The sequence below is a fragment of the Mesorhizobium sp. B2-3-5 genome (assembly GCF_006442395.1).
GTDB lineage: Bacteria > Pseudomonadota > Alphaproteobacteria > Rhizobiales > Rhizobiaceae > Mesorhizobium.
Map to the genome: position 1 here is coordinate 222,336 of NZ_VFVX01000001.1, position 226,744 is coordinate 449,079.

At 62.1% G+C, this 226,744-nt stretch carries 215 protein-coding genes, 4 tRNA genes and 1 pseudogene (2 of these 220 only partly in view); 139 read left to right on the forward strand and 81 right to left on the reverse strand.

The features are described from left to right. From FJ958_RS01170 to FJ958_RS01195, 6 genes are all read left to right on the forward strand, one after another. A protein-coding gene (locus tag FJ958_RS01170) for a trimethylamine methyltransferase family protein (RefSeq protein WP_140738322.1) crosses the window boundary here: on the forward strand, positions 1 to 1,167 show its 3' portion. It extends 384 nt beyond the left edge of the window; the window shows 1,167 of its 1,551 coding nt (coding positions 385-1,551); its start codon lies off the left edge, out of view; the stop codon is at positions 1,165 to 1,167. Between the two features lie 42 nt (positions 1,168 to 1,209). Then, complete coding sequence (locus FJ958_RS01175) at positions 1,210 to 2,859, forward strand: ABC transporter substrate-binding protein (protein ID WP_140738325.1); 1,650 nt, start codon at positions 1,210 to 1,212, stop codon at positions 2,857 to 2,859. Between the two features lie 116 nt (positions 2,860 to 2,975). Then, positions 2,976 to 4,958: an FAD-dependent oxidoreductase gene (locus FJ958_RS01180; protein ID WP_140739126.1), complete on the forward strand. Its 1,983-nt coding sequence runs from the start codon at positions 2,976 to 2,978 to the stop codon at positions 4,956 to 4,958. A gap of 51 nt (positions 4,959 to 5,009) precedes the next feature. Then, positions 5,010 to 6,119 (forward strand): mandelate racemase/muconate lactonizing enzyme family protein, encoded by a 1,110-nt coding sequence (locus tag FJ958_RS01185; protein ID WP_140738328.1) that lies wholly within the window; start codon positions 5,010 to 5,012, stop codon positions 6,117 to 6,119. 125 nt (positions 6,120 to 6,244) lie between these two features. Further along, on the forward strand, positions 6,245 to 6,721 hold the full coding sequence (locus FJ958_RS01190; RefSeq protein WP_140738331.1) for a DUF3828 domain-containing protein: 477 nt from the start codon (positions 6,245 to 6,247) through the stop codon (positions 6,719 to 6,721). Positions 6,722 to 6,725: 4 nt separating this feature from the next. Continuing rightward, a complete protein-coding gene (locus FJ958_RS01195) occupies positions 6,726 to 7,322 on the forward strand; it encodes a hypothetical protein (RefSeq protein ID WP_140738334.1) in 597 nt (198 codons plus the stop codon). Positions 7,323 to 7,330: 8 nt separating this feature from the next. Here the strand turns inward: FJ958_RS01195 and queF are convergent, their stop codons facing one another. Further along, the gene (queF, locus tag FJ958_RS01200) at positions 7,331 to 7,792 is read right to left on the reverse strand and encodes a preQ(1) synthase (RefSeq protein WP_140738337.1); all 462 of its coding nucleotides are present in this window, start codon (positions 7,790 to 7,792) and stop codon (positions 7,331 to 7,333) included. 134 nt (positions 7,793 to 7,926) lie between these two features. On the opposite strand from queF, the gene FJ958_RS01205 reads away from it, so the two are divergent. Continuing rightward, complete coding sequence (locus tag FJ958_RS01205) at positions 7,927 to 9,972, forward strand: NADH:flavin oxidoreductase (protein ID WP_140738340.1); 2,046 nt, start codon at positions 7,927 to 7,929, stop codon at positions 9,970 to 9,972. A gap of 113 nt (positions 9,973 to 10,085) precedes the next feature. Here FJ958_RS01205 and FJ958_RS01210 read toward each other — a convergent pair whose 3' ends face one another. Then, positions 10,086 to 11,105 carry a LacI family DNA-binding transcriptional regulator gene (locus tag FJ958_RS01210; RefSeq protein WP_140738343.1) on the reverse strand — a complete coding sequence of 340 codons (1,020 nt, stop codon included), beginning with the start codon at positions 11,103 to 11,105 and terminating at the stop codon, positions 10,086 to 10,088. A gap of 112 nt (positions 11,106 to 11,217) precedes the next feature. On the opposite strand from FJ958_RS01210, the gene FJ958_RS01215 reads away from it, so the two are divergent. After that, the gene (locus FJ958_RS01215) at positions 11,218 to 12,411 is read left to right on the forward strand and encodes a phytanoyl-CoA dioxygenase family protein (RefSeq protein ID WP_140738346.1); all 1,194 of its coding nucleotides are present in this window, start codon (positions 11,218 to 11,220) and stop codon (positions 12,409 to 12,411) included. Positions 12,412 to 12,546: 135 nt separating this feature from the next. Here the strand turns inward: FJ958_RS01215 and FJ958_RS01220 are convergent, their stop codons facing one another. Further along, positions 12,547 to 12,954 (reverse strand): hypothetical protein, encoded by a 408-nt coding sequence (locus tag FJ958_RS01220; protein ID WP_140738349.1) that lies wholly within the window; start codon positions 12,952 to 12,954, stop codon positions 12,547 to 12,549. Between the two features lie 222 nt (positions 12,955 to 13,176). Here FJ958_RS01220 and FJ958_RS01230 point away from each other — a divergent pair, with 222 nt between their 5' ends. The 3 genes from FJ958_RS01230 to FJ958_RS01240 all read left to right on the forward strand — a co-directional run bounded on the left by FJ958_RS01230 (position 13,177) and on the right by FJ958_RS01240 (position 14,383). Further along, positions 13,177 to 13,608 carry a MarR family transcriptional regulator gene (locus FJ958_RS01230; protein WP_140738355.1) on the forward strand — a complete coding sequence of 144 codons (432 nt, stop codon included), beginning with the start codon at positions 13,177 to 13,179 and terminating at the stop codon, positions 13,606 to 13,608. A 64-nt stretch (positions 13,609 to 13,672) separates the two neighbouring features. Next, the gene (locus tag FJ958_RS01235) at positions 13,673 to 13,915 is read left to right on the forward strand and encodes a type II toxin-antitoxin system Phd/YefM family antitoxin (protein ID WP_140738358.1); all 243 of its coding nucleotides are present in this window, start codon (positions 13,673 to 13,675) and stop codon (positions 13,913 to 13,915) included. Positions 13,916 to 13,927: 12 nt separating this feature from the next. After that, positions 13,928 to 14,383, forward strand: a complete 456-nt coding sequence (locus FJ958_RS01240; RefSeq protein WP_140739129.1) for a type II toxin-antitoxin system VapC family toxin — start codon at positions 13,928 to 13,930, stop codon at positions 14,381 to 14,383. 130 nt (positions 14,384 to 14,513) lie between these two features. Here the strand turns inward: FJ958_RS01240 and FJ958_RS01245 are convergent, their stop codons facing one another. Then, positions 14,514 to 16,586, reverse strand: a complete 2,073-nt coding sequence (locus FJ958_RS01245) for an EAL domain-containing protein (protein WP_140738361.1) — start codon at positions 16,584 to 16,586, stop codon at positions 14,514 to 14,516. Between the two features lie 308 nt (positions 16,587 to 16,894). Here FJ958_RS01245 and FJ958_RS01250 point away from each other — a divergent pair, with 308 nt between their 5' ends. Both FJ958_RS01250 and tdh read left to right on the forward strand, forming a co-directional pair. Continuing rightward, positions 16,895 to 18,082, forward strand: a complete 1,188-nt coding sequence (locus FJ958_RS01250) for a glycine C-acetyltransferase (RefSeq protein ID WP_140738364.1) — start codon at positions 16,895 to 16,897, stop codon at positions 18,080 to 18,082. Positions 18,083 to 18,135: 53 nt separating this feature from the next. After that, positions 18,136 to 19,170 (forward strand): L-threonine 3-dehydrogenase, encoded by a 1,035-nt coding sequence (tdh, locus tag FJ958_RS01255; protein WP_140738367.1) that lies wholly within the window; start codon positions 18,136 to 18,138, stop codon positions 19,168 to 19,170. Positions 19,171 to 19,394: 224 nt separating this feature from the next. Here tdh and FJ958_RS01265 read toward each other — a convergent pair whose 3' ends face one another. After that, complete coding sequence (locus FJ958_RS01265) at positions 19,395 to 19,838, reverse strand: MarR family transcriptional regulator (protein WP_140738370.1); 444 nt, start codon at positions 19,836 to 19,838, stop codon at positions 19,395 to 19,397. 131 nt (positions 19,839 to 19,969) lie between these two features. Between FJ958_RS01265 and hmgA the strand changes: the two genes are divergently transcribed. The 4 genes from hmgA to FJ958_RS01285 all read left to right on the forward strand — a co-directional run bounded on the left by hmgA (position 19,970) and on the right by FJ958_RS01285 (position 23,806). Further along, complete coding sequence (gene hmgA / locus FJ958_RS01270; protein WP_140738373.1) at positions 19,970 to 21,283, forward strand: homogentisate 1,2-dioxygenase; 1,314 nt, start codon at positions 19,970 to 19,972, stop codon at positions 21,281 to 21,283. Between the two features lie 10 nt (positions 21,284 to 21,293). Further along, positions 21,294 to 22,148 carry an MBL fold metallo-hydrolase gene (locus FJ958_RS01275; protein ID WP_140738375.1) on the forward strand — a complete coding sequence of 285 codons (855 nt, stop codon included), beginning with the start codon at positions 21,294 to 21,296 and terminating at the stop codon, positions 22,146 to 22,148. Positions 22,149 to 22,239: 91 nt separating this feature from the next. Beyond that, positions 22,240 to 23,253 carry a fumarylacetoacetate hydrolase family protein gene (locus tag FJ958_RS01280; RefSeq protein ID WP_140738378.1) on the forward strand — a complete coding sequence of 338 codons (1,014 nt, stop codon included), beginning with the start codon at positions 22,240 to 22,242 and terminating at the stop codon, positions 23,251 to 23,253. A 16-nt stretch (positions 23,254 to 23,269) separates the two neighbouring features. After that, a complete protein-coding gene (locus tag FJ958_RS01285; protein ID WP_140738381.1) occupies positions 23,270 to 23,806 on the forward strand; it encodes a DinB family protein in 537 nt (178 codons plus the stop codon). A gap of 5 nt (positions 23,807 to 23,811) precedes the next feature. On the opposite strand, the gene FJ958_RS01290 is transcribed toward FJ958_RS01285, so the two are convergent. From FJ958_RS01290 to hppD, 3 genes are all read right to left on the reverse strand, one after another. Next, on the reverse strand, positions 23,812 to 24,186 hold the full coding sequence (locus FJ958_RS01290) for a type II toxin-antitoxin system VapC family toxin (RefSeq protein WP_140738384.1): 375 nt from the start codon (positions 24,184 to 24,186) through the stop codon (positions 23,812 to 23,814). After that, positions 24,183 to 24,410, reverse strand: a complete 228-nt coding sequence (locus FJ958_RS01295) for a type II toxin-antitoxin system prevent-host-death family antitoxin (protein ID WP_140738387.1) — start codon at positions 24,408 to 24,410, stop codon at positions 24,183 to 24,185. Before FJ958_RS01295 ends, FJ958_RS01290 begins: the two co-directional genes overlap by 4 nt. Positions 24,411 to 24,477: 67 nt before the next feature. Beyond that, positions 24,478 to 25,590 carry a 4-hydroxyphenylpyruvate dioxygenase gene (hppD, locus tag FJ958_RS01300; RefSeq protein ID WP_140738390.1) on the reverse strand — a complete coding sequence of 371 codons (1,113 nt, stop codon included), beginning with the start codon at positions 25,588 to 25,590 and terminating at the stop codon, positions 24,478 to 24,480. A 152-nt stretch (positions 25,591 to 25,742) separates the two neighbouring features. On the opposite strand from hppD, the gene FJ958_RS01305 reads away from it, so the two are divergent. Next, the gene (locus FJ958_RS01305; protein WP_140609928.1) at positions 25,743 to 26,210 is read left to right on the forward strand and encodes an Lrp/AsnC family transcriptional regulator; all 468 of its coding nucleotides are present in this window, start codon (positions 25,743 to 25,745) and stop codon (positions 26,208 to 26,210) included. Here FJ958_RS01305 and FJ958_RS01310 read toward each other — a convergent pair. From FJ958_RS01310 to aztA, 5 genes are all read right to left on the reverse strand, one after another. After that, entirely contained in the window at positions 26,207 to 26,545 is a 339-nt protein-coding gene (locus FJ958_RS01310; protein WP_140738392.1) for a TIGR01244 family sulfur transferase, read from the reverse strand. The two genes, FJ958_RS01305 and FJ958_RS01310, sit on opposite strands and share 4 nt — an antisense overlap. A 117-nt stretch (positions 26,546 to 26,662) precedes the next feature. Further along, positions 26,663 to 27,871 carry a zinc metallochaperone GTPase ZigA gene (zigA, locus tag FJ958_RS01315; RefSeq protein ID WP_140738396.1) on the reverse strand — a complete coding sequence of 403 codons (1,209 nt, stop codon included), beginning with the start codon at positions 27,869 to 27,871 and terminating at the stop codon, positions 26,663 to 26,665. A gap of 102 nt (positions 27,872 to 27,973) precedes the next feature. Continuing rightward, complete coding sequence (aztC, locus tag FJ958_RS01320) at positions 27,974 to 28,915, reverse strand: zinc ABC transporter substrate-binding protein AztC (RefSeq protein ID WP_140738399.1); 942 nt, start codon at positions 28,913 to 28,915, stop codon at positions 27,974 to 27,976. Positions 28,916 to 28,944: 29 nt separating this feature from the next. After that, entirely contained in the window at positions 28,945 to 29,820 is an 876-nt protein-coding gene (gene aztB, locus FJ958_RS01325) for a zinc ABC transporter permease AztB (protein WP_140738402.1), read from the reverse strand. After that, a complete protein-coding gene (aztA, locus tag FJ958_RS01330) occupies positions 29,820 to 30,650 on the reverse strand; it encodes a zinc ABC transporter ATP-binding protein AztA (protein WP_140738405.1) in 831 nt (276 codons plus the stop codon). The genes aztB and aztA overlap by 1 nt, the downstream gene beginning before the upstream one ends. A 217-nt stretch (positions 30,651 to 30,867) precedes the next feature. On the opposite strand from aztA, the gene FJ958_RS01335 reads away from it, so the two are divergent. After that, positions 30,868 to 31,212, forward strand: coding sequence for a RidA family protein (locus FJ958_RS01335; protein WP_140738407.1), 345 nt, complete (start codon positions 30,868 to 30,870; stop codon positions 31,210 to 31,212). Between the two features lie 170 nt (positions 31,213 to 31,382). Here the strand turns inward: FJ958_RS01335 and hutC are convergent, their stop codons facing one another. Both hutC and FJ958_RS01345 read right to left on the reverse strand, forming a co-directional pair. Next, positions 31,383 to 32,129, reverse strand: a complete 747-nt coding sequence (gene hutC / locus FJ958_RS01340; protein WP_181176248.1) for a histidine utilization repressor — start codon at positions 32,127 to 32,129, stop codon at positions 31,383 to 31,385. A 6-nt stretch (positions 32,130 to 32,135) separates the two neighbouring features. Further along, complete coding sequence (locus tag FJ958_RS01345; RefSeq protein ID WP_140738410.1) at positions 32,136 to 33,491, reverse strand: formimidoylglutamate deiminase; 1,356 nt, start codon at positions 33,489 to 33,491, stop codon at positions 32,136 to 32,138. A 96-nt stretch (positions 33,492 to 33,587) separates the two neighbouring features. Here FJ958_RS01345 and hutI point away from each other — a divergent pair, with 96 nt between their 5' ends. From hutI to FJ958_RS01385, 8 genes are all read left to right on the forward strand, one after another. Then, entirely contained in the window at positions 33,588 to 34,814 is a 1,227-nt protein-coding gene (gene hutI, locus FJ958_RS01350; protein WP_140738413.1) for an imidazolonepropionase, read from the forward strand. Then, positions 34,811 to 36,352, forward strand: coding sequence for a histidine ammonia-lyase (gene hutH, locus FJ958_RS01355; RefSeq protein WP_140738416.1), 1,542 nt, complete (start codon positions 34,811 to 34,813; stop codon positions 36,350 to 36,352). The genes hutI and hutH overlap by 4 nt, the downstream gene beginning before the upstream one ends. Next, complete coding sequence (hutG, locus tag FJ958_RS01360) at positions 36,352 to 37,170, forward strand: N-formylglutamate deformylase (protein WP_140738419.1); 819 nt, start codon at positions 36,352 to 36,354, stop codon at positions 37,168 to 37,170. The genes hutH and hutG overlap by 1 nt, the downstream gene beginning before the upstream one ends. A gap of 23 nt (positions 37,171 to 37,193) precedes the next feature. Further along, on the forward strand, positions 37,194 to 38,867 hold the full coding sequence (gene hutU, locus FJ958_RS01365) for a urocanate hydratase (protein WP_181176249.1): 1,674 nt from the start codon (positions 37,194 to 37,196) through the stop codon (positions 38,865 to 38,867). A gap of 12 nt (positions 38,868 to 38,879) precedes the next feature. Beyond that, the gene (locus tag FJ958_RS01370; protein WP_140738422.1) at positions 38,880 to 39,458 is read left to right on the forward strand and encodes a HutD family protein; all 579 of its coding nucleotides are present in this window, start codon (positions 38,880 to 38,882) and stop codon (positions 39,456 to 39,458) included. Between the two features lie 288 nt (positions 39,459 to 39,746). Further along, on the forward strand, positions 39,747 to 48,350 hold the full coding sequence (locus tag FJ958_RS01375; RefSeq protein ID WP_140738425.1) for a glucoamylase family protein: 8,604 nt from the start codon (positions 39,747 to 39,749) through the stop codon (positions 48,348 to 48,350). A 373-nt stretch (positions 48,351 to 48,723) separates the two neighbouring features. Continuing rightward, positions 48,724 to 50,496 carry a glucan ABC transporter ATP-binding protein/ permease gene (locus FJ958_RS01380; protein ID WP_140738428.1) on the forward strand — a complete coding sequence of 591 codons (1,773 nt, stop codon included), beginning with the start codon at positions 48,724 to 48,726 and terminating at the stop codon, positions 50,494 to 50,496. 140 nt (positions 50,497 to 50,636) lie between these two features. Then, complete coding sequence (locus FJ958_RS01385; protein ID WP_140738431.1) at positions 50,637 to 51,389, forward strand: heme ABC transporter permease; 753 nt, start codon at positions 50,637 to 50,639, stop codon at positions 51,387 to 51,389. A gap of 68 nt (positions 51,390 to 51,457) precedes the next feature. On the opposite strand, the gene FJ958_RS01390 is transcribed toward FJ958_RS01385, so the two are convergent. Next, on the reverse strand, positions 51,458 to 52,516 hold the full coding sequence (locus tag FJ958_RS01390; RefSeq protein ID WP_140738434.1) for a D-TA family PLP-dependent enzyme: 1,059 nt from the start codon (positions 52,514 to 52,516) through the stop codon (positions 51,458 to 51,460). A gap of 186 nt (positions 52,517 to 52,702) precedes the next feature. Between FJ958_RS01390 and FJ958_RS01395 the strand changes: the two genes are divergently transcribed. Beyond that, complete coding sequence (locus tag FJ958_RS01395; protein ID WP_140609940.1) at positions 52,703 to 53,389, forward strand: D-lyxose/D-mannose family sugar isomerase; 687 nt, start codon at positions 52,703 to 52,705, stop codon at positions 53,387 to 53,389. Positions 53,390 to 53,855: 466 nt separating this feature from the next. Here FJ958_RS01395 and FJ958_RS01405 read toward each other — a convergent pair whose 3' ends face one another. Continuing rightward, positions 53,856 to 55,541: a tetratricopeptide repeat protein gene (locus FJ958_RS01405; protein ID WP_140738437.1), complete on the reverse strand. Its 1,686-nt coding sequence runs from the start codon at positions 55,539 to 55,541 to the stop codon at positions 53,856 to 53,858. Positions 55,542 to 55,594: 53 nt separating this feature from the next. Continuing rightward, a complete protein-coding gene (locus FJ958_RS01410; RefSeq protein WP_246679457.1) occupies positions 55,595 to 57,127 on the reverse strand; it encodes an anti-phage dCTP deaminase in 1,533 nt (510 codons plus the stop codon). A 54-nt stretch (positions 57,128 to 57,181) separates the two neighbouring features. Between FJ958_RS01410 and FJ958_RS31460 the strand changes: the two genes are divergently transcribed. The 3 genes from FJ958_RS31460 to FJ958_RS01420 all read left to right on the forward strand — a co-directional run bounded on the left by FJ958_RS31460 (position 57,182) and on the right by FJ958_RS01420 (position 59,254). Further along, a complete protein-coding gene (locus tag FJ958_RS31460) occupies positions 57,182 to 57,358 on the forward strand; it encodes a hypothetical protein (RefSeq protein ID WP_181176250.1) in 177 nt (58 codons plus the stop codon). Between the two features lie 436 nt (positions 57,359 to 57,794). After that, positions 57,795 to 58,421, forward strand: a complete 627-nt coding sequence (locus FJ958_RS01415; protein ID WP_140739141.1) for a DUF1326 domain-containing protein — start codon at positions 57,795 to 57,797, stop codon at positions 58,419 to 58,421. Positions 58,422 to 58,453: 32 nt separating this feature from the next. Further along, positions 58,454 to 59,254 carry a DUF2182 domain-containing protein gene (locus FJ958_RS01420; RefSeq protein ID WP_140738440.1) on the forward strand — a complete coding sequence of 267 codons (801 nt, stop codon included), beginning with the start codon at positions 58,454 to 58,456 and terminating at the stop codon, positions 59,252 to 59,254. A gap of 462 nt (positions 59,255 to 59,716) precedes the next feature. Here FJ958_RS01420 and FJ958_RS01430 read toward each other — a convergent pair whose 3' ends face one another. Continuing rightward, entirely contained in the window at positions 59,717 to 60,310 is a 594-nt protein-coding gene (locus FJ958_RS01430; RefSeq protein ID WP_140738446.1) for a hypothetical protein, read from the reverse strand. Between the two features lie 44 nt (positions 60,311 to 60,354). Beyond that, positions 60,355 to 60,990 (reverse strand): hypothetical protein, encoded by a 636-nt coding sequence (locus FJ958_RS01435; RefSeq protein WP_140738449.1) that lies wholly within the window; start codon positions 60,988 to 60,990, stop codon positions 60,355 to 60,357. Positions 60,991 to 61,607: 617 nt separating this feature from the next. On the opposite strand from FJ958_RS01435, the gene FJ958_RS31465 reads away from it, so the two are divergent. Then, on the forward strand, positions 61,608 to 61,748 hold the full coding sequence (locus FJ958_RS31465) for a hypothetical protein (protein WP_181176251.1): 141 nt from the start codon (positions 61,608 to 61,610) through the stop codon (positions 61,746 to 61,748). Positions 61,749 to 61,910: 162 nt separating this feature from the next. On the opposite strand, the gene FJ958_RS01440 is transcribed toward FJ958_RS31465, so the two are convergent. Together FJ958_RS01440 and FJ958_RS01445 are read right to left on the reverse strand one after the other, a co-directional pair. After that, entirely contained in the window at positions 61,911 to 63,038 is a 1,128-nt protein-coding gene (locus FJ958_RS01440; protein ID WP_140738452.1) for an acyltransferase, read from the reverse strand. A 353-nt stretch (positions 63,039 to 63,391) separates the two neighbouring features. Further along, positions 63,392 to 63,754, reverse strand: a pseudogene (locus FJ958_RS01445) (SOS response-associated peptidase family protein); the annotation flags it as partial. 93 nt (positions 63,755 to 63,847) lie between these two features. Between FJ958_RS01445 and FJ958_RS01450 the strand changes: the two are divergent. Continuing rightward, positions 63,848 to 64,054 (forward strand): hypothetical protein, encoded by a 207-nt coding sequence (locus FJ958_RS01450; RefSeq protein WP_140738455.1) that lies wholly within the window; start codon positions 63,848 to 63,850, stop codon positions 64,052 to 64,054. Positions 64,055 to 64,769: 715 nt separating this feature from the next. On the opposite strand, the gene FJ958_RS01455 is transcribed toward FJ958_RS01450, so the two are convergent. Beyond that, a tRNA-Gln gene (locus tag FJ958_RS01455) sits at positions 64,770 to 64,843 on the reverse strand. Positions 64,844 to 65,031: 188 nt separating this feature from the next. After that, positions 65,032 to 65,964, reverse strand: a complete 933-nt coding sequence (locus FJ958_RS01460) for a lysylphosphatidylglycerol synthase domain-containing protein (RefSeq protein ID WP_140738458.1) — start codon at positions 65,962 to 65,964, stop codon at positions 65,032 to 65,034. A gap of 355 nt (positions 65,965 to 66,319) precedes the next feature. On the opposite strand from FJ958_RS01460, the gene FJ958_RS01465 reads away from it, so the two are divergent. Next, positions 66,320 to 67,738 carry a Ppx/GppA phosphatase family protein gene (locus tag FJ958_RS01465; RefSeq protein WP_246679459.1) on the forward strand — a complete coding sequence of 473 codons (1,419 nt, stop codon included), beginning with the start codon at positions 66,320 to 66,322 and terminating at the stop codon, positions 67,736 to 67,738. A 25-nt stretch (positions 67,739 to 67,763) separates the two neighbouring features. After that, positions 67,764 to 68,510: an RlmE family RNA methyltransferase gene (locus FJ958_RS01470; RefSeq protein ID WP_140738461.1), complete on the forward strand. Its 747-nt coding sequence runs from the start codon at positions 67,764 to 67,766 to the stop codon at positions 68,508 to 68,510. Positions 68,511 to 68,622: 112 nt separating this feature from the next. Here the strand turns inward: FJ958_RS01470 and FJ958_RS01475 are convergent, their stop codons facing one another. After that, positions 68,623 to 70,044: an MFS transporter gene (locus tag FJ958_RS01475; protein WP_140738464.1), complete on the reverse strand. Its 1,422-nt coding sequence runs from the start codon at positions 70,042 to 70,044 to the stop codon at positions 68,623 to 68,625. 355 nt (positions 70,045 to 70,399) lie between these two features. Here FJ958_RS01475 and guaB point away from each other — a divergent pair, with 355 nt between their 5' ends. Genes guaB through FJ958_RS01490 form a run of 3 tightly spaced genes read left to right on the forward strand, consistent with a single transcriptional unit; the run spans position 70,400 to position 72,936 of the window. Further along, positions 70,400 to 71,902 (forward strand): IMP dehydrogenase, encoded by a 1,503-nt coding sequence (gene guaB / locus FJ958_RS01480; protein WP_140738467.1) that lies wholly within the window; start codon positions 70,400 to 70,402, stop codon positions 71,900 to 71,902. Next, the gene (locus FJ958_RS01485; RefSeq protein WP_140738470.1) at positions 71,853 to 72,476 is read left to right on the forward strand and encodes a hypothetical protein; all 624 of its coding nucleotides are present in this window, start codon (positions 71,853 to 71,855) and stop codon (positions 72,474 to 72,476) included. The genes guaB and FJ958_RS01485 overlap by 50 nt, the downstream gene beginning before the upstream one ends. 40 nt (positions 72,477 to 72,516) lie before the next feature. Further along, positions 72,517 to 72,936, forward strand: coding sequence for an MAPEG family protein (locus tag FJ958_RS01490; RefSeq protein WP_140738473.1), 420 nt, complete (start codon positions 72,517 to 72,519; stop codon positions 72,934 to 72,936). A 17-nt stretch (positions 72,937 to 72,953) separates the two neighbouring features. On the opposite strand, the gene rnd is transcribed toward FJ958_RS01490, so the two are convergent. Together rnd and FJ958_RS01500 are read right to left on the reverse strand one after the other, a co-directional pair. After that, a complete protein-coding gene (gene rnd, locus FJ958_RS01495) occupies positions 72,954 to 74,105 on the reverse strand; it encodes a ribonuclease D (RefSeq protein WP_140738476.1) in 1,152 nt (383 codons plus the stop codon). A gap of 74 nt (positions 74,106 to 74,179) precedes the next feature. Further along, on the reverse strand, positions 74,180 to 75,424 hold the full coding sequence (locus FJ958_RS01500; protein WP_140739147.1) for an MFS transporter: 1,245 nt from the start codon (positions 75,422 to 75,424) through the stop codon (positions 74,180 to 74,182). 179 nt (positions 75,425 to 75,603) lie between these two features. Between FJ958_RS01500 and aspS the strand changes: the two genes are divergently transcribed. Next, positions 75,604 to 77,391, forward strand: coding sequence for an aspartate--tRNA ligase (gene aspS, locus FJ958_RS01505; RefSeq protein ID WP_181176261.1), 1,788 nt, complete (start codon positions 75,604 to 75,606; stop codon positions 77,389 to 77,391). Between the two features lie 232 nt (positions 77,392 to 77,623). On the opposite strand, the gene FJ958_RS01510 is transcribed toward aspS, so the two are convergent. Continuing rightward, on the reverse strand, positions 77,624 to 78,814 hold the full coding sequence (locus FJ958_RS01510) for a hypothetical protein (RefSeq protein ID WP_140738482.1): 1,191 nt from the start codon (positions 78,812 to 78,814) through the stop codon (positions 77,624 to 77,626). Positions 78,815 to 79,136: 322 nt separating this feature from the next. Between FJ958_RS01510 and parC the strand changes: the two genes are divergently transcribed. Together parC and FJ958_RS01520 are read left to right on the forward strand one after the other, a co-directional pair. Then, positions 79,137 to 81,389, forward strand: coding sequence for a DNA topoisomerase IV subunit A (gene parC, locus FJ958_RS01515; protein ID WP_140738485.1), 2,253 nt, complete (start codon positions 79,137 to 79,139; stop codon positions 81,387 to 81,389). Between the two features lie 234 nt (positions 81,390 to 81,623). Then, on the forward strand, positions 81,624 to 82,838 hold the full coding sequence (locus FJ958_RS01520; RefSeq protein ID WP_140738488.1) for an AI-2E family transporter: 1,215 nt from the start codon (positions 81,624 to 81,626) through the stop codon (positions 82,836 to 82,838). Between the two features lie 36 nt (positions 82,839 to 82,874). On the opposite strand, the gene FJ958_RS01525 is transcribed toward FJ958_RS01520, so the two are convergent. The 3 genes from FJ958_RS01525 to FJ958_RS01535 form a co-directional block, all read right to left on the reverse strand. Continuing rightward, on the reverse strand, positions 82,875 to 83,771 hold the full coding sequence (locus tag FJ958_RS01525) for a DMT family transporter (protein ID WP_140738491.1): 897 nt from the start codon (positions 83,769 to 83,771) through the stop codon (positions 82,875 to 82,877). A gap of 128 nt (positions 83,772 to 83,899) precedes the next feature. Continuing rightward, positions 83,900 to 84,664, reverse strand: coding sequence for an arginyltransferase (locus FJ958_RS01530; protein ID WP_140738494.1), 765 nt, complete (start codon positions 84,662 to 84,664; stop codon positions 83,900 to 83,902). A gap of 139 nt (positions 84,665 to 84,803) precedes the next feature. Then, the gene (locus tag FJ958_RS01535) at positions 84,804 to 85,274 is read right to left on the reverse strand and encodes an RDD family protein (RefSeq protein ID WP_140738497.1); all 471 of its coding nucleotides are present in this window, start codon (positions 85,272 to 85,274) and stop codon (positions 84,804 to 84,806) included. A 217-nt stretch (positions 85,275 to 85,491) separates the two neighbouring features. Between FJ958_RS01535 and sthA the strand changes: the two genes are divergently transcribed. Continuing rightward, positions 85,492 to 86,877, forward strand: coding sequence for a Si-specific NAD(P)(+) transhydrogenase (sthA, locus tag FJ958_RS01540; protein WP_140738500.1), 1,386 nt, complete (start codon positions 85,492 to 85,494; stop codon positions 86,875 to 86,877). A 3-nt stretch (positions 86,878 to 86,880) separates the two neighbouring features. Here the strand turns inward: sthA and FJ958_RS01545 are convergent, their stop codons facing one another. The 5 genes from FJ958_RS01545 to FJ958_RS01565 all read right to left on the reverse strand — a co-directional run bounded on the left by FJ958_RS01545 (position 86,881) and on the right by FJ958_RS01565 (position 92,068). Then, a complete protein-coding gene (locus FJ958_RS01545; RefSeq protein WP_140738503.1) occupies positions 86,881 to 87,987 on the reverse strand; it encodes a substrate-binding domain-containing protein in 1,107 nt (368 codons plus the stop codon). Beyond that, positions 87,987 to 88,604, reverse strand: a complete 618-nt coding sequence (locus FJ958_RS01550) for a 5-bromo-4-chloroindolyl phosphate hydrolysis family protein (protein WP_140738506.1) — start codon at positions 88,602 to 88,604, stop codon at positions 87,987 to 87,989. The genes FJ958_RS01545 and FJ958_RS01550 overlap by 1 nt, the downstream gene beginning before the upstream one ends. An 8-nt stretch (positions 88,605 to 88,612) precedes the next feature. Further along, the gene (locus tag FJ958_RS01555) at positions 88,613 to 90,184 is read right to left on the reverse strand and encodes a substrate-binding domain-containing protein (RefSeq protein WP_140738508.1); all 1,572 of its coding nucleotides are present in this window, start codon (positions 90,182 to 90,184) and stop codon (positions 88,613 to 88,615) included. Positions 90,185 to 90,195: 11 nt separating this feature from the next. Next, positions 90,196 to 91,275, reverse strand: coding sequence for a toxic anion resistance protein (locus tag FJ958_RS01560; RefSeq protein ID WP_140738511.1), 1,080 nt, complete (start codon positions 91,273 to 91,275; stop codon positions 90,196 to 90,198). 124 nt (positions 91,276 to 91,399) lie between these two features. Continuing rightward, a complete protein-coding gene (locus FJ958_RS01565) occupies positions 91,400 to 92,068 on the reverse strand; it encodes an alpha/beta hydrolase (RefSeq protein WP_140738514.1) in 669 nt (222 codons plus the stop codon). A gap of 201 nt (positions 92,069 to 92,269) precedes the next feature. Here FJ958_RS01565 and FJ958_RS01570 point away from each other — a divergent pair, with 201 nt between their 5' ends. Continuing rightward, the gene (locus FJ958_RS01570; protein WP_140738517.1) at positions 92,270 to 93,448 is read left to right on the forward strand and encodes an OpgC family protein; all 1,179 of its coding nucleotides are present in this window, start codon (positions 92,270 to 92,272) and stop codon (positions 93,446 to 93,448) included. A gap of 11 nt (positions 93,449 to 93,459) precedes the next feature. Here the strand turns inward: FJ958_RS01570 and FJ958_RS01575 are convergent, their stop codons facing one another. Beyond that, positions 93,460 to 94,536 (reverse strand): substrate-binding domain-containing protein, encoded by a 1,077-nt coding sequence (locus FJ958_RS01575; protein WP_140738520.1) that lies wholly within the window; start codon positions 94,534 to 94,536, stop codon positions 93,460 to 93,462. Between the two features lie 365 nt (positions 94,537 to 94,901). On the opposite strand from FJ958_RS01575, the gene FJ958_RS31470 reads away from it, so the two are divergent. Then, a complete protein-coding gene (locus tag FJ958_RS31470; RefSeq protein WP_181176252.1) occupies positions 94,902 to 95,051 on the forward strand; it encodes a hypothetical protein in 150 nt (49 codons plus the stop codon). Between the two features lie 14 nt (positions 95,052 to 95,065). On the opposite strand, the gene FJ958_RS01580 is transcribed toward FJ958_RS31470, so the two are convergent. Together FJ958_RS01580 and FJ958_RS01585 are read right to left on the reverse strand one after the other, a co-directional pair. Continuing rightward, positions 95,066 to 95,431: a DUF423 domain-containing protein gene (locus FJ958_RS01580; RefSeq protein ID WP_140738523.1), complete on the reverse strand. Its 366-nt coding sequence runs from the start codon at positions 95,429 to 95,431 to the stop codon at positions 95,066 to 95,068. A 35-nt stretch (positions 95,432 to 95,466) separates the two neighbouring features. Then, positions 95,467 to 96,720 carry a multidrug efflux MFS transporter gene (locus FJ958_RS01585; protein ID WP_140738526.1) on the reverse strand — a complete coding sequence of 418 codons (1,254 nt, stop codon included), beginning with the start codon at positions 96,718 to 96,720 and terminating at the stop codon, positions 95,467 to 95,469. 119 nt (positions 96,721 to 96,839) lie between these two features. Here FJ958_RS01585 and FJ958_RS01590 point away from each other — a divergent pair, with 119 nt between their 5' ends. Both FJ958_RS01590 and FJ958_RS01595 read left to right on the forward strand, forming a co-directional pair. Continuing rightward, positions 96,840 to 97,505, forward strand: a complete 666-nt coding sequence (locus FJ958_RS01590) for a GntR family transcriptional regulator (RefSeq protein ID WP_140738529.1) — start codon at positions 96,840 to 96,842, stop codon at positions 97,503 to 97,505. Between the two features lie 102 nt (positions 97,506 to 97,607). Then, positions 97,608 to 97,868: a DUF982 domain-containing protein gene (locus tag FJ958_RS01595; RefSeq protein WP_140610007.1), complete on the forward strand. Its 261-nt coding sequence runs from the start codon at positions 97,608 to 97,610 to the stop codon at positions 97,866 to 97,868. A gap of 51 nt (positions 97,869 to 97,919) precedes the next feature. Here FJ958_RS01595 and FJ958_RS01600 read toward each other — a convergent pair whose 3' ends face one another. Continuing rightward, the gene (locus FJ958_RS01600) at positions 97,920 to 98,066 is read right to left on the reverse strand and encodes a hypothetical protein (RefSeq protein WP_140692699.1); all 147 of its coding nucleotides are present in this window, start codon (positions 98,064 to 98,066) and stop codon (positions 97,920 to 97,922) included. Between the two features lie 195 nt (positions 98,067 to 98,261). Between FJ958_RS01600 and FJ958_RS01605 the strand changes: the two genes are divergently transcribed. The 3 genes from FJ958_RS01605 to ppk2 all read left to right on the forward strand — a co-directional run bounded on the left by FJ958_RS01605 (position 98,262) and on the right by ppk2 (position 101,451). After that, entirely contained in the window at positions 98,262 to 99,233 is a 972-nt protein-coding gene (locus FJ958_RS01605) for a glycosyl transferase family 90 (protein WP_140738532.1), read from the forward strand. A 153-nt stretch (positions 99,234 to 99,386) separates the two neighbouring features. Beyond that, complete coding sequence (locus tag FJ958_RS01610) at positions 99,387 to 100,358, forward strand: glycosyl transferase family 90 (protein WP_140738535.1); 972 nt, start codon at positions 99,387 to 99,389, stop codon at positions 100,356 to 100,358. A 172-nt stretch (positions 100,359 to 100,530) separates the two neighbouring features. After that, positions 100,531 to 101,451, forward strand: coding sequence for a polyphosphate kinase 2 (ppk2, locus tag FJ958_RS01615; RefSeq protein ID WP_140738537.1), 921 nt, complete (start codon positions 100,531 to 100,533; stop codon positions 101,449 to 101,451). 236 nt (positions 101,452 to 101,687) lie between these two features. On the opposite strand, the gene FJ958_RS01620 is transcribed toward ppk2, so the two are convergent. The 4 genes from FJ958_RS01620 to FJ958_RS01635 form a co-directional block, all read right to left on the reverse strand. Continuing rightward, positions 101,688 to 102,332, reverse strand: a complete 645-nt coding sequence (locus tag FJ958_RS01620; protein ID WP_140738540.1) for a dihydrofolate reductase family protein — start codon at positions 102,330 to 102,332, stop codon at positions 101,688 to 101,690. A gap of 172 nt (positions 102,333 to 102,504) precedes the next feature. Beyond that, entirely contained in the window at positions 102,505 to 103,044 is a 540-nt protein-coding gene (locus tag FJ958_RS01625) for a glyoxalase superfamily protein (RefSeq protein ID WP_140738543.1), read from the reverse strand. Between the two features lie 269 nt (positions 103,045 to 103,313). Further along, entirely contained in the window at positions 103,314 to 104,345 is a 1,032-nt protein-coding gene (gene hemB / locus FJ958_RS01630; protein WP_140738546.1) for a porphobilinogen synthase, read from the reverse strand. 130 nt (positions 104,346 to 104,475) lie between these two features. Beyond that, positions 104,476 to 105,297, reverse strand: a complete 822-nt coding sequence (locus FJ958_RS01635; RefSeq protein WP_140738549.1) for a DUF2066 domain-containing protein — start codon at positions 105,295 to 105,297, stop codon at positions 104,476 to 104,478. 186 nt (positions 105,298 to 105,483) lie between these two features. Between FJ958_RS01635 and FJ958_RS01640 the strand changes: the two genes are divergently transcribed. From FJ958_RS01640 to FJ958_RS01735, 18 genes are all read left to right on the forward strand, one after another. Next, on the forward strand, positions 105,484 to 106,527 hold the full coding sequence (locus FJ958_RS01640) for an enoyl-CoA hydratase/isomerase family protein (protein ID WP_140738552.1): 1,044 nt from the start codon (positions 105,484 to 105,486) through the stop codon (positions 106,525 to 106,527). Continuing rightward, on the forward strand, positions 106,524 to 106,946 hold the full coding sequence (locus FJ958_RS01645; protein WP_140738555.1) for a DUF6163 family protein: 423 nt from the start codon (positions 106,524 to 106,526) through the stop codon (positions 106,944 to 106,946). Before FJ958_RS01640 ends, FJ958_RS01645 begins: the two co-directional genes overlap by 4 nt. A gap of 238 nt (positions 106,947 to 107,184) precedes the next feature. Further along, the gene (locus FJ958_RS01650; protein WP_140738558.1) at positions 107,185 to 107,700 is read left to right on the forward strand and encodes a winged helix DNA-binding protein; all 516 of its coding nucleotides are present in this window, start codon (positions 107,185 to 107,187) and stop codon (positions 107,698 to 107,700) included. A gap of 351 nt (positions 107,701 to 108,051) precedes the next feature. Beyond that, the gene (locus FJ958_RS01655) at positions 108,052 to 109,305 is read left to right on the forward strand and encodes a murein L,D-transpeptidase (protein WP_140738561.1); all 1,254 of its coding nucleotides are present in this window, start codon (positions 108,052 to 108,054) and stop codon (positions 109,303 to 109,305) included. 193 nt (positions 109,306 to 109,498) lie between these two features. Next, entirely contained in the window at positions 109,499 to 111,142 is a 1,644-nt protein-coding gene (locus tag FJ958_RS01660; RefSeq protein WP_140738564.1) for a Na+/H+ antiporter, read from the forward strand. A gap of 204 nt (positions 111,143 to 111,346) precedes the next feature. Beyond that, positions 111,347 to 112,660: a serine hydroxymethyltransferase gene (gene glyA, locus FJ958_RS01665; RefSeq protein ID WP_015318249.1), complete on the forward strand. Its 1,314-nt coding sequence runs from the start codon at positions 111,347 to 111,349 to the stop codon at positions 112,658 to 112,660. A gap of 79 nt (positions 112,661 to 112,739) precedes the next feature. Further along, positions 112,740 to 113,318 carry a hypothetical protein gene (locus FJ958_RS01670; protein WP_181176262.1) on the forward strand — a complete coding sequence of 193 codons (579 nt, stop codon included), beginning with the start codon at positions 112,740 to 112,742 and terminating at the stop codon, positions 113,316 to 113,318. A 202-nt stretch (positions 113,319 to 113,520) separates the two neighbouring features. Further along, complete coding sequence (gene nrdR, locus FJ958_RS01675; RefSeq protein ID WP_010915593.1) at positions 113,521 to 114,000, forward strand: transcriptional regulator NrdR; 480 nt, start codon at positions 113,521 to 113,523, stop codon at positions 113,998 to 114,000. A gap of 2 nt (positions 114,001 to 114,002) precedes the next feature. After that, complete coding sequence (gene ribD / locus FJ958_RS01680; protein WP_140738569.1) at positions 114,003 to 115,133, forward strand: bifunctional diaminohydroxyphosphoribosylaminopyrimidine deaminase/5-amino-6-(5-phosphoribosylamino)uracil reductase RibD; 1,131 nt, start codon at positions 114,003 to 114,005, stop codon at positions 115,131 to 115,133. Between the two features lie 12 nt (positions 115,134 to 115,145). Next, positions 115,146 to 115,763: a riboflavin synthase gene (locus FJ958_RS01685; RefSeq protein ID WP_140738572.1), complete on the forward strand. Its 618-nt coding sequence runs from the start codon at positions 115,146 to 115,148 to the stop codon at positions 115,761 to 115,763. A gap of 394 nt (positions 115,764 to 116,157) precedes the next feature. Then, positions 116,158 to 116,652 (forward strand): 6,7-dimethyl-8-ribityllumazine synthase, encoded by a 495-nt coding sequence (gene ribH / locus FJ958_RS01695; protein ID WP_140738575.1) that lies wholly within the window; start codon positions 116,158 to 116,160, stop codon positions 116,650 to 116,652. Continuing rightward, positions 116,649 to 117,149: a transcription antitermination factor NusB gene (gene nusB, locus FJ958_RS01700; protein WP_140738578.1), complete on the forward strand. Its 501-nt coding sequence runs from the start codon at positions 116,649 to 116,651 to the stop codon at positions 117,147 to 117,149. Before ribH ends, nusB begins: the two co-directional genes overlap by 4 nt. Beyond that, positions 117,146 to 118,363 (forward strand): MFS transporter, encoded by a 1,218-nt coding sequence (locus tag FJ958_RS01705; protein WP_140738581.1) that lies wholly within the window; start codon positions 117,146 to 117,148, stop codon positions 118,361 to 118,363. The genes nusB and FJ958_RS01705 overlap by 4 nt, the downstream gene beginning before the upstream one ends. 177 nt (positions 118,364 to 118,540) lie before the next feature. Beyond that, entirely contained in the window at positions 118,541 to 119,452 is a 912-nt protein-coding gene (locus tag FJ958_RS01710; RefSeq protein WP_140738584.1) for an ABC transporter substrate-binding protein, read from the forward strand. Between the two features lie 312 nt (positions 119,453 to 119,764). Further along, positions 119,765 to 120,928, forward strand: coding sequence for an ABC transporter permease (locus FJ958_RS01720; protein WP_140738590.1), 1,164 nt, complete (start codon positions 119,765 to 119,767; stop codon positions 120,926 to 120,928). Then, positions 120,925 to 121,863 (forward strand): ABC transporter ATP-binding protein, encoded by a 939-nt coding sequence (locus FJ958_RS01725; RefSeq protein WP_140738593.1) that lies wholly within the window; start codon positions 120,925 to 120,927, stop codon positions 121,861 to 121,863. Before FJ958_RS01720 ends, FJ958_RS01725 begins: the two co-directional genes overlap by 4 nt. Continuing rightward, positions 121,860 to 122,609: an ABC transporter permease gene (locus tag FJ958_RS01730; protein WP_140738596.1), complete on the forward strand. Its 750-nt coding sequence runs from the start codon at positions 121,860 to 121,862 to the stop codon at positions 122,607 to 122,609. The genes FJ958_RS01725 and FJ958_RS01730 overlap by 4 nt, the downstream gene beginning before the upstream one ends. 239 nt (positions 122,610 to 122,848) lie before the next feature. Continuing rightward, positions 122,849 to 124,990 (forward strand): sodium-translocating pyrophosphatase, encoded by a 2,142-nt coding sequence (locus FJ958_RS01735; protein WP_140738599.1) that lies wholly within the window; start codon positions 122,849 to 122,851, stop codon positions 124,988 to 124,990. Between the two features lie 79 nt (positions 124,991 to 125,069). Here the strand turns inward: FJ958_RS01735 and FJ958_RS01740 are convergent, their stop codons facing one another. Together FJ958_RS01740 and FJ958_RS01745 are read right to left on the reverse strand one after the other, a co-directional pair. Next, positions 125,070 to 125,315: a hypothetical protein gene (locus tag FJ958_RS01740; protein ID WP_140738602.1), complete on the reverse strand. Its 246-nt coding sequence runs from the start codon at positions 125,313 to 125,315 to the stop codon at positions 125,070 to 125,072. Between the two features lie 138 nt (positions 125,316 to 125,453). Beyond that, complete coding sequence (locus FJ958_RS01745; protein ID WP_140609557.1) at positions 125,454 to 125,969, reverse strand: outer membrane protein assembly factor BamE; 516 nt, start codon at positions 125,967 to 125,969, stop codon at positions 125,454 to 125,456. A gap of 114 nt (positions 125,970 to 126,083) precedes the next feature. Between FJ958_RS01745 and FJ958_RS01750 the strand changes: the two genes are divergently transcribed. The 7 genes from FJ958_RS01750 to FJ958_RS01780 all read left to right on the forward strand — a co-directional run bounded on the left by FJ958_RS01750 (position 126,084) and on the right by FJ958_RS01780 (position 130,916). Beyond that, positions 126,084 to 126,632, forward strand: coding sequence for a ubiquinol-cytochrome C chaperone family protein (locus FJ958_RS01750; protein WP_140738605.1), 549 nt, complete (start codon positions 126,084 to 126,086; stop codon positions 126,630 to 126,632). Beyond that, positions 126,629 to 127,177 (forward strand): DUF177 domain-containing protein, encoded by a 549-nt coding sequence (locus FJ958_RS01755; RefSeq protein ID WP_140738608.1) that lies wholly within the window; start codon positions 126,629 to 126,631, stop codon positions 127,175 to 127,177. Before FJ958_RS01750 ends, FJ958_RS01755 begins: the two co-directional genes overlap by 4 nt. A gap of 113 nt (positions 127,178 to 127,290) precedes the next feature. After that, positions 127,291 to 128,361, forward strand: a complete 1,071-nt coding sequence (gene plsX / locus FJ958_RS01760; protein ID WP_140738611.1) for a phosphate acyltransferase PlsX — start codon at positions 127,291 to 127,293, stop codon at positions 128,359 to 128,361. A gap of 9 nt (positions 128,362 to 128,370) precedes the next feature. After that, positions 128,371 to 129,342: a beta-ketoacyl-ACP synthase III gene (locus FJ958_RS01765; RefSeq protein WP_140738614.1), complete on the forward strand. Its 972-nt coding sequence runs from the start codon at positions 128,371 to 128,373 to the stop codon at positions 129,340 to 129,342. A 101-nt stretch (positions 129,343 to 129,443) separates the two neighbouring features. Continuing rightward, positions 129,444 to 129,767 (forward strand): integration host factor subunit alpha, encoded by a 324-nt coding sequence (locus FJ958_RS01770; protein ID WP_010915609.1) that lies wholly within the window; start codon positions 129,444 to 129,446, stop codon positions 129,765 to 129,767. Positions 129,768 to 129,982: 215 nt separating this feature from the next. Further along, the gene (locus FJ958_RS01775) at positions 129,983 to 130,522 is read left to right on the forward strand and encodes a MerR family transcriptional regulator (RefSeq protein WP_013895974.1); all 540 of its coding nucleotides are present in this window, start codon (positions 129,983 to 129,985) and stop codon (positions 130,520 to 130,522) included. A gap of 91 nt (positions 130,523 to 130,613) precedes the next feature. Next, the gene (locus tag FJ958_RS01780) at positions 130,614 to 130,916 is read left to right on the forward strand and encodes a hypothetical protein (RefSeq protein WP_140738617.1); all 303 of its coding nucleotides are present in this window, start codon (positions 130,614 to 130,616) and stop codon (positions 130,914 to 130,916) included. Between the two features lie 120 nt (positions 130,917 to 131,036). On the opposite strand, the gene FJ958_RS01785 is transcribed toward FJ958_RS01780, so the two are convergent. Together FJ958_RS01785 and FJ958_RS01790 are read right to left on the reverse strand one after the other, a co-directional pair. Then, complete coding sequence (locus FJ958_RS01785; protein ID WP_140738620.1) at positions 131,037 to 132,011, reverse strand: ATP-grasp fold amidoligase family protein; 975 nt, start codon at positions 132,009 to 132,011, stop codon at positions 131,037 to 131,039. A 261-nt stretch (positions 132,012 to 132,272) separates the two neighbouring features. Further along, a complete protein-coding gene (locus FJ958_RS01790) occupies positions 132,273 to 132,464 on the reverse strand; it encodes a hypothetical protein (protein WP_140738623.1) in 192 nt (63 codons plus the stop codon). Positions 132,465 to 132,810: 346 nt separating this feature from the next. On the opposite strand from FJ958_RS01790, the gene FJ958_RS01795 reads away from it, so the two are divergent. Next, on the forward strand, positions 132,811 to 133,095 hold the full coding sequence (locus tag FJ958_RS01795; RefSeq protein WP_140738626.1) for a helix-turn-helix transcriptional regulator: 285 nt from the start codon (positions 132,811 to 132,813) through the stop codon (positions 133,093 to 133,095). A gap of 185 nt (positions 133,096 to 133,280) precedes the next feature. Beyond that, positions 133,281 to 133,742: a YbaK/EbsC family protein gene (locus tag FJ958_RS01800; RefSeq protein WP_140738629.1), complete on the forward strand. Its 462-nt coding sequence runs from the start codon at positions 133,281 to 133,283 to the stop codon at positions 133,740 to 133,742. 107 nt (positions 133,743 to 133,849) lie between these two features. Here FJ958_RS01800 and FJ958_RS01805 read toward each other — a convergent pair. The 5 genes from FJ958_RS01805 to FJ958_RS01825 form a co-directional block, all read right to left on the reverse strand. Beyond that, a tRNA-Pro gene (locus FJ958_RS01805) sits at positions 133,850 to 133,926 on the reverse strand. A gap of 54 nt (positions 133,927 to 133,980) precedes the next feature. After that, positions 133,981 to 135,252: an O-antigen ligase family protein gene (locus tag FJ958_RS01810; protein ID WP_140738632.1), complete on the reverse strand. Its 1,272-nt coding sequence runs from the start codon at positions 135,250 to 135,252 to the stop codon at positions 133,981 to 133,983. Further along, positions 135,249 to 136,784 (reverse strand): undecaprenyl-phosphate glucose phosphotransferase, encoded by a 1,536-nt coding sequence (locus FJ958_RS01815; protein ID WP_140738635.1) that lies wholly within the window; start codon positions 136,782 to 136,784, stop codon positions 135,249 to 135,251. Before FJ958_RS01815 ends, FJ958_RS01810 begins: the two co-directional genes overlap by 4 nt. An 86-nt stretch (positions 136,785 to 136,870) precedes the next feature. Beyond that, the gene (locus FJ958_RS01820; RefSeq protein ID WP_140738638.1) at positions 136,871 to 138,001 is read right to left on the reverse strand and encodes a glycosyltransferase; all 1,131 of its coding nucleotides are present in this window, start codon (positions 137,999 to 138,001) and stop codon (positions 136,871 to 136,873) included. A 10-nt stretch (positions 138,002 to 138,011) separates the two neighbouring features. Beyond that, entirely contained in the window at positions 138,012 to 138,575 is a 564-nt protein-coding gene (locus FJ958_RS01825) for a polysaccharide biosynthesis/export family protein (RefSeq protein WP_140738641.1), read from the reverse strand. 265 nt (positions 138,576 to 138,840) lie between these two features. On the opposite strand from FJ958_RS01825, the gene FJ958_RS01830 reads away from it, so the two are divergent. Beyond that, positions 138,841 to 141,150, forward strand: coding sequence for an exopolysaccharide transport family protein (locus tag FJ958_RS01830; protein ID WP_140738644.1), 2,310 nt, complete (start codon positions 138,841 to 138,843; stop codon positions 141,148 to 141,150). A gap of 40 nt (positions 141,151 to 141,190) precedes the next feature. On the opposite strand, the gene FJ958_RS01835 is transcribed toward FJ958_RS01830, so the two are convergent. Continuing rightward, positions 141,191 to 142,420 (reverse strand): GNAT family N-acetyltransferase, encoded by a 1,230-nt coding sequence (locus tag FJ958_RS01835; RefSeq protein WP_140738647.1) that lies wholly within the window; start codon positions 142,418 to 142,420, stop codon positions 141,191 to 141,193. 91 nt (positions 142,421 to 142,511) lie between these two features. Here FJ958_RS01835 and FJ958_RS01840 point away from each other — a divergent pair, with 91 nt between their 5' ends. Continuing rightward, the gene (locus FJ958_RS01840; RefSeq protein ID WP_140738650.1) at positions 142,512 to 143,570 is read left to right on the forward strand and encodes a polysaccharide deacetylase family protein; all 1,059 of its coding nucleotides are present in this window, start codon (positions 142,512 to 142,514) and stop codon (positions 143,568 to 143,570) included. Between the two features lie 19 nt (positions 143,571 to 143,589). Here the strand turns inward: FJ958_RS01840 and FJ958_RS01845 are convergent, their stop codons facing one another. After that, on the reverse strand, positions 143,590 to 143,805 hold the full coding sequence (locus tag FJ958_RS01845; protein ID WP_140738653.1) for a DUF2842 domain-containing protein: 216 nt from the start codon (positions 143,803 to 143,805) through the stop codon (positions 143,590 to 143,592). A 152-nt stretch (positions 143,806 to 143,957) separates the two neighbouring features. Between FJ958_RS01845 and FJ958_RS01850 the strand changes: the two genes are divergently transcribed. Beyond that, on the forward strand, positions 143,958 to 145,049 hold the full coding sequence (locus FJ958_RS01850; RefSeq protein WP_140738656.1) for a COX15/CtaA family protein: 1,092 nt from the start codon (positions 143,958 to 143,960) through the stop codon (positions 145,047 to 145,049). Positions 145,050 to 145,114: 65 nt separating this feature from the next. Here the strand turns inward: FJ958_RS01850 and FJ958_RS01855 are convergent, their stop codons facing one another. The 3 genes from FJ958_RS01855 to speB are packed head-to-tail and all read right to left on the reverse strand — an operon-like array spanning position 145,115 to position 147,918. Continuing rightward, positions 145,115 to 145,957, reverse strand: coding sequence for an aminoglycoside phosphotransferase family protein (locus tag FJ958_RS01855; protein ID WP_210243438.1), 843 nt, complete (start codon positions 145,955 to 145,957; stop codon positions 145,115 to 145,117). Further along, a complete protein-coding gene (gene argC, locus FJ958_RS01860; protein ID WP_140738662.1) occupies positions 145,954 to 146,880 on the reverse strand; it encodes an N-acetyl-gamma-glutamyl-phosphate reductase in 927 nt (308 codons plus the stop codon). Before argC ends, FJ958_RS01855 begins: the two co-directional genes overlap by 4 nt. Before the next feature lie 30 nt (positions 146,881 to 146,910). Next, positions 146,911 to 147,918: an agmatinase gene (gene speB / locus FJ958_RS01865; RefSeq protein ID WP_140738666.1), complete on the reverse strand. Its 1,008-nt coding sequence runs from the start codon at positions 147,916 to 147,918 to the stop codon at positions 146,911 to 146,913. 122 nt (positions 147,919 to 148,040) lie between these two features. Between speB and FJ958_RS01870 the strand changes: the two genes are divergently transcribed. From FJ958_RS01870 to FJ958_RS31875, 3 genes are all read left to right on the forward strand, one after another. After that, positions 148,041 to 149,246, forward strand: coding sequence for an acyltransferase (locus tag FJ958_RS01870; protein WP_140738669.1), 1,206 nt, complete (start codon positions 148,041 to 148,043; stop codon positions 149,244 to 149,246). A gap of 94 nt (positions 149,247 to 149,340) precedes the next feature. After that, positions 149,341 to 150,399 (forward strand): glycerophosphodiester phosphodiesterase family protein, encoded by a 1,059-nt coding sequence (locus tag FJ958_RS01875; RefSeq protein WP_140738672.1) that lies wholly within the window; start codon positions 149,341 to 149,343, stop codon positions 150,397 to 150,399. Positions 150,400 to 150,457: 58 nt separating this feature from the next. Then, entirely contained in the window at positions 150,458 to 150,640 is a 183-nt protein-coding gene (locus tag FJ958_RS31875) for a hypothetical protein (protein ID WP_246676833.1), read from the forward strand. A gap of 13 nt (positions 150,641 to 150,653) precedes the next feature. Here the strand turns inward: FJ958_RS31875 and FJ958_RS01885 are convergent, their stop codons facing one another. The 4 genes from FJ958_RS01885 to FJ958_RS01900 all read right to left on the reverse strand — a co-directional run bounded on the left by FJ958_RS01885 (position 150,654) and on the right by FJ958_RS01900 (position 153,348). Then, positions 150,654 to 151,442 carry a class I SAM-dependent methyltransferase gene (locus FJ958_RS01885; protein WP_027042359.1) on the reverse strand — a complete coding sequence of 263 codons (789 nt, stop codon included), beginning with the start codon at positions 151,440 to 151,442 and terminating at the stop codon, positions 150,654 to 150,656. Between the two features lie 278 nt (positions 151,443 to 151,720). After that, a complete protein-coding gene (rpsI, locus tag FJ958_RS01890; protein ID WP_140609507.1) occupies positions 151,721 to 152,203 on the reverse strand; it encodes a 30S ribosomal protein S9 in 483 nt (160 codons plus the stop codon). A gap of 1 nt (position 152,204) precedes the next feature. Continuing rightward, entirely contained in the window at positions 152,205 to 152,669 is a 465-nt protein-coding gene (gene rplM / locus FJ958_RS01895; protein ID WP_010915638.1) for a 50S ribosomal protein L13, read from the reverse strand. A 214-nt stretch (positions 152,670 to 152,883) separates the two neighbouring features. Beyond that, positions 152,884 to 153,348: a PaaI family thioesterase gene (locus FJ958_RS01900; RefSeq protein ID WP_140738675.1), complete on the reverse strand. Its 465-nt coding sequence runs from the start codon at positions 153,346 to 153,348 to the stop codon at positions 152,884 to 152,886. Positions 153,349 to 153,502: 154 nt separating this feature from the next. Between FJ958_RS01900 and FJ958_RS01905 the strand changes: the two genes are divergently transcribed. The 7 genes from FJ958_RS01905 (at position 153,503) to FJ958_RS01935 (ending at position 158,212) form a co-directional block, all read left to right on the forward strand. Beyond that, positions 153,503 to 154,324 (forward strand): enoyl-CoA hydratase, encoded by an 822-nt coding sequence (locus tag FJ958_RS01905; protein WP_140738677.1) that lies wholly within the window; start codon positions 153,503 to 153,505, stop codon positions 154,322 to 154,324. A 1-nt stretch (position 154,325) separates the two neighbouring features. After that, entirely contained in the window at positions 154,326 to 154,559 is a 234-nt protein-coding gene (locus FJ958_RS01910) for a methionyl-tRNA formyltransferase (RefSeq protein ID WP_140738680.1), read from the forward strand. 2 nt (positions 154,560 to 154,561) lie between these two features. Then, the gene (locus tag FJ958_RS01915) at positions 154,562 to 154,984 is read left to right on the forward strand and encodes a VOC family protein (protein WP_140738683.1); all 423 of its coding nucleotides are present in this window, start codon (positions 154,562 to 154,564) and stop codon (positions 154,982 to 154,984) included. Positions 154,985 to 155,103: 119 nt separating this feature from the next. Beyond that, positions 155,104 to 155,862, forward strand: coding sequence for a GNAT family N-acetyltransferase (locus FJ958_RS01920; protein ID WP_246679460.1), 759 nt, complete (start codon positions 155,104 to 155,106; stop codon positions 155,860 to 155,862). Further along, entirely contained in the window at positions 155,859 to 156,380 is a 522-nt protein-coding gene (locus FJ958_RS01925) for a CoA-binding protein (protein ID WP_140738686.1), read from the forward strand. The genes FJ958_RS01920 and FJ958_RS01925 overlap by 4 nt, the downstream gene beginning before the upstream one ends. Before the next feature lie 200 nt (positions 156,381 to 156,580). Next, positions 156,581 to 157,861 (forward strand): O-acetylhomoserine aminocarboxypropyltransferase, encoded by a 1,281-nt coding sequence (locus FJ958_RS01930; protein ID WP_140738689.1) that lies wholly within the window; start codon positions 156,581 to 156,583, stop codon positions 157,859 to 157,861. A gap of 6 nt (positions 157,862 to 157,867) precedes the next feature. Next, complete coding sequence (locus FJ958_RS01935) at positions 157,868 to 158,212, forward strand: cupin domain-containing protein (RefSeq protein WP_140738692.1); 345 nt, start codon at positions 157,868 to 157,870, stop codon at positions 158,210 to 158,212. A 41-nt stretch (positions 158,213 to 158,253) separates the two neighbouring features. Here the strand turns inward: FJ958_RS01935 and FJ958_RS01940 are convergent, their stop codons facing one another. Then, positions 158,254 to 159,504 (reverse strand): cytochrome P450, encoded by a 1,251-nt coding sequence (locus FJ958_RS01940; protein ID WP_140738695.1) that lies wholly within the window; start codon positions 159,502 to 159,504, stop codon positions 158,254 to 158,256. 119 nt (positions 159,505 to 159,623) lie between these two features. On the opposite strand from FJ958_RS01940, the gene FJ958_RS01945 reads away from it, so the two are divergent. After that, positions 159,624 to 160,727: an FAD-dependent oxidoreductase gene (locus FJ958_RS01945; protein WP_140738698.1), complete on the forward strand. Its 1,104-nt coding sequence runs from the start codon at positions 159,624 to 159,626 to the stop codon at positions 160,725 to 160,727. A gap of 19 nt (positions 160,728 to 160,746) precedes the next feature. Here the strand turns inward: FJ958_RS01945 and FJ958_RS01950 are convergent, their stop codons facing one another. After that, entirely contained in the window at positions 160,747 to 161,337 is a 591-nt protein-coding gene (locus FJ958_RS01950) for a hypothetical protein (RefSeq protein ID WP_140738701.1), read from the reverse strand. Between the two features lie 340 nt (positions 161,338 to 161,677). Between FJ958_RS01950 and clpP the strand changes: the two genes are divergently transcribed. The 4 genes from clpP (at position 161,678) to FJ958_RS01970 (ending at position 167,030) form a co-directional block, all read left to right on the forward strand. Beyond that, positions 161,678 to 162,307, forward strand: a complete 630-nt coding sequence (clpP, locus tag FJ958_RS01955; RefSeq protein ID WP_027028064.1) for an ATP-dependent Clp endopeptidase proteolytic subunit ClpP — start codon at positions 161,678 to 161,680, stop codon at positions 162,305 to 162,307. Positions 162,308 to 162,602: 295 nt separating this feature from the next. Continuing rightward, positions 162,603 to 163,877 carry an ATP-dependent Clp protease ATP-binding subunit ClpX gene (gene clpX / locus FJ958_RS01960; protein WP_023759839.1) on the forward strand — a complete coding sequence of 425 codons (1,275 nt, stop codon included), beginning with the start codon at positions 162,603 to 162,605 and terminating at the stop codon, positions 163,875 to 163,877. Positions 163,878 to 164,149: 272 nt separating this feature from the next. Further along, positions 164,150 to 166,561, forward strand: coding sequence for an endopeptidase La (gene lon, locus FJ958_RS01965; protein ID WP_140738704.1), 2,412 nt, complete (start codon positions 164,150 to 164,152; stop codon positions 166,559 to 166,561). Between the two features lie 196 nt (positions 166,562 to 166,757). Then, entirely contained in the window at positions 166,758 to 167,030 is a 273-nt protein-coding gene (locus FJ958_RS01970) for an HU family DNA-binding protein (protein WP_023798342.1), read from the forward strand. Positions 167,031 to 167,114: 84 nt separating this feature from the next. On the opposite strand, the gene FJ958_RS01975 is transcribed toward FJ958_RS01970, so the two are convergent. Continuing rightward, the gene (locus FJ958_RS01975) at positions 167,115 to 168,137 is read right to left on the reverse strand and encodes an aldo/keto reductase (RefSeq protein WP_140739153.1); all 1,023 of its coding nucleotides are present in this window, start codon (positions 168,135 to 168,137) and stop codon (positions 167,115 to 167,117) included. Positions 168,138 to 168,299: 162 nt separating this feature from the next. Between FJ958_RS01975 and FJ958_RS01980 the strand changes: the two genes are divergently transcribed. Then, a complete protein-coding gene (locus FJ958_RS01980; protein ID WP_140738706.1) occupies positions 168,300 to 168,866 on the forward strand; it encodes an SIS domain-containing protein in 567 nt (188 codons plus the stop codon). Between the two features lie 3 nt (positions 168,867 to 168,869). Further along, positions 168,870 to 169,613: a creatininase family protein gene (locus FJ958_RS01985; protein WP_140738708.1), complete on the forward strand. Its 744-nt coding sequence runs from the start codon at positions 168,870 to 168,872 to the stop codon at positions 169,611 to 169,613. A 65-nt stretch (positions 169,614 to 169,678) separates the two neighbouring features. Here FJ958_RS01985 and FJ958_RS01990 read toward each other — a convergent pair whose 3' ends face one another. The 3 genes from FJ958_RS01990 to FJ958_RS02000 all read right to left on the reverse strand — a co-directional run bounded on the left by FJ958_RS01990 (position 169,679) and on the right by FJ958_RS02000 (position 173,504). After that, the gene (locus FJ958_RS01990; RefSeq protein ID WP_140738711.1) at positions 169,679 to 170,596 is read right to left on the reverse strand and encodes a carbohydrate ABC transporter permease; all 918 of its coding nucleotides are present in this window, start codon (positions 170,594 to 170,596) and stop codon (positions 169,679 to 169,681) included. An 11-nt stretch (positions 170,597 to 170,607) separates the two neighbouring features. Next, complete coding sequence (locus FJ958_RS01995) at positions 170,608 to 171,729, reverse strand: sugar ABC transporter permease (protein WP_140738714.1); 1,122 nt, start codon at positions 171,727 to 171,729, stop codon at positions 170,608 to 170,610. A gap of 98 nt (positions 171,730 to 171,827) precedes the next feature. After that, positions 171,828 to 173,504: a sugar ABC transporter substrate-binding protein gene (locus FJ958_RS02000; RefSeq protein WP_140738717.1), complete on the reverse strand. Its 1,677-nt coding sequence runs from the start codon at positions 173,502 to 173,504 to the stop codon at positions 171,828 to 171,830. A gap of 292 nt (positions 173,505 to 173,796) precedes the next feature. Between FJ958_RS02000 and ugpC the strand changes: the two genes are divergently transcribed. From ugpC to rbsK, 3 genes are read left to right on the forward strand one after another with little or no spacing between them, the layout of a single operon-like run. Continuing rightward, positions 173,797 to 174,846: a sn-glycerol-3-phosphate ABC transporter ATP-binding protein UgpC gene (ugpC, locus tag FJ958_RS02005; RefSeq protein WP_140738720.1), complete on the forward strand. Its 1,050-nt coding sequence runs from the start codon at positions 173,797 to 173,799 to the stop codon at positions 174,844 to 174,846. A gap of 27 nt (positions 174,847 to 174,873) precedes the next feature. Beyond that, complete coding sequence (locus tag FJ958_RS02010) at positions 174,874 to 175,326, forward strand: RbsD/FucU family protein (RefSeq protein ID WP_140609467.1); 453 nt, start codon at positions 174,874 to 174,876, stop codon at positions 175,324 to 175,326. Between the two features lie 4 nt (positions 175,327 to 175,330). After that, positions 175,331 to 176,269, forward strand: coding sequence for a ribokinase (gene rbsK, locus FJ958_RS02015; protein ID WP_140738723.1), 939 nt, complete (start codon positions 175,331 to 175,333; stop codon positions 176,267 to 176,269). Positions 176,270 to 176,439: 170 nt separating this feature from the next. On the opposite strand, the gene FJ958_RS02020 is transcribed toward rbsK, so the two are convergent. Then, a tRNA-Asp gene (locus FJ958_RS02020) sits at positions 176,440 to 176,516 on the reverse strand. Positions 176,517 to 176,733: 217 nt separating this feature from the next. On the opposite strand from FJ958_RS02020, the gene FJ958_RS02025 reads away from it, so the two are divergent. The 24 genes from FJ958_RS02025 to FJ958_RS02145 all read left to right on the forward strand — a co-directional run bounded on the left by FJ958_RS02025 (position 176,734) and on the right by FJ958_RS02145 (position 196,068). Then, positions 176,734 to 176,809: transfer RNA gene (locus FJ958_RS02025), tRNA-Val, on the forward strand. Between the two features lie 177 nt (positions 176,810 to 176,986). Beyond that, positions 176,987 to 178,225 carry a phage portal protein gene (locus FJ958_RS02030; RefSeq protein WP_140738726.1) on the forward strand — a complete coding sequence of 413 codons (1,239 nt, stop codon included), beginning with the start codon at positions 176,987 to 176,989 and terminating at the stop codon, positions 178,223 to 178,225. Continuing rightward, positions 178,194 to 178,571, forward strand: coding sequence for a hypothetical protein (locus FJ958_RS02035; protein ID WP_140738729.1), 378 nt, complete (start codon positions 178,194 to 178,196; stop codon positions 178,569 to 178,571). Before FJ958_RS02030 ends, FJ958_RS02035 begins: the two co-directional genes overlap by 32 nt. Next, positions 178,564 to 179,088, forward strand: a complete 525-nt coding sequence (locus tag FJ958_RS02040; protein ID WP_140738732.1) for an HK97 family phage prohead protease — start codon at positions 178,564 to 178,566, stop codon at positions 179,086 to 179,088. Before FJ958_RS02035 ends, FJ958_RS02040 begins: the two co-directional genes overlap by 8 nt. Beyond that, entirely contained in the window at positions 179,085 to 180,227 is a 1,143-nt protein-coding gene (locus FJ958_RS02045; protein WP_140738735.1) for a phage major capsid protein, read from the forward strand. The genes FJ958_RS02040 and FJ958_RS02045 overlap by 4 nt, the downstream gene beginning before the upstream one ends. Before the next feature lie 32 nt (positions 180,228 to 180,259). Next, on the forward strand, positions 180,260 to 180,703 hold the full coding sequence (locus FJ958_RS02050; protein ID WP_140738738.1) for a hypothetical protein: 444 nt from the start codon (positions 180,260 to 180,262) through the stop codon (positions 180,701 to 180,703). 160 nt (positions 180,704 to 180,863) lie between these two features. Continuing rightward, the gene (locus FJ958_RS02055; protein WP_140738741.1) at positions 180,864 to 181,136 is read left to right on the forward strand and encodes a hypothetical protein; all 273 of its coding nucleotides are present in this window, start codon (positions 180,864 to 180,866) and stop codon (positions 181,134 to 181,136) included. After that, positions 181,136 to 181,597 (forward strand): HNH endonuclease, encoded by a 462-nt coding sequence (locus FJ958_RS02060; protein ID WP_140738744.1) that lies wholly within the window; start codon positions 181,136 to 181,138, stop codon positions 181,595 to 181,597. Before FJ958_RS02055 ends, FJ958_RS02060 begins: the two co-directional genes overlap by 1 nt. Then, entirely contained in the window at positions 181,588 to 182,199 is a 612-nt protein-coding gene (locus tag FJ958_RS02065) for a phage head-tail connector protein (RefSeq protein WP_140738747.1), read from the forward strand. Before FJ958_RS02060 ends, FJ958_RS02065 begins: the two co-directional genes overlap by 10 nt. Further along, positions 182,199 to 182,585: an HK97 gp10 family phage protein gene (locus tag FJ958_RS02070; protein ID WP_140738750.1), complete on the forward strand. Its 387-nt coding sequence runs from the start codon at positions 182,199 to 182,201 to the stop codon at positions 182,583 to 182,585. The genes FJ958_RS02065 and FJ958_RS02070 overlap by 1 nt, the downstream gene beginning before the upstream one ends. Next, a complete protein-coding gene (locus tag FJ958_RS02075; RefSeq protein WP_140738753.1) occupies positions 182,582 to 182,905 on the forward strand; it encodes a phage head closure protein in 324 nt (107 codons plus the stop codon). Before FJ958_RS02070 ends, FJ958_RS02075 begins: the two co-directional genes overlap by 4 nt. Beyond that, on the forward strand, positions 182,887 to 183,312 hold the full coding sequence (locus tag FJ958_RS02080) for a phage terminase small subunit P27 family (protein WP_140738756.1): 426 nt from the start codon (positions 182,887 to 182,889) through the stop codon (positions 183,310 to 183,312). Before FJ958_RS02075 ends, FJ958_RS02080 begins: the two co-directional genes overlap by 19 nt. After that, positions 183,309 to 184,892, forward strand: a complete 1,584-nt coding sequence (locus FJ958_RS02085; RefSeq protein ID WP_140738758.1) for a terminase TerL endonuclease subunit — start codon at positions 183,309 to 183,311, stop codon at positions 184,890 to 184,892. Before FJ958_RS02080 ends, FJ958_RS02085 begins: the two co-directional genes overlap by 4 nt. Positions 184,893 to 184,897: 5 nt before the next feature. Then, entirely contained in the window at positions 184,898 to 186,925 is a 2,028-nt protein-coding gene (locus FJ958_RS02090) for a hypothetical protein (RefSeq protein WP_140738761.1), read from the forward strand. Position 186,926: 1 nt separating this feature from the next. Next, positions 186,927 to 187,313, forward strand: coding sequence for a DUF3168 domain-containing protein (locus tag FJ958_RS02095; RefSeq protein ID WP_140738764.1), 387 nt, complete (start codon positions 186,927 to 186,929; stop codon positions 187,311 to 187,313). 4 nt (positions 187,314 to 187,317) lie between these two features. Continuing rightward, positions 187,318 to 190,659: a phage tail protein gene (locus FJ958_RS02100; RefSeq protein WP_140738767.1), complete on the forward strand. Its 3,342-nt coding sequence runs from the start codon at positions 187,318 to 187,320 to the stop codon at positions 190,657 to 190,659. A 5-nt stretch (positions 190,660 to 190,664) separates the two neighbouring features. Beyond that, positions 190,665 to 191,093, forward strand: a complete 429-nt coding sequence (locus FJ958_RS02105; RefSeq protein WP_140738770.1) for a hypothetical protein — start codon at positions 190,665 to 190,667, stop codon at positions 191,091 to 191,093. Then, entirely contained in the window at positions 191,090 to 191,770 is a 681-nt protein-coding gene (locus tag FJ958_RS02110) for a hypothetical protein (RefSeq protein WP_140738773.1), read from the forward strand. The genes FJ958_RS02105 and FJ958_RS02110 overlap by 4 nt, the downstream gene beginning before the upstream one ends. A 146-nt stretch (positions 191,771 to 191,916) precedes the next feature. Continuing rightward, positions 191,917 to 192,099: a hypothetical protein gene (locus FJ958_RS02115; RefSeq protein WP_140738776.1), complete on the forward strand. Its 183-nt coding sequence runs from the start codon at positions 191,917 to 191,919 to the stop codon at positions 192,097 to 192,099. Positions 192,100 to 192,126: 27 nt separating this feature from the next. Further along, complete coding sequence (locus tag FJ958_RS02120) at positions 192,127 to 192,318, forward strand: hypothetical protein (RefSeq protein ID WP_140738779.1); 192 nt, start codon at positions 192,127 to 192,129, stop codon at positions 192,316 to 192,318. A 206-nt stretch (positions 192,319 to 192,524) separates the two neighbouring features. After that, a complete protein-coding gene (locus FJ958_RS02125; protein WP_140738782.1) occupies positions 192,525 to 192,734 on the forward strand; it encodes a helix-turn-helix domain-containing protein in 210 nt (69 codons plus the stop codon). A 202-nt stretch (positions 192,735 to 192,936) separates the two neighbouring features. Next, entirely contained in the window at positions 192,937 to 193,506 is a 570-nt protein-coding gene (locus tag FJ958_RS02130) for a DUF1376 domain-containing protein (RefSeq protein ID WP_140738785.1), read from the forward strand. A 641-nt stretch (positions 193,507 to 194,147) separates the two neighbouring features. Next, a complete protein-coding gene (locus tag FJ958_RS02140; RefSeq protein WP_140738791.1) occupies positions 194,148 to 195,182 on the forward strand; it encodes a site-specific integrase in 1,035 nt (344 codons plus the stop codon). 289 nt (positions 195,183 to 195,471) lie between these two features. After that, complete coding sequence (locus tag FJ958_RS02145; RefSeq protein ID WP_140738794.1) at positions 195,472 to 196,068, forward strand: hypothetical protein; 597 nt, start codon at positions 195,472 to 195,474, stop codon at positions 196,066 to 196,068. A 36-nt stretch (positions 196,069 to 196,104) separates the two neighbouring features. Here FJ958_RS02145 and FJ958_RS02150 read toward each other — a convergent pair whose 3' ends face one another. The 6 genes from FJ958_RS02150 to FJ958_RS02175 all read right to left on the reverse strand — a co-directional run bounded on the left by FJ958_RS02150 (position 196,105) and on the right by FJ958_RS02175 (position 202,469). Then, entirely contained in the window at positions 196,105 to 196,875 is a 771-nt protein-coding gene (locus tag FJ958_RS02150) for an SDR family oxidoreductase (protein ID WP_140738797.1), read from the reverse strand. Further along, positions 196,872 to 197,867 carry an ABC transporter permease gene (locus FJ958_RS02155; RefSeq protein WP_140738800.1) on the reverse strand — a complete coding sequence of 332 codons (996 nt, stop codon included), beginning with the start codon at positions 197,865 to 197,867 and terminating at the stop codon, positions 196,872 to 196,874. Before FJ958_RS02155 ends, FJ958_RS02150 begins: the two co-directional genes overlap by 4 nt. A gap of 109 nt (positions 197,868 to 197,976) precedes the next feature. Continuing rightward, complete coding sequence (locus tag FJ958_RS02160; RefSeq protein ID WP_140738803.1) at positions 197,977 to 199,017, reverse strand: sugar ABC transporter substrate-binding protein; 1,041 nt, start codon at positions 199,015 to 199,017, stop codon at positions 197,977 to 197,979. A 39-nt stretch (positions 199,018 to 199,056) separates the two neighbouring features. Then, complete coding sequence (locus tag FJ958_RS02165; protein WP_140738806.1) at positions 199,057 to 199,821, reverse strand: ATP-binding cassette domain-containing protein; 765 nt, start codon at positions 199,819 to 199,821, stop codon at positions 199,057 to 199,059. Beyond that, the gene (locus FJ958_RS02170; protein WP_140738809.1) at positions 199,818 to 200,984 is read right to left on the reverse strand and encodes an ROK family transcriptional regulator; all 1,167 of its coding nucleotides are present in this window, start codon (positions 200,982 to 200,984) and stop codon (positions 199,818 to 199,820) included. The genes FJ958_RS02165 and FJ958_RS02170 overlap by 4 nt, the downstream gene beginning before the upstream one ends. 180 nt (positions 200,985 to 201,164) lie before the next feature. Next, a complete protein-coding gene (locus FJ958_RS02175; protein ID WP_140738812.1) occupies positions 201,165 to 202,469 on the reverse strand; it encodes a M23 family metallopeptidase in 1,305 nt (434 codons plus the stop codon). 304 nt (positions 202,470 to 202,773) lie between these two features. On the opposite strand from FJ958_RS02175, the gene FJ958_RS02180 reads away from it, so the two are divergent. Further along, complete coding sequence (locus FJ958_RS02180) at positions 202,774 to 203,769, forward strand: sterol desaturase family protein (RefSeq protein ID WP_181176253.1); 996 nt, start codon at positions 202,774 to 202,776, stop codon at positions 203,767 to 203,769. Next, positions 203,766 to 204,911 (forward strand): GNAT family N-acetyltransferase, encoded by a 1,146-nt coding sequence (locus tag FJ958_RS02185; protein WP_140738815.1) that lies wholly within the window; start codon positions 203,766 to 203,768, stop codon positions 204,909 to 204,911. The genes FJ958_RS02180 and FJ958_RS02185 overlap by 4 nt, the downstream gene beginning before the upstream one ends. 32 nt (positions 204,912 to 204,943) lie before the next feature. Here the strand turns inward: FJ958_RS02185 and FJ958_RS02190 are convergent, their stop codons facing one another. Continuing rightward, the gene (locus tag FJ958_RS02190) at positions 204,944 to 205,411 is read right to left on the reverse strand and encodes a peroxiredoxin (RefSeq protein ID WP_140738818.1); all 468 of its coding nucleotides are present in this window, start codon (positions 205,409 to 205,411) and stop codon (positions 204,944 to 204,946) included. 95 nt (positions 205,412 to 205,506) lie between these two features. Between FJ958_RS02190 and FJ958_RS02195 the strand changes: the two genes are divergently transcribed. Next, positions 205,507 to 208,893, forward strand: coding sequence for a DUF3971 domain-containing protein (locus FJ958_RS02195; RefSeq protein WP_140738821.1), 3,387 nt, complete (start codon positions 205,507 to 205,509; stop codon positions 208,891 to 208,893). A gap of 6 nt (positions 208,894 to 208,899) precedes the next feature. Here FJ958_RS02195 and tyrS read toward each other — a convergent pair whose 3' ends face one another. Then, entirely contained in the window at positions 208,900 to 210,153 is a 1,254-nt protein-coding gene (gene tyrS / locus FJ958_RS02200; RefSeq protein WP_140738824.1) for a tyrosine--tRNA ligase, read from the reverse strand. A gap of 412 nt (positions 210,154 to 210,565) precedes the next feature. Between tyrS and FJ958_RS02205 the strand changes: the two genes are divergently transcribed. The 4 genes from FJ958_RS02205 (at position 210,566) to FJ958_RS02220 (ending at position 214,163) form a co-directional block, all read left to right on the forward strand. Then, positions 210,566 to 211,300, forward strand: coding sequence for a glycosyltransferase family 2 protein (locus FJ958_RS02205; protein WP_140738827.1), 735 nt, complete (start codon positions 210,566 to 210,568; stop codon positions 211,298 to 211,300). Continuing rightward, positions 211,293 to 211,625 (forward strand): lipid-A-disaccharide synthase N-terminal domain-containing protein, encoded by a 333-nt coding sequence (locus FJ958_RS02210; RefSeq protein WP_140609439.1) that lies wholly within the window; start codon positions 211,293 to 211,295, stop codon positions 211,623 to 211,625. The genes FJ958_RS02205 and FJ958_RS02210 overlap by 8 nt, the downstream gene beginning before the upstream one ends. 41 nt (positions 211,626 to 211,666) lie before the next feature. Beyond that, complete coding sequence (locus tag FJ958_RS02215; protein ID WP_181176254.1) at positions 211,667 to 213,316, forward strand: glycosyltransferase family 39 protein; 1,650 nt, start codon at positions 211,667 to 211,669, stop codon at positions 213,314 to 213,316. Positions 213,317 to 213,506: 190 nt separating this feature from the next. Next, complete coding sequence (locus tag FJ958_RS02220) at positions 213,507 to 214,163, forward strand: phosphatase PAP2 family protein (protein ID WP_246679461.1); 657 nt, start codon at positions 213,507 to 213,509, stop codon at positions 214,161 to 214,163. Between the two features lie 124 nt (positions 214,164 to 214,287). Here FJ958_RS02220 and FJ958_RS02225 read toward each other — a convergent pair whose 3' ends face one another. Next, entirely contained in the window at positions 214,288 to 214,962 is a 675-nt protein-coding gene (locus tag FJ958_RS02225; RefSeq protein WP_027042409.1) for an alpha/beta hydrolase, read from the reverse strand. Positions 214,963 to 215,200: 238 nt separating this feature from the next. Here FJ958_RS02225 and FJ958_RS02230 point away from each other — a divergent pair, with 238 nt between their 5' ends. The 7 genes from FJ958_RS02230 (at position 215,201) to sufA (ending at position 222,530) form a co-directional block, all read left to right on the forward strand. Then, on the forward strand, positions 215,201 to 216,370 hold the full coding sequence (locus tag FJ958_RS02230) for a cysteine desulfurase family protein (protein ID WP_140739162.1): 1,170 nt from the start codon (positions 215,201 to 215,203) through the stop codon (positions 216,368 to 216,370). 251 nt (positions 216,371 to 216,621) lie between these two features. After that, the gene (gene sufB / locus FJ958_RS02235; protein ID WP_140738833.1) at positions 216,622 to 218,139 is read left to right on the forward strand and encodes a Fe-S cluster assembly protein SufB; all 1,518 of its coding nucleotides are present in this window, start codon (positions 216,622 to 216,624) and stop codon (positions 218,137 to 218,139) included. Between the two features lie 123 nt (positions 218,140 to 218,262). Next, positions 218,263 to 219,018: a Fe-S cluster assembly ATPase SufC gene (gene sufC / locus FJ958_RS02240; protein ID WP_140609427.1), complete on the forward strand. Its 756-nt coding sequence runs from the start codon at positions 218,263 to 218,265 to the stop codon at positions 219,016 to 219,018. A 19-nt stretch (positions 219,019 to 219,037) separates the two neighbouring features. Continuing rightward, positions 219,038 to 220,306 (forward strand): Fe-S cluster assembly protein SufD, encoded by a 1,269-nt coding sequence (sufD, locus tag FJ958_RS02245; protein WP_140738836.1) that lies wholly within the window; start codon positions 219,038 to 219,040, stop codon positions 220,304 to 220,306. 102 nt (positions 220,307 to 220,408) lie between these two features. Beyond that, positions 220,409 to 221,650 carry a cysteine desulfurase gene (locus tag FJ958_RS02250; RefSeq protein WP_140738839.1) on the forward strand — a complete coding sequence of 414 codons (1,242 nt, stop codon included), beginning with the start codon at positions 220,409 to 220,411 and terminating at the stop codon, positions 221,648 to 221,650. 5 nt (positions 221,651 to 221,655) lie between these two features. Further along, the gene (locus tag FJ958_RS02255) at positions 221,656 to 222,048 is read left to right on the forward strand and encodes an SUF system Fe-S cluster assembly protein (RefSeq protein WP_140738842.1); all 393 of its coding nucleotides are present in this window, start codon (positions 221,656 to 221,658) and stop codon (positions 222,046 to 222,048) included. 101 nt (positions 222,049 to 222,149) lie between these two features. Next, positions 222,150 to 222,530 (forward strand): Fe-S cluster assembly scaffold SufA, encoded by a 381-nt coding sequence (gene sufA / locus FJ958_RS02260; RefSeq protein ID WP_140738844.1) that lies wholly within the window; start codon positions 222,150 to 222,152, stop codon positions 222,528 to 222,530. 184 nt (positions 222,531 to 222,714) lie between these two features. Here sufA and FJ958_RS02265 read toward each other — a convergent pair whose 3' ends face one another. Then, a complete protein-coding gene (locus FJ958_RS02265) occupies positions 222,715 to 223,212 on the reverse strand; it encodes a GFA family protein (RefSeq protein ID WP_140738846.1) in 498 nt (165 codons plus the stop codon). Positions 223,213 to 223,300: 88 nt separating this feature from the next. Between FJ958_RS02265 and FJ958_RS02270 the strand changes: the two genes are divergently transcribed. Continuing rightward, on the forward strand, positions 223,301 to 223,624 hold the full coding sequence (locus tag FJ958_RS02270) for a TfoX/Sxy family protein (RefSeq protein WP_140738849.1): 324 nt from the start codon (positions 223,301 to 223,303) through the stop codon (positions 223,622 to 223,624). 12 nt (positions 223,625 to 223,636) lie between these two features. On the opposite strand, the gene FJ958_RS02275 is transcribed toward FJ958_RS02270, so the two are convergent. Further along, complete coding sequence (locus FJ958_RS02275; protein ID WP_140738852.1) at positions 223,637 to 224,554, reverse strand: pseudouridine-5'-phosphate glycosidase; 918 nt, start codon at positions 224,552 to 224,554, stop codon at positions 223,637 to 223,639. A 71-nt stretch (positions 224,555 to 224,625) separates the two neighbouring features. Further along, positions 224,626 to 225,570 carry a carbohydrate kinase family protein gene (locus FJ958_RS02280; protein ID WP_140738855.1) on the reverse strand — a complete coding sequence of 315 codons (945 nt, stop codon included), beginning with the start codon at positions 225,568 to 225,570 and terminating at the stop codon, positions 224,626 to 224,628. A 281-nt stretch (positions 225,571 to 225,851) separates the two neighbouring features. Between FJ958_RS02280 and recA the strand changes: the two genes are divergently transcribed. Further along, on the forward strand, positions 225,852 to 226,744 hold the 5' portion of the coding sequence (gene recA, locus FJ958_RS02285; protein ID WP_027028105.1) for a recombinase RecA. 205 nt of this gene lie beyond the right edge of the window; only the first 893 of its 1,098 coding nucleotides appear in the window; its start codon is at positions 225,852 to 225,854; its stop codon lies off the right edge, out of view.

Consider the following 226,744-nt stretch of genomic DNA (forward strand, 5'->3'; position numbering starts at 1 on the left):
GTGCCGATGTATGGCGCACCCTATGTGCGCGACCTCGACAACGTAAGGCGCTACGGCACGCTGGCCGACCTCAACAACTTCCACAAGCTCGCCTACATGGCGCCGGCGCTGCACTCTTCGAGCTCGATCATCTGCGAGCCGATGGAAATTCCGGTGCCGAAGCGCCACCTCCATATCATCCATTCGGCGCTGAAGCACTCCGACAAGCCGTTCATGGGCATCGTGACGTCAAAGGATCGCGCCGAAGACACGATGGCGATGGCCGGCATCGTGTTCGGCGAGGACTTTGTCCGCGACAACCCGGTGCTGGTATCGATCACAAACTGCAACTCGCCGCTGGTGTGGGACGCCACCATGCTGGACGCCATGAAGGTCTATGCACGTCACAACCAGCCGCTGATTCTCGCGCCTTTCGCCCTTTGCGGCGCCTCGACCTCGGCTTCCGCCGTCGGCGCGGTGGCGCAGGTCAATGCGGAAGCGCTTGCTGGCGTTGCGTTCACCCAGCTGCTGCGTCCGGGTTCGCCGCAAATATACGGGCAGTTCATGGTGACGGTGGACATGAAGACCGGCGCTCCGATGGGCGGCACGCCGGAGGCGGCGCAGATGATGTATCTGATGGGAGCCCTGGCACGGAAGTACCGGCTGCCGTGGCGCACGTCCGGCTTCCATGTCGGATCGAAGCTGAACGATGCCCAGGCGGGCTACGAGGCGAACATGCTCATGCATGCCGCCATCCTTGCCGGCGCCAACTACATCTGGCACTCGGCTGGATGGCTCGAGGCTGGTCTCGCCTGCGGCTATTCGAAATTCGCCACAGACTGCGAGCAACTCGTCGGCTGGTACAAATATGCCGGCGGGCTCTCCTTCGACGACTTCAAGGACGCGATGGCGGCGATCCGCGAGGTGGGGCCGCAGGGGCATTTCCTCGGCACCCAGCACACGCTTGACCATTTCGAGCGGGCTTTCTTCATGCCCAGCATCATGGACTTCAATTCGTACGAACAATGGAATGCCGAAGGGGCAAAAGACCACGACGCACGTGGCCGTGAGAAAGCGCGCAACATGCTGGCCGACTACGAGGAGCCGAAGCTCGATGAGGGTATCGCCGAGGGTCTCGCGGATTTGATCGCGCAGCGCGAGGAGAAACTGCCGGACAGCGTTAGTTGATGGAACGGGCGAAGACCCGACGGAACCAATGGGAGAAGAAAAATGACACTCTACAGAAGCAATGGTGATCGCGTTCCAGCCGCTATCGAGGCGATGGCTGAAGAGACGCGCGCGGGTCGTATGGACCGGCGCGAGTTCCTGGCGCTGGCGAGCGCCTTCGGCGCATCGACGGCCGTGGCCTACTGCATGATCGGCCTTGCGGTGCCCCGGCAGGCTTTGGCCGAGGAACCGAAGAAGGGCGGAACGCTGCATGTCTCGATGTCGGTGAAGGCGCAGAAGGATCCGCGCACTTACGACTGGGTGGAAATGGCAAACATCACCCGCAGTTGGCTGGAACCGCTTGTCCGCTATACCAGGCAGTTCACCTTCGAACCTGTCCTGCTCGAAAGCTGGGACATCAATGACGACGCCACCGAATACACGCTGCATCTGCGCAAGGGCGTGACCTGGAACAATGGCGATACCTTCAACGCCGATGACGTGGTCTTCAACCTGACGCGCTGGTGCGAGAAGGGTGCTGCCGGTAATTCCATGGCCGCACGCGTCGGCGCGCTGATCGATGCCAAAACCGGCAAGGCCAGGGATGGCGCCATCACCAAGGTCGACGACAACACCGTCAAGCTGAAGCTCAGCGAACCCGACATCGCGATCATTCCAAACTTCACCGACTATCCGGCGCTTGTGGTCCACCGCAATTTCGATGCCGACGGTGCCGATCCGATCAAGAAGCCGATCGGCACTGGACCTTTTGAGCTGGTGTCCTACGCGGTCGGCACGAAGGCGGTCGTCAAGCGCCGCGAGAATGGCAAGTGGTGGGGCGGCGAGGCGCCGCTCGACGGTATCGAATTCATCGACTACGGCACCGACTTCAACGCTTCGGTGAACGCCTTCGACTCCGGCGAGATCGACCTCAATTTCGAGACGCCCTCCGATTTCATCGACATCCTCGACAAGATGGGATTGGTAAAATCGGAGGTCGCGACGGCGACCACGCTGGTTGCCAGAACCAACATCACGCACAAGCCGTATGACGACCAAAAGGTGCGCAACGCGCTGCAGATGGCCGTCGACAACAATGCCGTGCTCGAGCTCGGCTATAACGGGCGAGGCACGGTCGGTGAGAACCACCATGTCAGCCCGATCCACCCGGAATACTATCCGCTGCCCAAGAAGACCCGCGACGCCGCCGGCGCCAAAAAGCTGATGGCCGAAGCCGGGCAGGCTGACTTCGAGCATGAACTGATCACCGTTGAGGACGACTGGCAAAAGGCCACGGGCGACGCGATCGCCGGCCAATTGCGTGATGCCGGCATCAAGGTGAAGCGCACGGTGCTGCCCGGCTCGACCTTCTGGAACGACTGGACGAAATACCCGTACTCCATGACGATCTGGTACATGCGTCCGCTCGGCGTCCAGGTGCTGGCGCTCGGCTATCGCACCGGTGAGGCCTGGAATGAGACGGCGTACTCCAACCCTGAGTTCGATGCCAAGCTCAAGCAGGCGCTCTCGGTGATCGACGTCGCCAAGCGCAAAGAGGTGATGAAGGATGTCGAGCAGATCCTGCAGGATTCCGGCGTCATCATTCAGCCCTTCTGGCAGAAGCTCTACAGCCACATGAACAAGAAGGTGAAGAACTACGGCGTTCACCAGACCTTCGAGATGGATCTCCAGAACGTCTGGCTGGACACGTAATTCCCGAGGCTTGGCCACAAGCTGTGCCGGCACCCTCCAAGGTGCCGGCGTTTCCCGTCTGGAGCATCGTGCGCGAGCCGTCGGCACCAGGCCGCGCGTCGCAGGAGAGTGAGCGCATGTCTGAGCGGGTCTTCAAGCGTCTTTTCGAGCCGGTAAAATTGCGTGGCAAAACGCTGCGCAACCGGATCGTGTTTGGAGCGCATACCGCCAATATGGCCGAAGAGGGGCTGCCGACCGAACGCCATGTCGGCTACTACGCCGAACGCGCGATCGGCGGAGCCGGTATGATCGTGGTCGAGCCGATGCCTGTACATCAGGCCGCGGTGCTGACGCGCGGCAATTTTCGCCCCTCCGACGACAGCGTCGTTCCGCATTTTCGGAAGGTGACAGAGGCGATCCGCGGCAATGGCGCCATCGCCATCCAGCAGCTTTACCACGTCGGTCAACACGCGGACGCGGATAACTCGTTCCATGCGGGCTGGTCACCTTCAGGCTTACCGAGTTATCACGACTCCGACGGTTCGCATCGGATGTCCGAGCGCCAGATCGAAGAAACGATCGACGGTTTCGTACAGGCTGCGCGCCGCTGCCGCGACGCCGGCTTCGACGGCGTCGAGGTCTGGGCCGCGTACCATTCGATGCTGGACCAGTTCTGGACCCCCTGGTCGAACCGCAGGGATGACCGATGGGGCGGCAGCCTTCAAAACCGGACCCGGATGAGCCGCGAGGTGATGACGCGCATTCGCAAGGAATGCGGCGATGACTTCATCATCGGTCTCGCAATCAACGACGAACCGGAAGTCGAAGTCGCGCTGAAACGTGAGGCGCTGGCCGAGATCATCGACCTGCACGACCGCGACGCGTTGATGGATTACGTCACCTGCGGGACCGGTTCCTACTTCGATTTCTACAAGATCATGCCGACCTTCCTCTATCCGGAAAAGCTCGGCGCTGACCTTGCGGCGGTGCTCAAATCGACGGTGAGCCACGCGCTGATCACCGCCGAGAGCCACATCCGTACTCCTGAAAACGCCGAGAGCGTGCTGAGTGAAGGCCGCGCTGACCTTGTCTCCATTGTGCGCGGGCAGATCGCCGATCCGCATCTTGCCGCAAAGGCGGCCGCCGGACGGCACGAGGACATCCGCGGGTGCCTGTCCTGCAACCAGATGTGCTGGGGTCGACGCAGCCGCGACTATTGGATCAGCTGCGTGATCAATCCGTCGGCGGGGCGAGAGTGGGAGTGGGGCGGCGACCGCTTCACCGCAGCCGTTCGGCCGAAACACGTGTTTGTCGTTGGCGGCGGCCCGGCCGGCCTCGAAGCGGCGCGTGTGGCAGCCGAGCGCGGCCACCGTGTCACGCTGGCCGAGGCATCGGATCGCCTCGGGGGCCAATTCCGACTTGCCGGCCTGCAGCCGCGCCGGGCGCAGATCCTGGACCTCATCGACTGGTACCAGCGCCAGCTCAGCCAGCTTCAGGTGGACGTTCGGTACAGTCAGTATGTCGAAGCCGACGATGTCGAGCTCGAAGGCGCGGATCACGTCATTGTCGCGACCGGCTCCATGCCTCCAGACAGCGCTTTCCAGCGGGCACTGCCGCAGTGGGACGGGATTCCGGGTGGCGGCCCGGTTCTCTCTGCCGAAGCTGTGATGGCCAGAGAGGCAAGGCCGGGAAAAAATGTGATCGTCCTGGACGATGGCGGCAACTGGAAAGGGTGCGGCACCGCCTGGAAACTCGCCGAGGACGGGCACAATGTGACGATCGTGACACCCGACGCGCTGGTTGGCAAGGAGCTCCAGCGGATGGCCGCGGATGCGCCGCTGCGTCGGGCACTCGCCGGGCTGAAGGTCAAGTTTGTGACCGAGAGCGCCATCGTGCACTGGGATGGCGGGGTGGCGAGGGTCGCTTCGCTGCTCGACGGGAACGAGCAAGAGGTCGAGGCCGACGCATTGGTCTTCGCCGCCACCAGCATGGCGCAGGACGGCCTGTCCATCGAGCTCGAAAAGCGCGGAATTGCGCACACCTCTATCGGCGATTGCACCGCTTCCAGACAGGCCGCATTTGCCATTCATGACGGGCGCAAGGTGGCGCTTGGTCTTTGACGATCGCGAAAGGCGCCAGACCAGGCAAGCATGAACGGGGCTAATGTCTGAATGCGTATCCAGTCAATCAAAGTCTATCAGGTGCTTCTGCCCGTCACAGGCGGTGCCTACCGGATGGCCAGCGATACCGTGCGGAATTTGGACAGCACGCTGGTTGAAGTGACCACGGAGGATGGACTGTCGGGCTGGGGTGAGACTTGCCCGATCGGCCCTGTTTATCAGCCTCAGCATGCGCTTGGCGCGAGGGCGGCAATTGCCGAAATCGCGCCTGGCCTCGTCGGCGAGGACACTTCGTCCATGCGCCGCCTCGCCAAAAGAATGGACGAGCGGCTGAACGGTCACAACTATGCCAAGGCGGCCCTGGATATAGCTCTCCTCGACCTCGCCGGCCAACGGTTGGGCGTTCCGGTTTCAACACTTCTTGGCGGTGCGCTCACCGATCGCGTGCCGTCTTACTATTCGACGATCGTCGGTGCTCCCGACGAGACCGCGCGTATTGCCCTCGACAAGGTCAAGGCCGGCTACCCACGGCTTCAGGTCAAGATCGGCGGTCGGGATCTCGAACAGGACGTCGCCACGGTGCACAAAGTATGGGAGGCGGTCGGCTTCAAGGCCCGGATCGCCGTCGACGCCAATCGTGGCCTGACCGCTGCCGCGGCGCTGCACATCGATCGGCTTTGCCAGGCAATTCCATTCGTGTTCGAACAGCCCTGCAACACCATGGAGGAAGTCGCTGGTCTCAAAGGACGCGTTACCCATCCGATCTATCTCGATGAGAACACCGAGGATTTGAATGCCGTGCTGCGGGCGGTTAGTTCAGGCATCGCGGATGGTTTCGGACTGAAAGTCACGCGCCTTGGCGGTCTCACCAGGATGGTCACGGTTCGCGATCTCTGTGCGATACGATCGCTTCCGCACAGCTGCGACGACGCCTGGGGCGGGGATATCATCGCTGCGGCATGCGTGCACCTTGCCGCTACCGTCGAGCCGAGACGTTTCGAGGGAGCCTGGATCGCGCAGGAGTACATCGAAGGACATACCGATCCCGCAAACCCGATCGTGATCGAGAACGGGCATATACGCGTCCCGCAGATGCCAGGGCTCGGCGTCAAGCCTGAGCGCTCCCAACTCAACGAGCCGATCGCGACTTTCGGAGACTGAGGATCGAATGATGTGGTCCGCGCAAGCAGACGAGCCGCCCGAAGGCTTCATGAGCCGCAAAAAAGCCGGTATGCACGATGCGTGGTATTTGATTGCCGTCCGCAGCCAAACATTCGGGGAAATCCATGAAACTGCTGCTCGCTGCCATCCTGTTGATTGCCGCACCCGCCGCCGCTTGGGCTGGTCCGGCGTCCGACGCTGTGAAGTTCTTCTATGTTCCGCAGGTCAAGTTCGAGGCCGACGCACAATACCGGGATCATTTCACCGAGCCGGTGACGAAACTGTTCGATCTCAACGACCAGGCGACCAAGAAGAATCCGGACCAGGTCGCCTGCATCGACTTCGACCCAGGTCTGGATGCGCAGGATTTCGACCAGAAGACCATCTCAAAGACCCTGAAACTGTCCGAGACGGTGGATGGCGACACGGCGCAGGTGGTGGCGAACTTCAGCCTCTTTTCGGAAGGAGACGATTCACAGCGCGAAATGCATTGGTCGCTGAGGAAGGTCGATGGCAAGTGGAAAGTATCGGACATCGCTTCCAGGACCAGCGACTGGACGCTGAGCCAACTCGAATGCATGACGGGCCAAGATCAGGAGTGATGCGATGGCCCGTCGTCCGATCCTGGCGCTGTCGGCCATGTGCCTGTTGGCGGGTTTGAACGGCGCCGCTGCCCAGGGGCTGCTCGGCGCGCCGCCGGCAAACGCGCCGGCCGGGACCGTGCCGGGCGACAGCGGTTCGCCGCCGGCGAATGCGCCCGGCGGAGCCGTGGAGCCTGCAACGCCACCAACTGCCGGCGGGCCTGCGGCTCCCATCCAGCCAGGGTCGCCGACGGCGGTGGTGAGGCCGTTCTACGACCAGGTCGGCCTGGAGATCGATCCGTCGCAGCGCAGCCACTTCGTGGATCCGGCGAAAACGGTGCTCGACAAGAGCGATGGGTTGCGCAAATCCGGGCAGGGCGAGTGCCTCGACCCCAACATGGCGCTCGACAATGCCGATTACGACAAGGACGAAATCGACAAGAGCCTGAAGACGCTCGAGGCGATCAATGGCGATCAGGCCAAGGTCATCGTCGCCTTCGTCGTGGCCGGCAACCCGCACCGCCTCGAATGGAAGTTCAAGAAGGTCGGCGGCGAATGGAAGATATCGGACCTTTTGTCGGTGACCGGCGAATGGGCGCTCAGCCAATATCAATGCGAATGACGGTCGAACTAGCCGCGCCCGCGATAGGGGGCCACGCCGGTCTCCGGCAGCCAGGCGCCTTCCGGCGGAGCGCCGGTTTGCCAGAAGACGTCGATCGGGATGCCGCCGCGCGGGAACCAGTAGCCGCCGATGCGCAGCCACAGCGGCTTGGTCGCCGCCACGATGCGCCGGCCGATCATGACGGTGCAGTCTTCATGGAAGGCGCCATGGTTGCGAAACGAGGTCATGAACAGCTTCAGCGACTTCGATTCCACCAGCGCCGCGTCGGGCGCGTAGTCGATGACGATATGGGCGAAATCCGGCTGCCCGGTGACCGGGCACAGCGAGGTGAATTCCGGGCAGGTAAAGCGCACGATGGCGGGCGGTCCGTCACCGCGCGTAAACGGCACGGTCTCCAGGACCGCTTGTTCGGGGCTCTGTGGCGTCTCGACATGCGCCCCGAGCTGGGTGAGGGTTTTGGTATCGATCATGAGTGGCTCCTTGGTGTTGGCCGCTGGAAATTCCACGGCGACGAACACGAAACAAAGGTCGAAAAAGCCCCGCATCCATTTGGCTGCGGCGCATTTGGGCGCTCATTAGCACAATTTGAAACGGCAGGAAGACGATGACCAGCAACGATCCGCTTCTCCAACCCTATCAGCTCAAACATCTGACGCTGAAGAACCGGGTGATGTCGACCAGCCACGAGCCGGCCTATTCCGAGGACGGCATGCCGAAAGAACGCTACCGGCTCTATCATGCCGAAAAGGCCAAGGGCGGCATGGCGCTGACCATGACCGCCGGCTCGGCCATCGTCTCGCGCGACAGCCCTGCCGCCTTCGGCAATTTGCATGTCTATGACGACCGGATCGTGCCGTGGCTCAGCGAACTCGCGGATGCCTGCCACGAACATGACTGCAAGGTGATGATCCAGATCACCCATCTCGGCCGCCGCACCGGCTGGAACAAGGCCGACTGGCTGCCGGTGCTCTCGGCCTCGCCGGTGCGCGAGCCCGCACACCGTGCCTTCCCCAAGACCATCGAGGACTGGGACATCGAGCGCATCGTCGCCGACTATGCGTCCGCCGCCCAGCGCTGCCAGGCCGCGGGCCTCGACGGCATAGAGTTCGAGTCCTATGGCCATCTTATGGATGGTTTCTGGTCGCCGGCCACCAACCATCGCGACGATGAGTTCGGCGGCTCGCTCGACAACCGGCTGCGCTTCACCGAAATGGTGCTGGACGCGGTACGGGCGGCGGTGGGCGACAAATTCGTCGTCGGCATCCGCATGGTCGCCGACGAGGATTTCGAGAAAGGCCTATCCAAGGAGGAGGGCATCGAGATCGCCAGGCGGCTAGCCGGTTCGGGCAAGGTCGATTTCCTCAACATCATCCGCGGCTCGATCGAGACCGATGCCGCCTTGACGAAGGTCATCCCGGTGACCGGCATGCGGTCTTCGCCGCATCTCGATTTCGCCGGTGAGGTGAGGGCGGCGACAAAGTTCCCCACCTTCCACGCGGCGCGCATTTCCGATGTCGCCACGGCGCGCCACGCGATTGCCACCGGCAAGCTCGACATGGTCGGCATGACCCGAGCACATATCGCCGATCCGCACATCATCAGGAAGGTGATGGAAGGCCGCGAACATGAGATCCGCCCATGTGTGGGCGCCACCTATTGTCTCGATCGCATCTATGAGGGCGGCGAGGCGCTGTGCGTCCACAATGCGGCGACCGGCCGCGAGGCCGATATCCCCCACATCATCGTCAAGACGGGCGGGCCGAGCAAGAGAGTCGTTGTCGTCGGCGCCGGTGCCGGCGGGCTGGAGGCGGCGCGCGTCGCGGCCGAGCGCGGCCATCAAGTCACGGTCCTGGAGGCGTCGTCACAAGCGGGCGGCCAGGTGCGGCTGGCGACGCAGAATCCGCGCCGCAAGGAGCTGATCGGCATCATCGACTGGCGGCTGGCTGAACTCGACCGGCTCGGCGTCGAAATCCGCTACGATACCTGGGCGGAGAAGGGCGACGTTCTGGCGCTGGCGCCAGATGTAATCATTATCGCCACCGGCGGCCTGCCCCAGAACCCACCGCTGACGGCGGGCGACAGTCTCGTGACGTCGAGCTGGGACATCATGGCCGGCAGCGTCAAGCCGGCCGAAAATGTGCTGCTCTATGACGACAATGGCGGCCATCAGGGCATGGGCGCGGCCGAACTGATCGCCAACAGCGGCTCGAGGCTGGAACTTGTTTCGCCGGAACGCTTCTTCGCGCCGGAAATGGGCGGCATGAACCATGTGCCGTATATGCGCGCCTTCCAGGAAAGGGGTGTCACAGTCACCATCAACACGCGCCTGCGTTCAGTGCGGCGCGAGGGCAATCAACTGGTCGCGGAACTCGCTTCGGATTTTGCCGATGGATGGCGCGGGGAACGCAGGGTCGACCAGGTGGTGGTCGAGCACGGAACGGCGCCGCTCGATGACCTTTATCTCTCGCTGAAACCGCTAGCGAAGAACGGCGGCGCGGTCGACTATGAGCGCCTGGTCAAGGGCGGCGACATCTTTCCTGAGCGCAATCCGCAAGGTTCTTTTGTGCTGTTCCGTATCGGCGACGCCGTCGCCTCGCGCAACATCCATGCCGCAATTTATGACGGGATCCGGTTCGGCCTGCGGATCTGATCCGCGGCCCGCCTAACGCATGCCGCCCAAAGTGACCTCGGTTTTGGAGAACGACATGCATAAAAACAAGGAATCTAAAGCGCGTCGCATGAATCCATTTCGACGCGACGCGCTTAGATCGGCATGTTGAACGGCGTGATGATCAGGATATTGGACGCGTCCGGCGCGACCGATTTCGGCAGCGCGCCCTGTGCCCGCATAATGTGGACGCAGGCCGTGCGCATATCTTGCCGGAGATCGTGATACAACACGGCCGAGATGCGTCGGCTTCGCAGCAATTCGAGATTGTCGGCGTCGAGATCATGACCGATGAACACCCGGCAGGGCCGTTTCAGTTCGGCGAATGCCTGCACGATCGAGGCGTTTCCGCCGCCGATGGAATATACGGCCGCGATGTTGGGATTGTTTGTTAGTGCGGCGCGGACCAGTTCGCCCGTCGCCCGATCAATGCCGTGTCCTTCGCTGACGTCGACGATCCCGAGGTCGGGAAAGTGTTCGCGCAAGGCGCGGCGAAAGCCGATTTCGCGCTCCTCCTCGCCCCGGAAGCGGTTGCTGCTCAAGGTGACGAGGACATCGGCTCGTCGTCCGCCAAGCCATGCACCGATTAGATAGGCAGCCGTTTCGCCGGCGGCGCGGTTGTCGACGCCGACATAGGCCAGCCGTCGGCTGTTCGGCAGATCGGTGACCAGCGTCACGACGGGTATTCCTGACCGGACTACCCGGTCCACCACGGCGGTTACGTCAGGGACATCAGGCGCTTTGAGGAAAATACCATTGCTGCCGCGACGGGCAATCGCGTCGAGCAAGGAGACGGTGTTCGCCACCGCACGCACTTCTACAAGGTGGTGGCGTGCCCGGAAGACGGCCGGGCGGAGCCCCGGCATCTCGGCTTCCAGCGCCGCGCGCACAGCCTCGGTGAAGCGCACCGGAGCTTCCATAACAAGATCGAGAATGAATTTGCGGCCCGACAAGCCGAGTTGCGAGCGTTGCGTTTCTAGCTCGCGGATCGCCTGCTCGATGCGCCGGACGGTGTGCTGACGCACGCCGCCGCGTCCATGCAGGACACGGTCGACCGTGGCGATGCTGACGCCCGCCTGCTGGGCGATGTCCTTCACCAGGAATGGATGCGACATCAGCCGTCTCAGTCAGTCTTGAGGTGTTTTTGAGGTGTTTCAGCCGTATGCCACCTCTCAGTCAAAGCTATACTTGCGCCATCTATCGAAACAAGACCATAGGGAGGATGCCGTGAAGGCCGACAACTTTGCCAAGCTCAGATCCGATCGCGTCTGGCTTACCGCCGATATGTGCAGCATCGATGACTTTGCCGCGTCGACGCAAAGGACGACGAACCTCGCGGACTATCCGTTTGCCTCCGAGGCTCAGAAAAATGTCCTGATCTATGACGGTGCGGCGGTTCGCGCAGCCGCCGGCGATCCGGCCCGACGCAAGGCGCTGCTGGCCGAGTGGGTCGAGGCGATGACCGAGGGCCCGGGTGTGGTCGTGTTCCGCGGAGCCTTCGAGGATGTGGCGCCGATCGATGCCGCCACGGACGCCTTCAACGCCATCATTGCGGAGGAGCGCGCGGCCGGAGCGGGCGGTGGCGATCATTTTGCCAAGCCCGGCGCGAACGACCGGGTGTGGAATGCGCTTGAAAAGCTTTGCCTGCGCGATCCCGCGACTTTTGCCGCCTACTATGGCAACGACATCATCGCGCTGATATCGGAAGCGTGGCTTGGGCCAGCCTATCAGCTTACATCCCAGGTGAACAATGTCAGGCCGGGCGGCGCATCGCAGTCGGCGCACCGGGACTATCATCTCGGCTTCCAGACCGCATCGGTCATTGAGCGCTATCCGGTGCATGTCCATCGGATTTCGCCCGTGCTGACGCTGCAGGGCGCGATCGCGCATTGCGACATGCCGGTGGAAAGCGGCCCCACGCTTTACCTGCCCTATTCTCAGACCTACCTGCCCGGATATCTGGCGATGAGCCGGCCCGAGTTTCAGGCCTATTTCAACGAGCATCATGTTCAGTTGCCACTGAAGAAGGGGGATGCGGCCTTCTTCAATCCGGCCCTGTTCCATGCCGCCGGCACCAACCGGTCCGTTGATATCCAGCGCATGGCGAACCTGTTGCAGGTGTCGTCGGCCTATGGCCGCGCCATGGAGAGCGTGGACCGGACCCGCATGAGCGCGGCCCTTTATCCCGTTCTGCAACGCATGCTGGGCGATGGCTGCCTCTCCAGGCAAGCGGCTGACAATGCCATAGCCGCTTCGGCGGAAGGCTATTCCTTCCCGACCAATCTCGATCGCGACCCGCCGCTCGGCGGCCTTGCGCCGGAAACACAGCAGGCGCTTTTCCACCGCGCGCTGGATGCAGGATGGGAGGCTGCCGTCTTCGTGGAGGCGCTCGAGAAACAGGCGAAGAAGAAGCTGACCTGAGAAAGCGGTGCCGTAACGATTGGTGGCGCGCGGTCGGACCTGCATACGAGAGCCCATGTAGGCCGGCCTGGCCGCGCGCCCGCACGTCATTGGCTCATCGCCGGGCAACGTGCGATCTTTGTGAGCTGCTTATGTTCAGACCATCCTGGCGATCGCCATGCACAGCACGGTGACCACCAGCAGCCATGCGGCAATGCGTTCGCCCATCGCCATTTTGGCGCGCAATCGCGTTTCGATTTCCGCATTGGCGCCTGCAAGCTGCCTGCTGGGCGCTCTGACCATGGCGCCGAGCACGCCGGCGGCGGCGAAAGCGGCCAGGATGCCGAGCGCCAGCACCATTTCCATCGAGCCGAAATAGGCGCCGTGGAAAAAATACCACAGCAGCGCCCCGGTCAGGAAAACCATGCCGGCCGCGCCCATCTGCGGCTGGATGAAGCGCTCCGCCTTGATCTCGGGATCGCGGGCAAGCGTGATGGTGGTGCCGGCCCAGAACACTCCGGCCATGACGTGAAGACCGATGACGACGATATAGACATATTGCATGCCGGCTCTCCTCTCTCGCTGTGCCCTGATAATTAGATATCTAACTGTTAGATGTCAATGTATAATCGCGAACCTGTTCCATCCATGGAAACACCGTCCAGAGCCGGATGATTTCAGGTCGATAGGCCTGAAATCTGAATCCGCCTCTAGATCAAAGAGATAGGGCATGACGTCGTCCGAAAACGCTTCACACTTTTCGGCATCATGCTCTAGTGTCCGCCAATGACACCCTTTGAACGCCCGCCTGTCGGCATGAATCTCGGCCGCACCGCTAAGCTTGTCGCACAAGCCTTCGATGCCGCTTTGGTTGAAGCGGGCGGGACCTTGCCGGTCTGGCTGACGCTGCTGTCTGTCAAGTCGAGCAAGCAGGCCAACCAGCGCGAACTCGCCGGCATGATCGGCATTCAGGGGGCGACACTGACCCATCATCTCAACGCGATGGAGACACAGGGCCTGCTGACCCGCCGCCGCGATCCGGTCAACCGTCGGGTTCATCTGGTCGAACTGACAGAGGCGGGTGAAGCGCTGTTCGAGACGTTGAGGCAAGCAGCGCTCGTCTTCGACAAGCGGCTTCGCGCAGGATTGTCCGATGAACGGCTGAAGGAGTTCGCGGACATGCTGGCGTTGTTGCGTGCCAATGTCGGCGGGATGTGACGACCGCATTGTTTCGGTGAGTTGATCGTGTTATATGACTACACTAGTCATATAGGACATTGCGATGCGCGAAATTCAATTGAAGGATGCAAAGGCCACTCTTTCGGCAGTGGTTGATCAGGCCATCGCAGGAAAACCCGCAGTCATCACGCGGCACGGCCGCAAGCAGGCCGTGATCTTGTCGTTTGAGGATTACCAAAGGCTGTCACGGGTACCAAGCTTCGGGCAGTTGTTGGCGGCCTTCCCCGGCCATACAGACGATATTCCACCTCGTTCCCGCAAGCCGCTTCGCAAAGCAGTGTTGTAAAAACGGCTTATGATGTTTCTGCTGGACACCAACATCATCTCGGCGGTCGCTCCGACCAAGAAGGCCGATCGAATGGGGTTGGCGAAGTGGCTGGAAGAAGCCAGCGAACATCTATTCCTGTCCGTTGTCACGGCATCCGAAATCTCAGCCGGAATAGCCAGGGCCGAGCGCGAAGGAGCGACCACGAAAGCCGCTTTGCTCCGCGATTGGTGGCAGGCGATCGAGTATCTTTATGGAGAGCGGATTCTTCCCTTTGATTTGCGCGCGGCAAATGCCGCCGGAGCCATTGTCGATCGTGCAAGGGCACATCGGCCAGGATACGAGGATATAGCGATCGCCGCGACGGCTGAGGTTCGTGGGCTGACGATATTGACGGACAACGAGCGCCATTTTGCACCTCTGGGAGTGCCAATGCTGAATCCGCTGAAGATGCTTCCGCCGCTCCCCGCCGCCAATCCATCACTTTAGTCGTCGTAGCCAGCGATTGCACCAAAGACATAGCGGCGCGCATGCACCGCGGGCTTCAGGCCCAGCACGGCATTCGCCATGAGCATGTCGGCAACCACCCCTTCCGTAGTCAAGGCGGGCCGGGTTCTGCCTACGCTAGGCTGCCTTGCAGCACCGTCAGCCTGGCCTTCCTCGGCATGCGGGCAGTCAGCCATTCGAGCGCCTTGTCGCTCGGCATGGGGAAGGCGATCGAATAGCCCTGCACCTGGTCGCAGCCGATCGCCATCAGCGAGTCGAGCTCGGCCTCGGTTTCGGCGCCCTCGGCGACGATCGAAATGCCGAGGCCGCGGGCAAGTTCTGTGATCGCGCGCACGATCTTGGAGTTGTCCCCGTTCTCATGGATGTTCTGGACAAAGCGGCGATCGATCTTGAGCCGATCGATCTCGTTGGGATTGACGTGGCTCAGCGAGGCATAGCCGGTGCCGAAATCATCGAGCTCCAGATGGACGCCGGCTGCCCTGATGTGACGAAGCTTGGCCGCGATGCCTGTCTTCTCATCGTCCAGGATGACGGACTCGACGATTTCCAGCGACAGTTTCTGTGGCGGCAATCCGGCCTTCTCCAGTGTCTCGAACAGGAACGTATCGAAATCGTGCTCGCGCAACTCGGTACCAGAGACATTGACGGCAAGCCGGCCGAAGGCAATCCCGGCTCGGTTCCATTCGGCTGCCTCGCTGATCGCCTTGCTGATCACGATGCGACCGATCTCCGGCATGAAGCCGCATTTCTCGGCGACCGGAATGAATTCGCCCGGCGAGATCATGCCGCGCTTGGGATGGTTCCAGCGCACAAGGGCTTCGATGCCGCTGATGGTGCCGTTCGTCAGGGAAACCTGCGGCTGGAAATAAACCTGGAACGCCTTTTCCGAAATGGCGACCTTGATGTCATGCTCGAGTTGCTTGCGGTAGTCGAGCTCGCGACGCAGTTCCTCCGAGAAGAACGAGAAGTTGCCGCCGCCCATCTTCTTGGCGGAGTAGAGCGCCAGATCGGCATGGACGAGCAGGTCCTGGGCATTGTCGGCATCGATCGGATAGACGGCGATGCCGCCGCTAGCGCCAGGAAGAATGGTGGTGCCCTGGAAAATGATGGGTTCGTTGATGTGCGCAAGGATGCGCCGTGCCAGCATGTTGATGTCTTCGGTGCTGCCGGCCCCATTGAGGATCATCACGAATTCGTCGCCGCCGAGCCGCGCGCACAGATCCGACGCCCGGCAGGAATCGCGCATGCGCTGCGCCGTCACCACCAGGACGTAGTCGCCGGCGGCGTGGCCCAGCGTATCGTTGATCTGCTTGAAGCGGTCGAGGTCGAGCTGGACTACGGCCAGGCGTTCGCGCCGGCGATGCGCGCCCTTGATCAGCGTGTCGAAATGGTCGGTCAGGAAGGTGCGGTTGTGCAGGCCGGTCAGACCGTCGTGAACCGCGATGAAGGCCATCGAGTTGCGCGCATCGACCAGTTCACGCGTCTTGCGCAGGATCGCGTTGGACATCGGCCTGAAGATGAACAGCGCCACCAGCAGGATGACGCCGAGGGTGGCGAAGAAGAGCGTGCGATGGAGGGCGAGCAGCTTTTCGGAGCGCTCGTCGGCATCGGCGCTGATACGCTGTCCGAGCGCGGCATAGCCCGACAGCGTGGCATTGGCGACCGAGGCGTCGAGGTTGACGCGTTCGGCGCCGCCTTTGTAGCCGCCATTGTCGGGATGGTTGAGTTGCGATTCGAAGGCGGAGACCAGACGGTCGCCATTGGCGATCAAGCCAACCGAGAAATAGTCGAGATGGAAGGGTTTGGCGAACAGCACGCTCTCGATCGACTTCGCATTGAGCTTGGCCGGTGATTCCGGCCTCGCGCCCGTCTGCTTGAGCAGCAGATCGTAGTTCGTCTCGAATTCCGCGGTGGCTTGCTTGAGCGCGCTGACCAGCGCTGGCTGCTTGTCGCGAGAAGCGGCGCCCGTTGCGCTGGCAAGAAAGACGATACGCTGCGACAATGTTTTCTGCGTGCCGACGATGTCGAGCAAGGTGTGGTTGTGCTGCTGTGTGGCCATCGTCTGCTGCAGCAGGACGAAGGAGGCTGCCACCATGGCGGCAATTATCAGCAGCGCCAGCCAATAGCCAGCCTTGATCAGCAGTATGAGCTTGCCTGAAACGGTTTGCACCGGCTGCTGCGACATTTTCGGGGGCGGCCTCTCGCCAACGGATTCCTGTGTGAGCACCATTGAACCGTAAATGTTAACAGGACTGGAAATCGACGGTCGGCCGGCAAGGGGCAAAGGGGTAAAGATCGCGAAATGGTTATCGGGTTCTTGCGCGGCCGGCCCGCATTTGAACATTCGTCGTCCCGTACGTTCCCGCATGATCGTTTGAGCGCTGCCCGTGACGTCTTTGCCGATGCTGCCCGGCCACCCGATCCGGTCGCTTTTACGATGGATTTTTTGCGCTGAGGGGACGACAGTCTGCCCACGTCAAACGAGGCCTGATCATGACCGCAGCATTTCTCTCCCATATCGACAGCGAGCTTGCAGGGCTGAAATCCGCCGGCCTCTACAAGTCCGAGCGGGTGATTTCCTCGATGCAGTCGGCGCAGATCGAGGTCGGCGGCGAGAAAGTGCTGAATTTCTGCGCCAACAACTATCTCGGCCTCGCCGACAGCGCCGATTTGCGAACGGCGGCCAAGCAGGCGCTCGACCGTTATGGCTACGGTATGGCGTCGGTGCGCTTCATTTGCGGCACGCAGGAGGAGCACAAGCAGCTCGAGGCGACGATTTCATCTTTCCTGGGCCTGGAAGACACCATTCTCTATGGCTCCTGCTTCGACGCCAATGGCGGCCTGTTCGAGACGCTGCTTGGTGAGGAAGACGCTGTTATTTCGGATGCGCTGAACCACGCCTCGATCATCGACGGTGTCAGGTTGTCGAAGGCCAAGCGCTTTCGCTACGCCAACAACGACATGGCCGATCTCGAAGCGCGATTGAAAGAGGCGAAGGACTGCCGTTTCCGGCTGATTGCCACCGACGGCGTGTTTTCGATGGATGGCATCATCGCCAACCTCGAGGGTGTCTGCGATCTTGCCGAGAAATATGACGCCATGGTCATGGTGGACGACAGCCATGCGGTCGGCTTCGTCGGCAGGAACGGCCGTGGCTCGGCCGAGCATTGCGGCGTCGAGGGCAGGGTCGACATCATCACCGGCACGCTCGGCAAGGCGCTCGGCGGCGCGTCCGGCGGCTACACGTCGGGCAAAAGCCAGGTGGTTGACTGGCTGCGCCAGCGCTCGCGGCCCTATCTCTTCTCCAACACGCTGATGCCGGCGATCGCAGGCGCCTCGATCAAGGTCTTCGACTTGATCCGCCATGGTGATGCCTTGCGCGAGCGCCTATATGCCAATGCGGCGCGATTCAGGTCCGAAATGGGCAAGCTCGGCTTCACCTTGGCGGGAGCGGATCATCCGATCATACCGGTGATGCTGGGCGATGCGACGTTGGCGCAGGAGATGGCGGCGCGCATGCTGAAACGCGGCATCTATGTCATCGGCTTTTCCTTTCCGGTGGTGCCGAAGGGACAGGCGCGCATCCGCACCCAGATGTCGGCGGCGCATTCCACCGCGGATATTGACCGCGCGGTGGCGGCGTTTGGCGCGGTCGGCAAGGAACTGGGCGTGATTTCCTGAGCGGCCCGGTACCGAAAAACGATTCCGGATCAAGAGATTCAAGGGACAAAAGCATGTCGAACATGATGAAGGCGCTGGTGAAGGCCAAGGCCGAGCCGGGCATCTGGATGGAAGAGGTGCCGGTGCCGGAGATCGGCCCCAACGATGTGCTGATCAAGGTGAAGAAGACCGCGATCTGCGGCACCGACGTCCACATCTACAATTGGGACCAGTGGGCGGAGAAGACGGTGCCGGTACCGATGGTGACCGGCCATGAATTCGTTGGCACCGTCGCTGATTTTGGCGCGGCGGTCACCGAATACAAGGTCGGCCAGCGCGTTTCGGGCGAGGGGCACATCGTCTGCGGCCATTGCCGCAACTGTCGCGCCGGACGAGGGCATCTCTGCCGCAACACGCTCGGCGTTGGCGTCAACCGGCCGGGCGCTTTCGGCGAGTATCTGGCGATCCCGCAGCACAATGTGGTGCCGATCCCCGATGACGTGCCGGACGAGGTCGCGGCGATCTTCGATCCTCTCGGCAATGCCGTCCACACCGCATTGTCGTTCGATCTGGTCGGCGAGGATGTGCTGGTCACCGGCGCCGGGCCGATCGGCATCATGGGCGCGCTGGTGGCGCAATGCGTCGGCGCCAGGAAAGTCGTCATCACCGACATCAACCCGGTGCGGTTGGCCTTGGCGAAAAAGCTCGGCGTCCAGCACGTCGTCGATGCCTCGAAGGAAAAGCTGCGCGACGTCATGCCGGCGCTCGGCATGACCGAGGGTTTTGACGTCGGTCTCGAAATGTCCGGCGCCGCACCCGCCTTCCGCGACATGATCGACACCATGAACAATGGCGGCAAGATCGCCATTCTGGGCATCGCGCCGACCGGCTTCGAGATCGACTGGAACAAGGTCATCTTCAAGATGCTGCACCTGAAGGGCATCTACGGCCGCGAAATGTTCGAGACCTGGTACAAGATGATCGCCCTGGTGCAAGGTCCGCTGGATGTCTCGGGTCTGATTACCCACCGCATCGGGATCGACGATTTCCAGGTCGGGTTCGATGCGATGCGGAGCGGCAGTTCGGGCAAGGTGGTGATGGATTGGTAGTCCGCGGGGCCCAAACGAAAAGCCGTTCCGCAGCGATCCTTCGCGCCCCCCTCTGTCCTGCCGGACATCTCCCCCACAAGGAGGGAGATTGACAGTTCCAGCGCATAGTTCTTTCCTGCAACATTGGTGATTGGCAAAAGCCAGCGTGACGGCTGATCTCCCCCCAAAGTGGGGGAGATGTACGGCAGGACAGAGGGGGGCGCTGTCCCGCCAGCCTTTCAGCTTTACTTTCCTCCCAACGCCTCCTCCAGCGCTGCCACGCCCCTCACGATCGCTGCCCGCTCGTCCGCACTCAGCCTCTGCAGCAACTCCCCTTCAAACGCCTTCGCCAGCGGCACCATCTCCCGATAGGCCACGAGACCCGCTTTGGTCAGCGCCAGGTGCTCGACACGGCGATCGTTCTCGTCCGGCACACGCGTCAACCACCGCCGTCGCTCGAGCTCGGCGACCGCGCGCGACACCTTGGTCTTGTGCATGGCCGACTGCTCGCCGAGCTCCGTGGCCGTCATCGTGCCGTGCTGGCCAAGCCCGGAAAGGGTGCGCCATTCCGGCCGGGTCAGGCCGTGGCGCTCCTTGTAGATGCGGGAGAATTCCCGGCTGACCGTATCGGCAAGCCGGTAGAGCCGATAGGGCAGGAAGCTTTCGAGGTCGAGGGTTTCCGGTTCCATGATGCGCACCGCGGATACGGCGTTTGCCGTTGATAGTTACATTTTCAATGGTTACAAATGAAACCAGTTTGGTCAACATTGCCGGTGAGCCGCGGTTGGCGGGGCTGAAGACCGGGATCTGGGAGGATCGGATGGCCTTTTCCTACATGCCGGGTTTCGGCAACGACTTCGAAACCGAGACACTGCCCGGCTCGCTGCCGCAGGGGCGGAACTCGCCACAGCGGCCGGCTTACGGCCTCTATGCCGAGCAGCTTTCCGGATCGCCCTTCACCGCGCCGCGTGGCACCAATGAGCGTTCCTGGCTTTATCGCATCAGGCCAAGCGTAAAACACACTGGCCGGTTCAAGCCGGCTAACTATCTGTTGTGGAAGAGTGCGCCTAATGTCGGTGATCATGAACTGGCACTTGGCCAATATCGCTGGAACCCGGTGCCGATGCCGAAGGAGCCGACTGATTTCATCGCCGGCATGCGTACCATCACCACGGCCGGCGATGTGCTCGGGCAGACCGGCATGGCAGCCCATGTCTATGTCGCCAATCGTTCGATGGTCGATGATCATTTCTTCAATGCCGACGGCGAGTTGCTGATCGTGCCGCAGGTCGGCGCTCTGCGCTTCGTCACCGAAATGGGCGTCATCGAACTGAGATCCGGCGAGATCGCAGTGCTGCCGCGCGGCCTGGTTTTCAAGGTCGAACTGGTGGACGCCGAAGTGCGCGGCTATGTCTGCGAGAACTATGGCGCCAAGCTGACCTTGCCTGACCGCGGCCCGATCGGCGCCAATTGCCTGGCCAATCCGCGCGACTTCAAGACGCCTTGCGCCTGGTTCGAGGAGAAGGAAACGCCATGCCGGCTGATCGTGAAATGGTGCGGTAACTTCCACGTCACCGAACTTGGCCATTCGCCGCTCGACGTTGTCGCCTGGCACGGCAACTACGCACCCTACAAATATGATCTGGCGACGTTTTCGCCCGTCGGCGCGATCCTGTTCGACCACCCCGATCCGTCGATCTTCACCGTGCTGACGGCGCCGAGCGGCGAGGAGGGCACCGCCAACATCGACTTCGTCATCTTCCCGCCCCGCTGGCTGGTGGCGGAAGATACGTTCCGTCCGCCCTGGTATCACCGCAACATCATGAGCGAGTTCATGGGCCTGATCCACGGCCAGTACGATGCGAAGGAGGAAGGGTTCGTTCCCGGCGGCATCAGCCTGCACAATCTGATGCTGGCCCATGGGCCGGATGCGCCTGGCTTCGAAAAGGCCTCGCGCGCGGACCTGAAACCGGTCAAGCTCGACAACACCATGGCCTTCATGTTCGAGACGCGTTTTCCGCAGATGCTGACCCGCTACGGCGCCGAACTGGAAACCCGGCAGGACAATTACATCGACTGCTGGGCAGACCTGAAGAAGCGTTTCAATGGCACGCCGGAGGGCGATTGGTCTTGAGGCGCGTCCGATGAGCGACCGGCTGGTGTTGCTGGGCTCCAAGGGCGGTCCGGCGCTGCGGCCGGGCGGACCGTGGCCAAGTTCGTCGCTGCTTGAGATCGCTGGGCGCGCCATCGTCGTCGATTGCGGGCTTGGCGTGACGCGCGGTCTGGTCGATGCCGGCATCGACCTTAAGGCGCTCGACCTGATCTTCATTACCCATCTGCATTCCGACCATGTGCTGGAACTCGGGCCGCTGATGCACACCGCCTGGACGGCGGGACTGGCAACGCCGGTCGCCGTGTTCGGTCCGCCCGGCACCGGTCACTACTGGCGGCGCTTCTGCCAGGCGATGGAATTCGACATCGAGATCCGTATTGCAGACGAGGGGCGGCCGGACATTCGCGAGCTGGTTTCGGTCGAGGAATTCGGCGAAGGCCAGGTGGTTCAGCAAAATGGCCTGAAGGTGACGGCGCTGCGCGTCGATCATCCGCCGGTGACGGACTGCTTTGCCCTGCGCTTCGAGCATGGCTCCAAAAGCGTGGTGTTCTCCGCCGATACGGTCTTCTTTCCGCCGCTCGTCGATGTTGCCGCAGGTGCCGACATCCTCGTCCATGAAGCCATGCTGGAAAGGGGCATCGATCGGCTGGTTGCCAGAACCGGCAATGGCGCGCGATTGAAAGAGCATCTGCTCGCCAGCCACAGTTTTGCCGGGGACGCCGGGCGCATCGCCAGCGATGCCGGCGTGAAGAGATTGGTCCTCAATCATCTCATTCCCGCCGACGATCCCGAGATCAACGAGCCCGATTGGATCGCGGCTGTCAGGAAAACATGGGCCGGCGACTTGACGATCGCACGCGACGGCCTTGTTGTGGAACTCGCATGATCCCGAAAAGTGGGAACCGGTTTTCGGAAAGGATCATGCGTAAGGCAAAAGACCAAAGCAGCAGCAAAGCTGTACCAGGAGGGGAAATCGCATGAAGCTTGCCACACTGAAGGACGGGACGCGCGACGGAAAACTCATTGTCGTCTCGCGCGACCTGACGCGCTTCACCGACGCCTCGTTCCTGGCGCGCACGCTGCAGGCAGCACTCGACGACTGGCGCAGGATTTCGCCGCATCTGGCGACGATCGCGGAATCGCTGGAAAACAACGCAATGCCGCCGGCCCGCTTTCACGAGCACGACGCGCATTCGCCGCTGCCGCGCGCCTATCAGTGGGCTGACGGATCGGCCTATGTGAACCATGTCGAACTGGTGCGCAAAGCGCGCGGCGCGGAAATGCCGGCGAGCTTCTGGACCGACCCGCTGATCTACCAAGGCGGGTCCGATTCCTTCATTCCACCGCGCGATCCGATCCGTATGGTCGACGAAGTCTTCGGCATCGACATGGAAGCGGAAGTGGCTGTCGTCGTCGACGATGTACCGATGGGCGTCAGCCGTGATGATGCGCGTGCCGCCATCCGGCTGGTCATGCTGGTCAATGATGTCACGCTGCGCGCGCTCACCGGGCCGGAACTCGCCAAGGGGTTTGGCTTCTTCCAGTCGAAGCCGTCCTCAGCCTTTTCTCCGGTCGCGGTGACGCCCGATGAGCTGGGCGACGCCTGGGACGGCGGCAAGGTCAGCCTGCCGCTGCTTGCCGATCTCAACGGCAAGCCGTTCGGCCGCGCCAATGCCGGCGTTGACATGACCTTCGATTTTCCGGCGCTGATCGTGCATGCCGCCCGGACAAGGCCGCTGATGGCCGGCACCATCATCGGCTCGGGTACCGTCTCCAACAAGCTCGACGGCGGGCCGGGCAAGCCGGTTTCGGCGGGCGGCGCCGGCTATTCCTGCATTGCAGAGTTGCGCATGATCGAGACAATCGAGACCGGTGAGCCGAAAACGCCGTTCCTGCGCTTTGGCGACACGGTGCGCATCGAGATGAAGGACAAGGCCGGGCATTCGATCTTCGGCGCGATCGAGCAGAAGGTCGAGAAGTACGAGGGATAGGCTACGAGGCTCATTGATGAACCTTCTGAATCACCTGCGCCGCATGGCCGGTAATAATCTCTGGTCGAACGACCGGCTCTATCGCGCCGTAGTGTCACTCCAGCCAGGCGAATTCGAGGCTCAACGAACCAGCTTCTTTCCGTCGATCAAGGAGACGCTCAACCACATACTGGCGGTCGACCATCTCTATCTCGATTTCCTGGAAGAGGGCGGCGTAGGGGCCGCGGCCTATGACGATTTCGTGCCGTTCGACGACCCGGTGGAATTAGCGAAGGCGCAGGCCGATTTCGATCGCAGGCTCATTGCTTTCTGTGACGGGTTGTTGGATGCCGATCTCGACCGCCGTGTCGCCACCGACCGGCGCGAGGACGGCATGATCCCGGAAAAGATTGGGGAGATCCTCGCCCATGTCCTCCTGCACGACATCCATCATCGCGGCCAGGTCCACGCCATGTTGTCCGGAACCTCAGTCGCGCCGCCGCAGCTCGACGAGTTCCTGCTCGATTACGATGCGAAGCTGAGGGAGAAAGAGGTCGAGCGGCTGGGGTTGTGAATCGATCAGGCCATCGCGACGTCATAGGCTGAAAAATGACGATCCGAGGAGACCAATGTCAGGCCCTCGATTTGAGCTTGTGCGATGAGCAGACGATCAAAGGGATCGCGATGATGAAGCGGCAGATGCTCCAGTCTCGCTGCGTGTAATTCATTCACGCTGAGAATTGGAATCCCGTTCGATCGCAAGATCTCCACGACGTCGCCATTGAGCGCGATCTTGCCAAGCGATTTCTTGATGGCGATTTCCGCCACGGAGATGGCACTGACGATCACCTCCTCACCAGCAAGAAAGATGTCGCGATGGCGATCGGAAAGACGTGTATCCGCGTTGAGTACCCAAAGCAGAATATGGGTATCAACCAGATATTTGCGGCTCATTTAATGTACTCGTCCCATTCGGGACCGAGTTCATCAAAATCGTCCGATATCCGAATTTTGCCTTTCAGTGCTCCAAACAAGCCTTTACTCCCGCCAGCCCGGACGGGAGCACTCAAGGTTGCGACTATCTCCCCGTGCCGTGTCAGATGGATCTCCTCACCGGCCTGGGCACGCTTCACCAATTCGGAGAGTTGAGCCTTCGCTTTCGCCATCGGAATGTTCATGCCAAACCTCTTATGACCAGAATTTAGGTCATAACTGGTCAGGCCGCAAGCAAGAGGAACCGAAAAACTACTCTGCCGCCTCTATCTTGATCACGCCGCGCTTGATCTGGTCCTGCTCGATCGACTCGAACAGGGCGCGGAAATTGCCTTCGCCAAAGCCTTCGTCGCCCTTGCGCTGGATGAACTCGAAGAAGATCGGCCCGATCACGGTCTTCGAGAAAATCTGCAGCAGGATCTTGGTCATGCCGCCATCGACCACGCCCTCGCCGTCGATCAGGATGCCGTGCTTCTTCATGCGCTCGATCGGCTCGTCATGGCCGTTAACGCGTTCATGCGACATCTCGTAATAGGTGTCGGGCGGACCGGGCATGAATTTCAGGCCGTTGGCGGCGAGCTTGTCGGTGGCCTCGTAGATCTCGTCGGTGCCGACGGCGATGTGCTGGATGCCTTCGCCATTGTACTTCTTCAGATACTCGGCGATCTGGCTGGTCTCGTCCTTGGATTCGTTGAGCGGAATGCGGATCTTGCCACAGGGCGAGGTGATGGCGCGGCTAACCAATCCGGTGATCTTGCCGTCGATATCGAAGAAATGGATCTGCTTGAAGCCGAACAGGTCGCGATAGAAGTCCCACCATTTGTCCATGTTGCCGCGATAGACATTGTGGGTGAGGTGGTCGAGGAAATAGAAGCCGACGCCTTCAGGCTTGGGGTCGCGCTCGCCCACCCATTCGAACTCGGCGTCATAGGCCGAGCCCTTCTTGCCATAGGCATCGATGAAATAGAGCAGGGAGCCGCCGATGCCGACGATGGCTGGCACGTCGAGCGCCTTGTCGTCGCCTTCGTAGGGCGTCGCCCCCTTCGAGACGGCATGCTCGAAAGCATGCCTGGCATCGACCACGCGCCAGGCCATCGAGGCGGCGCAAGGGCCATGCTTGTCGACGAACTTCATCGCATGCGAGCCGGGCTCGGCATTGACGACATAATTGATGTCGCCCTGGCGCCAGACAGTGATGTCTTTCGTGCGGTGCTTGGCCACTGCCACATAGCCCATGCGGGTGAACAATTCGGCCAGCTTCTGCGGCTCGGGATGCGCGAACTCGACGAACTCGAAACCATCGGTGCCTGCGGGGTTGTCCTTGCTGATTTTTGCGGGCGGTGCGTCGTGCGGGAAGGGACCCATGGCTTTCCTCCAAAAATGTGAGGTGAATGTGAGGTGGCCGCGTTGGACCACACGTGACGCGATTATAGTGCAAATGGGCTGCATGGTGCTTGCATTCGAACGCTTGAAATGATCATCTCATGCGCGAAGCGTGCATGATGAGAGGAAAAGCCATGGATGAGGCGCGCATTGATCAATTCGATCGCAAGATAATGGCGCTCTTGCAGGGTGATGCGCGGCTGACCAACAACGATCTCTCGGAGCGGGTAAACCTGTCGGCATCGCAGTGCTCGCGCCGCCGACAGCGGCTCGAGGAAGATGGCTATATCAAGGGCTATCGGGCGGTGCTCGACCGCGACAGGCTAGGCTTCTCGCTGGTCAACGTCATTTCGGTGACCTTGGCCACCCACAACCGCGACAATGCCCGGCGCTTCGGCGAATTGGTGGCGCGATTGCCGGAAGTGCAGGAGGCGCACGCGCTCACTGGCGAGATGGATTACATCTTGAAAGTGGTGACGCCCGACCTGAAGTCGCTGTCGGAATTCGTCAATGGCGTGCTCCTGCCGCACGAATCCGTGCAGCACGTGAAGACGGCCATCGTGCTGGAGACGCTGAAGGAAACCGGCGCGCTGCCGATCTAACCTTTCGATTGCTGGATCAGCCCGTAAAGATTGGTGCAGCGGGCGCCGGAGCGGCAATAGGCGAACACCGGGCCTTCCAACTCATCCAGCGCCTCGGCCTGATCCTCGACATTCTCGGCGGTGATCTGGCCGCTGATCACCGGTATGTAGCGGAAGGCGAGTCCGGCGCCTTCGACCGCCGCCTTGAGCGTGTCCGCCGAAGGCTGGCCGGGTTGCTCATCGTCAGGCCGGTTGCAGATGACGCTCTTAAAGCCGGCGGCCTTGATGGCCGCGACGTCTTCGGGCTGGATCTGGCCAGAGACCGAATAATCCTCGCTGATTTCGCGGTATTCCATGGCAGCATCCTCGCAATCTGGTTTGTCGGGGAGTCTTGCCACTCCCCGACGTGGCCGGCAATCCGCGCCGACATAAATCGTTCGACGCAGATAGATGTTTCCGGCGAAGAATCCAACTCAAGCCGCCCAGGCTGGGAACGGATCGGGCAAAGTGCGCCACAGTTCGGGCCGGAAGTCTTCGGCGTCGACCAGGCAGTTGTCCAGTTCGGCACGTATTTTCGCCTCATCCATCGGATCGCAGCCAATGAAGACCAACTCCTGGCGACGATCGCCCCAGACAGGGTCGAGATAGGGGATCATGCTTTGGCGCCACTCTGCATGGTCGGGCCATCGGCCTTGCGGGATCGCGGCCCACCACAGGCCACGTTTTTCGGTCCGCACCAGCGCGCCCGCCTGGCTCATTTCGCCGACATGGCGCGGCCGTGTCGCCAGCCAGAAGAAGCCCTTGGCACGCACCACGCCCGGCCATGCGCGATCGATGAAGGCCTGGAACCTCGCCGGTTGGAACGGTTTCCGCGTCCGGTAGACAAACGACCGGATGCCATATTCCTGCGTCTCGGGAACATGGTCGCGGAAACCGTTGAGTTCCTTGAACCAAAGTGGGTTCTGTTGCGCCTTGTCGAAATCGAAGCGGCCGGTGGCGAGCACCTTGTCGAGCGGCACCTTGCCGAAATCAGCTTCGACGATCTCGGCATCGGGATTGAGCGCGCGCACGATCAACCGCGCCATATCGCGCTGATAAGGGCTCGCCATGCCGATCTTGTTCAGCACCACGACGTCGGCGAACTCGATCTGCTCGACCAGCAAGTCGACCAGCGCGCGGCCATCCTGCTCGCCGAGCGACTGGCCCCGTTGCTTGAGGAAATCGGACGAGGAGTAATCCTTGAGCAGGTTGAGCGCGTCGACCACCGTCACCATCGTGTCGAGGCGGGCCACGTCGGACAGGCTGTCGCCATGCTCGTCACGAAAATCGAAGGTCGCGGCGACGGGCAGGGGCTCGGAAATGCCGGTGGATTCAATCAGGAGATAGTCGAAACGGTCCTGCTCGGCCAGCGCGCGAACCTCCTTCAAGAGGTCGTCGCGCAGCGTGCAGCAAATGCAGCCATTCGACATCTCCACCAGCCTTTCGTCGGTCCGCGACAGATCGGCGCCGTCGCGCACCAGTTCGGCATCGATGTTGATCTCGCTCATGTCGTTGACGATGACGGCGACGCGGCGGCCTTCGCGGTTCGACAGGATGTAATTGAGCAGCGTGGTCTTGCCGGCGCCGAGAAAACCGGAAAGCACGGTGACGGGAAGGCGTCCGAGGTCAGGCGTTTGATTCATGGTTTGGTTCCCGAAGGTCAAGTTAATGCGTTATGTTATTTTATTACAAACCGAAGCCTGAAAAAGGCGGAGACTGGCTCCGCCTTTTCAGAACAGCGCTCCTCAGCTGCCGAGGATCGCACCTTTGATCTGGCGGATGTTGCTGTGCATCATGTCGATATAGGTCGAGCCCGGGCCATCGGCCTGCGACAGCGCGTCCGAATAGAGCGTGCCGCCCACCTTGATGCCGGTCTCGCTGGCAATCTGTTCGATCAGGCGCGGGTTGGTGATGTTCTCGACGAAGATCGCCGTGGCCTTGTCCTGCTTGACCTGCTCGACCAGCTTGGCGACATCGGCGGCCGACGGTTCGGAATCGGTCGAGATGCCCTGCGGAGCAAGGAAGGTCAGGCCGTATTCATGTTCGAAATAGCCGAAGGCGTCGTGCGAGGTGATGACGACGCGCTTCGCTTGCGGGATCGACTGGATCGCTTCCTTCACCTCGCCCTCCAGCGCATCGAGCTTCTTGGTGTAGGCGGCGGCATTGGTCTGGTAGCTGACACAGCCATCGGAGTCGGCGGCGCAGAAGGCCTCGGCGATGTTCTTCACATAGATCTTGGCGTTGGCGATCGACTGGAAGGCGTGCGGATCGGTGACCGTCTTGCCGCCTCCGGTACCGGCACCCTCGGCCGCGTCCGCGTCGGCGAACTCAGGCTTGAAGTCGATCGGCGTCACGCCATTGGTCAAGGTGATGATCGAGGCCTTGGTGGCGCTGGCATCGACCAGCCGCTGCAGGAAACCTTCGAAATGCAGCCCGTTGACCAGCACGATATCGGCCTTGGCCATGGCGACCGCGTCGGCCGGGCTCGGCTCATAGACATGGGCGTCACCATCCGGTCCGACGATCGTGGTGATGTTGACGCGGTCGCCGCCGACATTTTTGGCGAAATCGGCGATAACCGTGAAGCTGGCGACGACTTTCAACGGTGTAGCGAAAGCCGACGATGCGCCGAGGCCGCTTAATGTTATAACGCTCATCGCCAGGGCGACACGGATTGATTTCAGCATAAGCGGGGTCTCCTTTTAGGGGCGGGGAATCAGGCTGTTCTGTGACGGTGATGAATGATGCGGGCGCGCAGAATGCCGCGCGTGCCGAACAGGACCGAGGCAAAATAGACGACGCCGGCCGAAAGGATGATCGCCGGGCCTGAGGGCAGCGACGCGTGATAGGACAAAAGCAGCCCGGCGATGCAGGAGGCGAAGCCGATCAGCACGGCGAGCACGCACATCGGCTCGACGCGTACCGTCCAGAATCGGGCGGCCGCTGCAGGCAGCATCATCAATCCGACGGACAGCAAGGTACCAAGCGCCTGAAAGCCGCCCACGAGGTTGAGCACGACGAGGCCAAGGAAGATGAAATGCACCGGGCTGCCCATGCGGCTGACCGAACGCAGAAACAGCGGATCGAGGCATTCGGCGACCAGCGCTCGCCAGAAGACGGCGAGGCTGATCAGGGTTACCGCGACGATGCCCCCTATAAGGATCAGCGCTTCGTTGTTGAGCGCCAGCACCGTGCCGAACAGCACATGCATGAGGTCGACGCTGGAGCCGCGGATCGACACCATCAGCACGCCGATGGCGAGCGAGATCAGATAGAAGGCCGCCATCGAGGCGTCCTCGCGCTGGACGGTGAAGCGCGAGACGGCACCGGCGCCAAGCGCCACGATCACGCCGGCGATCAGGCCGCCAATGGTCATCGGCAGGATTTCCAGCCCATAGAGCAGGAAGCCGGCGGCGGCCCCCGGCAGGATCGCGTGCGCCATGGCATCGCCGGACAGGCTCATGCGTCTCAGCATCAGGAACACGCCGACCGGGCAGGCGCCGAGCGACAGCATCAGCGAACCGAACAACGCCCGCTGCATGAAGGCGAAATCGGCAAAGGGCGCGATGAAGAGGCCATAGAGAAAATCCATCAGGCAGCCCTCGGCCCGGCGCCGTGATGATGGTCGTGGTCGTGGTCGTGATCGTGACCGTGATGATCGTGCCCATCGGCATGATCATGGGCGTGCTCGCCCGGTTCACACCAGGGCGCGTTTTCCTCCCAGGCTTCGTGAAAACGGCGGGCGCGCAACAGGTTTTCCGGTTTCAGCGTTTCCCTGGTTTCGCCCCACGCGACCGGCTGGCGAGCCAGCAGGAGTGTTTCAGGGAAATTCTGGCGCACCAGTTCCAGATCGTGGACGACGACCATGATGGTGCGTTCCTCGCCGTGCCAGCACTTGATCAGCGCGATCAGGTCACCCACCGTCTTGGCATCGACGGCATTGAACGGTTCGTCGAGCAGGATGAGGTCGGCATCCTGCAACAGCACACGGGCAAACAGCGTGCGCTGCAGCTGGCCGCCCGACAGTGTGTCGATCGGCCGCTTTTCGAAGCCCCCGAGGCCGACCGCCATCAGTGCCTGGCTGACGGCATCACGATCTTCCCCGGTGTAGCGGCCAAGCATGCCGCGTTTCGGCCAGAGACCCAGCGAAACCAGATCGACGACCCGCGCCGGGAAGGAGCGGTCGAGTTCGGATTGCTGCGGCAGGTAAGCGGTCCGCACACCTGGCGCGCGAATGACCGCGCCAGCCATCGGCTTCAGCACGCCGACAATACCCTTCATCAGCGTCGACTTGCCGGAACCATTGGCGCCGACCACGGCTGTCAGCGAGCCCTTGCGGATCGTACCGTCGAGATGATGGATCGCCGGATGGCTGTTGTAGCCCAGGGTCAGGTCACGGAATGTCAGGCTGGTCTGGGTCATCTTGTTCCGTGGGAAGCCAATTCCGGCTAGGGTACGGCCGTTGGATATGTGATGTTATTACATTAGTCAACAAGCCAGTCGGGCGGAATTGCGGCCGACGACCCAACTTGCCGTGAACCCGGTCCCTCCTGGTCCAAGGAGATTTGGCGCCGGCGGCCTTGCCCGAAGCCCATGGCGACTCTAAACAGGCACGACCCTCAAAACGAAGGAACTTCCCATGAGCATTCGTCGCATCGATGTTGGCCCGCGCATGAGCCAGATCGTCATCCACGGCAACACCGTCTATCTGGCCGGCCAGGTCGGCGAGCCCGGCGGCAACGTCGCCTCGCAGACCCGCCACATCCTGGCGACCATCGACGAATTGCTGGCCAAGGCTGGTAGCGACAAGACCAAGATCGTCCAGGCAATCATCTGGCTGGCCGACATGGGCACCTTCGCCGAGATGAATTCGGAATGGGACAAGTGGGTGCCGCAGGGCCACACGCCCGCCCGCGCTACTGGCGAAGCCAAGCTCGCAGGCCCGGAGTATCTGGTCGAGATCATTATCACGGCGGCGATTTAAGCCGACGATGAAGTCGCCAATCTCCCTCCTTGTGGGGGAGATGCCTGGCAAGGCAGAGGGGGGCGCTGTCCCGCCAGCCTTTCCGTCTTCTATCCCGGCAGGCACATTCCAAGTACGCGCTCTACGGCGCCCCCTCTGGCCTGCCGGCCCCCACCAGGGGGGAGATCACCTCATCCCTGCGAAGGCGTAAACCTTGCCACCAGCGTGTGACTTTCCGCAGGATAGACAAATCGGACATGGGTGACCGGGTGCTCCGCGCTCCAGGTGCGGCGCTCGACCACAAGGCAAGGCGCGCCGGGATCGATGTCGAGCGCGTCGGCGATAGCCTCGTCGGCCGCCATGGCCCGTATCCGATGCTCCGCCTCGCTCCAAGGTACGCGGCCGATCAGCCAAGGTCCGGCGGCAATTTCCAGAAACTCCTCGTCCCCGGCTTCCAAAACCGCCGAAAGATTGATCAGGCGCTGCTCGATCGCGAACGGCCGCTCGCCCGCGAAATGCAGGCCTTCGAGCCATAGCACCGAGCCTGCGGCGGACGATCCGAGCAGCGCCCTGTCTTCAGCATTGCTGCGCCGCTTCAGGCGCTCCAGCCGCTCGTAGCGGTAGGGCAGGCCGAGCGCTTCGACTTCGATCCTGATGTCGTGGAGTTCCAGTACGGCCGCCTGCGACTGCGGCCGGCGGACAAAACTGCCCGAGCGGCGGCGGCGTTCGATCAAACCGGCTTTGGCGAGTTGCGACAGCGCCTTGTTCACCGTCATGCGCGAGCATTTATATTCGGCCGTCAGCTCATGTTCGAACGGGATACGGTGGCCGGGCGCCCAGGCGCCAGATAGAATCTTTTCGCGGATATCGGAAAGGATGCGCTGATGCAGCGAGACTGTCTCGCTGTCCTCCAACCCCGTTGTTTCGGCCATGTTCATCTAGAATCAGCCCGCGGAAAGTGCCGTCATCACGTTGCGGAATCGCTCGCCAACCGCTTCACGCTTCAGATGCTTGCCGCCGCTCACCTGTTTCTGCCCATGCACCCAGACGCAGTCGACCTTGCTGCCATTGGCAAAGATCCAGGCGTCGAGAACCGCGTCACCGGTCTTGCCGGCCAGCGAGGGGTTGTCGGCCTCGAGCGAGACGAGGTCGGCGGCTGCGCCGATGGCGATCTGCGAGGCACCGGCACCGAGCGCGGTGCCGCCGCCGTCAAGCGCGGCGTCGAACAAGGCGCGCCCGGTCGAGCCCCCGGCCACCGCAAGCACATTGCGGGCGCGATGGGCGAGGCGTTGCGAATATTCGAGCTGGCGCAATTCGTCGGGCAGGCCGATCAGCACGTTGGAATCGGAGCCGACGCCGAAGCGGCCGCCATGCTCCCTGAACAGCGGTGCGGCGAAAGTGCCGTCGCCAAGATTGGCCTCGGTGATCGGGCAGAGGCCGGCGATGGCGCCGCTTTTGGCCATGCCGATGGTCTCGGCGTCGGTCATGTGGGTGGCATGGATCAGGCACCAGCGCTGGTCGACATCTGCAGCTCCAAGCAGAAATTCGACCGGGCGCGCACCGGCCCAGGCAAGGCAGTCCTCGACTTCCTTCACCTGTTCGGCGACGTGGATGTGGATCGGCCCATTCGGCGCCAGAGCGGCGACCTCTGTCAGTTCCTCCGGCGTCGCGGCGCGCAGACTGTGCGGGGCGACGCCGACGACAGCGTGATTCAACACGCGAACCGATTCGCGGCTTTTCTCAACAAGCCGCGAGAACCGATTCACATCATTGATGAATCGCCTTTGGCCTTCATTCGGCGCGGCACCGCCGAAGGAGGAATGCGCATAAAACACCGGCAGCAGCGTCAGGCCGATGCCCGTTTCGCTGGCCGCGGCAGCAATCCGTTCCGCCATCTCGGCAAGGTTGGCATAGGGTTGTCCATCGCGGTCGTGATGCAGATAGTGAAATTCGCCGACGCGGGAAAAGCCGGCCTCCAGCATCTCGACATAGAGCTGTGCGGCAACCGCCTCGACCTGATCCGGTGTCATCGACAGCGCGAAACGGTACATCACCTCGCGCCAGCTCCAGAAACTGTCGGCGGAGGGGCCGCGAAGTTCGGCAAGCCCGGCCATGCCGCGCTGGAAGGCGTGGCTGTGCAGATTGGGCATGCCGGGCAGCACAATGGAATGACGCTCGTCGTCGGCATGCGCGGCCACGCCGGCATCGATCGCGGAAATCAGACCTCCGCTCGTGGCGATCCGTACATTATTCTGCCAGCCTCCCGGCAGGAGCACCTGTTCCGCGAAGATTGTCGTCACGCTCGTCTCCGAATCCGGTTCGCCGATAACAATAGCACTTGCAGTGCGAGTTAATATGTATATACATAATCGCCATCCTTTCAAATGGAAAAGATGATGGCTGGAGAGAGCAGGGCAGGAGGACTTCGTCTTTGGCGCAATGCGCGCCTGGCGACCATGGCCGAGAGTGCGGCGGGGCTCGGCATCGTCGAGAAGGGCGCGGTAGCGGCGCGAGATGGGCTGATCGTCTATGCGGGCGCCGAGGCTGAAATGCCGGCGGCGTTCGCGGAGGGGGAAACCGTCGACTGCGAGGACCGCTGGATCACGCCCGGCCTGATCGACTGCCACACCCATCTGGTCCATGCCGGCAACCGCGCCAACGAGTTCGAGATGCGGCTGGCCGGCGCCACCTATGAAGAGGTCGCCAGGGCCGGCGGCGGCATCGTCTCATCGGTCAAATCCTTGCGGGCCGCCAGCGAGAGCGAACTGGTCGCCCAATCGCTGCCACGCCTCGACGCGTTGATCGCCGAGGGCGTAACCACCGTTGAAGTGAAGTCGGGCTACGGCCTTGACCTTGAAAACGAGCAGAAATCGCTGCGCGCCGCCCGCCAACTGGGCGATCGGCGGCCGGCAACGATCCGAACGACTTTCCTCGGCGCCCATGCGCTGCCGCCGGAAGCCAAAGGCGACAAGGACGCCTTTATCGATCTTGTCGCCAGGGAGATTCTTCCTGCCGTCGCCGCTGAAGGACTGGCCGACGCCGTCGATGGCTTTTGCGAGGGCATAGCGTTTTCGCCGGAACAGATGGCGCGCGTCTTCAACGCCGCCAAGGCCGCGGGCCTGCCGGTCAAGCTCCATGCCGACCAGCTGTCCAATCTGCACGGCGCCGAACTCGCCGCCCGCTATGGCGCGCTGTCGGCGGATCATCTCGAATACACCGATGAAGCAGGCGCCATGGCCATGGCCAAGGCCGGGACCGTGGCGACGATCCTGCCCGGCGCTTACTACTTCATTCGCGAGACAAAGAAGCCGCCGATCGACGTGTTCCGCCGGCATGGCGTCAAGATGGCGGTCGCCACCGACAACAATCCCGGCACTTCGCCACTGACCTCGCTGCTGCTGACCATGAACATGGCGGCGACATTGTTCGGCATGACAGTCGATGAATGTCTTGCCGGCGTTACCCGCGAGGCCGCCCGCGCGCTGGGGCTGTTGAAGCAGACCGGCACGCTGGAAGCGGGAAAATCCGCCGACCTGGCGATCTGGGACATCGAGCGTCCCGCCGAACTCGTTTATCGCATGGGCTTCAATCCGCTGCATGCCCGTATCTGGAGAGGACAATGAACGAACTGACCTTGGAGCCCGGCAATGCGACGCTGGCCGACTGGCGCGCCATTTACCGTGGTGCCGTGCCGAGACTTGACGATGCTTGCCGTCCAAAAATCAAGGCGAGTGCCGAAGCGGTCGCCAGGATCGTCGCCAAGGGTGAACCTGTCTACGGCATCAACACCGGCTTCGGCAAACTGGCCAGTGTGCGCATCCCGGCCGGGGATCTCGAAACCTTGCAGCGCAACATCGTGCTGTCGCACGCCGCCGGCGTCGGCGAGCCGATGCCGGTAGCCGTTGCCCGCCTGATGATGGCGCTGAAGCTTGCCAGCCTGGCACAGGGCGCCTCCGGCGTGCGGCCCGAGACCATTCAGCTGCTCGAAGCGATGCTCGCCAACGACGTCATCCCGGTTGTGCCGGCGCAAGGCTCGGTCGGCGCGTCGGGCGATCTGGCCCCGCTGTCGCATATGACGGCGGTGATGATTGGCGTCGGCGAATGCTTTACCCCGCATGGCCGCTTCCCGGCCAAGGTCGCCTTCGTCTCGCATGGGTTGGAGCCGGTCACATTGGGCGCCAAGGAGGGGCTGGCGCTGCTCAACGGCACGCAGTTTTCGACGGCCTATGCGCTGGCCGGCCTGTTCGAGGCCGAAGTGCTCTACCAGTCGGCGCTGGTTGCGGGGGCGCTGTCGACCGACGCGGCCAAAGGTTCCGACGCGCCTTTCGATCCGCGCATTCATCTGTTGAGAAAGCACCGTGGCCAGATCGAGACGGCGGAGGCGCTGCGCAATCTGATGGCCGGCAGCGCCATCCGTGAATCGCACCGCGTCGGCGACGAGCGCGTGCAGGACCCATACTGCCTGCGTTGCCAGCCGCAGGTGATGGGCGCCGCTCTCGATGTGCTGCGCAAAGCCGCCGATACATTAGAAACCGAGGCCAATGGCGTCACCGACAATCCGCTGATCTTCGCCGAGGACGACACCGCGCTTTCCGGCGGCAACTTCCACGCCGAGCCGGTGGCTTTTGCCGCCGACATGATCGCGCTGGCCGTCTGCGAGATCGGCTCGCTTTCGGAACGCCGCATCGCCATGCTGGTCGACCCGGCGCTGTCGGGCATGCCAGCCTTCTTGACGCCGAAGCCCGGCCTGAATTCCGGTTTCATGATCCCGCAGGTGACGGCGGCTGCTCTCGTTTCGGAAAACAAGCAGAAAGCCTATCCGGCCAGCGTCGATTCGATCCCGACCTCGGCCAATCAGGAGGACCACGTTTCGATGGCCGCGCATGGCGCGCGCCGGCTGATCGGCATGGTCGAGAACGCCACGGCGGTGATCGGCATCGAACTGCTGGCTGCCGCGCAAGGCTGTGATTTCCACCAGCCGCTGGCGTCAAGCAATGCGCTGGAGGCCGTGCGCAAGCTGGTCCGGACCGAAGTGCCGCATCTGGACAATGACCGGCACTTCCACCCCGACATGGAAAAAGCCATCGCCATGGTGCGCAGCGGCGCGACCGCCAAGGCCGCTGGCGCGGTGGCGCTGCCGTCGATCGCGGGAGCGGCGTGATGGCTGCCACCCCCTGGCTCACCGTCAGGCAAGGCACGGCGCCGCTGCTGGTGTCGATCCCGCATACTGGCACCGACCTTGCCGATATAGAGAGCCGGCTTGTCTCGACCTGGCTCGGTCGGCGCGACTGCGACTGGTGGATCGACAAGCTCTATGATTTCGCGGCCGACCTTGGCGCCACCATCGTGCACACCGCCATCTCGCGCACTGTCATCGACGTCAACCGCGATCCTTCCGGCGCCTCGCTCTATCCAGGCCAGGCGACCACCACGCTTTGCCCGACCGACACGTTCGACGGCGATCCGCTCTATCGCATGGGCGAGGAGCCGACCCCGTCCGAGATCGACCAGCGCCGCGAGTCCTATTTCAAGCCCTACCATGCCGCCCTTAAGGCCGAGATCGACCGGCTGCGCGGTATGCATGAAAACATCGTGCTCTACGATTGCCATTCGATCCGCTCGGTGCTGCCGCGCCTGTTCGAAGGCACGCTGCCGGTATTCAACCTTGGCACCAATGACGGCAAGAGCACGGGTCCGGTGCTGCAGCAGAAGGTAGCCGGCATCCTCGCGGCGACTGGCGAGAGCTGGGTGGTCAATGGCCGCTTCAAGGGAGGCTCGATCACGCGCACCTTCGGCCAGCCGCAAAACGGCGTTCACGCGCTACAGATGGAACTCGCCAACCGCGGCTATATGCGCGAGCCGGCGGAGAAGGGTTCGCCGGAGAATTGGCCGGTTCCCTACGATCCGACTTATGCCGCTCCAATCCGCGCCACGCTGAAGCAGATTCTCGAAACCGCCATTGACTGGGCCGGTCGCTGACGCGCCGCCATCCGAAAGGGACAATGATGACCAATCCTCGCCACAACATTCGCGAAGTCCGCGCGCCACGCGGTGACAAGCTCAATGCCCGGTATTGGACGACCGAGGCGCCGCTGCGCATGCTTATGAACAACCTCGATCCCGACGTTGCCGAAAACCCCAACGAACTGGTCGTCTATGGCGGCATCGGGCGGGCGGCGCGCACCTGGAACGATTTCGACCGCATCGTCGCTTCGCTGAAGACGCTCGGCGAGGACGAGACGCTGCTGGTGCAGTCGGGCAAGCCGGTCGGTGTGTTCCGCACCCATCCGGATGCGCCGCGCGTGCTGATCGCCAACTCCAACCTGGTGCCGCACTGGGCAACCTGGGAGAAATTCAACGAGCTCGATAAGAAGGGCCTGATGATGTACGGCCAGATGACGGCCGGCTCCTGGATATACATCGGCACGCAGGGCATCGTGCAGGGCACCTATGAGACCTTCGTCGAGGCCGGCCGCCAGCATTATGGCGGCGACCTCAAGGGCAAATGGATCCTGACCGGCGGTCTCGGCGGTATGGGCGGCGCCCAGCCGCTCGCGGCCGTCATGGCCGGCGCCTGCTGCCTGGCGATCGAATGCAACCCGGATTCGATCGATTTCCGCTTGCGCACCCGCTATGTCGACGAGAAGGCCGAGACGCTCGACGAGGCGATGGAAATGATCGAACGCTGGACCAAGGCTGGCGAGGCGAAGTCCGTCGGCCTGCTCGGCAATGCCGCCGAGATCGTACCCGAGATGTTCCGGCGTGGCATCCGCCCCGATATGGTCACCGACCAGACTTCGGCTCACGACCCCATCAATGGCTATCTGCCGAAGGGCTGGACCATGGCTGAGTGGCGCGAGAAGCGTGTCAGCGATCCGAAGGCGGTGGAGAAGGCGGCGCGCGCTTCGATGCGCGAACATGTCGAGGCGATGGTGGCGTTCTGGAATGCGGGCGTGCCGACGCTCGACTACGGCAACAACATACGCCAGGTGGCCCTGGAAGAAGGTTTTGAGAACGCCTTCGCCTTCCCCGGCTTTGTGCCGGCCTATATTCGCCCGCTGTTCTGTCGCGGCATCGGTCCATTCCGCTGGGCAGCCCTTTCCGGCGATCCGGAGGATATCTACAAGACCGACGCCAAGGTGCGCGAGCTGACCCCCGGCAATACCCATCTGCACAACTGGCTGGACATGGCGCGCGAGCGCATCGCCTTTCAAGGGTTGCCGGCGCGCATCTGCTGGGTTGGCCTCGGCGATCGCCACCGACTCGGTTTGGCCTTCAACGAGATGGTGGCCAAGGGCGAGCTCAAGGCCCCGGTCGTCATCGGCCGCGACCACCTCGATTCCGGCTCGGTCGCCTCGCCGAACCGTGAGACCGAGGCGATGAAAGACGGGTCCGACGCCATCTCCGACTGGCCGCTGCTCAACGCGCTGCTCAACACGGCATCGGGCGCAACCTGGGTGTCGCTGCATCATGGGGGCGGCGTCGGCATGGGCTTCTCGCAGCATGCCGGCATGGTCATCGTCGCCGATGGCACGTCCGAGGCGGCAAAGCGGCTGGAGCGCGTGCTGTGGAACGACCCGGCGACCGGTGTCATGCGCCATGCCGATGCCGGGTACGAGATCGCCATCGAATGCGCCAAGGAGCACCAGCTCAACCTGCCCGGCATTCTCGGATAACAGGCTGACGTCATGCGCGTCCTGCGGGCAGCCGAATACAAGTCGATGCCGTGGAAGAACGGCGGCGGGGTGACGACGGAAATCGCCGTCTCTCCCGCTGGCGCCGGGCTCGACGAGTTCGACTGGCGCGTGTCGATGGCCCGCGTCGAAAGCAGCGGGCCATTTTCCAGTTTTGCCGGCGTCGACCGCACGCTGTCGGTGCTGGAAGGCGAGGGGATCGCGCTTGATATCACCGGCCAGCCGGCGACACGGCTGGCGCCGGCTTCCGCGCCTTTTTCCTTCCCAGCCGACCTGCCCACGCGTGCCGCCTTGATCGCCGGCCCGATCGCAGACCTCAACGTCATGACTCGCCGCGGCCGCATGCTGCATTCGGTCGAACGCCTGGCGATTTCGCGGCCTGTGGAAATCGCGACCCGGGCCGGTTCGACCCTCATCCTTTGTCACGATGGCGAAGCCGTTTTCCCCGACGCCGGGCCAATTCGCCTCGGGCCTCTCGACACGCTGCTGCTCGGGCCGGACGCTTCGGTCCTGCGGGCCGAGCCCGCCCGGAATGCGACGCTGTTCGTGGTCCGGATAGCCGCTGCGCCCTGATACCTTCGCGCTAACGGTTACCGCCTGTTTCCAAACATGATCGCGATGTCGGCGAAATATAGCGTAAGCTGTCGGCGGCATCACGAAAAAGCCTGAATCCTCGCCGCCGATCAGTGCCGACGGGAGCGAGGGGCGCTCGTCTTTGAATCTTGTCGAGAGATGACGCTCTGTCGTGGTGCGGAAACAAACTTTCGGCAAGTGGGATTATGCAACCAATTGCATTTGAATCGGTTTTAGGGCCATTGCCGTGGCGGTGACGCCGCTGAGTGCTCCGCTTACGGATTTTCAATGAATATTCAGACGAACCCAGCCCAGATCGAGAAGACAAGCGCGAGCTTCCCGGCCATTACGGAAGAGCCGATAAGATCGACATTCCTGCCGGAGGAACGCCTCCGGCTGCTTGGCGAAAGCCTGGCAAAGGGGGACCTCGCCGACCTGTTCGGCCTCATGCCATTCGATTTCCAGGCCCGCATCCGCGACAGCGCCAAGAAGATCCTCGAAGTCTATCGCTCGACCAATGCGGCGCAGGCCAAGGGCGAGACGATCACTCCGGCCGCCCAATGGCTGCTCGACAACAACTATCTGGTCGAGGAGACCATTTTCCAGGTCAAGCGCGACCTGCCGCGCCGCTTCTATCGTCAGCTGCCGACGCTGAAGCTGCCCGATGGCGGCACCGTGCCGCGCGCGTTGGCGCTGGCCTGGACCTATGTGGCGCATTCGGACAGTTCCGTCTCGGCGACGATGTTCAAGGCGATCGTCCAGGGTTTTCAGTCGGTCGAGCCGCTGAAGATCGGTGAACTCTGGGCGCTGCCGTCGCTCCTGCGCTTCGTGCTGATAGAAAATCTCCGCCGGCTGGCCGTCAGGGTCAATCGCACCCGCCAGATGCGCCAGATCGCCAACGAGGTGGCCGACAAGGTGCTGGCGACCGACGACAGCGCTGACCGGCAGGCGATCCTGGCCAATTTCAGCATGCACGCCCAGGACACCACCTTTGCCACCCAGCTTCTCTACCGCTTGCGCGATGGATCGCAGAACGCCGGCAAGGCCCTGGAATGGCTGGAAGGCGAGCTTGAGAAGACCGGCTCCGATGCCGAGGAGATCATCATCTCCGAGCATCACACGCTGTCCAGCGGCAATGTGACGACCGGCAACATCATCCGCGGCCTGCGCCTCATCAACGACGTCGACTGGACGGTGTGGTTCGAAGGCGTCAGCCGCATCGATACCGTGCTGCGCGAGCGCACCGATTTCGCCGCGCTCGACTTCTTCTCGCGCGACCAATACCGGACCGCGATCGAGGAATTGGCGCGCCGCTCGAGCCTGTCGGAATACCGCGTCGCCGAAAAGGCGATAGAATTGGCCGGTCATGCCGTCGGTGAGACCACGTTGGTCGGTAGCGAAGGCAGTGATGCCCCTGTCGCATCCGCCCATACCGATGTCGGGTTTTATCTCGTTGGCCCGCGCCGGCTGGAGCTGGAAAGGGCGATCGGCTATCGGCCGACCGTCAGCCAGACGGTCAAGCGGACCTTCGCCAAGACCGGATGGCTTGGCATCGTCCTGCCGGTCTTCGCGCTGACCGTGCTGCTGCTCGTGCTTTCGGGCAATGCGCTGGCCAATCTCGGCCTGTCGGTGCCGTCGATCGTGCTGATGCTGGCGCTATTCGCCGTGCCGGCGAGCGAGGGCGCACTCGCCTTCTTCAACACCGTGGTCTCATTGTTCCTCAAGCCGACACGCCTGATCGGCTATGACTACAGGCACGGCGTGCCGCCAGAAGCGCGCACGCTGGTGGTTGTGCCGTCGCTGATCGGCTCGCGCGACGATGTCGAGGAAAACATCCGCAACATCGAAGTGCATTACCTTGCCAATCTGGCGGACGAGATCCATTTCGCGCTTCTGTCGGACTGGCCCGACAGCAAGATCGAGATCGATGCGGCGGACACCGAAATCCTCGAATATGCCCGCGCCGAGATCGCCCGTCTCAACGCCCGCTATCCCTCGGAAGGCGCGCCGCGCTTCTACATCCTGCATCGCCGTCGGCTCTTCAATGCGGCTCAAGGGTCCTGGATGGGCTGGGAGCGCAAGCGTGGCAAGCTGCACGAGCTCGACCTGCTGCTGCGCGGCGACAGTGACACCACATTCCTGCCGCTCGATGTGCCGCTGCCGGAAAAAGTCGTCCATGTGATGACGCTGGATGCCGATACGCGCACCACCCGTGATGCCGTATCGAGCCTTGTCGGCAAGCTTTGCCATCCGCTCAACCGCCCGCATTTCGACGCGACCAAGCGCGTCGTCACCGCTGGCTATACGATCCTGCAGCCACGCATCACGGCCTCGCTCACCAGTGGCGACGAGGCTTCGTTCTTCCAGCGCGTCTTCTCGGCCAATCGCGGCCTCGACCCGTATGTCTTCGCCGTCTCGGACCTCTATCAGGATGTGTTCGGCGACGGGTCCTTCACCGGCAAGGGCCTCTACCATGTCGATGCCTTCGAGGCGGCCCTGCAGGGCCGCATCGAGGAAAACACCATCCTCAGCCATGATCTGCTCGAAGGCGCGCTGGCGCGTGCCGCGCTGGTCACCGACGTCGAACTGGTCGAGGACTACCCGACCCGCTACTCGGTCGACGCCTCTCGCCACCATCGCTGGGCACGCGGCGACTGGCAGCTGCTGGGCTTCATCCTCGATCCGCGTTCGGGCGTTCCGGCCCTGTCGCGCTGGAAGATGGTCGACAATCTGCGCCGTTCGCTGACACCGATCTTCTGGGTGATGGCGGCGATCGCCGGCTGGACGCTGCTGCCTTTCACACAGGCCGCGCAATGGCAGGCTTTGCTGATCCTCAGCCTGTTCATGGCGCCGACCTTCGACGTGGTCAACGCCATCCTGCCCAAGAGCGGCGACCAGACGCCGCGCGGCCATTTCTCCGCGCTCGCGCGCGACGTCGCCTTCGGCACCGCCATGGTGGCGTTGAAAATCGTGCTGATGGCGCACAATGCCTGGATGATGGGCGACGCCATCGTGCGCACGCTTTACCGGCTGTTCGTCAGCCGCCAGAACCTCCTAGAATGGCGCACCGCCTCGCAGGCACACAAGGCCGGCGATAACGACGTCGGCTCTTACTATGGCATGATGTATGGCGCCGTGATCGTCGGCTTCGTCGGTCTCGCCATTCCGGTGCTGGCCGATTCCACCGGTGCCTTCGTCGCCTTCTTCTTCGCCCTGTTCTGGATCGGCTCGCCGGCGATCGCCAGCTGGATCAGCCGCTCGGCCGAAACCGAGGATCGCCTGCGCATATCGCAGGCCGATATCCATGCGCTACGCACGGTGGCGCGGCGCACCTGGCACTATTTCGAGACCTTCGTCACGGCAGAGCATCACAATCTGCCGCCGGACAATTTCCAGGAAAGCCCGGCACCGGTCGTGGCGCCGCGCACCTCGCCGACCAATATCGGCGTCTATCTTCTATCGATCGTCTCGGCGCGCGATTTCGGCTGGATCAGCCTGTCCGATGCCATCACCCGCATCGATGCGACGATGACGACCATAGAGAGCATGCCGCGCAACCGCGGCCATCTCTTCAACTGGTACGACACCACGACGCTGAAGCCGCTCTACCCGCTCTATATTTCGGCCGTCGACAGCGGCAATCTCGCCGGCCATCTCGTGGCGGTGGCGGCTGCCTGTGCCGAGTGGGCGGAAGCGCCTTCCGTCCATCTCCAGGGCGATTTCGAAGGCATTCTCGACACGGTGACCATTCTCAGCGAAAGCCTGGACGAGTTGCCCGACGATCGCCGCCAGCTGCGGCCTCTGCGCCAGCGTCTCGTTGACCGTCTGGATGGCATGCGGCGCGCCGTCGACACGATCAAGGCGCAACCGGAAATGGCCTCGATCCGTACCATCAACCTGGCGGTTCTGGCGGGCGAGATCCGCAAGCTGGCCACCGCCATCCACACCGAGGCGGCATCGGCCCAGAGCGACGTCATCGTCGATTGGGCGGCGAGGCTGGAAGCCACGTGCGAGGCGCATGTCCACGACGCCCACAGCGACGACAACGCCGTCGAAGCGCTGCGCGCCAAGCTCTTGACCCTGCGCGAGCGCACGCGCCGCTTCGCCTTCGAGATGGAGTTCGCCTTCCTGATGCGGCCGGAGCGCAAGCTGCTGTCGATCGGTTACCGGGTCGAGGAACACCAGCTCGACGAAAGCTGCTACGACCTTCTCGCCTCCGAGGCGCGGCTGACCAGCCTGTTCGCCATCGCCAAGGGCGACCTGCCGACCGAGCACTGGTTCCGGCTCGGCCGCCCGATCGTCGAGATCGGCTTCCAGGGCGCTTTGATGTCCTGGTCGGGCTCGATGTTCGAGTATCTGATGCCGCCGCTGGTGATGAAGGAGCCGCAAGGCAGTATCCTGAACCAGACCAGCAAGCTGATCATCAAGCGCCAGATCCAGTATGGCCGTCAGAAGAACGTGCCGTGGGGCATTTCGGAGGCGGCTTACAACGCCCGCGACCGGGAACTGACCTACCAGTACACCAATTTCGGCGTGCCCGGCCTTGGCCTGAAGCGCGGTCTTGGGCAGAATACGGTGATCGCGCCTTACGCCACCATCCTGGCGGCGCAGTTTAACCCGCGTGAAGCCGTGCAGAATCTCGCGCGTCTGCGCGAGATCGGGGCGCTTGGCCGCCATGGCTACTATGATGCCGTCGACTTCACGCCGCAGCGCGTGCCGGAAGGCACCAACCATGCCGTGGTGCAGAATTACATGGCCCACCATTCCGGCATGTCGATCGCCGCCGTCGCCGACGCCATCTTCGAAGGTCGCCTGCGCGATCGCTTCCACAGCGATCCGGTGATCGAATCGGCTGAACTGCTGCTGCAGGAGAGGGCGCCGCGCGATATCCCGACGGCGACCGTGCGCACCGAGGCGGACGAGCGCGCCAAGGACGAGACCGAAACCGAGAGCCCCGACACCCGCATCGTGCTCGATCCCTTGCGGGCATTGCGTTCCACCAATGTGATGTCGAACGGCCGCTATTCGGTGATGGTCACCGCGACCGGCTCCGGCTACAGCCACTGGGGCGATCTTTCCGTCACCCGCTGGCAACCCGACCCTGTCGAGGATCGGCTTGGCTCCTACACCTTCTTGCGTGATGCAGCCACTGGCGATTGGTGGTCGGCGACGTCAGAGCCCAAGCGTGCGACCGAGGAAAGGACGCAGACCCTGTTTTCCGACGACAAGGCGAGCTTCGTCAAAACGGTCGGCACGCTGCGCTCCGAGGTTGAATGCATCGTCATCTCCGAAGGCAATGGCGAAGGCCGGCGCGTCACACTTTTCAACGAGGGCCCCGCAGACCGTCATATCGAGGTGACCTCCTTTGCCGAGCTGGTGCTGGGTTCGGAGGCCTCCGACAACGCACATCCGGCCTTCTCGAAGATGTTCGTGGAGACGGAAATCGCCGCCAACAATGGCGCGATCTTCGCCACGCGCCGCAAGCGTGAAACCAGTGAGCCCGATGTCATCCTGGTGCATTTCGTCACCGATCCGTCCGGGCCGGCGCGCGATGCCGAGGCCGAGACCGACAGGCGCGCCTTCATCGGCCGAGGCCGCACCATCGTCGATGCAGCCGCCTTCGATCCAGGCGCCAGGCTCGGCGGCCATTCCGGCTTCACGCTCGATCCCATCGCTTCGCTGCGCCGCCAGGTGCGCGTGCCCGCCAACAAGAAGATCTCGCTGACCTTCTGGACCGTGGTCGGAGCCAACCGCGCCGAACTGGTGGAGGCCATCAACCGGCTCGACCATCAGGAGAGCTTTGCACGCCAGGCCATGCTCGCCTGGACGCGCAGCCAGGTACAGACCCGCCATATGGGCCTCAGCCTGACCGACGCCGCCAACGTGCAGAAACTGGCGCGTTATCTGATCTATCCGGATTCATTCCTGCGCCTGCCCGCTGAATCCATCGCCTCCGGCCTCGGCAAGCAGTCAAGCCTGTGGCCGACCAGCATTTCGGGCGATTTCCCGATCTTCCTGGTCAGGATCGGCGACGTGGCCGACCTGGAGATCGTTGCCCAGGCGCTGCGCTTCCAGGAATATATGCGCACCCGTGGTATGATGATCGACTTCGTCGTCGTCAACGAGCAGGCCTCGTCTTACGTCCAGGATCTGCAGCGTGCGGTCGAGACGCTGTGCGAAAACAGCCGTTTGCGCGGCAAGGAGCTTGGGCCGAGACAGCACATTTTCGCGGTGCGCCGGGATCTGATGGAAGAAACCACCTACAAGACGCTGCTCGCCGTTGCCCGGGTGGTGCTGCATACGCGCAACGGCACCATCTTCGATCAGATCGAGCGGGCCGAGGCGGCTGCCCTGCAGGCGCGCGACGGACTGGTGCCCGCCGGATTGCTGGCTCCGCGCGAAATTCAAGCGACGGCTCCGATCGCGCATGCACATGCCTCGCAAGCCGTGGCGGTTGCCAGCGCCGATGGCTCCGGCCTCAGCCAGTGGAATGGTTTCGGCGGTTTCGACGGCGACGGACGGCACTATGTGGTGCGGCTGCCTGGCCGGCGCACCACACCGCAGCCCTGGATCAATGTCGTCTCCAACGCTTCTTTCGGCTTCCACACTTCGGCCGAGGGGGCTGCCTTCACCTGGAGCCGCAACAGCCGCGACTACCAGTTGACGCCGTGGTCGAATGATCCGGTTTCCAACAGGCCGGGCGAGGGCATCTACATCTATGATCAGGCCAGCGGCCGGGCGTTCTCGCCACTCGCCGCGGTGGTGCGCGATCCCTCGGTGACCTACGAAGCCTGGCACGGCCAGGGTTTCTCGACCTTCCGCGCCAAGCGTGGGGCCTTGTCGATGGACCTGACTCATGTCGTCGATCCGGTCGATCCGGTGAAGATCACACGGCTGCGCATCCAGAATTCCGGCTCGGTGCCGGCGCGGCTGCGCGTCTATGCCTATGCCGAATGGGTGCTTGGCGGGCATCGGTCCCGCACCGCGGCAACCATCGTCCCGTCCCGCGACGGGGCGACCGGCGCGTTGCTGGCGCAAAATCCCTACGGGCTCGATTTCAGCGAGCGGGTGGCTTTCCTTGCCGCCGATGCCGGCGTCCACTCGGTGACGGCCGACCGCTCGGAGTTCCTCGGCCGGCATGGTTCCAGCGAGCTGCCGCAGGCGGTGCTGAGCGGTGCGGCGCTCTCGGGCCGCGTCGAAGCCGGAGACGATCCTTGCGCGGCGATTGCCCGCGACATCGAAATCCCGGCCGGCGGCGACGTCACGCTGCTCTGGCTGCTCGGCGATGCCGAGTCCTCGGCTCATGCGAGCGCCTTGGTGCAGAAGCACCGGGGCAAGGATTTCGATCAGCGCCTAGCCGACAATGAGCGCGAGTGGCGCGGCTTCCTCGACACCATCCAGGTCGAGACGCCGGATAAGGCGCTCGATGCCATGGTCAATCACTGGCTGCCCTATCAAAGCCTTGCCTGCCGCGTCCGGGCCCGCTCGGCCTTTTATCAGGCAAGCGGCGCCTTTGGCTTCCGCGATCAGTTGCAGGACACGCTGGCGCTGCTGGCGCATGATCCGACGCTGGCACGCGACCAGATACTCAACGCCGCACGGCGGCAGTTCCCGGAAGGCGACGTGCAGCATTGGTGGCTGCCGCGCACCGGAGCCGGCGTGCGCACCATGATCTCCGACGACGTGGTCTGGCTGGCCCACGCCACGGCGCGCTATCTCTCGGTGACCGGCGACGCCGGCATCCTGAAGGAGCAATTGCCTTTCATCGACGGGCAGGCGCTGGGCGAGGGGGAGCACGACGCGTTCTTCACCCCGGAAATATCGAAGAGGACGGTGTCGCTTTACGACCATTGCGCGCGTGCGCTCGACTTGGCCATCAAGCGCAGCAGTCCCGCCGGTCTGCCGCTGATCCTTGGCGGCGACTGGAACGACGGCATGAACCGTGTCGGCGAGCACGGCAAGGGCGAGAGCGTGTGGCTCGGCTGGTTCCTGCTGAAGACGCTGGGTGACTTCGCCGCCGTCGCCAAGAGCGAAGGCGACAACAAGCGCGCCCAGGCCTGGGTCAAGCATGCCGAGGCCCTGAAGCGGGCTCTTGAAAGCACGGCGTGGGACGGCGAATGGTACCGGCGCGGCAGTTTCGATGACGGCACGCCGCTGGGTTCCCGCACGTCGCAGGAGTGCAAGATCGACTCCATCGCCCAGTCCTGGAGCGTGCTTTCGGGCGAGGGCGACCCGGCGCGATCGACAACGGCGATGCAGCAGGCGACAAACCTGCTCGTCGACGACCAGCTCAAGATCGTCAAACTGTTCACGCCGCCTTTTTCGAAGACGGACAAGGATCCCGGCTACATCAAGAGCTATCCGCCCGGCGTGCGTGAGAATGGCGGCCAGTACACTCACGCCGCCACCTGGTTCGTCATCGCACTCGCGGAGATGGGGCTGACCGACGAAGCCTATCGCTGTTTCTCGATGCTGAACCCGGTCAACCATGCGTTCGACGAGGCTTCGGCCGAGCACTACCGCGTGGAACCTTATGTGGTCGCGGCCGATATCTATGCCGGAGACGGCAGTGCAGTCGGTAACAAGGGCGGGCGTGGCGGCTGGACGTGGTACACAGGCTCGGCGGGCTGGCTATACCGCGCCGCGGTCGAAGGCATCCTCGGCATCGAGCGGCGCGGAAAGCAGATCACGTTCCGGCCCAAACTGCCCAGCCATTGGGATGGCTATGAAGCCTCGCTCAACATGCTGGGCGCCGAGATCAAGGTTCATGTCGTTCGCGACAAAAAGACCAAGACGATCTCGCTTGAAGTCGATGGTTCAAAAACAAAGTCGGCGTCCTTCGAGCCCAAAGCTGGTGGTAAAATCGACGTCATCGTCAAGATACCGGCATAATATCAACAGTTTGGATCAAAAGATCGCGCGTCCTCCTGGGCGCGCGAAACCGACTCCTGTTTACTTGCGCCCGATCTGTGACGGTGTCCGTCAAACACGCCCGGATCCGACTGCGCAGGCCTGTGGTGCTTAAAAATGTGGCAGTGCTCGGATACTGCCATGATTTTGCCGCAAGGCTGACATTTCACCTTTTATCTCAAACCGTTAGGTGATCACGTCAGATTTCGTACCGTCGTCATCTTTTGTTCGCTATATGGGAACGGAAGCGATAGACGAGCATTGTTTTGCGACGCATCAACCGTTACGTGTCAGGAAATGGTGCAGTGCACAATATTGATATTGGGCACAATAGAGAGTTGGCGGAGTAGCTGAAGTGTCACTTCTGCAGATCTATTGGAGAGCGCTGGGGTATCTGGCCGCCGACAAGAAGCGTGTCGCGCTGATTTGTTCGGCCAACGTGGCCCTTGCCGCTGTCGCCATCCTCGAGCCAATCCTGTTTGGCCGGGTGATTGACGCAATCTCCGCGCATGGCTCGGTATTCTCCACGCTTGCCCTGTGGGCCGCCTTGGGCGCCTTCAACGTGATCGCCTTCGTTCTGGTGGCACGCGGCGCGGACCGCTTTGCCCACGCCCGGCGCAGCCAGGTTCTGTGCGAGTCGTTCGAGCGTGTTATCACCATGCCGCTCGCCTGGCATCACCAGCGCGGCACTTCGAACGCCCTGCACACGCTGCTGCGTGCCGTCGAGACGCTGTTCAGCCTTTGGCTCGAATTCATGCGCCAGCATTTGTCCACGGCTGTTGCCCTCGTCCTGCTGGTTCCGACCGCCATCAGCATGGATGTGCGCATGTCGGGGGTGCTGCTTGCGCTCGGCATGCTCTATGTCGGCATAGGGCGCCTGGTGATGAAGCGCACCAAGGAGGGTCAGGCCGCTGTCGAGCGCCACTACCACAAGGTGTTCGCTCACGTGACGGACTCCGTGAGCAACGTCGCCGTTCTCCAGAGCTACAACCGTCTCGGTCTAGAGGCCGAGACGCTGCGCCGTTACGTCAAGAACCTGCTCGATGCGCAGAACCCTGTGCTCGACTGGTGGGCCATCGCGAACGCGCTCAATCGACTGTCATCGACAATCTCGATGATGGTGGTGCTTCTGATCGGCGCCTATCTGGTCACCCATGGCCAGCTGCGCGTCGGCGATGTCATCGCCTTTACCGGTTTCGCCACGCTGCTGATCTCGCGGCTCGACCAGATGTCGGCTTTCGCCAACCAGATCTCGGAGGCTCGCGCCAAACTCGAGGACTTCTACAAGCTCGAGGACTCGGCAGCCGATGCCGCCGAGCCGGATGGCCTGCGCGATCTCACCAACGTCACCGGCCATGTCCGTTTCGAGGATGTGAGCTTTGAATTCGCCAATTCGGGGCAGGGCATCAGTGATGTGTCCTTCGAGGTTCAGGCTGGCCAGACGGTTGCCATCGTCGGACCGACGGGTGCGGGCAAGACCACGCTCATCAACCTTTTGCAGCGTGTCTTCTCGCCATCCAGCGGCCGCATCCTGATCGACGGCATCGATACCCGCACCGTGACCCGCAAGTCGCTGCGCCATTCGATCGCCACCGTGTTCCAGGATGCCGGGCTTCTCAACCGCTCGATCGAGGACAATATCCGCGTCGGCCGCGCCGATGCCACCAATGACGAAATCCACGCCGCCGCCGCCGCGGCCGCGGCCCAGGACTTCATCCTGGCCAAGAGCAATGGCTATGACACGGTGGTCGGCGAGCGCGGCGGCCAGCTCTCGGGTGGCGAGCGCCAGCGCATCGCCATTGCCCGTGCCGTGCTGAAGGATGCCCCGATCCTGGTGCTCGACGAGGCGACCAGCGCGCTCGACGTCGAGACCGAGGACCGGGTCAAGGAAGCTATCGACGAGTTGCGGCGCGACCGCACCACCTTCATCATCGCCCATCGACTGACCACCGTTCGCGACGCCGATCTGGTCGTGTTCATGGACAAGGGCAGGGTGGTTGAAATGGGTGGCTTTGCCGAACTGTCGCTGCGCAACGGCCGCTTCGCCAGTCTGCTGCGCGCCGGCGGCCTGCTCAACGATGAGGAAGTCCGCCGCCTCAGCCGCTCCGTGCAGGGCGAGGCCGCCTGAGCCCTTTTTACCTCCCCCTTGTGGGGAGGTCGGACCGAAGGTCCGGGTGGGGCAGCGCCGCCCCCAACTGCCGCTTTGCGCCAATATGCGACACCGCCGCTCGATTGCCCCAAACGCGGCGGCGGTTTATGTAAGGCGGCATGAGTGACACCACTTCACGCCTGAGCGGCTGGACCGATCTTGCCAACCCGACGCGGTTCGTCGCGTTGGCAGATAGGCTTGTGCCATGGCTGGCGGCGATCGCCGCAGTTGTCTTGGCCGTCGGGCTCTATATGAGCTTCACGGCGCCCGAAGATTTCCAGCAAGGCATCACCGTGCGCATCATGTACATCCATGTGCCCTTCGCCTGGCTCGCCATGATGTGCTACACGCTGATGGCGGTTTCGGCGCTGGGCACTCTGGTCTGGCGCCATCCGCTGGCCGATGTCGCGCTGAAATCGGCCGCACCGATCGGCGCCGTCTTCACCGCGCTGGCGCTGATCACCGGCTCGATCTGGGGCAAGCCGATGTGGGGCACCTGGTGGGTGTGGGACGCCCGCCTGACGTCGGTCTTCGTGCTGTTCCTAATGTATCTCGGTATCATCGCGCTGACGCGTGCGCTCGACGATGCCGGACGTGCCGCCTGGGCGGCCGCCATCATCACGCTGGTCGGTTTCATCAACATCCCGATCATCAAATTTTCGGTCGACTGGTGGAACACGCTGCACCAGCCGGCCTCGGTGTTCCGCATGGGCGGTTCCACCATCGATCCCTCGATGCTGTGGCCGCTGCTGGCGATGGCACTCGGCTTCACCATGCTGTTCTTCGCGCTGCACCTGATGGCGATGCGTACCGAAATCCGCCGCCGCCGGATCATCGCCATGCGGCGAGTGGCGGCGCGGCAGGTCAACTGACGCACGCCGAGTCTCTCCCGGCGCCAGCGTTATGACGAATTTTGCGATCCGCCAGGTCGCTCGTCACCTCATCCCATCAGTCCGCGTGCTGCCACCGGCAGCCTGTCGAGCACCTTCTCGCCGTCGATCAGGTTGATCTCGTTGAAAAGATTGGTGACGACGCAGCAATGGTCGGGCACCACCCGCACGCGCTCGCCGATGCGGAGCTTGGCCTCACCCGACAACGTGAGGGTGCCGTGCTCCTCACTGAGGCCCGTCACCCGCGCTCCCGGCACGCTTAACAACTCGCCGAAGTCAGGCAGACCCAGCGTGTCGCTGGACAGCGCCTTGCTGCCGGCATCGAGGATGGCGCGGCTTGGCGTCGGGTGGCTGACCACTGTCGACAGCACCGTGAGCGCGCAATCGTCCAAGGTGCCGACGCCTTTGGCGACCTGATAGCGGTCGAGATAGATGTAGGTCCCAGGACGGTATTCGGTGACGACGGATGTGTCGGCGGATCGCCACATGTCCGGCGTGCCACCGCTCGAGACGCGCTCGCAGGCGAGACCCGAAGCGGCCAGCGCCCGCTTGGCGTCGGCAAGCCAGGCTTCGGCTTCCGTCGCGCGGCCGGCGGCCGGATAGGTCATCAACCCGCCAAAGGTGAGGCCGCTCGCCTTGTCGATCAGCCTTGCAAGTGCCACCGCTTCATCGGTCGTCTGCACGCCGCAGCGACCCATGCCGGTATCGCATTCGACCAGAACCGGCAGAGGGTGGCCGGCATCGGTGAAAGTCGCCGCGAGCCCCCCCAACGTATCCGTGCTGTCCGCCGTCACCGATAGCGTTACGCGGCCGTGCAGCGCCTTCAGCCGTTCCAGCTTGGCGCGGCCGAGGATGTTGTAGGGGAGAAAAATGTCGGTGAGACCGGCATCGGCCATCACCTCGGCCTCGCCGATCTTCTGGCAGGTGATGCCGACGGCTCCCGCCGCCACCTGCTTCTTTGCCCAATAGGGCAGCTTGTGGGTCTTGATGTGCGGCCTGAGCTTCAGCCCGTTCCTGTCGGCGTGGGCCTGCGCGCGGGCAATGTTGGCTTCGGCGCGTGCGGCGTCGACCAAGATCGACGGCGTATCGAGGTCGTGGATCGTCGGCATCGGCTATCCCTATGAAAATTCACAGGGGTTATGAGCCTGAAAGCACGCTATGTCACGCGGCCAGCCGGCCGGATCGATAGGCCATCCGTTCACGGTGCAAGGCAGGGCAGGCGGCTGGGTGGATCGACACCGAACCCGCGTTCGGCTATGCGATGCCAGACAAGTCGACACCAAAGGGTCACGATCATGAAACGCTCCGCCATCAACGAAATCATCCGCGAAGCCGACGCTTTCATCCGCTCGTTCGGCTACATCATGCCGCCCTTCGCCTACTGGTCGCCGGAGGAAATGAAGGCGCGCCAAGTAGATTCCTCCGCCATCCACACCTCGCGGCTGGGCTGGGACATCACCGACTATGGCCAGGAGAAGTTCAAGGAGCTCGGCCTGTTCCTGTTCACAGTGCGCAACGGCCGTTACGAGGACATGAAGAAGGGCATGGGCATGCTCTATGCCGAGAAGATCATGATCTCGCGCAAGGACCAGCTGTCTCCCATGCACCGTCACAACATCAAGGCCGAGGACATCATCAACCGTGGCGGCGGCAAGCTGGTGCTGGAACTGTTCATGCACGATCGTGACGGTGGCATCGACCCCAAGGCCGAAGTATCGGTGCCCGTCGACGGAACCATCCACCGGCTTCCGGCGGGCGGACTGCTGAAGCTCGACCCGGGCCAGAGCGTCACGCTGCTGCCGGGCGTCTGGCACGCCTTCTGGGCCGAAGGCAAGGACGTGCTGATCGGCGAGGTCTCCACCGTCAACGACGATCTCACCGATAATGTCTTCCGCGAGCCGATCGGCCGCTTCTCCAACATCGAAGAGGACGTCGCCCCCCTGCATCTGCTGGTGGCCGACTATGAGAAGTGGCTGAGATAAGGGCAAGGCCGGCGGCGGCCGCCTCCCGGCATCTTTAATGGCAGCAACCTGCGGCAGCCTCATCAAAACGGATGGCGACTCTCGTCCGCGTCTGTGGTGGTATCCAGCCCAGGTGGGGAGCGGGGACCCGGAGCAAAAAGGTGGCCCTATTCCGCCAATGGGCCGACACCCTCATTGAGCGGCCCTTTATGGACTCCGACCGAGGAGAGTCGAGAATGCTGTATCCTGCCGAGAGGAACAAAAGGCCGCCTTGTAGCCAACCAGCCGACGATGAGCGCCAAGCGCGGCTCGAGAAAACAGCCAGGCTCAAGCGGCTTCGGTCATACGCTTCCTGGCTCACGCCTGATCCACACGCCCAACTTCATGATGAGATAGACTGCTCTGCGCTAATTGAGGAAAGCAGGTCAGTGAGCCTGGCCTGATCGGCAGGGTGAAGCAACTGCGCGGCGAGGCGCACACGGTAGCCTCAATGACAGCAGCTTGCCGCTGATTGCACGCTCGTCCGGCATAGGCATGACGAACTGATCGGCAAGTCGGCCTTGGCCATCGCTGTGGCGAGCTTTGCCTGCAGTGCCGGCAGCTCGTCGCTCTCGCCGCGCCGTTTCTGGCACTCCACCAGACCGTGCAGCGCCCAGACATTGTCCGGGTGCTGGGCGCAGCGCTGCACCTTGCCGCTCAGGCCCAGATCGTCGCGATAGACCTGTTCGGCCTCCTCGGCGTGGCCCTGGTCGAGAAGCAGTGCCGCCAGCGCATGGCGCGGCGGGTGCATCCACGCCCATGGCTCGGTGTAGGAGAGATTGTCGTCGAGCTCGACCGCTTGCCGCAAATGGCGATAAGCCTCCTCATGCCGGCCCTGGTGATAGCAAAGTTCGCCGTCAAGCAAGGCAGCGCCCACGGCGAGCGAAGCGCGGGTCGGGTTGCTGAGGAAACGCCGCTCGGCTGGAATGCCCGCCACATGCTGGCGGAACCGGTCGCGCTCACGCTCAGCTTCAGCGAAGTTCCTCAACGTCGCATGCGCGACACCCTTGGCATAATGCTGCATGGCCGCCGTGAGCACGTAGAGGCCGGGCTCCGCGGTCATCGGCTCGTCGACGATCTCCCGCCAGCGGCCGAAGCGCACCTGCACATGCGATTTCATCGCATGATAACCTTCCACCGTCTGGGTGAGCTTTGGCCGCTCCGGCAGGCTCACCACATCGCGCGTTACCAGGCTGCGCACCTTGTCGGCGGCCCACAGCGCCGGCCTGTACTGGCCAAGGAACATGCAGGTGAACATCATCAGATGGAGGTCGTGGCAGCAGCCGAGCAGGTAGTAGGTCGGCTCATCGGCATAGGCGAGGTAGAGATCGTTGGCGCGGACCGCTTTTTCGCTGGCGAACTTCGCCTTTTCGTATTCGCCGCACAGCACATAGATATGCCCCGGCATGTGGTTCATGTGCCCCGCATCGGGGCACATTTCGCCGAGCAGGGCGGCCGAGCGCATGCCGCGTTCCGGCATGGTGGACATTTCCAGGAGATGGATGTGCAGGTGCAGGATCGCCGGATGCTGGGTTGCCCCGGCTTCGTCGGCGAGCCGGATTGACCGCTCGCAGACCTCCAGCGCCTCGACGACATCGGAATTCGGCGCCGGCGCGCCGGTCTTGAGGTTCCACAGGCGCCGGACGGTGCGCATCATCAGCGCCTCGACCAGCAGCGCCATCACATCATGGTCGTCGGGAAAATCCCGGTAGACCCGCCGCATCGCGGCGGCATAGGCATCATCCCACTGTTCGAATTCCCGCGGGCTCACCCGCTGCGGCTTCTGGAAGCGACAGGCCAGTGCCTCGATCAACCGCCGTTCGACCTCGCTGGCGGCAGCCGCATTGGCGCGCGCCAACTGGACATGCTCGAAGCAACGCTTCGTCGCAATGTTCGCCTCGGCCTCGCCATGCTCCTTCCAGGTCAGATTATAGAAAGGCCCGGCGGCATAGGCGATGCCCCAATGAACAAAAGCGCAGTCCGGATCCGTCTCCAGCCCCTTCTCGAAACACTTGATGCCTTCCTCATGATTGAAGCCGTAGCACCAGTTCAGCCCGATATCGAACCAGCGCTGGGTTTCGGCGGAGCGGGTGAAGATGCGGCGGCGGTAGGTGCCGAGGTTGAAGCGGTCCATGGGGTCTCAGGCGATCAGAATAGTCAGCTGGGTCACAATCGTATCGACCCGCATTAGGTGTTCGACGCCTCTTCAAGTAGGGCAGACTTGTCAGTCACCGACTTGAAAGCTTGAAGCATAGCGTCGACGACGAAATTCTCCAGTTGAGTGTAAAATGGAAATTTTACATCACAGACTGGCGCCGCAACTCCGTCTTTGTAGGGTTCGAATTTACCGTCCCTTCTTTTGCGCTTTGAGCGCTCGAAAAGCTCGCGATATCGCCGAGGAGATACCCCATAAAAGTGTTGAAATTGCACTGCCGGATAGCCCTGGTATCGTCCGCGGTCACTGCTTTCGACTTGTAATGAATCGGAGTGAAGATCGGAGGCAAGGCTCTTCGGATATGGCTCCAGAAAGATCACCTTGCTGATACCAGCCGCTACTATGTGTTTCGCGCACATGTGACACGGAAAAGTTGTACAATATAAGACTCCATCTCTTACTGCATGACCCAACCGAGCAGCATCGGCGATGGCCGACATCTCGGCATGAATGATGCGGCCGTATTCCAAGGCATCCATAAATTGCGAATCAAGAACCTTGGCGTTTTCAAGCACGTCGTTCACGCTGCGCTCAGGATCAATGATTTTGACCAGCTCTGACAAAATCTCCTTCTTTCGTTGATCATTCGAGTCGTGTTCCCTCACGTACTCGCGGTCATCATGATCCTCATCGTGCCAATAAGTGCCGCCTGTGGCCTTGGGAACCTCGTTGGACCCTAACGCAAGGATTTCGCCAGTGGGCGAAAAGACGGCTGCTCCAACCTGGCGCGATAGGTCAAGCGTTCGGAGCGCGGCTGCCTTGGCCAAAAACATTCCATATTCTATCCGCGTGGGTGAGATGGAATTCGAACCAAAAAGCAGTTCACAAAATCGATCAATCTGCTTTTGAACAGATTGCTCGGCGTCATTATTGATTATGAAATCTGCATCGTGGAAAATCTTGGAGACTCGCTGGCCGTGGGCATGCCCCAACTCGTGTTCGTCGGCTTGGGTCAACGCCTCCGCTTTATCTCGGAACCGATGAGGGCCCGCCGTATTATCGTCGCTGGCGAAGCGCCTGGACAGATAATCTACGCGGGCGCCTCTACGAGAGTAGATGGAGACCTGGTAGAAAAGATCGCCATAGACCGACCGCAACAGATCGATTTCTTCCTTTCGTTTGAACTGATGAAGCAGATAGGCAACCTTGCTGAATTCCTCCACGCCCTCTCGATGCGGAAGCCGAAGGCGCTTTTTGATCACGCGCATGACAGTTGCCGATGCTAAAAAAGCATTATCCGAAAAGCGTTCCCGTAATTGGTCTCCATATGAGATATGGGTTTCGTATCGGTCATAAAGCGGCGTCTTTCGAAGCGGTTTGTTGGGCTCTACGTACTTCTGGAAAACCGAAAAGACATCGGTCGCCTTGACTTCGACAACATGATAACCGCGACGTTCAAAGTGACTTCGAAAGTCCATCAACGATTGCGTCATCTCTGCACCCATCGGCGCAACGAACCCTATGAAAATTTCCGGGAATTTAATTTGCTTAATTGCCGCTCCCACCGAACCATCCCCCCAGATGTGTGTTATCCTCTAGCCGGAAGCTAGGAGGCGACAATGGCTGGAATGAACCCTGAAAGGAAGTCCCAGGATGCGATCGAACAGGCCAATCGCAAATTGCTTCAGGAAAACGATAAGCGATTGGAAAAATGGCGGGAAGATCGCTTGAACTCAATCGAACGGGACAGAGAAAATACCGATCATGGTTTTGTAAGAGCGCCGGCGCGCGAATAGAATCAGCCGGCTGCCTTACAGGGCAGGGTGCGAGGCGCACCACCTTGTTCAGTGTACCGCGCTCGAACCCTGAACGCTATCGCACTGGCGACGAATACCGCACGCTGGATATTGCAATCTGCCACGAAAAGAAAGCATGGCCAGGCTTCTTGGAAGCTTTTCGAACTTTCTTTCTGGCACTTCGAATTGCGCGTGCTTTTGAACGAGATTGGGACATCAGGACACGCGATGGGACAAACTTGATCAAGCACGCGCTCGGGGCTGGTGGCGGTTGCAGCTTGACAGTTCCGGGCAACGATGTAGCCTGAATCGACTGGTCTAGCGCGCCGCTCGTTCGCTGTGTTGGCCTGTTTGCCGCTCGCCAATGGAGGTGAAGCGGCGCCACCTGCCAAGAAAGCGGCGATACGCCGACGCGCCTCACGATGGGGAGGAGCCAATGGCAACCGGTTGGCAATTGTCTGGAAATTATTTCGAGAATTGTAGCTGCGACGTCGTATGTCCCTGCCTGATGTCGCCCAACGCGCAGCTGACATCAAGGCCGACGCGAGGCGTTTGCGACGTCGCCATGGCCTTCCATATCGATACGGGCAACTACGGTGAGGCTCGATTGGATGGCCTCAACGTTGCGATGATTGCCCACACTCCGGGTCCGATGGCGGACGGCAATTGGACGGCTGCCGCCTATATCGACGAACGGGCCGATGAAGGGCAGATGGAGGCGCTGGGCGCGATCTTCACCGGGGCCGCCGGCGGCCCGTTGGCTATGCTCGCGCCTCTGATCGGCACGAACCTGGGAGTGAGGAAGGTGCCGATCAGGTATCAGATCGACGGCAAGAAGCGGTCGGTGGAAATCCCGGGTGTCATGCAGATTGCGGTCGAACCACTGCCGACAATGCGCGAGGACGGCGAGATGTGGGCCGCGACCGGCCATCCCGTCAACCCCGACTGGCTCGGTATGGCGATGGGCGTGCAGGGCAGCACGTTCGGCGACCACGGCATGCGCTGGGACAATTCCCGCCGAAACGGGCATTACGCTCCGATCAACTGGTCCGGCCAGCAATAGGCCGCGCTCGCATATCGGAACGGGGCTTGCCCATGGCCAATGCGGGAACTCCATCGCTGACGCTGCAGCGAAACATCATTGTCGCGCTGTTGATCACTATCGCGGCCGCGGCTTGGGCCATGCTCATCTGGCAGCAGACTGGCATGGACATGCCAATGGAAATGAACACGCCCACCATGGGCATGAATGCGCCGCTGTTCCTTGCAGTCTGGATCGTCATGATGATCGCCATGATGTTCCCGACAGCGGCCCCCATGATCCTGACGTTTCACCAGGTCCAGGCCGGTCGGCGGGGGCGCGGTGAGACCTTCGTCTCAACCTGGCTGTTCGTGGGGGGCTACATGTTTGTCTGGGGCGCGGCGGGCGTGCTTGTCTTTGCCGGCGCGGCGGGCGCGGAGAAGATCGCCACGCATACAGGAATGTCCGCGGCGATGGCCTCCCGCATCGGCGGCGTGCTGCTGATCATTGCCGGCGCCTATCAACTCTCGCCGCTGAAGGATCTCTGCCTGGCCAAATGCCGTACTCCAATGAGTTTCATCCTCACCTCGTGGCGCAATGGACGTTGGGGCGCGGTGCGCATGGGCTGGGAGCATGGGCTCTTTTGCCTGGGCTGCTGCTGGCTCTTGTTTCTTGCCCTTTTTCCTCTCGGGATCATGAATATTGCCGCGATGGCTGTGCTCACCTTGCTGATCTTCGCGGAAAAGACCTTCCCGGCAGGAGAGAGGATAGCAAAGCTATCGGGCACCGCTTTGCTGCTTTACGGCGCGGCGGTGTTGGTCTTTCCACAACTGTTGCCGACGTTTCCGGCAGTGCACGCCATGTCAATGAATTGACGAACGGCTTGATGCCCCCACCGCGCCGCTTGCCTTCGAGCATCCCTAAGCCAAAGAGGCATGTTCTACTTAAATTTAAATCGATTTATGTCCTGCTGTAGAGACTGTTTTTCAAGCATGTGCTAATAAAGGCATTGCAGGAGGATGCCATGCCGTCCTCTGAGGTGGGCTGCTATTGCCGCGCTGGCCGCGACGCTCAACAATGCGACGCAGACCATGGCCGCCGAAGCAGTGGGCCAAGCGGTCGTGATCAAGACTGAATCTATCATCACGCTTCTGAAGGTCGGTCTGGATCTCCTGGCTGTTCACTATGGAATGATGCCTAGAGGGAAAACGGCCGTGAATTCTTGACGGTTGACGGCCAATATGCGACATATATTCCTATGGTGCTGATTTGCGCCAAGAACCCGCCCCAAACGAGGCGGGTTTTTGTTGAGGCCCCCACACCCCGAAGAGGCCTGCTCACCGTTTTTCTCTGTTGCCATGGCCCTTGAGAAGTTGAGCTACGACGTCTTTATCGTAGGTGTCTTTGCCTTCTGAGTTTACAATCCTGACCATACCGCGAGGCAGATTGTATTGAGCCTCGATATGGCTCTTAAGGTCGCCAACAGTAGCGGTATCGAGCTTCAGGTTGGCGCCGTCGGTCGGAATAGGCTGAACATTGCCGCCAGCTGCGCTGATAGCGTCATGCACCTCTTGATGTGTGTTGCCAACCAACAGGGAAAAATTGCCCACGGTTAGCCGCGAGTGTATTCCGGCCTTTATCTCCGACTGGCTGACCGGCAAGGGGCCTGTCGCTTGCTTGGCGTTTATCCAAATTGGGACGCCACTTTGCGAATGGAATTCAAAAAGAGTGGTGAGTTCAGTCTTTACAGCGGCGACAACGTCTGCAAGTGCTTCCATAGCGTAGTAGTCGTGATCGACATCTATACGGGTGTTACCAGGTAGACCTGTGTCGCCAGGGTTCTCGTCTGCATACACAGCCGCCCTAACCCGAAGAACGGATTTTCCGTCGATCGCGAATTTTTTCCCATCCTTTCTGGTAAACGTAAGCATAAAGTCTCCTTCCTCTTCGAGAATCCTTTTTGGGCGACCCCCGTCTATTTCTGTATGTACGCTTTCATTGATTCCTGAGCGCCAGAGAGCGCGGCAATAGCTGTATTGTTCAACCTAACAATGTCCGGGCCGTGTGGGATTCCTATTCCGTGGGCACCGCCCGGGCAGCCTTGGTTGTCAGATGCAAAATTGTTCGCCTGAATAAGCGCGGTCAAAGCCGTTTGAGTGCTGTCAGAGGCGGTAGTAAGAACTGATTGCTGCCGTGCAATAGTTGCGGCTCGCTCTTCGGCCGCACCGACTGCGTCATTGACGTCGACAATCGCCGTAACGTCTGCCTTCACCGCATAGCTGGCGGGATAGGCCAGAACGCCACCATTTACTGTAATGACAGGAGGAGGAAGAACCCGCCTGGCTCCCATGTCCAATGGCTCAACACGAAAATACACCAAATGTGACGCGCCAGTGTAGGTCGGCAACGCCGCAAAAATACACGCAACTACGAAGCAGAATGAGCCAATGTAGAGGAAAAGCCGCAGGGTTCTCTCACGAGCGGGTTCAAGCGTGCTGACCGACAGCGCAAAGACTACCAAGACAAGCATCAAGCCGGCTAGGCCAAGTGGCCCATATTTGAGGGCGTCAAACCACAAAGTCGGATCAGCACCGATGGGCTGAGTTTGCATGGCAAATTCCCTCCACCCCGGAAATTATGTTTCTCAACATTGACACAGATTCTGTCGCTCAGAAAGGCGTGTCTTGGGCTCTTTCTGGCCGATAAGGCGCTCCAGCAAATCACCGGCACTATCGGCATCAACTCCGACAACAGAAGGAGCCGCACAATGCCGACTATGCCGTGACTCATCCGCCGCCTCTTTCACAAGGGAAGGATCTTCCCCATGTCTGCAATCGATTACGCCGACTTGCCAAGTCGCTCGAAACCGGTGCCACACTGGAAGCCGTAGCAGCGCGTTGAAAGGGCATTGGGGCGATATGGCTGAAGGTGACGACATGCAACAAAACCGCGAGGTGAGTATCAACTGACTGAGGGTCAACATGCCCCAGATCGCGGCCATTCTCGGCGTCGGCATCTCATTGGCGTGGTATGGCGGGACAAAGCTTTCGTCGCTGGAAAGCGTATCGAGGTGGCGGAGCAGAACCGTATCAGCCGATCGGCCGCGACCGACAAAAACTTCGATCAGATCCAGTTGCAGCTCCAGCCGCTCGCCAATCTGCCCTACCCGGTGAATGTAGTTGAGCAGGGTCTCCTACAGACAAACCAGCGCGTCGACCAATACCTTCAGTGCTCGGAACGAAGATCGACGGCATCAGCGACCATGTGAACGGCCTGTCGACCAAGGTCGAGGTTCTATTCCAGAAGATCGAAGCCATCACGCCGGCCAAGAAGGCTGAGTTAGAGGTGCCTCCTGGCATGATGCGGTAATCAGGAGGCGGGCTTAGCTATCGCGGAAGTTGATTACATGCCCCGGCGCCTGCTACCTTGATTGCGAACTTGGGCCAGATTCAGCGCATTGATCCCGATGTGCAGGCGCGCAGAGCGGAGATAGAGGCGGAGCGGCTTGCCCAGGCGCAGGCGGCGCAGACCTCAGGGTGATCGGCCCTCAACAGCTTCGAAGCGGCGCTTGTATTGAGCTATCCGCTTCTCGAAGGCGTAGTAGCTGACCGTCGCGGCTACGACTGTCAGCGTCAGCGCAACTGCCCACGAGAGCCAATAGTCACCGGGGCTGTGCGACGGATCATTCGCACCGCCCTGCATCGTCGCAACCCTGCCGATCGCGTAGGGGATGAGCAGGAAATGATAGACGTAAAGACCGTAAGAAATGCCGCCTAGATAGCACATGGGCGCGCTTGAAAGGGCAGATGTGAAGACTGGGGTCCGAAGACCTGTATCGACCAGCCCGGCAAACATCAGCGCTCCGAGGGGATAGCTGAAAGCCGATCCCATGGACGAAGCCCAAGGCGGAGTGAGGCTGAGGAACAACGTCGCGGCGATCAGTGTGCCGCCCAAGGAAAGCCCCCAATGCCATTGAGGGCGTACGATGTACAGCGCCAAGCCAGCAAGCACAGATTCTGGCCGCAGGAACGGCGTTACCCACACAATCGGGTGTTGCGCGCCAAGGCCGAAGGAAACCATTCGTGCCAGGAAACTATAGGCGAACACGGCACCCATCCCGACAAGGAACGCGGTCCGTCCATAGCGACGGTAGGCCAGGAAGACGAATGGGATCAGCAGATAGATCTGAAACTCGAATGACAATGTCCACAGGTGTGCGGTGTTTGGAATCGAGCCGTTGTAGCCTTTGAACCATGTGACGGCGTTGTCGAGAAATAGGGCTATCCCGAGCAGGCGAAAGTAGCCGTTCCCGTCAGGGCTTCCATAAAGTACCAGCATGGCGATCGCGAACAGGATCATCAAAGGATAGATACGCAGGAAGCGGCGCGCAAAGAACCGGCTAACACTGATGCTGCCCGTCTTCAGAAACTCGGCGTTCAGCAAGTGGAAAAATAAGAACGATGAGATCGTGAAGAACAGTTCAACACCGACCCAGCCGTAATTATGGGCCGTCGTTAGAACTTGCGAATGCATAAATTGCGGCATGTGATGGAAGAAAACAAGCAAGAAAGCTAGGAATCTTAAACCATCCAGCGGCGCCAGATAGAGACCACCAATCTGCTCCTGCTTCGGCGAAACAAGTTTTGCTGGCGCGTTCAATTTGCAAACCCCGTCCTACATCCCTCCTAGACTAACAGTGGCCGCTATTCAATTGGGATCGCGCCAGATTTCTCGATAGAAATCATTTGACTTAAAGGAAAATCCGTAGCCCGCAATCTGCGGGCTATCCCATGGCTGCGCCTGGAATGGGTTGAGCCGAACCACTGCGCCATTAAACTCAGGCAGTGACGGGTCGCTTAGGTCCTAAAAAGGAAAACCGATGAGACTAATCCCCGACGTCGAGCGGGTGCTTAAACGCGCCTGGTCGCTGTGGGAAGCGATTGGAAAGTTTGTGGTGGATTGAGGAAGTTGGCCGGCGTCGTTGCCTGAGTGGGTGACGCCGGCCAGGCGGTCCGTTGAATGCCCGTTTCGGCATCTTTGTCGCCCGGCGTCGGCGACGGTTCAGCAAAGCTTGTCACCGGCACCACGCAACGTTTCTCGACGCCAACATAGTGCTGCCAGTGGGCATATTGCGGGTTACGGATATTGGTGGTGCCGTAGTCGGCTTTGCCCTTCACTCGCTCTGCCGGAGTTGGCATGCCCCACAACAGCCTAGCAAGTTCACGCTGGCCATCCGGCGCGTTGCGCACCACAGGGGCAGGGGTGTTCGGATAGGCATCAAGCGAAGGCTCTAGGTTGCCCATGACGTCGCGCAAGGCACGCGTCCACTCGCGAATGGCGTCCTGGCTGGTGGTGATGTTGTAGAGGTTGCACATACGTTTGAGACTACGAAGTAGGGCGTGCACCTGCAACATGTCAGGAATAGAATCACGTCTCGACTCAAAATACCGAACCCTGGGAGGTATGGAATGGACATAGCGCTATCGAATGAGATCGTTGCGGAGTTCCTTGGACAGGGGAACGTCGGGCTATCGATCGACCATCAGAACTATGCCGGCGATCTAGTGGACGATTGGAACATTGACGCTCTGGATTGGGTTCATGACAATTTTCCGGACGCAGATGACGAAACCGCACAGCACGCTGCGCAACGAATAGAAGAAAAAGGTCCCTGAGTATACACCGACACAGAGCATTAATAGGCCGAATTCAAATGCCGACGCTCAACACCATGGAATGCTTGCGATCAATTGCATAGTAGATCCAAAGATAAACGTCCAAACTGCGAACTTTAAATAGCGGCCTTCCGATAGGGATGTGCCTGCGATCGTTTCTTTCAGCGCCTTACTGACCTCGCCCCGGCTCATCTCGACCAGCGACGAGCGAATTATCTTATTGGGCGATTCGATCGACCTTGGAAGAAGGCCTACGCCTCTACGCAACCGATCGTGAGCCCGCAGCCAATAATATCTGTAGAAAGCAAGCCCAAGGAGGCCACCTCTCAACCGAGAGGCCAAATCGCTTGTAACCACTTCCGAGCCGGCCAGCATGGGGGACACTCTCGTCCTCTCATAAAGACGCTCATGCTTCGCAGATAGCTTATCTAAAGTTTTGAAAACGTTGTTAAAATCAGCCCATTGGACCCATTCGTATAGCACGCTCCCTTTGAACGCCAGCAAGAGGGCCGCGACTGTCGCGGAAGCTAAGCCGAAAAAGGTAAGCCATTTTGCCGAAGCCAGGACGATCGTGCACATGTGCCAAATGGTGGCAGATTCCCGCATTAAGGAGAACTGAAAAACCGATGTGTCCGGTTTCATGCTCCGCAAAACTGTTCCGGTTGCGATTTTCTTATTTGGGGTAAGCGCTTGCTTTTATTGAGAAAAACATTGTTGGCTGGGGAACCTGGATTCGAACCAGGACTAACGGAGTCAGAGTCCGTGGGTCTACCGTTAACCTATTCCCCAGCAGGCGTGGTCATGAACCGCGCGGGCCGAGCGGCTGAGCCGCTTGAGCGCTGCCTTGTAGCCGCCAGCGGAAAATAGTCAAGCCTGCTTTGCGGTTCAATCCAGGGTAAATGCACAAGTTTGCGCCGCCCCTCACCGCCTGCCGGAACCTCTCCCGTGAACCGGGGGAGAAGCCCGCTGGCCGCGCCTCAGCTATCTGTCCGGCTGAATTGCGAGCGTTCGAAGAACAGCACCACGCCGAGGCCCAGAATCAGCGGGATGATCAGGTAGAACAGCCGAAACACCAGGAGTGCGGCCAGCACGCCCACCGGGTCCATGTCTGACAGGCCTGCGAGGAACACCACCTCGAACACGCCAAGCCCGCCTGGCGCGTGCGAGAGTTGGGCGACCGAGAAGGAGACGAGGAAGACGCCGAGCACGACGAAATAGCCGGGATTATGGGCTTCGGGCAGGGCAAAGAAGATGATCGCGGCGGCGGCGAGCAATTCGATCGGGCCTATAAGCAACTGCCTGGCGACGATCGGCAGCGCCGGATAGTGCAGCTGGAACCTGGCGATCTTCAGCGGGCGCAGATGCAGCCAGCTGCCGAATATATAGGCGGCGACGATCAGCAGCATCGCAATGCCGGCCGCTTCCGACAGGCCATGATGGGCAATGCCGGAAAACCGATCAAGAATCTGCGGCTCGAACACCAGCACCAGGCCGGCCGTCAGGATGGTCGACAGCACGAAGGTGATCCAGCAGATTGCCACCAGCACGCCGACATCCTGTCCGGTCAGCCCTCTGGTACCATAGGCGCGGTAGCGGATGACGGCGCCGGAGAACACCGAACCGCCGATATTGTGCGAAAGCGCATAGGTGGTGAAGGAGCACAACGTCACGAACAGCCACGACACCCTCTTGCCGATATGCAGGAGCGCGATGTGGTCGTAGCCGGCGAGCGAGGCATAGGCGATGACGGAACTGAGCGCCGCCAGCACCCAGCCGCGGGTTGGAATGGCGGCCAGCCCGTCCCAGACATCATCGATCGAGATGCCGCGCAGTTCGTGCCAGAGCAGCAGCAGCGAGAAGATCACCGCGGCACCGCCGACGACCGGCCAGAAATAGCGTCTCCAGTTCATTGCCTGACTGCCATGCGTTGCGTGTCCGCTTCCTTTTCTCTTGAAGATGGGAGGCCGGTTGCCCTGCTTCTTCCGTTCATTTCAGAAATGCCTCATTGAAGCCGGCTATTCAACCGCGAACGCTTACCGTGCCGGCCGCTTGCAATATCCGCCCTCACCGAGGGCGGTGCAAAGGGGTCAGCAAGCGGTGAGGCGTCGGCTCTTCCGGGAGATCGTCTCCGACAGTCTCATGCTATCAATCCAGCCTTGCGGCTACATTACGCGCGAAGGCGGCTTGGGAGCCCAGCCGGCAAAATTCGGCGCATGGCTCTTGGTGATCGGGCGCACCGCTGTTAGTCTGGCGGCAACTTGAAACATGCCAAAGCGCCTGCAGCGTCCGTCATCGGTTCGCGCGGCGCCGGAAGGAACGACAGTGGAAGACCGCGACACCGGCGCAGGCGCGCCGGAGGTGGGCGCGTCCAGCGCTTCTCCAGGGCCATCTGGCTCGGGGACAGCCGGTTGGCAGCAACGCCGCCCGACGGAGCTTGGCTCCGCCGACGGGCTGGCGGGCGACGCGACACGCAACCAGAAGGGCAAGCCCAAGAAGCGGCGCAAGCGAAGGCGCGGGCGCAAGGTTTTTGCGCGCGACGAAACGCGCCCCCAGGACAATCGATCGCCGATGCCAGGCAAGGCCGCTGTCTCGGCCATGGAACCGAAGCAGGCGGCTCCGGTCATCTCACTCGTCGCTCCAACGCTACGTCCGGAGCAGAGCACCCGCCGGCCGCCGGTGCACGAGCTTCCCGTCTTCGCGGCCCTCGACCTCGGCACCAACAATTGCCGGCTGCTGGTCGCCGTTCCCACACGGCATGGCCAGTTCCGCGTCATCGATGCCTTCTCGCGCATCGTCAGGCTGGGCGAAGGGCTCACCGCCAATGGCCGGCTCAGCCAGCCGGCGATGGACCGCGCCGTCGAGGCGCTGAAGATCTGCGGCGACAAATTGCGCAGCCGCAAGATCAGGAAGGCAAGGCTGATCGCCACGGAAGCCTGCCGCTCGGCGGCAAACGGCGTCGAGTTCCTGGAACGCGTCGAGCGCGAGGCCGGCGTGAAGCTCGAGATCATCGACCGCCAGACCGAGGCGCGGCTGGCGGTGTCGGGCTGCGGCTCGCTGGTCGAGCGCCACACGCAGGGCGTCGTCCTGTTCGATATCGGCGGCGGCTCTTCCGAAATCGCGCTGATCGATCTCACCGGTCGCCGGTCGCCGCGCCTCGCCAACCATATCGTCTCTTGGACATCGCTGCCGGTCGGCGTCGTCTCGCTGGCCGAACGTTTCGGCGGCCGCACGGTGACACGCGAAATCTTCACGGCCATGGTCGATGACGTTGCCGGCCGGTTGGCCGCCTTCGATGGCCGCGACCGGCTGAGCCACCTCAAGGCCAGCCCGAACTTCCATCTGCTGGGCACCTCCGGCACGGTCACGACGCTCGCCGGCGTCCACCTCGATCTCGAACGCTATGATCGCCGCCGGGTCGACGGGCTGTGGATGGACCGCGACAGCGTCGACCGCATGGTGGAGAGACTGGTCGGCTGGGATTTCCAGCAGCGTGTGGCCAATCCCTGCATTGGCGCCGATCGCGCCGATCTGGTGCTGGCCGGCTGCGCCATACTGGAGGCGATCCGCGCGGTTTGGCCGTCGGAGCGGCTGCGTGTCGCCGATCGTGGCCTGCGCGAGGGCATATTGAGCGAACTGATGGCCGATGACGGCGTCTGGCGCAATGATGGGCGTGGCAGAGCATGATCACGCTCGGACAAGAAATCAAGCGATGACCAAGAAACCGGAAAAGCCAGGGACGGCCGGCATTCGCGTGCTGAAGACGCGTATCAAGAAGAAGAGCGGCCTGAAGGAGTCCTCGCGCCGCTGGCTGCAGCGCCACATCAACGATCCCTATGTGCAGAGGTCGAAGGCTGACGGCTATCGCTCGCGCGCGGCCTACAAGCTGATCGAGATCGACGACAAGCACCATCTCCTGAAGCCCGGCATGAAGGTGATCGATCTGGGTGCTGCCCCCGGCGGCTGGTGCCAGGTGGCGGCCGCACGCACGAAATCGACGGCGGAAAATCCACATGTCGTCGGCATAGACTATCTGGAAATGGATGCCGTGCCTGGAGCGCCGGTGCTTTTGATGGATTTCCTGGACGCGGATGCGCCACGCAAGCTGGCCGAGGCGCTGGGTGGCGATCCCGATGTCGTGCTGTCCGACATGGCGGCTCCGACCACCGGCCATAAGCGGACCGACCACATCCGCACCATGCATCTGTGCGAGGTGGCGGCCGATTTCGCGCTGTCCGTGCTGAAGCCGGGCGGACATTTCCTCGCCAAGACTTTTCAGGGCGGCGCAGAAAACGAGCTGCTGTCGATGCTCAAGAAGAATTTCCGCTCCGTCCACCACGTCAAACCGCCGGCTTCGCGCGATGAGTCGGTCGAACTCTATTTGCTGGCGAAGGATTTCAAGGGGCGCTCCCTTCCTTTTCCCCTTGTGGGAGAAGGTGGCGCCGAAGGCGACGGATGAGGGGTGTTCCAAGGAACACCAACGTCTCATTCCGCTGGAAGACCCCTCAACCGTCTCGGCGCTGCGCGTCGATCCACGTTCCCCGCAAGCAAGGGGAGAAGGAAGGGCTGCCTCACTCCCCCGGCGACCTCGCCGGTTCCAGCGTTTTGGGTGCCGTCAGCCGCCCATGGCCCGACACGGCGTTGCCGGCGTCAGGCGTCAGCCGCATGAACGATAGTGATGCGGCGGCCGAAATCGCGGCGACGATGAAGAAGGCGGTATGGAAATCCGTCAGCGTCAGCGGTCCGCCATGGACGCTCGTCGACACTTCCAATATGCCGCCGGCCATCGCCACGCCAAGCGCGATCGACAGTTGCTGGAACACGGCGGTTATCGGCGTCGCCTTGCTGGTGTCCTCGGCCGAAACCTCGGCATAGGACAGCGCATTGACGCCGGTGAAGAACATCGAGCGGATGAAGCCGCCGACCAGCAGCACGGACAGCATCAGCAGGTAGGGCGTGTCGGGCGTGAACAGGCCGTTGATGGCGATCGATCCGGCGGCGACCAGCGAGCCCACGATCAAAACGCGGCGGAAGCCGGCGACGCGGAAGATCAGCGCGGTGACGAATTTCATGCCGATGGCGCCGATCGCCGAGACGAAAGTGATCATGCCGGACTGGAACGGCGTCAGCCCGAAGCCGATCTGGAACATCAGCGGCAGCAGGAATGGCACCGCCCCGATGCCGATGCGGAACAGCGAGCCGCCGAGCACGGAGGAACGGAACACCTGGTTGCGGAACAGTTCGAGCGCCAGCAACGGATTTTCGGCGCGGCGCGCATGCATCAGGTAAAGCGCGCCCGACACCAGCCCGACGGCCACGGTGATGAAGCCGGTCAACGGCGGCAGGTAGGGCAGGCTGACGACCGACAGGCCGAACACGATCCCGGAAGCCGCCAGCCCGCTCAGCACGAAGCCGATGAAGTCGAGCGGCGGCGTCTCCATGGATTCGGTCTTGGGCAGGAAGCGCGTGGCCAGCCAGATGCCGATCAGGCCGATCGGCACGTTGATCAGGAAGATCCAGTGCCACGTGAAGTAGGTGGTGATGAAGCCGCCGATCGGCGGGCCCACCAGGGGGCCGACCAGCGCGGGAACGGTCAGCCACGACATGGCGGCGACCAGTTCGCTCTTGGGCGTCGCCCGCACCAGAACCAGGCGCCCGACTGGCGTCATCATGGCGCCGCCAATGCCTTGCAGGAAGCGCGACACAACGAACGCCGGCAGCGAACCTGAGAACGCGCAGGCGACCGAACCGGCGATGAAGACCGCGATTGCGGCGCGGAAGATATTCTTGGCGCCGAAGCGGTCGGCCATCCAGCCGCTGATCGGAATGAAGATCGCCAGCGACACCAGATAGGCGGTCAGCGCCAGCTTGAGCGCGATCGGGCTGGTATGGATGTCGACGGCGATCGCCGGCAGTGACGTTGCGATCACGGTCGAATCCATGTTTTCCATGAAAAGTGCGACCGCCAGGATGAGCGGGATGGTGCGATTCACGAGCGTGCCCGTTTCAAATTCTCTTTCCGGCCGGGGGCGAGCCGATATGCCGATATAGGGGGCGGTTATCACGGCTGGACACCGATGTCGTGTTAATTTGCTGTCACTTTTGTGCGACCGAGGGGATGCGGACTTTCGCTTTGGCATGCCCCATCAGTCCTTTCGCAGCGCCGCGCCATGCATTGCTTGATGCTGTGGCGGGGAAGTCTGGCGACTAGAACGCGGAACGCCGCAACGATCGGCTTTTCATCGGCGCCGCGACGTGTTACCAGCCAGCGCCAATCCTGAAAGGGAAGATGAGAGTCGGCGCTGTCCATTCCGGTCCAGCGCTTTTTCCGCATTCAAAGGGCTGGCCATGGCAAAGATCATCGAAACGTCCACCGGCGCGCTGGCGCTGACCTTTGACGACGTGCTGTTGCAGCCCGGCCATTCCGAGGTCATGCCCGGCCAGACCGACATCCGCACCCGCATCGCCGGCGACATCGACCTCAATGTACCGATCCTGTCGGCGGCGATGGACACCGTCACCGAGGCGCGCCTGGCCATCGCCATGGCCCAGGCCGGCGGAATCGGCGTCATCCACCGCAATTTTTCGCCGGCGGAGCAGGCCGAACAGGTGCGGCAGGTCAAGAAATTCGAGTCCGGCATGGTGGTCAACCCGGTCACCATCGGCCCCGACGCCACGCTCGCCGATGCGCTGTCGCTGATGCGCACCTACTCGATCTCCGGCATTCCGGTGGTTGAGAATGGCGGCACTGGCGGCCACAAGACCGGGCGCCTGGTCGGCATCCTGACCAATCGCGACGTGCGCTTTGCCTCCGATCCGGCGCAGAAGGTCTACGAATTGATGACGCGTGAGAATCTGATCACGGTCAAGGAGAATGTCGACCAGGACGAAGCCAAGCGGCTTCTGCACCAGCACCGGATCGAGAAACTCGTCGTGGTCGACAAGTCAGGAAATTGCGTCGGCCTGATCACCGTCAAGGATATCGAGAAGTCGCAGCTCAACCCGCATGCCAGCAAGGACGCGCAGGGGCGCCTGCGCGCGGCGGCCGCCACCAGCGTCGGCGACGATGGCTTCGAGCGCGCCGAGCGCCTCATCGAGGCCGGCGTCGACCTTCTGGTGATCGATACCGCGCATGGCCACTCGCAGCGGGTGCTGGATGCGGTCACGCGCGCCAAGAAACTCTCCAACTCGGTTCGCATCCTGGCCGGCAATGTCGCCACCGCCGAAGGCACGCAGGCGCTGATCGATGCTGGCGCCGACGCCGTCAAGGTCGGCATCGGCCCGGGCTCGATCTGCACCACACGCATCGTTGCCGGTGTCGGCGTGCCGCAGCTTTCGGCCATCATGTCGGCGGTCGAGACGGCGCACAAATCGGGTGCCTCGGTTATTGCCGACGGCGGCATCAAATATTCCGGTGATCTCGCGAAGGCGCTCGCGGCCGGCGCCAGCGCCGCCATGATCGGCTCGCTGCTGGCCGGAACCGACGAAAGCCCAGGCGAGGTCTATCTGCACCAGGGCCGCTCCTTCAAGGCCTATCGCGGCATGGGTTCTGTCGGCGCAATGGCGCGCGGCTCCGCCGACCGCTACTTCCAGGCCGAGGTGCGCGATACGCTGAAACTGGTGCCGGAAGGCATTGAAGGGCAGGTTCCCTACAAAGGACCTGTGTCTGGCGTGCTGCACCAGCTTGCAGGCGGCCTGAAAGCCGCTATGGGTTATGTAGGCGGTCGCGATCTTGCCGATTTCCGCGAACGCGCCACTTTTGTGCGCATATCCAACGCCGGACTTCGTGAAAGCCACGCCCATGACGTCACGATTACCCGCGAAAGCCCGAACTATCCCGGCGGAGCCTGATTCCGACGGTTTCGGGCGAAGCCTGACGGAGGCGGTCCTGCGACTGTCACGTCACGCTGCCGCGCTTTGTTTCCTGTCGGCGGCGGTTTTCATCGTCATGACGGTGCTCGAGTTCTTCTATTTCCGCCAGTTGAGCGGCGGCCTGCCTTCGCTCGACATGCGTTATTTCGGTTTTACGCCCGACGAAGGCATGGCCTGGCTGACCACGCTCGGCCGGCGCGGTGGCGAGACCATTCTGGTCTGGCACTATCTGACCTTCGACCTCTTGTTCCCGGCATTGCTGTCGCTGACGCTGGTCAGCCTGATCCTGGCGACCGGTCGTCGCCTGAAGAATTTCCGCGTACTGTCGGGGCAGGTGCAGTCGATTTTCGCGCTGGTCCTTGTGCTGCCCTACACGATCGCCGACTATGCCCAGAACGTCGCTGTGGCGCGGCTTTTGTCTGACTTCCTGTACGCCAACCCGGATTCGCTGGCCTTCGCCTCCGCGCTGATCGTCACTAAATTCGCGCTTCTCGCCGTCCCGTTTATCGCGATTGCCGTTTTCTGGGTGGCGGGCCAGAGACGCCAGGATTGATGACGCCAGAATTGATGCCGAACAGGGCAGGGGCCATTTCATGAACCAGACGGCGATCTTCTGGCCGATGCTTGCGCACGTGCTGCTGATCTATATCGTTTACGCAGTCCTCGGCCGGCGCAGATATTTTGCCGTCAAGTCGGGCGAAGCCAAGGCCGGCCAATACAAGGCGCGCTCGACCGAACCGGTCTCCAGCGTCACCGTTGCCAGCAATCTCATCAACCAACTCGAATTGCCGGTGCTGTTCTATGTGCTGTGCCTGGCGCTGCACCTGACCAATGGCGTCAACTATCTTACGCTGGCGCTGATGTGGATTTTCGTCCTGACACGCTATGTCCACGCCTGGATCCATCTGACCAGCAACAGTCTGCGCCTGCGCAACCGGTCTTTCGTCCTCGGGGCGGTGGTTCTTTTGCTGGGGTGGATCTGGTTCGCCCTGCACTTGCTGCAAGTGGTTTGAGCCGCGCCGGCAGGCGCCTACAGATCGAACACCGCGATCTTGCGCTTGTCGAACTTGATGCCGATCTCGCCGCGCACAAGCTGCAGCGCCTGTTCCCCGAATACGGCCCGTCGCCACCCCTGCAGGGCCGGCACGTCGGCGGCGTCCCCCTCGGCCGCGATGCGGTCGATATCGTCGCTGGAGGCCAGCACTTTCGAGGCCACGCCCTGTTTTTCGGCAACGATCCTGAGCAGCACTTTCAACAGTTCCGCCGCGGCACTTGAGCCCTCCGGCGGCTGAAAATTCTTCGGCAGTTTCGGCATCTGCTCCTTGGGCAAGGCCAGCGCCGTATTGACGGCTCCAAGCAGGGCTGTCGCCGTCGACGAACGCTCCCAGCCCTTGGGCGTCGTACGCAGCTTGGCAAGGGCGACCGCATCGCGCGGCGCCTGCTGCGCCACCTCGTAGATCGCGTCGTCCTTGAGCACGCGGCCGCGCGGCACGTCGCGTTCCCTGGCCTCGCGCTCGCGCCATGCGGCCACGGCCTGCACGATCGCCAGTTCCTGCGGTTTGCGCAGCCGCATCTTCAGCCGCTTCCAGGCATCTTCGGGATGCGGATCGTAGGTCTCGCGCGAGGTCAGGACATCCATTTCCTCATTCAGCCAGTGGGCGCGATTTTCCCGCGCCAGTTCGGCGCTCAGGTGTTGATAGACCTCGATCAGATGGGTGACGTCGGCGAGCGCATAATCCAGCTGCTTGTCGGAAAGCGGCCGGTGGCGCCAGTCGGTGAAACGCGACGACTTGTCGAGTCGCGCCCCGGTAATGCGCTGCACGAGCTGGTCGTAGGAAACGCTGTCGCCGAAGCCGCAGACCATTGCCGCGACCTGCGTATCGAACACCGGATGCGGAACCAGATCGCCGAGATGGACGATGATCTCGATGTCTTGCCGGGCGGCATGGAAGACTTTGACCACCGCCTCGTTGGCCATCAGCCTGAAGAACGGGGTGAGGTCTATGTCGGGCGAAAGCGGATCGATCAGCGCCGTCACGCCGGGGGCCGCCATCTGGATCAGGCACAGGATTGGCCAGAAGGTCGTTTCGCGAATGAATTCGGTGTCGACGGTGACGAATTTCGACTTTTCGAAAGCGGCGAGAACGGTCTCGAGTTCTTTCTGGGTGGTGATGACGTGCATCAAATCGCTTTTGGCAGGAGTAGGGTCTCCTAGATTTCAGCCGGGAAGGCTTTCGTCAAGCCGTGGTGCACGCGTTACGGCCCCTCTGCGTTGTCTGGATCGCCGTTTCTTCTGGCCAGCCGGGCGAAAACGGTCGATGTGCGCAACAGCGCGGTGAAGCGGCTGCGTTTGCCCGCCGGGACGCCGGACCGGGCCTGCATGCGGTAGAGGATGACGGCGATGAAGATTGCATAGACGATGGCGCTGAACACGAAAAGCGCGCTTGGCCCGAAATACTGCATGGCCGTGGAGGCGGCGAAAGGGCCGCCGATGACGCCGAAGGAATAGAACAGCATCAGCGCCGCGTTGATCAGTACGAACTCGCCCTTGCCGGCGCGGTCATTGGAATGCGCCGCCGACAGCGAATAGAGCGGCATGGCGAAACAGCCGAAGATGAAGATGATGATGAAGTTGAGCAGCGGATTGCTGCCGGCGATGAACACCAGCGCCAGCGCTGAAAACATCGCGCAGCAGGTCGTCATCAACAGGACCCTGCGCCTGTCCCAGCGGTCGGAGAGGTAGCCGAGCGGATACTGGATGACGGCGCCGCCAAAGATACCGACACTGACGAAGGTGACGACATCGGCGACCGACATGCCGATCTGCTCGGCATAAACCGGCGACAAGGTGCGAAAGGCGCTGTTGGTGACGCCGACTGCAATGCAGCCGAAGCAACCCAATGGCGAAATGCGCCAGACGCGCGCCAGATCAAGCTTGACCTCCTCCGGCGGCGTCGGGTTGGAGCGGTCGCCGAGCGAGACCGGCACCAGCGACAGCGTAATCATGATCGACATGATGGCGAAGATGGTGAAGCCGCCGGCACCGAAGAAGGGAATCAGGAACTGGGCTGATGTCACCGATCCGGTATCGACCATCCGGTAGATCGCCAGCACACGGGCGCGGTCCCTGTTGGTGACGCCGGAATTGAGCCAGCTTTCGACGATCGTGAACAACCCGGCGAAGCAGAAGCCGCCGGCGAAGCGCACCGCGCACCACATCACCGGATCCAGCACCAGCACCATGAGCAAGGTGCCAGTCGAGGCGATCGCCGCCAGCGCCGAGAACGCCCTGATATGCCCTACCGCTTTCATGATGCGCGTGATGGCAAGGCAACCGAGCAAAAAGCCGGCGAAATAGAATGTACCCATCAGCCCGATGTCCGCGGCCGAAAACCCCTCCTGCGCACCGCGCAGCGCGATCAGCGTGCTTTGCAGGCCATTGCCGCCGAGCAGGATGCCTGCGGCGACAAGGAGTGGGATCAGCGGGCGGATGGAGGACATGAAGAAGGCGATCACGTAGCGGTGATCTCTTAATGGACCATCGCCTACGGGCGACGTTGGGCCAGCGGTATCCGCTTGCCTTGACAAATCCGGCCTCGCATGCGCTTTTCGCGCAAATTTTTGGGCCGGGCTGCGATGCCTTGGCCCACAACTCAGCACCCCGGACTTTACCAATGACCATGCACCGTTACCGCAGCCATACCTGTGCCCAATTGAGAAAGAGCGATGTGGGCAATTCCGTTCGCCTGTCGGGCTGGGTGCATCGCGTGCGCGACCATGGCGGCCTGCTGTTCATCGATTTGCGCGACCACTACGGCCTGACCCAGATCGTCGCCGATCCCGATTCGCCTGCCTTCAAGGTCGCCGAGACCTTGCGCGGCGAATGGGTCATCCGCGTCGATGGCGAGGTCAAGGCACGCTTGCCCGAGACCGTCAACGCCAACCTGCCGACCGGCGAGATCGAGATTTTCGCTCGCGAGATCGAAGTGCTATCGGCCGCCAAGGAACTGCCGCTGCCGGTGTTCGGCGAACCGGATTATCCCGAGGACATCAGGCTTAAGTACCGTTTCCTCGACCTGCGCCGCGAGACCCTGCACAGGAACATCGTGGCGAGGACCAAGATCATCGCCGAGATGCGCAAGCGCATGACCGATGTCGGCTTCACCGAATTCTCGACGCCGATTCTCACCGCCTCCTCGCCGGAAGGCGCGCGCGACTTCCTGGTGCCGTCGCGTATCCATCCCGGCACGTTCTATGCGCTGCCGCAGGCGCCGCAGCAGTACAAGCAGTTGATCATGGTGTCGGGCTTCGACCGCTATTTCCAGATCGCGCCCTGCTTCCGCGACGAGGACCCGCGCGCCGATCGCCTGCCCGGTGAATTCTACCAGCTCGATCTCGAAATGAGCTTCGTCGAGCAGGATGACGTGCTGTCGACCATGGAGCCGGTGATGCGGGGCGTCTTCGAGACCTTCGCCAACGGCAAGCCGGTGACGCAAAAATTCCAGCGCATTCCCTATGATGTCGCCATGCGCAAATACGGTTCCGACAAGCCGGACCTGCGCAACCCGATCGAGATGCAGGCCGTCTCCGAGCACTTCCGCGATTCCGGTTTCAAGGTGTTCGCCAACATTCTCGCCAACGACCCGAAGGCCGAGGTGTGGGGCATTCCGGCAAAGACCGGCGGCAGCCGCGCCTTCTGCGACCGGATGAATTCCTGGGCGCAGGGCGAGAGCCAGCCGGGGCTGGGCTACATCTTCTGGCGCAAGGAGGGCGAAAAGCTCGAAGGCGCCGGCCCGCTCGCCAAGAACATCGGCGAGGAGCGCACCGAGGCGATCCGGCAGCAACTCGGCCTTGCCGATGGCGATGCCGCCTTCTTCGTCGCCGGCGATCCGAAGAAGTTCGTTTCCTTTGCCGGAGCGGCACGCACCCGCGCCGGCGAGGAGTTGAACCTCGTCGATCGCGAGCGCTTCGAATTGTGCTGGATCGTCGATTTCCCGTTCTTCGAATGGAACGAGGACGAGAAGAAGATCGACTTCGCCCACAATCCGTTTTCGATGCCGCAGGGTGGCATCGATGCGCTGAACGGCGAGGATCTGCTCGGCATCAAGGCTTTCCAGTACGACATGGTTTGCAATGGCTTTGAGATCGCTAGCGGTGGCATCCGCAACCATCTGCCCGAAACCATGGTCAAGGCGTTCGAGACCGTCGGGCTCGACCGTGCCACGGTGGAAGAGCGCTTCGGCGGCCTTTACCGCGCCTTCCAGTACGGCGCGCCTCCGCATGGCGGCATGGCCGCCGGCGTCGACCGCGTCGTCATGCTGCTGGTTGGCGCCAAGAACCTGCGCGAGATCACCATGTTCCCGATGAACCAGCAGGCCTATGACCTGTTGATGAACGCGCCCTCGGAGGCCACGCCGCAGCAGCTTCGCGAACTGGCTCTGCGTGTCGCGGCGGTGAAGAAGGACTGACGGCAGCGTTGCAACTGCCCTTTCTCCTCGTCACTACACGGGGAGAAATGTCCGGCAGGACAATAAGGGGCAGCGCGGATGCTGGCGATTTGCGAGCGGTCGTAGCAGCTGAGGCCTTCTGACAGGCAATCGTTTCAGACTGGAATTCATATCCGCAAGCGTCGGCGCTGCCCTCATCCGCCTGCCGGCACCTTCTCCCCGTATAGTGATGAGGAGAAGGCAGCCAATTCGATCAGTCTTCGTTGGCCTTGACGGCCACGCCGAGCGTCTTCGGCAGGTCGAGAGGGTTGGACATCGCGCCCGCCATGATCAGCGCGAACGGCACCGATGCCGGCGGTTCGGCCGAGATTTCGAGGCTCTTGGGGTCGTCGAGATATTTGCTGACGGCTGCCGTAACCTGCGCCGTCAGTTCCGGATTGTTGAGCTGCGCCATGCCGAACGGCACGATCGCCTTGGCCTGGTTGGCGACGTCCTTGGCCGACATGCCTTGCTGCTTGCCGACATAGTCCAGCACCTTGCCGGTCAGCGAATCGTCGTCGAAACGGATCGAGGCGCTGTTGAACGAAAGCTGCTGCAAGAGGCCGAGCATGGCCATGCCTTGCGCGGAATTGTCGGCGCCTTGGGGCTGTGCCGCCATCTTCTTCTGCATCTCCTGCAGTGACTTGATGAAGTCCAGTGTGTAGCCGCCGAGGTTGAAGGTCATGCCGAGCGTGCCGGCATTCTCAACGGAGATGTCGTATTTCGACAGTTCCATCTTGCCGTCGGTTGGCTGCCAGGTGCCAGCCATCTCGAAATTGCCCGAGATGTTCTGGTAGCCAAGCGCGTCGATCACTTCTTTCGACTTGGGGTCATCGACCAGCGTCAGATCCGCGTGGAACTTTTCCGTGGTGCCGGTGAATTCCATCGCCTTGCCGTCGGCCGGCGGTGTGATCTGGATGGCGAGCCCGTCCATCGAGAAGGCGGTCTTGTCGGCGACCTTGACCGTCATGTTCGAAAGTTCGGCGGACTTGTACATCATCAGCGAGCCGAGCGGGCCGGTCGCGCCGTCGGCGGGAACCGCCATGTCATGGATGACGAAGGGGCTTAGATTGAGGGTGACGCCGTCCTTGCTGTGTTCGAACGCCGATGTCGAAACGGTGGCGATGTCAAAGCCACCGTTCGCCGCGGTAATGCCTTCGAGTTTGACGTCACCGATGGTGAGGGGTTCCTTTTCCGCCGCCGGCTTTACCGACACGCCCTGCAACACCATGCTGGTGTTGTCGCCGGTCACGCCGGTCCAGGAGATGTCGACGCCCTGGGCCGAAAGCGCCGCCTTCAGCCGATCGGCGACCGCCGTGTCCTGGGCAAGGGCCGCATTCAACGGCAGTGTGAGCAAGAAGGTCGAAAGAGCGAATTTCCGGAGAGTTGAGCGTTTGATTGTCATCGCAAAGTTCCCTGAGAGTGTCCTGAAATTGTTTTTCACTTCTTCGCCATCACCATTCCGTGACGAACTGGACGGGAAAAAGGCGTGTCCCGGCACAATGGTCAAAAATCGCAGCGAAAGGCAAACCGATCCGAACGCTATCGGATAATGCAGTGAATTTGGCATGAAGGTGTTATCGTGCTTCGCAATAGCGGCGGCATGTAACAGATTGATGTTGGTCGGCAAGTTCGACCTTGCGGTTTCCGGTTGCCGAAGGCGCGCAAATCGGTCGGCGCGGTTCGCGCCTCTTGCCGCGAATCACCCGCTCGGCTAGTTCCAGCCCATGGGAAAAAGGCTTTTGCCACCTGAAGATGGTGGCGGCGACAACATTGAACCGGTCGATCTGAAGAAGGCGCTGGAAGAGCGCTATCTCGCCTATGCGCTGTCGACCATCATGCATCGGGCGCTGCCTGACGTGCGCGACGGACTGAAGCCGGTCCATCGTCGAATCATGCACGCCATGCGCCTGCTGCGCCTCAACCCCGATCAGGGCTTCGCCAAATGCGCCCGTATCGTCGGCGAGGTGATGGGCAAGTTCCATCCCCATGGCGACCAGTCGATTTATGACGCGCTGGTGCGGCTGGCGCAGGATTTTTCCATGCGCTATCCCCTGGTCGACGGCCAGGGCAATTTTGGCAACATCGACGGCGATAATGCCGCGGCGATGCGCTACACCGAAGCGCGCATGACCGATGTGGCGACCGAGCTGCTCGCGGGTATCACCGAGGATGCGGTCGACTTCCGGCCGACCTACAACGAAGAAGACGAAGAGCCGGCGGTGCTGCCAGGTGCCTTTCCCAACCTCTTGGCCAACGGCTCGTCCGGCATCGCGGTTGGCATGGCGACATCGATCCCGCCGCACAATGCGGCCGAGCTTTGCGATGCGGCATTGCACCTGATCGAGCACCGGGACGCGCCGGTGGCAAAGCTGATGGATTTCGTCCAGGGGCCGGATTTCCCGACCGGCGGCATCATCGTCGACAGCCGCGCCTCTATCCTCGAAGCGTACCAGACCGGCCGCGGCGGCTTTCGTGTCCGGTCGAAATGGAACCAGGAGGACCAGGGCAGGGGCACCTGGAGCATCGTCGTCACCGAAATCCCATACGGCGTGCAGAAAGCGCGGCTGATCGAGAAGATCGCCGAGCTGTTGATGGCCCGCAAACTGCCGCTGCTTGAGGATATCAGGGACGAAAGTGCTGAGGACATCCGCGTCGTGCTGGTGCCGAAGAGCCGTTCCGTCGATCCGGGCATCCTGATGGAATCGCTGTTCAAGCTCACCGAGCTCGAAAGCCGGTTCCCCCTCAACATGAACGTGCTGTCGCGCGGCAAGGTGCCCAATGTGCTGTCGCTGAAGGGCGTGCTGCAGGAATGGCTCGACCACCGTCGCGACGTGCTCGTTCGACGCTCGAGGCATCGCCTGGGCGAGATCGAAAGACGGCTGGAGATCCTTGCCGGTTACCTGATCGCCTATCTCAACATCGACGAGGTGATCAAGATCATCCGCGAGGAGGATGAGCCCAAGCAGGTGATGATGGCCCGCTGGTCGCTCACCGACACGCAGGCAGAAGCCATCCTCAACATGCGCCTGCGCGCTTTGCGCAAGCTGGAAGAATTCGAAATCCGAAAGGAATTCGACGGCTTGAGCGCCGAGAAGAAGCAGATCGAGGCGCTGCTGGCGTCCGATGCGAAGCAGTGGTCGACGATCAAGTGGGAAGTCACCAATCTGCGTGAAAAATTCGGCCCGGAGACCGAGCTCGGCAAGCGGCGCACCCAGTTCGCCGATGCGCCCGAGCACGACCTGACCGACATCGCGCACGCCATGATCGAGCGCGAACCGGTCACCGTGGTGGTTTCGGAGAAGGGCTGGCTGCGGGCGATGAAGGGCCATCTGGCCGACCTCTCGACGCTGACCTTCAAGGAAGGCGACAGCCTCAAGCTCGCCTTCCATGCCCAGACCACCGACAAGGTGCTGGTCTTCACAACGGGCGGCAAGTTCTACACGATCGGTGCCGACCGGCTGCCGGGCGGGCGCGGTCACGGCGAGCCGATCCGCATCATCGTCGATATGGACAACGACCAGGACATCGTCACCGCCTTCGTCCACGATCCGAAGCGCAAGCTGCTGCTGGCCTCGTTCGAGGCCAACGGCTTCATCGTGCCGGAGGAGGAAGTCGTCGCCAACACCCGCAAGGGCAAGCAGGTGATGAACGTCAAGGCGCCGGACGAGGCCAAGCGCTGCGTGCCGGTCACCGGCGATCACCTGGCTATCGTCGGTGAGAACCGCAAGATGCTGGTCTTTCCGCTTTCAGAAATTCCGGAGATGGGCCGCGGCAAGGGCGTGCGGCTGCAGAAATACAAGGATGGCGGCCTTCTCGACCTGAAGCCGTTCACGCTGGAGACCGGCCTGTCCTGGCAGGATTCTGCCGACCGCACCTTCACCCGCTCGCGTGAGGAACTGGCTGAATGGATCGGCGCCCGTGCGTCGGCCGGCCGCATGGTGCCGAAGGGTTTCCCGAGGACGGGCAAGTTCGGGTGACGTGCTGATCTCCCCCCTCGAGGGGGGAGATGTCGCCGAAGGCGACAGAGGGGGGTCGATACGACCTGCCGTGACTCCCTCTTTGTGGTAACGAAGGCCAGCACTTCCGCGGCCTCTGGCCTGCTGGCCATCTCCGCCCCGACAGGGGCGATTCCCAATCATTTGGACTATCGTCACGATTGCTGCACTATATCAGTGCATAACTGACCGGATGGGCCGGAGAGAGCAGGGCATTTGAAGGAAGCGAGAATCCAGAAACCGGAACGGCAGCAGCGCCTGTTTGGCCTGTCGACGCCGCTGCGGTCGGCTGTCATTCCGCCGCTGTCGGCGGCACGCTGGCTGCTGGTGCTGATCGTCGCCGCCGGCGTCTATTTCTTCCACGGCTTCCTGTTTCCCGTTCTGGCGGCGCTGGTCATCGCTTTCGCCAGCTGGCCGCTCTACCGACGCCTGCTGGCCGGCGTTGGCGGCAACCGCACCATCGCCGCGACGTTTGCAATCCTCTTCATCCTCGCCTTCCTGGTCATACCGATCGCCCTTGCCGGCACCTATGCCATCAACGAGGTGCGCGAATGGGTCGGCTGGGCGATCGAGACCAACCGGCACGGTGCGGTGACGCCGCATTGGATCGCAACCATGCCTGCCGTCGGCGACTGGCTGAACGAGCAATGGACCACCAATCTTGGCCATCCCGGCGGCATCGGCGAACTCATCCAACTGGTCAGCGGCGCCAATATCGGCAGCATCTATCGCGGCGCGCTCGCGGCGGGCGGCAGCGCCTTCGGCCTGCTTTTGACGCTGCTCTTCATGATGATCGCTCTGTTCTTCGCTTATCGCGACGGCGAGCATTTTGCAGGCCAGATCGACCGCTTGGGCGAACGTATCCTGCCGACAAGGTGGGAGCGGATTTCGCGCGTCGTCCCCGCGACCATCTCGTCGACCGTGACCGGCATGACCGTCATCGCCATCGGTGAGGGGCTGGTGCTGGGCATCGCCTACTGGCTGGCTGGCGTGCCGTCGCCGGTCACGCTCGGCGCCTTGACCGGCGTCATGGCGCTGATCCCTGGCGGGGCGCCGCTGTCCTTCACCCTGGTGTCGATCTACCTCGCCGCCAGCGGCTCGCCGATGGCCGGCCTGGCGCTGTTCATATGGGGCACGGTCGAGCTGTTCATCGTCGACAAGACGTTGCGCCCGAAGCTCGTCGGCGGACCGATAAAACTGCCCTTCCTGCCAACCTTTTTCGGCCTGATCGGCGGCGTCAAGACCATGGGCTTCCTGGGTCTCTTCATCGGCCCGGTGCTGATGGCGCTGCTGGTCGCGATCTGGCGCGAGTGGCTGCGCGAGGTGGAACTTTCCGACGAGATGGCCGCCGACTCGGCGGCCGAGATCGAGGCCGGTCCACAGATCGAGATCTTGCCGGAACCTGGCGCGGCCAAGAAGGCCAGCGCCTGACCCAAAGCCAGATACCCTTATACTGGCCCGGTTCTCCTACACCGGATGGTGCACAGCGAAGTCTACGCGGCGCTTGCGGCCGTCATGCAGTTGCCAGAGAGAATGCGCGACCAGCGTGATGATCAGGATCCCGCCGCCGATCAGGCTGTTGCGGGTCGGCGTCTCGGCAAAGACCATCCACACCCAGACGGGCGCCAGCACGGTTTCGAGCAGGTAGAACATCGCCACTTCCGGTCCTGAAATGTATTTTGGGCCGGCGGCGAGGCAGAAGAACGAGATCGGCATGATGACGGCGCCGTTGAAGATGATCCACCCTGGCGCATTCACATGAAAGCCTTCGCCGGTGACCATGAAGGCTGCCAGCCCAAGCGGCAGAAGGACGCCGACGAGTGAGGTGAAACCCATGTCCTTGCCGCTGGCGCGCGAGATGGTGATGGCCACCGCGACGAAGAAAGCCGAGCAAAGCGCCATGAAATCGCCGAAGAGGTGACCGGTGCCGATCGAGTCGCCGACGATGACCAGCACGCCGAGGATCATGACAGCCATGGCAATGATCGTAGCCAGCCGCGGTCTTTCCCCGAGGAATATCCACGACAGCAGCGCCGCGAAGACCGTGTTGAAGGCCAGGATGAACACTAGGTCGGCGGTTGATGTGTGGTACACGGCAGTGATGAAGGTAACGCTGGTCAGCCCATAGCATATGGCGACGGCAAGTCCGGACCAGCCGGGGATGAGCTGCGGGGCGTTCCGGCTCAGGGAGCGCCAGACCGACCAGATGATCATGGCCGCGACGAATGTGGCGCCGGTGCGCAGCAGCATGATCGTCCATGCGCCACCGTCGGCGAGGCGGATCAATGGTATGTCGACAGTCAGTGTCAGCCCGCCGATGGCGGTTATCAAAAGACCTTTCTGGTGATCGTAGGGAGAGGACATGCAGGAACTTTCGCAATGAAATGCAGGCTGGCGGCTGGCCGGTGCAATGGCGCACTCTCTCCAGCCAACCGGCTGAAAGACCAGCATCGCCCGCGTTGAAACAGTTTAAGCGTGGATCGTGGAAAAACTCAGCGTGAAACCGCTTCGTTGGTGTAGCGTTCCCAGCCTTTTGGGCCGAGATGCTCCTGCGGCATGAAGCGCATCTTATAATTCATCTTGCGCGAGCCATTGACCCAGTAGCCGAGGTAGACATGGGGCAGGCCCATCGCCTTGGCGCGGGCGATGTGGTCGAGGATCATGAACGTGCCGAGCGAGCGGCTTTCGAAATCGGGATTGAAGTAGGAATAGACCATCGACAGCCCGTCGGCCATCTTGTCGGTGAGCGCCACCGCGATGAGTTCGCCCTGACCCTTGCCGGTGATGAAGGTATCGGGCCCGCGCCGCCGGTATTCGATCACCTTGGTGTCGACATGGGTGTCCTCGACCATCATGGCATAGTCGAGCACCGTCATGTCGGACATGCCGCCGCGGCGATGGCGGGCGTCGAGATAACTGCGGAACAGCGAATATTGTTCGGTCGAGGGCTCGGCATCGTGCATCGCGCCAACGAGATCGGAATTGTGCTGCAGCACGCGCTTCATGTTGCGGCTGGCAACGAATTCCTGGGCGAGGATGCGCACCGAAACGCAGGCGCGGCAGGTCTCGCAAGCCGGCCTGTAGGCGATGTTCTGCGAACGCCTGAAGCCACCTTGCGTCAGGAGGTCGTTCATCTCGGAGGCTTTGTCGCCGACCAGATGCGTGAACACCTTGCGCTCGAACTGGCCGTCGAGGTAGGGGCACGGCGACGGCGCGGTCAGGAAGAACTGCGGCGACTGGGTCGGATGCTGCGTCATCGAGACTTGGAAATGCTCCTTCGAGTCGCTCTACCTTTGGCGCGGAAAGCGAAAAATTCAACAGGATTGTGAAGGCGCGGGCAAGCGGACGCCTTCACATTTGCGCTGACGCGACGGGAGCGCTTCCGGAAAAATGCCTTTAACGGCCGGTGCGGCTGACCACCGTGCCGAGCAGAAGGTCATGTAGCGTGCGCTTACGATCAGCGACCAAGGTCACCAGCAGGACCAGCGGCGACAGGATGACGTTGCCGGCCCAGAACAGCACTGAGTGGACGACCGCGGTGAGGCCATCGATCGGCCTGCCGTCGAGTCGGTCGAGGCGAATGCCCATCATCTTCATGCCCGTGGTGGCCTGGTCGGCGCTGCCCAGCGTGTTCCAGATGTAGAGAATGGCGACGGCCGGGACCAGGATGCCGAACAGCATCCAGCCAAGCCCGAGAGTCAAGAGCCCGAGGACGAACACCAGTATGGCGAAGGGAATGGTGAGCAATGCGACGATGATGTAGTCGAGCACGAAGGCCAGGATGCGCCTCGTGCGCACGCCTTCATAGGCCCTGACATCGTCGAGCCGGGTATTGATGATTTCGCCGTCGAGAACGCGCGCGTTCATGTCATTTCCTCGTAACGAGGCCCGACATAGGGTGCGGGCCACTCGATGATGAAATGGTGAAGTCCTGTATCGGAATCAAGGTCAGGACTTCACCGGGCCGCAAGGCTCGAACCGCGGCGAGCACAATCTGAACCGGTTGAATTTGGCGCGCGGATGGCATTAGCTTGTTGCGGCGCAACAAAAGCACTCTGGGAAAGAGGCAAGGGGACAGGGCGATATGGATTACGACATGCTGGTCATCGGCAGCGGCCCTTCCGGCCGCCGCGCGGCGGTGCAAGCGGCCAAGCTCGGCAAATCGGTGCTGGTGGTCGACCGCGGCCGGCGTCTGGGCGGCGTCTCCGTGCACACCGGCACGATCCCCTCGAAAACGCTGCGCGAAACGGTCCTCAACCTGTCAGGCTGGCGCGAGCGCGGCTTTTACGGGCGCGGCTACCGGGTCAAGCAGGACATCTCGGTCGGCGACCTGATCGAGCGCCTGCACAAGACGCTCGACCACGAGGTCGAGGTGCTGCAGCACCAGTTCATGCGCAACACGGTCAAGAGCGCGCGTGCGGCGGTGAAGTTCCTCGGCCCCAACAAGGTCAGCCTGACATCGGACAATGGCGATTACAGCGAAGTCGGTTTCGCCAATGCGCTGATAGCGGTCGGCACCCGGCCGCACCGGCCGAGCGACGTGCCTTTCGACAAGACCCGTGTCTTCGACAGCGACGAGATGCTGGAGCTCCACCGCCTCCCCCGCACGCTGACCGTGATCGGCGCCGGCGTCATCGGCGTCGAATATGCCACGATCTTTTCCGCGCTCGATGTACCGGTGACACTGGTCGAGCCGCGCAACTCCATCCTCGATTTCGTCGACCGCGAGATCGTCGACGATTTCATCCACCAGATGCGTGATCGCGGCATGACGATCCGGCTGGGCAGCGCGGTGAAGGAAATCCGCTCCAGGCCCGAAGCCGCCGAGGTGGAATTGGCCGACGGCCGCACCATTCGCTCGGAGGTCGTGCTCTACGCCGCCGGCCGCACCGGGAATGTCGGCAGCCTGGGTCTCGACGTGGTCGGCATCGAGGCCGACTCCAGGGGCCGCATCAAGGTCGATCCGCAGACTTTCCAGACCAGCGTGCCGAACATCTACGCCGCCGGCGATGTCATCGGCTTTCCGAGTCTTGCCTCGACATCGATGGAGCAGGGTAGGGTGGCGGCCTGCCATGCTTTCGGCGTGACGTTGCCACCGCCGCCGGAAACCTTTCCCTATGGGATCTACGCGGTGCCGGAGATCTCCACGGTCGGCCATTCCGAGGAGCAGGTGCGCCAGAGTGGTGCCGCCTACGAGGTTGGTGTGGCGCGCTTCCGCGAGACGTCGCGCGGCCACATCATGGGCGTCGACACCGGCTTCCTGAAGCTCCTGTTCTCGATCGAGACGCGCCGCCTGCTCGGCGCGCATATCGTCGGCGAGGGCGCTACCGAGCTGATCCATATCGGCCAGGCGGTGATCAACCTCGGCGGCACGGTCGACTTCTTCGTCAACAACACCTTCAACTATCCGACTCTGGCCGAGGCCTACAAGATCGCAGGGCTGGATGCCTGGAACAGGATGGGGCGGTAGGCTCTATCCGTCCAGCTGCGACAGCAGCGCCAGCATCACATCGGCCGAAGGCATGGGCAGCACAGCCTCGATTTCCGCCGGCCGCACGCCGGCAATGGTGTCGCTGCCGGCCGCGACCGTTCCGAGCGGCCCGCGGAAACCGTGCTTCGACCAGGCGAGCTCCTGCAGCTTCGGACTGGTCAGTGCTTCCAGCAACCTGTCGACGGTCGGGTCTATGGTGATCAGCGGGTGCGCCGAATAGACCGTCGGACGCGGGTAGAGGATTTCAGGCTTGGCGCCGGCGCCAGCCTGCACGCGCTGCCAGCGCGCCGGGTCGGCAAGCGCCCATTCCACCAGCTGGTTCTCATAGCCCACCGCCATCGGCTCGGCACCAAGACCGCCAGCAATGTACTGGTCGAACAGTTTTCCCGACGATGAGGATTTCAACCCCATGCTGCGGAAGATTGCCTTGGCCTGGTCGCCATGCTGGGCAAGCAGCTCCTGCGTCGCCACGTCGCCGCTCATCAGGCTCAGTACCAGGCCGGCGAACATGAAGCCCGAATTCGAACGGTTGGGATCGGTGGAGACGATCCGGGTGCGGCCATAGAGCTCGGCGATGCCCAGATCCGACCAGTTTTTGCCGGCAAGGATAGCGTCAAGCAGCGCCTTGAGGTCGAGCTGGTTGTAGTCGCCCTTGGCGGCGACCGTGACCAGCCCGCTTTTCTTCAGCCCCTCGACCACCGGTCCCCAGGTGTAGACGACGATCGGCGAATTGAGCACGACCTGGTCGTTACGGATCGCCACACCGCTCTTGCGCGCCAGGTCGACCATGATCGATGAGGATGGCCACAGGAATTGCGGCTTTTGCGTCAACAGTGCCGGCTCGCGCACCATCTCGACCGAGCCGGCGACGCGCGCGTCGAGCTCCAGCCCGTATCCGCCGAGTGCATGGACGACATCCGGATCGGCGAGGAAGGCCTGCTTCTCGCCGCCGATGAAGCCGAACAGATGTGCCCGGTTGCCGAGATAGCCGCGAAATTCCGGCCGGTCTTTCAGCGTCAGATAGCCGCCTGTGCCGGCCGCGGCGGCACCCAGCAGTCCCAGTCCGAAAGCGCGGCGTGAAATGGCCATCAGCGACCGATATCCTCTTTGAGCGATTCCTGAATGAGTCGCAGGTCAACGTCGAGCGTGCCGAGTTCGCTATCGGCAAGGCTATCGGCATAATGCACGAAGGCATCCTGCAGCTTGGCGATGACAGCACCGACATTGGCAAGCCGCGCCTGGCTTGGCGCCCGCCGGTTCGCCAGGGTCGCGTAGCCCTCCGCCACCTCCGCCGCTTGCGGCACATAATAGGTAAGGAAGCGCCGGACCGACGGCGCGGTCTCCGGTTTTTGTTCGACCTTGGAAATCACGTCGGCAGCAATGTCGGACAGGTTCTTCACCTTGGCTTTCATGTCCTTGTCGGCGATCGAGCCGGCCGCAGCCGTAAGCCGGTCGGCGGCCGGCTGCGCCTGCGCTAGAAGTTCGCGGGCAAACGCGACGCGGCTGCCGTTCATTGTGCTCAGATCGAGCCCTTCGAACAGCTGGCGCGGCGCCAGCACGAACACCAGCCCGGCAAAGACCAGCACCGAAATCACCGCCGAGACAAGGAACGGGAACTGGGTGAGGGCGCTCAGACCGATCAGCAACGCGGCGGACGCCAGACCCGCGACGATCCAATTCCAGTCATTGCCGAACAAGCCGCGCATATCCAGCCTTAATTGTAGCCGCGCGCGGCGCGGAAGGCGCCCGCCAGATCGCCGCCGCCATTGAAGACGCGCGCCGACGTCGCCTTGGCGAGACTGTCGAGCTGGCTCTTGTCGGCGTCGCCGAAGGTGATGCCGAACACTGGTACGCGCACCGGCGCCTGACGCCATTGCTCGAGGAAACGGTCGGCGCTGCCATCGGTGCGGCCGTCGGTCATGATGACGATGGCCGGTAGGTATTTCGCAAGCTCGGCGGTTGCGGTGATCTTCTGCAGCGCCTGTTCGGCGCAGGCATACATGTCCGTGCCGCCGCCGGCATGCTGCTCCGCGACATCGCCGAGCAACTGGCTCTGCCCAGCCGGATCGCCGCTCGCCTCGAAAACGGTGCGCACCGTGCCGTCGAAGGGCAGCACGAAGATGCGGTCCGCGGGCGTCCACTGCGCCAGGACTTCGCTCGCCTTCTCCGGTGTGAACAGGAACTGTGCGGCCGCCTGGAGCTGCTTCTCGCCTTCGTTCTCCATCGAGCCGGAGAAGTCGAAACAGAGCGCCGTCAGCGATGGCTTGCGCAAGGCCTGCTGGTAAAGATCGAGCGCCTTTCGGATCACCGCCGGTTCGGGCATGCGGATCGAGGTCACAAGCTTGCCCGGATCGAAATTCCAGTCCGGTTCGGCCGCGGCCTGGATAGCCGAGCCGCCAAGCGGAAGCCGCCGGCCGGTGTCGGCGATGCGTTTGCGCACCGCCTCCGATTGCAGATAGGCGAGCAGGTCGGTGAAGAATTTTTCGACATCCGGGCCGTGGCCATGGTCGATGAAGCCGAGCGGCGAATCGCCGACGGCGACCCCGTCGGCCGGATAGATCGCGTAGAGCGGCTCGTCGCCCATCTGCTTCAACTTATCGTTGGCCTCCTTGAGCGTCGCTTCGTAGTTCCACATCGCGTCATAGAGCGTGCCCTGACGCGCGGAATCGACATAGAGATCGGCGAGCCAGCCGGACGACCCGGAAGACCTCTCGACGCCTTGCAGCAGGGCGCCGACCGTGTCGTGCACAGCCGGATTGTCGAGATCGCCGGGCTCGATCACCTGCTTGCCGCCAAGCGCGCTGGACAGCATGGCGAGATAGGCGCTGGCGCCCGAATTCGACTGCGTGGCCGAGGTCATCAGGAATTTCAGCTTGCCGTTCTTCACCGCGGCGAGGATGTCCTTCATGAACACTTGCCTGCCGACCCAACCGAGTTCGGCGGCCTTGGATTTGCGCACGCCCAAAATGACCGGCATCTGCGCGATCGAGGTCAGGTTGCGCACCTTGCGGCCGGAATCGAACAGATCGACCCAGACGCTCGATGCCGGCCACACCGCATCCTGCCCTAGGCCATCAGGCTTTTGCAGACCGAGCCCGATATCGAGCGACCCCTGATAAGAGATGGTGCAGGTCGCGCCCCGCTTGGCACAGAACTCCTGCACGATCGGCTCGAGCACCGTGTTTTCGGAACCGGAGACGATCGAGAATTTGACATTGCTCGAATTGCAGGCCGCCAAAAACACGGCGCAGGCCAGGAGCAGAACGGACGTCAGCGTCTTCGGCATGGCGGTTCCGATCAGGCCTGGGTCAGCGCTTTCTTCAAATCGATCGTCATCTGGTCCATCTGCTTTTCAGCGTCGGCCCGCTTCCGGCGGCCTTCCTGCTGGACCTTCAGTACGCCCTGCACCGTGTCGATGAGGTCGCGATTGGCCTGCGCCAAAGTTTCGACGTCGACGATGCCGCGCTGCGCCTGTTCCTCGATCGAGATCGCCTGATCCTTCATCATCTTGGAAGTCTGGCGGATCATCTCATTGGTGGCATCCGTCACCGTCTTTTGCAGCTCAAGCGCCGATTTCTGGTTGGTCAGGCCGAGCAGGATGACCATTTTCTGCTTCCAGGCCGGCACTGTCAGCGCCGAGGTCGCCTGCAAGTTCTCGATCAGCGTCTCGTCGCCTGACTGGACAATGCGGATCTGCGGCAATTGCTGGATGCCGAGTTGGCGCGCCTGCACCAGGTAGAAGATACGTTTTTCAAGGCGATCCAGCGCTTGTACCGCGTCCTGGTAGGTCTGCGCCTCAAGTGTGCCGCCGACATCGCCCCCGGTCGAATCCGCCGCCGCCTTTAGTTTCGGCAGCTCAGTGGCGCGGTAGTCGTCGACGAATTTCTTGCCGGCCTGCACATAGGCGTCGAGCTTGAGGATGGAGTCCTTCGTCTGCTCATGCAGGTCGTCGAGCACCGCGATGTCGCGCCGCAGCGTGTCCTTGTGACGATCGAGTTCGAGACCGATGCGGTCGATCTGGCCGGCGACGTCCTCGTATTTTTCCTTGAAGCGCTCCAGCCGCGCCTTGAACGACGAAAACAGATTGCTGAGAAATCCCTGGTCTTTCAGCGAGGCCGGATCGAGGTTCTTGGCCTTCATGATGATGTCGGTCAGGAGGTTGCCGGTGTCGCCCAGATCGCGGTTGCGCAGCTGGGAAAGGATCTTGTCGGCATACTCGCTTACGGCCTGCTGGGCGCGATCGCCGAAAACCGAGATCGCGGCGCGATCACGCACGTCGATACTGGTTTCAATCCTGGCTATCTCGGCCGGATTGGCGGCTATGACAGGCAATTGCGAAGTGTCGTCGAGCAGAGTGATGCTGTTCTTGTCGGCCATGCAGACCTCCCCTCAGTGAACAGTATCTCGATAGACAGTCTGTAACAGAGATATGTCGCCGCTGTGGAGAAAGGAAGCCCCAGGCCATTTTAGCGGATAATCCGGGGTAAATAGCGTTACTTTTTCAGCCTACGTGCGCCACGGCGGCCGGCCCCGCCAGCCATTGCCTGACGATCGCGGCATCCGGATCACCGATTTCGTGGCCCGATGGGATGATCCGGGCCTCGATCTCGCCACCGTGCCGGCTGAGCAGTGTCACCAGCGCCGGCGCGAAGGGTCCATAGGTTTCGTCGGCCGCCCCGGCGATGATCAGTGCCCGGGTTCCCTTCAGGTCCGTCGCCGGCGTTTGGTCGAGCACGGGCATTGGCCTCAGCAGCGCCGCCCTGCGCACGATGCCGGGATGGAGCAGCATCAGGCTGGAAATCAGGTTGGCGCCATTCGAGTAGCCGAGGAAGGTCGCGTGATCGAGGTCGAGCCCGTGGCGCTTGGCGGCCTGACTTGCGAATGCCGCGAAGGCAGCCGTTTCCCCAAGAACACTCTTCTGTTCGAAACGCGTCGGGGTTATCCGCTCGAACCAGCGAAAACCGTCCTCCTGGGGGATACGGCCACGTGCCGCGACCAGAACGGCGCCGGGCGCGACCCGTCTTGCCAGCGGCACCAGGGTGGTCTCGTCGACGCCCGATCCATGCAGCAGGAAAAGGCATTCACGGCTCTCCCCGCCAGCCCCCAGGAGACGATAGGGAAAGGCCAGATCCATCCGCGGCGGGCTGGTTTCGACGCTGTCGCCAGTCATCCCGCATCCTCTTGATTATATGACGTCCCGCTCAATTTGCCGGCTTCAAAACGCAATATTTTCATGCTCCGCGAAAGTTGATTGAACCAGGCGCATTCCAGCCCGTTTCTGCGCCGATATACTCCCGATGGGAGGAATCGGAGCGGTGCGCCGGGGGTCGCATTGCTGGACATGAACAACCAGCTTTGAGGCCTTTTGTCGATGACCACCCCTGTTTCGCCCGAACGCGACACGCGTATCGATGTACTGCGCGCGCTGGCGCTGCTCACCATTTTCATCGATCATGTGCCAGGCACGGCTTTCGAGACCCTGACCTACAAGAATTTCGGCTTCTCGGACGCGGCCGAGGGATTCGTGCTGATTTCGGGCATCTCGGTCGCGCTCGCCTATGGCACGAAGTTCCGACCGGGCGGCCGGCTTCTCGCGACATTGAAGATGTGGCGGCGGGCTGGCGTGCTCTATATCACCCACATCGTCACGACGATGATGGTGATGGCCCTGTTCTGCGCCGTGGCGGTGCTTGCCAGGCGGCCCGAACTGCTGAAGATGATCAATATCGAGCCGCTGATGAAGAACACGCCGGAAGTGCTGGTCGGCATCGTCACGCTTGGCCACCAGCTCGGCTACAACAACATCCTGCCGGTCTATGCCGCGCTGCTTTTGATGGCACCGGCCTTTGTCCTGTTCATCGGCTACAGGCCCGCCGCGGCACTTGCCGTGTCCGGTGCGCTGTGGCTCGTCGCCGGCATCTGGCAGATCGCCCCGCCCAACTATCCCGAGCCCGGCTTCTGGTTCCTGAATCCTCTGTCCTGGCAGTTCCTGTTCAACATTGGCGTGGCCGCCATGCTGCATGTCAGGCGCGGCGGGGTCATTCCGGTCAACCGCTGGCTGGTTGGCGCCGCCGCCGTCTATGTGCTGGCGGCACTGGCATGGGTGCACAGCCCGCTCTGGGGGCAGATAACGTGGTTCAACCTGCCGGTGGTGATCGGCGGCTTCGACAAGACGTTCCTGTCGCTGCCGCGACTGCTGCACATACTGGCGGTCAGCTATCTGATCGTCGTCTTGCCGGCGCTCTCCAGCCTGTTCCGCACCAGCCCCGACCATCCGTTGGCGATATTGGGCAAACGCTCGCTGCCGGTCTTCATCGCCGGCACGGTGATCGCCATGGTCGCGCAGGTGATGAAACTGGTCAATCCGGGCGGGCTTGCCTATGACAGCCTGTTGCTTTCAGCCGGCATCGCCATGCAGTTCGCACTCGCCTTTTATCTTGAATGGCTGTCGACCATCGGCGGCTCCGGCAAGGTCCGCATGACGCAAAAGGATATCGCGCCTGTGCGTGCGTCCTTCGGTATCTCCGCCGTGGCACGGGCCAATCGCTGAGGGAATGCGGTTCAGCCGCGCGGCGGAGCCGACGACCCCCGCACGATCAGTTCGACCGGCAGTTGCTGCCGGCTGACCGGCCCGTCGCTCTCCAGGATCGCCCTGACGGCAAGGCGGCCCATCTCGGCAATCGGCTGGGCGATCGTGGTTAATGGCGGCTCGGATACAGATGCTTCCGGAACACCATCGAATCCGACGACGGAAACATCGCCGGGCACGTTGAGCCCGCGCGCGCTCAGCCATTCGAGCGTCACCAATCCTATCCTGTCCGACATCGCCAGGATGGCCGTCGGCGGCTGGTCGGAAGCGAAGATGGTTTCGAGCCCCGCCTTCGTGCTCACCGCATCGTTGGCGGTTTCATAGACGGGCACTTTGGACGCGTCGACGCCAACGCGGGAAAGCTCCCGGAGATAGCCGGTGAGCCGGTCGCGCGTCCCGGCATAGGTTGCGGCACGAACCTGTTCGGGCGAAACAAGTCCTGTCCTGTCATCGACGAAGGGCAGCGCCAGGACGGCAAAGCGGCGATGGCCGAGATCCGTGAGATGGCGCGCCGCCATGCCGGCGCCCGCGATGTTGTCGACACCGATCGCCGCGACCGACCCATCCTCGGAGTCCAGATCAAGCGCCACAAAGGGCAGTTTGCGCTCACGTGCCAATTCCACCAGGCGCGAACCGCCTTCGATGCAGAAGACGATGAAACCGTCGACCAGGGCGCTCTGGATGTTCCAGGCAAGCTGTTCGTTGTTGGCGGCCGAGACCAGGGAGATGCCGGCTCCGGTCGCATCGCAGGCCTGCGAGATGCCCGCCATCATGACGCGCGCAAAGGGATCGTCGAAGAAATAGGAGAGGGGCTCGGCGGTGGCCACGCCAATGGCGTTTACCTTGCCGGCCCGCAGCAGCCGACCCTTTGGATCAGGCCCGCCATAGCCCATCGCTTCGGCTGCTGCCCGAACCCGTTCGCGGACTTCTTCGCGCACGATCTCGGGGCGGCTGAAAACATTGGATGCGGTGCCGTGCGAAACGCCGGCCGCTTTGGCGATGTCGGCCAGCCGGACGGGTCTTCGGTTGCCTGCGGTGAGTGACGCCATTGTGCGTGCCTCCTGACATGCATTTAGCACGTTCCGGATTTGCAGCCAGTACTTTCGTTGGATCGATTCAAATTTCCCTTGACCGGCAACGATCGCAAGTTTATGTTTGAATCGATCCAACCAAGGCGGATTCGTTTCTGTTTGATGGCCTTGAGAGGAGCGTCATGCCTTCGTCAGCTGCCTGTTCGAAGACATCTATCGCAACGATTGGAGCATCGGATCGAGCGCCAACAATTCCAGGCGCCAGGGTAGAACGGGTCCATGGATTCGCGACCTTCGCTTCCTGGTGGAGCGCAAGCCGAGCTGATCTGCGCAACTTTTTGTGCCTATTGATTGGATCGATTCAATTCAAAGGGAGAAAAGCTATGCATCCCATCCAGCATCTGTTCGAGGACATCTACCGCAACTACTGGGGTATCGCGCCGGCCGCGGAACGGCCGGAGGCGCAACGCCGGACAAAGCCCGCAACGCGCAGTCGCGAGGTGGCGGTCCGCCCCGAACGTCGCCGGAGCTGAGCCTTTCCTGGTCCCTAAGGACGTGGACGCGTCAGGGCAGAAATTGCTATCCCCAGCCAGCCTGCGATGAGCAGGGTGCCGCCGATCGGCGCCGACATCGGAAACAGTCTCGATCCGAGAAAATCGCGGGCGAGGAGATCGCCCGCGAAAAGCAGGAGCCCGGCAAGCAGGGCGAAGCTGGCGATCCGCAGAAAGCGATTCGCGCCGACGAGGCCGACGGCCAGGAACACCGGCGCGTGCATCAAAAGGAATGACGCGGCTGTGCCGGTGAAGGCGCCGCCGCGGTGCGCGGCCGTTGCCGACAGCGCCACGCCGGCCGCGCCGACGAGACCGCCGGCAAACACAAGCATACGGCTGCCGTTCGGATCGGCGAGGGTCATGTCGGGGCTCCTTCTTGCGGCGGGCCAGGCCCGCCTTAGGGCGCGCCCGGTACCAGCACCATATGCCGTGTCCGTCGCGACTGGACAATCCAGTTGTAGATGGCACCGCCGGCCATCAACACCGATGTGCCGACAAATACAGCCCGCATGCCGAAGTGACCGCCCACGAAGCCGCCGGACAGCGGCCCCGCGACCTGGCCGACATATTGCGCCGAAATCGCCAGCCCAAGCACGTTGCCGCCAACGCCGTCGGGAATGTTGTGGCGAATGACGCTGGTGATGCAGGGCAGTAGGCCGCCGAGCGCCAGGCCCATCAAGAAACGCAGGCCGATCAGTTGCCAGCCATTGGTGACGAAGGCCTGCGGAATGAGCAGCAGGGCCGAGACGGCCAACGCTCCTACGACGACATTCCAGTGGCCGACACGGTCGGCAAGCTTGCCAAGCCACGATGCCGACAGGATCGTCCCAAGGGCCGCCGCCGACATCACCACGCCGGCGACCATCGTCACGCGGCTCTGATCCTCGATGAGCTGCTGGACATAGACGGTGATGATAGGCTCGATCGACATGTTGGCGAAGGCAAGCAGCATGCCGGTCGCCAGCATGGCCACCACCGGGCGTTTGTCCGGGATCTGCGACCAGCCGCTTTTCGGCTTTGTGCCTGACGCCGACTTGGCGGGCTTCGGGCGCGGGTTCTCCTTGATCAGGAAGGTCGTCGCCAGGAAGGCAAGGAAGATAACGGCGCCGGACAACAGGAAGGTGGCGCGAATGCCGATCACCGGCGGCAGCGCGCCGCCGAGCAAGGGGCCGACCAGCGAGCCGGCCGTGATCCCGGCCGACAGGACCCCCAGCGCCCAGCCGGAGCGGTCCTTGGGTGTCTGCATGGCCACCAGAATGGTCGAACCGGAGGAATAGCCGCCGGCAAAGCCGATCAGCAGGCGCAGCAACACCAATTGCCAGACCGTCTCGACCATGCCCGTCAGCGACATGCAGATCGCCATGCCGAAGCTGGCGCGCACCAGCATCACCTTGCGGCCATAGCGGTCGCCCAGCCGGCCCCACAACGGCGCGACAAGGGCGGCGGCGAAAAAGGTGGCGCCATAGGCGATGCCGGACCACTGCACGATCGCCGCATGGCCCTGTGCGCCGAGCTGTTCGACGTAAAGCGGCAGGAAGGGCAACAGCAGCGTCATGGCGATGAGCGTGCTGAACGAGCCCGCAAAACAGACGGCGAGGTTGCGCCGCCAATGGATGTTGTGGCCGCTTTGTTGAGCGTCTTCCTGTGTCATGTCCTGCCTGCTCGATATCAGCACTTGTTACGGATACCACTTTGGGATACCAAATCGGTATCCGTCATGAACTCCGACCCGGCCGCTGTCAATGCGGGCTTCAGAAAAAGGGCAGCGCGATGTCGCAAATGCAGAATGTCGAACGACGGTTGCGCGAAATGATCCTGGGGCTCGAGATCGGTCCCGGCGAGAAATTGACCGAGCGATGGATCGAAGGCCGCTTCGGCGCCTCGCGCACACCGGTTAGGGCAGCACTGCTGCGGCTGGAAACCGAGGGCCTTGTTGGCAGGGACGGGCGCGGCTGGACGGTCTCGCCCATCAACCTGGCCGAGCTTGAGCAGATCGCGGTCTATCGCGAAGCGGTCGAGGTCGCGGCCCTGAGGCTGACATGCGCGCACGACGAAAGGAGCGCTCTCGACGTCATCGAGGCGATGCTCGATTCCTGCGACGAAAACACTCCGCGCGAGGAATGGCACCGTGTCGGCATGGATTTTCACATCGAGCTGGCGCGGCTGTCGGGCAACGAATTCCTGTTCAGGGCGGTGCGCGATGCCATGACGCGCCTGTCGCGTGCTCGCTGGCTGGAGGTGCGCGACGAAGCAGCCCTTGGCCGCGCCTGGGCCGAACATCGCGCCATTCTGGCGGCAACACGGCTTGGCGAGGCTGATGAAGCCGCGCGCCGGCTTTCAGCCCACATCATCGGCAGCCGCGACCGGCTGGTGACGTCGCTTGCCAATGATCGGCGGGGTCTTCGCGCCAGGGGATTTGCAGTCGTCGCCGCTTAGCGGCCTTGGACGGGCAGGGCATTCGCCGGGCAAAAAGCGGTGTCCGGACGCGGAGCGCACTTTCGGCCTCGCTTCGTGGGCGCCGATGGCGTAAGAGCGGCGATGGAAAACAACCGATTTGAAACGCCCGTGACCGTCAAGTCCGTCACGGCAGGAAGCACTCAGCTCTTGCGCTCGGCGAGGGAGGCTTCCGATTACCTCCTCAACAGCTGGCCCGGCAAGCGCAGTCCCAAGCATCGCGCGGCACTTCAGGCCTGCCACGACGCGCTGGCCGGCGACAAGCCGGCCATGAATGCCCGGCGCGCCTTCATCGCCGCGGCGCGTGAAGTGGATGTATTCATCAGCGACAAGGCGCCCGCCTGACGCAGCGCGACATGCGTTAAGACGGAGCCGGCAACCGCGGGCCTGTTGCCGTCATTCCCCTGTTTCGGCTTCGACCTTGGCCTCGGGCTTCGACCGCTCCCGCGCGGCAACCTTGGCCGCCAGCTTCTCGGCCTTTTTGGCCGCCTTCTGCCGGTCGCGTTCCTTGCGTTCCTGATCGTAGTTCGGTGCTCGCGCCATATCGGCTCCCTTTGACCTGCCTTGCGGCTCTGAACCTGCCTAGGAGCATTAGCCGTCAAACACAACAGCTGAAACGACAGTGCGTGGGTGCTGACGTCGAAGATATGCCGGGGCCTTGCCAGACGGGCGCCACAATGATGTAGGAAACGCCAGGGCGCCAGCGTCTTGAGAGCTGCCCGTTTGATCAAGTGAACCATGGCCACAATTGCGCGGACGTCGGCAAAGGTCTTCTATTATGCGCGAAACGTTGCGCGCGATGCCGTTCCGCAAGCATTGTTCCGACGCAGGCTGGGCATTCGCCTGGAAAAGGCGAGGCTTTCCGATGAGGCGGCGCGCCGGCGGTTGAACTACTACAATCAGCTGCAGGATGGTTTCACGCCAAGCGCGAATGCCGTGCGCGTCGGCAAGCTGCCCTTCACGCCGACCATGTACTATTACGACCTGAAGGAATTTGCCCGCTACTTCGATCCCGGATTGCTCATCGACCTGGAGTTCGGCGACGTCAGGAATGTGCCGAAGGTGCCGTCGATCGTGAAGGACCGGCCGATCCGTGATGACGACAAGAACGCGGTCATCATGAAGCTCGACAAGTTTCGTCACTTCCAGATGCCGGCCGACGCCATTTCGTTCACCGACAAGCTGCCTGCGGTGGTCTGGCGCGGTGATCTCAACAATCCGATCAGGACAAGATTCCTGAAGGCTGTGCGTGACCTGCCGTTTTGCGATGCCGGCTCGCACAAGCCGAACGCGCCAGCCGAATACGCCAAGCCCTTTCTCAGCATCAGCCAGCATCAGCGCTATCGCTACATCGTCTCGCTCGAAGGCAATGACGTGGCGACCAATCTTAAATGGATCATGAATTCGAAGTCGCTCTGCCTGATGCCGCCGCCGACCTATGAGACGTGGTTCGCGGAGCGGCTGCTCGAGCCCAATGTCCATTATGTACCGCTTGAAGCGGATTTCTCGAACCTGGCCGAACATGTGGCCTATTTCGAACGGCACCCGGCGAAGGCCGAGCGCATCATCGCGGCCGCCAACGCTTATTGCCGGATATTCGACAACGAACAGACGGAGCAGGCGGTCTCGCTGCTGGTGCTCTACAAATATTTCGTGCTCAGCGGCCAGATCAAGCCCGATGCCGAGATCTGGCGTTACATAGTGGGCTAGTTACCGGCGACACTGGCGTCGGCGCCATTGGTCTCGCGTTTGGATGACACCGGATCGCGAAATGCCTGGCACAATGACGTGTGTGCATGGCGCAGGAACTAACTCAGCTGCCGGGTGTTTTGGTCGCGTTTGTCCTGATATCAACGTGGTACGATGGCCACCATAAAACGAACGACGCAGAAGGTTTTCTACTATGCGCGAAACGTCATGCGCGATATCGCCCCCCAGGTCCTCTTCCGACGACGGCTGGCGGCCCGCCTGGAGCAGGCCAGGCTCTCGGATGAGGCCGTGCGCCGGCGGTTGAATGACTACAACAAGCTGCAGGGCACCTTTATGCCAAGCCCGGATGCGGTGCGCATCGACAAGATGCCGTTTGAGCCGAGCATGTACTATTACGACCTGAAGGAGTTCGCCCGCTATTTCGATCGGGCATTGCTCCTCGACCTGGAGTTTGGCGACGTCAGGCATGTGCCGAAGGTGCCGACACTCGTCAAGGATCGGCCGATCCGCGCCGACAACAGCAACGCGGTCATCCTGAAGTTCAACAAGTTCCGCCACTTTTACATGCCGGACGACGCGGTCGCCTTTGCCGACAAGCTGCCGATCGTGATCTGGCGCGGCGATCTCAACAACCCGATCAGGACACGGTTCCTGGACGCGGCGCGTGACCTGCCTTTCTGCGACGTGGGTTCGCATAAGCGAAGTGCACCGGCCGAATACAGCAAGCCCTTTCTCAGCATCAGCCAGCATCTGCGCTACCGCTATATCGTCTCGCTCGAGGGCAATGACGTGGCGACCAACCTCAAATGGATCATGAATTCCAACTCGCTCTGCCTGATGCCGCCGCCGACCTATGAGACATGGTTCGCGGAGAGCCAACTCGAAGCCAATGTCCACTATGTGCCACTCGATCCTGATTTCGCCGATCTCGGCGAAAAGGTGCGCTATTTCGAAACGCACCCGGCGGCGGCGGAGCGCATCATTGCCGCAGCCAACGCCTATTGCCGCAAATTTTCCAATGAGCGAGACGAGCAGGCGATCTCGCTGCTCGTGCTCTACAAATATTTCGTGCTCAGCGGCCAGATCAAGCCCGATGCCGAGATCTGGCGGTTCATCGAAGGTTAGGCGACAATCGCCTTCGGTGAGCCGCAGGGGCTGCAATCGCGCCTGGGCTGCAATAAAACCGTCACTGCCGGCCTATATTGAAGTCGGCTCAGGTGTTTCCATTTCAGGCCGCTGGCCAACAATTTGGGGCGCCGTCCGGGAACCGACAGGGCTTGCAAGCGGAGCAGCTGACATGACCGAGCTAAAACAGAATTCTCCCGCCAAGGACTGGCTCGAAGCCGAGCTCGCCGACACGCTCGACGAAGATTATGAACTCGAAATGTCGGAGCCAGCGCTGTCGATGGAGATCGCCAAGATCTACAAGAACTCGCATCCGCCTTCGATCGATCGCATGCAATATTTTCGCGACCTGATCACCTTGCAGTCTGAATTGATCAAGCTCCAGTCCTGGGTCGCCTACCACAAGAAGAAGCTGGTGGTGATTTTCGAGGGCCGTGACTCCGCCGGCAAGGGCGGCGTCATCAAGCGCATCACCCAGCGGCTCAATCCGCGCATCTGCCGCGTCGTGGCATTGCCGGCGCCGACCGAGCGCGAAAAGTCGCAATGGTATTTCCAGCGCTACGTCCCGCATCTACCCGCAGGCGGCGAGATCGTGCTCTTCGATCGCTCCTGGTACAACCGTTCCGGCGTTGAACGGGTGATGGGCTTTGCCTCGCACGACCAGGTCGAGGAGTTCTTCCATGACGTCCCGGAGTTCGAGCGCATGCTGGTGCGCTCGGGCATCACTGTGGTCAAATACTGGTTCTCGATCACCGATGAGGAACAGCAGATGCGCTTCCTGATGCGCATCCACGATCCGATGAAACAGTGGAAGCTGTCGCCCATGGATCTGCAGTCGCGTGTGCGCTGGGAGCAATACACCAAGGCCAAGGAAGAGACCTTCGCCCGCACCAACATTCCCGAAGCGCCGTGGTTCATCGTCGAGGGCAACGACAAGAAGCGCGCGCGGCTCAACTGCATCGATCATCTGCTGAAGCAGATGCCGTATGAAGATGTGCCGCACGAGGAGATCACACTGCCCGAGCGCGTGTTCAACCCGGAATACGAGCGCCAGGTTCTGCCGCGCGAACTTTACGTGCCGGAGAAGTATTGAGGCGCATTTCCTTCTCCCAGTTTCACGGGGAGAAGGTGCCCAAAGAGCGGATGAGGGGCAGCGCCGGCATCGACGACGGGCTTTTGACTCCTGCACCCGCCAAATCCACTGGTAGCTTGTCGCTACTCTTCGACGGTTGCGCTGCCCCTCATTGCCCTGCCGGGCATTTCTCCCCGTATAGTGACGGGGAGAAAGACGCTTGCACCCGCGGGTTTCGCCAATGACCGGAGTCGCGGCTATGCCCGCTCGATGACCACATGCATGGCGTGCGCCGAAGCGACCTGTTCGCTGCATCGGTAGCCGAGTTTCGGCAGGTCGAGGCCAGCCAGAAGGTTTTCGCCAGCGCCGAGCAGCACGGGCGAGATCGCGAGATGCATCTCGTCGATAAGTTTCTCCTGCAGATATTGCCTGATCGTCGCGACGCCGCCACCGACCCGCACATCCTTGCCATCAGCCGCCGCCCTGGCTTGCTCAAGTGCCGAATGGATGCCATCGGTGACAAAGTGAAAGGTCGTGCCGCCTTCCATGACGACAGGCTCACGCGCATGATGCGTCAGCACGAAGACCGGCACGTGATAGGGCGGGTTGTCGCCCCACCAGCCTTTCCAGCTGTCGTCGGGCCATTCGCCGCGGATCGGTCCGAACATGTTGCGACCCAGGATCCATGCGCCTACATTTTCGAAGCTCCGCGCCGCGAAATCCTCGTCGACGCCCGTGGCGCCGCCTTCCTCGCCGAACATCTTGCGGAAGGTGCGGGTGGTGAAGGCCCATTTGTGCAGCGCTTTCCCACCAACGCCGAGCGGATTCTCCAAGTCCTGGTTTGGACCGGCGCCATAACCGTCGAGCGATAGGGTGAATGCATTGACACGCAGCCTTGACATGAAACCTCCTCGATCGTCAGTTGTGTTCTGCAAGCAGATTTTGTAGCAAACTGATTGCGAATTGCAAGTGGTGTCTTCGACGATGCAGAGATGCGTGTCCGGACCTCGCGGCCAAGCTCGTGATGATCGATTCGGATTGGCAAGCCGCCGTCGGGGCAACTGCCGTACCAACTCATTCGCCGGTGATTTCCATGAAGCGGATATGGTTGCTGAACGGGTCGATGACCTCGACCGTCAGCCGCCCGTCCTCATCTTCCAAGCCGGGTTTCATATAGCGGTAGTCCTTACCCGCAAGCTCCTCATGGAAGTCGCGGATGCCCTTCATGTAGACAACCATGTTGCCGCCCGGCGTCGCGTCGCCGGCGTGTTCGGACAGGTGCAGGACAAGATTGCCACGCGATACCTGCGTGTACAGCGGGAAGTCGCCGTGGCGGTGTTCCCAGTCCACGGTGAAACCGAGGAAGCCGAGGTAGAATTCGTGCGCCTTCGCGACGTCGAAGATGCGCACGATTGGCGCCGTCCGTTCGAAGATGACCGTCTCCTGCCTCGCGAGCGGCGCTTCGATCTTTGCCGACAGGATATTCCAGTTCGCCAGTCCGAACTGGCGCGCGACGATTTCCAGGGCCTCGCTGTGGCTGATCGTCAGGTCGCGGTCGGCAAGCGCGTCCCGCATGGCTTTCGCCATGGTCTTGGCATCGCGATAGGCAAGCATGTCCGTTTCCTCGGGTCACGGCGAAGTCTTCGTCAGTGCCCGCATTGCCAACGCCTTCGCCCGACGGTGAAACGGGTCAGGAAGCATCCTCTGGAGGCGTTCGCCATGCCTCTTGGCGAGGTGCGGGCTGCCGGCCGCCTCCGGCCATGCGGCATCATAGCCGCAACCAGCCTACCTTGTCAGCGGGAATTCGCCAGAGATGACAGCCGGCTCCGAAGCGTGTCATGGCAAGACCTGGAAGGTCGCGGTGCGGTGGCTGAGGGGCGAAGTTACCCCTTCAGCATCACGGCCACTTCGGGCGCGAAATAAGTCAGGATGCCGTCGCAGCCTGCACGCTTGAAGGCGAGCAGCGATTCCAGCATCGCCTTCTCGCCATCGATCCAGCCATTGGCGCCCGCTGCCTTGATCATCGAATATTCGCCCGAGACCTGGTAGGCGAAGGTCGGCATCTGGAATTCGTCCTTCAGCCGGCGGATGATGTCGAGATAGGGCAGGCCGGGCTTGACCATCAGCATGTCGGCGCCCTCGGCGAGGTCCTGCTCGGCCTCGCGCATCGCCTCGTCCGAATTGGCGTGGTCGATATAGTAGGTCTTCTTGTCGCCCTTGAGCAGGCCGGCGGTGCCGACCGCCTCGCGATAAGGGCCGTAGAAGGCCGAGGCGAATTTGGTCGCGTAGGACATGATCGCCACGTCCTGAAAGCCGTTGGCGTCGAGCGCGTCGCGGATGGCACCGATGCGGCCATCCATCATGTCGGATGGCGCGATGATATCGGCGCCCGCCGCCGCCTGGATGACGGCCGCCGCCGCGACCTGTTCCACCGTTTCGTCGTTGACGATGATGCCGTCGCGCAGGATGCCGTCGTGGCCGTGGCTGGTGAACGGATCGAGCGCGGCGTCGGTGATGATGCCGATCTCGGGCACTGCGTTCTTTATCGCGCGGGTGGCGCGGTTGATGATGTTTTCCGGGTCGAGGATATGCGAGCCGGTCTGGTCGCGCAGGCCGAGTTCGACATTGGGGAAGGTGGCGAGTGCCGGAATGCCGAGCTTGGCCGCGCGTTCGGCCTCCTTGACGGCAAGGTCGACCGACAGGCGAAAGACGCCTGGCATGGCGGCGATCGGCTCGCGCACATTATTGCCCTCGACGACGAAGATCGGCCAGATCAGGTCGTCGACCGAAAGCCGGTTCTCCTGCACGAGCCGGCGCGACCAGTCGGCCTTGCGCATGCGGCGCAGGCGGCGGCTGCCGGTGACGTCGTCGACGCTGCGCGCGCCGGCTGGTTTTGTCGGGGTGAATTTGTTCATTGCCAAAACTCCGGATAGCCTGCTTTTACCACGAGCCCGTGGCGCTGACCAATGCGACACGTTTGTGCCAGCTTTTGGTTTCTCCGTTCACGGAGAAAGTGCCGGCGCGCGGATAAGGGCCGCGGACCTCTCAAGGCTGCCCGTTGCCGGACAGAATCTGCGCCGCACCGCTGATGGCCACACGAAACGCCTCATCGAAGCTGGCGCCACGCACCTGCCAACGATAGGTCTTGCCGTGATCGGCCAGTCGCCAATCGGCGATCCAGCCGAGCTCTTTGTCGCTCCATGCGATGCTGCCGGCGAGCGCTTGGGTGCCACCGGTCTGTTTGGCCAGTCGGTCCAGCCTTGCCATATCGGCGGAGCCCAGCGCTGTTTCGCCCAGGCCGGCAAGCTGTGCAGCCTCCGGAAACACAACATGCATCAGCGTTGGACCGGCGGCATTGGCGAAGGATTCGCGCATCGTTTCGCCACGCTTTTCCTCGGCGCTCAGCACGAAATGCCGAGCGCCCTGTTTGGTGGTGAGAAAGATGGTGAGCGTCGGCCGCTCACCAAGCCAGGGTTTGCTGCCAAGCGACGCCAGCACCTTGTCGAGGATATCAGGCCTGTAGAGGCAGGTGAGGTCGTGTGGCCGGTCATGCGTGCCTTGCTCGTCATGGATCGGAATGCCTTCCAGCCGGTCGCGGTAGCGGAAGGAATCGACGAAGCTGCCAGCCTTGTCGCGCAGATCCGCCATTTCTGGTTTCTTCAGCAGCCGCTGATCGCCTGAAACCCTGACCAGAACCCGGTCCAGGCAGTCTCTGAAGCCTATCTGGCGGTTCGCTTCGCCTTGGCCGGTGACGATGGTCTTCGACTGGTAGAGTTCGTCGGCCGTGACGGCGAATGCGGCGCGCGGTGCAAGGCCAGCGATCACAAGTCCGATCGTGAAAAGCGCGGTACGAATCAATCCGGACATGCCCAACTGTCCCCCGATTCCGTCTGCGCGCTTAATATCGGCGCGTCGCTTGAATGGCGGCGATCTTCGTAGCATCGGCTGCCGCCAGCCGCCAAGACCACGGCGAAGAGGCTGCTGCCATTGACGCACCCATGCGCCGCCTTTAGCACTTCAGTCCCGCAGGCGCGGGGAAGGGATTCTCTGGCGATGGATTTTGGTGGAGGCGACGAAATTCGCTTCGAACGGTTGGGCAGAGCTGGTGTCGTGACGCTGACACGGCCGCAGACGCTCAATGCCGTCACCCATCGCATGGTCAAGGCGCTGGACAAGGCGCTGCATGCCTGGGAGCGCGATGACGGCGTGGACGTCGTCGTCGTCAAGGCAGAGGGCAGGGCGTTTTCGGCCGGAGGCGATATCCTCCACATCTACGAAGCCGGCCGGGCTGGAAAGCCGCCGGTCGAGTTCTTCGCCGATGAGTATCGGCTGAACGCCCGCATCAACAGCTTCCGCAAACCCTATGTGGCGCTCATCGACGGCATCGTCATGGGTGGCGGCGTCGGCATTTCCTTTCACGGCTCGCATCGGGTGATGACCGAGAAAGCCCAGTTCGCCATGCCGGAGGTCGGCATCGGTTTTTTCCCCGATGTCGGCGCCAGCCATTTGCTGCCCGATCTTGGCGGTTCCTTCGGCATGTATCTGGCGCTGACGGGCAACCGTATCCGCTATGGCGATGCGCTGTGGTCGGGTCTGGCCACCCACACCATCAAGGCCGAGGACCAGACGAGCTTCCTCGACCGGCTGGCGCTGACTGGCGATCCGGAATCGGTGCTGCGTGGTTTCCTTGTTCCGACGAAGCGGGAGACCGAAAGGCCGGTCCTGGAAGCGATATCGCGCCATTTCGCCCAGCCGTCGCTGCAGGATGTCATCGACAGCCTGGACCGCGCGGCAAGCACCGACGAATTCGCGGCAAGGACGCTGGCGACGATCCGCACGCGCTCGCCGACCAGCCTTCGCGTCGCCTGGCGGCAAATCAGCGCCGGGCTGACATTGTCGATGGACGACTGCATGAAGATGGAGTTCCGTATCCTCAACCGCATGCTTGCCGGCCACGATTTCTACGAAGGCATCCGCGCCGCCATCATCGACAAGGGATCGAAGCCGCAATGGCGGCCGGCAAGTCTCGATGCGGTCCGTGAGGCCGATATCGATGCCTATTTCGCCCCGCTCGGTGAACGGGAACTTCTGACATGAGCGAAGTGACGTCGAGACGCGTCGTGCTTCAGCCATCGACGGTCGAGGTGATCTTCGCCTGGTTCCAGCGCGTCATCGCGGGCTACTGCCTGCTCTTCGGCATCCTGTACTGGATCAAGCTGATCGGCTTCTATCCAGGCTCGCTGTGGCGCTTCGACCTCATGCCGGTGCACTGGCAGGTGGCGACGGTGATGCTCGCCGTGTTTTTTCCCTTCGCCGCCGCGGGGCTGTGGATGCTGGCCTCCTGGGGCCCGGTGATCTGGTTCATCTGCGCGGTCACCGAGACCGTCATGTATGCCGGTTTTCCCGAGCTTTTCGGCCATCGGCTGCTGATCGTCGTCTCGCATGCGGCGGTGGCGCTGCTCTACGTCGTTTTTCGCGTCGTCATCTACCTGCAGAAACGCCCCGTACGGCACTAAGCCTTTGCGGCCATTGATGACTTGGCGGCCGCCTGAATCCAGCCCCGCGATCATTGCCTAAATCTTTAGGTTAATCATCCTTGCTCGGGTGACCGTTCGTTAAGCCTCTTTCGAAACCTCTTACCGGTAAGCTCTTGTTAGCCCTAGCGTTTAAGTCGAATTTTATGAGTATTCGATAGTGTCGCGATCAAGGTGAAAAACAAAAAATCACCAGGGCGACAAACGAGAGGCAAAGACAATGATCAATTCGCGTCCGGCGACGAAGACCGCCAACGTATCCGACGATCGCCGCGAGGCTATCCGTTCCCTGTACATGGAATCGCTGCAGCTGGTCGAGCGGCTGCACCGCCGTCTGCTTGACGTGATCAAGGACGAATTTGACCGCAACGGCCGTTCCGACATCAATGCCATCCAGGCGCTGCTGCTCTTCAACATCGGCAATTCCGAGCTGACCGCCGGCGAGTTGCGCTCGCGTGGCTACTATCTCGGCTCGAACGTGTCCTACAATCTGAAGAAGCTGGTCGATCTCGGCTTCATCAACCACCAGCGCTCGCGCATCGACCGCCGTTCGGTCCGCGTCTCTTTGACGCCGAAGGGCAACGAGGTGGCGGATGTGGTCGCCGGCCTCTATGAGCGCCATGTCGGCTCGATCGAACAGGTCGGCGGCATCAACACCGACGAGTTCAAGCAGATGAACCGTGCCCTGCAGCGGCTCGACCGCTTCTGGAACGACACCATTGCCTACCGGATGTAGGGCGCCACACAGATCCGGCCCGCGCCAAAGAAGCGTGGCCGAAACAGCGACCTCCAGTCAGGGCCGGTGCCGAAAAGCACCGGTCCCTTTCTTTTCAGAGCGAAGGCCGGTCAGATTTGGGCGCAAGGCCACGTTGCCGCCATATTCCAGTGGAACCGAGGATCGCAGTGATGCAGCGGTGAGGGCCTTGCGTCCACCTGCAACCGTGTCGCGCTCGTGCGTTTATCGCCAACGTGATACGGACCATGGTTGGCTAATTGTTAAGATTGCCAATTTTAGAGTGCGGGCGAGATCGCCCGGTGATCAACGCAGCAAAGTGATCGAACCGCTACAAAAATGTCTGGAACGTCCATGATAACCAGCCGCCGTTTTTTCCTTTCCGGAGCATCGTTGCTCGCTGCCGCCATGGTGGCCGGGCGTGCGAATGCGCAGGATGTGATCGGGGATATCTTGAAATCCTCGGCGCGCGGCAACTGGGACGACCAGTTCGACGCCCGCGCCAGCGAAGGCGGCAAGGTGGCCTCGACGTTGCCGATTTTCAGCCCGCAGACGGTCGCCTTCACCGAGCAGGCCGTCGCGCAATATCAGAACATCGTCGGCCAGGGTGGATGGCAGCCGGTGCCGGACACCAAGAAGCTGCAGCTCGGCGTCGACGACCCGGATGTGGTGCCGCTGCGCAAGCGCCTGATGATTGCGGGCGATCTGTCGCAGAATGCCGGCATTTCGACGGCTTTCGATTCCTATGTCGACTCGGCGGTGAAGCGCTTCCAGCTGCGCCACGGCCTTCCCGCCGATGGCTCGATGGGCAAGTACACCTATGCCGCGATGAACGTTTCGGCACAGATCCGGCTTGGCCAGTTGCAGACCAATCTGCAAAGGCTGAAGGAGAAGGCCGGCACACTCGGCAATCGTTACGTGCTGGTCGACATTCCGGCGGCTCAGATCGAGGCGGTCGAGAATGACCGTGTCGTGCTTCGCCACACGGCAATCGTCGGCAAGATCGATCGCCAGACGCCGATCGTCAATTCGAAGATCAATGAGATCATCGTCAATCCGTACTGGAACGCGCCGGTGTCGATCGTGCGCAAGGACATCATTCCGCTGATGCGGAAGGATCCCAACTATCTGAAGAACAGCCATATCCGCCTGTTCGCGCCGGATGGCGGCGAAGTCGATCCGATGAATGTGGACTGGTCGACGGATGATGCGGCCAAGTACCGGTTCCGCCAGGATCCGGGCTCGGAAAACGCCATGGCTTCGGTGAAGATCAATTTCCCGAGCCCGGATGGCGTCTATATGCATGACACGCCGCAGCAGAGCCTGTTCGGCAAGATGATGCGCTTCGATTCCTCGGGCTGCGTGCGCGTCCAGAACGTGCGCGACCTCGTCACCTGGATCCTGCGCGACACGCCCGGCTGGGACCGCCAGCATTTCGAGGCGGCGATCAAGACCGGCCAGAACACGCCGATCCAGGTCACCAATCCGGTGCCGGTGCACTTCCTCTATCTCTCTGCCTGGTCGACGGGACCCGGCGTCGTGCAGTTCCGCGACGATATCTACGCGCTTGACGGCGCCAGCGAGCTGCAGATCACCTCTTCGCTCTAAGGGATTGATTATTTTAACAAAAGGCTGCCTTCGAGGCGGCCTTTCGTTTTGCCGAGGACGTGTTTCAAATCAGTCTCTAGTCGACCAGCCGCACTGCCGCCTGGACGCAGTTGACGGTCTTTGCCGCGCGGCGCCTTGTCTGGACGCGAGACCGACGATTGCGCATGGTTCGTGAAACAGCCGGAATCGCGCCATGCAAGCCGCTATCTTTGTCCTCCTAGTGCTCGTCTTCGTCGCCGTTTCCGGCGCATTGGTGCGCCTGGTGCGCGTGCCGCTGCCGGTGCTGCAGATCGCGATAGGCGCCGCACTTGCCTGGCCCGTGCGCGGCATCCATATCGAGATCGATCCGGAACTGTTCCTGCTGGTGTTCATTCCGCCGCTTTTGTTCAGCGATGCCTTTGGTGCGCCCAAGCGCGAGCTGGTGGCATTGCGCTGGCCGATCCTTGCCCTTGCCCTAGGCCTCGTCTTCTTCACCATCGTCGGCTTCGGCTATGCCTTGCACTGGCTGGTGCCCAGCATTCCGCTGGTCGTTGCGTTCGCCCTTGCCGCGGTGCTGTCGCCGACAGACGCGGTGGCTGTCTCCTCGATCGTCGACAGGAACGTCGTTCCGGCGCGGCTGATGCACATCTTGGAAGGCGAGTCGCTGCTCAACGACGCATCGGGTCTCGTCATGTTCCGCTTTGCCGTCGCAGCAGCGCTTACCGGCAGTTTTTCCTTGGCCGCCGCCTCGCTGAGTTTTCTCTATGCGGTGGCGGTCGGCATCCTGGCCGGCGTGGCGGCATTGTTCGTCGCCGCCAAGGCATTGCAACTGCTCGACCGCATCGGCGGCGTGCCGGCCGAGGCGCAGGTGCTGATCACCATCCTGCTCCCCTTCGTCGCCTATCTCGGCGCCGAGCACTTCGAGGCCTCGGGCGTCCTGGCCGCCGTGACCGCTGGCCTCTTGACCGGGAGCACCGGCATATTCCGCTTTCTCGGTGTCTCGGCGCGCATGCAGACGATCTCGCTTTGGACGACGTTTTCCTTCGTCTTCAACGGCGCGCTGTTCATTGTGCTCGGCCTGCAGCTTCCCGAAATCATCCGCAAGGTGCCGCCGGAACTCACTGGCCACTATCCTGTCATCCAGCCGGTGTTGACCGTGGTGGCGCTGACCCTGTGCCTGATCGCGATCCGTTTCGTCTGGATCTGGATCGGCGATATCGCGGCGGCGCTCGCCGCACGGCTCGGCAAGCGCAAGGCCGAACCGTTCGGACTGCGGGTGCGGCTCGCGGGATCGGTCGCGGGCGTGCGCGGTGCCATCACGCTGGCCGGCATATTGTCGCTGCCGTTGGCCCTGCAGGATGGTTCGCCATTTCCCGCGCGGGACTTGGTCATTTTTCTCGCCGCCGGCGTCATCATCTGCTCCCTGGTCATCGCCAGCCTTGCCTTGCCGGTGATCGCGCGCGGGCTGATCGGGCCAGGCGAAGACTCCGGAGCCGCTGAGGAGCGCATGGCGCGTGTCGGCGCGGCGAAGGCGGCAATCGCCCATCTTGAAAGCATCGCGCAGACGGATGAAGGGGAGGGCGATGTGCCTGGCGCCAGGCTCGCCGCCGCCAACGGCATTGTCGCTGCCTACCGGCGACGTATCGCTGCGTCCGACGAGGCCGATGAAGCGCGCGCCGAAGTGCGCGAGGCAGGCAGGCTGGAGGTCGACCTGAGGCTCGCCGGCATCGCCGCCGAGCGTGACGCCTTGCGCGCCATGCTTCGCCGCGGCGAGATCAACGACCACACGGCGCAAGCGCTGTTCACCGAGACCACGCTTACGGAAGCTCTTTTGAACGGCAGGCAGATGCGGAAGTAGGACTGGCGACGCTCTGCTGTCATGAATTTGCTGCCTCTGCCGCAAACCGGCCAGCAAATTTCGCGCTGCAAACGTGGCGGGTTGAAAACAACTGTGTTAATGGCGCGGCGAACTCAATGCATGTCGCCCAAAAGTGTGCAGCGGTTTTGGGACAACGACATACTCAAAACAAAAACTGACCTCGAACCCTGGGGAATTCAGGCCATGGCAACAGCAGCGGCAGCGTCGAACAAATTCGAATCCTTCTTCGAAACCACGCTGGAAGATGCCGATCCGGAGATTTTCGGCGCCATCCGCAACGAACTCGGTCGCCAGCGCCATGAGATCGAACTGATCGCCTCGGAAAACATCGTCTCGCGCGCCGTGCTCGAGGCGCAGGGGTCGATCATGACCAACAAATATGCCGAGGGCTATCCGGGCAAGCGCTATTATGGCGGCTGCCAGTTCGTCGACGTTGCCGAGGAATTGGCCATCGAGCGGGCGAAAAAGCTGTTCGGCTGCAACTTCGCCAACGTCCAGCCGAACTCGGGCAGCCAGATGAACCAGGCGGTGTTCCTGGCGCTGCTGCAGCCCGGCGACACTTTTATGGGTCTCGATCTCAATTCCGGCGGCCATCTCACCCACGGTTCGCCGGTCAACATGAGCGGCAAGTGGTTCAAGGTTGTGTCGTATGGCGTGCGCAAGGACGACCATCTGCTCGACATGGACGCGATCGAAAAGACCGCGCATGAGACCAAGCCGAAGCTGATCCTGGCCGGCGGCACCGCCTATTCGCGCATCTGGGACTGGAAGCGTTTCCGCGAGATCGCCGATGCGGTCGGCGCCTATCTGATGGTCGACATGGCGCACATTGCGGGCCTCGTCGCCGGTGGCGTGCATCCCTCGCCACTGCCGCACGCGCATGTGGTGACCACCACCACGCACAAGTCGCTGCGCGGCCCACGTGGCGGCATGATCCTGTGCAACGACGAAGACATTGCCAAGAAGATGAATTCGGCGGTGTTCCCCGGCCTGCAGGGCGGCCCGCTGATGCATGTCATCGCTGCCAAGGCGGTGGCCTTCGGCGAGGCGCTGAAGCCGAGCTTCAAGGTCTATGCCGAGAGCGTGGCCGCCAACGCCAAGGCGCTGGCCTCCAGCCTCAAGGAAACGGGTCTCGACATCGTTTCCGGCGGCACCGACAACCATCTGATGCTGGTCGACCTGCGTCCCAAGAACGCCACCGGCAAGCGGGCCGAGGCAGCCCTTGGCCGCGCCAACATCACCTGCAACAAGAACGGCATCCCGTTCGACCCGGAAAAGCCCTTCGTCACCTCGGGCGTGCGGCTGGGCACGCCCGCCGGCACCACGCGCGGCTTCGGCCAGGCCGAGTTCCGGGAGATCGGCAAGCTGATCGCAGAAGTGCTCGATGGCCTCAAGGTCGCCAATTCCGACGAGGGCAATGCCGCGGTCGAGGCGGCGGTCAAGGCCAAGGTGGTGGCGCTGACCGATCGCTTCCCGCTCTATCCTTATCTCGGTTGACCGGACGCGAAGCGTCATCTTTTATCCGCCGCGGTGCATCACCCCTGATCGGGTGATGCGTGGAACCGGAGAATCGATGATGCGCGAATTTCGTTTTACCTTGCTCGGCGTTGTCGGCGGGCTGGCCGTTTGCGGCGCCGCTTTGGCGCAGACCCAGCCCGCCCCGGACCTGCCTGCCACCAGCACCTTCGGCCGATGGACAACCCTCGTCGATGCGCTCGAAACCGGCCAGGATGCTCGCAAGACCTGCGCGGCTTCGACGGCGTTCTTCGATGCGAGTGGTAATTCGGGCACGCTGACACTGTCGATTTCGACCGGCGATGCCCTGCCGCCTGACGCTTATCCGGCCGTCATGCTGACCATCGACAATCGCAACCTGCCGACCGGCGACAAGATCGCGGCGACTTTCGGCGATCCGGGCGTCAAGGTTTCGGCTACGGTCTCTTCCAACGATGCCGTCAACGGCCACCCGAGCTGGACGGTCGACAATCAGGCCAAGACCAGTCTCGCGCTGCTGCGTGCCATGCGCCAGGCCACCTCGCTCGATGTGGCCTTCGGCAAGGAGGCAGTCGCCAGCATCCCGATGGACGGCTTCACCAAGGCCTACCGCAACCTCGGAACATCCTGCGGCTTTCCAACCAAGGACGTCGCGCCGTGATGCGGACGGCCGGATGGGAGTGGGGCTGCGAATGGCCTTGCATGAAGGGGTCTGGTCGGCGGCTGGTTGCCGCGCTGGCAATCTTGCTTGCGCCTCGCTATCTCTGATGCGGCGGGCCGTCGAAGAAACGGAACTGCTTCAATCCCGACCGGAAAGGCTCTAAGCCTTTCGCCTTATCAGATTCGCGAACCCAAGGCTTTTTATGCGCTGTCCCTATTGCCAGTCCGAAGATACGCAGGTGAAGGATTCGCGCCCCGCCGAGGATGGCGCGGCGATCCGCAGGCGGCGTGTCTGCCCCGACTGCGGTGGCCGTTTCACCACCTTCGAACGCGTGCAATTGCGCGATCTGGTCGTGGTCAAGAAGTCAGGCCGGAAAGTGCCGTTCGACCGCGACAAGCTGTTACGCTCGGTCGAGATCGCGGTGCGCAAGCGCAATGTCGATCCTGAACGCATCGACCGCGCGGTGACCGGCATCGTGCGCCAGCTCGAAAGCTCGGGCGAGACGGAAGTGGCTTCCGGCGAGGTCGGCCGGCTGGTCATGGAAGCACTGAAGTCGCTCGACGACGTCGCCTATGTCCGCTTCGCTTCGGTCTACCGCAATTTTCGGGAGGCCAAGGACTTCCATGAGCTGCTGGGCGAACTGAAGGGCGACGAAGACAAGAGCGAAGAGGACGCTGGCTGACCATGGCAGCACTGCAACGCAGCGAGGCCGAACAAGCGGCCCTTGATCGCCGTTTCATGGCCGCCGCTCTGCGGCTTTCGCGCAGGAATGCGGGCAGGACCTCGACCAATCCGTCGGTCGGCACGCTGATCGTGCGCGACGATGGCGCGGGGCCGATGATCATCGGCACCGGTGTCACCGCCATTGGCGGCCGCCCACATGCCGAGACCGAGGCGCTGGCCGAGGCTGGCGAATTGGCGCGCGGCGCCACTGCTTATGTGACACTGGAGCCCTGCGCCCATCACGGCCGCACGCCGCCTTGCGCCAATGCGCTCGTCAATGCCGGCATCGCGCGCGTCGTGGGTGCTGCGAGCGATCCCGATCCGCGTGTCTCCGGCAAGGGCTATGCCATCCTGCGCGCCGCCGGTGTCGAGGTGGTCGAGAAGGTACTGGCGGCGGAAGCCGGCGAGCAGATGGCCGGTTATCTCATTCGCTCGCTCAGGAAGCGTCCGGAAGTGATTCTGAAGCTTGCGCTTTCCAGCGATGGCAAGATTGGCAGGGAAGGCGCCGGCCAGGTCGCGATAACAGGCGATATCGCGCGCCGCGAAGTCTACATGATGCGAGCCGAGGCCGACGCCATTCTGGTCGGCATCGGCACGGCGCTGGAAGACGATCCGGCGCTGACGGTGCGTTTGCCTGGGCTGGAGAACCGTTCGCCGGCGCGCATCGTGCTCGATCGCCAGATCAGGCTGCCCGAGGGCTCGAAACTGGTTTTGGGCGTGGATCGCGTGCCGCTCTACGTCGCCGCTTGCCTGGAGGCAGATCCACGGCGCCGGGCGGCGCTCGAGCGGGCCGGCGTGCGCTTCATCGGCACCGAGACGCACGAGGGCGGCGTCGCATTGCCGGAACTGCTCGAGGATATGGCGGCGCTCGGCATGGCTACTGTACTGGTCGAAGGGGGCGCCAAGGTAGCCAGCGCTTTCCTGGCCGATGGGCTGGTCGACCGCGTCGTGCTGTTCCAGGGACCGGAAGCGATCGGCGATGACGGCATTGCATCGCCCGTCGATGCTGACCATATCCCGGCTGGCTTTCGCAAGTTGCGCGAGATGCAGTTCGGCGAAGACAGCTACGCCGAGTGGGTAAGAGACCTCTAGGGATCAGCATCGATGTTTACTGGAATTGTCACCGATATCGGCACCGTCGCGGCCGTCAAGCCGCTCAGCGAAGGCATCGGCTTACGCATCGATACCGCCTATGACCCCGAGACCATCGCCATTGGTGCTTCGATCTCCTGCGGCGGTGTCTGCCTGACGGTCACGGCGTTGCCCGACAGCGGCTCGAACGCGCGCTGGTTCGAGGTCGAAGCGTGGGAAGAAGCCTTGCGGCTGACCACGGCCTCGGGCTGGAAATCAGGCACGCGGATTAATCTGGAGCGGGCGCTGAAGATCGGCGACGAATTGGGCGGCCACATCGTGTCTGGTCATATCGACGGCACCGCCGAGATCGTCGAGCGCAAGGATGAGGGCGACGCGGTGCGTTTCACGCTGGAGGCGCCGCGCCATCTCGCCAAATTTATCGCGCCGAAAGGCTCCGTCGCGCTCGATGGCACCTCGCTCACGGTCAACAAGGTCGAGGGCACTCGCTTCGACGTGCTGTTGATCCACCACTCGCTGACCGTCACCAGCTGGGGCGAGCGCAAGGTCGGCGACCACGTCAATCTCGAGATCGACACCATGGCCCGCTACGCGGCGCGCTTGGCGGAGGCGGCCAAAGAGGGGCTTTGAACGTCACCGGCCTGACCCTCTACCTCGACTTGATCAGATTTAATCGGGATGATTAAGTCTGATTGTGAGGTTCGGATGGACCAAAGTAATCACCGCTCACGTTCCGCTGCCGCTGGCGGAAAAGGCAGATCAACTGGCTGCTCGCCTTGAGCCGTGCAGGCAAGGGCGAGAGTCTTGGCACCGAAAAGCCGCTGCCGGTTTCGAACCACGCGAGGCGCGCCGCATTTTTGGCAGGCAGCCACGAAATTCGTTACGAAATGCAGGGCATGACAATCTCCGTGTTGCGCCTATGGCATACGCGGGAGGATCGACAGGGCAGGCGTCCATAGACCAATCTTCTGCTTGCGATCAATCCGGCTTCGGCCTAAGTCACCGGCAACCCCCGGAGACTTTTATGGCTGGTATATCCCAACACGGCAAAGCCTTCATTCGTCCGAAGGCTAAGGCGCATCTGCTCATCGTCGAAGCACGCTTTCATGACGATCTTGCCGACGCGCTGCTGGAAGGCGCGACAAGCGCGCTCGATGAAGCGGACGCAACCTATGACGTTATCACCGTTCCCGGCTCGCTCGAAATTCCCGCGGTGATTACCTTCGCGCTGGATGGCGCGGCGGAAGGTGGCACGCACTATGACGGCTTCGTTGCGCTCGGCACCATCATCCGCGGCGATACCTATCATTTCGACATCGTCGCCAACGAATCCAGCCGCGCGCTCATGGACCTGTCCGTGCAGGACTCCGTCTGTGTCGGCAACGGTATCCTGACCACCGAGAATGACGCGCAGGCGTGGACCCGGGCCAAGCGCTCGGAAGGCGACAAGGGTGGTTTCGCCGCGCGTGCGGCTTTGACCATGATTGCCCTCAAGGAACAACTGGGAGCGCGATCGTGAGCGAACCCGCTTCACCCGGCCAGCCCGCGGCACGCCCGGCCAACAAGCGCGGCGCTGCTCGGCTCGCCGCCGTGCAGGCTCTCTACCAGATGGACGTGGCCGGTAGTGGTGTCTTCGAGATCACCGCCGAATATGAGGCGTTTCGCCTCGGCAAGGAAGTCGACGGCGCGCTCTATCGCGAGGCCGACGCGCAATGGTTTCGCGCCATCCTTACGGGGGTCGTCGAGAATCAGAAGACCATTGATCCGATCATTCGCCAGGCGCTGACGGATGACTGGCCATTGTCCAGGCTCGATTCGACGTTGCGCGCCATGCTGCGTGCCGGCGTGTATGAGTTGATGAAGCGCGAGGATGTGCCCGTCGCCGTCATCGTCACCGAATATGTCGACATCGCCAAGGCCTTCTACGAGGAAGACGAGCCGAAGCTGGTCAATGCCGTGCTGGACCGCGTATCGCGCCGGGTGCGCGGCGAGGGACGTGGCAAGGACGCATCGTGACGGCCATTGCTGTCGAGACGGGCAGGGAAGGCCGACGCACCGCGTTGATCCTCGCCGCCTCGCAGGCGGTTATCGGATCGGCGGCACCCATCGCCATCTCCATGGGCGCGCTGGCCGGGCAATATCTGCTCGGCGCCGACAAGTCGCTGGCGACAGCGCCAATCACCGGCTTCAACCTTGGCGTGGCGCTCGGCGCCTTGCCCGCCGCGGCCGTTATCCGCCGGATGGGCCAGCGCGGCGGCTTCATGACTGGAACCGTCGTCACCGCGCTTGGCGGCCTGATAGCCACTCTGGCGCTTTTCCACGGCAGTTTCTGGATTTTCGCGTTCGCGCTGCTCGTGATCGGCATCGGTGGTGCCTTCGTCCAGCAGTTCCGCTTCGCCGCCGCCGATAACGCGCCGCCGGAGTTCAAGGCGCGCGCCATCTCCTTCGTGCTGGCCGGCGGCATCGTCACCGCCATCCTTGGGCCGCAGATTGTCATCTTCACCCGTGAATTGTTCGCGCCGGTGATGTTTGCCGGTTCGTTTGCATCCATCCTGGTGCTGGCGGCCGTCGGCGCCGCGATCCTGTCGCTGCTGAGATTGCCGGCAAAGACCGCCGCCAAGGTCGACGTTGCCGACAGCGATGCCAGGCCTTTGGTCGAAATCATCACGAAGCCGCGCTTTATCGCCGCGTTGTCTTGCGAGGTCGGCAGTTACGCGCTTATGAGCTTCGTCATGACTGGCGCACCACTGGCCATGGTCGGCTGCGGCCTGTCGGAGGACAATGCGACGCTCGGCATTTCCTGGCATGTCATGGCGATGTTCGCGCCGAGCTTTTTTACCGGCTCGCTGATTCATCGCTTCGGCGCCGAGCGCATCGTGGCGGCAGGTCTGGTCCTGCTCATCGGCTGCGCCATCGTCGCCTTGTCGGGCTTGGCATTATGGCAATTCTGGACGGCGCTGATCCTGCTCGGCCTTGGCTGGAATTTCGGTTTCATCGGCGCCACCGCCATGGTCGCGGCCAGTTACCGGTCCTCTGAAAAGAGCAAGGTGCAGGGTTTCCACGATTTCGTCCTGTTCGGCTCGGTCGCCTGCGCGTCGCTGCTCTCGGGCATGGTCTATAACACCTGGGGCTGGACGATGCTGAACTGGATGATCTTTCCGGTCACCGTGCTGTGCTTCGTCGCGCTCGGTGCGCTCAAGCTGACAAATTTACGCAAGGCCAACGCCTGATCCAGATTGCTGTCGCCCTGACAGGATGCTGTCGGCATGCTTCGGGCCGAACGCGCCGCGTCGAACAAAAATATTGCGCCTGTGCCGGTTGTTATGAAACCGTATGCCCCGACGGGCCGTTCGAGCCATGCTCATATTCGGCTGCCGAATCTCGGTGGATAACAAGGGGTTTTCACAATGTTTTCAGTCAAGGTTTTGGCCAGCGCGGCATTTGCTCTGGCCGTCACGGCGGCTTCTGCCAGTGCACAGGTGGTTGTCTCCTCCAAGATCGACACCGAGGGCGGCGTGCTGGGCAACATCATCCAGCTCGTTCTCAATGCCAACAACATCAAGACCACGGACCGCATCCAGCTCGGCGGCACGCCGGTGGTGCGCAAAGCGATCACCGCCGGCGAGATCGACATCTATCCCGAATACACCGGCAACGCGGCCTTCTTCTTCGAAAAGGCTGACGACCCGGTATGGAAGGATGCCGCCAAGGCCTATGAGACGGCGAAGAAACTTGACTATGACGCCAACAAGATCGTCTGGCTGTCGCCTGCGCCGGCCAACAACACCTGGGCGATCGCGCTGCGCAAGGAAGTGGCCGACACCAACAAGCTCGCCACGCTTTCCGACTTCGGCAAATATGTTGCTGGCGGTGGCCAGGTGGTGTTGGCGGCTTCGGCCGAGTTCGTCAACTCGGCCGCGGCCCTGCCGGCCTTCCAGACCACCTATGGCTTCAAGCTGAAACCGGAGCAACTGATCACGCTGTCGGGCGGCGATACGGCGGCGACCATTGCCGCGGCCGCCAACCAGACCAGCGGCGCCAACGCTGCCATGGTCTACGGCACCGATGGCGGCATCGCGCCGTCGGGCCTCGTCGTGCTCAACGACGACAAGGGCGTGCAGCCGGTCTACCAGCCAGCGCCCATCATCCGCGAATCCGTGCTGAAGCAGCATCCGGAGATCGAGACCCTGTTGAAGCCGGTCTTCGCCAAGCTCGACCTCGTCACGCTGCAGGAACTGAACGGCCGCGTGCAGGTCGGCGGCGAGCCGGTCAAGGGCGTCGCCGAGGATTTCCTGAAGAAGAACGGGTTCTTGAAGTAACGACCACAAGATCGCGACGCAGGTGCGAGTAGTGCGGTCGGCGGAGCTGCCAATCTCCCCCCTTGCGGGGGAGATGTCCGGCAGGACAGAGGGAGGTGCTGTCCCGCCGTCCTATCGGCGCATCACAATTACCTTCCTTGGCAGGTTTGCTTCCAGACACGCCAGGGCTCGAACGCCGGCGATCCTTCACACCCCCCTCTGGCCTGCCGGCCATCTCCCCCGCAAGGGGGGAGATCGGATCTCACGCCGGATTTCGCCAATCACCGATGGAGGCCGCAGGAAGCGGAAAATCGCCTGTCTTGAGGGACATCGATGACCCTGCGCTTCGACAAACTCGGCGTTGTCATAGCCGTGATCGCGGTGTATGCGACGTTGGCCGCACCTTTCGCAACCTTCCGCGCCAACCGCATCGTTCCGGGCCAGGCGCGCTCGATCATCGAGGCGCTGCCGTCAACGACCGGATTGTTGCTGCTCGCTGTCATCGTCGCCGCGGCGCTCATCGCACTACTGCGGACGCCGCTCATGTTGCGCCTTGCCGCCAGCGTGGCGGCACTTGCCGCACTTGCGCTGCTGATCGGCGTCGCTGGCACATTTCTCACGCCGGCGGGCAACACTTTTGCCAGGATATCTCCGGCCTCCGGTTTCTGGATTCTCATCTTCGCTTTCACGCTTTTGCTGGCCGACGTACTGACGCGGTTCAATTTGTCGCCATGGGCCCGGATCGGCGTGCTGGTCGTTGCCACCGTGGCGATTGGACTGCTTTTGATCTCGGGAAGCTGGAACGACCTTTCCATCCTCAAGGAATACGCCAACCGCGCCGACAGCTTCTGGGCCGAAGGCTCCAAGCACGTCACGCTGGCGCTGGGTTCGCTGGCCGCCGCCGTCATCATCGGCCTGCCGCTCGGCATCCTCTGTCATCGTGTCGAAAAGCTTCGGGCGGGCGTGCTCAACGTCCTCAACATCATCCAGACCATCCCTTCGATCGCGCTGTTCGGCCTGCTGATCGCGCCGCTCGGCTGGGTCGCCACGCACGTGCCGGGGGCGGCCGCGCTGGGCATTCGCGGCATCGGCACGGCACCCGCCTTTGTCGCCCTGTTCCTCTATTCACTGCTGCCGGTGGTGGCCAACACGGTGGTCGGGCTCGCCGGCGTGCCGCGTGCCGCCAACGACGCGGCGCGCGGCATGGGCATGACCGATCGCCAGCGCCTGTTCGGCGTCGAGTTTCCGCTGGCCTTCCCGGTGATCCTGACCGGCATCCGCATCGTACTGGTACAGAATATCGGGCTTGCCACGATCGCCGCGCTTATCGGTGGCGGCGGCTTCGGCGTGTTCGTCTTCCAGGGCGTCGGCCAGACGGCGATGGACCTGGTGCTGCTTGGCGCGGTGCCGACCGTTGCGCTCGCCTTCGCCGCGGCCATCATCCTCGATGCGGTGATCGAAATGACCGCCACCAAGCGCAGGATTGAAACGGCATGATCGAGATCGAAGGCATCACCAAGCGCTATGACGCGACAACGGTGGTCGACGATGTGTCGATGGTCATCGAGCCGCGCACCATCGCCGTCATTGTCGGCACCTCCGGCTCCGGCAAGACGACATTGCTTCGCATGATCAACCGGCTGGTCGAACCAACCGCCGGCACCATCAAGCTCGACGGCGCCGACAATCGCTCGGTGCCCGGTTACGAACTGCGCCGCAGCATCGGCTATGCCATTCAGGGCCACGGCCTGTTTCCTCATCGCACCGTGGCGCAGAACATTGCCACCGTGCCGGTGCTGCTTGGCTGGGACAAGGCACGCATCAAGGCCCGCGTCGATGAACTGATGACGCTTTACCAGCTCGACCCCCAGGAATTCGGGCCGCGCTATCCGCACGAACTGTCCGGTGGCCAGCAGCAGCGCGTCGGCGTGGCCCGCGCGCTCGCCGCCGAGCCCAACGTGCTGTTGATGGACGAGCCGTTCGGCGCGCTCGACCCGATCATCCGCACCAAGGCGCAGGAAGACCTGCTGGCGATCCAGAAGCGCTTCGGCACCACCATCATCCTCGTCACCCATGACATGGAGGAAGCCGTGCACATGGGCGACAAGATCGCCGTCATGGATGCCGGCAAGCTCGTGCAATATGCCAGACCCGCCGAGATCCTGGCAAACCCGGCCAGCAGCTTCGTCGAGACCTTGGTCGGCGCCAGTGAGAGGCCATTCAGGCTGCTGTCGCTCGGACGGGTGCGCGACGCGGTGGAGACCGGCGTTGCCGATGGCGAAGCGATCCCCGGCGATGCCAGCCAGCGCGATGCGCTGGCCGAACTCCTGTGGTCGGGCCGGCCGGCGCTGCCAGTAAAGGGCGCCGACGGCAAGCCGCTTGGCCGTGTCACCGTGGACGGGCTGGTCAAGCGGGCGGCGAGGCCGGCATGAAAGCCTGGCTGCCTCTGCTGCTCAGGCTTGTGCTGGTGGTGTTGCTCGTGGCCTTCGTCACTAGCCCAGGCTGGTTCGAGCCGCTGCTGAAGCCGCTGACCGAGAACAACGCTCCCGCGATCTACAATCAGGGCAGCCTGCTGACGTTGACGCTGCTGCATCTGCGCACCGTGCTGATCGCCACCGTCGCCGCGACCGTCGTCGCGGTGGCTTTGGCCATCCTTGTCACCAGGCCGGCTGGTGCCGAATTCCTGCCGCTGTCGCGCAGCCTGGTCAATATCGGCCAGACTTTTCCACCGGTGGCGGTGCTGGCGCTCGCCGTGCCGGCCGTCGGCTTCGGCGAGAAGCCGACACTGATCGCCCTGTTCCTCTACGGCCTGCTGCCGATCTTCGAGAACGCGCTGACCGGACTGACGACGCTGCCGGCCAATGTCGTCGAAGCGGCGCGGGGCGCCGGCATGACTGGCTGGCAAAGGCTCACCAAGGTCGAACTGCCGCTCAGCGCGCCGATCATCCTGGGCGGCATCAGGCTCTCGGTCGTGATCAGCCTGGCCACCGCCACCATCGGTTCGACGGTGGCCGCCAGGACACTGGGCGAAGTGATCATCGCCGGCCTCTTGTCGAACAATCTCGCCTTCATCCTGCAGGGTGGCCTGATCGTGGCGGCCCTGGCCGTGCTGATCTATGACGGGCTGTCGGCGGTTGAGCGTTACGCGGCGCGACGCATGGGCAGGGACGTCGAGTAGCGCGCCTCATCGCCGGGATCGATTTCAATCGATCTAACCGCAAGGCGAGTAGGGCGCACACCGTCCAGTACGGACGTTTTGGGCGAAAGCCGGGCAAAAACCGAACAATATCTTGACGTTCGCAGCCCTGTTTCGCATACACCGCAGCGAAGAGGTGGATTCCGTGCGCGGAATCCGGTCTTTGTCTCAACGGCCCAGGGAGGGGTTCATTTGGGCCAACAATCGAGGAAAATTCGGCAATGACCATTATTTCCGCCGTCATCGCCTGCGGTCTGCTTTCTGTCCTCTACGCCATCTGGGCGACACGTTCGGTTCTCGCGTCCGATCAGGGCAATGCACGCATGCAGGAAATCTCCGCCGCCATTCGCGAAGGCGCGCAAGCCTATCTGGCGCGCCAGTACACCACCATCGCCATCGTCGGCGTTGTGGTGCTTCTGCTCGCCTGGTGGCTGCTTTCGATCACCGCCGCCATCGGCTTCTTGATCGGCGCCGTTCTGTCTGGCGCCGCCGGCTTCATTGGCATGCATGTTTCGGTCCGCGCCAATGTGCGCACGGCGCAGGCGGCCTCCAACAGCCTCGCCGCTGGTCTCGACATAGCCTTCAAGTCGGGTGCCATCACCGGCATGCTGGTTGCCGGCCTGGCGCTGCTCGGCGTCTCGATCTACTACCTTATCCTCACCCATTTCATGGGCCTTCAGCCAAACGACCGCGTCGTCATCGATTCTCTGGTCGCGCTTGGCTTCGGCGCCTCGCTGATCTCGATCTTCGCCCGTCTCGGCGGCGGCATCTTCACCAAGGGTGCTGATGTCGGCGGCGATCTGGTCGGCAAGGTCGAAGCCGGGATTCCCGAGGACGATCCGCGCAATCCGGCCACCATCGCCGACAATGTCGGCGACAATGTCGGTGACTGCGCCGGCATGGCCGCCGACCTGTTCGAGACCTATGCGGTGACCGTGGTTGCCACCATGGTTCTCGCCGCCATCTTCTTCGGCGGCACCGCCGTGCTCGGTGCGGCGATGCTCTATCCGCTGGCCATCTGCGGCGCCTGCATCCTGACCTCGATCGTCGGCACCTTCTTTGTCAAGCTCGGCTCCAACGGCTCGATCATGGGCGCGCTCTACAAGGGCCTGATCGTTACCGGCCTGCTGTCCATCGTCGGCCTTGGCGTCGCTACGTCGGTCACGCTTGGTTGGGGCGAGGTCGGCACGGTTGCCGGCATCACCATCACCGGCAAGAACCTGTTCATCTGCGGCCTGATCGGCCTCGTGGTGACCGGTTTGATCGTGGTGATCACCGAATACTATACCGGCACCAACAAGCGCCCGGTCAACTCGATCGCCCAGGCTTCGGTGACCGGCCATGGCACCAACGTCATCCAGGGCCTCGCGGTGTCGCTGGAATCGACGGCGCTGCCGGCCATCGTCATCGTCGGCGGCATCATCGCCACCTACCAGCTCGGCGGTCTCTTCGGCACGGCGATCGCCGTTACCACCATGCTCGGCCTTGCCGGCATGATCGTGGCGCTCGACGCCTTCGGCCCGGTCACCGACAATGCCGGCGGCATCGCCGAAATGGCAGGCCTGCCCAAGGAAGTGCGCCATTCCACCGACGCACTCGACGCGGTCGGCAACACCACCAAGGCGGTGACCAAGGGCTATGCCATCGGCTCGGCTGGCCTGGGCGCGCTGGTGCTGTTCGCCGCCTATTCGAACGATCTGAGGTTCTTTGCCGCCAATGGCGACAAATACCCCTACTTCCAGGGCATGGGCGAGATCTCCTTCGACCTCTCCAATCCTTACGTCGTCGCCGGTCTGATCTTTGGTGGCCTGATCCCGTATCTGTTCGGCGGCATCGCCATGACAGCCGTCGGTCGTGCCGCGGGCTCGATCGTCGAGGAAGTACGCAAGCAGTTCCGCGAGGATCCGGGCATCATGGCCGGCACCTCCAAGCCGAACTATGCGCGCGCGGTCGATCTCCTGACCAAAGCGGCGATCCGGGAAATGATCATCCCCTCGCTGTTGCCGGTTCTGGCGCCGCTTGTCGTCTATTTCGGCGTGCTTTTGATCTCTGGCTCGAAGGCGTCCGCTTTCGCGGCACTCGGCGCCTCGCTGCTCGGCGTTATCGTCAACGGCCTGTTCGTGGCCATCTCGATGACCTCGGGCGGCGGCGCCTGGGACAATGCGAAGAAATCGTTCGAGGACGGTTTCACCGACAAGGACGGCGTCAAGCATCTCAAGGGCTCCGAGGCGCACAAGGCCTCGGTGACCGGCGACACGGTCGGCGATCCCTACAAGGACACCGCGGGTCCTGCGGTCAATCCGGCGATCAAGATCACCAACATCGTGGCGCTCCTGCTGCTTGCGGTGCTCGCGCACGGCTGAGCAAGAGCTGTTGAAAAAAACGAAACCCGCGGGGAGCGATCTCCGCGGGTTTCGTTTGGTTCGGATCGGGCACGGTGCTTCAGCCGCCGTCCGGCTTGGCTCCATTGCTCTCGGCACGCTTGCGGTAGCGGGCCAGCATGTCGTCCACTCCTGGTTCGCGCGACGGCATCGCCGGGAGGCCGCGTATCTCACGTAGCCTCGTGACGAAGGCGCCGCGCCCGCATTTGCGGCGAAACTCCCTGGCTCTCGGATGGATGCCGCATGCGGCCAGAATCCGGCGTTTCAGATAGGTGGATTTCTTCAAGGGTCGAAGGTCCTCGGCCACGGCAAGAATTTCCACGCGCAGGACGCCCCATCACTGACAAGTCGGCCTGTCCGGGCCAAACAAAAACCCGTGAGATCGCTCCCACGGGTTTTTGGTCGCCTGAGATGCTGCTGCTCCCGGGGAAGCAGTGACTGAAGATCAGGGGGTGCCGCCGCCGGGGATGCCGGGCGCCAGCTTGCTTGCGCCATTGATGATCTGGCTGAGGAAGTTCTGGTCCTTGCCGCCAGTAGGCGTGGTGCGCGAGATGAAGTCGAAGATCTTGCCGTCCTTCAGGCCGTAATTGGCGATCTGGGTGACGCGGCCGTCCGGGCCGAAATAGACCGCCAGCACATGCTGGTCGACCAGGTGCGGCTTGTCGAACGCGACATAGCGCTTGCGCGTCTGCGAGATGTAGTAGAACGCCTCGTTGTCGAAAGTCGCCGTGGTCGACGGCGTGCCAAGCGCCAGCAGCACCTGCTCGCGGCTGGAGCCGACCGGTACCGAATCAACCGCCTGCTGGTCGATGACATACCCTTGCGTCAGCGTCTCGCTCGGATTGAGATCGCCGATCATCTTGTTCGTGTGGCATGCCGAGAGCGCCGAAACCATAAGCAGCAGCGAGATCGCGCCGGCGGGCCTGGAAGTGAAGGTCGACTTGAAATTCAGCGCGCGCAACAACAATTCTCCATTACATCGCCGCAACTTGCGCTGGGCCGCAAAACCGGTAAACCAGCTTGCTTGCCGATGCAACAAGGCCAATTCAACAAACGGTCCCCGGAGACCATCCCCATGTTCCAGCGCCTTTTTGGCCGTGAACGCCACACCAACCGCGCCATCACCGACGCGCTCTACGCACAAATCGTGGCGGCGGCGCGGCAGACTGTATTTTATTCCCACTGGAATGTGCCGGACACGCCGCTTGGCCGTTTCGAGATGCTTTCGCTGCACATGTTCCTGTTCCAGCATCGCTTGCGCGGCGAGGACGACGTGGCGCAGGAGATCGCGCAGGTGCTGATCGACGAGTTCTTTCTCGACGTCGATCATTCGCTGCGGGAACTGGGCATTGGCGACGTCGGCGTGCCAAAGCGCATGAAGAAACTGGCCAAGATGTTTTATGGCCGCACCGCCGCCTATGATGATGCGCTGGAAAAAAACGATCATGACGGCCTGACCGCGGCACTTGCCCGCAACGTCCGGCCCGACGCAGGCACCTGGCCGGAAGCATCGCAATTGGCCGACTATGTCGCCGGTGCCTGCAAGCAACTGGCAGCGCAGCCGTCCGAATCAATCGTTTCCGGCACGGTGACGTTTCCGCTGGCCAGGGAGGTCGATCGATGAAACATGCTGATCCGCAAAGCCCGGTTTCCTTTTTCGCGAATGTCGCCCGGCTGCCGCAGAAAGGGCTGCCCGTGGTGATCGAGGCCGACGCCACACAGCGCGCGGCACTTGCCGAGGAGCACGGGCTGCTGTCCGTCGAAGTCTATCGCGCGGAACTCCTGGTCGCCTCCTGGAAGCGCAATGGCGTGAAGGTCAGCGGCCGCGTCGAGGCCGACATCACGCAAGCCTGCATCGTCACGCTCGATCCCGTCGCGGCGCATATCGACGAGCCGGTCGAGGCGCTGCTGCTCCCCGAGGACTCCAAGCTTGGACGGCAGGGATTTGAAGGCGGTGGCGAGATTCTGCTCGATGCGGACGGGCCCGACAGTCCCGAAACATTTTCCGGCGACACCATCGATGTCGGGGCGCTTGCCGAACAGTTCTTCGGTTTGGCGATCGACCCCTATCCGCGCAAGTCGGGCGCGTCCCTGGATGCCGGCGGCGACACCGAACCGGAGGAGAACGAATTTCAGCAAAAACTGCGGTCCTTGCTGGGAAAATCCTGAAAACCTCGCCCGCGACGGAAAAGTCGGTTGTGTGAAAACCCAAAACCGCTATTTTCGCCAAACCTTTGCGATCACTAAAGCGACCTGCCGCCTAACCGTGAGATGAATACCGCGTGATCAGGATTTCCATCGACGCCATGGGCGGCGATCACGGACCAGCCGTGGTCATTCCGGCGCTCATGACGGTTGCGACCCGCCGCCCAGATATCCGCTTCGTCATCTACGGGCGTGAGGACGTGGTGCGTCCTGAACTGGCCAAGTTTCCCAAACTGGCCGAGGTGAGCGAATTCTTCCACTGCGAGGTCGCGGTCAGGATGGACGACAAACCAAGCCAGGCGCTGCGCCATGGCCGCTGGAAATCGTCAATGTGGAAGGCGGTCGAGGCGGTCAAGTCGGGCACGGCGGACGCCTGTATTTCGGCAGGCAACACCGGCGCGCTGATGGCAATGTCGAAATTCTGCCTGCGCACCATGGCCACCATTGATCGTCCGGCGATCGCGGCCTTGTGGCCGACATTGCGTGGCGAAAGCGTGGTCCTCGACGTTGGCGCCACCATCGGCGCCGATGCGCACCAGCTCATTGATTTTGCCATTCTCGGCACCGGCATGGCGCGCTCCGTATTCGGCATTGCCCGGCCGACCGTCGGCTTGCTCAATGTCGGCGTGGAAGAGATCAAGGGCCAGGAAGAGGTCAAGGAAGCGGGACGCATGCTGCGCGAGGCCAACATGGCCTCGATGAATTATCATGGCTTTGTCGAAGGCGACGATATCGGCAAGGGTACGGTCGACGTGGTGGTGACGGAAGGCTTTGCCGGCAACATCGCGCTGAAGACGGCGGAAGGCACCGCCCGCCAGATCGCGGGTTATCTGCGCGCCGCCATGAGCCGCACCCTGCTGGCCAGGATCGGCTATGTCTTCGCCAAGGGCGCTTTCGATCGCCTGCGCGAGAAGATGGATGTCGGCCGCTCGAACGGCGGCGTGTTCCTGGGACTGAACGGCATCGTCGTCAAAAGCCATGGCGGTGCTGATTCGGACGGTTTTGCCGCGGCGATCGAGCTCGGCTACGACATGGTGCGCAACAATCTGCTCGACCGCATCGAGGCCGACCTGGACCTGTTTCATGCGCGCAACCCGCATGCCCTGTCATCCCGGAAATCCGACGTCGTTATCGACGCGAAGGAATAGGAAAGAACCTTGATCAGATCAGTCGTGCGCGGCACGGGCTCCGCGCTGCCCCGCCGCATCATGAAGAATGCCGATTTCGAAGGCATGGTCGAAACCTCGGACGAGTGGATCGCCCAGCGCACCGGCATCCGCCAGCGCCATATCGCGGCCGACGACGAGACGACGGCTTCCCTGGGCGAGGCAGCGGCGCGCGCCGCCCTCGCCGACGCGGGGTTGACGCCAGATGACATCGACCTGATCGTGCTGGCGACGTCGACGCCCAACAACACGTTCCCGGCCACCGCGGTCGAGATCCAGGACCGGCTCGGCATGCATCACGGCTTTGCCTTCGACATGCAGGCGGTGTGCTCGGGCTTCGTCTATGCGGTGACCACGGCCGATCTCTATATTCGCGGCGGCCTGGCCAAACGCGTGTTGGTGATCGGCTCCGAGACATTCTCGCGCATTCTCGACTGGAGCGACCGCTCGACCTGCGTGTTGTTCGGCGACGGCGCCGGGGCCCTGGTGCTGGAAGCGGGCGAGGGGGGCGGCACGATCGCCGACCGCGGCGTTCTGGCGGCCAGCCTGCGCTCCGACGGCACGCACAAGGACAAGCTTTTTGTCGATGGCGGACCATCGACGACGGGAACGGTCGGCCACCTCAGGATGGAGGGCCGTGAGGTCTTCAAGCATGCGGTCGGCATGATCACCGACGTCATCGAGGCGACCTTCTCGGCCGCCGGCATCACCGCCGACGATCTCGACTGGTTCGTGCCGCACCAGGCCAATAAACGAATTATTGACGCTTCCGCCAAGAAGCTCGGTATTGCCGAACAGAAAGTGGTGGTTACGGTCAATTTGCACGGTAACACCTCGGCGGCCTCGGTGCCGTTGGCGCTGTCGGTGGCCGTTGCCGATGGGCGCATCAAGAAGGGTGACCTCGTGCTCCTGGAAGCGATGGGCGGCGGCTTCACATGGGGTGCCGTCCTGGTTCGCTGGTAAGTGCCGAACGGCTCGGTTTCGGTCCTTGACCTTGCCGGATCAATTACTTAGGCTCAGCCGTTGTTGTGCCGATTTTATGTTTGAGCTGATGGGACGGTCGCATGGGGGGAAAGACACTTACGCGCGCCGACCTTGCGGAGGCCGTCTACCGGAAGGTTGGTCTGTCGCGCACTGAATCCGCCGAACTCGTTGAAGCCGTTCTGGACGAAATCTGCGAAGCCATCGTCCGCGGCGAGACGGTCAAGCTGTCGTCCTTCGCGACATTCCATGTCCGCTCCAAGAACGAGCGCATCGGACGCAATCCCAAGACCGGTGAAGAGGTGCCCATCCTGCCGCGCCGGGTGATGACGTTCAAGTCGTCCAACGTATTGAAGAACCGCATCTTGCGTTCTCACCAGAACAGCAAGGCCAAGGGCGGCAAGTAGCGTCCATTGTACGGTTGAAAAACCGGCCCCACCATAACGTTGGGCTTGAATATTGTTTCACAAACCGCTGAAATAAGGCCCGATTCGGCAGCATGGCCGGATTGGTGTTCCGCGTATGATCCATTCCGCGCAAACGGAATGAGCTTCTCTCTTTGTTGAGCGTGATCTCGTCTGAAGACCGTTCCGGATCACGTTCCAGCGTGAGGATTTCGCCCATGGACAAGAGCCCTGACGCCTTCCGTACCATCAGTGAGGTCGCCGAAGACCTCGATTTGCCGCAGCATGTGCTGCGTTTCTGGGAAACGCGCTTCAACCAGATCAAGCCGATGAAGCGCGGCGGCGGCCGGCGCTACTACCGGCCGCAGGACGTCGAGTTGATCAAGGGCATCCGCCACATGCTCTACGACCAGGGTTACACCATCAAGGGCGTGCAGAAGCTGCTGCGCGAAAACGGCAATCATTTCCTGGTTGCCATCGGCAATGGCGACATGGCCGCGGTCGAGGCCATTTCCCAGCGAAAGCAGGCCGACCAGGTGCCGCTGACGCCGGCAGCGCAGCCGCGCGGCGGCGATGATGAACTGGTTGGCCAGCCAAGGGTCAAGCCCAGTCGCCGCTTTTTCGGCCTTGGCAAGGGCGATGAGGAGGGTCCCGTTCAACCGGACGCCTCGAAACTCTCGCGCGACAATCGCGCACTGCTGCAGGAGGCGCTGTTCGACCTGCTCGAATGCAAGCGCTTGCTCGACCAGGTGCGCTGAGCGCCGCCCGAAGTGCTTTGAAGCCGCGAAACTGGAACCCGCCTTTGGGGTGAGGCGTTACGTTTCCTTCTGCAAGAGAAGGAAACGTATGATGGCACCATTCTCGACCCTTTCGGACATCGATCTCGAAAAGCAAGTCACGGCGCTGTCGAGGGAACTCGCGGCGTTGCGCAAGGCAGTGTCCAGGCGGGGTGGCGCCTACTATGAAGATAGTCGTGATGCCGCGCTCGACACATATTCCGATCTTGCCGGGCGTCTGCGGGACGCCATGCCGGCAATTCGCAGGCAGGGGAGGGTGATCGAGAGATCGGCCCGCGACCATCCGGCGGCAGCTGCCGCGGTTGGCCTTGTGGTGCTCGGCCTGGTGGCCAGCCTGTTGTTCAGCCGACGCTGATACCATCGCCGACGTTGGCAGGTGGGTTCAAGGCAAAATGGCGGCGCCGGTTTGGCCTGCGGCCATTACCGTTTTTGGAGGCGGTTGCCTCGCCGCCCTGATCTGCCGGCGCTGATCGATTCAGTGATCTCGGCTGCTCCGGCATCTGGCACTGAGCGCTTCGGCATAGAGGCGCATGGCGCCCTTGTGCCGTCGGCGCAGGAATGCTGATTGCTCCAGCCGCCAGAGCCGCTCGATCTCCGCCGTGATCGCCGGGTTTGTCCATGTGCCGTAGCCGGCGGCTGTGTAGACAACCACCTCGCCGGCATAGAGCCGCTCGTCGGTGACCAAAAAGTCGATACGGATATAATCGAGATCGCCAGCGATCCCCGGCGCGATCGAGATTGCCTGGCGAACGTAGTCGATGAGCCGAGCGCTGACCGGCAAGGCCTGGTCCTCGCGGGGATAGTCCGGATCGCGACCGGGCAGTGGATTGGCTTCCCGGTCGAACAGAAGCGATTGCTGGGCGGTCTTATCCTCGACCCAGACGTGGGCGATCACCCCGCTGCAGATATGGACCTTGATATCTGTGGCAATGGTTCCGCCGCAAAGTGCCAGCCGCTCTTCCGCGAAGACGGTTGGATCAACAGGCCAGTACGCCCATTCGCCGTCGCGCCGTCCGTAGCGTTTCTTGAGCCAGCGTCTCGCCTTGCGTACGATGACGGCGCGATCCGGCTCACCGTCGGATACGAATATGTTCATCGCGCAGCCATGGTTTGCCTTGACCACAACGGGGCCGATCAGCATATCCGCAGGGATGTCGGCAGCGTCGCCCCCGGACCAGAGCGTCTTTGGCATGGCGATCCCGGGGCAGGTGTCACGGATATAGACCTTGGCAGCGAGCTTGTCGGTCAACGTCACGAACAACGGATTGCGGTCGAGGATCTTTCGCCAAAGCAACAGCTCATGGTAGCGCTCGGGCGCGGCCGGATTGGGCAGATAGCCCAGTTTCGTGGCAAATCGCGCGACAAGGCCAGGGTGACGAACCGTCAGCCACAATCGCGCGACCGACAGGACAAGACGATTTTTCCAGGAAATATTGGCCGCGGTCGTCATCGGGATACCTGGCCATGTTGGCGAAGCCGGACCCGGTGCGCGTACCCGGTCAGCACATGCCTTGCCGTATCGTGATTTGGCTCTGCGTGAAAGGTTTCACTTACCGTCGGGGCATCGGGATTGACGCCGGAATCCTGGGGCTGGCGGTTTCGGTGTAACTCGACAGGCCCGATTCACGTCGTCCCCGGCATTGCATCACCAAGAGAAGACCGGCCTTGAACAAGAAGCCAAGGCGGTCTTCTCGTTGGTCGTCTGGTATGATTAGTAGGCCTTCTTCACCATTTTCTTCGTGTGATGGTGGTGATGGTAGTGGTAGTGGTGATGGCGATGGTGGTGGCGATGGTGATGATGCTTTGCCATGGGGGCCGCATCCGCGCTCGTCGCACCGATGACCGGCGCCGTGAAAGCGAGGGCAACTGCAAGCCCGAGGGCCGAGAGGAGGGACTTCTTCATGGATCGTTTCCTTCTTTTGGCAGGCAGATCTAAATCGGGTCGATAACCCGACCGCCGCGAATGGAATTACGCTCCCGAATTTTTTCGTCAGTATTTCCCGATTGTAGAATTTTGTTTCTGAACTGTTTCTGGCCGACCGAGTCTCCATCACCGCCATGGCACGGGCTGCAAGCTGCCTTAGTCGGCTGTTTGGCTACGCACGCGCAGATGCGCTTGCGAGGTGTGGGGTTCACGATAGTGTGACGGCCCGTTTGGCTCTTGGCAAATCGCTGACGAGCGGGCATCTTCCTGCTCGTCTCAGGCAACATCCATTTTGATCAAACTCTTTCAGCCACCGGAGTTGCCAATGCCCCACAATGCAAAAGAACATGCCCTTTCCGAACCGTTAGCCAATGAGATCGGGCCAATTTACAGCACCCTCAAGGCGATGCGGGAAACCCGCGGTTACAGCGTGGAAGAGCTGTCGCTGACCTGCGGCCTGTCGGTCGACGAGATCGAGGACATCGAGAGCGGCAGGGCGGCCGACCCGGCGAAGCTGCGTCGTATTGCGTCCGCGCTTCAACTGCCCCAGGACGCTGTGATTGTTTCCGCTGCGCCGGCACCGGCCGCACAAGGTCGGCCCCTGGCATAGAATCAGCAACAGGCATGCCCAAGAAACCCGCTAGGCCCGCTTGGCGGGTTTCTTGTTGATGCCGCAGCGTTCTCCAGCAGCCGGGCTTGCCGACTTGCCGATCGCACGTGTTTATACCCACGGCATCCAGATCTGTTGCCGATTGGTCCGCTGTGCATTGGGTTTTGAGCTGTGGGTCTTCTGATATGAGCCTGGAATCTGTTCGTGCCTTCTTCGCCGCGCATGCGCCGGACATCGAGGTCATCGTCACGGAAGCGAGTTCGGCGACGGTGACGCTGGCGGCGCAGGCGCATGGTGTGTTGCCGGCGCAGATCGCCAAGACGATCTGTCTTCGCGTCGCGGAACGGACCATGCTCATCGTGACCAGCGGCATCGCCAGGCTGGATAACCGCAAGTTCAAGGACCAGTTCGGCGGCAAGCCCCGCATGCTGGATGCCGAAGAGGTCGTCGAGGCGACAAGCCACCCGGTGGGTGGCGTCTGCCCGTTCGGCCTGCCGTCGCCGCTGCCGGTCTACTGCGACGTGTCGCTGCGCGAATTCGGCGAGGTCGTGCCGGCCGCCGGCGCCACCAACGCTGCGGTACGGATTGAGCCGCGGCGCATGGCGGACCTAGTCGGCGCCGAATGGGTCGATGTGTGCCAGGGTTAGAGGCCGTATCCAAGCCGGAGCTGAAACCAGCAAGGCAAAGGAAAGAGGCGGTTTGAGAATCGGCCGATCTGGCCGGGCGGACTTCGGGGGCAAGTCCTGCTTCAAAATGGTCGGAGTGGCCGGATTCGAACCGACGACCCCTTGACCCCCAGTCAAGTGCGCTACCGGGCTGCGCTACACTCCGGACCGGTCGCGATGTATCGTGATAACCCTGCTCGGGTCAACCGAAATTCGGCGTTCATCGTGGCGGTGTGGATACGATGGCTGTTGAGCCTTGCAGCGCCGGCCGCAACAGCCGCTGATGGCGGTATTCGAGTGCGATGGCGCCCCAGATCAGGCCAAGCAGCAGGTAGACGTGGCGCCAGTGATCGATGTCGATGAAGGTACCGAGCCCGATATTGCCGATGAAGGCGACATAGGCGCACAAGAGATAGGGTTGCCACGGCCGGTCGCGTAAAAGGATGCGAATCCCGGCTGCTAGGGTCCAGAGGACGAGCGTCAAGAAAGACACGAAGCCGAGCCAACCATAGTCCATCAGCATCTTCAGCCAGATGTCATGCGTGTCCTCGCCGAAGAGCTTGCCGAAGACCAGGGGTCCGATGCCGAAAGGACGCTCCATCGCCATCTGGAAACCGATCGTATAGCGGGCGAAGCGGCCGAGGCGGGCGGTGTCATAGCTCTGTTCGAGGTGCGCGCGGTTGGAGAACATCTCCGCCACGCCGGGCAGCTGCAAGATGACGATGATGGCGATGGCCAGCAGCGACAGTGCGGCAATGGTCATGATCACCACGCGCAGCCGGAACATGCCGCTGTTGCTCTGCAGGAACAGGCAGCCGGTGAGCAGCACAGCGGAGACGGCAAACATGCCCCAGGCGCCGCGCGAGAAGGAGAAGAAGATGCCGGCCGTGATAATCAGCAACGGTATCGCCAGCAACGGCATGCGCGACACCGGGCCCGTCAGGAGCAGATAGAGCAGATAGATGCCCGGCAGCACCAGGAACGGTCCGAACACGTTCGGGTCCTGGAAGGCGCCGGCGGCGCGATCGTACTTGGTGAACATTTCCGCGCCGGGAAAGGCGTGGAAATAGCCTGCTATGCCAAGCAGCGACGTCGCCACCGCCGAGACGACATAGGCAATGAAGATCAGACGGTAGAGGTTCGGCTGCGTGGCGGTGACTGATGCGAAGAACACGGCGCTGAAGGCGAGAAACAGCGATACGGCGAGATAGAGCGGCGTGTTGGCGAGATCAGCCATCTGCGTCATCGAGATCATGCCGCCGATGTTCATCATCACCAGAAGCACCAGCAGTGGGGTGGCGGCGCGGGAGATCCTCAAGCCGAAAAGGGCCCAAACGGCGATCAGCCCAGCCATGTAGATTTCATAAGGGGCCGGCTCGCTGATGACGAAGCCGGACAGCAGCATGCCGACCACCACCGCGCCCGAGGAAATCAGCGTGATCAGTTTGGCGTTGACCGCGGCGCGCGGCAAATCATGGCTGATCGCGCTCAATAGGCGTTTTCCGTGTTGAGCAACCGGATCGGGGTCAGGAAGAGGATCCGCAAATCAAACAGCAGCGACCAGTTTTCGATGTAGTAGAGGTCGTACTCCGTTCGCATGCGGATCTTCTCATTGGTGTCCATCTCGCCGCGCCAGCCATTGATCTGCGCCCAGCCGGTGACACCGGGCTTGACCTTGTGGCGGGCGAAATAGCCGTCGACCACCTCGTTGTAGAGAAGGTTGTGCGACTGCGCGGCAATGGCATGCGGACGAGGACCGATGAGCGACAGCGAGCCCAGCAGCGAGTTGAAGAATTGCGGCAGTTCATCGATTGAGGTCTTGCGGATGAAGCGGCCGACGCGGGTGACGCGCGGGTCGTTCTTGGTCACTGTCTGCTTGGCGGTCGGGTCTGACCTGTCGGTATACATCGAGCGGAATTTATAGACCTCGATAACCTCATTGTTGAAGCCGTGCCGTTTCTGCTTGAACAGGACCGGCCCCTTGCTGTCGAGCTTGATGGCGATCGCGGTGCCGAGCATCACCGGCAGGAAGACGACGATGCCGATGAGGCTGAAGATGATATCGAAGGCACGTTTGGCGACCGAATCCCAGTCGTTGATCGGCTTGTCGAAAATGTCGAGCATCGGCACCGAGCCGATGTAGGAATAGGCGCGCGGACGAAACTGCAGCGCGTTGGAGTGTGCCGACAGCCGGATGTCGACCGGCAGGACCCACAGTTTCTTCAGCAATTGCAGGACGCGCGATTCGGCGGTCAGCGGCAGCGACACGATCAGCATGTCGATGCGGGCGATGCGGGCGAACTCGATCAGTTCCGAAATGGTGCCGAGCTTGGGATAGCCGGCAACGATGGGCGGCGAGCGCTTGTCGCTGCGATCGTCGAAGATGCCGCAGATGCGGATGTCGTTGTAAGGCTGCTTTTCGACCGAGCGGATCAGGATCTCCGCCGCCTTGCCGCCGCCGACGATGACGGCGCGCCGCTCCATGCGGCCATCGCGTGCCCAGCGCCGTATCAGCTTCGACATCACCAGCCTGAGGCCGAAGAGGAAGACAAAGCCGACGACGAACCACGTCCCGAACAGCAGGCGCGAGTAATCTTCCGACATCTTCGTGGCGAAGGCTGTCAACGCCATCAGGGCGAAGGCGCCGGCCCAAGCCAGCAGGATGCGGCCGAAATTGGCGATCGGCCGCATGAGGGAGACCACCTGATAGCAGTCGGTGACATCGAGCAGCACCACGGCGAGGAACGATGCGGCGGCAATCGTCACCGGATATTGCCAGGCGAGATAGTTGAAGAACCCGACATAGTAGAAATAGACGCAGAGCCCCGAAAGGAACAGCACCGCGAATTCGACCATGCGCAGGACGCCGCTGACCATGATCGGCGACATCGTATCGCGCCGGTACTGCGTGGCGACCTGCCGGGCAACGTCGTTCATGCCGCCGGACGCGTCGCCGTCGGTCGGGTCGTCGAATTTACGGACCGCTTCGGGTGAAAAGCGGCGCGCGGGGTCGATCTCGTTCATGGGACAGTCCGCAAGCTTTCCTTGGGGAATAGCAAAGGAGAGCTAAGAAACCCTTGAAACAACGCATGGCTTTGGAAGGGCTCGGACTACCTGTCGAGCGCCGCGAAGTAGGCTTTCTCGATGTCGGCGGCCATGACGTCGGCGCCGAAACGCGCCCTGAGGCCGGAACCGTCGGGCATCAATTCGCGATAGGCGGCAAGGTCGGCCAGCGCCTGGCTTATCTTGCCGGCAAGTTCGACCGCATCGGGCCGGATCAGGGCAGGGGAGGCGGCACCAAAAATCTCCGGTATGCCGCCGACGGCGGTCGCGATCATCGGCCTTGCCCCCGCAAGGGCCTCCAGCACGATATAGGGCATGGCCTCGGCACGCGAAGGAACGACGACGAGCGCCGCCAGCGCGAAGGCCTCCCTGGCCGGCATCGGCGGCAGGAAGCGGACATTGTCTTGCAGCCCCAGGCGCTTCACCTGCGCGTGGTAGCGCGGCAGGTCGTCGCCGTCGCCGACCATCACCGCGCTCAATGCGCGGCCGAGCCGAGGGCCGGCGGTGGCCAGGGCATCGATGAAGATGTCTGGCCCCTTTAGGTCCCGCATCATGCCGATGTAGAGCAGGTCCGCCACATCGGCGTTGGTGATCACTGGTTCGAATTCGGCGGCGCGAAGTCCATTGTAGACCAACGTGTTCGGGATCGGCGGTTCGCCCACTTTCCTGCGATAGGTCCGCCGCTCATAATCGGAGACGAACAGCAGGCAATCGGTGAAGCGCGCCATGAAGCGCTCGATCGCGAAGAACAGCTTTCCGGTGGCTGTGTTCTCGTCATAATGGAGGGAGCCGCCATGCGGCGAATAAAGGCGGGCTACGCGAGACCTTGATACCCGCAACAGTGAGCCGAACAGACGGGCATAGGCGCCACCCTTGGCGCCGTGCCCGTGCAGCACGTCCGGCCGCAATTCCTTGATGATCCTGTAGGTGCGTCTGGCAGAGGCGAGGTCGCCCGGGCCGACATGGCGCTGCATTGGCGTGCGATGGATGCCGAGCGCCAGCATCTCCTTCATTTGCGCGAACAGACGCTCCTCGAATTCGCCGCCCGTGGTCGAATCGCAGACGATACCGACCATGTGACCGGCGGCGACCTGCGCTTCCGTCAAATCGCGCACATGCCGGAAAATTCCCCCGACGGGTGAACGAAAGCAGTGGACGATCCTGAGCTTGTCCGCCACGTGGTGTCATTCAGAACAGGCGTTCACGAACGTAGACGGTATCTCCGGGCAGCAGCGGGTCCGAGGTGACCACACGGCCGGTAATCACCTTGCCGTTGATGTCGCGGGTGATGTCGACGCTTTCCTGATTGGCGCGTGGCGTGAAGCCGCCGGCAATGGCGATGGCCTTCTGCACGGTCAGGCCGGGTACGTAGGAATACTGGCCGGCGGCGCCGACCTCGCCCATGACGAAGATCGGCCTGTAGCGATCGATCTCGACCGAGACGTCGGGGTCGCGCAGATAGCCTTGCCGCAACTTGTCGGCGATCGCCTTTTCCATCTGCTGCGCGGTGTGGCCGCGGGCCGGTATCACGCCGACGAGCGGGAAGGAGATGTAGCCGGACTGGTCCACACTGTAGGTATTGGTAAGCCCGTCCTGCTCGAACACCGTGACACGGACACGGTCGCCGGCACCGAGGCGGTACGGCTGGTCGAGGACTTCGTGGAAGGCTGCCGGTGTCGGCCGGTAGCTGGAGCAGCCGGCAAGCATCGATACGGCAAGCAGTGCGCGGAAGAGGGTAGCAGTGCTTTTCATGACCGGATACGTACCTTCGACTGGCTGCTGCCGCAGCGCAGCAAACATCTGGGATCGGGCTCGTTATCATCCTGTTAGGGTTAATGGCCGGTAAAGGCGCTGGCTGATACCGCTCGCGCCGGCGAGAATTTCGCCTTGTTTGCTGGTTTTGTCGTTTTTCTTGCCGCTCGCGCGTAAATCCTAACCAAAACTTACAGTGATCTTAACCGCTGAGTTACCATAGTTGTTTACGGTGTATCCCGACCCAGTTTCGGAGTAGGGATGCATGTCCGTTCAATCCGCGGCCGCAGATGTCGACGTTGATCTCAGGCAGCTTTTCGCCAGCCTGGCGAGGAATTGGCTGCGCATCCTGGTCTTCGTTCTGGTGGTGACGGGACTGGCGTTCGCGTTCGCTTCGCTCGCGACCCGGCATTACAAGGCCCAGACGCAGGTGGAGATCGTCCAGCGTGAATCCGTCTACACGCGTCCGGCCGGCAACACTGACGGCGATAAGCCGATCCTCGACGAGCAAGGCGTTGCCACCCAGGTCCAGATAATTTCGTCCAACGAGATCCTAAAGCAGGTGGCGCAGAAGCTCGGCCTGTCGCGGCTGCCTGAGTTCGACGAAACGATCAATATGTCCTCCCTGAGCCGCGTGCTGATCCTGCTTGGCTTGAAAAACGACCCGATGGACGTTCCGGCCGACGAGCGTGTCCTGAAGAAGATGCGTGAGAAGCTCAACGTCTATGGTGTTGAAAAGACCCGCATCATTGCCATCGAGTTCTCCTCGGAGGATCCCAAGCTCGCCGCCGCCATTCCCGATGCCATTGCCGCCGCCTATATTGCGGGGCAAGGTGCGGCCAAGCGCGAATCGAACACTGCCGCCGCCGACTTTCTGGCGCCCGAGATCGCCGACCTCTCGAAGCAGGTCAAGGACGCCGAGGCCAAGGTTGCGGCCTACCGCGCCCAGTCCGACCTCCTGATCGGCGGCAACAATTCCGTTCTGGCCACCCAGCAACTGGCCGAGCTGTCGACCGAATTGTCCCGGGTGCGGGCCAACCGCGCCGCGGCCGAAGGCACCGCCGACAGTGTGCGCAAGGCGCTGCAGAACGGCGGCTCGCTGGATTCGCTGCCGGAAGTGCTGTCGTCCGACCTGATCCAGCGCCTGCGTGAGCGGCAGGTCGAGCTGCGCGCCAACATCGCCGATATGTCGACGACACTGCTCGACAATCATCCGCGCATCCGCGCCGCGAAGTCGCAATTGGCCGATCTCGACGCGCAGATCCGCAGCGAAGCCCAGAAAGTCATGAAGGGCCTTGTGATGCAGGCGGACGCGGCCAAGGCGCGCGAAAACCAGCTCGTCGCCGACGTCAACACGCTGAAAGCGGCTTCGGCAAAGGCCGGCGAACAGCAGGTCGGCCTCGACGCGTTGCAGCGCGATGCCGCCGCCAAGCGCCAGCAGCTTGAACTCTACCTGACCAACTACCGCGAGGCGGCTTCGCGTCAGGATCGCAACTATGTCCCGGTCGATGCCCGCATCGTCTCGCCGGCCTCGGTGCCCGCCGAGCCATATTTTCCCAAGATCGGCCCAATCGTTGGTGCTGCCGCAGCGGCCTCGCTTCTGCTGGCGGCGGTGTTCACGCTGTTGCGGGAGCTCTTCTCGGGCCGAGCCATGCGCCCGGCCACCGGAGCCCGTTTTGAGCCGATCGACGAAGTGCCGATGCCACCGCTTGTCCATCAGGAGCCATCTTCTCGCCTGGAACCGCCTGTCGCCAGCGAGCTCGCCAATCGTCCCGCCGAAGCGCCATTGCCCGAAAGGGTCATGGGCCCGGAGATGGTCGCGCAGCCCCAGCCAGCTGTGGAGGCAGAGTCTGCCGCCCATGCCGCCCATGCCGCCCCTGTCGCCGGGGCCGCGCCCATGGCTGAGGCCAAGCCCATGGCTGAGGCCAAGCCTATGGCTGAGGCCGCGCCTGTCACGGAGATCCAGCGGCCACGCTCCGTGCTTGGCGAGATCGACATCGAGAAGGCCGCTGAAAAGCTGATCGCGAGCGGGGCCGCGCGCGCCATATTCGTTTCGCCCGAAGGCGACGAGGCGGCCGCGTCGGCGATCCTGGTGGCGCGCGAGGTGTCCGACGCCGGCCTGCGCGTCCTGCTGCTCGACCTCACGGCCTCAGGCGCCGCCTCGCGGCCGATGCTCGACAGCGGGCTTTTCCCGGGCATTACCGATCTGCTCGCCTCGCAGGCGCAGTTCAGCGACGTGATCCATGCCGACCTCTACTCCGACTGCCACGTCATTCCCGTCGGCACCGCCGACCCGGTCCGCGCCATGCGTGCCGCCGACCGGCTGCCGATCATCATGCAGTCGCTGACCACGGCCTACGACCTGGTGGTGGTCGAATGCGGACCGGCCGACGCGCAAGGCATAAGCCGCCTGGGCAGCGATGCCACCGAGGTGTTCCTGTCCATGCTCGAGCCGGACGACGAAGTGACGCGAGCCGCCGTCAAGCTGATCGAGAACGGCTATCCCGACCTGACGCTGGTGACGCCGCTTGGTCACGAACCGCCGGGCACCCCGGGTCGGCGCTCCGCGGCTTGAAAGAACAGCCGTTCGGAGGCTTGCTCGTTTAACGGCGAGCTTAGCTGTCGTCCTCGCCAGCCGTGGGCGCCGCCTGTCCGGCTGACTTACGGCGCAGCATCTTGGCCAGCTTCCAGATCGCCGGGCTGTTCTTGATGAAAGCCTTCAGCCGCGCATTCTGGCGAAGCATCAATGCCAGCGCACGGCCCTTCAGAGTCAGCGGGACCAGCACCTCGAAATGCTGCGTTTCGATATCGCACCACTGTCGCTTGTAGGGCTCGTCGCCGACGGAGAAATCATAGACCGCGAAACCCGTCTCGCAGGCCTCCTGGATGTTGTCGAAGAACAGGAAGTCGCCGGGACTGGTGTGCGCGAGATCGTCCTCGGCGATCGCTCCGAACTCGCAGATCAGCCGCCTGCCCGAGCGGCTCGATCCGGTGATGGCGCGCAGCTTGCCGGCGACCTCCAGTCCGTGCAGCACGAAAGGAGGCTCGGATTGGTCCAAGGCCTGGGTAAACAGCTCTCGGAAGAAGGCGCGCGTCGGATCGTCCCCGAAGACGTTGGCGATGCCCATCTTGCGAAAGCGAAGCTCCTTCATCTCGAAGAAGGCGTCGAGCAACCGCTTCACCTCGTCCGAGCTGCGAGCCTCGATGCGCCGGTGGTTGCCGACGGCCTCGAATTTGCGGGTCTGCGAACGATGCTTCTTGCGTTTGCGCTTGCCGCTGGCGCGCAGCAGCAACGCGTCGAAGCCTCCGGCGAGGTCGACGGCCAGCGAAAGATTGGGGCTGGAAAAATGTGCAAGCGATGCCAGCGGATTGGCGACGCCATCAAGCTTGGGCAGCAAGCGTTCCAGCGCGATGAGATCGATGTCCGGACGGGATTTGGCGACGGCCGCAAGCATCGAACGGACGGCTGCGACATCCGCATTGGCCAACCATTGCGGGTCAGCGGCCGCGAAATTGCCGTTGGCGTGCCGGCCGCCCATGAAACGGGCGACTCGGAACGGTCCCTGATTCACAACCTCCAGCGCCAGTGCGAAGACCGGCTTGCCTTCGAGAGCAAGCGTCGCCACGAGGAGCTCGGGCTTGACCTGCGCGGCCCAGTTCAGGACCCAGGTCGCGCCCTGTGCCGGCGCGCTAACCGCCGAGCGGCAGAACCTCGCATAGGCCGCCAGCCCCTCGGCGCCCGCGACCGAGATCGATGACCCGGCGGTATCCCCAGGCAGGGCGCGTGGTGATGCCCCGATCGCCGCAAGCCGATTGCCGTCAAATGACGCCATTGCGTCAACCATACCTCAATCCTTAAGGCGTATTGATCCCGATTTGGGGGGGCGCTCAGGCGTATTCCGTGCTTGGATCAGCCTAGGCGCAAAAGGTGAATGAATGATCGACGGTGGGGAGGCTATCCGAAAACTGGCGCTCAACGTCGTGCGCTATACCGGGCTCGCCCCATTGGCCAGACCGTTTGTCGGCGGCATCGGCGCCATCCTGATGCTGCACCGCGTGACGGCGACACCCGAAAAGCCAGATAGCGTCAACCGGCACCTCAACATCGCGCCCGGCTTCCTCGACGCCGTGATCGCCGACATGAAGGCCGGCGGCTATGCCTTCGTCTCGATGGACGAGGCAGTTGAGCGCATCAAGGCAGGCGGCAAGGGCGGCCTCTTCGCCACCATCACCGCCGACGATGCCTATCGTGACAACATGACCGAAGCGCTGCCGGTGCTGGAAAAGCACGGCGCGCCGATCGCCATCTATGTCGCGCCGGGGTTGGTCGACGGCACCGCCGATCTGTGGTGGGACGTGGCCGAGGACATCGTCAATGCCTGCGATCGGCTGACGCTGGCGACCTCAAATAGTCCGATCGTGATTGATTGCGCGACCCCCGCCAGGAAGCGTCAGGCCATAGCCCGGTTGCATGCTTACCTCGCCACCGAGGTCCGCGAGGAAGACCTGCGGACTGTGCTGCGCGATCTCGCCACTTCAAACGGCATCGACGCGGATGCCCCGCGCCTGCGGACCCTGATGAACTGGAATGAGATTCGCACCATCGCCGCGCATCCGCTGGTGACGATCGGCGCCCATACGATCAACCACAGCAATCTGAAGCGGCTTTCCGAGGCCGACGCGCGACACGAGATCGGCGCTGTGAGGGACATGTTGCGGGCCAGGCTCGGCACGGAGCCGCGCCATTTTGCCTACCCCTATGGCTATGCAAGCGCCGTCGGCTGCCGCGAAGTGGGTTTTGCGCGCGAGGCCGGCTATTCCTCCGCCGTGACGACCCGCCATGGTGTGCTGCGCGCCGAACATGCCGGTTTTCTCCACGCCTTGCCCCGCATTTCGGTCAATGGCCGCTACCAGAGCCTTGCCCATATCCGCACCATGCTGTCGGGCGTGACGACGCCGCTCGCCAATGCTGGCAAGATGGTCGTCACCGTCTGACGGGCTGCCAAGGCATGGCTCAACGCTTGGCGCGTGGCTCCAGCATCAGCCACTTGATGATGCCCATGGCCGGCAGCACCCAGAGCAGGCCGCTGAGCAGAAAGAAGAAGAAATGCACCCACGCACCCGATTCCGACAGCCGGGCGACCGCGAAGATCGATGCGACCAGCGCGTAGATGACAACCAGCGCCACCAGCAGGAACATTCCGATCAGCTTTTTCAGGCGAATGGGCATGGCTTGGCCTCGTTGATCGCTATCGCTTAGGCCGAACACACGGCACGCGCAACCCGTGACAGGCGGCGCGACGGCGTGCCGCGCTGCCCGGTCTTGCCAGCAGGAATGCGATGGTCCACCAATCCGCGACATCAACCTGCCGGGATAGATTCATGGCCGCCATTACTGCTGCCGCGCCTTACCAGGCCCGTGACCGTGACCTGCGCAACCGGGCGCTGGTGCGCGGCTGGCTCTACGTCGTGCTTCTGGTGCTGTTTGCGTTGGTGCTGGTTGGAGGCGCCACGCGGCTGACCGAGTCCGGCCTGTCGATCACCGAGTGGCAGCCGGTCCATGGCGTCATCCCGCCGCTCAATGACGCCGAGTGGCAGGATGAATTCCAGCGCTATCAGCAGATCCCACAATACACCGAGCTCAACAAGGGCATGAGTATCGCGGCGTTCAAGTCGATCTTCTGGTGGGAGTGGGCGCACCGTCTGCTGGCGCGCAGCGTCGGCCTGGTCTTTGCCTTGCCGCTGCTGTTCTTCTGGGTGACGCGCCGCATAGAGCGCGGGCTCGGACCGAAACTTGCGGGAATTCTTCTCCTCGGCGGCCTGCAGGGCGCCATTGGCTGGTGGATGGTGGCCTCCGGCCTGGTCGACCGCGTATCGGTGAGCCAGTACAGGCTGGCCACGCACCTGACGCTGGCGGCACTGATCTTCACCGCGACCATGGTCGTCGCACGCGGGCTGGCGCCACATTCCGAACCCACGGCCGATCGCTCGACCCAGAGAGTGGCTGGCTTCATCGTACTTCTGGCGCTGATCCAGATCTATCTCGGCGGTCTGGTTGCCGGTCTCGACGCCGGCATGAGCTACAACACCTGGCCGCTGATGGATGGCAGGATCATCCCTGGCGATCTGCTGATCCTCGAGCCGGTATGGCGCAACGTCTTCGAGAACCCGAAGACGGTGCAGTTCATACATCGGCTCGGCGCTTATACGGTTTTCGCCGGTGCGCTCTGGCACATGATCGCCACGCGTCGGCGGCTGCCCGGCTCAACCCATGCGCGCCGCGCGACGCTATTGTTTTTGCTGGTGCTGGTGCAGGCCTCTGTCGGCATCGCCACGCTGCTGATGCAGGTGCCCCTGCATATGGCCCTGACGCATCAGGGGTTTGCGCTGGTTGTGCTCGGTTTTGCGGCGGCGCACTGGCGCGGCACCAAGGGCGCCTATCCCTTGCCCAACGAGGTCGCCGTCGGGCGTTGATCTAAGTCGGGGGCATCCGGAACCCGCTCGACCGCGGCGCTTTGCGGCTTCACTGTTCGAAGGGATCAGAAGCGCGCCCGCACCGCGCGGATCGCCTTGGCGATCGATAGTTCGCGTTTCTCCTCGACCTCGTTCTCATCCTCGTGGTGCCAGGCCGCCGACAGACAGCCATACGCGATGGCGTGGTCGAGAATGGCTGCCGGCGTCTGGGCCAGCGTCCCGGCGAAGACTTCAGCCATGCGCGCGATGCGCTCCGGATCCAGGCAAAGCGCGTCACGGCCGAGCGGATTGTAAAACATGTTGGCAGCGTCGAAGCCGGGGTCGCCGAGCACGCCCTTTGGGTCGATGGCCAGCCAGCCGCGTGGGCCATGCAGGATGTTCTCGTGATGCAGGTCGCCGTGTAGGGGCCTGACATCGTAGGGAGCAGCCAGCAGCCGATCGGCGATGGCGCCGGCCTCGACATAGATGCTGGCGATGTCGGCCTCACGATCAGCCCTTGCCTTCTTGAACAGGCTCGAAAACCGCTCCCTGAGCGGCTGAAGCCCGGATGGGAAGGGGTGCTTCGAAGACGAAAGCAGCCTCGTCATCACCTCTGCGGCGATTTCGGTGGCGGTACTGTCCCCCTGTCCATCGAGAACCTCCGAAAGCAGGGTTTCGCCGCCATATTCGAGCAGCATGGAATGTCCGTCCCGGCCGAGCAGCCGTACCGCACCTTCGCCGCTGCGCCAGGCCAGGTAGTGCTCGCCGCGCAACTCGTCGGCGACATCGTCGAACGGTTTGAGCGCCTTGACGATCGCGGGCGAGCCGTCCTCGAACCGCACCTTCCAGATACGGCTTGAAAAGGTCTCGGCGATGAGTTCGGGCGCGCTGACCTTCCAGCGCGCCGGAAATGCGGGTCCGTCCATCAAAGGCCGAGCATCAGGTCCATGTTCTGGACGGCCGCGCCCGAGGCGCCCTTGCCGAGATTGTCATAGACCGCCAGTAGCAGCGCCTGCGCTCTGCTGTCGTTGGCAAAGACATAGAGCTTCATGCGGTTGGTGCCATTGTAGATCTCGGGATCGATCTCCGGCATGCGTTCCAGACGCGTATAGGGCGCCACTTCGACCACGCCGCCCTTGATGGCGGCGAAATGGTCGGCAATGGCCGCATGCAACTCCGCACCCGTCGGCACATAGTCGAGGCCGCCGAGTTGCAGCGGCACCACCGTGATCATGCCTTGGGCGAAATTGCCGACCGCCGGCTGCATGATCGGATCATGCGACAGCTTCGCGTAGGCTCTCAGTTCCGGCACATGCTTGTGCTGCAAGGTCAGCCCATAAGGCAGGAACTCCGAGGCGTCTTCGCCCTTGGCGACGTAGTCCTCGATCATCGGGCGTCCGCCGCCCGAATAGCCCGAAATGCCGTTGACCGTGATCGGGAAATCCGCCGGCAGCAGACCGGCTGTGACCAGCGGCCTGAGCGTCGCGATCGGTCCCTGCGGCCAGCAGCCAGGATTGGCGATGCGCTTGGTCGAGGCGATCTTCTTCGCCTGCTCCTTGTCCATTTCGGCGAAACCATATTCCCAGCCTTCGGCGACGCGATGCGCGGTCGACGCATCGATGACCTTGGTGGTGTCGTTGGCGATCAGCGAGACGCTTTCCTTCGCAGCATCGTCCGGCAGGCACAGGATCGCGATGTCGGCGGCATTGAGGAATTCGGCGCGTGCCGCCGTTTCCTTGCGGCGCTCGGCGGGAATGGAAATGATCTCGAGGTCGCCACGCTCGGCAAGCAGCGCCCGGATCTGGAGGCCGGTGGTGCCGTGCTCGCCGTCGATGAAGATTTTCGGTTTCATTGCCTGGTCAAATTCCCTGAGGTTTCAAGACTATATGCCGTTGCCGTGATGCACCGCGGCACCATTGTGGCTGCCGTTGTTCAGTTCCTCAAGCCTGGCTTTTCGCTCCGCCAGCAGGCCGAGATATTGCATGGCGATCATCGAGCCGGCGATCGCCGTAATATCGGCGTGATCATAGGCCGGCGCAACCTCCACGACATCGGCGCCGACAATATCGATCTGGTTGAGCTGGCGCAGCGTCGACAGGATTTTCGCCGAGGATGGCCCGCCGGCAACCGGCGTGCCGGTGCCGGGCGCGTAGGCGGGGTCGAGGCAGTCGATGTCAAAGGTCAGATAGGTCTTCTTGCCGCCGGTGCGGTCGACGATGGCGTAGGCAATTTCGGAGGCGCGCATCTCCTCGATCTCGTGGCCGTAAAGGATCTTGATGCCGAACGTGTCCGGCGCGTGGGTGCGGATGCCGATCTGGATCGAGCGGTCGGGATCGATGATGCCTTCGTTGACCGCGCGGCCGACGAAGGACCCGTGGTCGATGCGCTTGCCGTCATCGGGCCATGTGTCCTGATGGGCGTCGAACTGTACCAAAGCGAGCGGTCCGTGGATGGCGGCATGCGCCTTGAGCAGCGGCCAGGTGACGAAATGGTCGCCGCCGAGGGTCAGCAGGAAGGCGCCTGACTTCAGGATCTTCGACGCCTCGCGTTCGATCGCTGCCGGCGTCTTCTGATGGTTGCCGGAATCGAGCAGGCAATCGCCGTAATCGACCACGGCGAGATGCTCGAACAGGTCGCGTGAGAAGGGATATTGCGGGTCATTGTCAAGGATCGCCGAGGCACGGCGAATCGCCTGCGGCCCGAAACGGGCGCCGGGCCGGTTGGTAACGGCGGCATCGAACGGAATGCCCCACACCACCGCGTCCGCGCCTTTCACATCCTTGGTGTACCGGCGGCGCATGAACGACAGCGCGCCGGAATAGGTCGGCTCGAACGCGGCGCCCGTTTTGGAACGGGCGGTGAAGGCGTGGTCGATGTTCTTGTTCGCCATTACGAATCCTCGTTTTGTCGGGGTGCAACAACTACAGAACCGGCATGGAAGATGCCAGTCATAGCTTGGGGAGACGAAACGGTGCCGCCCGGCTGCCACGGCAGGACAGGATTTGTATCATCATGACGCAGACCGCGTTTCTTAATCCGTCTCATGCCGTGGTGTCGACCCACGCCGGCACGATCGCCGGCGAACGCTTCCAGGTGCTCGATTCGTGGCGCGGCATCTGCGCGCTGCTGGTGGCGGTGTTTCATTTTCCGACCGCTTCGGCGATCTCGCAGAGCGGCTTCACCGGTTCGTCCTATCTGTTCGTCGACTTCTTCTTCGTCCTTTCCGGTTTCGTGATCGCCGGCAGCTACGCCAATCGGCTGAGCCAGCCGGCACAGGTCGCCCGCTTCGCGCTGGTGCGTTTCGGCCGCATCTACCCGCTGCATCTGCTGATGCTTGCCGCCTTCGCGGGATTTGAACTGCTGCGGCTGCTGTTGCCGGCACTGCATGGCACCGGCGCCGCACTCTTCACGGAAGGGTTCGATCTGAAGAGCCTGCTTGCCAATCTTTTGTTGCTGCAGGGTGTCGGCTTCGAGGATCGACTGACCTGGAATGCACCGAGCTGGAGCATTTCGACCGAGTTCTTCGCCTACCTCCTGTTCGCGGGCGTGGTGTTCGTCGCGGGCGCACGCGCCTGGATATGGTTCGTCGCCGCCGCCGTCACCGCGCCGCTGTTCCTGCTCGGCTTCTCCACGCATCATATGGATGTGTCCTACGATTTCGGCTTCATCCGCTGCCTCTACGGCTTCTCGCTCGGCGCCCTGCTAGCCTGGTTTCAGCATGATTCCATTGCAGGGGCGCGACAGATCCTTGCCAGGAGCGGCCCGCGGGCGAACTGGACCCTTGCCGAAATCGTCATGATTGCGGTCATCGTCGTTTTTGTTTCGCTGGCGGGCGACAATGATTTCGGCATCGCGGCACCCCTCGTGTTCGCGCTGGCGCTGTTCCTCTTCGCCCATGAAGGCGGCTGGATTTCCGCTGTGCTGAGGGCGCCGTTCATGCTGACGCTCGGCGCGCTGTCCTACTCGATCTGCATGGTCCATCTCTTCGTCCAGGCGCGCATGATCAACCTCGCCGGGCTCGTCGAGCGCGAGCTCGGTTTTGACCTTGTCGGCGATATCGTCTTGCGCGACCAGCCCGCGACCGGTTTCGGCACTGGCTGGGCCGGGACAACCGCGATCGCCATGCTTGTCGCCACCATTGCCGTGTCGGGGATCACCTGGCGTCTTGTCGAAATACCTGCCATGACATGGTTTCGCCGGCTGTCGAAGCACATGTGACTGACATCGCCGGCCAATCCCTAGTCGGCTTCGTTCACCCGCCTGTCACGGGCATCGCCTATCCGGATTTCGATCCGGCAAGGAGCGATTCTCGATGCGGACCCTCTGGCTGAGCCTCCTGTTTTCCACGGCGCTTGTGGCATCTGCTGGCCAGTCAGTGGCCGGCGAAAGCCGCGCCAGGCAGATCCTCGACCGCTTCGAAAATGCCAACCAGTGGCGCGATCATGTCATGGTGGCCGCGCATCGCGCCGGCAGCATGCAGGCCGGCAAGACGCTCTACGCGGAGAATTCGCTCGCGGCGGTCGAGGGCTCGGTCGCCATGGGCGCGGAGATCGTCGAGGTCGACATCAGGCGCTCGAAGGACGGCGAGTTCGTCGTCATGCATGACAGCTGGCTCGACCGCACCACGACCTGCAAGGGCGAGGTGGTGAAGTACACGCTGGCCGACCTGAAAACCTGCCGGCTGGTGGTCGAAGGCACCCGCGCCGTTACCGACGAGCGGGTCTCAACGTTGCGCGAGATGCTGCTGGCGACCCGGGACAGGATCCTCATCAATCTCGACAACAAGCTCGAAGTCGGCGACCTCCCGGGTATGATCGCGGTCGCCCGGGATCTCGGCATGGCCGATCAGGTCATCGTCAAGGAGAACCTCTGGAACCAGAACCGGATCGCCACGGTGAAGACCGCCATGGCCGCGATCAGCGGCGGCTTCCAGTTCATGCCGATCATCGCCGATGACGCGGTGCACGATGCCGGTTTCGCCGAGACGGTCGACCACGTATTCGCGCCGCGCGCGATCGAGCTGATCAACTGGCGGGCAGGCGCCGAGACACTGACCGAGACCGGCGGACCGCTATTCAGCACGCGCATGCGGGCGGCCGCGGTGCGGGGTAACTGGCACATCTGGGCCGACACCTACGCCATCGTCAATAAGCCCGGCGGTTTTCTCGCCGGCGGCCGTGGCGACGAACTGGCCGTGCAGGCCAGCCTGCCGCGTGAGGCATGGGGTTTCTGGGCCGATCGTGGCGCCACCATCATCCAGACCGACGAGCCGAAAGCGGCCATCGACTGGCTGGCGGCGAACGGCTATCGCGTGCCTTATGCCGGGACGGGCGAACGCCTCGAACCTGCCGCGACCGCCAGCATCAATTGAGCCAGAGCTACGAGCGCATGGTGCTGCTGTTCAACGGTGACGATCCTGCCGCACTGCCTTGACCCGCGGCACCTGGACGGATTGCAAGACGCGCGGATTTGAGGTCACCTGGACGACCGGCCCGCGTGCGGGCATCTACACGATCACATCCGGCCGCCTGTCCTCGATAGAGGGCACGCCGGAAGCGCCGGTTGCACCGAAGCCGGCCAAGCCGAAGGCGAAGAAAAAAGCGGCGACGTAAGGCGCCGCACGCATTAAGCGGCCTTTCGCCCCTTGATCGCCGTCGACCAGGCGTGAACCGTGATCGCTCCTGTGGCGCTTGCCGGCAGTCTGTCCTTTAGTCGGCGTTTCAGCTCCGCGCTCTCCGCATCCGACAGCTTCCCGACGATTCCGCTCGGGCTGCTCACGACCATGGATAGCCAATAATCGTCGAAGTCAGCGAAGGTGCGTTCGACGACAAGCTCGCGCGTTTCGACATCGCGGATGCCGAGCTCAGCCCAAAGCGCCTTCAGTGCCGCGAAACGCGAGACCTCCGCGCTCGGCGGACGTGCGGCCGGTTTGCCCATCGCGTCCATCTCCTCCCACAAATGCTGCGTAGGGGTGCCGCCGCGCATGACGTCCCAGGTGTAGGACGCGACGATGCCGCCGGGCTTGGTGACGCGGAGCATTTCCGAGGCGCCCTTGCGCGGGTCGGGGACGAAGAACAGCACCAGCGCCATCACCGCGACGTCGAAGCGGTTGGCGTCGTAGGGAAGGGCCATCGCATCGCCAATCGACAGCTCGACCTGCTTTGCCGAGATTTTTTGCCGGGCAGTCGCAATCTGCGCGTCGGAGGGATCGATCGCGCAAACTGACGAAGGGGCGGACTTCGCTAGAATGAGCTCTGTGAACGCGCCGTTGCCGGCACCGACATCAACCCAGGCCCGTCCGGAGTCCGGCGCCAGCCAGTCGAGGAACAAAGCCCCGGCGGATCGGCTCCAGGGAGCCATGAAGCGCTCGTAAGCCGCGCCGTCGGTGAATTTGATCGGTTCGGGTGACGACATCTGAGATCTCCCCTTATAATTACCTATCCAGATATCCTTTGGACCGAAAAGGCCGGTCCCTGTTTCGTAGCATGGTGCCGCGCCGCGCGCGACGGACCGCAGCAAATTTGCCCATGGCATGCAACTGGCGTTCCTCGGCTCTGCGCTCGCCGTGGCCGGTGCCGCGCTCTGCGCGTTCCTGTTCATCCGCGACGCCGATCATTCCGCCGGTTGAGAGCGCACAATGCAAAAAAGGCCGCCCGGAGGCGGCCTTTCGGTATTCGGAACGTTCGAGACGCTTAGCGCTTCGAGAACTGGAACGAACGACGGGCCTTCGCCTTGCCGTACTTCTTGCGCTCGACGACGCGGCTGTCGCGGGTCAGGAAGCCACCCTTCTTCAGCACGGCGCGCAGCGCCGGCTCGTAGTAGGTCAGCGCCTTGGAGATGCCGTGACGCACCGCGCCGGCCTGGCCGGAGAGGCCGCCGCCGACAACAGTCGCGACGATGTCGTACTGGCCCGAGCGGTTGGAGGCGATGATCGGCTGGTTGAGGATCATCTGCAGGACCGGACGCGCGAAATAGGTCGCGAATTCCTTGTCGTTGACGACGATCTTGCCGGAACCCGGCTTCACCCAGACACGCGCGATGGCGTTCTTGCGCTTGCCAGTGGCATAGGCGCGGCCCGATTTGTCAAGCTTCTGGACATGGACGGGGGCCGCGGCCTGCGCGTTGGAGTTGCCGGTGGCGGCGCCCAGTTCTGCGAGCGAGGAAAGCTCAGCCATCTTATGCGACCTTCTTGTTCTTGGAATTCAGCTTGGCCACGTCGAGGACTTCTGGCTGCTGGGCGACATGCGGATGCTCCGCGCCTGCATAGACGCGCAGGTTCTTCATCTGGCGACGGCCGAGCGGGCCACGCGGGACCATGCGCTCAACGGCCTTCTCGACGACACGCTCGGGGAAACGGCCTTCGAGCAGCTGGCGCGCGGTGCGCTCCTTGATGCCGCCGGGGTGACCGGTGTGCCAGTAATAGACCTTGTCGGTGAACTTCTTGCCGGTGAACACCACCTTGTCGGCATTGATGACGATGACGTTGTCGCCGTCGTCGACATGTGGGGTGAAGGTCGGCTTGTGCTTGCCGCGAAGATGATTGGCGATGACAGTGGCGAGACGGCCGACGACGAGACCCTCGGCGTCGATCAGGATCCACTTCTTCACCACATCCGCAGGCTTCTGCGAAAAGGTTGTCATGTTTTCTGCTTTCGGTTCTGACCTTCACGAGGAAGGCGTTTCTTGTTGCTTGGATTGGCTAAAGGCTCGTGCCCGTCGCCAATAACAAAACGGCGGCCTTTGCGGGCCGCTGCTTCGTGAGGGCTTATAGGCGAGGGCGGTGATCGCGTCAAGGCGACGGAAAAGTCTCATAACAGGCAAAGCACAGTAGAAACAATAAGTTAGATGAAAGGTATTATTTTACCACATCAGCAATGCGCTTCGGCGGGATCGAATAGGTGCCCGTGGCATGCGCCACCGTCTGCCCCTCCGGCCCGGCGACGATGTCGATGTCGAACACCATCAGGCTCTTGCCCAGCTTCAGAATGCGGCAATGGCCATCGATCGGCCCGGCCCCGGCCTTGCGCACGAAATTGATGTTGAGGTTGGTCGTGACCGAGAGCGCGTCGGGTCCGGCATGGCTGAGCACGCAGACATAACCGCCAATGTCGGCCAGCGTGAACAGGGCAGGGCCGGACACCGTGCCGCCGGGACGCAAATGCCGTTCGCCGGCATTGAGCCGCACCGTGCAGCCGCCGGGAAATATGTCGATCGCCTCATAGGCAGCGGAATTCTCGTTGAGTTGCGGGAAGACGTTTTCCATGAGCGTATTGATCTGCGCTGCGGTCAGCACCGGCTCGAGCTTGGTCTGGGCGGGCATGTCGGTCTCTCATTCTGCGTCAGGCCTGTATGGGGGCAGCCGGGCGTTTCTGGCAACATCTTCATCCTCCTGGCGCAAACGATGGGTGTTGGATGAAACCCGATCCGGTATTAGATATTCTGCCAGCCCGACTGGAATCGCGGAGACCTTCACCATGGTCGAAATCCTTGCCCTCAAGCCTGCCGCCGTCGAGGGCCCGGTTACGACGAGCCTGGATAGGGGCGTGCTGCGCCTGACGCTCGCCAACCCCCCCGCCAACGCCCTGTCGCTTTCCGTAATGGCGACGCTGATCGCGGAACTCGACCGCGCCAAGGCGGACAAGGCCGTTCGCGTCATCGTGCTGTCGGCTGCCGGCAAGGTCTTTTGCGCCGGCCACGATTTGAAAGAAATGACCGCGCGCCGCACCGATGCCGATCGCGGCAAGGCCTTCTTCGAAGAGACGTTTGCCGCTTGTGCCACGCTGATGCAGGCGATCGTGAGCCATCCCGTGCCCGTGATCGCCGAAGTCGACGGCCTGGCCACCGCCGCCGGTTTGCAGCTTGTGGCGAGCTGCGATTTGGCGATCGCCTCGCATGAGGCGACCTTCTGCACCCCAGGCGTCAACATCGGCCTGTTCTGCTCGACGCCGATGGTGGCGCTGTCGCGCAATGTCTCGCGCAAGCAGGCGATGGAGATGCTTTTGACTGGCGAGACGATCGACGCCGCGACGGCCAAGGAATTCGGCCTCGTCAACCGCGTGGTGCCGCGCGAGTACCTGAATCAGATTGTCACCAAATACGCGCAAACCATTGCGTCCAAATCATCTCTCGTGGTCAAGACCGGCAAGGAAGCCTTCTACGCGCAGGCCGAAATGGGGCTGGCGGATGCCTACGCCTATACCGGCCGCGTCATGGTCGAGAACATGCTGACACGCGACGCACAGGAGGGCATCGGCGCCTTCATCGGCAAGCGCAAGCCGGAATGGACGGACGAATAATATGGCTCGGATAGACAGTTTCGTTTCTGGGACGCTCCAGCGCATGAGCCTCCATGATCCGATTGATGCAACATATTTTACCTACGAACTGGACGGTCGCAAGTTGCTACAAATTAACACCTCAGGTCGAAAAAACAGAGAGATGCCCGATAAAGTGAGCCAGTCGATTCAGTTAGATGAAGACTCTGCTGGGCAGCTGTTTACGATTCTCAAAAATCACTTCGGCTTCAAATAAAGATGGAACCGCGCATCTCCATCATCACCATCGCCACCGACGATCTCGACCGGGCAATACGCTTCTATGAGGCAATGGGTTTGAAACGCCATGCCGGGATTACCGACGGCGTCGCCTTTTTCCAGATGGGTGGCGCCATTCTCGGCCTGTTCCCGCGCGCCAGCGCCGAGGAGGATTCGGGTATCGTGTTTGGTGGGGCGCCATCGGCGGTCTATCTCGCCTACAACACCCGCTCCGATGCCGAAGTCGACGAAGTGCTGGCGCGGGCGGAAAGGGCTGGCGGACGCATCGTCAAGCCGGCCGGCCGCGCCTTCTGGGGCGGCTGGTATGGCTACTTCGCCGATGCGGACGGACATGTCTGGGAGGTGGCACACAATCCGGCCTTTCCGATCGCGGAAGACGGCACGATTTCGCTGCCTGATTGATGGCTTACCGCAAGCAGCTGACGCGGCCCAAGGCACGTATCTCAAGCGCATTTTGCTCGATGCCGAGCGCGTGGCTATCCGCAGGCCTTCATGGAGGAAGCGCTGAGGGAGGATAACGCGTGACTGTCGAGGATGACCTCAACTGGCGGGTCGAGCAGGCCTGCCGCGAAGGATGGCCGGCGGCAACCGAGACGGTCGTCGAAGGCTGGCTCATGAGGCGATCGGGCGGCCGGATCCGCCGCCCCAATTCGGTCAATCCGTTACGCTGCAAGCGGGCAGGGCCGGCTGACGCTCTTGCCGCTGCCGAGACCTTTTATGCCGGTTATGGCCAGGCACCGTTGTTTCGCGTTCCCGGTATCGCCGCCGACATGGATGAGGTTCTCGACCAGCACGGCTATGCCGTCGAAGGCGGTACGATCCATCTCTACGCCGACATCGATGCGATGGCCCGGGTGCGCGACGAAAAGGTCGTCGTTTCGCCTAAACCGAGCGAGGACTGGTTCGGCGCGCGATTTCGCATGGGCGGCTATGACGGTGCCGACCGTCGCATCTTTCGCGAGATGACCGGGTTGATCGTCGGCGACCGCGCGTTTGTGTCCTGTGAATGCGACAGCGAAATTGCCGCCTTGGCCTATGGTGTCGTCCGCGATGGGCTGCTTGTGGTGGAATCAGTTGAAACGGATGCCCGCTTCAGGCAGCAGGGCCTTGGCCGCAGGACTGTCGGCAGCCTGATCGATTGGGCGCGGCGAGCGGGTGCCGTGGCTGCCTGCTTGCAGGTCGTTGCAGACAACGTGGCCGGGCGTGCGCTCTACGCTTCGCTCGACTTCAACCGCGAGCTCTATCGATACCACTACCGCAGGAAGGCAGTTGCCCAGTGAACCACGACACCTATGACAATGCCTATATCGGCGGCATCCTCAATTCGGTGAAGACCATCGCCATGGTCGGCGCGTCCGCCAACGATGTGCGGCCGAGCTATTTCGTGCTGAAATATTTGCTGGCCAAGGGATTCTCTGTATTCCCAATCAATCCTGGCCAGGCCGGCAAGGAAATCCTCGGCCGCATGACCTATGCCAGGCTGGCCGATGTGCCCGAGCCGATCGAAATGGTCGATATCTTTCGTGCACCGTCAGCGGTGCCGGGTATCGTCGACGAGGTGTTGCGGCTCGATCCCTTGCCCAAGGTCATCTGGATGCAGCTTGGCGTGCGCCATGACGAGGCCGCCGCGCGCGCCGAGGCCGCCGGCATCAAGGTGGTGATGAACCGCTGTCCGAAGATCGAGTACGGCAAGCTGTCGGGTGAGATCGGCTGGACCGGCGTCAACTCCGGGGTGCTGTCATCGAAGAAGCCGCTGATGCGCCAGGGCTTCCAGAGTTTTGGCGTGCGCCAGAAATGACGCAACCGGAAAAATCGGGATCGTTCTTTCGCAAGAGATTTGGTCAAGCGCTGATGCGCAAAATTTTTTCGGGAAGCGATTGAGTTTCCCGTGCGTTCATCGCAGATCGCGCGCCGAAAGGTATTTTCTTCTTTGCATTCCGGTCCGGGCTTCGCCAAGAATGCCCGGCGAATTTTGAGAAGTTCTCGAGGGAGGTTTCAGTGACCCGTACGCCCGGTTTCAATACGCTCGCCGTCCATGCCGGCGCCAAGCCCGATCCGGCCACTGGCGCGCGCGCCACGCCGATCTACCAGACCACCTCCTTTGTCTTCGACGACGCCGATCATGCCGCCTCGCTGTTCGGGCTGAAGGCCTTCGGCAACATCTACACCCGCATCATGAACCCCACCCAGGCGGTGCTCGAGGAGCGCGTTGCCGCGCTCGAGGGCGGCACGGCTGCCCTTGCCGTCGCCTCCGGCCACGCCGCGCAGGTGATAGTGTTCCACAATCTGATGCAGCCCGGCGATAATTTCGTCGCTGCCAACAAGCTTTACGGTGGTTCGATCAACCAGTTCGGCCATGCCTTCAAGAACTATGGCTGGGAAGTGCGGTGGGCCGACACCAACGACATCTCGACCTTCGAGAGCCAGATCGACGACAGGACCAAGGCGATCTTCATCGAGAGCCTCGCCAACCCCGGCGGCACCTTCGTCGATATCGAAAAGATCGGCGAGATCGCGCGCAAGCACGGCCTGCCGCTGATCGTCGACAACACGCTGGCCTCGCCCTACCTGATCCGGCCGATCGAGCACGGCGCCGATATTGTCGTGCACTCGCTAACCAAGTTCATCGGCGGCCACGGCAACTCAATCGGCGGCGTCATTGTCGACGGCGGCACCTTCGACTGGTCGAAATCCGGCAAATACCCGATGCTGTCGGAACCCCGCCCCGAATATGGCGGCCTCGTCCTGCATGAGACCTTCGGCAATTTCGCTTTCGCCATCGCCGCGCGCGTGCTCGGCCTGCGCGACCTCGGCCCTGCGATTTCGCCCTTCAACGCGTTCCTCATCCTCACCGGCCTCGAAACCTTGCCGCTGCGCATGCAGCGCCATTGCGACAACGCCATCACCGTCGCCGGCTGGTTGTCCAATCATCCGAAGGTCGCCTGGGTGAATTATCCTGGCCTGCCCAGCGACAAGAACAACGCGCTGCAGAAGAAGTACTCGCCGCTGGGCGCAGGTGCGGTATTCACATTCGGCCTCAAGGGCGGCTACGAGGCCGGCGTTAAATTCGTCGAGGCGCTGGAGCTGTTTTCGCATCTGGCCAATGTCGGCGACACCAAATCGCTCGTCATTCACCCGGCGTCGACCACGCACCGCCAGTTGTCGGACGAGCAGAAGGTCAAGGCCGGCGCCGGCCCGGACACGGTGCGGCTTTCCATTGGCATCGAGGACGTCAGCGATATCGTCGCCGACCTCGAACAGGCGCTCGCCAAGGTTTGATCACCGATGACCGCGTTTCTTTCCGTCGACGCCAAGGCCGTCGAACCCGAATCCGGCGCGCCGGCGCCGGACCGGCTTATCTCAGGCGATCCCAAATTCCGCACCTGGAACGTCGAGGAGCGGGACGGTGGGCTCTACGCAGGTATCTGGGAATCGACGCCGGGCAAGTGGCGGATCGTCTATGACGAATGGGAATTCTGCCACATCCTGTCCGGTGTTTCGGTGATCGCCGAAGACGGTGGCGAAGCGCGCACGGTCAAGTCCGGCGACAGTTTCGTGCTGAGACCCGGCTTCAAGGGAAGCTGGGAAGTGCTTGAAACGACTCGCAAGGAGTACGTGATCAAGTTGTGAGCTGTTTTGGCCGGGAACTCGCGCACCCGGGCTCACGATTCTCAGAGGCCGACGCCGAGCGCCTCCAGTCCATGGATGTGGTAAGTGTCGCGGAAGCGCGGCTCTTCGGCAAGATGCAGTTGCGGGTGCCGATCGAACAAGGTCTTCAGCGACACCTGCAGTTCGAGCCGGGCCAGCGGAGCGCCGATGCAAAAGTGGATGCCGGCGCCGAAGGACACGTTCTTCTGGTCCGCACGATCCGGCCGGAAGGCCAGAGGTTCGGCGAAGGCGCGCGGATCATGATTGGCCATGCCGAGCAAAAGCCCGATCGTCTCGCCCGGTTTCACGGTGATGCCGGGTGCGACTTCTATTTCCTGATAGGCATAGCGCGTGAACATATGCAGCGGCGCGTCGAAGCGCAGGCATTCCTCGACCGTCGCCGCCGTTGCTTCCGGTGAGGTGAAAAAGCGGCGTGGGTCGCCGCCTTGCGCCAGGATAGAGCGCACGGCGTTGCCGGTCTGATGCACTGTCGCTTCATGGCCGGCATTGAGCAGCAGAATAGCAGACGACACCAACTCGTCTTCCGACAGTTTCTGGCCGTCCTCCTGCGCCGAGATCAGCAGCGACAACAGGTCATCGCCGGGATTGTTGCGCCGCTCGGCGATGTAGCCGCGCAGGAAATCGGAGAACTCGCGTGCCGCGCGGTTGGCCGTGTCCTCGGTCTCGCGGGTGCGGCCATGGACATACATGGCGACCATTTGATGTGACCAGTCGAGCAGTTGCGGCCCCATCTCGACCGGCACGCCGAGCATTTCGGCGATGATGGTGATCGGCAGCGGAGACGCGAAGGCGGGCAGCAGGTCGACGGTTTTCTGTCCTTCGAAACGGTCGATCAGCTCGTTGGCGAGCGCTTCGACGCGCGGCCGCAGCCGCTCGACCTGGCGCGAGACGAAGGCCCGGTTGACCAGTGTCCTCAGCCGCGTATGCACCGGCGGCTCCAATTCGAGCATGGAATTGGCTTCGATGCCGTCGAATGCCTTGAGATGGCTTCGGTCCTGGCCGATGCCGCGGCTGTCGGGAATGCCTACAGGGTTCTGACGGCCGAAGCGGCGGTCGCGCAGCAGCCGGTTGACATCGTCGAAGCCGCCAAAGCACCAGAACCCGAACTCCTCCCAGTAGAACGCATTCGAGACGCCATGCAGGAAGGCATAGGGCTCGTAGGGGTTCAGGAAGAAGGCCGGCTCGTGCGGGTCGAGCCTGAGGCGGCGGGTGGCTGGATCAAGGGCGAGGTAAGGGAGGTTCGATTTGGTCATCCCAGACCAATAGCGCGGCTTGCCAGCTTGGTTCCAGACCGTATGTTGGCGGCCAATGAACTAAGTTTGGCGGCCCAACGAATTGAGCCAGCGGTGCGGCTGCGGAAGGTCTGAAACGCATGGATGTGATCGTTGTTGGCGCGGGTATCGCCGGTCTCTCCACCGCGTGGTCGCTGGTCAAGGCGGGTCACAGCGTCTCGATCGTCGAGCAAGGACCGATCCCCAATCCGCTGGCGGCGTCGGGCGACCATCACCGCATCATCCGCCGCGCCTATCGCGCCGGAACCGGTTACGGCCGGCTGATCACCGAAGCCTATGAGGCCTGGGATGAGATGTGGGCCGATCTCGGCGAGAGCCACCTCGACGCGCGGGGGTTCCTCTGCATTTCACGCGAGCCGGGCGACGAGGCAGAGGACTACCGCGAGGGTTTGGAGGAGGGGAATTTTCCTTTCGAACTGTTCGAGCCTGACGCCGCGGTCAAGCGCTGGCCTTTCCTGGAACCGGGCTCGTTCCGCTATGCCTATTTTTCGCCCGAGGGCGGCGCCCTCCATTGCCGAAAGATCGCGGCCGGCCTGGCCACCTGGCTGCGTGCCAACGGTGCCAATGTCTACGAACACAGCAAGGTGACGGAAGTCGATGCCGAGGCCGGTCACATCGTGCTGGAGAGCGGCGAAACGATGCAGGCCGACAGCATCGTCGTCACGGCCGGCGCCTGGGTGCTGAAGCTGTTTCCTGAACTCGGCGGCGAGTTGAAGACCTTTCGCACCGCGCTCGCCTATGTCGAGCCCCCTGCAGACCTCAAGGCGGCCTGGGAGGCCGCACCTGTCATTCTCGACGTCGGCGGCAAGACCGACGGCTATATGATCCCGCTTTCGCGCGGCGCTGGCATGAAGTTCGGGTCAGGCCTGCACAAGGTGCCGACCAGCAATGCCGACTGGAACCGTGAGCCGGTACCGGGCGAGGGCGAGGCAATCCGCAACCTGTTTTCGCCGCCGATCGCCCGCATCAAGGAATATAGGGTCACCGAAGTGGTCACCTGCGCCTACACGTTCACCGCCGATGAGAAGTTCCTCGCGCATGAGCAAGGAAAATGCCTTGTTGTCTCGGCCTGCTCCGGTCACGGCTATAAGTTCGGCGCGGCGGTCGGCAGGCGCGTGGCTGCGGCGGTGGGCGGTGGCGATATCGCCGGGCTCAAGAAATGGTTGCGGGCAGAGGTGGCCTGAGCGCCTGCCTGAACGGGAATTAGTCCTGGCAATGCCTGGGAATATGCACGCGCCGCCAGCCGGACGAACCTTCCCGCACCTGCACGCGCCGTGCGACGGTCTGGTAGGACCCAGGAACATCGATGACACGCCTTTGCTCTGGCTGCACCAGCACTTCCTCGGCGATCCGGTCATATTGCGCCGGGATGACGACACGGCGGGTACGTTCCGGCTGGTTCACCACCGTCTCGGCGACGCGTTCGTAGCGCGTCTTGTGCCAGATCTTGCACAGCACGCGCCGGCCATGGATGACGCGCCATTCCCAGGAATAGCCGCCGCCATCGACTTTCACTGTGTGGTAGACGGTGCGGGTGATCGCGGGCACGACCTCGTAGGTCACCTGTGAGGGAACGGTCATCACCAAGCGTTCGCGCGTGCCGTAGATGGGTGGCGTGTAATCGACCTGCTGGCCCGGCGGGCTTACCATCACATCGTCATAGACCGTGTCGTACACGGCCGGTGCGCGCACCGGTTCATAGCACTCGACAGCGCGGCCACCGGCTGCCGTCTGCGACGTTGTGCCGAGCATTGCCAGCCCGGCAACGGCGAAGGACGCGCTTCTCCTGAGCATCACATTCCCCCTGTTTGAACTGCAGGCACAAGTTCAACGTTGAATTGTAGGGTACGCGGTCCTGGAGAAAAGCGGTTTCCCGCATCTCGTTAAGGGACGCGGTTAAGAAATTGCTACGTTGGCGGCGGGTTGATTGTGCGGCTGTGGCACGGCGGAGCCTGTCATTGCAACGAATCCTGGCCGCACAGCTTGATTCGCCTTACCCAGATGGCTAGGACGGGTCGGCCTTGCACAAGGATGAGCCGGCATCCTATCTACGGAACAGCGATCCAGAACCGATTCTTCCCGACCTGCCAGCATTCCCGGCGCCGGAACCCCACCGCGAGATAAGAGATAACGAATGAAGAACCCCGTCGAAACCTACATGAACCTCGTTCCGATGGTGGTCGAACAGACCAATCGCGGCGAGCGGGCCTACGACATCTTCTCGCGCCTCCTCAAGGAGCGCATCATTTTCATCACCGGACCGGTCGAGGACGGCATGGCGACGCTGGTCTGCGCGCAGCTTCTGTTCCTCGAAGCCGAGAATCCGAAGAAGGAAATCAACCTCTACATCAATTCGCCAGGTGGCGTCGTCACCTCGGGGATGGCGATCTACGACACCATGCAGTTCATCAAGCCGGCCGTGTCGACCCTCTGTATCGGCCAGGCCGCCTCGATGGGCTCGCTGCTCCTGACCGCTGGCCACAAGGACATGCGCTTCGCCACGCCGAACGCGCGCATCATGGTCCACCAGCCGTCCGGCGGCTTCCAGGGCCAGGCGTCCGACATCGAACGCCACGCCCAGGACATCATCAAGCTGAAGCGCCGCCTCAACGAGGTCTATGTCAAGCACACCGGCAAGAGCTATGACGAGATCGAGAAGACGCTCGATCGCGACCATTTCATGACCGCCGACGAGGCGAAGGATTTCGGCCTTATCGACAAGGTCATTTCGTCGCGCGAGGCGGCCGAAGGGGCGCTGGCATAAAGCCTTATTGGCAGCTGGATGGCACCATCACGCGCTTTTGGCGCCTTTCGCGGCATTTCGGCCACAATTGGCTGTTCCCTCGGGGATCGGGATTGCCTACGTTAAGGCTATGTTGATTTTCGACGGCTTAGCTTTGTGTGGGGTTGCTGCGAATCATTGCCACGTTTTCTGATTTGTGTTTCGTACGGAATACGTTGCGGGAGCCGGGACACTGGCGGCGGCGGATTCCCGCGATAGATTGAAGTTACGCCCTTTCAGCCAGACCATCGGCGGGCGGCCATGAAAGGACATGAATATGAGCAAGGTCGGCAACAACAGCGGTGATTCCAAGAACACGCTTTATTGCTCGTTTTGCGGCAAGAGCCAGCACGAGGTGCGCAAGCTGATCGCTGGCCCGACGGTCTTCATCTGCGACGAGTGCGTCGAACTCTGCATGGACATCATCCGCGAGGAGAACAAGACCTCGATGGTGAAGTCCCGCGAGGGCGTGCCGACACCGCAGGAGATCCTCAAGGTTCTCGACGACTACGTCATCGGCCAGCCCTACGCCAAGCGTGTGCTGTCGGTGGCGGTCCACAACCACTACAAGCGCCTCGCGCACGCCGGCAAGAACAACGATGTCGAGCTGGCCAAGTCCAACATCCTGCTGATCGGCCCGACCGGTTGCGGCAAGACGCTGCTCGCGCAGACGCTGGCCCGCATCATCGACGTGCCCTTCACCATGGCGGACGCCACGACGCTGACCGAGGCCGGTTACGTCGGCGAGGACGTCGAGAACATCATTCTGAAGCTGCTGCAGTCGGCCGACTACAATGTCGAGCGCGCCCAGCGCGGCATCGTCTACATCGACGAGATCGACAAGATTTCGCGCAAGTCCGACAATCCTTCGATCACCCGCGATGTGTCGGGCGAGGGCGTGCAGCAGGCGCTGTTGAAGATCATGGAAGGCACGGTCGCCTCCGTGCCGCCGCAGGGCGGCAGGAAGCATCCGCAGCAGGAATTCCTGCAGGTGGACACCGCCAACATCCTGTTCATCTGCGGCGGCGCGTTTGCCGGCCTGGACAAGATCATCTCGGATCGCGGCCGCAAGACCTCGATCGGCTTCGGCGCCATCGTCGCTTCGCCTGAGGATCGCCGCACCGGTGATGTGTTCCGGCTTGTCGAGCCGGAGGATCTGCTGAAGTTCGGCCTCATTCCGGAGTTCGTCGGCCGTTTGCCGGTCCTGGCGACGCTGGAGGACCTCGACGAGCCGGCGCTGATCCAGATCCTGACCGAGCCGAAAAACGCGCTGGTCAAGCAGTATCAGCGGCTGTTCGAGATGGAGAATGTCGACCTGACCTTCCACGAGAACGCCCTGTCGGCGATCGCCAAGCGCGCCATCGAGCGCAAGACCGGCGCGCGCGGCCTGCGTTCGATCATGGAAGCGATCCTGCTCGACACCATGTTCGAACTGCCCGCGCTCGAAGGCGTGCGCGAAGTGGTGATTTCGGAAGAAGTCGTGACCGGCAGCGCCCGGCCGCTCTACATCTATTCCGAACAGAAGGAAAAGAAGGGCAACGTCAGCGCGTGATATCGCACTTGATCCGATGTTTTTTATGGAACGGCGCCCTCGCGGCGCCGTTTTGCTGTGAGGGCATGCGACCTTTGCACTGGAGTGGATTGCGGCGATGTTAACTCTTGATCTTTGCCCCTCTTGCATCCACCTAACACGAGAAGGCCGAGGTGCCCGATTTCTGTGCTGTAAAACTCCCGTCACAAACGGTGGTAGGCGGAACGATCCCCGGTCGTTAATATGAGATTCGCGGTTGGCCTGATGGCGACCGCGACATGAAAGGTTGGACAATGGCCAAAATATCCAAGGCTCCCAGCGACGGCGTCTTCGCAGTCCTCCCACTGCGCGACATCGTGGTGTTCCCGCACATGATCGTTCCGCTCTTCGTTGGGCGTGAAAAGTCGATAAAGGCGTTGGAAGAGGTGATGGGTCAGGAAAAGCAGATCCTGCTCGCCACCCAGATGAATGCCGCCGATGACGATCCCGAGCCCGATGCCATCTTCGACATCGGCACGCTCGCCAATGTGCTGCAATTGCTGAAGCTGCCCGACGGCACCGTCAAGGTTCTGGTCGAAGGCGCCTCACGTGCGAAAATCGTCTCCTTCACCGACCGTCCCGACTTCCACGAGGCCCGCGCCACGGCGCTGGTCGAGCCGGAAGAGGAAGAGGTCGAGGTTGAAGCGCTGGCTCGTTCGGTCGTCACCGACTTCGAGAACTACGTCAAGCTGAACAAGAAGATCTCGCCCGAAGTGGTGGGTGCCGCCAGCCAGATCGACGACTATTCCAAGCTCGCCGATACGGTTGCCTCGCATCTCGCCATCAAGATCCCTGAAAAGCAGGAGATGCTGGCCACGCTCTCGGTCAAGGAGCGGCTGGAAAAGGCTATGGGCTTCATGGAAGCCGAAATCTCCGTCCTGCAGGTGGAGAAGCGCATCCGCTCGCGCGTCAAGCGCCAGATGGAGAAGACCCAGCGCGAATACTACCTCAACGAGCAGATGAAGGCGATCCAGAAGGAGCTCGGCGAAGGCGAGGACGGTCGCGACGAGGCCGCCGAGATCGAGGCGCGCATCAAGAAGACCAAGCTTTCCAAGGAGGCCCGCGAAAAGGCGGAAGCCGAACTGAAGAAGCTGCGGACGATGTCGCCGATGTCGGCTGAATCGACCGTCGTGCGCAACTATCTCGATTGGCTGCTGTCGATACCGTGGGGCAAGAACTCCAAGGTCAAGCAGGATTTGGCCTATGCGCAGAACGTGCTCGACACCGATCATTTCGGCCTCGACAAGGTCAAGGACCGCATCGTCGAATATCTCGCCGTACAGAGCCGCCAGAAGAAGCTGAAGGGGCCGATCCTGTGCCTCGTCGGCCCTCCCGGCGTCGGCAAGACCTCGCTCGGCAAGTCGATCGCCAAGGCGACCGGCCGCGAATTCATCCGCATGGCGCTCGGCGGCGTGCGTGACGAGGCCGAGATTCGTGGCCACCGGCGCACCTATATCGGCTCGATGCCCGGCAAGGTCATCCAGTCGATGAAGAAGGCGAAGAAGTCCAATCCGCTCTTCCTGCTCGACGAGATCGACAAGATGGGCCAGGACTTCCGCGGCGATCCGTCGTCGGCGCTGCTCGAGGTGCTCGATCCCGAACAGAACTCGACGTTCATGGACCACTATCTCGAGGTCGAATACGACCTGTCGAGCGTGATGTTCGTGACGACGGCGAACACGCTGAACATCCCTGCGCCCTTGATGGACCGCATGGAGATCATCCGTATCGCCGGCTACACCGAGGACGAGAAGATCGAAATCGCCAAGCGGCACTTGCTGCCCAAGGTGGTGCGTGACCATGCCCTGCAGCCGAAGGAATTCTCCGTCGGCGAGGACGCGATCCGCGCCATCATCCAGACCTACACCCGTGAAGCGGGCGTTCGTAGCCTGGAGCGCGAGCTGATGAAGCTCGGGCGCAAGGCGGTGACCGAGATCCTGAAGACGAAGAAGAAGACGGTGAACATCACGGCGGCCAACCTCGCCGATTACCTCGGTGTCCAGCGCTTCCGCTTCGGCCAGGTCGAGGCTGACGATCAGGTCGGTGTGGTCACCGGTCTTGCGTGGACGGAAGTCGGCGGCGAACTGCTCACGATCGAAGGCGTCATGATGCCCGGCAAGGGCCGCATGACGGTGACCGGCAATTTGCGCGACGTGATGAAGGAATCGATCTCGGCGGCGGCCTCCTATGTCCGCTCGAGGGCGATCGATTTCGGCATTGAGCCGCCGCTGTTCGACAAGCGCGACATCCATGTGCACTTGCCGGAAGGCGCCACGCCGAAGGACGGCCCGTCTGCTGGCGCCGCCATGGCTACGGCTATCGTGTCGGTTCTGACGGGTATTCCAGTCCGCGCCGATGTGGCCATGACCGGCGAGATTACGCTTCGCGGCCGCATCTTGCCGATCGGTGGCCTCAAGGAGAAGCTGCTTGCCGCGCTCCGCGGCGGCATCAAGAAGGTGCTGATCCCGGAAGACAACGCCAAGGATCTGGCGGAGATTCCGGACAACGTGAAGAACGGCATGGAGATCATTCCGGTCTCGCGGGTCGGCGAAGTGTTGCGCCACGCGCTGGTGCGCATGCCCGAGCCAATTGAATGGGTCGAGCCCGTCAATCCTCCGGCCGCGACTGACACGGCGGATGACGCTGGAAAGTCACTTGCGCATTAGAGTTTGCTAAAGTTGCAGCGCACAAACAGAAAGCCGGGCCTCGCGCCCGGCTTTTTCATGTTAAAAACCCCGGATTTCCGGGCTTTTTTCCACTTTTCCCGGGCTTTTCGACTTGGTTGCGGGAACGCTTCTTTCTAAAGTCCGTTTCCTGCCGGATGAGTCGTATGTTCCGGCGTTCTCATGGAAGGGAATTTTTATGAACAAGAACGAACTGGTGTCCGCTGTCGCCGACGCCGCGAGCATTTCGAAGGGTGACGCGCAGTCGGCGGTCGATGCGGTATTTTCCGTGATCACCGGCGAACTGAAGAAGGGCGGCGATGTACGGCTTGTCGGCTTTGGCAATTTCACCGTGTCAAAGCGTGCGGCTTCGACTGGCCGCAACCCGCAGACCGGCGCTGAAGTGCAGATCCCGGCACGCACCGTGCCGAAGTTCTCGGCCGGCAAAGGCCTCAAGGACGCAGTCAACTAAGCGCGTTTTTTTCTTTTTTCAGAGACCAGAAAAGCCGGGCTCCCCGGCTTTTCCTTTTTATGTCTGCCTGGAGGCGGATGATTGTCATGCGGTTGGCGCATCCGCACGCATCAGACCTTCCTGTTTGAGGGCGGCCCAGAGGGCGGCGGGCAGTTTCGCGTCGAGCAGCGCCCGGTTGCTTTCTACTTCGCTCGGCCGCTGGCCGCCGGGGATCACTGAAACGACCGAGGGGTGCAGCAGCGGGAATTTGAGCGCCGCCTCGATCAGCCGCACGCCATGGCGTTTGCAGACAGCTTCGATGCCGGTGACCCGGTCGAGAATGTCCTTGGGCGCTTCGGAATAGTTGTAGTAGGCGCCGGGCTTTGGTCCCGTTGCAAGGATGCCGGAATTGTAGGGGCCGCCGAGAACGATGCCGATACCGCGTTTCTGGCAAAGCGGCAGGAAGGACGTCAGTGCCTCCTGTTCGAGCAGCGTGTAGCGCCCGGCCAGCAGGAACAGATCGAAATCGCCGCGCTCGGCCAGTGTCTGGGCAACCTGCCATTCGTTGATGCCGCCGCCGAAGGCCTTGATGACGCCCTGATCGCGCAGCGACAGCAGCCCGTAATAGCCCGAGCGCATGAACTCCTCGATGCGCCGGTCGGACGCCTCCTTGCTGCCATGGGTGAAAATGTCGACATCGTGCACGAACAGGATGTCGATCCGATCGACACCCAGGCGTTCGAGCGAGGTTTCGAATGAGCGCATGACGCCGTCATAGCTGTAATCGTACACTTCCTGACGCGACGGCGTGTCGAAGAACTTGCCGATGCCTGTGCGCTGCTCTGGCGGGCAAGCGCGCATGAGGCGTCCGACCTTGCTCGACAGCACATAGTCGTCGCGCTTTTTGCCGCGCAGGAAGGGATTGAGGCGTGTTTCGGACAGGCCAAGCCCATAGAGTGGCGCGGTGTCGTAATAGCGGCAGCCGGTCGCCCAGGCGGCTTCGAGCGTGGCATTGGCATCCTCGTCCGAGACGGCGCGATAGAGATTACCCAGCGGCGCCGTGCCGAAGCCGAGCTCCGTAAAGGTGATGCCGCCATTGCCGATGCGGTCGAATTGCCGTGTCTTCATGTCCTGCTCTTCCCGGTTCGATTTGTCCGACATGACACTATCATGCCTGTGGCCCGGCAAAAGCGGCGCGCAGCGTTGGACATGCATTTTCGCCGTTGCTAGCATGAACGAAATCAAGCTGTTCGTGGAAAGATCCAGGACGATTTCGAGGACGGGCTTGCCGTGGGTGACCGGAACGAAAACCTGTTCAGAACCGCGCTCGACGAACTCGGCGCCGTGCTGGCGCGCGTGGATGAAGGCCGCATCGATGCCGCCTGCAGTATGTTGGCCGATGCCGGGCGGATCGTCGTCTATGGCTGCGGCCGCGAGGCCCTGCAAGTCAAGGGTTTCGCCATGCGGCTCTATCATTTGGGACTGCCGGTCTCGGTGGTCGGCGACATGACCACGCCACCGCTGGGGCCGGGCGATGTCTTCCTGGCAAGCTCCGGGCCGGGAGAAACCTCGACGGTGCTCACCTTGATGCGCGTCGCGCGCGAAGCCGGCGCGACAAATCTGCTGCTGACCGCTCAGGCTGGTGGTAGTGCGGCGCGGTTGGCTGACGCCACGCTGCTCATCTCGGCCCAGACCATGGCCAATGACCAGGGACCGCAAAGGACTTCGGTGCTGCCGATGGGCTCGCTATTCGAGGGGGCGCTGTTCCTGCTGTTCGAGGTGATGGTGCTGAAGCTCAAAGCCCTGACCGGTGCGTCGCCCGAAGCCATGCGCGCGCGCCACACCAACATGGAATAGATCATGCGCTATGAACTGATGCTGCCGCACCAGATCCGCAAGGCGATCGCCGAGAACTGGCCGGTCGCGCTGCCGCTCGGAGTGCTGGAATACCATGGCGAGCACATGGCCGTCGGGATGGACACGCTGGCGGTCATCAAGACGCTTGAACTGTTCGAGAAGGAGCGGGACGTCGTCATCCTGCCGCCCTTCCACTATGGCGCGGCGAGTTACGCGGTGGCGCCACCGGAAGGCAGCGGTTCGGTGCAGGTCGGCGGCCCTGTGCTTGCGCCTTTCGCGGAGGAGCTGTTCTACGGCCTGCTGCGCATCGGCTTCCGCAACGTCCACGCCATTATTCACCACCAGACCGAGAATTTCGCCGCCGGCATGCCGACCGATCTGGCCTTCAAGACCGCGGGCCGGCAAGCCATCTTTCGGTTTCTCGAAAAGGAGCGCGGCGAGGGCTGGTGGGGTTCAAACACCATGGTCGATTACTATGCCGGCCATGCCCAAGGCGAGAATGTCTTCAACTGGGTGCAGGTGCATCCACTGATGCCGGCCGCCATGAACGGCAAGTATCCGTTCGACCATGCCGGGATCGGCGAGACGTCATTGATGCTGGCGCTATGTCCGGAGGCTGTCGATGCGGCTCACTTCGCCGACAATACAGGCTGGTATACGGCGAGCGCCAAGGATGCCTCGGCGGAACTCGGGAACAAGGGCGTCGCCATGATCATGGATCATCTGCGCGCTGTCCTGAAGGCCTAATTCCGGTTTTCAAACCGCTCCGCCTGGTAGTCGGTGATGGATTTGTCCGGATCGCTCCTTGGTCGTCACTTCACGGCTCCCGCCGTCATGCCCATGATCAGATAGCGTTCCAGCGCGATGCCGATGACCGCCAGGGGCGCGATGGCCGCGGTGGCAAGGGCCGCCATCGACCACCAGTTGATGCCTTGCGAGCCGGTCTGGCTCGCCACCATCACCGGGATGGTCTTGGCATCGGTCGAGGTCAAAAGGGCGGCGAAGAAATACTCGTTCCAGCACAGCACCATCGCCAGGATGAAGGCTGCGACCATGCCGGGCAGCGCGATCGGCATGACGATGCGCAAGAATGCGCCCCAGATCGACAGGCCATCGACGAGCGCTGCTTCCTCCAGTTCGACGGGTATCGAGTTGAACTGGTCGCGCATGATCCAGATGACGATCGGCAGCACCATCAGCGTGTAGAGCAGGATCAGCCCGACGCGCGTGTCGAGCAGGCCGACCTCCCGGTAGAGAACCAGGAAGGGCAGGGCCAGCACCACAGGCGGCAGGATCAGCTGCGACAGGAAGAAGAACGAGATATCCTCGTTCTTGAACCAGGCGAAGCGGTAGCGGTAGCGCGTGAGGCCGTAGGCGGCGAGGCTGCCGATGATGATGGCGAGGCTCGACGCGCCAACCGAGGTGATGACCGAATTCATGAAGCGCTTGAAGAATTCGTCGCGCACCGTGGAGGTCTGGGAAATCGAATCCGGCGAGAGGCCAAGCGATCGCCAACCCTTCCAGTCCGGCTGGAAGTCTATGAAGGGGATCAGATGCCCTTGCGTGACGTCGACCGCCGATTTGAACGAGGTCGTTATCGTCCAGTAGATCGGGAACAGGCAGATGAAGGCCCAGAAGACCAGCGCGCCATAGATGAAGACGCGGCTGGTGATGAAGCTCGCCGGAGAGCGGATTTCGGAGACGGTATAGTCGGTCGTCTGAACGCTCATGATCCGGCCACTCAGTTGACGTTGCGCACGAAGCGGTTGGCGAGCTTCAAGAGCCAGGTCACGAACACGACGATGATGATGAGATAGGCCATCGCCAGCATGGTGCCGTAGCCGACATTCGAGCGGTCGCGGTATTCGCGGTAGATGAAGCTCGAGACGGAATCGGTCGCACCACCTGGGCCGCCCGACGTCACCGTGATGATGATATCGGCAAGCTTCAGCTTGAAGATGATGCGCAGGATCACCGCCGTCACCGAGACTGGAAGCATCAGCGGGAAGGTGACCTGCCAGAAGGTCTGCCACGCGGTCGCGCCGTCGACGCGCGCCGCCTCCAGCACCTCGCGCGACATTGCCTGCAGGCCGGCGAGCAGCATGATCATCATGAACGGTATGAAGGTCCAGGCATCAAGCAGCATGATCGAGATGCGCGCGGTGATCGGGTCGGAAAAGAAGGCGGGATTGTCCCAGCCGAGATGGCGTGCCAGCGTTGCCGCCGGCCCGAACCGGTACTCCATCAGTGATTTGCCGATCATCCAAGACACCGCGACCGGCGACAGCATCAGCGGCATCAGGAAGACGACGCGGAAGAATTTTCGCGCCCGGATCTGCGCGTTGAGCAACAACGCCAGCCCGAAGGCGATGACATATTCGACCAGCACCGCCAGCACGTAGAGCACCATGTTGAACAGTGCGTTGCGGTAGTAGGGATCGCCGAGCATCTGCCAGAAATTGTCGAGGCCGTTGAACCTGCGGCCACTGAAGGAGCTGAGATTCCAGTCGGTGAGCGCAATGTAGAAACCGAACAGCGTCGGGAAGATCACCATGGCGATGGTGAAAAGCAGCGCCGGTAAGAGGAACAGCGCGCGCTGGCCGTCCTCGCCCCGCGTCAGAACCTGGCCGATGCCGAGTGCCACGCCCCACAGCACATAGGCATAAACGACAGGACGCCATGTCTCGAAGCCGATCGCGTCGACTTCGGTCTTGTAGAGGATCTGAAGCAGGATCATCGCCAGGAGGCCGAACGTGGCCAAGGCCATCAGTGCCCAGCCGAGACGTTTGCGGCCAGGCGGGATCAGGTCCAGTGGTGCGGAATTTGCCGGCCACGCATTCGTGGTCGAAGTCTGTTCAGCCACGCCTCTCGCCTCTTCTGCCACACTGACCGACAGGAGCCGGTCAAAATTCGGCCCGGCGATGATGTGACGCCGGGCCGTGACTTTTATCAAGAGTCCACTTAGGCGCCGAGCGAGGCCTTGTAGAGCTTGATCTGCTTCTCGCGGCCGATCTGGTCGGTCAGCTTCTCCCAGGCCGCGGCGATGGCATCCGCACCTTCCTGTGCCTTCATCTTGCCGGCGAAGGTGTTGGCCAAAATGTCCTCGGCGGCGCTGTAATACTGGAAAATGCCGGGAATGCGTGGCTCGATCGCCGCGTTGGGATGGTTATAGCTGTCAGCTTCCGACTTGAGATAAGAACTGATGAAAGCCTCGTCGTAGCCGGCCGCCACCCACTCCGGGATGTCAAAGTGGGAATTACGATAGGGCTGGAAGCCCGACGGATAGGCCGCGCACCAGAGGGACAGGTCTTTGCCACCGAGATGGGCAGCGGCTGACCATGCCGCCTTCTTCTTCTTTTCGTCGGCATCGACCCGGGCCATGACATAGACGCCCCAGCCGAGATAGGCGCAGTTCGGCGAATAGTTCGGGCCGCTGGCGAGCTTGTCCCACTTGCCGGTCTTGGAATTGTAGACGTCTTCGGAGCCCGGCAGGATTGAGAAGCCGGTGACGTCCCCGACGACCGAGGAGTCGTTGGTCTTCGCATTCGAGCCGGCATCTCCCCACCAAGCCAGCATCGAGCCAGTGCCGCCGAGGAATTGGGAGAAACAGGTCTGGTTCGGGTCGGCGTTGATTTGATCTTGCGGTTCGAAGGGCAGCGCGTCGATCACGTCCTGGATCGCCCGCACCCAGGCCGGATTGTTGACGCGCGGTTTCATCGTATCCGGATCGAACAGCCATGCCTTGTCGTCGGGATGCTTGGCATAGGCACTGGCGCGGCTGCCTAGGAAGTAGAAGCCGAAACCGCCCCAGGGCTTGGGCGCGTCGAGATAGCCATAGACGTCTTGGCCCTTCATCTGCTTGCCCTTGAGGAATTTGGTCACGGCCTGCACCTGCTGCCAGGTCTTCGGCACGCCCCATTCCGTCAGGCCTGCCTTGTCGCCGCCGTCGGCTTTCCAGGCTGCTGCCAGGTCAGAGTCGGAGAACACGTCGGTGCGGTAGTTAAAGTTGTGCGTGTCTCCGTCGACGGTCACCCGATACTGCTTGCCATCCCAAGTGCCGACCGGCGGCTTCAGATAGGCCACCAGATCGTCCATATCGATCTGCTTCTTCACCCAGTCTGGCATTTCGGACGTGAGGCCCTTGCCGCAGACATCGCCTTCGAAAGGCGCACCCATCTCGACGATATCAAAGTCGATTGTATTGGTGGCGATCGACTGCTGCAAGCGGGCGTTGTAGTCGGCCTGCGCCAGGTCGATCCAGCTGATCTTGGCGCCGGTATAGGCTTCCCAAGGCTTCAGAAAGCCGCGGAACAGCACGTTATGCAGGTTCTGGTTGTTGAGACCCATGAACTTGAGCTCGACACCGGCGAACTCGCCTTCCTTGACACTGGCCTTGGTCGCATCGAGGCAGAGCTCGCCGACCTTCTGGAAATCGGCATCGGTCGGCTGGCCTTTGCCGACGCCGGGAATCTGCAGGATTTTTGCACGAAGTTCGCTTGCCGCGGAGGCAGGACGCGTCAAGGCGCCGAGACCCGCGCCCGATGCCGCCGCGATCGCGGCCATCGACGCCGCGCCTTTCAGTATGTCGCGTCTGGTAGCGCCGGCACGGACCAGTTTCTCGTAAATGTCTACTCTCATCGATTGTTCCTCCCAGAACATCTGTGTGGATGGGTGTGGCCAAACTTTTCAGGCGCTGGAGCGCCAACGATTCTCCCGGCTCGGAAGCGAACTTTGCAGGTCCCCACCTGCTCGATTGAAGTTCCGATTTCGCGGTTCGGGCGACCAGTATTCGGACCAGCGCCAGTCACTATTCTCACAACCAAACGCCGTGTCAACGAGAACGGGTTTTTATCTATAAGGGACCGACTTGCCCTGACCGGTCGCGTTGGCTAGCTTCTGCGCCTGCGGCCAGTGAGCCGATGGGGGAGACATGGCTCAAGTCACAATCAGCAAAGTGGCCAAGGCATTTGGAACCGTCAAGGTTCTGCACGAAGTCAGCGTCGATATTTCGGATGGTCAGTTCGTGGTGCTGGTCGGTCCCTCGGGTTGCGGCAAGTCGACATTGCTCAGAATGGTGGCCGGGCTGGAGACCGTCTCGGGCGGCACGATCGCCATCGGCGACCGCGTCGTCAATCATCTGCCGCCTGCAAAACGCGACATCGCCATGGTGTTCCAGAACTATGCGCTCTATCCGCACAAGACGGTGGAGCAGAACATGGCGTTTGCCCTGAAACTGCGGAAAACCGATCCGGCCGTGGTCGCCGAGCGGGTCAAGCGGGCCGCCGACATCCTCGACCTCAACCCTTACCTGAAGCGCTACCCCCGGCAGCTTTCGGGCGGTCAGCGCCAGCGCGTGGCCATGGGCCGCGCCATCGTGCGCGACCCGCAGGTGTTCCTGTTCGACGAGCCGCTCTCCAATCTCGACGCCAAGCTGCGTGTGCAGATGCGCACCGAGATCAAGGAACTGCATCAGCGGCTGAAGACGACCACCATCTACGTCACCCACGACCAGATCGAGGCCATGACCATGGCCGACAAGATCGTCGTCATGCGCGATGGCCACATCGAGCAGGTCGGCGCGCCGCTGGATCTGTTCGATCGGCCGGCGAACCTGTTCGTCGCCGGCTTCATCGGCTCACCTTCGATGAACCTGCTCAAGGGCGTCATGCGCAAGGGCGGCGTCGACATTGCCGGAACGATGTTCCCGCTTGCTCCCAACAATGTCGTTGAGGAGGGGCGAGGCGTCGTCTACGGCGTGCGGCCCGAACATCTCGAAATCCACCCCGACGGCGTGCCGGCGAAGATTTCGGTGGTCGAGCCGACCGGCTCGGAGACCCTGGTGTTCCTCCGCTTCGGCGACGGCGAGATGGTGGCACTGTTTCGCGAGCGCCACGACTTCAAGCCGGGCGACATGCTCAAGCTCCGGCCAAGGCTCGACCACATTCATCTCTTCGACGCCGAGACCGGCAAGCGTCTTTGATCTCAAACGGACTTCAAGAGGACCATCATGCTCAAAGGGATCGATCCGCTGCTCAATGCCGATGTGCTCCAGGCATTGCGGGCGATGGGGCATGGCGACGACCTGATCATCGCCGATACCAACTTCCCGTCCGATTCGGTGGCGCGCCAGACGGCGCTCGGCCGGCTGCTGCGCATCGATGCGTCGGCGGCGCAAGTGGTCAAGGCGGTGCTGTCGCTCTACCCGCTGGACACGTTCGTCGACGATTCCGCCGCCCGTATGGAGATCGTCGGCAAGCCGGACGAGATTCCGCCGGTGCAGAAGGAAGTGCAAAAGGAGATCGACGCGGCCGAGGGCAAATCTTGGCCGATGCTGCCGGTCGAGCGCTACGCCTTCTACGAGCGCGCCAAGCAGGCCTATTGCGTTATCCAGACCGGCGAGCGCCGCTTCTATGGCTGCTTCGCCTTCCGCAAGGGCGTCGTTCCGCCGGACGCGGAGTAGCGGCATGGCTTCGGGCAAGCCGATCATCATCCTCGGTGTCTTTGTCGCCGACACCGCCTATCGCGCCGATCGCCAGCCCCGCATGGGTGAGACGATCCTCGGCAACTCGTTCAAGCTCGGGCCGGGCGGCAAGGGATCGAACCAGGCGGTGGCCGCCGGCAAGCTCGGCGCCGACATCACCTTTCTGACAAGGCTCGGCGTCGATGCCTTCGCCAACATGGCCAGGCAGACCTGGAAGGATGCCGGCGTGAAGAGCGCCGTCATCGACACGCCGGACAGCTACACGGGCGCCGCCTATATCTTCGTCGAGGAGGGGAGCGGCAACAACGCCATCATCGTCAGCCCCGGCGCCGCCATGTTGATCTCGCCCGAGGACATCGAAGCCAATGCCGCCCTGATCCGTGGCGCCGGCGTTTTCGTCACCCAGCTCGAACAGCCGATCGATGCCGCGATGCGGGCACTGGAGATCGCGCGCGGGGCAGGGGTGACGACCATTCTCAACCCCGCCCCCGCTGCCAAGTTTCCCGACCGCATCTACACACTCAGCGACTATCTCACGCCCAACGAGACGGAGACCGAGGAGTTGACAGGAATGAAGGTCTCCTCGGTCGACGACGCCCGCGCCGCCGCCGGAAAGCTGCTCGAAAAAGGCGTCGGCACGGTCATCGTCACGCTGGGCGACAAGGGTGCGCTGCTGCACACGAAGGATCGCTCCGAGCACATCCCGGCGATCAACGCAGGTCCCGTGGTCGAAACCACGGGGGCGGGGGACGCCTTCAACGGTGGCCTTGCCGCGGCACTGTCGCGAGGCGTGCAGCCGCTGCAAGCGGTGCGATTCGCCTGTGCCGTCGCCGGCATTTCGGTGACGCGACCCGGCACGGCACCGTCGATGCCGACCCTGCAGGAGGTCGAGGCGCTGCTGGCGAAAGGCGATGCGGCTTAAGCCGAGACCTTAGCCTCGGAATCCAGCCTTCAACGCCCCCGTTAATATGCTCAAGAGACCGAGCCGAGGTCCGAAAGAACTTGTGTCGCTTGATGCTTTGCAAGGGGGGGATCCTGACATTCAACGTCGACATTTCTCCAAAACCAAGGGCTTGATACCCTTGAGAGAAATGGCGCGAGTGACGGGGCTCGAACCCGCGACCTCCGGCGTGACAGGCCGGCACTCTAACCAACTGAGCTACACCCGCGCATTGACGAGCACGTGTCAGCCGTGTTCGTCGTTGGGCCGCTGGATAAGGGGTTCGCCACCGGGTGTCAAGCGCACCAAACCATCATAACAGCAAACTGGAGAAGGTTTTTTGACAGCCGGCGTTTTGTAGGCAAATCCGGCGTGCGAACAGGGCGTCAGCTGTTCATTTGGCCTTGCGAAGCCGGTCCCGACCGCTTAAAGGTCCGCGCCGGAGCGGGCGATTAGCTCAGTTGGTAGAGCGCTTCGTTTACACCGAAGATGTCGGCGGTTCGAGCCCGTCATCGCCCACCATATTTTCAAGGCCTTAGCGCGGAATTACGAAGCGCTCCTATGGTTCAATGAACCCTTCGGCGTGGGGCTGGGCCAGACTGTCTGCCATTTTGAGAATCGCAGAATTTCCAGATTTAACGAGATTCAACAAGACTTTAGCCAATAGCAAATCAACCGGCATGCCCGCACATCTGAGGCATGTCGATACTGGATTTGTTCCGCACCGAGAAACGAGCGATGGCGTATGACAAATACGTCTGGCTTGTGCCGTTGTCTTCAACTGGCGTTCCCGTCTCGGCTGAATCGGCACTCACTTCGCCTACCACCTTGGCCTGCTATCGACTGTTGGTTGACACCATTTCAACCCTGCCGATTCATATCTACGAGCGACTGGCAGAAGGCGGAAAAGCGCGTGCCGTTCATCCGGCCGAAAAGCTGCTCAACGGCTTCACGGCGCCTTGGGAGCACAACGAGACATTCCGCAAGAAAGTTACAGGCGACGCCATTCTTCACGCCGACGGCTTGGCGGTAGCCATTAAGGTCCAATCGGGCTCGCGGCGAGGCGAAACTCTTGAGATCCATAGGCTCGACCCGAGAGCGGTGCGGATCGAATACGATCGCGCCACAGGGGAGCCGCGTTACACTGTGACGCTCGCTGATGGCACCAAGGAATACGCCTGGCAGGACGTCATCCACCTCCCTGGCATCTTCAACGGCAGCACCACCTGTTCAAAATCGATTGTCGATCTTGCCCGAGAGGCAATCGGTATCGACATCGTCATGGCGCAGCATCAGGCGAAGCTTTTCGCCAACGGCGCCCGGCCGGCCGGCATACTGAAAATCCCCGGCAAGCTAAGCGAGATCGCCGTAGACCGAATCCGGGAGTCATGGAACTCCCAGCATCAGGGCTCAGAAAACAGCGGCAAGACAGCCATCCTTGAGGGTGGCGTTGAATTTGAGCCCATCAGCCTCAACAGCACTGACGCCCAATTCCTTGAACTGCGCAAGCTGGCCATTGAGGACATTGCCCGCGCCTTCGGCGTGCCGAGCATCCTAGTAGGTAGCCTTGATCGCGCGACTTGGAAAAACGCCGAAGAGCTGTCCCGGCAATTCCTTACGTACTGCCTGAAGCCATGGCTGAACGCCTGGCAGGCCGCGCTTGAGCGGGCTCTTCTGACGCCGGCAGAGCGCGACAGTCTCTTCATTGAATTCGTCGTGGACGACATCGTCCGCGCCGATCTTGCGTCTCGCTTCAACGCCTATTTCCAAGCCGTTGGCGGCCCTTGGATGCTCGCAAACGAGGCGCGCGCCGCCGACAACCAAGCGCCGGTCGAAGGCGGTGACGTTCTGAGAACGCCACTGAACACGGCACCGGCCGCTTCAACCCCCACACAACAGGACCAAAATGAAAACTCAGACACAGCAGCCGCCGCGTAAGAAACCCGTGCCGGAATCGCTCCGTGAGGACATGAAGCCACGGCCCTTTCCGGTCGAAGGCTCAGGCCTTTCTCTCTACGCCACACCGCTCGACCTGGCCAACCTTCAGGCAGCGCTTGACGAAGAGGGACTGCTTGTCGTGCTGCACAGGCTTTTGCGAGCTGACATCGAGGCGATCAACGCCGCAGCGCCGCACTGCCTCATGAATCCGGACTTCACGCCGTGGGTTGGCGACGTCGATTCCTTGCCTCTGTCAGTCATGGAACTCGGAAACTTGCTTGCGGACGTCGTGCACCGTCGCATCTTCGGCCGCCAGCTGACAATCGAGGCCGGCCCTGATGCGTGAACATTTCGACATCCTCGAACTCCGCCTTGATGCTCCGGCCGAAGACGGGACGGTAGAAGGCTACGCCGTGAAGTTCGACACAGTGGACTCCTATCGCACGACTTTCGACAAACGAGCCTTCGACGGCACTGCCAAGCGGTTGCCGATGCTCTGGAGTCACGATCCCAGCTCCGTCATTGGATCATGGTCCAGCTTCAACGTTGCCGATGACGGCTTGCGGGTGAAGGGGCGCCTAAACCTTGAAGTGGAACGAGCCCGCGAGGTGCGCTCCATGCTTGTCAACGGCGATATCGAAGGCATTTCGATCGGCTTCGAAACGGTCACTAGCGAATCCCGAGCCGGCGGCGTGCGGCATATCAGCAAGGCAGTTCTCCATGAGATCTCACTGGTAGCCATGGCCTCAGTGCCAGGCGCCAAAGTGACCAACGTTCGACACGGCCGTGAGAGCGCGGCGGCCGCATTCATCACCGCACTCAATGCGGCAACCCGCGCTTTCGCAGAAGGAAAATCAAAATGAAAAATTCGAGAATTGAAACCCGCTCAGCCGTGCGGCTGGAGACGCGAAACGATCCCGATCCCATCGAAGCGGCAACGCAGGCGGTGACGGAAATGCGCACGGCATTCGATGCCCGCATGGCCGGCCTTGACGAACTGCAGACCCGCATGGACGAGCTCGAAACGCGCGCGGCGCGCCCTGGCACGCAGCAGCAACGCACCGAAGAGCCTACCGTCGAACAGCGCGCTTTCGTCGGGTACGTCCGTAGCGGTCGGGAAGCGCTTCCGGCCGAAGAATCACGCGCCTTGCGCATCGGTGACGACACGGCCGGCGGCTTTTTGGCACCGCCTGAATTTCAAACTGAAATGCAGCGCGAACTGGTCCAATACTCGCCCATTCGCGAAGCTGCCCGCGTCGGCACAACGGCGCGCGGCTCCGTCATTTTCCCTGAGCGTACGTCGATCACCAACGCTCTGTGGGAAGGTGAACTGGAGGACTCCGAAGAGTCCAATCTGGCATTTGGTCAGCAAGAGATTTTCGTGCACGAGATGCGCACCTTCGTCGACATCTCGAACAAGTTGCTCGAGGACGCTGGCGTCAACATAGAGTCAGAACTGAACATGGCTCTAGGCGAAGACTTCGGCCAGAAAGAGGGCATCGCCTTTGTCAACGGCACCGGGGTCAAGCAGCCATTCGGCATCATGCAGAATGCCGACATCGGCGTAACTCTCAACGGTCACGCAACGACGCTGGCTGCCGATCCGTTGATCAGCTTGTTGTACGGGCTGCCGAAGGCCTACCGGCAGCGCGGCGCGTGGCTGATGAACGGCAGTACGCTGGCCACTATCCGCAAGTTGAAAGACGGACAGGGAAATTATCTTTGGCAACCGTCCTACCAAGCTGGGGAGCCAGAGACCCTACTGAGCAGACCAATTGTCGAAGCGGTCGACATGCCCGACATCGCAAGCGGCGCCTTTCCGATCGTCTATGGCGACTTCGCCGGCGGTTACAGGATCTACGACCGCGTCGGCCTGTCCGTTCTGCGTGACCCGTTCACCATGGCGAAGAAAGGCCTTGTGCGCTTCCACGCACGTCGCCGCGTAGGCGGTGCTGTCACCCAGGCCGCGCGCTTCCGCAAATTGAAAATGGCCACCTCGTAAACGGCGGCGCCAAGGAACAAGGAAAAACGAATATGCGTGAACTAAAAAGCAGCTTGGCCTCTCGGCAATCGCTGGCGCCGGCATTGCGGATCACCACCGCAACCGGAACCGCGATCGATCGTACCGGCTTCGAAAGCGTCACCTTTGTTGTGCACGTCGGCGCATGGACCGACGGACAACACATTGTGTATTTCGAGCACTCCGACGATGGCAGCACCTACTACACCTGCTTAGAGGACGATCTTGTCGGCGCCACAGTCAACCTAACTACCGGCGAAAAATGGGGCGTGACGATCGAAGACGACGGCTCGAGCCCAACGGCACCGACCTACCACAATGAGAATATCCTCATCGGGTACGTTGGCGACCGGCAGTACATCCGGCCGAAGTCCTATATCGACGACGCCCCGAATACCGGCGCGTTCATCGGTGTTGACGCCATTCTCGGCCATGCGAGCAAGAGACCCACTGCATAGGACCGGCTCACTCCTTAGAGGCCTCGCGATCAGGCTGCAAACGGCAGCGCGCCTCCCTGAGCCGGTTCTCTTCGCGAAAGCGTGGAAGGGCCAAGGCGCGCAAGATCGCTTCTAAGGCGGACGGTGCTAGAGCCGTCCGCCCATTTCGAAAGGCAAAGCGATGTTTGACCCATACGAAGACAACCAGCCAGGCCCCGGCTCTTTGGGTCGCTCGGGCCGCCTTGTCGTTCCATCTAACACAACCGATCTGCCAGTACTGGCAAAGGCCCTGTGCGTCGGCACTGCCGGCAATGTCAGCGTGATCCCTGCACTGAACGCCGATGCCGATGTGATTGCGTTTGTGGGTGCGCCGGTCGGCTTCGTCGTGCCGTTCCAAGTCCGCCGCGTCATGGCGACCGGCACGACTGCCACCGTGTACACAGTCGAAGACTGATGCCCAGCGCTCCCGACCGTCTCTGCTCATGCGGCAAGCGTGTCCGTTACGGTTACATCTGTGCCTGCCAGGTCGCACGCCGCCAAGCGGCGGAAGAGAAGCGCCAGACGTCGCGCCAACGCGGCTATTCCAAGAAGTGGGACGTCGAAGCCAGGGCTTTCCTTAGCCTGCCAGTCAACCGGCTTTGCGCCTGTGGCTGCGGCCGCACCGCTCAAATGGTCGATCACATCATCCCGCATCGCGGCAACCCGCAACTGATGTGGGACCGGAGCAACTGGCAAGCGATGACGACCGCCTGCCATAGCCGCAAGACGGCCAAGCATGACGGCGGCTTTGGGAATCCGACACGGGAGGGGGGGTCTCGAGCTTTTGAGAGTCACGATGGGGACCGCGCCCCCCGCGCACAAAAAAACAGCGCCGAAAAAATCCGGCCCACTGGAGGCAATTTCTCATGGCGCTGAAACTCATCGCGGCCCCGGAAGACGATCCCGTGACGCTTGCCGAAGCCAAAGCCCATCTCAATGTGTTCGGCGACGACGACGACGCGCTTATCCAGCGGCTTATAGCGGCGGCGGCGGCCTCATTGGATGGCCCTTATGGCGATCTCGGCCGATGCCTGGTGAGCCAGACCTGGCAGATGACATTGGACGCGTTCCCGCGCGGCGCGATCGTCATGCCGTTGCCGCCGACCATCTCCGTCCTGTCGCTCACCTACATCAATTCGGCCGGCGTCGAGATTGTGGAACAGCTTGACGGTACTGGCGACAGTCCGCCCGTCGTCAGCGAGGTTTTTCGCGTCAGCGGACTGGGCACCGAGCGCGCCACCATCACCGCCGTGACTGCATGGCCGTCGACATCGATGCGACCGGAGGCGATCACGGTGACATTCAAGGCCGGCTTCGCTGAGTTTGGGGACGATCTGCCGCAGGATCTCAGGAACCTCGTCCTGGCCCGTGTCGGCGCCGCCTACGCGGTGCGCGAATCCACCATAATCGGCATCCAGCAAGGCGCCAATTCCGAGACAGACGCGGCGCTTGATCGCTACCGCATGAGGGGTTTCTGATGATCGACGGCCTGAAAGCCCTTGAAGAGAAGATGTCCCGCATGTCTCGCCCGGCAAAGGAAGGGATTCGGGACTCGCTGGACAACGGCGCCAATCGCATCGCGAACCTGGCCCGTAGTCTGGTTCCGGTCGACGAAGGCGAATTGAAAGAGTCGATCCGTGTCAGCCAGGGGCGGCATGAGCTCGCAGTGGACATCAAAGCGGGCGGAAAGCTCACCAGGCGCCCGGTGCGCGCCGGCATAACTGAGCCAGAATACGACTATGCGGCGAAGATCGAATACAAACAGCCGTTCTTTTACCCTTCATATCGGGCGCTGAAGAAGACAGTGCAGCGCAGCATTTCGAAGGCGATCCGGGTTGCCGCCAATCTGGATTCGAAACGATGATCGCCGCCGGCCGCCTTGACCGTCGGATCGACATTCAACGGCTCACCGAAAGCCGCGACGCGACCTATGGCGCCGTCGTTGAAACTTGGGCCAACTGGAAGACTGCAGTCCCCGCCGGCCTCACTCAGTCCACCGGCCGCGAGTTTCTGAGCACCGATCAGACCGTTTCCGAGCGCCTGAAGGTGTTTCTCGTCCGCTATATCGACGGTCTTACCGTCCGCGATCGGGTGATTTTTGACGCCGTGTCCTACGACATCGGCGATATCCGCGAGATTGGCCGGCGCCGTTTCCAAGAAATTCAGTGCGCGGCGACGACATGACCAGGGGGCCAGTCCGCAAAAGACGCGTTGTCGCCGCTAAAAAGCCTCCCCGAGCGCCGAAATGGGTGCCGTCGATCGCGGCCGATGTCTACCGCCGCGTCACGACGGAGCTCAACAGCAAGGGCTTGCTGAAGAACGGCAACCGCGACCTGGTTGAAATTTACGTCGGGACCATCGCCGCAATCCGCCGGCTGAACGCTGCAATCGAGCAAGACGGCACCACTTTGCACGAAAAGGGCAAGCCTCTCAGGGTGCATCCTGCTTACGCGATGCTCACCGAAAAGGAGAAACAGGCGCGCATGCTTGCCGGTCGCTTGGGCCTCATCGAAGACACCAGGGCGGCACAGCGAAAGGCGGGAACTGACGTCTCAAATTCCGACGACGAAGAGGAGTTTGACGACCTATGATCCGACCCGAATGGATCTTTGACGACTCGACGCTTGCCGATCCGCACGGGTTTGGTGAGCGCGCCGTTACGTTCATTCGCAAGCTGAAGCATCCGAAGTCGACGGCGCCGAAACATGCGTTCCAGTTGGACCGCTGGCAGGAAAGAATCATCCGAAGAGCGTACGGGGACACGGACGCAAATGGCCGCCGCAAGGTGCGCACTGTTTATCTCAGGGTCGGTCGCGGCAACCGCAAGACATCGCTTGTCGGCGCGCTGGCCCTGTTGCATCTGGTTGGGCCCGAGCGCGTGCCTGGCGGCCTTGGTATCGCCGCTGCATCAGACCGCAACCAAGCAAAATTGACGTGGGAGGAAACCACCTCGATTGTCGCCATGTCGGCAAAACTGAGCGAGGCGACAGAGAAGCGAGAGGCGCCGGTCTATAGCGTCACGCATCCGAAGACTCGAAGCCGGTTCGAGGCGATCTCCAGCGACGGAGACAGCAAGCACGGCAAGACGCCGACATTCGTTGTCACCGATGAGATACACGCGTGGCAGGGGCGGCGCCTGTGGGCGGCACTGACAACTGGCCTGGTGAAAGTCCCCGGCACACTGCACCTCATCACCACGACGGCCGGCGCGGGGCAGAACACGCTTGCTTTCGACATGGAAACCTACGCCCGCGCTGTCGCTTCAGGGCAGATTGTCGACCCGTCTTTCCTGCCAATCATCTTCGAAACGCCGGAGAACTTCGATTGGCGCGATGAAGCGGGCTGGCACTTTGCCAATCCTGGCCTTGAGATCGGCTATCCAGACATTGCAGGGCTGCGCACCATGGCGCGCCAAGCGGAATACATGCCGGCGGTAAAGGGGGAATTCGAGCAATATCACTTGAACCGCTGGCGCGAAGCCTCGCTTTCGCCCTGGCTCGACATGGATGTCTACGACGAAGGCGCCGACCCATTCGACGATGAGGAGCTAGAGGGCGAAGACTGTTGGATCGGCGTCGATTACGGCATGGTTGGCGATCTAACTGCGATCGTTGCCGCGTTCCCCCTTGGCGATCGAATCCGGCTGCTTATCTGGGCCATGGCGCCGGAAGCAACCCTTCTGGAAAAGGCCGAACGCGATGGAATGCCGTATCCGCAGTGGCGCGACGACGGCCACCTCATGCCGACAGAGGGCAACATCGTCGACCGCAAGGCACTGGCGGATTTTCTACGCACCTTGTGCGAGCGCTTCCATGTCAGAGAAATCGCGTACGATCCCTATAAACTGACGGAGACAATGGCGGAATTGGCAGAGGACGGCCTTCCTGTTCTCGCCATGCGGCAGGGTTGGGCCACCATGGGTCCGGCCGTCGAGAGCCTTCAAGCCGCCATTCTCACCAAACGGCTGCAGCATCGCGGCAATCCCATACTTCGCGCGCATATGGCCAACGTTGTCACGCGTGTCGATCCAGTCGGCAACCAATCCTTTCACAAGGGCAAGAGCAAGGGCCGCATTGATGCCGCCGTCGCCGCTGCCATGGCCGTTCATCGCGCCGTCACTGGCGAAGCGCCGTCGCCGTACGAAGAGCGCGGCATCGTTTTTGTGGGGTAAGAAAAATGGCTGACACAACAGACGAACACAAACTAATCGTCTCGCTTGAGGCGAGGATCAACAACTATACGAAGGCTATCGAGAAGGCGCAGCGCGACACAACACGGCGGATGCAGGGCATTGAGAACGCGCTGAAGGCCCCCCGGGCGGAGATGGGTCGGTTCGAACAGGCAGGCGTCAAGATGGCGTCAAGCTTTTCCAAGTCGGTAGCGAAAGCCTCGTCCTCACTCGCGACCTTTGGCGCTGGTCTCGCGGCCGGTGCTGGTCTCGCTGCAGTCGCATCACTTAGCGGCGCATTCGACAAGCTGAAGGCAACAATCAGCGAATACGACGAAATCGCGACCAACGCCAAGCAGACCGGGTTGAAGACAGATACCTTTCAGGCTCTTGGTTTCGCAGCGAAGCAGGCGAACATTGATCAGGAAGCATTCAACGCCTCGCTGACGATCTTCGCCAAGAACTCCGGCTTGGCCGAGCGCGGAACCGGCGCTCTCTATTCCGGCCTGAAGAATCTCAATCCTGAACTGCTCCGCTCTATCCTCAACACCAAGGACCAGGAGGAACGGCTCAAGCTGGTTTCCGACGCCCTTGCCAGAACCACAGATGCCAGCCAGAAGGCGGCACTTGCGGCGGTTGTCTTCGGCAAGGGCGGTGTCGAGATGGCACGGTTCCTTGACCAGGGCCGCGCCTCGATAGAGGCAATGAAGAAAACCGCCCTAGGCCTGGGGATCGTTGTCCCTGACGAGTTGCTTCAGCGAGCCGGCGAACTTGACGACAAGTTGGACGTGCTGGCCAAGGTCATTCACGTGCAGCTCGGCGAAGCCCTGATCAACCTTGCCCCCGTACTAGTGAAGGCAATGGAAGGCTTTGCTGACTTCTCTAAGCAGATCAACACCACCGCCGCGTCGTTGGACAACTTCGTCAACAACCCAAGTTGGGCGAACCTCGAAAGCCTCGTTGTTTCTTTGGGCGGTGAGAAATTCCGGGAAGGCAGTCTTTTGGCCCGGCTGGCGAGTGGCAATCTGGCGCCCAGAGGCGCTAGCGATATCGCCGAACTGACGCGGGGCATCGATTTCTTAGAGACCAAGATTGCCGAGCTTCAGGCACAGGCCGCGCAAGGCGTTGACGTTCATATCGAGATCGCGGACGCCACGGCAAGCCTGAACGACCTGGAAGCTAGATTGGGTCAAGTCCAGGCAGCCGCCGTGACAACCGCAAACACCATCGCCGGGGAATTCGCGCAAGCGTTCCGCACGGCAGAAAACGCATCAATGGACGCACTCGCGGCAATGCAAAAAGCCGCTCCAACGGCCCAGCATCCGTTGCCAAGAGTGACAGCCTACAGGCCCGGCACCTCTGGACCGCCTAGTGTCACGGATTATGGAGTGGGAAGTTCTGATCTTGGCCTGATAGACAGGTCGACTAGGTCTGACGACTCGGTGGTAAATGGCGTGAGGGTCAGGAAGTATGGAGGGCAGGAGAGCAATCCGGCCAATTTCCTTTCCGAGCACACCGATCAATACGGCGCTAAGATTTACGACACTTCCAAGGACACCGCTGGCTATACCCAAGACACCGCGACCAACGTGTCGAAGTTGGACGGCAACACTCGAGACTACCTCCAGAACCTGAGCGGCGACATAGGCGGCTACGCGCGGCAGCAGATGGCGCAGCAGACCGTAGCCATCAGCAAACTGTCTGAAGTCGCTTCGTGGATGAAACTCAACTCGTACGCTCTGGCGGCGCTGGTCCACAACAACGACAGCGGCGCAACCGGCTATGGCGCAACCATGTTCGGCGATTCGTTCGATTCTCAATATGGCAGCTACATTTCGAGTTGGGGCGTCGGCACCGTCAAGAGGCCATCTCTGCAACTCGGCTCCAGCGACGTGGGCCAGAAGCCGGCCGCTCTGGGCAACATCACCGTCGGCGACATCAATGTGAACGGCATCACCGACGGTGCCGAAGCAGGCCGACAGGCCGCCTATGAGTTCGTTCGAACCGTCTACGGCGCAATGAGCTCGGGGAATTGAGATGAGCGGAGCCCATATCGTCCACGCCATCCTGGCATCAGATTCGACGGTCACCGGCCTCGTTGGGGATAGGATCTTTTACACGATTGCGCCGCAAGAGGCGGCCCTACCGCATGTCGTGATCCTCAAGGGCGGATTGACGGAAGAGATCATGTTGGGCGGGGCGTCTGGCTATCCGTCCGAGAGGATCACGCTTGCCTGTCACGGTGCCGATTTCGCTGCCTCAGAGACCCTTGGCGATGCCGTCATTGCCGCGACGCATGACAAACAAGGCACATTCGCAGGGAAGGAAGCGACCGTTTGGCGGGATGATGTAGAAGCGACGGACTATCTGCCCGCCAATCGAACACAGCGCCGGCTTGTAGGCGTCAATATCAGGTGGCGTTAGGCCGATGTCTCTGGCCAGACCCGTCCTATATTTCGGGGCCGCTCCTCCTCGTGTCAGCAACGTCGCGACTCGCCGGACCGGTCTGGTCACTCCGGTAGCGCTCGGGCGTACCAAGTCGGCGGTACTCGGCAGCGGGCGCGTCGACGGCATTCCGGTCTATGGCCAAGCCAAGGTCGTAACGACCAACTACAAGGAACATCGGGTTGGGTCCACGCCTGTTTTTTCCGCTCCAGATCCCACATCTGTGGCGACTATCGACGTCGTCTATCTCCTGGCCAAGGACTACTTCCGCCGCGGATACAAACTCCTCCGCATCGAGGCAGATCAAGAAGTCGTCTTTGATGCCGAGAATGGCGCCATACCCAAGATCGAATTCCGATTTTACGACGGCCTGCAGACGGTCGTTGACCCGATCGTAAGGCAGATCGTCGGAGAAAATGCCGGCGCTCACACCGGCGATGTCCTGCTTGCATTGCCGGACTACCCTTCACTGAAGGCGCCGACGATTACGGCGGTGATCTCCAACGCCGCGACGGACACTGGCGGCAGTGGGGAGATTTCATGGACCGGTCAGGCGCCGGCAAACATGAGCTCGGCCTATCAGCATGCCGCGTACGATCCGGTCGACGGGCTGATCTACCAGATTCTGACGTCGCAACAGCTACCTGGCACGCCCGTCATGTACCTGTCGGTGCTGGACGTCGACACCTATAGCGAATTGTACCGCGTTCCGTTGCAGAACACGGAGGCCTATGTAAGCGGCGGCGTCTTGGAGGCGGAAGGCGTCTGGGCAACCCCGCTTGGCTTAGGGTTCATCCTCGTGCGCTTGGCGAAGGATGACCCACTGGCGCCGACCCGCGTCTACAACGCTACCACTGGCGCCTATGTCGCTGAGTGGCTGGATTCGGCAACGCAGAACATTGCCTGGCAGGGGTCGATTCAGTTCGGCGATAACTGGCTGGTGGCCGGCGCGGATTTTTCCGGGGCCAACCCGGCGCATCCTGTGGTCGGTGTCATCGACATCACCGCAGGAACATTCGACGTCACATCACTGGATACCAGCCAAAGCTTTGCGACGGCATATCGCGGCAGGCAGTTCTCTGCATCTGCTGCCTCATTCTTCTATGTGCACGCCGGTATCATTTATGAGATCACTTTCTCTGGCGACACTTGGGCCACTACCGTAGCCTACACGCCCGCCGGGACAGTCACGGCCGTCCACTATGATCCTGAGACAGAATACCTTGTCGTTCTGGAAGAGTTTCCATCTGGAACATTCAACGTCCAGTTGGTGACTCCGGACACTGGCGCGATTGCGGACGCGTTCACCGTCTCGCTCCCCCTGTTCGACATTTCCGGGACCTTTGGTTCTCAACGAGACTACGCCCGCCCGGGCTACGCATTGTTCAGTTCGAGCGCGCAAGATCTTTGGGCCGTCGACATCGCCGGCCACACCGCGACCAAATTGGCCGATGTCAACGCGGAAACCGGACAGGATGTGTCCTACGGTTTTTATGACCACGCTCGGCTGTCTTACTTCATGTCGCGCGGGGATACGGTTTGGACCAGGTACACCATCCCGGGCACCACTCCGGGGCAGATCACCACGCAAAGCCATATCGTCGACTTGCTGACCTATCTCGGCCCCTACACCATCGATCAGATCGAATTCTCCGGGTTTGAGGGCCTGACCGATTGGGGAGATGTGATCGACAAGAACATCAGCATCAAGGCGCTCCTGCGCACATATCAGGATCCGCTTGGCTTCGTTTGGTCCGACATCGGGAGCAAGATCGTCTTCCGCAAGACCCCAACCGACGGTTCATTCACTCCCGACGCGTCAATTGCCGATACCGACATTGTTTTTAAGAAAGGTGGCTCGATCAAATCTGACGATGAGAGCGACATCACCCGAGTTGCAAAGGTGTCTCTGGAGTATGTCTCGAAGGACGACAATTATCAGCCGCGCACGGTAACAGCCGACGCTTTCGGTTCCCTCTACGAGGTGACGCGATCGACAAAAGCGCAAGACTTCTCAACGTCGCTTACCCTCTCAGATACCGACGGAGAACGGCTTGTTCATGAGCTCCTTTGGAGGCTTCAGGCCAGGACTCACGCCTTTTCTGCCTATGCCGAGTTTGCCCGGATGATCCCCGGCGACGTGGTTACCGTGGTGTCCGGTGCCGTGAGTTACGCGGTCGAACTCACCAAAGTGAACATCAAAGAAAGTCTAGTCGTTGAACTCGAGGCGAGAGACTTTCAGACTTCCCTTTCCGCTGAAGTGGCCGCCGTCACAAACGCTGGCTTTTCCGGGATCTCGACCGTCACCGTTCTATCGCAGTACATCCACCTTGATATCCCTCTGCTCCGCTATTCCGATGACGCGGCCGGCGCCGGAATTGTTCAATACGGCGTGGTTGCCTCACGTGGTCAAGCCAACTGGGGCGGCGGCACTCTCTACGCCGACCTGGCTCCCGAATACGATCAGGCGCCACACGGCGGCGTCATAGGCGTTTGTGACGGCGCGCTCGGCAACCCATTAGTCCCCTTCGCGACGGATGATGACTCGACCGTCACTATCCGCAAGATTTCCGGTAACGCGGCGCTGTTGGTTGACAGAACTGAGGCCGATGTTCTTGCTGGCCAGAACCTTGCCTTCATCGGCACAGCGGGCCGCTGGGAGGGCGTTGGCTACAAGGCAGTCACCGACAACGGCGACGGCTCCTACACGCTCTCAGGCTTCGCAGTGAGGGGCTATCGCGGCACGGAAGTGTTTGCCCACCTTCACCAGGTCGGTGACCTTTTCGTGCTAGCAAGTCCGGAGTGGGTGCATGGGGTTCGCCATCCGACGTCGGATCTAAACGCGAGCAAGCTCTACAAGGCCGTCGGATTTGGGCAGAGCCCGGCTGCGGTAGCTGCAGCGGCTCACGTCCTTCGCGGCGCCGCCGAAACACCATATGCGTGCGTCAACCTCAATGCCTCATTGGGCGATAGCCCGCCAACAGGAATCGATCTCTCCTGCGATCATCGTTCGCGGCTGGCGGCCGGCCTCAATCCCGCGAACCACGGTGAGGCCACGCTGGCTTTCGAATGGGATGTGATGGACGGCGAAACCGTTTTGCGGACGCTGACCAGCTCGATGCCATCTGTGCACTACATCGACACCGACATTATCGCCGACTTCGGGGCCTATCCGGACGAACTGACCTTCCGTGTCTACATGATGAGCGCGGTTGTCGGGCGCGGGTACAGGGCGCAGCGACACGTTGTTTTCAACTACACGCCAACCATGGATTCGACGGTGCTGACACTCGACAGCACCGTAATCACACTCGATCAGGAATAGGACACATGGGCCAGATAGTCCTCAATCTCGGAACCTCCGGCAACGACGGGACTGGCACGCCGCTGCGCGAAGCCGGAGACGCCATCAACGACATGACTGGCGAGCTCTATTCGCAATTCGGACTGATGCCACCTAACCCGCAAACTGGCACCTCCTATACATTCGCCTTGGATGATCTCGGCACGTGCACCACGCTCGACAACGCGTCTCCGATCGCGGCGACGATCCCCGCGCATGCTGACGTTGCCTTCCCAGTGGGCGCCATCATCGCAGCCGCTGGCATTGGCGCCGGCGCGGTGACAGTGACCGGAGATACTGGCGTGACCGTCAACGGCTCCAGCGGCGGCTCTGTGGTGCTTGACGGATCGATGAGGCCCGCCGCCTTCTGGCAGTACGATACTGACGCCTGGATGGCGTTCGGGAGGTTCGCTTGATCCCGGTTGGCATCATCTCTTCGCAAGCGCCTTCGGCCGGCGGCGGTGTCCGCCCGCCTGGCTCAACCGCATATCTCAACCTGCAAACTGGCTATTGCTACGCGGGCGGTGCTGACAGGACTATCGCCGCCTTGCTTGGAGGCGCCTTCGATCCGTCATCGATCTCGGCCTCAGGCATGTACGTCGACAACAGCAACGGGAATCGCCCCATCGCCATAGGCGCGCTGTTCGATGACATAGCGGCCGGGCTGGCGGCTGGTTGCACGATCCTTTTCGATGTCAACCACATTTCGGACCCCTACGGATTTCTAATGTGCATCATGGATGCCGCGAGCCGGTCCATGATGACCAACTATGTCAACGTCGGTCACAACCACATCCTAGAGGACCAGGCCGATGTCTGGTTCTCGGGCGAGGTCACCTACGACGGCACCGGCGCTCACAAATCAGCTTTCACGCTCGGCCGCCACAACGCCGGGAACTATGACTATTCAGTCTCGATCGACGGCGGCTCGGCAGTGACCCAGACCGTAGCGTATGCGCCATTCTCACCCGTCAACACGATCACCATCGGTCACGACGGCGACGACACGTTCGTTCTGGATGACGCGTTCATCCGCTCGATCACGCTCTATCCCGCAGTCGCGCCGGAAGACTTGCCGGGGTTGACCACGTAGCCAAGTCTAAAATCTGCAAAACCCATATTTTCGGCCACCACTTGACGCCTTATGCAAATAAGCACACGCTTCGTGATGTTCGTAGCGGGGGCTTGCGGACACAAGCTCCCCGCTACTTGCCATCAAAAGCTGGAAAGGAGCTTCGAATGACCGACATAATCACTAGCACAAATCTATTACCAATGGAACGGATGTTGGCCGCTACCAGAGAGTACATGGCGGCGCTGGAGGAGTACGCGTCTGCCAAGGGAGTTCGACCGGTTTGGTATAGCCTGGCGGATGAATTTGATTTCAATTTCGGATTCGTGGCCCGCCTTGAGCCAGCCTGAAGAGGAAAAATCACATTGGAAAACTATATGCAGAAGCTTATCGTTGCAGGCAAAATCATCGACTGGAGAAGGGTGGAAAATCGCCCCGGCGCCCGCCTACAGGTCGAATACCCTAGCACCATCAGCAACGAGGATTGCTCCGCTCTTCGCGAAGGTATTGCCGATGCAGAAGGGTGCGAACCGGATTGGATTGAAATGATTCCCAAGAACCGGGGATAGCGATTCTTCGGCCGCCAATGGTGGCGCTTTGGCCAAAGCCGTCCTTCGGGGCGGCTTTTTTCGCGATTTGGGCTAGGCTTCAATATTTCCAATGGTTTTCTCGGGATACCAATAATTCGATTAACAGAAACCTTTAGGCGTTGCCGTTGTTTCCCAACTAAAAGCGTCCACATCCATCGTTGCTAATGCATACGATGGAGACCCAATTGACCCCCAACAAACTTCTGTTGCCGGCAGATGCCGGAATCCTTCTCGGGCCGGAGGGCCATCCTGTCCCCGTAGCCACTTTGCAATGGTGGAGAACCAAGGGACGCGGTCCGCGCTATATCAACCGTGGCGGCAGGATTTTTTATCGCGAGGCCGACTTGCACGCGTTCATCGAAGCGGGTGTGACCGATCCGAAGGCCGTTGCGTGACCGGCGCCGAATACGAACTCATACGGCTGCTTGTCCAAGCCGAGGGAGCCAGAAGCCGACTTGACGCTCTTCTGATCCAGCGCGAAGCCGCCCAGGAAGGCCGGGGGCTGTCACCGAAGCCCGCTGATATCGATAGGGCCCGCGAGATGGCAGAGACGGCCGAACGGCTGCTCAGCGCCCATGCGCGGACGGCGCGCACTTCATGAGCCTGCGGAGGTCAGCACCTTGGTTGCGATTTTTTGTGGCCGATTGGATCGCATGGACGCGCGACCTGAAGGCAACGGAATCTGGCATCCTGATCAATCTCATTGCTCACATGCACCAACGCGGCGAGCCAATAGCTGAAGATCATTCGCGCCTGGCGCGCCTTTGTGGATGTAACACGCGCACCTTCGCGCGGACGATTGGCATCTTCCTAAATGACGGTCGAATCATCCGGAGAGACGGGGGCCTGTGGTCAGACCTCGTTCAATCCGAAATCGATCACCGCAAAAATGTGAGCGATGTGCGCAGCAAAAATGCAGGACATCGCTGGGGAAAAAACGAGCAGCATCAATCGGTGATCGATGCAAATGCAGCCAAGAGTTCAGAGTCTAGAGAGGTAGAGGAAAAGAGGAGCGACTTCGCTTCGCTAGTCGCTACCGTCGGCGCTACGGGCGGTGACCGCTTCGCGGGGCCTCCGGCCCTTCCTCCCGATGGTCGGAAGTCGCCCTTGGATAGTAGCAGCCTTGAGACTGATGATCTTTCGACCGAAAAAAGGAGGGCTGGATGATTGATCGGCATGAAAATCTTCCTCTTTTCCAGTGGACCCCCGCTTGCCGGCTGATCACCTTTCCGCCTGGAAAGCAGGTCGGAATAATTCGCCAAGTGGCTGCAAAATGGCTGGGTCAGGGTAGTTCGAAGCAGGCTGATGCATATGCCATTCAAGTTGACGATGAGATTCAGGAGCGCTTCAGCCTACTGGGAATTCTTCCGGGCGAGAGGAAACGACTATCTGAGGAATTCTGGAACGCGGTGAGAGCCGAGATTGCCAGACAGCGGCCTAGCTCGTCGAGGCCGGGGGGCAGCGCCGCATGAAGGGGGACGACAAAATATGGACGGCGCGCCAGATTGCTAAGTATCTGGGCTGCAGCGAGAGCCTGATTTACGAACTGGCGACGGATCCTCGATGCCCGATTTTTCGACCCAGCGACCGGTACTTCGCCTTCAAAAGCGAACTTGACCAATGGCTAAGAACTAAGGCTGGGGGGCGGCAATGACCCTTCCTCGTGCCATGACACCGAAGATGGTAGCCGAGCTTTGGCTTTGTTCTGAACGCCATGTTCGCAATCTGATCGCTGCTGGCGATTTGCCAAGCTTCAAATTGGGAGGCAAGTTGCTGCGAATCAGAGGCGAGGATGTGGAGGCTTACGAATGTCGGACTGGAGCATCACCAGACTCAGGGGCGGCCTTGCCCTTGCATTCTACCGGGACGGAAAACGTCACCGCCATTCACTCGGCACCAGTGACCCGCGCGAGGCTCAACGCCTTGCGCCAGCCGTCTATGCGGAGCTAACCAGGCCGCAAGGCCGCAAGATTGCAGACCTCTGGGAGGCGTATCGTCTGGATAAGGCGGCGAAGTCAATCGCCACGACGATGAGTTTCACCGGCAAAGCCATCCTGCTGCACTTTGGGCACAGGGACGGCGAGGACATCACCAAGGCCGAGTGCGACGCCTACACCGCCGCACGGCGCAAGCTGGGCCGTTCCGATGGTGCTATTCATACCGAGTTGGGCCACCTGCGGACGGTTTTGGTTTGGGCGCTCAAGAAGCGGCTTATCGGCTTTGCCCCCGAGATCGAGCGGCCGAAGAAGCCGGCGCCCAAGGATAGGCATTTGACGCGAGACGAGGCAAAGCTGATCCTTGCAGCCGCAACGCTTCCGCACGTCCGACTTGTCTGTCATCTCATGCTTGCCACGGCGGCGCGTATATCGGCGCTGCTGGAGTTGACTTGGGACCGTGTCGATTTCCAGCGACGCGTCATCTACCTAACCGACCCGGAGAACACGCGAGAGCAAAAGGGGAGGGCAAATCCGCCAATCAACAACACATTGTTTGCCGCCCTACAGGAGGCGCGCAAGGGCGCTCTGAGCGACTATGTGGTGGAGTGGGCTGGCGATCGCATCAAGTCTGTCAAGAAGGCCATAGAGACCGCAGCAACGAAGGCCGGGTTAGAGGGTGTCAGCCCGCATGTTTTCCGCCACACTGCAGCCGTATGGATGGCAGAGGCGGGCGTTCCTATCCCCGAGATCAGCCAATATCTCGGGCACAGCAATATCGCTATCACCTACCGCGTCTATGCGAGATACAGCCCGCAGCACCTTCGCAAGGCCGCAAGCGCTCTGGAGCTTGGAATTTACGAAGTTCCCTCTGGCACGCATGAACCTGCGATGAAGAACACAGGATGAACATGGTGCCGAAAACGCCCGTGTACGAAGCGCTCTTTTCCCAGAGCGATGCGGCTTTCAGAAGGGGTTAAAAAGTTTACACCGAAGATGTCGGCGGTTCGAGCCCGTCATCGCCCACCATATGGTCTCATGGTTTTATGGATCATTTCGCATTGTCGGCTGGCCATTTTTGCGCTGAGCCCGAGCTTGGATGTGAAAAATAGGTGTGATGCGTCTTTGGATGTCTCCCGTTCATCGTAACATCGCGGTGTCGTTGATCGGATGTCTGTTGGTGGCAGGCTGCTTCGACATGAAGCAGGATCTGGCCTTCCGTCGCGACGGGACCGCTACGGCCAACGTCCGCATAGCTGTGGATGCTTCGCTGCTTGCGATGGCCAAGGACGCGAACAGCAAATGGTGCAGTTCTGAAAAGCTGTTGTCCTTGCGAGGAATCACCGGAACAGCCGAGCGGACAACCGAGGGAGGGGATGAAGTCTGCTCCATCTCATTCTTCGGCAAGACGGACGATCTCGTTGCGGCTCTTTCGAATGCCAATGTCGGAGGGGACAAAAGGCAAGGGGTTCAGCTCAACCAAGTTGGGGAAAATTACGAATTCGTCGTCAATTTCCCCAGTCTCAAGCCAACCGGCAAGTATGCCGACGATCCAATGGCACAAGGGCTGCAGACCCTCATATTGGCGAAGATGTCAGGCAGGCATATCGCATGGACGGTGACCGCTCCGCGCATCATCGAGACGAGTGGCACGATATCGGACGACGGACGGACGGCATCATATTCCCGACCGCTTGCTTCGGCACTTTCCAGCGACCAGCCGACGACATTTAGAGCGGTGTTCTCGTTGGAGCCGCCAGGAATGTTCGAACAATTGTTGAACTGGTTCGGATGAGGGCGCCGGCTTTCCGCCCAGAATCGCGCGTCAGGCTCAGGGCGGCGCCATCCGAAAATCATTGCCCTCGGGCAGCAACTGCCCGCCGTCGACGACAATGGTCGTCCCGGTGATGTAGCTGGCATCGTCGGAGGCCAGGAACAGGAAGGCGTTGGCGACGTCGCGCGGGCTGCCGAGGCGACCGAGCGGGATGGAATCCTCCATGTTCTTGATATAGGCGGCGCCGCGGTGCTGCTGGATGGCTTCGGTGAGGATGTTCCCCGGTTCTACGCCGTTGACGGTGATGCCGTAGCCGGAGAACTCCAGTGCCGCTGCCCGGATGAAGCCGTTGATGCCGGCCTTGCTGGCCGAATAGTGGCCATGGCCCGGGCTGGTCACATGCGGGCCGGTGATCGATGAGGTGTATAGCATGCGCCCGGAGCGCTGCGCCTTCATCGGCACCAGCGCCGCACGGCTGGCGTTGAAGGTGCCACGCAAATTGACGGCCATGACGCGGTCCCAGTCGTCGGCGCTGGTGTTCTCGATCAGTTGCCAGGGATAGATGCCGGCATTCTGGACGATGATGTCAAGGCGGCCGTGGCGTTCCAGCGCCAGTGCCACCGCGGCCTCGGCGTCGCGCATTTGTGAGATGTCGGCGCGGATGAAAGGGGCGCCGAGCTCATTCGCCGTCGCTTGCCCGGCCTCGGCCTCGGCATCGGCCAGCACCAGCCTTGCGCCTTCTTCGGCGAAGCGCAACGCGATGCCCTTGCCGATGCCGCGCGCGCTGCCGACGATCAGTGCCACCTTGTTTTTCAGCCGTCCTGTCATGCCAGTCTTTGGCGAATGGTTTGCTTGAATGCATCGAGCAGCACGGCGGCCAGCACGAGCAGGCCGTGGATCACCTGGGTGAAGTTGGCGGGCAGCCCCATCAGATTGATCGCCGTGTTGATGGCCGAGAGCAGAAGCACGCCGGCATAGACGCCGGGCAGGGTGCCGACGCCGCCTTTCAGGCTGACGCCGCCGATGACGACCGCGGCGAAGGCATTGAACAACAGGCCAACACCAAGATTGGCGGTGGCGCCCGAGGTGCGGATCGCCAGCAGCCAGCCGGCGAGCCCGGCGATGGCGCCGGCGAGTATAAAGGCGATGATGAGGTTGCGGTTCACCCGGATGCCGGCGCGGAAGGTCGCGGTTTCGTTGCCGCCGATCATCACGAGGTGCCGGCCGAAGGGCGTTTTCGCCATGATCAGCGAGAAGACCACGAAACAGGCGATGGCGATCCAGGCGGTGAGCGGCAGGCCGATCAGCCGCTGGATGCCGAACCAGCGGATGGAAGGTGCCAGATCCTGAGCCGAGCGGCCGCCCGAAATGACCAGCACCAGCCCGCGCACCCAGATATAGGACGCCAGCGTGATGATGAAGGCGCTCATCTTGACCTTGACGACGAGCAACCCGTTGAAGGCGCCGATGAGGCCGCCGACGGCCAGCGCCAGCAGCAGCGACACCGGAACCATCAGCCATTCCGGGTGCAACTGGACGCCTAGGCCGATGCCCGATGAGCAGAACAGGATGCCAACCACCATTGCGCTGAGCGCGGCAACAGATTCGACCGACAGGTCCATGTGGCCGGCGATGATAACCAGCGCCAGGCCGATCGACATCACGCCCAGCACGCTCGAGGCTTCGATGATGTTGGCGAAGATGCCGAGTTGGAAATAGTTCGGGATGAAGATGGAGAACACCACCAGCACGAAGACCAGCATGAACCAGACAAGGTTGTCGAGGACGAACTCCAGGGCATGGCGTGTGCGGGGGTTCATGGCATGATCCGGCTGGCGGCATGGCCCCAAATTTCAGTCGGGACCGTGCACGGATTTAAGTTGCGGGAGGGTGCTCCGGGCCGTTGGCCCGGAGCGTTTCGCGTCTCACCTATTCGACGGCCTTGACGGTATCCGTCGGCGCCTTCTGGTTGCCCCAGAAGGCCGCATTGTCGACGTTTTCCTTGGTGATCGCGGCACCCGGGATCTTGATGTTCGGTCCCCAGGCTTCCTTGGTCACGACCGACTTCAGGCCCAGAACGTCATAGTCGCCGGGCTTGATCTCCTGCTTGTTGGCGACCTTGTCCATGAACATGGCGACCGCCGCTGCCTGCGCGTAGAGCGGCTGCTCGACTTCGACGTTGAGCCAGCCTTTGCGGATGAGGTCGAGGCCGACCGGCGCGCCGTTCGAGCTCATCAGCATGACGTCGCCGGGCTTCTTGCCGGCGGCCTCGAGCGAGGCGACGGCGGCGACGGAGAGATGCGCGGCATGGCTGAAGATCAGGTCGATGTCGGGATTGGCCAGCATCTGGTCCGCCACGATGGTGCCGGCATTGCTCGCCTCCCACTGCATGGCCGGGAGCGAGATGATCTTGACGTCCGGGAACGCCTTCATCTTCTCCTCAAAGCCCTTCTGGATGTCGAGCGTATAGGGATCGCCGGGATCGCCGAGCACCTGCAGGACCTTGCCCTTCACCGATCCGTTCTTCGCCTTCAGCAGCTTCTCCGCTTGGTCGGCCGCGATGTGGCCGATCTCGACGGTACCCGCCACCGAGGTGAAATCGGACGGCGTCGACGTGATCTGGCGGTCGAACTCGACCACCGGGATGCCGGCGGCACGCGCCGCCTCGATCGATGGCTTCAACGCGTTGAAATCGACCGCCGCCAGGATGATCGCCTTCGGCTTCAGTGCGATGACGTCGTTCATTTGCGACTGCTGCGCGTCGGTCTTGTTGTCGGCGTTCAGCGTCTTCATCTCGTAGCCGACCTGCTTCAGGAACAGTTCCAGCGCGCTCACCGAGCCGGTCTGGAATTCATCGAGCAATGTCGGCACCATGTAGTAGACAGTACCCTTGGACTGGGCGAATGCCGGCGTGAGCGTGGCAAAGGCCAGTGCCAGGATACCGAAGACAGCAAGAAGTATTCGCTTCATGTCATTGGCTCCCTGTTAAGCCGGACCCCTCTTTGTCCCTCAGCCTGTCGGTCCGGCACCGGCAAGCGTCTCCCCGGTGATCATGTTGATCACCGCATCGGGACTTGTTTTGTTTCTGGCGATATCGCCGGCCACGACGCCTTGCCGGATCACAACGATCCGGTCGGCGACCTGAAAAGCCTGCTGCATGATGTGGGTGATGATGACGACGCCGATGCCCTGGCTCGCCACCTGGCGGATCATGTCGAGGCCGCGCCGCGTTTGCTCGACGCCAAGGGCGGCGAAGGGTTCGTCGAGGAGCACCAGCTTGCCGCCCCAATGCACGAAGCGGTTGAGTTCGATGGCCTGCCGCTGGCCGCCCGAGAGGTGCTCGACATTGGTGCGCAATGACGGAATGCGGGTGCCGGCGTTGGCCAGCGCCTTCCCGACGACGACCTCCATGGCACGTTCGTCGAGCACGGGAATGCCGAGCACCTTCCTGGTGATCTCGCGGCCCATGAAGAAATTGGCCACCACATCGACATTGGTGCAGAGCGAGAGGTCCTGGTAGACGGTCTCGATGCCCGCCGCCTTGGCTTCCGCCGGTGACCGGGCAAGAAACTCCTTGCCCTCGAACAGCATGCGGCCCGAGGTGGGCTCCAGTCCGCCTGATATGATCTTGACCAGCGTCGATTTGCCGGCGCCATTGTCGCCGAGCAACGCCACCACCTCGCCCCTGGCGATCGAGAAACTGATCCCTTTCAGCGCTTCGATCGCGCCATAGTTCTTGGTGACGTCGTCGAGCACCAGCAGCGGTTCGCTCATGCCGCGATCTCCTTGGCCGCCAGCAGATCGCGCCCGCGTTCGCGCTCGGCCGCGAACATCTGTCCGAAGCGGGGCGAAAGCACTCCGGAGACCGCGAGGGCGGCGGCGCCGCGCAGCACCGAATGTTGACCGCCGCGCGCGACCATGACCCGCGGCGTCGTCCGGTCCTTGCGCGCCGAGACGGAGTTGTGCAAAGCACCAGTCGAACCGGCCAGCCGTTCGAGCAGATCAGGGGAGGCCAGCCCGCCGAGGATGACCGTCTCAGGGTCGAACAGATTTTCGATGACGGCGATTGCATTGTGAAAGATCGGCGCGACTTCCGCCACCCAATCGGCCTCACTGCCGTTCCAGCGCCGAAGCGCCTCGAGCGAAAGATATCTTTCGAGGCAGCCGCGATTGCCACAGGGGCAAGACTCGCCGCCGGGAATGATGGGAATATGCCCAACCTCGCCAGCGTTCCCCCAGGCGCCGCGCAGCGCGCCGCCGTCATGGACCATGACGCCGCCAAGGCCGACGCCGAAATAGAGGTAGTAATATTCGGAGAATTGAGCGCCGAGCCCATAGAGCCGCTCGCCCATGGCCGCCGCCGCCATGTCGGTCTCAAAGAAGGCCGGCAGTCCGGTCGAGGCCGCCAGCCGCTCGCGCAGCGCCACATCCTTCCAGCCGGCCATCGTGGTCGGTCCGACGAAACTCATGGATTCAACGCCAAATGGACCGGGCAGGGCCATGCCAATGCCCAGCACGCGTCCTCCGGGTCTGAGGGCGGTCAGTTCGCGCACCATGTCGCCAATCAGGCCGAAGGCATGATCGGGTGTCGCATTGGAGGCTTTGCGGTGCGCGCTTTCGACCACGTCGCCACTGAGATTGATCAGCGCGGCATTGATGTCCAGGGGCGTGATGTGGATGCCGACCGCGTAGCCGCCCTCGGGGTTGACGCGAAGGGTTGTCGGCGGCAATCCGCGACCTTTCGGCTCCTCGCGCACGGACAGGATGTAGCCCTGTTCCTCCAGCTCACGAACGATGGTCGATACGGTCTGGACGGTGAGGCCGACATGTGTGGCGATGTCGCCACGCGCGATGGGACCGTGCCGGCGGATGGACTCCAGCACGATGCGCCGGTTGTAAGGCCGCCCGAACTCCTGATTGGTCCCCCGCAATGCCATGCCTTGCGCCCTCGGTTGACGCAAGGTTCGCACCAAAGATTTATTCAGTCAAATGGAATTCAAAAATAGGGCGCAACACCGGTGAATGCGTGTTCAGTATTTGATGGCTCGGCTCGCCGGATTGATCGCGGAGCGGGACAGGCTGTTCTGAATTCCTGGGCGGACGAACAGACCAGCGCCTCAGAGAAACTGCGCGACCTTCTTGCCAACGGTGAGAAAACGCAGGGGATCGATCGCCTCGCCATTGTGCCGGACCTCATAGTGTAGGTGCGGGCCGGTCGAGCGGCCGCTGCTGCCGGTCTTGCCGATGATGGCGCCGGCGTCCAGTCTCTGGCCCACGCTCACGTCGATTTCGCTCAGATGCCCGTAACGGGTCGCAAAGCCGTTGCCGTGATCGACTTCCACCATGCGGCCATAGCCGCCGTTCCAGCCGGCCTTGGTGACAATGCCCGGCGCGGTGACCCGCGCCGCCATGCCGATGGGCGCCCTGAAGTCCATGCCCGAATGCAGCGCGGCGGTGCCAAGGATGGGGTCGGTGCGCACGCCGAACGGGCTGGTGACGGAATGGCCGGGAGCGGGGTTGGCAAGCGGCAGCTGGCGCGCCTCCTTCTTGAGATGGTCGAGCGTATCCAGGGCTTCGTCCAGTTCCTTGACCTTGCTGTCGAACATCATCGAACTGTCGAGAGGGATCAACGGTCCCCCGACATCGGTTTCGTTCTTGCCGAAATCGCTGTCGACCGGCAGTCCGGCCGTCTGTAGCGCCTGCTGGATGGCATCGGCGTTCTTATAGGCATTGTCGGCCAGCGTGCCGATGCGGGTGAGTTGTTCATTCTCTATGGATTTCAGCGATTGATTGATCGAGACGAACAGCTTGTCTGCGCGATCGGCGGCTGAATCGCTGGGCAGCGGATCGGTGCGGGTCGACCACAGGGAGAACGGCCTGGTGTCGGCGGCGCCAAGGTCGGCGCCCAGGCTGGCGACCGCATAATTGTGCGTGGGCTGGGTGAGGCTGCCGGTCACCTCGGTGCGCTTGTCAGGCTTGGCAGCCGTTGCCGGATCCTCGGCGGGCACCGCTCCGACGTCGTTCTCGGCGCGTTCGAGCAGTGGGCCGAGACGGCCGTGACGCTGGCTGAGCTGCGTCTGGCGTTCAAGCAGTTCGCTGACCTTGGTCTCCATCAATTGCTGGTCGAGAAGCTGACGGCTGGTGATGCGGTCGACCTGCGCGCGAAGTGCCGAGATGCGGTCTTCGTAAGCCTGCTGCATGCGTGCCTGGCGTGCCGTGGTGGCTCCGATCAGGTCGTCGCGCAGCACGAGATAGGACGTGGCCAGGAGGTAACCGATGGCGATGGCGGCCAACGCGGAACCGATGAAGGCCGCGAGCCAGGGCCGGATCGTGAAGTGCCTGATCTCATTGCCCCGGGCGATGATGACCGTGTGCGGTTCCTTGCGCTTGCCGAAGATTGCGGACTGACCGGTTGCGTTCACGGGACCAAGCTTTCGTCTACGACACCACGACAGCTGGATTACACATTATTAGGGTTAACAAAGGCTTGCCGGGGAGAATGCGTGGCAACGAATGCACGCCGCGCGGGCGGATGGTTGTATGAAGACCGCCAAGTTGAGGCCCCGGTGTAGCGAAATCCCTGGCGATCGGCATCAACGTGCTGGCAGGACAAGCGACTGTCGCTCGCGTGTTAGGGGTTAGTTTCTTAACTGTCTTCGATTGCTTTTAGTTGACGGTCTTCGAGTAAAAGCGTGCCGGGATTTGGGATTCATTATGGCGGTGGGAATGCTGAGCGACCTGGCTGGCAAGATCCTCGACAAGATTTCGGGCACTGGTCTGCTGGCGACGGGGCTTTTGCTGCTGACTGCCTTTGTCAGTGCGCTCGTGGCCTATTGGCGCACGGTCGAGAATAAGAGCTGGAAGGAGTTTTTCGAGTTCGTCATCCCGCACGAGGTCATCACCCATCCCTCGGCGAAGGCCGATCTGCTGTTCTGGGTGACGAAGAAGGCCCTGATGCCCTTCCTGATGCTGCCTGCCGGCATTGTCTTCGTCACCGCGGTTGGCTACGCAACCAATTGGCTGTTTTCGACACTCTTCCAGTTCCAGCCGCCTCTGGTCGAGGGGCCGGCGGGGCCGGTGACGGTGCTGATCTTCACCATCACCATGCTGCTTGCCTATGACATTTCCTATTATCTCTATCACGTTGCCCAGCATCGCTATCCGCTGCTTTGGGAGTTGCACAAGGTGCATCACTCGGCCGAGGTGATGGTCGGGATCACCAAGGACCGGGTCCATCCGCTCGACGAGCTGATGAATCGGGCTTGGGACGGCCTCATCGTGGGAGTTTGCTTCGGCATCTGGTCGCTGATCTCGCTGAACCTTGTCGAACTGACCGTCTTTGGCGTGAACGTCTATGTCATGCGCAACATCCTGATGATGGATTTCGTCAGGCACACGCATTTCAAGATCTCGTTCGGCCCCCTCAACAATGTGATCCTGTGTCCACATTGGCACCAGTTGCATCACAGCACCGATCCACGCCACTACGACAAGAATTTCGGCCTGCTGTTCTCGTTCTGGGACCGGCTGTTCGGAACATTGTGCGTGCCGAAGCCCGACGAGGACTTCAAGTTCGGACTGATCGACCGCGATGTGCGCGATTATCAGTCGCTCGCCGGCCTCTATGTTATGCCGCTGAAGCGGATGTGGAGGCATATCGCCAGGCGCATGCGCCCTGGAAAACCACGGACCTCACGATCATCGGAAGGGACACGGCCATGAACGCTCCTCCTTTCGTGCTCGCCATCCCGCGGACACGCACCTTCGAAGTCGTAACATCGGCGGAGCGGCTGGCCGAGATCACGCCGGCCTGGAGCGCACTTTGGCGGCGCGTCGGCGGGCTGGTCTTCCAGCACCCAGAATGGATCGCGGCCTGGTGGCGCACGACCCCGCACCAGGAACTGCGCACGCTCAGGATCGGACTGGCCTGGAACGGCGACCGGCTCGATGGCGTGATTGCGCTCGCCACTTTCAAGCGCTCCGGCATCCGCATGCTCGAATGGGCGGCGAAGGATCACAGCGACTATGGCGACGCGCTGTTTGCTCGCGACAGCGACCCGCAGGCGCTCTCCCGGCTCTGGCAGTATGTTCTTGATCAGGGTGGCTTCGACCTGATCTATCTCAACCGTCTGCTGCCGGATGCCGGTGTTCGTGCTCTGCTGGACGCGGCCTCGCGCCATGGCAAGGCGCTACGGCCCAACCACCGCAGTGAAATCAGCTACCGTGTCGCCGGTCCCTGGCAGGGTGGGGTGAAATGGTTCGAGACGCTGTCCAAGAAGGCCCGGCAGAACTACCGTCGTGGCCGCAAGTTCATGGAGGAAGGCGGCGAATTGTGTTTCCGCCTGCTGGATGCGGACGAGCCGCGCGAGCCTGTGCTCGCGCGCGTTGCGGCGCTGAAGCGCCTCTGGCTCGCCCGGCATGGCCGCGTCTCGGACCTGTTCGACGAGGGCTCGCCCGTTCTCGCCGCGCTTGTTTCCGTGCTGGCCGAGCTCGGGCTGTTGCGCATCTTCGTGCTGGAGCTTGACGGCACGATTATCGCCGTCTCCATCAATTTCGAACAGCACGGCACGATGATGGCCTTCGTCACCACCTACGATCCCGAATACGAGCGCGCCTCGCCGGGTATGGTGCTGATGATGAACTATATCCAGTGGTCGCTCGACCGCGGCTTGGCCAAGATTGATTTTCTCTGCGGCGGCGAGGACTTCAAGCGCCGCTTCGCCACGCAATCAGTCACGCTATGGTCGATGATGGGCGCGCGCGGTCTGCGCGGCCATCTCGCCGCGCTGGCCGATCATGCGAACCATGTTGCGAAATCCTGGCGGGCGCGGCGGCAGCCGACGGCGGAAACACCCGACGAGTAAGGCCGGCTCGTGTGAACGTGGCATCGCCACGCTCAAAGGGCGCGAACCGCTTCCAGCACTTCCTCCGCGTGGCCCTTGACCCGGACCTTGCGCCAGATCCTGGCGATCCGGCCGTCGCGGCCGATCAGGAACGTCGCGCGCTCGACGCCCATGTATTTGCGGCCATACATCGATTTCTCGACCCACAGATGGTAGGCCTCTATCACCTTGCGCTCCTCATCGGCGGCGAGGTCGATGGTGAGGTTGTATTTCGACTTGAACTTGTCGTGCTTCCTGACGGGGTCGGGTGACAGGCCGATCACGACAGCACCTGCCTTTTCGAATTCCGGTTTCAGCTGCGAAAAGCTGATTGCTTCCTGCGTGCAGCTTGTCGTGTCGTCCTGCGGATAGAAGTAGAGAACCACCGGCTTGCCCGCCGATGCGGAAAGGCTGAGCGAGCCGCCCCCATCCCGCGGCAGGTCGAATTGCGGGGCAAGATCGCCCACGTCGAGGTCAGCCATACCGATGCCCTTGTTTGAGGTTACGCGCGAAGCCACACCGATATAGTGTCGACCGGGGATTCGTCCACGAGCGAATTTGTACAACGGAAGATTGCGTGGATCAGGAGCAACCGCAGCACGAAAAGATCAGGTTCCGGCGGGATGAAATCACCGACCTGAGGGCCATGCCGTCCGCGTGCCGCGTTCCGCCGCTCGGCCAGGCGTCGATCGGCCGCGGCTTCCGCATTCTTTCGCGCGTATTCGCCGGCTCGGTCGCGCTCATGTTGCTGGCTGCGGTGGCCGTTTACCTCATAGGCCTTTCCGGCATCGGGGCAGACAGGCTTCGGATCGAGGCGGAGAGCGCCATCGAGAGGCTGGCGGGCGTCGACGTCCATGTCGCGGTCGGGCCTGCTCGCATCACGCTCGACGGTTCAAGCTTCGTCGCTCTCCAGGTGAGCGACGTCAGCCTGAAGACCAGCGACGGCAACGCCATGGCCGACGCGGGGCGCGTGCGCTTCGGCGTTCGCCTTGTGCCGCTGCTATGGGGTGAGGTTCGGCTGACCAGTGCCAGGATCTCCGATGCGCGCATCGTCACGGCGGCCATGCCATCGGGGGGCGACTGGACGGCCGAGTTGCGCAATGGCGATGGGCTGATCGATCCGGAAAAACTGTCCGACGCGGTGTTCGGCAACATCGGCAATGCACTCGATGCGGTGCGCGAGGAGTCGATGCATCGCATCGATCTCCACAATGTCGAATTCGTCTTGCCCGAGGCTGGTACGATCAAGTTGATCAAAGTGGCCGACGCCACCGTCGCGCAGTCCGGGCCTGGCGGTATCGAGCTGTCGTCGCAGGTGGATCTGGACGGCAAGGCGGTGACCATCGCCGCATCCGCGGCACGCGATACGATGACCAGGCGCGTGACGGCACTGGATGCCACGATCGGGATTGCCAGCGACGGCAGCGAAGCCGCGGTGGCGGGCGGTGGCAAGCTGGGCGCGCTCACTGTGAAGCTCAAGGGAGCGCAAGGGGCGGGCGACACCGCCTCGCGGCTGACGGCGACCATGTCGTCCACCGGCTCGGTGCTCGATCTGGGCCCGCGCGGGCTGCTGCCGGCCGATGTCGATGTCGATGCTACGCTTGTCTACGGCAGCAACAAGATTCAGGTCGACAGGCTGTTGCTCAAGACTGGTCGCTCGAGCTTCGATTTCGCCGGCTCGATCGGGCCCAAGCCCTCGACTGGCGCCGCGGGCGAGGAGCCTGCCTACCGCTATGACCTGACCAGTGACGGCTCTACACTGGCGCCTTCGGAATCACCCGAGCCCGCACTGACCTTCCTCGCCCGCATCGCCGGCGTCTATCAGACCAAAAGCCACAAATTGGTGGCCGAACAGATCGCCGTCCGGTCCGCCGCTTCCAGCGAGGTGCTTGGCACCGCGGCCGTGGAATTCGTCGACGGCAAGGCTCCCGGGATCAATCTGGCGCTCAACGTCCACGACATGCCGGTCTCTCACGTCAAACAGCTTTGGCCGTGGTTTTCGGCGCGCAATGCGCGGCTCTGGGTGCTGGACAATCTGTTCGGCGGCCGCGTCGTCGATGCCAACCTCCAGTTCCAGGTCGTGCCGGATCGCCTGGGCAACGGCGTGCCGCTTTCGGCGGACGAGGTGTTCGGCCGCTTCCAGATCGAAGGGTCGCGCTTCGACACGGCCGGCCGCATTCCGCCGATACGCGATGCGGTGGGCGTCGTCGGCTTCCACGGCAATGATGTCGATATCTCGCTCTCCTCAGGCACCGTCTTCATGCCCAGCGGCCGCACCGTGGCGGCGAGCAACGGCACGCTGACGATCAAGGCGGCGAACCGGCCGCCGGTCATCGGCGCGCTCGACATCGACGTTGCCGGCGATGCATCCGCCGTCGCCGAACTTGCCTCCTACGAACCGATCAATGCCATGCGCCATGTCGGCCTGCTGCCCGAAGACCTCTCCGGCGGCGTCACCGGCCATGTCAGGGCCGACATCCCGTTGCAATCCGGCGTCGATACCTCGAAGCTCGATTGGCTGGTGTCGCTCGACTACACCGGCCTGTCTCTGGCCAAGCCGTTCGAGGGGCAGACCGTGACGGCTGCCGACGGCTCGATCACGGTCGACCCGGAAAAGGCTGTCATTTCCGCCAAGGCATCGCTGAACGGCATTCCGGCCGAACTCGACCTCATCGAGCCGCTGGCGGATGACGGACCGGCGCGCAGCCGCAAGGTGGCCCTGGTGCTCGACGACAAGATCCGTGCCGCCGCCATGCCCGGCCTGACACCACTGCTCGGCGGAACGGTGAAGGTCGCGATCGACAAGAGCGGCAGCGGTAACCAGAACGTCTCGGCCGACCTGACCAATGCCAGGCTGGACATTCCCTGGGCCGGCTGGAGCAAGGGGACAGGGGTTCCCGCCAGCGTCACCTTCGTCATGACCAAATCCGGCGACACCACGACGCTGTCCGACTTCAAACTCAACGGCAAGACATTTTCCATCGACGGCGGCATCGTGTTGGTCAACGGCGCCCTGTCGTCGGCAAAATTCAGCAAGGTCACCTTGAACAGGGGCGACGATGTCGCGGTTTCGGTGAAGCGATCGGGCAAGGGCTATGCGGTCAACATCAGCGGCAACGCCCTGGACGCCCGCTCGCTGATCAAGCAGTTCACCTCGGATGTGGATACGGCCACCAAGACCACTGGAGCTGACGCCATTTCGGTCAGCGCCGATGTCGATCTACTCACCGGGTTTCACGACGAGCAATTGTCCAACCTGAAGCTCGACTACAGCGTGGCCGGTTCGAAGGTGAACGGCCTCAAGGTCAGCGCCACGGCCAGTTCAGGTGCCGCCATAGCGGTCAGCAACACGACCGGCGACGGCCGGCGCACGCTCAACGTGCAATCGGCGGACGCCGGCGCGATCCTCAGGTTCCTCAACATCTACGAGCATATGGAAGGTGGCTCGATCACGCTGGCGCTGACGGGGGCCAGCGACGGACCGATGAAGGGCAAGGTCGACACCACCAACTTCTTCGTCGTCAATGAACCGAAACTGGCCTCCATCGTCTCGACTACGCCGGCAGGCGACAGCCGCAGCCTTAACCAGGCGGTCAAGGGCTCTCTCGACACCTCGCGGGTCAAATTCGAGCGCGGTTACGCCGAAATCGAGAAAGGCAGCGGCTATCTGAAGCTCGCCAACGGCGTGCTGCGCGGTCCGCGTATCGGCACGACGTTCCAGGGCATCCTCTATGACCAGAACAACAATATGGACATGACCGGCACCTTCATGCCGGTCTATGGCCTCAACCGCATCTTCGGCGAACTGCCCATCGTCGGCGCGCTTCTGGGCAACGGCCGCGACCGCGGCCTGATCGGCGTCACCTACCGGCTGAGGGGCAACGCCAACAAGCCGGTGCTCGACGTCAATCCGTTGTCGGTGATCGCGCCGGGCATATTCAGGTCAATCTTCGAATATCGGTGAGGGGCCTCAGGCCGGCCGCACCAGGACGTGTTTTTTCCTGCCCAGTGACAGCTTTACCACGTTTTCCGGACTCAAATCCTGAAGCGTGACCATGCGGCGATCATCGCTGACCGGCTGATCGTTCAGGCGCACGGCGCCACCCTGGATGTGCCGCCGCGCCTCGCCATTGGACGAGGCCAAACCAGCCGTGACCAGCAGCGACAGGATGCCGACGCCGGCCTCCAGAGCGGCCTTGTCGGTCTCTACGGTCGGTAATGTTTCGGCGAGCGCGCCTTCCTCGAACGTCTTGCGCGCTGTCTCTCCGGCTTGTTCCGCGGCTGCGCGACCGTGCAGCAAAGCGGTGATTTCGGTGGCGAGGATTTTCTTTGCCTCATTGATCTCGGATCCACTGAGCCGCTCAAGCCGCGCGACCTCGTCCAATGGCAATGTCGTGTACAGTTTCAGAAAACGGGCAACGTCGGCATCCTCGGTGTTGCGCCAGTACTGCCAGAACTCGTAGGCGCTCAGCATTTCCGCGTCGAGCCAGACCGCGCCCGAGGCCGACTTACCCATCTTGGCGCCGGACGAGGTCGTCAGCAGCGGCGTCGTCAGCGCGTAAAGCTGCGCATCCTCCATGCGGCGGCCGAGATCGATGCCGTTGATGATATTGCCCCACTGATCGGAGCCGCCCATCTGCAGGCGGCAGCCGAGACGCTTGTAGAGCTCGACGAAATCATAGGCCTGCAGGATCATGTAATTGAATTCGAGGAACGACAGCGACTGCTCGCGATCGAGCCGGAGCTTGACGGAATCGAAAGCGAGCATGCGGTTGACCGAAAAGTGTCGGCCGACGTCGCGCAGGAAATTGACGTAGTTGATCTCCATCAGCCAGTCGGCGTTGTTGATCATCACAGCGTCGTTGGGACCACTGCCGAATTTCAGGTATGGCATGAAGTTGCGGCGGATACCGGTCAGGTTGTCGTCGATGTCCTGCGGCGTCAAAAGTTTGCGCGCCTCGTCCTTGAAGGACGGATCGCCGATCATCGAGGTGCCGCCACCCATCAGCGCGATCGGCCGATGACCGGTCTTCTGCAACCAGTGCAGCATCATGATCTGGATGAGTGAGCCAGCATGCAAGCTCTTGGCGGTTGCATCGAAACCAATATAGGCAGTTACCGTCTCCGTGGCGAAAAGCTGGTCGAGACCGGCATCATCCGAGGTCTGATGGATAAAGCCGCGCTCGCTCATCGTGCGCAGGAAGTCGGATTTGAAGGCGGACATTTTTTCTTTCCCGAGAGCGTCGGCGCAATCCGGCGCGGACATATGAACGCGCGCGTTTAGCACCCAAGCGCGATCAGCAAAAGTGGAATCCGGTTTTGCGTCTGATCGCGTGCCAAACAGAAAGTTGCGATCAGCAAAAGTGGAATCCGGTTTGCGTCTGATCGCGCGCCAAACAGAAAGTTGCGATCAGCAAAAGTGGAATCCAGTTTTGCGCCTGATCGCCCTTGTGGCCAACTCGGCAATCATCCCTTGTTGAAACGGCAGGGCGCTCCCTCCGGCACGAATGCTTGCTTCATCGTTTCGGCTGGCGTAATGAGGCGCCGCGCCACAAGGTTCCTGCAACCCCACGACCTCCAACGGCACCGCATGGCATCTATCGAATGCCATACCCGACGACAGAGCCCCACGCGACATGCCGGACGCATTGATATCCATCGTCATTCCTTGCAGGAACGAGGCGGCAAACCTGCCGCTGCTGATCGACGAGATCGAGACGGCGATGACCGGGCGTGATTTCGAGTTGATCATCGTCAATGACGGTTCGACCGACGAGACTGCCGCGGTGCTTGCCGAGCAGGCGGCACGTCGCCCATTCCCGGTACGAGAATTGCGGCACCCGAAATCCGCCGGCCAGAGCCTCTCGGTGCGTTCGGGCGCCTGGGCGGCGCGCGGCGGCATCGTCGCCACTATCGACGGCGACGGCCAGAACGATCCGCAATACATTCCGGTGTTGGTCGACGCCCTGCTGCAGGCTGGTCCCGATTTCGGCGCCGCGCAGGGACAGCGCCTCAAGCGCCGCGACAGCAAGGTCAAGCAACTGGCATCGCGTTTCGCCAACTGGCTGAGAAATGCCATCCTGCATGATGAGACGCGCGACACCGGCTGTGGCCTGAAAGCGGTTCATACCGATATCTTGCGCAAACTGCCGTTCTTCGACGGCACCCATCGCTTCGTTCCGGCTCTGGTAATCCAAGAGGGGTATCGCGTCGTGCATTGCGACGTCGTCGACCGCTCGCGCCGGCACGGGAAATCGAACTACGGCATTTTCGACCGCGGCCTGCAGGGCGTGCTCGATCTTGGCGGCGTCTGGTGGTTGCGCCGCAGGCGTCGCAGAATGCCAAAAGTAGAGGAAATCAGGCGTGGTTAACGTGTTACAGGAACTGGTAACCTGGCTTCACCAGGTTTTCATCAAGCAATTCGACGCCTGGGTTCTGCTCGGTTTCATCGCCCAGTTCTTCTTCACCATGCGCTTCGTCGTGCAGTGGCTCGCCTCGGAAAAGGCCAAGCGCAGCGTCGTGCCGGTGGCGTTCTGGTTCTTCTCCCTGTTCGGCGGCGGCCTGCTTCTGATCTACGCCATCCAGCGCCAGGATCCGGTGTTCATCGCCGGCCAGGCCATGGGCATGTTCATCTACGTCAGAAATCTCTGGCTGATCGCCAACGAGCGCAAGGCGGCGATGACCAAGGTCGATTGAACGGCCCGTCACTTTCGAAAAATGATTAGAGAGGCTGATGCATGGCGTTGAACAGGAACTACATTCTTCTCTTCCTGTTCAGCCTGGTGATGACGGTTTCCGGGCTGGCATCGATGCCGCCGCTCGACCGCGACGAGCCGCGCTTCGTCCAGGCCACCAAGCAGATGGTCGAGAGCGGCGACTATGTCGATATCCGCTTCCAGGACGCTTCGCGCTACCAGAAGCCGATCGGTATATACTGGCTGCAATCGGCGGCCGTGGCACTCAGCGGGCAGGGCGCCGAGGCGCCGATCTGGATCTACCGCGCGGTCTCCGCGCTTGGCATCGCCATTGCCGTGCTGGCGATTGCATGGACAGGGACCAATCTGTTTGGAGCCAATGCCGGTATTGCCGCCGGCCTGGTGATGGCCGCGATCTTCGCCACCGCTTTCGAAGGCCGCGACGCCAAGACCGATGCGATGCTGCTGGCCTGCTGCGTGGCCGCACAAGGCGCGCTGGCGCAGATCTATCTGGCATCGCGCCGCAAAGAGCCGGTCGCCGGTCATCTCTGGTGGATCTTCTGGATCGCTCAAGGGGCGGCGATCCTGATCAAGGGCCCGATCGCCCCGCTGCTGTCGGCGCTGACCATCGCGGTGCTATTCGCCTTCGAGCGTGACGGGCGCTGGCTGTCGAAGCTCAGGGTCGGGCGCGGCCTGCTGCTCGTCGTGCTGATCGCGCTGCCGTGGCTCGCCGCGATCACCTGGAAGAGCCACGGCGCCTTCCTGCAGCAGGCGGTCGGCAAGGATATGCTCGGCAAGGTCGCGTCGGGTGAGGAATCGCACGGCCTGCCGCCCGGCTTCTACATGCTGACCTATTCGCTGTTCATGTGGCCGTTCGGCCTGATCGCGGTTGGCGCCGGGCTGCAGGCCCTCAACCGCCTGCGCGACGATCCCAGGCTGCGCTTCTGCCTTGCCTGGTATATTCCATTCTGGCTGGTGTTCGAACTGATCCCGACGAAGCTGCCGCACTACGTGCTGCCGGCCTATCCCGGCATGGCGCTGCTGATCGGCTGGCTGCTGACCTTGCAGCCGCAGGACGCCAATGCGCCGCTCAGGCGCTGGCAGCAATGGCTGTGGTGGTCGACCGCGTTTGGTCTGGTGGTGGTCAGCCTCGGCCTTGCCGCGGTCTGCATCGGAGCGCCGATCTATCTCACCCACACTTTCTCCTGGTGGAGTATCCCGGCGGCCGCGGCCGCGCTCGGCACCGGCTATCTTGCGTTTTCCCGGCAGTTGCAGATGCCGCTGCCCCGCATTGGCGCCGTCGCGGCTTGTGCCGGCATCACCTATGCCTTGCTGTTCGGGGTCATCGCGCCGTCGCTGAAGCCGATATGGCTGAGCCCGGCGATCAAGGCGGTGGTGCTTGCCAATAAACCTTGCGACACGACGGTGCTGGCCTCGGCGCGCTACCAGGAGCCGAGCCTGGTGTTCCTAGTCGGCACGAAAACGGTGCTGACGGATGTCGGCGGCGTTGCGGAACATCTGCTTGCCGACCCTGCCTGCGCGCTGGGGCTGGCGCCGATCGGCGACGAGCAGAAACTCAATGGCATGCTGTCGGTGCGAGGCAAATCGGTGAACCGTGTCGCCGAGATCGACGGCCTCAACTATTCGTCGGGAGACAAACTGTCGCTCGGCCTTTACCGTGTCGCGCAATGACTTCGATGATGGTGTCGAGTTCCCAATGCTCGTGAAATCGCGCCCACCCGTTTCTGGCAAGCTCCTGAGGGTGGGGCGGCGGTCGGTCGACAATTTTCGCGACACGATGCGCATCGCGAAAGGCCGCTTTGCCGCTCGGCCTGCCCGATACCCTGATATGGTGTGGCCGGTTTGGGCAATTGTTTGGGTCTTGCTGACGGCTGCGGCGTTCGTTCGGCTCGACACGCCGGCAGGGCAGATTCATGGCCAGTGGTCGCCCGGCGTTGGCAGGCTTGCAGAATTCCTGACGCAGTTCGCGCTCGGTGGCTGGTACCTGATCCCGTCGGCGCTCCTGCTTGTCGCAGCCAACCTGACCGATTGGCGCAGCCTTTCGCGCCGGCGGTTGATGCTTGTTTACAACTGGACCTGCCTGGCGTTTCTCGTGCTTGCCTCGGTTGGCCTGTCCGGCCTGCTGGTGAATGTGCTCAAATATGCGATCGGCCGCGCCCGTCCGCTCTATTTCGAGGATTTCGGTGTTCTTGCGCTGCATCCTTTTGCCTTCGACGCCCGCTTCGCCGGATTTCCCTCCGGCCACGCCACGACAATGGGCGCCGTGTTCGGCATCCTGCTGCTCTTGTTTCCGCGGCGCTGGTACATCGCGTTGGCGGTGACGGCCTGCATCGCCTCGACCAGGGTCTTCGTCGGTGCGCACTATCCGAGCGACACGGTGGCCGGCTTCGGCCTCGGCTGCGCCTTCGCGCTTGTCTCCGGGTTGGTTTTTGCCCGCCTCGGCTTCATCTTCCGGCCGGCCGCGACGGGCCTGCCGGTCCGCAAACCGTCATTCCGGCTGATTGCCCCGGAAAGATAGGCGGCGCCGGGCGCGTGGATGAGCGAAAAGCTTGCCCAATGTGGCCGGCACGCCCGCAAAGCAGATACCGGCGAGGCGGACATTGTCCGCCCGCCCATGGCATGAATACGCGTGACCTGATGTCCTAGCGCAGCCGCTTCGGCCGTGGATCCGACAGCTCGCCGGCGAGCCGCCGATCGAGATAGTCGGCACATTCCTCGATCAAAAGGTCGGCGTCATTGGCGAAGAAATGGTTGGCGCCGGGCAAGGTCTTCTGCGTGATGGTGATGCCCTTTTGCGTGTGCAGCTTATCGACCAGGCCTTGCACATCCTTGGGCGGCGCCACCTTGTCGGCATCGCCATGGATGATCAGGCCGGATGACGGGCAGGGCGCCAGGAACGAGAAATCATAGGTGTTCGGCTGCGGCGCGATCGAGATGAAGCCTTCGATCTCGGGCCGGCGCATCAGGAGCTGCATGCCGATCCACGAACCGAACGAATAACCGGCGACCCAGCAGCTCTTGGAATCCGGATGCAGCGACTGCACCCAGTCGAGAGCGGCGGCCGCGTCCGACAATTCGCCGGTGCCGTGATCGAACTCGCCCTGGCTGCGGCCGATGCCGCGGAAATTGAAGCGCAGCGTGGTGAAGTCACGCTTCTGGAACATGTAGAAGAGGTCGTAGACGATCTTATTGTTCATCGTGCCGCCGAACTGCGGGTGCGGATGCAGGACGATGGCGATCGGCGCGCTCTTTTCCTTGGAGGGCTGGTAGCGTCCCTCCAGGCGGCCGGCCGGACCGGTGAAAATGACCTCAGGCATAAAATACTCCACTTGGTATACGAATGCGCGGCGCCCGGAACGTGTCTTCCTCTGGCCTTGACGCAGGGCGAGCGTCTTCTTAGAAGCTAGTTTAGAACTATTCAAAACTGGGTGGCCAGACGTCGAGCCTGGCTACCCGCGCCGCAAGCCGCGTAAATAGGACGGCTCGCCTTGGAATTTCAAGGAAATAACGCCATACGACAGCGGAATGGCTTCTGAAGGGACCGACTGGACGAAAATGGCCGCAAAACGCGCCTATCTCGACTACAATGCCAGCGCTCCGCTGCTCGCGGCGGCACGCGAGGCTATGGTCGCGGCGCTTGACCTGTCCGCCAATCCCTCCTCGGTCCACGCCGAAGGGCGCGCCGCGCGGCGCCTGGTCGAGACTGCGAGGCGTGAGGTTGCGGCGCTGGTGAATGCCAGATCCGAGCATGTTGTGTTCACCTCCGGCGCGACCGAAGCGGCCTCGACGCTGCTGACCCCCGACTGGCAGATGGGGCGTGGCAGCGTTCGCATGAGCCGGCTTTACGTGTCGGCGGCCGACCACCCCTGCCTGTTGAATGGCGGGCGCTTCGCGGCAGCGCAGGTGACGCGCATCGGCGTCGATGCCAATGGCATAGCCGATCTTGAAGCCCTGGCCGCCGCGCTTGGCGGTCATGACAAGGCGGATGGCCTGCCGCTGGTGGCGATCCATGCCGCCAACAACGAGACCGGCGTCATCCAACCGATCGATCGGATCGCCGGGATTGTCAAGGCGGCGGGCGGTATTCTGGTCGTCGACGCCGTTCAGGCCGCGGGCCGCGTTTCGATCGATCTGCCAGCGGGTTACGCCGATTATCTTATTCTGTCCTCGCACAAGATCGGTGGCCCCAAGGGCGTCGGCGCCATTGTCGCCGCCGCCGATCTGATGATGCCCAAGCCTCTGATCAACGGTGGTGGCCAGGAAAAGGGCCATCGCGGTGGAACGGAAAACCTCGACGCCATCGCCGGTTTTGGCGCGGCCGCGCGTGAGGCTCTGGCCGGATTGCAGGCGATGGATGCGGTGCGGCAGCGCCGTGACGAGATCGAAGCCATCGTGAAAACGCTGGCGCCGGACGTGGAAATCTTTGGAACCGGCGCGCCGAGGCTTGCCAACACGACATTCTTCGCTATTGCGAACGTCAAGGCGGAAATCGCGCAGATTGCGTTCGATCTGGCCGGTGTGGCGCTGTCGGCCGGCTCCGCCTGCTCGTCGGGCAAGGTCGGGCCGAGCCATGTGCTGAAGGCGATGGGCTACGGCGACAGTCTCGGCGCCCTGCGCGTGTCGATCGGTTCGGCGACGGGCGCCGAGGACATCGAACTGTTCCGCGCCGCGCTGGCGGGGATCGCCGCGCGCCAAGCCGCCAGAGACAAGGCGGATAGGGGGTAAAGCCGCGTAGCGGTTGGGAGCATCGGACCGAAAAGTGCGTAGCGGTTTTCGGGAAAGTCCGATGTTTGGGTAACGTATTCGGGCCTTCGGGCCTGGTAGAGCCGTGCGTTTCATGCTGGCCGGGTGAATTTCCGGTCGAAGCGCACTATATGAAACTTACGCTGCCGCGAATGCCCTTTTGGTGTCCATTTCGGCGGTGCCATAGTTTGAAAACTGTCGGGCCTTGACCCCGGCGTGGATGGAGAACGCTTATGCCTGCTGTGCAGGAGACGATCGATCGAGTCCGCAAGATCGATGTCGACCAGTATAAATATGGATTCCAGACCGATATCGCTGTCGACAAGGCCCCCAAGGGCCTGAGCGAAGACATTATCCGTTTCATTTCGGCCAAGAAGGACGAACCGTCTTGGATGCTGGAATGGCGGCTGGAAGCCTATCGCCGCTGGCTGACGCTCGAGGAGCCGACCTGGGCGCGCGTCAACTATCCCAAGATCGATTTCCAGGACATCTATTACTATGCGGCGCCCAAGAGCACGCCCGGCCCGAAGTCGCTGAGCGACGTCGATCCCGAACTGCTGAAGGTCTACGAGAAGCTCGGCATTCCGCTGAGGGAGCAGGAAATCCTGGCCGGCGTCCAGAAGACCGATGCTTCCGAACTCGAGGAAGTCAGCGACAATGTCTACAAGTCGGGCCGCGTCGCGGTCGACGCGGTGTTCGATTCCGTGTCGGTCGTCACCACCTTCAAGAAGGAACTGGCGCAGGCCGGCGTCATCTTCTGCTCGATCTCGGAAGCCATCCGCGAGCACCCCGAACTGGTGCAGAAATATCTGGGCTCGGTGGTGCCGACGTCAGACAATTTCTACGCCACGCTGAACTCCGCCGTGTTCACCGACGGTTCCTTCGTCTTCGTGCCCAAGGGCGTGCGCTGCCCGATGGAGCTGTCGACCTATTTCCGCATGAACGAGAAGAACACCGGCCAGTTCGAGCGCACGCTGATCATCGCCGAGGAGGGGGCCTACGTCTCCTACCTCGAAGGGTGCACGGCGCCGCAGCGCGACGAGAACCAGCTTCACGCCGCTGTCGTCGAACTGGTGGCGCTCGACGATGCCGAGATCAAATATTCGACCGTGCAGAACTGGTACCCCGGCGATGCCGAGGGCAAGGGCGGCATCTACAACTTCGTCACCAAGCGCGGCGACTGCCGTGGCAACCGCTCGAAGATTTCGTGGACGCAGGTCGAAACCGGCTCGGCCATCACGTGGAAGTATCCGAGCTGCATCCTGCGCGGCGACGATTCCTCGGGCGAATTCTATTCGATTGCGGTGTCGAACGGCTATCAGCAGGTCGACAGCGGCACCAAGATGATCCATCTCGGCAAGAACACGTCGAGCCGCATCATCTCCAAGGGCATCGCCGCCGGTTTCTCGCAGAACACCTATCGCGGCCAGGTCTCGGCGCACCGCAAGGCGACCAACGCACGCAACTTCACCAACTGCGACTCGCTCCTGATCGGCGACCAGTGCGGCGCACACACCGTGCCCTACATGGAAGCCAAGAACTCGACGGCGCAGTTCGAGCACGAGGCGACGACCTCGAAGATTTCCGAAGACCAGAAATTCTACGTCATGCAGCGCGGCATTCCGGAAGAGGAAGCCATCGCTCTGATCGTCAACGGCTTCGTCAAGGATGTCATCCAGCAACTGCCGATGGAGTTCGCGGTCGAAGCGCAGAAGCTGATCGGCATCTCGCTCGAGGGAAGCGTGGGATGACTGGGGAGGCGTGGTTCAGGCCAAAGCGTCCTGACTATTCTTGCCCTAACTGGCGCAATCATATCGTTCGTCAAAGCCTGAACCGAGTGGCGCTGAACGGAAACTTTTTGAAACGGACGAAAAATGCTTGAGATCAAGAACCTGCACGCCCGCATCGTCGATGACGGCACCGAAATCATCCGCGGTCTGAACCTGACCGTGAAAGCCGGCGAGGTCGCCGCCATCATGGGCCCGAACGGCTCGGGCAAATCGACGCTGTCCTACATCCTCGCCGGCCGCGAGGACTACGAGGTGACCGAGGGCGACATCCTCTACAACGGCCAGTCGATCCTCGAAATGGATCCGGCCGAGCGCGCCACTTCCGGAATCTTCCTCGCCTTCCAGTATCCGATGGAGATACCAGGCGTGGCGACCATGGAATTCCTGAAGGTGGCGATGAACGAGCAGCGCAAGGCGCGCGGCGAGGAGCCGCTGAAAATCCCGGAATTCCTCAAGCGCGTGAAGGAAGCCGCCGCCTCGCTCAACATGGACATCAACATGCTCAAGCGGCCGCTCAATGTCGGTTTCTCCGGCGGCGAGAAGAAGCGCGCCGAGATCCTGCAGATGAAGCTTCTGGAGCCGAAACTCTGCGTGCTCGACGAGACCGATTCCGGCCTCGACATCGATGCACTGAAGATCGTGTCCGACGGAGTCAACGCACTGCGTTCGCCCGACCGGGCCTTCCTGGTCATCACCCACTACCAGCGGCTCCTCGAGCACATCGTGCCCGACAGCGTGCACGTGCTCTACAAGGGCCAGGTCATCAAGTCGGGCGACAAGTCGCTGGCGCTCGACCTCGAAGCCAACGGCTATGCCGGCGTGATCGGCGAAGCCGCGTGAAATGGCAGAGGCAAGACTGATGAATATGCACACACAACCGCAGCGGACGCCGGCCGAGACAGCGCTGATCGATGCGTTCGGGGACCGGCTGTCCCTGCTGCCGGGTGACGGCGCGGTGATGCTGAAGCGCGACGATGCCATCGAAGCGATCAAGCACGGCCTGCCGACGCGGCGCGTCGAATCCTGGCACTACACCGATCTGCGCCGGCTGTTGAATACGGTTCCGGATTTCGATCCGGCCGCCGCGGCGAAAGCCATTGCGCCAATCGTTGAAGGCTCGACGGTTCTGGCCATGCTGAACGGCGTGTCGAGCGCCAAGGCGCCGGTTGTCGAGGGCGTGAGCGTCCAGCGCCTGTCGGAAAAGCTGACCGACGGCAGCATTGCGCCGGGCCTCGCCCCCTATGGCAGCGACGACGCTATCGGCGCGCTGAACACGGCCTTTGTCGCCGACGGTTATTTCATCGACATTGCCGACGGCGCCGAGCTGGAAAAGCCGCTCGAATTGCAGAATTTGCAGGCAGGCGGCCAGACCCATGTGCGTTTACCTGTACGCGTCGGCGCTGGCGCCAAGGCGGTTATAGTCGAGCGTCAGGCAGGTGAGGGCGTGGCGCTGGTCAGCTCGGTGAGCCAGCTTGTGCTTGGCGAGGGCGCCGAGGTGACCTGGCTGATCGTGCAGGAGCAGCCGGACACGGCCACGCATCTGGCGCAGTTCAAGGCCCATATCGGCAAGAACGCGAAGCTGACGCTGTTCGTCATGAACGCCGGCGGGAGACTGGTGCGCCAGGAGATCGTGATCAAGACCACCGGCGAGGGCGCCGACTTCAAGTTGCGTGGCATCAACCTGTTGGCGGGCGACAGCCACACCGACGTCACCATGGTGCTCGACCACGCCGTGCCGCACACGACGTCGACGGAAGTGATCCGCAATGTCGTCACCGGCAAGGCGCGCGGTGTCTTCCAGGGGCGCATCAACGTCCATCAATATGCGCAGAAGACTAACGCCAAGATGGCCTGCAACACGCTGCTTCTGTCGGACGATGGCGAGTTCTCGACCAAGCCCGAACTCGAAATCTTCGCCGACGACGTCGTCTGCGGCCATGGCGCGACAGTCACCGAGATCGACCACGACCATCTGTTCTACCTGATGGCGCGCGGCGTCGACGAGAAGACCGCGCGGGGCCTTCTGGTGAAAGCGTTCGTCGCCGAGGTGATCGAGGAGATGGATGACGAGACGATCGTCGAGGCGCTGGAAGCGCGGCTTGACGAGTGGTTTGTGACGCACGGGTAGTGCCTCCCTTCTCCCCTTGTGGGAGAAGGTGGATCGGCGCGAAGCGCCGAGACGGTTGAGGGGTGCTGGATGGAATGAGGCGATGCCTCGGAAGAGCTTGTGATGGACCAGAAAGTCGAAACAATCTCCTACGACGTCGAGGCGATCCGCCGCGACTTTCCGATCCTGTCGCGGGAAGTCTATGGCAAGCCTCTTGTCTATCTCGACAATGGCGCTTCGGCGCAGAAACCGCAGGTGGTGCTCGATACGATCCAGCACGCCTATTCCCAGGAATACGCCAACGTCCATCGCGGCCTGCATTTCCTGTCCAATGCCGCGACCGATGCCTATGAGAAGGCGCGTGAGACGGTGCGCCGCTTCCTCAACGCGCCAAGCACGGAAAACATCGTCTTCACCTCGAATACGACGTCGGCGATCAACACGGTGGCTTATGGCTATGGCATGCCCAATATCGGCGAGGGCGACGAGATCGTGCTGTCGATCATGGAGCACCACTCCAATATCGTTCCCTGGCATTTTATACGCGAGCGCCAGGGCGCCAGGCTGGTCTGGGTGCCGGTCGACGATCTCGGTGTCTTCCACATCGAGGAATTCGAAAAGCGGCTGACCGACAGGACAAAGCTTGTCGCCATCACGCAGATGTCGAATGCGTTGGGCACGGTGACGCCGATCAAGGAGATCGTGCGCATCGCGCATGCGCGCGGCATTCCAGTGCTCGTCGACGGTAGCCAGAGCGCCGTGCATATGCCGATCGACGTCCAGGATCTCGATTGCGATTTCTTCGTCTTCACCGGTCACAAGGTCTATGGCCCCTCGGGCATTGGCGTGCTCTACGGCAAGAAGGACATTCTCGGGAGCATGCGCCCCTTCATGGGCGGCGGCGAGATGATCGAGGAGGTGACGGAAGACATCGTCACCTACAACGACCCGCCGCATCGTTTCGAGGCCGGCACGCCGCCGATCGTGCAGGCGATCGGGCTGGGTGCCGCGCTCGACTACATGGACTCTGTCGGTCGGGAACGCATCGCCGCGCATGAGGAAGACCTCAAGAACTATGCCCATGAACGGTTGCGCGCCATCAATTCGCTGCGCATCTTCGGCGACGCGCCGGGCAAGGGCGCCATCATCTCGTTCGAGCTGCAGGGCATTCATGCCCATGACGTGTCGATGGTGATAGACAGGCAGGGCGTGGCAGTGCGCGCCGGCACCCATTGCGCCCAGCCGCTGTTGAAACGCTTTGGCGTAACCTCCACATGCAGGGCATCGTTTGGCATGTATAATACCAGGGCCGAAGTCGACGCTTTGGCCGAGGCGCTTGAAAGAGCGCGCAAATTTTTCGGGTGAGGACCATGGATGATGTGAGCACCACTGCCGAAACCTCCCCGGAAGCCGGCGCCAACAGCGTTGTCTCGGCCTCGGCCATTCCCGCCGACGAACTGGCGCGGCTGACCGACGACATCGTTTCGGCGCTGAAGACCGTCTATGACCCGGAAATTCCGGCCGACATTTACGAGCTTGGCCTCGTCTACAAGATCGACATCGAGGACGACCGCTCGGTCAAGATCGACATGACATTGACCGCGCCCGGCTGTCCGGTGGCCGGCGAAATGCCGGGCTGGGTCGAGAATGCGGTTGGGGCGGTCGAAGGCGTGTCCGGTGTGGAGGTCAACATGACCTTCGATCCGCCCTGGTCGCCCGACCGCATGTCGGAAGAGGCACAGGTGGCGGTGGGCTGGTACTAGCGTTGAGCCTGGCACACTTGCACCATGGATAAAACTTCACCATTTTAGGTGAGAATCATTCGGCAGGCCTTGAACCTGCACGGAATGGAGAAGGAAAAAGAATGGGACGCTTTGCCGTCATCACGATGACCGAAAAGGCCGCCGAGCGGGTGCGCGAGATCGTCGCCACACGCGAGAACGCGCATGGCATCCGCCTCGGCATCAAGAAGGGCGGCTGCGCCGGCATGGAATACACGGTCGACTTGGTGACCGAGCCCAATCCCAAGGACGACCACATCGAGCGCGATGGCGCGCACGTCTATGTCGCGCCGGAAGCGGCGTTGTTCCTGTTCGGCACGCAGATGGATTTCGAGCAGACGACGTTGCGCACCGGCTTCACCTTCCATAACCCGAACCAGAGCTCGGCCTGTGGCTGCGGCGAATCGGTCGAGCTGAAGCCGGCCGACCTGAAGGCGCTGGCAGAGGCGCGTGCCTCGGCCTAAAGCACTTCCTTCGCCCCGTTTACGGGGAGGAGAGGAATGGTCCGCGCAGCGGGCGAAAAGCCAAGTGCTTGGCTTTTTCGAATGACGAACGGCCCGAAGCGCCGGATGAGGGGCAGCGCCAGCCTCTCCAACATTTGCGCGGTCTGCTTGCCGGCATCTTCGCCCCGTAAACGGGCGAAGAACGCTACTCGACCCACATCCCCGTCCGCTTGTGCCAGTCGGCGATCGATTCCTCGGGATAGACGTCGAACGTCTTGTCGCCCTTGCCGACATCGGGCTCTACCCAGGTCGCCTTGTATTTCAGCATCAGGTGCACCTTTTCAGGTGGTTTCGGCAGGTCGCTGTCGATCGCCGAGGCGAAGGGATGTACCAGATCCGGCCATGTCGGGTCGTAGAGCCACAACGCCGCCCCGCATTTGCGGCAGAAATTGCGTTCCCCCGTCGAGATTTCGCATTGCGGATGCTCGTCATCCTCGATCTCGGCCCGATAGACGCCGAGGCTTCTCTTGCCCCTGATGTTGAGCGTTTTGTAGTCGGCGCCGAGATTGATGGCGAACCCGCCGCCGCCTTGCTGCTTGCGGCAGATCGAGCAGTAGCAGAGCATGAACGGCACGGGCGTATGGCTTTCCACCTCGAAACGCACGGCATTGCAGCGGCAGGACCCCTTGAGCAGAATCGGCATGATAAAAACTCCGACGAAATGTTCCCAACCCGTCAGCATGATTTGGTTGTGCGATGACAATGTCAAATGCCGATGACATGATCGCGGCATGGACAATGAACGAATCGCTGAACTGTTCGAAGGCCTCGGCCCGGTCAGCATCCGCAGGCTATTCGGCGGCAAGGGCATCTATTTCGATGGCGTGATCGTCGCCATCGTGCTGCGCGGCGAATTGCTGCTCAAGGCCGACGAGCAAAGCGCGCCCGACTTCGAAGCCGCCGGTTGCCGGCAATGGGCCTATACCGGTTCGCGCCACGGCAAGCTGGTCGCCATGCCTTATTGGAGCATTCCCGACAGCGCTTTTGACGACCCGGACGAAATGACGGTCTGGGCGCGCCGCGCCTATGAAGCGGGGCGGCGCGCGGGCAAATAACGGTCGCGGAACCTACAGCGCCCCCGCGATCTCGGCAGCCAGCCTTGCATTGTTCTCGACCAGTGCGATGTTGGTCTTCAGGCTTCGGCCGTCGGTGAGTTCCAGGATTTTTCCGAGCAGGAACGGCGTCACCGCCTTGCCGCTCACGTTGAGCGCCTCGGCCGCCTTCTGTGCTGCTTCGATATAGCCAGCCATCTCTTCCGCCGGGATTTCATGATTTTCGGGCACCGGGTTGGCGATCAGCATGCCACCGCCGAGACCGAGCGCTGCCCGCGTCTTGTAGAAATGCGCGATGTCTTCCGGCTTGTGCAAGGTCAACGGGGCGCGGAACGGCGATTGCCGCGACCAGAAGGCCGGCATTGTCTCGCAGCCATGGCCAACCACGGGCACGCCGCGCGTTTCCAGCACCTCCAGCGTCTTTTCGATATCGAGGATGGCCTTGGCGCCGGCCGAGACGACGATGACCGGTGTGCGCGCCAACTCATCGAGGTCGGCCGAGATATCGAAACTCTTTTCGGCCCCCTTATGCACGCCGCCGATGCCGCCGGTGGCGAACACTTTTATCCCCACCATGTGCGCAGCGATCATGGTCGCGGCGACCGTGGTGCCGCCCGTGCGCCCTTGCGCGACGGCAAAACCGAGGTCGGCGCGCGACAGCTTCATCGCATCGCCGGTCATGGCCAGCGATTCGCGCTCGCCGTCGGAAAGACCGATCTTAATGCGGCCGCCAACCACGGCGATCGTGGCGGGCACGGCACCGCCATCGCTGATGATCTTTTCGACATTGGCCGCCATGGCGCCATTGTCGGGGTAGGGCATGCCATGGGTGATGATGGTGCTCTCCAGCGCCACCACCGGGCGCCCGGCGGCCAGGGCTTGCGCCACGGGAGCATGGACATCGATGAAGGGGTGGGCGGTCTCTGGGGTCATCTCGAATCTCCAATCGCGGCGCATCCACCAGGACGCGTAATCATCACTGCGGCGCTATGAATTTGCCGGTCTCATGCCACTTCCCGCGCATCCGGCACAAGGGCCAGTGCTTCCGCGAAGCTTGCCGCGGTGAATTCGGGCACGGCGTTGGCGCTTTCGATGGCCAGCGTCGCCGCCGCAATGCCTTCGCGCAGGGCCTTGCGCAAGGGCAGACCGCGCAGCAGCGCCGCGACCGTCGCGCCCGCCAGCGCGTCGCCGGCGCCGGTGACATCGGCGACTTTCCTCGGGGCAGGCGGCAGGATCGAAAAAGCGCCTGTTTCATCAAAGCCCAGCACCGGCGCGCTGCCTGCCGTGACCACGCCGCTGGCAAGCCCGCTGCATCGCAACCCGTCGATCATTTCCCGCTCGGCGGCATTTGCATTGACGCCAGCCAGCACGACGGCCTCTCGCCGGTTCATGAAGAGCTGCGCCAGTTCGCCAAGCACCGGTATCAGCCGCGTCACCTTGGCCGGCGAAATGGCAATGGCGAAAACCGGCTTGCCGGCGGCGAGCGAGACCAGCCGCACCAGAGCCGACGCCGGCAGATTGGCATCGCACAGGATGGCATCGGCATCGGCGACCACCTCCCGCACCTTGGAGCGCCTGATTTGCTTGGGAAACGCCAGGTCATAGAGCGCCATGTCGGCAAAGCCGACGATCAGCTCACCCTCGCGGTCGATCAGCGCCGTGTAACTCGGCGTGGTGCGGTCGAGGAACACTGCCGACAGGTCTGTAATGCCTGCTTCTCCTATAGCACGTAAAACGGTATCGCCCGCGGCATCGCCGCCACGCACGGACAGCAGCGAAGCCGAGACACCACGGCGCACCGTGCTGCGCAGCGCGTTGAAGACGCCGCCACCGACGTCCTCGCGCATTGTGCCGGGATTGGACGCCGCCGGCACATACGGGCCGGCCACCTGGCCACGGCGATCGATATGGGCGCCGCCCACGGCCAATATCTTTGCGGATTTCACCATGGCGGCGATATGACCTTTGTTGTTGGCGCCGCACAAGCGCTACACTGCGCGACAGAGCTTCGCATGCAAGGCAGCGATTCGACGGATCGATACAATCAAGCCATCTGGCCCAACGCGGAGGACATTTCTGCCTCGGTCTGCGAGACAAAAAAAGAACAGATCAGGATATCTCTTACTTTTCAGTTGGTTGTCTCCCCTTGCCAAATGAGAACAAAAAAGGTACAAAATGACAGGGATTGCGGATTGTCCGGCCTTCATTGACGACCAAGGGGTGATGTATCATGGCTCAGAATACTTTGCGGCTTGTAGAGGATAAGGCAGTGGACAAATCAAAGGCTCTGGATGCGGCGCTGTCGCAAATCGAGCGGGCGTTCGGCAAGGGCTCGATCATGCGGCTCGGCGCCAACGAGCAGGTCGTCGAGATCGAAACGGTGCCGACCGGCTCGCTTGGCCTCGACATCGCGCTTGGCGTTGGTGGCCTGCCGCGCGGCCGCATCATCGAGATCTACGGGCCGGAAAGCTCGGGCAAGACGACGTTGGCGCTGCACACCGTGGCTGAAGCCCAGAAAAAGGGCGGCATCTGCGCTTTCGTCGATGCCGAGCATGCGCTCGATCCGGTCTATGCCCGCAAGCTCGGCGTCGATCTTGAAAACCTCCTGATTTCGCAGCCCGACACCGGCGAGCAGGCGCTGGAGATCTGCGACACGCTGGTGCGCTCCGGCGCCATCGACGTGCTGGTGGTCGATTCGGTGGCGGCGCTGACGCCGCGTGCCGAAATCGAAGGCGAGATGGGCGATTCGCTGCCCGGCCTGCAGGCCCGGCTGATGAGCCAGGCGCTGCGCAAGCTGACCGCTTCGATCTCGCGTTCCAACACCATGGTCATCTTCATCAATCAGATCCGTATGAAGATCGGCGTCATGTTCGGTTCGCCCGAAACCACCACGGGCGGCAACGCCTTGAAATTCTATGCATCGGTGCGCCTCGACATCCGCCGCATCGGCTCGGTCAAGGACCGCGACGAGGTCGTCGGCAATCAGACCCGCGTCAAGGTGGTCAAGAACAAGCTGGCGCCGCCCTTCAAGGTGGTCGAGTTCGACATCATGTACGGCGAGGGCGTGTCCAAGACCGGCGAACTGGTCGATCTTGGCGTCAAGGCCGGCGTGGTCGAAAAGTC

Excerpts from the sequence above, each read along its gene's own strand:
- FJ958_RS01175 (WP_140738325.1), top strand. The coding sequence starts at position 1,210 with ATGACACTCTACAGAAGCAATGGTGATCGCGTTCCAGCCGCTATCGAG.
- FJ958_RS01180 (WP_140739126.1), top strand. The coding sequence starts at position 2,976 with ATGTCTGAGCGGGTCTTCAAGCGTCTTTTCGAGCCGGTAAAATTGCGT.
- FJ958_RS01185 (WP_140738328.1), top strand. The coding sequence starts at position 5,010 with ATGCGTATCCAGTCAATCAAAGTCTATCAGGTGCTTCTGCCCGTCACA.
- FJ958_RS01190 (WP_140738331.1), top strand. The coding sequence starts at position 6,245 with ATGAAACTGCTGCTCGCTGCCATCCTGTTGATTGCCGCACCCGCCGCC.
- FJ958_RS01195 (WP_140738334.1), top strand. The coding sequence starts at position 6,726 with ATGGCCCGTCGTCCGATCCTGGCGCTGTCGGCCATGTGCCTGTTGGCG.
- queF (WP_140738337.1), bottom strand. The coding sequence starts at position 7,792 with ATGATCGATACCAAAACCCTCACCCAGCTCGGGGCGCATGTCGAGACG.
- FJ958_RS01205 (WP_140738340.1), top strand. The coding sequence starts at position 7,927 with ATGACCAGCAACGATCCGCTTCTCCAACCCTATCAGCTCAAACATCTG.
- FJ958_RS01210 (WP_140738343.1), bottom strand. The coding sequence starts at position 11,105 with ATGTCGCATCCATTCCTGGTGAAGGACATCGCCCAGCAGGCGGGCGTC.
- FJ958_RS01220 (WP_140738349.1), bottom strand. The coding sequence starts at position 12,954 with ATGCAATATGTCTATATCGTCGTCATCGGTCTTCACGTCATGGCCGGA.
- FJ958_RS01230 (WP_140738355.1), top strand. The coding sequence starts at position 13,177 with ATGACACCCTTTGAACGCCCGCCTGTCGGCATGAATCTCGGCCGCACC.
- FJ958_RS01235 (WP_140738358.1), top strand. The coding sequence starts at position 13,673 with ATGCGCGAAATTCAATTGAAGGATGCAAAGGCCACTCTTTCGGCAGTG.
- FJ958_RS01240 (WP_140739129.1), top strand. The coding sequence starts at position 13,928 with ATGTTTCTGCTGGACACCAACATCATCTCGGCGGTCGCTCCGACCAAG.
- FJ958_RS01245 (WP_140738361.1), bottom strand. The coding sequence starts at position 16,586 with ATGTCGCAGCAGCCGGTGCAAACCGTTTCAGGCAAGCTCATACTGCTG.
- FJ958_RS01250 (WP_140738364.1), top strand. The coding sequence starts at position 16,895 with ATGACCGCAGCATTTCTCTCCCATATCGACAGCGAGCTTGCAGGGCTG.
- tdh (WP_140738367.1), top strand. The coding sequence starts at position 18,136 with ATGTCGAACATGATGAAGGCGCTGGTGAAGGCCAAGGCCGAGCCGGGC.
- FJ958_RS01265 (WP_140738370.1), bottom strand. The coding sequence starts at position 19,838 with ATGGAACCGGAAACCCTCGACCTCGAAAGCTTCCTGCCCTATCGGCTC.
- hmgA (WP_140738373.1), top strand. The coding sequence starts at position 19,970 with ATGGCCTTTTCCTACATGCCGGGTTTCGGCAACGACTTCGAAACCGAG.
- FJ958_RS01275 (WP_140738375.1), top strand. The coding sequence starts at position 21,294 with ATGAGCGACCGGCTGGTGTTGCTGGGCTCCAAGGGCGGTCCGGCGCTG.
- FJ958_RS01280 (WP_140738378.1), top strand. The coding sequence starts at position 22,240 with ATGAAGCTTGCCACACTGAAGGACGGGACGCGCGACGGAAAACTCATT.
- FJ958_RS01285 (WP_140738381.1), top strand. The coding sequence starts at position 23,270 with ATGAACCTTCTGAATCACCTGCGCCGCATGGCCGGTAATAATCTCTGG.
- FJ958_RS01290 (WP_140738384.1), bottom strand. The coding sequence starts at position 24,186 with ATGAGCCGCAAATATCTGGTTGATACCCATATTCTGCTTTGGGTACTC.
- FJ958_RS01295 (WP_140738387.1), bottom strand. The coding sequence starts at position 24,410 with ATGAACATTCCGATGGCGAAAGCGAAGGCTCAACTCTCCGAATTGGTG.
- hppD (WP_140738390.1), bottom strand. The coding sequence starts at position 25,590 with ATGGGTCCCTTCCCGCACGACGCACCGCCCGCAAAAATCAGCAAGGAC.
- FJ958_RS01305 (WP_140609928.1), top strand. The coding sequence starts at position 25,743 with ATGGATGAGGCGCGCATTGATCAATTCGATCGCAAGATAATGGCGCTC.
- FJ958_RS01310 (WP_140738392.1), bottom strand. The coding sequence starts at position 26,545 with ATGGAATACCGCGAAATCAGCGAGGATTATTCGGTCTCTGGCCAGATC.
- zigA (WP_140738396.1), bottom strand. The coding sequence starts at position 27,871 with ATGAATCAAACGCCTGACCTCGGACGCCTTCCCGTCACCGTGCTTTCC.
- aztC (WP_140738399.1), bottom strand. The coding sequence starts at position 28,915 with ATGCTGAAATCAATCCGTGTCGCCCTGGCGATGAGCGTTATAACATTA.
- aztB (WP_140738402.1), bottom strand. The coding sequence starts at position 29,820 with ATGGATTTTCTCTATGGCCTCTTCATCGCGCCCTTTGCCGATTTCGCC.
- aztA (WP_140738405.1), bottom strand. The coding sequence starts at position 30,650 with ATGACCCAGACCAGCCTGACATTCCGTGACCTGACCCTGGGCTACAAC.
- FJ958_RS01335 (WP_140738407.1), top strand. The coding sequence starts at position 30,868 with ATGAGCATTCGTCGCATCGATGTTGGCCCGCGCATGAGCCAGATCGTC.
- hutC (WP_181176248.1), bottom strand. The coding sequence starts at position 32,129 with ATGAACATGGCCGAAACAACGGGGTTGGAGGACAGCGAGACAGTCTCG.
- hutI (WP_140738413.1), top strand. The coding sequence starts at position 33,588 with ATGGCTGGAGAGAGCAGGGCAGGAGGACTTCGTCTTTGGCGCAATGCG.
- hutH (WP_140738416.1), top strand. The coding sequence starts at position 34,811 with ATGAACGAACTGACCTTGGAGCCCGGCAATGCGACGCTGGCCGACTGG.
- hutG (WP_140738419.1), top strand. The coding sequence starts at position 36,352 with ATGGCTGCCACCCCCTGGCTCACCGTCAGGCAAGGCACGGCGCCGCTG.
- hutU (WP_181176249.1), top strand. The coding sequence starts at position 37,194 with ATGATGACCAATCCTCGCCACAACATTCGCGAAGTCCGCGCGCCACGC.
- FJ958_RS01370 (WP_140738422.1), top strand. The coding sequence starts at position 38,880 with ATGCGCGTCCTGCGGGCAGCCGAATACAAGTCGATGCCGTGGAAGAAC.
- FJ958_RS01375 (WP_140738425.1), top strand. The coding sequence starts at position 39,747 with ATGAATATTCAGACGAACCCAGCCCAGATCGAGAAGACAAGCGCGAGC.
- FJ958_RS01385 (WP_140738431.1), top strand. The coding sequence starts at position 50,637 with ATGAGTGACACCACTTCACGCCTGAGCGGCTGGACCGATCTTGCCAAC.
- FJ958_RS01390 (WP_140738434.1), bottom strand. The coding sequence starts at position 52,516 with ATGCCGACGATCCACGACCTCGATACGCCGTCGATCTTGGTCGACGCC.
- FJ958_RS01395 (WP_140609940.1), top strand. The coding sequence starts at position 52,703 with ATGAAACGCTCCGCCATCAACGAAATCATCCGCGAAGCCGACGCTTTC.
- FJ958_RS01405 (WP_140738437.1), bottom strand. The coding sequence starts at position 55,541 with ATGGACCGCTTCAACCTCGGCACCTACCGCCGCCGCATCTTCACCCGC.
- FJ958_RS31460 (WP_181176250.1), top strand. The coding sequence starts at position 57,182 with ATGGCTGGAATGAACCCTGAAAGGAAGTCCCAGGATGCGATCGAACAG.
- FJ958_RS01415 (WP_140739141.1), top strand. The coding sequence starts at position 57,795 with ATGGCAACCGGTTGGCAATTGTCTGGAAATTATTTCGAGAATTGTAGC.
- FJ958_RS01420 (WP_140738440.1), top strand. The coding sequence starts at position 58,454 with ATGGCCAATGCGGGAACTCCATCGCTGACGCTGCAGCGAAACATCATT.
- FJ958_RS01430 (WP_140738446.1), bottom strand. The coding sequence starts at position 60,310 with ATGCTTACGTTTACCAGAAAGGATGGGAAAAAATTCGCGATCGACGGA.
- FJ958_RS01435 (WP_140738449.1), bottom strand. The coding sequence starts at position 60,990 with ATGCAAACTCAGCCCATCGGTGCTGATCCGACTTTGTGGTTTGACGCC.
- FJ958_RS01450 (WP_140738455.1), top strand. The coding sequence starts at position 63,848 with ATGGACATAGCGCTATCGAATGAGATCGTTGCGGAGTTCCTTGGACAG.
- FJ958_RS01460 (WP_140738458.1), bottom strand. The coding sequence starts at position 65,964 with ATGAACTGGAGACGCTATTTCTGGCCGGTCGTCGGCGGTGCCGCGGTG.
- FJ958_RS01465 (WP_246679459.1), top strand. The coding sequence starts at position 66,320 with ATGCCAAAGCGCCTGCAGCGTCCGTCATCGGTTCGCGCGGCGCCGGAA.
- FJ958_RS01470 (WP_140738461.1), top strand. The coding sequence starts at position 67,764 with ATGACCAAGAAACCGGAAAAGCCAGGGACGGCCGGCATTCGCGTGCTG.
- guaB (WP_140738467.1), top strand. The coding sequence starts at position 70,400 with ATGGCAAAGATCATCGAAACGTCCACCGGCGCGCTGGCGCTGACCTTT.
- FJ958_RS01485 (WP_140738470.1), top strand. The coding sequence starts at position 71,853 with ATGACGTCACGATTACCCGCGAAAGCCCGAACTATCCCGGCGGAGCCT.
- FJ958_RS01490 (WP_140738473.1), top strand. The coding sequence starts at position 72,517 with ATGAACCAGACGGCGATCTTCTGGCCGATGCTTGCGCACGTGCTGCTG.
- rnd (WP_140738476.1), bottom strand. The coding sequence starts at position 74,105 with ATGCACGTCATCACCACCCAGAAAGAACTCGAGACCGTTCTCGCCGCT.
- FJ958_RS01500 (WP_140739147.1), bottom strand. The coding sequence starts at position 75,424 with ATGTCCTCCATCCGCCCGCTGATCCCACTCCTTGTCGCCGCAGGCATC.
- aspS (WP_181176261.1), top strand. The coding sequence starts at position 75,604 with ATGCACCGTTACCGCAGCCATACCTGTGCCCAATTGAGAAAGAGCGAT.
- FJ958_RS01510 (WP_140738482.1), bottom strand. The coding sequence starts at position 78,814 with ATGACAATCAAACGCTCAACTCTCCGGAAATTCGCTCTTTCGACCTTC.
- parC (WP_140738485.1), top strand. The coding sequence starts at position 79,137 with ATGGGAAAAAGGCTTTTGCCACCTGAAGATGGTGGCGGCGACAACATT.
- FJ958_RS01525 (WP_140738491.1), bottom strand. The coding sequence starts at position 83,771 with ATGTCCTCTCCCTACGATCACCAGAAAGGTCTTTTGATAACCGCCATC.
- FJ958_RS01530 (WP_140738494.1), bottom strand. The coding sequence starts at position 84,664 with ATGACGCAGCATCCGACCCAGTCGCCGCAGTTCTTCCTGACCGCGCCG.
- FJ958_RS01535 (WP_140738497.1), bottom strand. The coding sequence starts at position 85,274 with ATGAACGCGCGCGTTCTCGACGGCGAAATCATCAATACCCGGCTCGAC.
- sthA (WP_140738500.1), top strand. The coding sequence starts at position 85,492 with ATGGATTACGACATGCTGGTCATCGGCAGCGGCCCTTCCGGCCGCCGC.
- FJ958_RS01545 (WP_140738503.1), bottom strand. The coding sequence starts at position 87,987 with ATGGCCATTTCACGCCGCGCTTTCGGACTGGGACTGCTGGGTGCCGCC.
- FJ958_RS01550 (WP_140738506.1), bottom strand. The coding sequence starts at position 88,604 with ATGCGCGGCTTGTTCGGCAATGACTGGAATTGGATCGTCGCGGGTCTG.
- FJ958_RS01555 (WP_140738508.1), bottom strand. The coding sequence starts at position 90,184 with ATGCCGAAGACGCTGACGTCCGTTCTGCTCCTGGCCTGCGCCGTGTTT.
- FJ958_RS01560 (WP_140738511.1), bottom strand. The coding sequence starts at position 91,275 with ATGGCCGACAAGAACAGCATCACTCTGCTCGACGACACTTCGCAATTG.
- FJ958_RS01565 (WP_140738514.1), bottom strand. The coding sequence starts at position 92,068 with ATGACTGGCGACAGCGTCGAAACCAGCCCGCCGCGGATGGATCTGGCC.
- FJ958_RS01570 (WP_140738517.1), top strand. The coding sequence starts at position 92,270 with ATGACCACCCCTGTTTCGCCCGAACGCGACACGCGTATCGATGTACTG.
- FJ958_RS01575 (WP_140738520.1), bottom strand. The coding sequence starts at position 94,536 with ATGGCGTCACTCACCGCAGGCAACCGAAGACCCGTCCGGCTGGCCGAC.
- FJ958_RS31470 (WP_181176252.1), top strand. The coding sequence starts at position 94,902 with ATGCATCCCATCCAGCATCTGTTCGAGGACATCTACCGCAACTACTGG.
- FJ958_RS01580 (WP_140738523.1), bottom strand. The coding sequence starts at position 95,431 with ATGACCCTCGCCGATCCGAACGGCAGCCGTATGCTTGTGTTTGCCGGC.
- FJ958_RS01585 (WP_140738526.1), bottom strand. The coding sequence starts at position 96,720 with ATGACACAGGAAGACGCTCAACAAAGCGGCCACAACATCCATTGGCGG.
- FJ958_RS01590 (WP_140738529.1), top strand. The coding sequence starts at position 96,840 with ATGTCGCAAATGCAGAATGTCGAACGACGGTTGCGCGAAATGATCCTG.
- FJ958_RS01595 (WP_140610007.1), top strand. The coding sequence starts at position 97,608 with ATGGAAAACAACCGATTTGAAACGCCCGTGACCGTCAAGTCCGTCACG.
- FJ958_RS01600 (WP_140692699.1), bottom strand. The coding sequence starts at position 98,066 with ATGGCGCGAGCACCGAACTACGATCAGGAACGCAAGGAACGCGACCGG.
- FJ958_RS01605 (WP_140738532.1), top strand. The coding sequence starts at position 98,262 with ATGGCCACAATTGCGCGGACGTCGGCAAAGGTCTTCTATTATGCGCGA.
- FJ958_RS01610 (WP_140738535.1), top strand. The coding sequence starts at position 99,387 with ATGGCCACCATAAAACGAACGACGCAGAAGGTTTTCTACTATGCGCGA.
- ppk2 (WP_140738537.1), top strand. The coding sequence starts at position 100,531 with ATGACCGAGCTAAAACAGAATTCTCCCGCCAAGGACTGGCTCGAAGCC.
- FJ958_RS01620 (WP_140738540.1), bottom strand. The coding sequence starts at position 102,332 with ATGTCAAGGCTGCGTGTCAATGCATTCACCCTATCGCTCGACGGTTAT.
- FJ958_RS01625 (WP_140738543.1), bottom strand. The coding sequence starts at position 103,044 with ATGCTTGCCTATCGCGATGCCAAGACCATGGCGAAAGCCATGCGGGAC.
- hemB (WP_140738546.1), bottom strand. The coding sequence starts at position 104,345 with ATGAACAAATTCACCCCGACAAAACCAGCCGGCGCGCGCAGCGTCGAC.
- FJ958_RS01635 (WP_140738549.1), bottom strand. The coding sequence starts at position 105,297 with ATGTCCGGATTGATTCGTACCGCGCTTTTCACGATCGGACTTGTGATC.
- FJ958_RS01640 (WP_140738552.1), top strand. The coding sequence starts at position 105,484 with ATGGATTTTGGTGGAGGCGACGAAATTCGCTTCGAACGGTTGGGCAGA.
- FJ958_RS01645 (WP_140738555.1), top strand. The coding sequence starts at position 106,524 with ATGAGCGAAGTGACGTCGAGACGCGTCGTGCTTCAGCCATCGACGGTC.
- FJ958_RS01650 (WP_140738558.1), top strand. The coding sequence starts at position 107,185 with ATGATCAATTCGCGTCCGGCGACGAAGACCGCCAACGTATCCGACGAT.
- FJ958_RS01655 (WP_140738561.1), top strand. The coding sequence starts at position 108,052 with ATGATAACCAGCCGCCGTTTTTTCCTTTCCGGAGCATCGTTGCTCGCT.
- FJ958_RS01660 (WP_140738564.1), top strand. The coding sequence starts at position 109,499 with ATGCAAGCCGCTATCTTTGTCCTCCTAGTGCTCGTCTTCGTCGCCGTT.
- glyA (WP_015318249.1), top strand. The coding sequence starts at position 111,347 with ATGGCAACAGCAGCGGCAGCGTCGAACAAATTCGAATCCTTCTTCGAA.
- FJ958_RS01670 (WP_181176262.1), top strand. The coding sequence starts at position 112,740 with ATGCGCGAATTTCGTTTTACCTTGCTCGGCGTTGTCGGCGGGCTGGCC.
- nrdR (WP_010915593.1), top strand. The coding sequence starts at position 113,521 with ATGCGCTGTCCCTATTGCCAGTCCGAAGATACGCAGGTGAAGGATTCG.
- ribD (WP_140738569.1), top strand. The coding sequence starts at position 114,003 with ATGGCAGCACTGCAACGCAGCGAGGCCGAACAAGCGGCCCTTGATCGC.
- FJ958_RS01685 (WP_140738572.1), top strand. The coding sequence starts at position 115,146 with ATGTTTACTGGAATTGTCACCGATATCGGCACCGTCGCGGCCGTCAAG.
- ribH (WP_140738575.1), top strand. The coding sequence starts at position 116,158 with ATGGCTGGTATATCCCAACACGGCAAAGCCTTCATTCGTCCGAAGGCT.
- FJ958_RS01710 (WP_140738584.1), top strand. The coding sequence starts at position 118,541 with ATGTTTTCAGTCAAGGTTTTGGCCAGCGCGGCATTTGCTCTGGCCGTC.
- FJ958_RS01720 (WP_140738590.1), top strand. The coding sequence starts at position 119,765 with ATGACCCTGCGCTTCGACAAACTCGGCGTTGTCATAGCCGTGATCGCG.
- FJ958_RS01725 (WP_140738593.1), top strand. The coding sequence starts at position 120,925 with ATGATCGAGATCGAAGGCATCACCAAGCGCTATGACGCGACAACGGTG.
- FJ958_RS01730 (WP_140738596.1), top strand. The coding sequence starts at position 121,860 with ATGAAAGCCTGGCTGCCTCTGCTGCTCAGGCTTGTGCTGGTGGTGTTG.
- FJ958_RS01735 (WP_140738599.1), top strand. The coding sequence starts at position 122,849 with ATGACCATTATTTCCGCCGTCATCGCCTGCGGTCTGCTTTCTGTCCTC.
- FJ958_RS01750 (WP_140738605.1), top strand. The coding sequence starts at position 126,084 with ATGTTCCAGCGCCTTTTTGGCCGTGAACGCCACACCAACCGCGCCATC.
- FJ958_RS01755 (WP_140738608.1), top strand. The coding sequence starts at position 126,629 with ATGAAACATGCTGATCCGCAAAGCCCGGTTTCCTTTTTCGCGAATGTC.
- FJ958_RS01770 (WP_010915609.1), top strand. The coding sequence starts at position 129,444 with ATGGGGGGAAAGACACTTACGCGCGCCGACCTTGCGGAGGCCGTCTAC.
- FJ958_RS01775 (WP_013895974.1), top strand. The coding sequence starts at position 129,983 with ATGGACAAGAGCCCTGACGCCTTCCGTACCATCAGTGAGGTCGCCGAA.
- FJ958_RS01780 (WP_140738617.1), top strand. The coding sequence starts at position 130,614 with ATGGCACCATTCTCGACCCTTTCGGACATCGATCTCGAAAAGCAAGTC.
- FJ958_RS01785 (WP_140738620.1), bottom strand. The coding sequence starts at position 132,011 with ATGACGACCGCGGCCAATATTTCCTGGAAAAATCGTCTTGTCCTGTCG.
- FJ958_RS01790 (WP_140738623.1), bottom strand. The coding sequence starts at position 132,464 with ATGAAGAAGTCCCTCCTCTCGGCCCTCGGGCTTGCAGTTGCCCTCGCT.
- FJ958_RS01795 (WP_140738626.1), top strand. The coding sequence starts at position 132,811 with ATGCCCCACAATGCAAAAGAACATGCCCTTTCCGAACCGTTAGCCAAT.
- FJ958_RS01800 (WP_140738629.1), top strand. The coding sequence starts at position 133,281 with ATGAGCCTGGAATCTGTTCGTGCCTTCTTCGCCGCGCATGCGCCGGAC.
- FJ958_RS01815 (WP_140738635.1), bottom strand. The coding sequence starts at position 136,784 with ATGAACGAGATCGACCCCGCGCGCCGCTTTTCACCCGAAGCGGTCCGT.
- FJ958_RS01825 (WP_140738641.1), bottom strand. The coding sequence starts at position 138,575 with ATGAAAAGCACTGCTACCCTCTTCCGCGCACTGCTTGCCGTATCGATG.
- FJ958_RS01830 (WP_140738644.1), top strand. The coding sequence starts at position 138,841 with ATGTCCGTTCAATCCGCGGCCGCAGATGTCGACGTTGATCTCAGGCAG.
- FJ958_RS01835 (WP_140738647.1), bottom strand. The coding sequence starts at position 142,420 with ATGGTTGACGCAATGGCGTCATTTGACGGCAATCGGCTTGCGGCGATC.
- FJ958_RS01840 (WP_140738650.1), top strand. The coding sequence starts at position 142,512 with ATGATCGACGGTGGGGAGGCTATCCGAAAACTGGCGCTCAACGTCGTG.
- FJ958_RS01845 (WP_140738653.1), bottom strand. The coding sequence starts at position 143,805 with ATGCCCATTCGCCTGAAAAAGCTGATCGGAATGTTCCTGCTGGTGGCG.
- FJ958_RS01850 (WP_140738656.1), top strand. The coding sequence starts at position 143,958 with ATGGCCGCCATTACTGCTGCCGCGCCTTACCAGGCCCGTGACCGTGAC.
- argC (WP_140738662.1), bottom strand. The coding sequence starts at position 146,880 with ATGAAACCGAAAATCTTCATCGACGGCGAGCACGGCACCACCGGCCTC.
- speB (WP_140738666.1), bottom strand. The coding sequence starts at position 147,918 with ATGGCGAACAAGAACATCGACCACGCCTTCACCGCCCGTTCCAAAACG.
- FJ958_RS01870 (WP_140738669.1), top strand. The coding sequence starts at position 148,041 with ATGACGCAGACCGCGTTTCTTAATCCGTCTCATGCCGTGGTGTCGACC.
- FJ958_RS01875 (WP_140738672.1), top strand. The coding sequence starts at position 149,341 with ATGCGGACCCTCTGGCTGAGCCTCCTGTTTTCCACGGCGCTTGTGGCA.
- FJ958_RS01885 (WP_027042359.1), bottom strand. The coding sequence starts at position 151,442 with ATGTCGTCACCCGAACCGATCAAATTCACCGACGGCGCGGCTTACGAG.
- rpsI (WP_140609507.1), bottom strand. The coding sequence starts at position 152,203 with ATGGCTGAGCTTTCCTCGCTCGCAGAACTGGGCGCCGCCACCGGCAAC.
- rplM (WP_010915638.1), bottom strand. The coding sequence starts at position 152,669 with ATGACAACCTTTTCGCAGAAGCCTGCGGATGTGGTGAAGAAGTGGATC.
- FJ958_RS01900 (WP_140738675.1), bottom strand. The coding sequence starts at position 153,348 with ATGCCCGCCCAGACCAAGCTCGAGCCGGTGCTGACCGCAGCGCAGATC.
- FJ958_RS01905 (WP_140738677.1), top strand. The coding sequence starts at position 153,503 with ATGGTCGAAATCCTTGCCCTCAAGCCTGCCGCCGTCGAGGGCCCGGTT.
- FJ958_RS01910 (WP_140738680.1), top strand. The coding sequence starts at position 154,326 with ATGGCTCGGATAGACAGTTTCGTTTCTGGGACGCTCCAGCGCATGAGC.
- FJ958_RS01915 (WP_140738683.1), top strand. The coding sequence starts at position 154,562 with ATGGAACCGCGCATCTCCATCATCACCATCGCCACCGACGATCTCGAC.
- FJ958_RS01935 (WP_140738692.1), top strand. The coding sequence starts at position 157,868 with ATGACCGCGTTTCTTTCCGTCGACGCCAAGGCCGTCGAACCCGAATCC.
- FJ958_RS01940 (WP_140738695.1), bottom strand. The coding sequence starts at position 159,504 with ATGACCAAATCGAACCTCCCTTACCTCGCCCTTGATCCAGCCACCCGC.
- FJ958_RS01945 (WP_140738698.1), top strand. The coding sequence starts at position 159,624 with ATGGATGTGATCGTTGTTGGCGCGGGTATCGCCGGTCTCTCCACCGCG.
- FJ958_RS01950 (WP_140738701.1), bottom strand. The coding sequence starts at position 161,337 with ATGCTCAGGAGAAGCGCGTCCTTCGCCGTTGCCGGGCTGGCAATGCTC.
- clpP (WP_027028064.1), top strand. The coding sequence starts at position 161,678 with ATGAAGAACCCCGTCGAAACCTACATGAACCTCGTTCCGATGGTGGTC.
- clpX (WP_023759839.1), top strand. The coding sequence starts at position 162,603 with ATGAGCAAGGTCGGCAACAACAGCGGTGATTCCAAGAACACGCTTTAT.
- lon (WP_140738704.1), top strand. The coding sequence starts at position 164,150 with ATGGCCAAAATATCCAAGGCTCCCAGCGACGGCGTCTTCGCAGTCCTC.
- FJ958_RS01970 (WP_023798342.1), top strand. The coding sequence starts at position 166,758 with ATGAACAAGAACGAACTGGTGTCCGCTGTCGCCGACGCCGCGAGCATT.
- FJ958_RS01975 (WP_140739153.1), bottom strand. The coding sequence starts at position 168,137 with ATGAAGACACGGCAATTCGACCGCATCGGCAATGGCGGCATCACCTTT.
- FJ958_RS01985 (WP_140738708.1), top strand. The coding sequence starts at position 168,870 with ATGCGCTATGAACTGATGCTGCCGCACCAGATCCGCAAGGCGATCGCC.
- FJ958_RS01990 (WP_140738711.1), bottom strand. The coding sequence starts at position 170,596 with ATGAGCGTTCAGACGACCGACTATACCGTCTCCGAAATCCGCTCTCCG.
- FJ958_RS02000 (WP_140738717.1), bottom strand. The coding sequence starts at position 173,504 with ATGAGAGTAGACATTTACGAGAAACTGGTCCGTGCCGGCGCTACCAGA.
- ugpC (WP_140738720.1), top strand. The coding sequence starts at position 173,797 with ATGGCTCAAGTCACAATCAGCAAAGTGGCCAAGGCATTTGGAACCGTC.
- FJ958_RS02010 (WP_140609467.1), top strand. The coding sequence starts at position 174,874 with ATGCTCAAAGGGATCGATCCGCTGCTCAATGCCGATGTGCTCCAGGCA.
- rbsK (WP_140738723.1), top strand. The coding sequence starts at position 175,331 with ATGGCTTCGGGCAAGCCGATCATCATCCTCGGTGTCTTTGTCGCCGAC.
- FJ958_RS02030 (WP_140738726.1), top strand. The coding sequence starts at position 176,987 with ATGTCGATACTGGATTTGTTCCGCACCGAGAAACGAGCGATGGCGTAT.
- FJ958_RS02035 (WP_140738729.1), top strand. The coding sequence starts at position 178,194 with ATGAAAACTCAGACACAGCAGCCGCCGCGTAAGAAACCCGTGCCGGAA.
- FJ958_RS02040 (WP_140738732.1), top strand. The coding sequence starts at position 178,564 with ATGCGTGAACATTTCGACATCCTCGAACTCCGCCTTGATGCTCCGGCC.
- FJ958_RS02045 (WP_140738735.1), top strand. The coding sequence starts at position 179,085 with ATGAAAAATTCGAGAATTGAAACCCGCTCAGCCGTGCGGCTGGAGACG.
- FJ958_RS02050 (WP_140738738.1), top strand. The coding sequence starts at position 180,260 with ATGCGTGAACTAAAAAGCAGCTTGGCCTCTCGGCAATCGCTGGCGCCG.
- FJ958_RS02055 (WP_140738741.1), top strand. The coding sequence starts at position 180,864 with ATGTTTGACCCATACGAAGACAACCAGCCAGGCCCCGGCTCTTTGGGT.
- FJ958_RS02060 (WP_140738744.1), top strand. The coding sequence starts at position 181,136 with ATGCCCAGCGCTCCCGACCGTCTCTGCTCATGCGGCAAGCGTGTCCGT.
- FJ958_RS02065 (WP_140738747.1), top strand. The coding sequence starts at position 181,588 with ATGGCGCTGAAACTCATCGCGGCCCCGGAAGACGATCCCGTGACGCTT.
- FJ958_RS02070 (WP_140738750.1), top strand. The coding sequence starts at position 182,199 with ATGATCGACGGCCTGAAAGCCCTTGAAGAGAAGATGTCCCGCATGTCT.
- FJ958_RS02075 (WP_140738753.1), top strand. The coding sequence starts at position 182,582 with ATGATCGCCGCCGGCCGCCTTGACCGTCGGATCGACATTCAACGGCTC.
- FJ958_RS02085 (WP_140738758.1), top strand. The coding sequence starts at position 183,309 with ATGATCCGACCCGAATGGATCTTTGACGACTCGACGCTTGCCGATCCG.
- FJ958_RS02090 (WP_140738761.1), top strand. The coding sequence starts at position 184,898 with ATGGCTGACACAACAGACGAACACAAACTAATCGTCTCGCTTGAGGCG.
- FJ958_RS02095 (WP_140738764.1), top strand. The coding sequence starts at position 186,927 with ATGAGCGGAGCCCATATCGTCCACGCCATCCTGGCATCAGATTCGACG.
- FJ958_RS02100 (WP_140738767.1), top strand. The coding sequence starts at position 187,318 with ATGTCTCTGGCCAGACCCGTCCTATATTTCGGGGCCGCTCCTCCTCGT.
- FJ958_RS02105 (WP_140738770.1), top strand. The coding sequence starts at position 190,665 with ATGGGCCAGATAGTCCTCAATCTCGGAACCTCCGGCAACGACGGGACT.
- FJ958_RS02115 (WP_140738776.1), top strand. The coding sequence starts at position 191,917 with ATGACCGACATAATCACTAGCACAAATCTATTACCAATGGAACGGATG.
- FJ958_RS02120 (WP_140738779.1), top strand. The coding sequence starts at position 192,127 with ATGCAGAAGCTTATCGTTGCAGGCAAAATCATCGACTGGAGAAGGGTG.
- FJ958_RS02130 (WP_140738785.1), top strand. The coding sequence starts at position 192,937 with ATGAGCCTGCGGAGGTCAGCACCTTGGTTGCGATTTTTTGTGGCCGAT.
- FJ958_RS02140 (WP_140738791.1), top strand. The coding sequence starts at position 194,148 with ATGTCGGACTGGAGCATCACCAGACTCAGGGGCGGCCTTGCCCTTGCA.
- FJ958_RS02145 (WP_140738794.1), top strand. The coding sequence starts at position 195,472 with ATGAAGCAGGATCTGGCCTTCCGTCGCGACGGGACCGCTACGGCCAAC.
- FJ958_RS02150 (WP_140738797.1), bottom strand. The coding sequence starts at position 196,875 with ATGACAGGACGGCTGAAAAACAAGGTGGCACTGATCGTCGGCAGCGCG.
- FJ958_RS02155 (WP_140738800.1), bottom strand. The coding sequence starts at position 197,867 with ATGAACCCCCGCACACGCCATGCCCTGGAGTTCGTCCTCGACAACCTT.
- FJ958_RS02160 (WP_140738803.1), bottom strand. The coding sequence starts at position 199,017 with ATGAAGCGAATACTTCTTGCTGTCTTCGGTATCCTGGCACTGGCCTTT.
- FJ958_RS02165 (WP_140738806.1), bottom strand. The coding sequence starts at position 199,821 with ATGAGCGAACCGCTGCTGGTGCTCGACGACGTCACCAAGAACTATGGC.
- FJ958_RS02170 (WP_140738809.1), bottom strand. The coding sequence starts at position 200,984 with ATGGCATTGCGGGGGACCAATCAGGAGTTCGGGCGGCCTTACAACCGG.
- FJ958_RS02180 (WP_181176253.1), top strand. The coding sequence starts at position 202,774 with ATGCTGAGCGACCTGGCTGGCAAGATCCTCGACAAGATTTCGGGCACT.
- FJ958_RS02185 (WP_140738815.1), top strand. The coding sequence starts at position 203,766 with ATGAACGCTCCTCCTTTCGTGCTCGCCATCCCGCGGACACGCACCTTC.
- FJ958_RS02190 (WP_140738818.1), bottom strand. The coding sequence starts at position 205,411 with ATGGCTGACCTCGACGTGGGCGATCTTGCCCCGCAATTCGACCTGCCG.
- tyrS (WP_140738824.1), bottom strand. The coding sequence starts at position 210,153 with ATGTCCGCCTTCAAATCCGACTTCCTGCGCACGATGAGCGAGCGCGGC.
- FJ958_RS02205 (WP_140738827.1), top strand. The coding sequence starts at position 210,566 with ATGCCGGACGCATTGATATCCATCGTCATTCCTTGCAGGAACGAGGCG.
- FJ958_RS02215 (WP_181176254.1), top strand. The coding sequence starts at position 211,667 with ATGGCGTTGAACAGGAACTACATTCTTCTCTTCCTGTTCAGCCTGGTG.
- FJ958_RS02225 (WP_027042409.1), bottom strand. The coding sequence starts at position 214,962 with ATGCCTGAGGTCATTTTCACCGGTCCGGCCGGCCGCCTGGAGGGACGC.
- FJ958_RS02230 (WP_140739162.1), top strand. The coding sequence starts at position 215,201 with ATGGCCGCAAAACGCGCCTATCTCGACTACAATGCCAGCGCTCCGCTG.
- sufB (WP_140738833.1), top strand. The coding sequence starts at position 216,622 with ATGCCTGCTGTGCAGGAGACGATCGATCGAGTCCGCAAGATCGATGTC.
- sufC (WP_140609427.1), top strand. The coding sequence starts at position 218,263 with ATGCTTGAGATCAAGAACCTGCACGCCCGCATCGTCGATGACGGCACC.
- sufD (WP_140738836.1), top strand. The coding sequence starts at position 219,038 with ATGAATATGCACACACAACCGCAGCGGACGCCGGCCGAGACAGCGCTG.
- FJ958_RS02250 (WP_140738839.1), top strand. The coding sequence starts at position 220,409 with ATGGACCAGAAAGTCGAAACAATCTCCTACGACGTCGAGGCGATCCGC.
- FJ958_RS02255 (WP_140738842.1), top strand. The coding sequence starts at position 221,656 with ATGGATGATGTGAGCACCACTGCCGAAACCTCCCCGGAAGCCGGCGCC.
- sufA (WP_140738844.1), top strand. The coding sequence starts at position 222,150 with ATGGGACGCTTTGCCGTCATCACGATGACCGAAAAGGCCGCCGAGCGG.
- FJ958_RS02265 (WP_140738846.1), bottom strand. The coding sequence starts at position 223,212 with ATGCCGATTCTGCTCAAGGGGTCCTGCCGCTGCAATGCCGTGCGTTTC.
- FJ958_RS02270 (WP_140738849.1), top strand. The coding sequence starts at position 223,301 with ATGGACAATGAACGAATCGCTGAACTGTTCGAAGGCCTCGGCCCGGTC.
- FJ958_RS02275 (WP_140738852.1), bottom strand. The coding sequence starts at position 224,554 with ATGACCCCAGAGACCGCCCACCCCTTCATCGATGTCCATGCTCCCGTG.
- FJ958_RS02280 (WP_140738855.1), bottom strand. The coding sequence starts at position 225,570 with ATGGTGAAATCCGCAAAGATATTGGCCGTGGGCGGCGCCCATATCGAT.